The sequence below is a fragment of the Bradyrhizobium sp. CCBAU 45394 genome (assembly GCF_028128655.1).
Lineage (GTDB): Bacteria > Pseudomonadota > Alphaproteobacteria > Rhizobiales > Xanthobacteraceae > Bradyrhizobium > Bradyrhizobium diazoefficiens.
Genome location: NZ_LBIX01000177.1, coordinates 339888 through 570573, shown reverse-complemented (window position 1 = coordinate 570573; position 230686 = coordinate 339888). Strand labels below are relative to the sequence as shown.

The window sequence follows — 230686 nt, the reverse complement described above, 5'->3', positions numbered from 1 at the left end:
ATGTCCTGAAACCGCTCGGCAAGCTTCGGATCGAAAGTGAACCAGCTCTGGATCAGCGATTCTGGCGAGACCTTGTCGATATTGCTCAGGACCTGCTGCTGCAGCTTGTCCATGACGGCAATCTGCATCGGCGAGACGTCCGGCAATCCGAAGAACTGACGGGCCTCGAGGGGGGTGCAGTCGATTTCGATGTTAACTTTCATGTCCCCTCCGGATGAGATTCGAGCACTCTGTTGGAGTATCGCCGCGACACGGTGTGCAACGCAAGCGACCTCGGACGCGCCGCGGGGCGCCGGCTCCCGCAATCGGCGGGTATGGTCAATCAAATTGCTCGGCCGCGACCGCAGCTCGGACGGCTGAGACGCCAACGGCCGACAGGGCCAATTTCCCTTTACCCCGGGACTTCACAGGTCGAAAGTCGAATGTCGTTCGCGCGCCAGCCTCCCCTAGATTGCCGGTCAGCATTGCTGCACAGCGGTGCAACTTGGCGCGTTCCTTGCTGGAATGGCGCTTGCACGGGTCGTGAACTCTGGGCAACATGGATCGATCAGCCCCGCCGAACAATCAAAAATCACGGCGCGGCAGAGTGGAGAGGGTCAAGAATGTCAGTCGGACGAACTCTGTTTGCGGCGACGCTCGCCGGTACGCTTGCGTTGGCGGTCTCGCCGGCGTCGAGCCAGACGCTACGTTATGCCAACCAGGGTGACCTGAAGTCGCTCGATCCCTATACGCTCAACGAGAGCACCACCCACGCTCATCTCGGTCACGTCTATCAAGGCCTCACCGCGCGCGACAAGGACCTCAAGATCATTCCGGCGCTGGCGGAAAGCTGGGAAACTCCGGAGCCGACCCGCTGGCGCTTCCATCTGCGCAAGGGCGTGAAGTTCCACAACGGCGACCCGTTCACCGCCGACGACGTGGTGTTCTCGGCCGATCGCGTGCGCAAGAAGGGGTCCAACATGCAGACCCGCCTTGCGCCCGACGTCAAGGTGGTCAAGGTCGACGACTACACCGTCGATTTCGTCCTGCCCTCGCCCAACCCCATCCTGCATAACGCGTGGGATGTCTGGTACATCATGGACAAGAAATGGGCCGAGGAGAACAACGTCGTCGACCCGACGCCGGTGGCAGCGACCACGCCGAGCTACGCCTCGCTCCACGAGAACGGCACCGGCCCCTTCATCATCGAGAGCCATCAGCCCGGCGTGAAGACGGTGTTCAAGGCCAATCCCAATTACTGGGGCAAGGTCGAAGGCAATTTGAAGGAGATCATCTTCACCCCGATCTCCTCCGACGCCACCCGCGTCGCCGCCCTGCTCTCGGGCGAAGTCGACGTCATCGAGCCGGTGCCGATCCAGGACATCTCCCGCGTCGATTCCAGCCCGAATGCCCAGGTGCTGAAGGGGCCGGAGCTGCGCACCATCTTCATCGGCTTCGACCAGATGCGCGATGAGCTGCTCTACTCCAACATCAAGGGCAAGAACCCGTTCAAGGACATCAAGGTCCGCGAGGCGTTCTACAAGGCGATCGACATCGAGCTGATCAAGACGCGCGTGATGCGCGGGCTGGCGACGCCGTCGGCGCTGATGATCGCGCCGGAGCTGTTCATACTGTCCAAGGAATTCACGCGGCCGAAATTCGATCCCGACGGCGCCAAGAAGCTCCTGACCGAGGCCGGCTATCCCGACGGCTTCGAGGTCACCATGGACTGCCCGAACGATCGTTATGTCAACGACGCCGCGATCTGCCAGGCCGTGGTCGGCATGCTTGCCCGCATCGGCGTCAAGATCAATCTGCTGGCGCAGCCGAAGGCACAGTACTTCGCCAAGGTGCTGAAGCAAGGCGGCTACCAGACCTCGTTCTACATGCTGGGCTGGACGCCGAGCACGATGGATTCTCACAACGTGCTCTTTGACATCATGGGCTGCCGCGACGATGCGAAATCCTCACGGGGCGAGGCCAATCTCGGCGGCTACTGCAACAAGGAGTTCGACGCCATCACCGACAAGGTGCTGGTCGAAACCGACACCGCCAAGCGCAACCAGCTGATCAAGCAGGCCTACGAAATCGGCAACAAGGACTGGTCCTACATCCCGCTGCACCAGCAGGCGCTGGCCTGGGGCGTATCGAAGAAGGTCAACCTGCCGCAGCGCGCCGACAATCTGGTCATGTTCCATTGGGCGACCAAGAAGGAATAGCGTCAGTTGAACACGAGGTCCCGGGAGCGTCAGGCTTCCGGGACCTTTCCTTTTCCGGCCGACAAAGTCGTCGGCTGTAAGCGCACCCAAGGACAGTGGAAGAAATGCTCGCTTTCACTCTACGCCGCGCCGTTCAGGCTATCGGCGTCATGTTTGCCGTCGGCATCATCGCGTTCTCGATGTTCCGATTCGCCGGCGATCCCGTCAACCAGATCGTCTCGATCGACACGTCGGCGGCCGAACGCGAAGCCGTGCGCAAGTCGCTCGGCCTCGATGATCCCGTGCCGGTGCAGTTCGTGCGCTATTTCGGCGATGCCGCGCAGTTCAAGTTCGGCGTGTCCTACCAGTTCCGCCAGCCGGTCTCGGCGCTATTGATGGAGCGCATGCCCGCGACGCTGGAACTTGCGATCTGCGCGACCGTGTTCGCAATGGTGTTCGGGATCCTGATGGGAGTCTATTCGGCGCTCAAGCGCGACACCGCGCTCGCCAAATTATTCCAGGCGGTCTCATTGATCGGCATCTCGCTGCCGACGTTCCTGATCGGCATCCTCCTGATCTATCTGTTCGCGGTGACGCTGGGCTGGCTGCCCTCGTTCGGCCGCGGCGAGGTGGTCAAGCTCGGCTGGTGGACGACGGGCCTGCTCACGCTGTCGGGCCTGAAGGCGCTGATCATGCCCTCGATCACGCTCGGCCTATTCCAGATGACCCTGATCATGCGGCTGGTGCGGGCGGAGATGCTGGAAGTGCTGCGAACCGACTATATCCGCTTCGCCCGCGCCCGGGGGCTCACCACCCGTGCCATCCATTTCGGACACGCGCTGAAGAACACGCTCATTCCCGTGATCACGGTAGCCGGGCTCCAGTTTGGCTCGGTTATTGCATTTTCGATCATCACCGAAACCGTGTTCCAGTGGCCGGGCATGGGACTTCTGTTCGTTCAGGCCGTGCAAAACGTCGATATCCCGATTATGGCCGCCTACCTGCTGATGGTCTCGCTGATTTTCGTCACCATCAATCTGGTGGTCGATATCCTCTACACCGTGGTCGATCCGCGCCTGCGCTCGACCGTCGGCCGCGCGACATAGGGCAATCTGCATGTCAGACGCAGTCGTCTCCAATTCCGACAAGCAGAGCACGCAGCCGACCCACGCTGCCCGCGGCTGGCTCAGCCGCGCGCTCGATAGCGACGTCTTCTATTCCTTCCGCCGCTCCAAGCTCACCATGGTTGCGGCCGCCATCACGGTCTTGTTCTTCCTGCTCGCGATCTTTGCCTCCTGGCTTGCGGTCCAGAACCCGTTCGATCCGGCGCAACTTCAGCTGATGAACTCGCGGATCTCACCGCTGTGGACCGCCGACGGCCAGAGCCCGTTCCTGCTCGGCACCGACGAGCAGGGTCGCGACGTGTTCTCCGCCATCCTCTACGGCATGCGTATCTCGCTCGCCGTCGGCGTGGCCGGCGTGATCTTCGCCGGTGCGCTCGGCATCGCGCTCGGCCTGATGGCCGGCTATTTCGGCGGCGCGGTCGACGGCGTGATCATGCGGATCGCCGACGTCCAGCTCACCTTCCCCGCCATCCTGATCGCGCTGCTGGTCAATGGCATCGCGAAATCGATCCTCGGCAACCGGCTGGATGCCACCAGCATGCTGGTGGTGCTGGTGATCTCGATCGGTCTGAGTTTCTGGGTCGGGTATGCCCGGACCGTGCGCGGTTCCGTGATGGTCGAGAAGAACAAGGACTACGTGGCCGCCGCGCAGCTGATCGGCCTGCCCGCGCCCGTGATCATGCTGCGGCATGTGCTGCCGAACACGATGGGCCCGATCCTGGTCATCGCCACCATCAACCTCGCGCTCGCCATCATCACCGAGGCGACGCTGTCCTTCCTCGGCGTCGGCCTGCCCGACACCATGCCCTCGCTCGGCACGCTGATCCGCATCGGCAACAACTATCTGTTCGCGGGCGAATGGTGGATCGTCGCCTTCCCCGGGCTCGCGCTCGCCGCACTGATCCTCTCCATCAACCTGCTCGGCGATTGGCTGCGCGACGCGCTCAACCCGAAACTTCGATGAGTGTGCGTCGCCCATGACCGAACCTGTTCTCTCCGTGCGCAATCTCCAGGTGGAGTTCGCCTCCCGCCGCGGCACGCTGCGCGCCATCGACGACGTCTCCTTCGACATCGCCAAGGGCGAGGTGCTGGGGGTGGTCGGTGAATCCGGCGCCGGAAAATCCGTCACCGGCCTCGCGGTAATCGGCCTGATCGATCCTCCCGGCCGCATCGCCGGCGGCGAGATTCATCTCGCCGGCCTGCGCATCGACAATCTGCCGCCGGAAGAGATGCGCCGCATCCGCGGCAAACGCATCGGCATGATCTTCCAGGATCCCCTCACCTCGCTCAATCCGCTGTACCGGGTCGGCGACCAGATCGTGGAAACCATCCGGACCCACCTCAATCTGTCCGAACAGGCGGCCCGCCGCCGCGCCATCGACCTGCTCGCCGAAGTCGGCATCCCCGCGCCGGAAAAGCGCATCGACGGCTATCCGCACGAGTTCTCCGGCGGCATGCGCCAGCGCGTCGTGATTGCGCTCGCGATCTGCGCCGAGCCTGAGCTGATCATCGCGGACGAGCCGACCACAGCGCTCGACGTCTCCGTCCAGGCGCAGATCATCTCCCTGATCAAGCGGCTCGGGCGCGACCACGGCACCGCGGTGATGCTGGTGACCCACGACATGGGCGTGATCGCGGAGACCTCGGACCGCGTCGCGGTGATGTACGCCGGCCGCGTCGCCGAGATCGGTCCAGTGCAGGACGTCGTGAGGAACCCGCTGCATCCTTACGCAAAAGGATTGATGGGCGCGATCCCGACGCTCGCGGGCGAGGACAAGCGCCTGGTGCAGATCCCCGGCTCCATGCCGCGCCTGTCGGCGATTCCGCGCGGATGCTCGTTCAATCCGCGCTGCGCGTTCGCATTCGACCGCTGTCGTGTCGATCGGCCCGAGCCACTGCCGCAAGGCGCCCAATCGGTCGCCTGCCATCTCTATGACAATGTGCCGGCGGAGAGCGCGGCATGAGCGCCCCTTTCGTCCAGGCCACAAATCTGCGCCGCGTCTTCGATGTCTCGAAGCCCTGGCTCAACCGCGTGCTGGAAGGCGGGCATCTCGAATATCTCAAGGCTGTCGATAACGTCACCTTCGACATCAGGAAGGGCGAGACCTTTGCGCTGGTCGGCGAGTCCGGCTCCGGCAAGACCACGGTGGCGCGGATGGTGGTCGGCCTGTTGCCGCCGAGCTCGGGCGACGTCCAGATCGACGGCGTCTCGATGGGGGATCCGCGGCAGGCGCCGGCGCGGCGAAAGCTGCGCCGCCGCATCCAGATGATCTTCCAGGATCCCTATGCGAGCCTGAATCCGCGCTTCCGGGTCGATGCCATCATCTCCGAGCCGATCCGCGCCTTCGACCTGATCCAGGGCGAGCGCGACATCCAGGCGCGCGTCGGCGAGCTGCTCAGCCTCGTCGGCCTGCATCCCGACGACCGGCTGAAGTTTCCGCACGAGTTCTCCGGCGGCCAGCGCCAGCGTATCGCGATCGCGCGGGCGCTCGCGTCCGATGCCGAGTTCATCGTCTGCGACGAGCCGACCTCGGCGCTCGACGTCTCGGTGCAGGCGCAGATCCTGAACCTGATGCGCGACCTCCAGGACAAGTTCGGCCTGACCTACATGTTCATCAGCCACAACCTCGCCGTGGTCCGTCACATGGCGAGCCGCGTCGGCGTGATGTATCTCGGCCGCATCGTCGAGATCGCGGAAGGCCGCGAGCTGTTTGCCCGGCCGCGCATGCCCTACACCAAGATGCTGCTGGGCGCCGTGCCCGATCTTGCCATGAGCGGCCGCCAGCGCATTCCGGTCAAGGGCGAGATTCCGAACCCGATCAATCCGCCGCCCGGCTGCGCCTTCAATCCGCGCTGTCCGCTGGCGTTCGATCTCTGCCGCAAGGAAGCCCCGGAACTGATCGGCGGCGTCGCCTGCCATGCGGTTAACACCGCGCCGGTCCCGGCGTGACGCGCGCGTGCCATGCGGCCTGCGCATTGGCGGCACGGCATCGCCTGTGATCAATTGCGCGCGCCACAACTAAGGTAACGAAATCCCATGGCCAGCAACGTCAATCCGGATCCCTTCACGACGCGCCCCGAGATCGAGGGCACGTTCGGGGTCGTCGCCACCACGCACTGGATCGCGACCGCCGTCGGCATGGCCATTCTGGAAAAGGGCGGCAACGCCTTCGATGCCGGCGTCGCCACCGCTTTCACGCTCCAGGTGGTCGAGCCGCATCTGAACGGCCCCGGCGGCGACGTGCCTGTTATCGTGCACGACGTGAAGCGCGGCCGCACCGAGGTGATCTGTGGCCAGGGCCCGGCGCCGGCGCGCGCCACCATCGCGCATTACAGGAGCGAAGGCCTCGACATGGTGCCGGGCACCGGCCTGCTCGCCGCCTGCGTGCCCGGGACCTTCGAATCCTGGATGATGCTCTTGCGAGACTACGGCACCATGCGCGTACGCGACGTGCTGGAGCCCGCGATCTCCTACGCGCGCGACGGCTATCCGCTGGTCGAGCGCGCCTGCGCCACGATCCAGACCGTCGAGCAGCTATTCCGCAAGCACTGGCCGACCTCGGCCGCGGTGTATCTTCCCAATGGCGAGGTGCCGAAACCCGGCACGCTCTTCACCAACAAGACGCTGGCCGCGACCTACGCCCGCATTCTCAGCGAGGCCGAGAGCGGCGACGGTGGCCGCGACGCCGAGATCGAGCGTGCGCGAAGGGCCTGGTCGCACGGCTTCGTCGCGGAAGCCATCGACAAATTCTGCCGCACGCAAGAGGTGATGGACGTCAGCGGTTCGCCGCATCGCGGCGTTCTCTCGGCCGACGACATGGCGCGCTGGCAGCCGACCATCGAGGCGCCGCTTACCTACGACTATGGCCGCTACACTGTCTGCAAGGCCGGCGTCTGGAGCCAGGGCCCGGTCACGCTGCAACAGCTCGCACTGCTCAAGGGCTTTGCGCTCGACGGACTCGACCCGACCGGGCCGGAATTCATCCATCTCCAGATCGAATGCGCCAAGCTCGCCTTCGCCGACCGCGAAAAGTTCTACGGCGATCCGAAGTTCAGCGAGATCCCGATCGCGACGCTGCTGTCGGATGCCTATAACGACGAACGCCGCAAGCTCGTCACCGACAAGGCCTCGCTCGACTTCCGCCCCGGCTCGGTCGAGGGCTTTGGCGGTGTCGTCAAGCTGCGGCGCGCCGAAGGCCAGCGCGAAGCGGTCGGCGCGCTCGGCGCCGGCGAGCCGACGGTCGGACGCTTCGGCGAGGTACGCGGCGACACCGTGCATTTCGACATCATCGACAAGGCCGGCAATATGGTCTCCTCGACGCCATCGGGCGGCTGGCTGCAATCTTCGCCGATCATTCCGGAGCTCGGCTTCTGCCTCGGCAGCCGCGCGCAGATGTTCTGGCTGGAGGAAGACCATCCCGCCGCGCTTGCGCCGGGCAAGCGGCCGCGCACCACGCTGTCGCCGACCATGGCGCTGCGCGACGGCGAGCCGTATCTCGCCTGGGGCTCGCCGGGCGGCGACCAGCAGGACCAATGGATCACGCAATTCTTCCTGCGCCACGTCCATTGCAATCTCAACCTTCAGGAATCGATCGACGCACCGGCCTGGCATTCCGAGCATTTCCCGATCTCGTTCTGGCCGCGCACCGCGCGCCCCGGCGTGCTCGTGGTCGAGAACCGCGTACCGAAGGCAGCGATCGAGAATCTGCGCGAGCGCGGACATATCGTCGAGATCGGGCCCGACTGGTCGGAAGGCCGCCTCACTGCGGCCTCGCGCGTCGGGGTGCGCCGCCGCGCCGCCGCCAATCCGCGCGGCATGCAAGGCTACGCAGCAGGACGCTGATGGACAGAATATGACCTGGTCGATCATCGCACGCGATCCTGCCACCGGCCAGTTCGGCATCGCGGTTGCGACCCGCTTCTTCGCCGTCGGCGCGCGCGTGCCCTATATCGCCGCCGGCCTCGGCGCGATCGCAACCCAGGCCTTCGTGAATCCCTATTACGGCATCGACGGCGTCAAGCTCTTGCGTGAAGGCTTGAACGCGCATGACGTACTCGCCAGCCTGCTCGCGACCGACGACGGGCGCGAAAGCCGCCAGATCCACATCATGGACGCGAGCGGCGAGATTGCTGCGCACACCGGGCGCGACTGCGTCGACTGGTGCGGCCACATCGCGGGCAGCGGCTTCTCCATCGCCGGCAACATGCTCGCGGGTGCCGACGTGCTCGACGAGACCGCCAAGACCTACATCGCCAATGACAGCCTGCCCTTCCCGCGCCGCCTGCTCGCGGCGATGCGCGCGGGCGAAGCCGCCGGCGGCGACAAACGCGGCAAGCAGTCTGCTGCGCTCCTGATCCACGGCGAGGAGGAATGGCCGGCGCTGGACATTCGCGCCGACGACCATTCCGATCCGCTCGGCGAGCTCGAGCGGCTCGAACGGGTCAGCCACGAGCTCTGGGTGCATTTCCGCAACTCCATGCCGACGCGGCAGAACCCGGCCGGCAACACCGATCGCAGCGTCATCGACGCGAGCATCGCCGCGGCCCGTGCAAGACAATCATGAGCACAAGCCCTCTCATCGAGATCAAGGATCTGCGCATCCGCTTCCACGGCGACGATGGCCGCGTCACCCATGCGGTGGACAGTGTAGATCTCAGCGTCGCCAATGGCGCGACGCTCGGCCTCGTCGGCGAATCCGGCTGCGGCAAGAGCGTGACGTCGCTCGCGATCATGGGATTGCTGCCGAAGCAAAGCACGGAGATATCGGGCGCGATCCGCTTCGACGGCTTCGATTTGCTGAAGACCCCGGACCAGACCTTGCGCGACCTCCGCGGCAACCGGCTCGCGATGATCTTCCAGGAGCCGATGACCTCGCTCAACCCGAGCTTCACCATCGGCGACCAGATCATCGAGACCATCCTGCGCCATCGCGGCGGCTCGCGGCGCAGCGCTCGGGAGCGCGCGATCGAGCTGTTGCGCCGCGTCCACATCCCCTCGCCCGAACGGCGCGTCGACGAATATCCGCACAAGCTTTCCGGCGGCATGCGCCAGCGCGTGATGATCGCGATGGCCCTGGCCTGCGACCCCCGCCTCCTGATCGCGGACGAGCCGACCACCGCGCTCGACGTCACCCTGCAGGCGCAGATACTTGAACTGATGCGCGAGTTGAAGGCGGCGAGCGGTGCGGCGATCATCCTGATCACGCACGACCTCGGCGTGGTCGCCGAGGTCTGCGACGAGGTCGCGGTGATGTATGCCGGCGAGATCGTCGAGCGCGCGCCGGTGGATGAATTGTTCGCCGCCCCGCAGCATCCCTACACCGTCGGCCTGCTCGGCTCGATCCCGCGGCTCGACCACCGTGCCGAGCAGCTCGCGACGATCGAAGGCATGGTCCCGAACATGGCGCAACCGCCCGCCGGATGCCGCTTCGCCGCACGGTGCCCCTTCGTTCTCGACGCCTGCACCAGGGCGCCGCCGCCGCTCGTGGAAATCGGCCCGGGTCACCTCTCGCGCTGCATCCGCGCGCCGCTCGAACTTCTGGTGTCGTGATGGCGCTCCTCGAGGTCGAAGGTCTGGTCAAGCATTTCGTCGCCGAGCGCTCGCTGTTCGGCCGGGCGCTCGCGCATGTCAAGGCGGTCGATGGCGTCAGCTTCTCGCTCGAGGCCGGCAAGACGCTGGCCCTGGTCGGCGAATCCGGTTGCGGCAAATCCACCGTCAGCCGTCTGGTGCTGCGGCTGATCGAGCCGGATGCGGGCACGATCCGTTTCGGTGGCCGCGACCTGCTCTCGCTCGACGCCGGAGCGCTCCGCGCGTTCCGCCGCGAAGCGCAGATCATCTTCCAGGATCCCTACGCCTCGCTCAATCCGTGCATGACGGTCGGCCAGATCCTGACCGAGCCGCTGGCGCTGCACGATCTCGTCCCACCCGCACGGCGACGCGAACGGGTCGCGGAAATCCTGCGGCTGGTCGGGCTGGAGCCGCGGCTCGAGCGACGCTATCCGCACGAATTCTCCGGCGGCCAGCGCCAGCGCATCGCCATTGCCCGTGCGCTCGCGGTCGAACCAAAATTGATCATCTGCGACGAGCCGGTCTCAGCGCTCGACGTCTCGATCCGCTCGCAGATCCTCAACCTCCTGCGCGAGCTCCAGGACCGGCTCGGCCTTGCCTACATTTTCGTCTCGCATGACCTCGCCGTGGTCAAGCACATCGCCGACCACGTCGCGGTGATGAATCTCGGCCAGATCGTCGAGACCGCGGAGGCGGATGCGCTGTTTGCCGCGCCCCGGCACCCCTATAGTCGCGCGCTGCTGTCCGCGATTCCCGTGCCTAAACCGCGGGCAAAGAGCAGCCGGATTGTGCTCCAGGGGGAGATCCCCAGCGCGCTGAATCCGCCGCCGGGATGCCGCTTCCACACCCGCTGTCCCTATGTCGTGGACCGCTGCCGCAGCGAAATGCCTCAGCTTGTCTCGGATGGCATCGGACATGCAACAGCTTGCCACCGAACGTCGGAACTGCCGTCCTCCGCGGCCATCGTCCCCATGGATGGCGGCTTCTCGCCGGTTCTTGAAAAATTGGTTGCCGCCTTCAGCGGCGGTCCGGAAGCAGCACGCGGCGGCGGGGTTAGTTCATTGGGGACGGACCCCGCATAGCCGTGAAACAGAGGTCGAGAGCGATGAGCTTTATGCGTTTGACAATCCTGGCGTCGGCCTTGCTGACGTCGCTCGTGGGCACGGCCCAGGCTCAGACCACGCTTCGCATCGGGATCGCTGAAGACCCTGATATCCTCGATCCCAGCATCGGCCGCACCTATGTCGGCCGCATCGTCTTCTCCGCGTTCTGCGACAAGCTGTTCGACATCGACGAGAAGCTCAACATCGTGCCGCAGCTCGCGCTGTCTCACGAGACGTCGGCCGACGGCAAGGAGATGACGATCAAGCTCCGGCCAGGCGTCAAATTCCACGATGGCGAGCCGCTGGACGCCGAAGCCGCAAAATTCTCGATCGAACGTCACATGACGCTGCCGGCCTCGTTCCGGAAGTCCGAGCTCGCCAGCGTCGACCATGTCGAGGTCGTCGATCCCCTGACCATCAAGCTGGTGCTCAAGACGCCGTACTCGCCCCTGATCGCCCAGCTCACCGACCGCTCCGGCATGATGGTCTCGCCCAAGGCGGCGAAGGAGGCCGGTGACAAGTTCGGCCTGCATCCGGTCTGCGCAGGTCCCTACAAGTTCGTCGAGCGCGTGCAGCAGGATCGCATGGTGTTCGAGAAGTTCGCCGACTACTGGAACAAGGACAACATCCATATCGATCGCGTCGTATTCCTGCCGATCGTCGATGCCACAGTGCGCCTTGCCAACCTCAAGTCCGGCGGGCTCGATCTGATCGAGCGCGTGCTCGCCACCGACATCAAGGACGTCCGCGCCGATCCCAAGCTGGTGCTGTCGACGGCGCCCGAGCTCGGCTATCAGGGCCTGACCATCAACATCGGAAACGACAAGACCAAGGGGCCACTCAGCCAATCGGCGAAGGTGCGCCAGGCACTCAGCCTGTCGATCGATCGCGAGGCCATCAACCAGGTCGTATTCAACGGCGAGTTCACGCCGGGCAATCAATGGGTCAGCCCGACGCATCCATACTATCAGAAGGCTTTCCCCATTCCGGGTCGCGACATCGCCAAGGCCAAGGCGCTGTTGAAGGAAGCCGGTGTCAGCCTGCCCGTCACCGTCGACTACATGGTACCAAAGGGCACCGAGTACGAGGCCGTCGCCCAGGTCGTGCAGTCCATGGCCGCCGAGGCAGGCTTCGACATCAAGGTCCGCGTCGTCGAATTCGCGACCACCTTCAAGCAGGCGCAGGCCGGCGAGTTCCAGGTGTTCCAGATCAACTGGAGCGGACGCATCGACCCGGACGGCAATTCCTACATCTTCATGCGCAGCAAGGCGCCGCAGAACGACGGCGTGTACTCGAACCCCGAGGCCGACAAGCTGATGGAAGAGGGACGGGCCACATCGAATGTCGAGGAGCGCAAGGCGATCTACGCCAAATTGACCAAGATCCTGCTCGACGACCTGCCGATCATCTACATCTATCATCGCACGCTCCTGATCGCGCATACGAAGAAGCTCGAGGGCTACCGGCAGATGCCTGATGGCCTCGTGCGCGTGGTCGGGTTGAAGTTCAAGTGATCGCGACATCACCCGGGAAACGCGTGGGGCCATGCTGAACTTCCTCGCCCACCGCATCGCGCAGATCGTGCCGACACTGTTCTTCGTGTCGGTGCTGATCTTTTCGCTCCAGCAATTGCTGCCCGGCGATCCGGCGCTGGTGATGGCCGGCGAGGAACGCGATCCCGCCGCGATCGAGCAGATCCGGCAGCAGTACAAGCTCGATCGGCCGATCCCCGTGCAATATGTCTACTGGCTCAAGGGAGTCCTCACCGGCAATTTCGGCGAGTCCTTGCGCAACAAGATGCCGGTGCGCGAGCTGATCGCGCAGAAGCTGCCGGTGACGCTCCAGCTCGGCTCGATGGCGATCCTGATCGCGTTCTTGATCGGCATTCCCGCCGGCATCGTCTCCGCAGTGAAGAAGGGCACGGCCTGGGACTATGGCGCGAATTTGTTTGCGCTGTGGGGCATCTCGACGCCGAATTTCTGGCTCGGGATCCTGCTGATCTTCCTGTTCTCGATCAAGCTCGGCTGGCTGCCGGCCTCGGGCTACGTGCCGCTGACCGAGGACTGGCGCGCGAGCCTGGCCGCCACCATCATGCCCGCCTTCGTGCTCGGCAACGCGATTTCCGCGATCCTGATGCGGCACACCCGCAGTGCCATGCTCCAGGTGCTGGAAAGCGACTATGTCCGCACGGCGCGTGCGAAGGGATTGTCGGAGCGCTCCGTCATCCTCAAGCATGCGATGCGCAATGCGCTGACGCCGATCATCACGCTCGGCGCGCTCGAGCTTGGCACGCTGTTGTCGGGCGCCGTGCTGACGGAGCAGATCTTCTCCATTCCCGGCTTCGGCAAGCTGATCGTGGACGCCGTCTTCAACCGCGACTACGCGGTCGTGCAGGGCGTGGTGCTGGTGACGGCCACGGTCTACATCACGCTCAACCTCGTTGCCGACGTCGCCTATATTCTCGTCAATCCGCGGCTGCGGGGCTAGCGCCATGACCGATGCCGCATTGCCCGCCGCTCCCTCCACCGCGCACGCGTCCGAACTAGACAGCCCGGCGCGCCGCGCACGGCGGCGGTTGTTCAAGCGCAAGGCCGCCGTATTCGGACTCGTCGTGATCACGGCGTTCATCCTGCTTGCGGCGCTTGCTCCTCTCATCGTCCCCTACGATCCCATCGCGACGAGCTGGAGCCTGGTACGCAAGCCGCCGACCGCGGCGCACTGGTTCGGCACCGACGAGCTCGGCCGCGACATCCTCAGCCGCGTCGTCTACGGCGCGCGCGCCTCCCTGCTCGCGGGCCTGATCTCGGTCGCGATCGCGCTCGGCGTCGGCGTGCCGCTCGGCCTGCTTGCCGGCTATCGCGGCGGATTTGTCGATGCGCTGATCAGCCGGATCACGGACGCGATGCTGGCCTGCCCGTTCCTGATCCTGGCGATCGCGCTGGCCGCGTTTCTCGGTCCGAGCCTCGGCAATGCGATGATCGCCATCGGCATCTCGGCGACCCCGATCTTCATCCGCCTGACCCGCGGCCAGGTGCTGAGCGTCAAGGCCGAGGATTATGTCGAGGCCGCGCGCGCCCTCGGCAACCCCGGCTGGCGGATCGCGTTCTCGCACATCCTGCCCAACATCCTGCCGGCGCTGCTGGTGCAGGCGACGCTGTCGATCGCCGCCGCCATCATCGCCGAGGCAGCGCTCTCGTTCCTTGGCCTTGGTCAGCAGCCGCCGGCACCGTCCTGGGGCAGCATGCTCAATGCGGCGCAGCGCTTCCTGACCCAGGCGCCTTGGATGGCGATCTGGCCGGGGCTTGCGATCTTCCTCGTGGTGCTGTCGCTGAACCTGCTGGGCGACGGCCTGCGCGACGCGCTCGATCCAAGGCAGCGATAAAGCTAGCTCCTCTCCCCGACGGGGAGAGGTAAAGATCAACCGCCAGCGCTAGATCACCGCCTCGCGCATCACGCGGCGGCAATCCATCTCGTATTCGAGATCGACCACCGGCGGCCGGGCATAATGCCAGGTCAGGCCGGAGCGCAGCGCGCCGCGGCGGACCAGCTCGTCGACCAGCGCGTGGTGGAAGTCATGCACGGAATAGGCTTGCACGCCGGTGGTGTCCTTCCAGCCGAAGCCGAAGGCCGCCATCCGGTTTTCCATCTGCGAGGTGGTGGTGAACCGTACCTTCTCGCGCAGCCCCTCCGGGCTGAGGTCGCGGTAGCGCACCGTGCGCTCGACGTAGCTTCCGCTGCCCTCGCGTGCTTCGGCACCGCCGGCGATCACGAAGCTCGGCGCCTTCGACCGCGTCGGGCGCGTGAAGGAGAACGCGTAGAACGATGGCTCGGTCGGCGGATCGATCTCGGGACAGACATTGCTGCGCGCCACCGGATTGGTGGTGCCGTCGAAGATGCCCCATTCGGACAGCGTCTTCACATAGTGCAGGTTGAACGCACGAAAGCCCTCCTCGCTGAAGGCGGCCGGTGAGCGCAACTCGCAGGCGCAGAACGCCGTCAGCGGACGTCCGGCTTCCTGGATGAATTTCGCCGCGAGCGCAAAGCCCTCGGCAAGCGGCACCAGGCGATCGAGCCGGACGCGCTCGATCTCATAGCCGTCATCCGCGGCCGCGCCGGCCGAATACTGGAACACGGATGGAATGAAACGATAATTGCCCGCAGAGAACTCACGCGTCATGACGAACTCCTATTCCAGTTGCATGCGAATGCCCTTGGCGCCGTTGAGCAGGCGCCTCAGGTGAAAACCGGCCAGCGCATCGTCGGCGTGCATCCCGACCAGCGCGGCAAAAGCCGGCATGGCGGCTGCGTCGCCGGCCTCCATCTTGGCGAAGGCTTCGGAGTACCGCGTTGTCGCCGCCGACTCGAATTTCGCCGTTGCCAGCGGTTCGAACGCACGCAGGGGTTCGCTGCGTCCGCGCAGCATCAGGTCACCGACGGGACGGCCATGGAAATTTGCGGCCCCCTCGGCGATGCTGGCACTGACGCAGATGCGTGTTCCCAGATGCTTGTTCGCAGCCTCCAGACGCGCCGCGATATTGATGGAGTCGCCATAGGCGGTGTAGTCGAAGAAACGATTGCCGCCGAAATTGCCGACCAGCGCCGGGCCCGCATGGGCGCCGATGCGGGTCGCCCCGAAATTGACGCCTCTCGCCTTCCAGCGCGCGGAGAAATCCTCCGCCCAGGCATCGAGATCATGCGCACAGGCGACCGCGCGCGTCGCATAGTCCAGCTGGTCGCCAGGCGCGTTGAACAGCACCTGAATCGCATCGCCGATGATTTTGGCGACCGTCCCCTCATGCGCGAAGACGATCTCGGTCATGCCGCCGACATACTCGTTGAGGAGCTCGCCGAGCGTCTGCGGGGCCGCGCTCTCGACCAGCGACGTGAAGCCGGTGATGTCGGTGAAGAGGGTGGCGACATCGCGCCACTGCACCTCCATGCTGCCTTCGACATCCGCTGCCAGGCGCCTTGCGATCTCCGGCGAGAAGAAGCGCGACAGTGAGGCATGGGCGCGCTCGGCTTCCATCTGGCGCCGCCGCACCTCGCGCAGCATCTCCACGTGACCGATGGTCTTCTGGATCGTGGCCTCCAGATCGGCGAAGTCGATCGGCTTGGTCAGGAAGTCGAACGCGCCGCGGTTCATGGCGATGCGGATGTTGCTCATGTCGCCATAGGCGGAGACGATGATGGTCGACTTCTTGTCCTCGGCCTCCTGGAGCTTCGCCAGCAGCGACAGCCCGTCCATCCGCGGCATGTTGATATCGGAGACCACCATGTCGACATGCGGATTCTGCTCAAGTGCCTGCAGCGCCTCGAGGCCGTCGCGGGCGAACATGAGGGTGAGCAGCCCATCGCGAATCTGCCTGCGAAACTTTTGCAGGATCAGCGCCTCGAGATCCGGCTCGTCGTCGACGAAGAGGATGGTGGCAGTCATGCGGCTTGCTCGAGCCTCGTGTCGATCTCCTGGCGCAGCAGCGCAAAGTCGATCGGCTTGGTCAGGAGCGCGTGGGCGCCTCGCTCGATCGCCTTTCTGCGCGTCTCGGCGTCGCCATAGGCGGTGATCATGATGACGGGAACGTGCGGATAGTCGGCGCGCACCTTCGGCAGCATGTCGAGCCCGCTCATGCCGGGCATGTTGACGTCCGACAGAATCAGGATCAGCGAAGGATCGCGAACTTCGGCGGCACGCCTCAGCGCATCGGCCGCAGAGGGAGCAAATTCCATCTGGAAGCGGCCGGCGCGCAGGTCGCGCCGGAAGTGCTGCCTGAACAGCGGCTCGACGTCGGGCTCGTCATCGACGACCAGGATATAAACGTTCAAGTCTTGCCTCCGGCAGTGTCGCCCGCTGCCATCGTGCGCGGCAGCGTGATGATGAATTCGGTGAATATACCGGGCTCGGTCTTCACGTCGATCGTGCCGCCGTGCTGCTTCACGACGATGTCATGGCTCATGGACAGGCCGAGCCCGGTGCCCTCACCGGCCGGCTTGGTCGTGAAGAACGGATTGAATAATTTCTCTTTCACCTCGGGCGGAATCCCGGTGCCGTTGTCGCGGATCCGGATCTCGACCGTGTCGCCGAGGCTCCTGGTTGCGGCGCTCAGGATCGGCTCAAAACTGTCCGCTACGCTCTCCTTGCGCTTGGCCGCGGCATAGAAGCCGTTCGAGATCAGGTTGAGGAAGACGCGCGTGATCTCCTGCGGATAGATGTCGACCAGGCCGGCGGCGGGGTCGAACGCGCGCTGGAGCGTGACGTTGAAGGCGGGCCTTTCGGCGCGCGCGCCGTGATAGGCGAGATTGAGGCTCTCCTCCATGACCGCATTGATATCGACGGGGCGATGTTCGCCGGAACCCTGGCGCGAGTGCACCAGCATGTTCCTGACGATGGAATCGGCGCGCTTGCCGTGCTGCACCACCTTCTCGAGATTGCCCCTGAGCATGGCGGTCAGCTCGTCAACTTCCGCCTTGGTCTTGCCGTCGAGCTTTGCCGCTTCGAGCACCTCGTTGAGCTCGTCGATCAGCTCGGTCGAAACCGACGAGAAATTGTTGACGAAGTTGAGCGGGTTCTTGATCTCGTGGGCGATGCCGGCGGTGAGCTGGCCGAGGGAGGCGAGCTTCTCGGTCTGGATCAGTCGGTCCTGCGCGGCGCGCAGATCATCGAGCGATCGCGACAGCTCTCTGGTGCGTTCCTGGACCTCCTCGAACAATCGGACATTCTCGATCGCGATGAGGGCCTGATCTGCAAATGTGGTGGCGAGTTCGATTTGCTTGTCGCTGAACGGCCGCACCATATGCCGCGTCAAGACAAACACGCCGATTGGCGTCCCCTCTCGCAGCAGAGGCACACCGAGCATCGTACGCACGTTTGAACGCCTTCGAGCGGACGAAGGCGCATATTCCGGGTCGGCCTGCACATCCGGGACATGAACCGTTTTGGCGTCGAGCAGCGTACGTCCGACCACACTTCCCCGCTCGGGTACGGAAGCGAATGTCCGAAGCTTGTTTTCCTGCTCCGCGTCAAGCCCGCAGCTTGCCGCCAAATAGAAGACGCCGTCGCTAGGCCGAAAGATCGTGCCTTCGTCCGCGTCACACAAGCGCGCCGCCGAGCCCACAAGGGTGTTCAACACGGTTTGCAGGTCGAACGCCGAACGGCTGATGACTTTCAGCACATCGGCGGTCGCCGTCTGCTGCTGCAACGACTCGCTCAATTCCGCGGTCCGCTGCTCGACCTTGTTTTCAAGGTCGGCATAGGATTCCTGCAAGCGCGCGCCCATCTCGTTGAACTGGTCGGCGAGCCCTTCGAGTTCGTCGCCGGTCCGGATCGCGATGCGCTGGGAGAAGTCGCCACCCCCGATCCGCTCGGCGCCGCTGCGCAGCGCCTGGATCGGTCCCACCATGCGGCGCGCGAGGAATATCCCCGCAAGCACCGCGAAGATCGACGCCGCGAGCAGCACGATCGCAAGCCGCTGCAACGAGGCATAGAGCGCGGCATAGGCCTCCTCGACCGGCAGCTCCACGAACATGGTCCAGTGCAGCGGCTCGATCGGGGCCGATGCGGTCAGCACCTTCCGCCCCTGGATGTTGCGCGCTTCAGGAAGCGGATCGGACATGGTGCCGCCTCCGGATTGCGCGGCGCGCACCTGCGCGAGCCCGGACATGTCGGTGTTGCGCAGGACCAGGCTGATATCGGGATGCGCGATCAGGCGCCCCTCCGGCCCGACCACGTAGGCGTTCCCGTGCTCGCCGACCTTGATCTGGGAGACGACGTCCCAGATCAGCTTCAGATTGACCTCGGCGATGCTGACGCCGGCTTCCTTGCGCGCGCCGGCCAGCGCCAGCGTCATGTAGGGCTCGGAGTCCCTGCGGAAATAGACCGGCCCGTAATAGACCTTGTGCGCGACCGCCTCGGTGAACTTTGGATCCCCCGACAGGTCGATCCCACTGTCGATCGCGTCCATCGCCAACCGCGAGACCCGCAACCGCTCCTTGCCGCTCGAATCCACCTGGGCGAGCTCGGTGATCCCTGGCACCTGACGCAGCAGCCGCAGCGCGTCGAACCGGCGCTGCTCGATCGAGCCCGCCGACCACGGCAGCTGCGTGGTCCAGCCGAGCTGGCTCTCGATCTCCTTGACGAACTGGCCGATCTTGGCGGCCGCCGCCTCGGCCTGCTCATGCTGGACCCGGATCAGCGAGGCCTTGTGCTCACGATAATAGAAGAAGACTTCGAACAGCCCGTTGGCGAGCAGCGCAACGGCGACGACGGCCACGAACAGCGCGACGTATTTGGTGAACAGCCGGGTCCTGATCCCCCGCCCCACCGCCTCGCCGGCCACGGCCCCATCCGGGGCCGCGCTCGGCAACGTCCTGGCTTGCGGGGCGTCGGGATGCAGGGAGAGGCTCATCTGGCGGAATCTAGCAAGAAGACGAGACGTTGTCTCTCGCGAGCGCGGCAAAGGGCCCGCCCGACGGCCGCGGTGGCCGCCGCATCAGCGTCGCCGGGCACAACAAAAAAGGGCGGCAGCGGATTGGCCGCTGCCGCCCTTTGCTTCGTTGCTTCCGGCCTCAGGTCGGCCGCAGCGCCTTGGCACCGAGGTCGAGCTCGTTGACCTGCTTGTTCCGCTCGGAATCGGCCGCCGCGCGATGGTCGGTCGCCAGCACCACGTAGACGGCGGGCAACACGAACAGCGTGAACAGCGTGCCGATCGACATGCCGGCAACGACGACCAGACCGATCGAGAAGCGGCTGGCGGCGCCCGCGCCGGTCGCGGTCAGGAGCGGGATCAGGCCCGTCACCATCGCGGCCGTGGTCATCAGGATCGGCCGCAGGCGGATGCGGGCCGACATCTCGATGGCAGAGCGGCGATCGAGCCGCTCGTTGACCTGGAGCTCGTTGGCGAACTCCACCATCAGGATGCCGTGCTTGGTGATCAGGCCGACCAGGGTGAGCAGACCGACCTGGGTGTAGATGTTCATGGTCGCCATGCCGAAGAACAGCGGGATCAACGCGCCGACGATCGCCATCGGCACCGAGATCATGATCACCAGCGGGTCACGCAAGCTCTCGAACTGGGCCGCCAGCACCAGGAAGATGATGATCAGCGCGAAGCCGAAGGTGATCGCGAGCTGGTTGCCTTCCTGCACATACTGCCTGGAGTCCGCGAGATAGTCGTGGCTGAAACCCTGGGGCAGCTTCTTGGCCTCGCCTTCGAGGAAGTCGACCGCAGCACCAACAGTCACGCCAGGCATCGGCACGGCCGAGAACGTCGCCGAATTGAGCTGGTTGTAGTGGGTCAGCGAGTTCGGGTCGGTCTTGGTCCTGATCGAGACCACGGTCGACAGCGGAAGCTGCTGGCCGGTATTGGTCGTCACATAGTAGCCGCCGAGCGATTCCGGCGACAGCCGATTGCCCCGGGGCACCTGCGGAATCACCTGGTAGGAGCGCCCCTCGAGATTGAAGCGGTTGACGTAATTGCCGCCAAGCAGCACCGCGAGCGTACTGCCGAGGTTCTGCATGTTGATGCCAAGGTCCTGGGCCTTGGTACGGTCGATCGTGACCTGCACGTTCGGCTGGTTATAGGCGAGGTCGCTGTCGGAGACGATGAACATGCCGCTCTTGCGCGCGGCGTCCTTCAGCTTCTCCATCTGCTCATAGACCGTCTGGAATCCGGCGGTGGAGTTGATCACCATCTGCACCGGCAGGCCGCCGGGTCCGCCGGGCAGCGGCGGCAGGTTGAAGGCGAAAGCCTGCACGCCCTCGATCTTGGAGAGCTCGGCCTGCACCAAGGACTTCAACTGGATCGACGAACGCTTGCGCTCCTCCCACGGCTTCAGCAGCATGCCGGCGATGCCGCCCTGCGGACCGTTGATGCCGTTCAGCACGAAGCGCAGATCGGTCTCCGGGAACTTCTGGAATTTCTCGTCGAGCTTTTCGCCGTAGAAATCGACATAGTCGATATTGGCGTATTTCGGCGCCTTGGTCACCGCGAACACGATGCCCTGGTCTTCCTCCGGTGCCAGTTCCTTCGACGTGTGCATGTAGAGGAAGCCGACCAGCCCGAGGATCGTCACCGCGAACAGGCCGGTGATGGCCTTGTAGTCGAGCGAGCGATCGAGCCTGCGGCCATACCAGCGCGTCAGGGCGCCGAACACCTTGTTGACGGCCTTGGCGAAGCGGCCCTCTTCGGTGTTCTTGAGCAACACCGAGCACATCATCGGCGACAGCGTCAGCGCGATCACGCCTGACACGATCACCGAGCCTGCGAGCGTGAAGGCGAATTCGCGGAACAGCGAACCGGTGAGACCGCCGAGGAAGCCGATCGGCGCGTACACGGCCGCGAGCGTGATCGTCATCGAGACAACGGGACCGACGATTTCACGCGCGCCTTGCAGCGATGCCTGGACCGGCGTCTTCCCTTCCTCCAGATGGCGATGGATGTTCTCCACCACCACGATGGCGTCGTCGACCACGAGGCCGATCGCAAGCACCATCGCGAGCAGCGTCAAGAGGTTGAAGCTGAAGCCGAAAGCCAGCATCAGCGTGCAGACGCCGATCATCGACAGCGGAATGGTGACGACGGGAATGATGACCGAGCGGAGCGAGGCCAGGAACAGGAAGATCACCACGATCACGATGATCACGGCTTCGCCCAGCGTCTTCTCCACCTCGTCGATCGAGGACTGGATGAACTTGGTCGAGTCGTAGGCGACCTTCATCTTCATCGACGGTGGCAGATTGCGTTCCAGTTCGGGGAACAGCGCGCGCACGCCCTTGACCAGCGTCAGCGGATTGCCTTGCGGCGTCGCCTGCACACCGATGAAGATCGCATGCTCGCCGTTGAAGGCGACGCTCGCGTCCGTGCTCTGGGCTGCAAGCTCGACGGTGGCGATGTCCTCCATCCGCACGAAGCCGCCGTCCTTGGCCTTGACGATCATCTTCCTGAACTGATTGACGTCGGTCAGGCCGGTGTTCGTGGAAATGTTCGAGACGATCAGATAGCCCTTGGTCTGACCCGCCGCGGACTGGAAGTTGTTGGCGGCGATCGCGGCGGCAACATCCGCGGGCGACACGTTGCGGCCGGCCATCTTCACGGGATCGAGCCACAGCCGCATCGCAAAGGTCTGGCCGCCGAGAATGTCGGCCGAGGCCACGCCGTCGACGGTCGACAACACCGGCTGCACCACGCGCGTCAGATAGTCGGAGATCGCCGAGCCCGACAGCTCCTCGGAGGAGAAGCCGAGATACATCACGGCCGTGGTCTGGCCCGTGGTCTTGGTGACGATCGGGTCGTTCGACTCCTTCGGGATCAGGTATTTGACAGAGTTCGTCTTGGCCAGCACCTCGGTGAGCGCCTGGTTCGGATCGAAGTTCAGCTTGATGTAGACCTGGATCGTCGAGGTGCCGAGCACGGAGGACGAGGTGATGTAGTCAACGCCTTCGGCCGAGGCGACCGCCTGCTCGATCGGCGTGGTGATGAAGCCCTGGATCAGGTCCGCGGACGCGCCGGGATAGACGGTCGTGATGTTGATGACCGTGTTCGACAGCTTCGGATATTGCCGGATCGGCAGCACCATCGCCGCGCGCAGGCCGATCAGCAGGATCAGCAGACTGACGACGACCGACAGAACCGGACGCTTGATGAAAATATCGGTAAAGGCCATCGCGGCGATCTCGATTTCTTTTTCTTTAGAAAAGTGATCCGGCCGAGCCGGATCACTTAAGGGTGGCAAGGGGTCAGTAGCGCGGCGGCTGCGCCGGGATCTGCGGGGCCGGATCGGTCGAAATCGACACCGGCGCGCCCGATTGCAGCTTGAGCTGGCCAACGGCGACGACCTTGTCGCCCGGCTTCACACCCTTGATGATTTCGACGCGGCCTTCGACCCGGCTACCGGTCTGCACGAAAGTGCGCACCGCGGAGAGGCTGGTCTTGCCATCCTCTTCCTTCTTCTCGGTGATCACGAACACCGAGTCGCCGTACAGCGTGTAATCGACCGCCGTTTCCGGCACGGTGATCACCGCCGGCTTGTCCGGCAGCACCACCGTGGTGGTCACGAACATGCCGGGCTTCAGGATCTTGTCCGGATTGGCGACGGTCGCCTGCACGCGGATGTTGCGGGTGTCGGTCGCGATCTGCGGCTCGATCGTGGTGATCTTGGCGTCGAAGGTGCGGCCCGGATAGGCGTCAACCTTCAGCCGGACCGGCTGGCCGACCTTGAGGTTGCCCGAGTCCTTTTCCGTCACCGTGAAGTTGGCCCACAGCTCCGACAGATCGGTCAGCGACACGATCGCCGTGCCGGCCGTCAGATACTGGCCGACCTCGACCTTGCGCATGCCGAGATCGCCCGAGAATGGCGCGCGCACCAGCTTCTGCGAGATCAATGCCTCGGTCTTGGCGATGCCGGCCATCGCCTGGTCGTAGGCGGCCTGCGCGGTATCGACGGTCGCCTGCGGGCCGAACTGGCGCGAGGCGAGCTGCTTGGCACGATCGAGCGAGAGCTGCGCGACGGTCGCCTGCGCCTTGTAGTTGGCGAGGTCGCCCTGATCAGGCGCGTCGAACAGCTGCACCAGCGGCATGCCGGCTTCGACATGCGAACCCGGCTCGAACTTGATCTCGGTGACGCGGCCGTTGACGTCGGCGCTGACGTCGACCTGATGCACGGCGGCAAGCCCGCCGACCGCAGTCAGCAGGTTAGGCACCACCTCGGACTTCGCCTCGGCCGCACTGACCATGGTCGGCGGCGGCTTGTTGTTGGCGAAGAACTGCTTGATCATCTGGCCGCGGAAGTAATTGAACCAGACGAGGCCGCCAACGAGCGCGCCGAGCAGCGTGCCGATAATGACGAACCAGAGCACCGGCCGGACCGGACGCTTGGGAGCCTTGTCGATCGGTTCGCCCGAAATCTTGTGTTCGGTTACGATGTTCATGTCATGCGCTTTCTGCAATCGCCGTCTTGCCCGCATCCGCGGCCTGATCGCGGCCCAAATGCGAAGCAATTGCGGCGTCGTTAAGTCCGATACCTCTCAGGAGAAACTCACAGAGCTGGCGCTCCAGATCGTTCGCCTTGCCGTAAGCGAGACAGGGCGTGGCCGGCAGCCTGGTCAGTGCCGCCGTCATCAACGAATGATGCGCGAACCAGAACAGGTTGAGCGGATCGCCAGTGCAGGGCCGCGCGTCCCCGGCGGCAACCGCACGCTCGAGCGAGGCGACGAAGACCGCCCCGATCAGCTTCTCGATCTTGGCATATAGCAAACGCGCGAATTCGCCATCATCCAAATGACTCGTGGCCATCAGTCGCAGGCGCTGGGCCTCTTCCAGGTCCGGACCATCGGCGATGCGGAGGAAGTGCTGGACCATGCCGCGGATCAGCTCGACCATGGTGGCGGTGGATGGCTCCCGCTCCAGAAGATCCGTCAGCGCGGGATCGGCTTCGCATTCATCGCTGAGGATTTCAGCGTAGAGCGCCGCCTTGGAGGGGAAATGCTTGAACAGCAGGGCTTCGGAAATGGCAGCGGCGGCCGCCACGCTCTTGGTCGTGGTGCCGGTATAGCCGTGTCGGGCAAAGCAGCGCTTTGCGGCGCCGAGGATCAATTGACGCCTCAGGTCGCTCGTCATTCGCAGTGAGCTCATAGGATAGTGAGTAAGCACTCACCCACGCAAAAGTCAAGCATTATGCTGCATCGCAACCTTGAAGCGTTGTAATTTCAGTGGAAATTGCCCCGCCTGCACGGCGCACGTGCAGACGAGGTTCGCCGCGGGGAATGGACCTAGATCGGCTGGAAGCCGAGATCGCCGCGGATCCGGTTGACGATGTAGGTCCCGTCCCGGCTCGGCAAGATCCGCTCAAGGCTGGCGCTGTCGATCTTCACATTGGCAAATCGCGGGCCCGCCGAGACGTCGTGGACGGCTTTGGCAAAGGCCTCGACCTCGGCCATGGTCGAGATCGCGCGCGCGTCCCCGATGCCGCAGGCCCGGGCGACGCCGACGAGGTCGGCGGCCGCCGAGGTGTGGCTGGTCTGGCCGCCGGTCTCGCCATAAGCCTCGTTGTCGAGCACGACGATCGAGAGGTTGGACGGCTTCTGGAGCCCGATGGTGGCAAGGCTGCCCATGCCCATCAGCATCTCGCCGTCGCCGGTGATGACCAGCACCGGCAGTTTTGGCTGCGCCAAAGCCAGCCCAAGCCCGATCATCGCGGCGCCGCCCATGCCGCCCCAGAGATAGAAGTTGCGGGCGTGGTCGCCGGCCGCGCAGATGTCGTTGGTGGAGGCCCCGAGGCCGCCGATCGCAACCACGTCCTTGCGGTCCGCAAGCAGCGTCGAGACCACCTGGCGGCGGTCGAGGAGATTGGCCTTGCTCATTTGGTGAAGACCTTGGCGCCGATCAGGCGCTGCGACAACAGGACGGCGGTGGGCGTGAGCGCGTTATAGGCCTGCGCTGCGGCTGCCTCCATCACCGCCGGCACCTCGGCCGCACTGGAGGCGCGCAGCACCTTGACGCCGGAGAGCTCGAACACGCCCTGCGTGGTCGATCCCATCGGCACCTGCCACGGATTGAACTCGCCCCACTCGCCACGCATGGTCACCAGCGTGAGGAACGGAAAGCGCAGGATCGGGATCAGCGACAGCATGTTGATGCAATTGCCGACCCCGCTCGACTGCATCAGCAGGACGCCGCGCTGGCCGCCCGTCCAGGCGCCCGCGAGAAGCGCCACGCCCTCCTCCTCCGTCGTCAAGGGAATGCCGCGCATCGTGGAGGACCCCAGCACGCGCTGGATCAGCTTCGAATGGCCGGCATCGGGCACGTAAGGCACCTGCCGGACGTCGAAGCGTTGCAAGGTCGCGAAAATATCGTCCGGCCATGAAGGAGCCGTGTCGGCAGCATCCGTGCGTGCGTGCATTTTCCTGTCCGGTCGGCTAGCAAGGTGCGAAGACTGTAGACGCATGCTCGCGTCGACCAGAACAACAAAAACGGCATATCGGCCCTAACCGGCGAGTATAACGGGATGAACGCAGATGCGAAGGAGCTGGCGGCAAGCTTCGACCTCGAGAAGCTGACGCCGGAGTTCTACGACAACCCCTACCCGACCTATCGTGCACTGCGGGAGAACGAGCCGGTCAAGCGCCTGCCGAACGGCACCGTGTTCCTGACCCGCTATGACGACCTCGTCACCACCTACAAGAACACCAAGTCGTTCAGCTCCGACAAGAAGCGCGAGTTCGCGCCGAAATACGGCAACACCCCGCTCTACGAGCACCACACCACGAGCCTGGTCTTCAACGATCCGCCGGCACACACCCGCGTACGCCGCGTGATCATGGGGGCACTGTCGCCGCGGGCGATTGCAGGGATGGAGGCCGATCTCATCAAGCTGGTCGACAGCCTGCTCGACGCCATCGCGGCCAAAGGAAGCTGCGAGCTGATCGAGGACTTCGCCGCCTCGATCCCGATCGAGGTGATCGGCAATCTGCTCGACGTTCCACATGACGAGCGCGCGCCGCTGCGCGACTGGTCGCTGGCGATCCTCGGTGCCCTCGAACCCGTGGTGTCGCCTGAAGCGGCCGCGCGCGGCAACAAGGCGGTGCGGGACTTTCTCGCCTATCTCGAAACGCTGGTCGCGCGCCGGCGCGGCAAGCCCGGCAATCCCGAACGCGACGTGCTGACGCGCCTGATCCAGGGAGAAGGTAACGGCGGGGAGAACGGCGAGCGGCTGACCGAGAAGGAGCTGCTGCATAATTGCATCTTCCTGCTCAATGCCGGGCACGAGACCACCACCAACCTGATCGGCAACGGCCTCGTCGCGCTCGACCGTCATCCCGATCAGAAGCAGCGGCTGATCGACAACCCCGACATGATCAAGACGGCGGTGGAGGAGATGCTGCGCTACGAGAGCTCCAACCAGCTCGGCAACCGCATGACCACGGAGCGGGTCGAGCTCGGCGGCGTCATGCTCGATGCCGGCACGTCGGTGACGCTGTGCATCGGGGCGGCCAACCGCGACCCCGCGCAGTTTCCCGACCCTGAAAGCTTCGACATCGCGCGGACGCCGAACCGGCACCTCGCCTTCGCCACCGGCGCGCATCAATGCGCCGGCATGGCGCTGGCGCGGCTCGAAGGCGCCATCGCGATCTCGCGCTTCCTGGCGCGCTTCCCGAACTACGCCGTGAACGGCCGGCCGGTGCGCGGCGGACGGGTGCGGTTCCGCGGCTTTTTGAGCGTGCCCTGCGCGATCGGCTGAGGCCTCGAAACAAAAATGTTGAAAACAACCCCATGCACAGTAGCGGAGGCTAACGGAAGATTGCCTCGGTGGATCCGCATAACCATTTGACAAAGGGAGGCAAACCAGCGGTTCGCGCATCGCGCCGGGCTCGGACCGATTTGAGCGCGGTGCAGTCGGTTGACGCCGGCACGCAGCAATGGAGTGACGAAAGATGAGCTCGTCCGTCATTGATTACCTCGCAACGGAAACGCGCCTTGGCGCCCATAATTACGAACCGATCGGGGTCGTCCTGTCGCGCGGCGAAGGTGTCTGGGTCTGGGATACCGACGGCAACCGCTATCTCGATTGCCTCTCGGCCTATTCCGCGGTCAGCCAGGGCCACTGCCACCCCAAGATCCTGGCGGCGATGGTGGAACAGGCACACAGGCTGACGCTGACCTCGCGCGCCTTCCACAACGACCAGCTCGCCCCGTTCTACGAGGAGATCGCTGCGCTGACCGGCTCGCACAAGGTGCTGCCGATGAACAGCGGCGCCGAGGCGGTCGAAAGCGCGATCAAGTCGGTGCGCAAATGGGGCTACGAGGTGAAAGGCGTGCCGGACGGCCAAGCCGAGATCATCGTCTGCGCCGACAACTTCCACGGACGCACGCTGGGCATCGTCGGCTTCTCAACGGACCCTGAGACCCGCGGACACTTTGGACCGTTCGCGCCGGGCTTCAGGATCATCCCGTTCGGCGACGCCGCGGCACTCGAACAAGCGATCACGCCCAACACGGTCGCCTTTCTGGTCGAGCCGATCCAGGGCGAAGCCGGTGTCATCATTCCACCGGCGGGCTATTTCACCAAGGTGCGGGAGCTCTGCACGGCCAACAACGTCATGCTGGTGCTCGACGAGATCCAGACCGGACTCGGCCGCACCGGCAAGCTGCTCGCCGAACAGCACGAGGGAATCGAGGCGGACGTGACCCTGCTCGGCAAGGCCTTGTCCGGCGGCTTCTATCCCGTGTCGGCCGTGCTCTCGAACAACGAAGTGCTCGGGACATTGCGACCCGGGCAGCACGGCTCAACCTTCGGCGGCAACCCGCTGGCCTGCGCGGTGGCGCGCGCGGCAATGCGCGTGCTGGTCGAGGAAGGCATGATCGAGAACGCGGCCAGGCAGGGCGCGCGCCTTCTGGAAGGTTTGAAGGACATCCGCGCCAACACGGTCCGCGAGGTACGCGGGCGCGGCCTGATGCTGGCGGTCGAGCTGCATCCCGAAGCCGGCCGCGCGCGCCGCTACTGCGAGGCGCTCCAGGGCAAGGGCATCCTCGCCAAGGACACCCATGGGCACACGATCCGCATCGCCCCGCCGCTGGTGATCACCAGCGACGAGGTCGACTGGGCGCTGGAGCAGTTCGCCACGACCCTGACGCAGGATTTCTCCTGAAGCTGCCTGCGTCGGACAATCGCAATGCCGGCCGCAGCTAACAACGAGCCATTACGCCACCTGTGCGCTGAAAGTTGTGGGCGATTGCCAGGGCGCGTCCTCAGAAATCAAGCTTGATTGGTGCAGGCTTGCCCAATGTCCGTTGTACCCTGGTAGCGATCAAATTCCGCACCGCGGCCAGACGACGCGATGGGCCACTTCCGGTCTCATGCATCGCAGCAAATTGCGCCTCGTTGCGCAGCCAGGCAGCGACGGCGGCAAGGTGAGGCCGTTGGCGGTTTTAAGACGGATGATCACCTCAGCGTTCGCGGCTTGCTGCTGTTTGATGATGGGACACCCGCTTGCCGTTCCTTCGCTTCGTAGTATTCAGCTGAAAACTTAATTGACCATCGCGCGAAGAACGAACGCAATTCCTGAGTGGGCTTTTCGACGCCGAAATGTTCGGCGACATGCGCCTCGCGCAGCCACCTCACCGCCGATGTGAGGCCGGCGGTGCGCTCGAGCCTCTCAACCGCCGCGATTCCGGCGATCTCTGCCTGCCGATAGCGAAAGCCGACCTTTCTGATCACATACACGCACTTGATGGTTTCGTAGCCCTTGAATACGAGCTGAACGAATGGATGTTTCTTGGCCTGCGGCCAAGCTGCCGGGTAGACCGGTAGCACCAAAAGCTTGCTCTTAGCTATGACGGTTGCGAGCGGATGCAAAAGTTGCATCCAAGCTGGCCAGGAGGTGACCTTAGCAAACAATACCGCGTGCATCGCCGTTGCAGCCCCGAAAGAGATCGGCAGCCAAAGTACCGCGCACAGGATCACGAGCAATGCGGTGTTCGGCGTGAGATGCCGGCATTCTCTGAACACCCATGCCATGCCGCCTTCAAACGCATCATGTACAGCTTGTTCGAACGCCCGATAGCTAATCTTCCGCCGGAACCACAACCAGTTCCGGCGAATCGATCTACTCCACTGTCGACGTTTCGCCTCGGATAGGGGAAGGAAGCGCAACGCGCCGTTTATGACGGTAACGATGACATCGCCAAGAACCTTGGCCGCGAAGAGCGGAAGCCAGACAATCTGCATTGCTAAAGGGAAGGCGTAGTCGAGCATCCGCATCAAGATCGAAAGAACGAAACGCAGGATCTTGTTTGTGGCGAGCGTGATAACAACAAGTGGGATGATAACCACATCGTCGGGGGCACCGCGGAAGCGGCTTTGCTCGGTCCATACCGGGTGACGACCATCGGTCACGGTGCAACGTCCGGGCTGAAAAACCGGGGATCATGCCGGCTCAAATTAGCATATTGCAAGCTCAAGGGGGGGCCTTGAGTAGTCAGAGGGCGTTGCTTTAGGATTAGATGAGTTGCGGACTGCATGTCCGCCCGGTCTTCGCTTTTTGCTCACCCGTGGCGGCGATGGCTAACCATGACGATTCGTAAGAAAATCTTTCTGCTTGCAGGCATTCTGCTGGCAATTTTCGGCGCAGTCGTCGGCGTTCTCGGCTTCGCGCAAAAGCTCGACAGCGATCAGCTCGGGAACATCACCGAATATGAGCTGCCGTTATCGCGCATGGTTTCTGAATTCGATGTCCTTACCGATAGATACGAGCTCGAAGTCTTGCGTGTCCTGATATCCGATCGAGCCGATGCTGGAACGGAGCGGACGGCGATGGCCGCAGTGCGGGCAACGGCCGACGAGCTGCGCGATACCGTCAAGACAGGTGAAGCCTTGCTCCACAAAGCAACCGGCGACCCCGGCTACGACACTGAGGATCGCGTCGACCTGGCTCGCATGGCCGGCGTCCTCAAGTACATGGGCCGTAGTCTGGAAGACTTCCTCGCCGTGGGGGACGCCACGCTTGCGGCTATCTCGGAGGGACGTCGCGACGAGGCCCGGACCATTTCGCGCGGCTTTGCCAAATTCGCCCTGGCGTTCGGCCCCGATCTCTCGCAGATTCGACGTGAGCTTGCCGATCTGACCGACCGGTCGACCCGCAGGGTTCTCGCGAGGCAGCGGTTGAACACCTATTTGAGCCTTGCCCTTTTCGTTGCGGCATGCGGCATCGGTCTGGGCGTTAGCGCCATCGGATCGACACGCGTGGTCTCCGGTCTGCGTCAGCTTGTCGCAACCACGAAGGCGCTTGAACTGGGCACGAACGCCGAGCCGGTTTTGATAGCCACCCGCGACGAGGTCGGCGAGCTGGCACTTTCGTTCAACCGGATGGTCGACGAGTTGCGCGCGCGAGACCGCGTCAAGGACACCTTCGGAAAATTCGTCGATCCCAGGCTCGTCAGCCGGCTGATCGCCAGTGGCGCGGATCAGGCCGAACGGCGCAGCCTCACCATCTTCTTTTCCGACATCAAGCAGTTTACGGGCATCAGCGAGCAGCTAACCGCCAGCGCCGTCGTTCACCTCTTGAACAACTATTTCGGCGCGGTGGCCAATGTCATTCACGGCCATCGTGGGATCATCGACAAATACATCGGGGACGCCGTCATGGCGTTCTGGGTGCCGCCGTTTTCAAACGGAGACGAACATGCAAGCGATGCTTGCCGAGCGGCGCTGGAACAGCAGGACGCGATTGCCGCTCTGCGAGAGCAAGTACCGGAGATCACTGGAATGCGGCGCAACGCACCGGAGCTGGTGATCCGGATGGGTATTGCCACCGGCGAAGCCGTGATTGGCACCATTGGCTCGGATTCCGCTCGTTCTTACACCGTTATCGGCGACAGCGTAAACCTTGCCTCGCGCCTCGAGGGCATGAACAAGATCTACGGAACCCTCATCATCATCAGCGAGGAGATTTTCCGGCTCGCACAAGGCGCGATTGAAGCGCGCGAAATCGACACCATCACGGTCGCCGGAAAAACCGAGCCGGTGCGAATTTATGAGTTGATGGGTCGCGCCGGCGAGCTCGAATCCACGCGGGACGAATTGCGGGTGTTGTTCGCGCAAGGACTTGCCGCATATCGCAGCCGGAACTGGTCTACTGCGCAGACGGCGTTCGAAAGCTGCCTGTGCAAGATCCCCGACGACGGTCCGACGCGCGTCTTTCTGGAACGAATCGCGCATTTGGGTCACGCGCCTCCGGCCGCGGACTGGGACGGTGTCTGGCGTCACGTTGAGAAATAAGTGAGCGGACCGTAACCAGCCATTTGTCCGCTCCGAGTCCTTCCCTGACGAGTCGGGGATCTGCTCAAAAATCTGGCGCGCGGGCCGGTCACTTCGCATCGTCGGCGGCTAAGCGCAGGCCCGTCAAGTAGAACTCTCGATGCTCAGGACTGCGCCAATGCGTGGCGCGCGGCACGACGGGATGGGTGCGACGCACTTCCTGATGCGAAGACGGCACAAGGTTGCGACCGAGATGGCGCTCAATGTGCTCGCCTACAATATGAAACGCGTAATAGCGATCTTGGGTTGCCGAACGCTGCTGGAAGCGATGCAGGCGTAGGGGAGTTTGTATCGGAGCCAACTCTAGCCGCGAAACCGATCCCGGGCCCCTCGACCTGCCAGTCGACAAAAGGGTTATCACACAGCCTGGGCCAGAAGCGGTCATCAGCTGGCAGACAAGCGCCTGCCTGCCTCCATGCTGGCCCACTCAGAACGAGAGCTACTCTCCGGCATGAAACAGGCGGCCCGTTGGGGCCGCCTGATCAGAGCGGATGACCTATTGGCAGAGATGCCGGAGACCGTCAGCACCCTTGAAATAGGTGCCGGGCTTGCAGACGATGCCGTTGCGGGCAGCATACGTATTCCAGTTGCCGTGCCAGCCCATCTCGCCGGACATGGCGTAGGAATTGCCCCAGCTGCCGACGGTAGCGGCCGCCGCCGCCGGCTGGCGATACGCCGAGCGCCGAGTTGATTGCCGATGGACGCCGGTGGGGGTACCCCCAGTTCCAAGACCCGTGCAACTCGCGAATTCAGCTTGGCATTCGTCAGGATTGGAAAGGGCCGCCTGCGCCAGTGCAGCAGAGCTGGACAGGGCGGATGCCGCAATCACGACTGCGGCAAGAACCTTTAGATTCATCATGGCTTGCTCCTTGCAGTTGGACCGTGGCGCAAGATGCCACGTCTGGCAGTCGCCTATCGACGCTTGCGAGCCTGACTGTGCCACTTCGGCGGAAATTGCACCGCCAGGATTGGGACGGCTTTGGGTCAATCGCGTCACTTTGACCGCGCGCCGCTCACTTCCGATCTTCCCCGACTGGCGGACTTCTGCGGGAGACATCGAAAACCACGCTGGATGCTGCCTATTGGGCAGAATGCCGCAAACGCTGTTTGATCTAGATCAAGGGTCAAGAGCGCTTTTGGGGGTGCTAGCTCGCTGCAGGGCGATAGTCGAAAAAGCTGGGCTTCACCCTCAGGTTCTCGGGTCTTCCACTTTTTGATGATGGGTCTGCGCGTGGTTACATTGACGCGCTGGGCGAGGTGGCAAACGCCCGAAACGTTGGCTTCGGGTCCAGAACCGGACTCGTGCAGCGCAGCAAGTAGTGACGCATGGTCCTAAGGCAAAACTCGGCATGATCCCAGCAACCGGATGAACGGGTGCGTGGAACCTATCGGAGCGACGGACGTTTTTGTCCGCGAATGAGCAGCGCCGTGCCCGGCGCAGCCGGAGGCGCTGAGCTGCGCTGATCGGAGAAACGCTCATGAGACTCACTCTTTCAGTCATCAAAGCTGACGTTGGCTCCGTTGGCGGGCATACGAAACCGTCTTCACGCATGATGGCGACTGTCGAGGGCGAGGTTGCCAAGGCGATCTGCAATGGTCTGCTGATCGACGGTTTCATCTGCCACACCGGCGACGACATTGCGATCATCATGACGCACACACGGGGCGAAGGAAGCCCCGAGGTCCATCAACTCGCCTGGAAGACGTTCCTCGCGGCCACCTCGGTCGCGAAAACCTCCGGGCTCTATGGCGCTGGCCAGGATCTTCTCGCCGACGCGCCTTCCGGGAACATTCGCGGCGCCGGCCCAGGCGTCGCCGAGCTCAGCTTCGACCACAGCCTCTCCGGCGCGCGACCCGCGGAGTCCTTCATGGTGTTCGCGGCCGACAAATGCGGCCCCGGCGCCTACAACCTGCCGCTCTATCTCGCCTTTGCCGACCCCATGTACTGCGCGGGGCTGATGCTGCCTCCGATGATCAAGGGATTCCGTTTCCATGTCATCGACATGGACAACACAGCCGGCGACAGCCTCCTCGAGCTCGACGCACCCGACGACAGCTACCACATTGCCGCCCTGCTTCGCGACAACGAGCGCTTCGGCATCGATCGCATCATTTCTCGAACCCATGGCGAGGTCGTCGTGGCCGTTTCGGCACAGCGCCTCCACGCGATCGCAGGCAAGTACACCGGCAAGGATGATCCAGTCGCGATCGTCAGGAACCAGGGGATTTTCCCAGCTCCGGAGGAAATAATCTCGCCGTTCGCCAAAGCGCACTTCGTGGGCGGCGATGCACGCGGCTCGCATGTGATGCCGCTCATGCCGGTGCCACTCAACACGCCGGTTACCGGCATGTACTGCCTGCCGATCGTTTCTTGCGTCGGCTTTTCGATCGACAGCGAAGGCCGCTTTGCCGAGTCCTACACCGATTTCTTCGACAACCCGGCATGGGATGAGGTCCGCCGGCGCGCCCAGCGCAAGGCCATCGAGATGCGCAGCCAGGGCTGGTCCGGCGCCGCCATGCTACCCTATTCCGAACTGGAATATGGCGGCTTCCGCGACACCGTGTCCGGGCTGCTGAAGCGTTTTCGACTGCGCGACGACCGCAAGCCGGAAGCGGCCGAGTAGCGACCGCCTCCAATCACAAGCTGGAGCGACGTTCACCGTTCAATCGACAGATGCAGGCGCTATGACGACATGCCGATCCGGGAGGTGGATATGGCAAGAAAACGCATCGGCATTCTCACGGGCGGTGGCGACGTCGCCGGCCTCAATGCAGTCATCAAGAGCGTGACTTATCGCGGCAGTGAGGACGACATCGAGGTTGTCGGTCTGCGCCGTGGTTGGGAGGCCCTCACGCACCTGAACCTCGACGACCCAAACAGCAGGTCCCACTACGTCATCCCGCTGAACCGTGAAAACACGCGAACCATCGACCGGCGCGGCGGCACCGTGCTGCACTCGAGCCGCGTCAATCCCTCCAAAATACAAAAGCTGCCCGGTCATCTCGTCGGCAATGAGGTTCCGGTCTCGCTGAGCACCAACGGCGGCATCGCGACAAAGACATGGGACCTCACCAGCCGGGTGCTCGCTAACCTTTCGGGACTTGGCATCGAACACCTGATCGCCATCGGTGGCGACGACACGCTCAGTTATGCGGCCAAGCTCAACGAACTCGGCGTCAAGATCATCGCCATCCCGAAGACGATGGATAATGACGTCCGCAACACCGAGTACTGCATCGGCTTCTCGACCGCGATCACCCGCGCCAGCGATGCCATCCAGCGGCAGCGCACCACCGTCGGCTCGCATGAGCGAATTGGCATTTTCCGCGTCTTTGGCCGCGATGCCGGATTTACGGCACTCTACACCGCGTATGCGACCTCGATACGATGCCTCATACCGGAGCATAAGGTCGACCTCGACAAGCTGATCCAGTTGCTCATCGAGGACAAGCGCGCCAATCCAAGCAACTACGCGCTGATCGTGCTCAGCGAGGGAGCTCAGTGGGAAGGCTACAAGCTGCGGGAATACGGCGAGCCTGACGCCTACGGTCACCGCAAGAAGGCCAACGTGGCGGAATCGCTTGCCGACGAGATCAAGCAGCGCACCGGCGAGGAGACGATCACCTCCGATCTCACCTACGATCTGCGATCGGGCGATCCGGACTTCATCGACAAGCTTGTGGCCCTGACTTTCGGTAACATGGCCTACGATGCCATGCTGGAAAGCAAGACCGGCCTCATGTCGGCGCTGGTCGAGGGCCGCTACGACCTCGTGCCCATCCCTGACGCCAAGCTCGGTCCGCGCAAATTGGACGTTGCGAGCAGCTACAACACGGAGCGCTACCGCCCCATCTACGCCAACAAGCAGGGGCTGCCGATCTTTCTCAACCGCGCGTCTTAGCGTGCCGGAAGCTGCCTGCGTCGGAAGATCGCAATGCCGGCCGCGGCCGACAACGAACGATTCCGCTACCCGTGCGTTGAAAGTCGTGGGCGATTACGAGCTGGGAGCGACGATCATGCGTCCGCGTGGCGTTTGCCTGAGGGCCTTTCTGGTTGGTGTCTCGGTGCTGGCGACGAGCGTCGGCGCGTCCGCCCAGGGACTCGGCCAGGGACACGGAAGAGGTGGACCACCGGGTCCGGCCGCAGCGCCGGCGGCCCGGCCGGCACCACCACCTGCCATGGCACGTCCGGCGGCGCCCCCAGCCATGGCGCGTCCCGCCGCGCCGGCATTCCATCCCCCGGCCATGCCGCAGCGCCCGGCCATGGCGCCACATCCCGCGCCGCACATCGCCTCACCACCGCCGCGCCCGACGCCCCACTTCGCTGCACCGCCGCAGCGGGTCGCCCCGCACGTGGCAGCGCCGCGGCCTGAATTCCATCGCGCGCCGGCAGCGCCGCAACGTCCGGCCATGGCACCGCGGCCGACGCCGCATATTGCCGCCCCGTCCGGCCCAGGCGCAGCGCCGGCCGTGAGCGAGCGGCTGTCGCGACGGGAGCAGATCGACCAGCGCGCGCAACAGCATCAGCAACAGATCCAGCAACGCCAGCAGATGGTGCAGCAGCGGCAGCGCGAGGTGCTGTCGCGCCAGACCGCCGAGCGCCAGACCCGCATCGATCGCCTGCAGCAGCGCGTGCAGCAATTGCAGTCGCAAAAGCCGGAGGGCGCGCGGGCGCAACGCGAGCAGCAACGGATGCTCCAGACGCAGAACCGCCTGCTGCAGCGCGAGCAGCGCACGCAGCAGACGGATCTGGCGCGCCAGCAGCGGCTGGGACTGCAGGCTCCCACTGCAGCCGCTACGGCAACCGCAGCGGCGGCCGCCGCGCGAGCCGCCGAGCGCGGGCGGTTTGCCGAGCGCTTCCGCGAGCAGGCCTCTGCGCAAACCCAGGCGGCCCTCGTCGCCCGCCAGAGCGGCTGGGCGCCCCGGCAGGCCTGGCGACACCGCCATCCCGCGGTGTTCGTGGCGTGGCTTGGGCCCGTGTTCTGGCCTTACGCCTATTCCGACATTTTTGACTACACGTTCTGGTCCTATGCCTACGAGCCGGGCTATTGGGCGTACGCCTATGACGACTTCGTCGACACCGTGTTCTGGGGTGGTGACAGCCCCTACGCCGCCTATGCCAGCATCAACCCGTACGACTATCCGCAAGCCGGCGGCGGCTCCCGCGCGCGCCAGCGCGCCAGCGTGAGCCCGCAAACGCTGCAGCAATTGTGCGGCACACCGGACAAGGGCGTCACCGCCTGGCCGCTTGCCGATATCGCGCGGGCGGTGCGGCCGACGCCGGAGCAACGCGCGCTGCTCGACCAATTGAAGACCGCGGCTGCCAACGCTGCCGGTGTGTTCAAGGACTCCTGCGCGGACACTTACGCACTAACTCCGCCCGGCCGCTTGCGCGCAATGATGAACCGCGTCAGCGCGACGCTGGAAGCGGTCAAGATCGTGCGCCCGGCACTGGAGAATTTTTACAACTCGCTCAGTGACGAGCAGCAGGCCCGCTTCAACGCGCTCGGCCCCAATGTCGGCGACCGCTCGCCGCCGCAGCAGCAAGCCAGCGGAGAGGGATGCGGCGATCCGAAGTCCGGCCTGACCCAGCTGCCGATCCAGAGGATCGAGGCTGTGCTCCACCCCGCGGGCAAGCAGAAGGAGGCGCTCGACCGCCTCAGCGAGGCCACGGCGAAAGGCGTTGAGGGCCTGCAGGCGGCCTGCCCGAACGATGTGCCGCTGACGCCGGTCGGACGGCTGGAGGCGATGCAGCGCCGGCTCGAGGCCATGCTGACGGCCGCCAAGCTGGTCGAACCTGCCCTCGACGAGTTCTACGCCACGCTGAGCAGCGAGCAGAAGGCGCGCTTTAACACGCTGCAACAGGTCGCAGGCCCGTGACGGCGACGTCGCGGGAGCTACACGTCCGGTGCCGCACGATGCAGGTGCGCACCGTTACTGATTGCGCGCTTTGCAAAAAGCATATTCGCATTAGGGCCGGAATCGGGGGTCAATCGGCGTGTGTATTCAAGCCCGGCATGCCACTTCCTAACGTCTGGCTTGGTCCTCCCAGTCCTCCCACTCTACACCATTGATTTCCAGGTAACTGGAAACGGCTGCGCCGATGGTTGGGAAGAAATATTGCTCGCCAAGCTGCGAGAACAGTCCAAATCTCTTCAGCTTGTCCTTGACTGGATCTTTCAGCTCGGCAAAGCAGAACTCGATACCCTGCGCGTGCAACGCCTCGTCCAATTCGGCGATTGTATCGCCGGCGGAGACGTCCACGCTGGTGACAGGCTCCGCCGCAACGACCAGCCAGCGTACGGGCGTCGGCGATTTCGCCACGGCGTCCAGTACGCGCTCTTTGAAGAATTCGGCGTTGGCGAAGAACAGCGGCGCATCCCACCGAAACAGGACCAGCCCGGGGATTTGGCGTGCATCCGGATATCTTGTGATGTCGTGATAGCCTTTGACGCCATGGGCCCGCCCCAACACGGCGGAGTGTGGGCGCCAACCGTCCCACAGGAACTCGGCGATGGCGATTGCTATTGCCAGACCAATTCCTGGGATCACTCCGAGCACCGCCACGCCGACAAAGCAGACCATCGATAGCCAAAACTCCCACTGCTGAATCCGATAGATTCGCTTGAGGTCGGTGACCTCAAACAAGCCGATCGCAGCGGCGATTACGACGGCCGCCAATGCAGCGGTGGGCAAATGCTGAAGGAGGTTTGGTGCCACCAGCAGAAGGATGGCGATGGCAAGCGCGCCGACGACTGAGGTTAGCTGGGTACGGGCGCCGGCGGCTTCCGCAACGGGCGTGCGCGAAGCGCTGCTGCTGATCGGGAAGCCCTGAAAAAAGCCGGTTGCCAGATTGGCCGCGCCAAGCCCCACCATCTCCTGGTTGGGATCGACATGAGTGCCCAATCGTGCGGCGTAGGCGCGCGAAAGCACGCTGGTGTCAGCGAATGATACCAGCGCGATTGCGCAGCCGCCGACCAGCACCGGGACGATATCGCCGTAGGTGATCCAGGGGATCGCGAAACCCGGCAGGCCCTGCGGAAGAGGACCCAAAACCGCCACGCCGTAACGGGTCCCAAGATCAAGCACGCCGACGATAGCGGTCGCCCCGACTACCGCAATCAGAATGCCTGGCAGCCGCTTGTTGTTCTGGAGCAGCAGGATGGCCATCAGCGTGCCGAGCCCAATCCCGAATGCGACCCAGTTTGTCTTGCCTTCAAGGATTGCATCGGCGATCGCCCATAGGCTTCGTAAAGGTCCTTCGCTCTCGATCGAGAAGCCAAAGAGCTTGGGCAGTTGGCTGATCAAGACGGTCAATGCAATTCCGTTCATATAGCCGTACCGTATCGGCTTCGAGAGCAGCTCGGTGACAAAACCCAAGCGCGCGATGCCGGCTAGAATGCATACCGTCCCCGAAACGATCGCCATCATCGCAGCGAGCGTCGCGGCGCGAAGAGGATCGCCGCCAGACAGTGGGACGACAACGCCGAGGATGACGGCTGCCAGCGCCGAGTCAGGTCCCAGCACGAGGATGCGGCTGGGGCCAAACAACGCGTAGACCAACAGCGGCACGATCGTTGCGTACAGACCGGCGATGCCAGGCAAGCCCGATGCTGTCGCGTAGGCAATTCCAACCGGGACCAGCATCGTCGCCAGGACGAGTCCAGCGAAGATATCGCGCGGAAGCCACGCCGCCTCATATCGGCGGAGGGTTTCGATTGCCGGCAGCCAATCGATCCAATGCTTCATTGGGGGTCACTTCCAGATCCGGCCAGGCTCGTTGGCAACGCACACATTGGCCGCGATTGGCCCAGCTGGAAGCCAGTCTAGGCTGTTGCGTCTCTCGGCAAGTGGAAAAATGTCACATCCCCGCTCATTCGCTCCAATGTTGCCAGCGGCATGTCCGTTTTGGGGGCACCCGCGACCGGGTCGATCCAGCGGCAAGTCCGACCAATGTCCGTTCTGCCGCTGAAAGCGGAAGTCAATTCAGAGGGGCCATGCTGAGGGCCGCAAAGTGGTCGAGCCCACCCTGGGGCGAGTTCTATGCCACGCTGAGCAGCGAGCAGAAGGCGCACTTCAACACGCTGCAACAGGTCGCAGGCCCATGAGGGCGGCGTCGTATTCTCTCGCTGCAATCGCGCAGCGGCCGAACGATGTGGGGTAACGTAATCACCCAGCTTCGAAGCTCGACGAGAACACGCGAGTCCGGGCCGCGGCTCCCTGCGAGACGGCACGGGATGCAGCCGACAGCCGCGTTCCGACCTCACGCGGCGGGAATCGTCTTCTGCCCAGCCTCATCCGTTTTTGTGATCGCTTGAGACCGCTCCATCTCGTCCGAGCCAGCGGCGTTGCATTGCTGGAAGTAGGAAGACAACTCGAGATCGGCCAGGTGATCCCAGTATTCTGCTTCTGCGAGCAGCTTCCATTTGTTCATGCTGTTGTATGCGGCCTGTTGACGGCACAGCGAACCCATCGCACGCAAGCGTTGCACCTTCTCCACTGCGAACCTCCTTCGCGCGCTTGTTTGTTTACAGGCGCATTTGTGTTGTCACAGCTTTGCAGATTGAATTGACGAGTGATAGTCCGGTGTTTGACGGTCAATCGATGACAGCGCAATCGTCTGACTTTTCGCGAAATAGTCGAGCCGAACGACGCGGGCATTGGCGGCAGCAAGGGGCGCTGGGCAGAATGACAGCGCGTCCGGCGGCCCCCCAGAGGCCTACGTCGCCGGTGCATTCCATTTCAGGACTGAAATCTTAATTGTGAGCGGCCTTCCCTGGATGATGGTTAACTTGCAATTAGACCGGGCCGGACAAAGTTTGATCCCGAAACTATTTTGGCCCGGCACATTGGACTGCAAGACCGCCTTCCGGCGGTCTTTCCTTTCGCCGCAACGAAACGGGTCCCAGGCTGGACCACGCCGGCTCGGCAAAGGTCGCCAGTCTTGCACGCCGATCACAACAATGGCCCCGACAACAATGGCCCCGACGGATGACACGTCGGGGCCATTCAAGATCATCAGGCGTGGGTACATCCGCCGAGCCTGCTGATCGTTGATGCCACCGATTACCACATCCGATCTGGCACATACTGTGGCGAGGCTGCGGCATCGGGGTGATGACATTCTGCCTGAAAGCTGATGGCTGTCCACCTCATCATTGGTGGTACTCCCAGCTCGCTGACCAACACGAGCTGCAGCTCGATCTCCGCTGCCGTCGCGGTACGCACCTTCCGCTCCGTTATCGCTACCCTGGTGCGCTCAAGCCCCTCCGCAAGAAGTGCACCCACGCTGACCTATATTGAGTTCGTCATCCCGCGTCATCGTCGCTGAACCTTTGCGGGATTTCCGGGACCAAACTCTATAGGCTGCAAGAACGACGGCTTTTCTGCTGTGAACCGGCCCGACCATTGTGAAGTGACAGTTTGATTTTTTGGCGCTGCATTAGCGCAAGAGAGGTCCGTTATGGACCGAACAGCTGGCAAGAACGTCAGTTGCCGTGCCATACAGTGTCATTCGCCAGGATGGCGCCGCTGCGGCATTCTCATTGTTGCGATGCTCTGTACCGCATGCACTCTCCTGTTTGCGAGCGAAGCCAGAGCTCAATGCACGGCGCGAGATGTCCTGCAGAACCAACTAAGGCTCAAGAAAGCTCCGTCAGCTGACAGGCCGCAAATCCCGATTAAATCCGCCGTCGATGTTCCCGTGTGGAAGACGATCACAATCGGGACGTTTGCAAATTTCTTTGCCCTCAGTAACGCAATGGATGCGGTAGGTTGCGGTATCGGAAACTCGGCCGGCGAAATTCTCGCACGACCGACCTTTACTCTTCGCGACACGAAAACAAGCGTAAAGCTTTTTGCGGTCTCGGCAGCCGAACTCGGCTTTAAGACCGATACCGCGTCGCTGGCGGACATTTATGCGCGCGCCAAGCAGCTGGGTTTCGGACTCGCGGCCGCAGAAGTCGGGCCACAGCTGAGGCTGCAATATTTTGACCAGCCGATCGGCGAATTTCTCATCATCGGAATGGAGCCGATCAGGACGTGGAAGGGCGCCCCCGTCATCTTGAATGTAGCCAATGGCGGAGCGGGACTCATTCTCATCGGCCAGGATGGCAGCGCCGACGCACAGATCTCCGTGGTATCCCGCTTTGTATTTGTGCGGACCAATGAAGGCGCACCTCCCGAGGAGCAGGAGGCCGTAGCACTAGTCGGCCGCTGAATTTCCTGGTGTGCGCAGCGGCCTCGGCTTGCGGGCACAAAGCTCAGGGGAGTGTCTGCCATGACACAAGCGTCGATCAAAGTCGGCATGATCGCGGAGGAGACCGGAGCACTTTCGTTCATGGGCCGCGCAAACGCCAACGTGGCAAGGATGGTGGTTGACGAGATCAACGCCAATGGCGGCCTGCTGGGGCGGAAGATCGAACTCTACCTCGAGGACGGTGCAACGACCGACGCGGTCGCGGAGGCCAAGGCGGCCAAGCTTGTGTTGCAGGACAAGGTGGATGTGATCTTCGGCGGCATCTACAGCTCCACGCGGCAGGCCATCAAGGGCCCCGCCGTCGTGAAGGGCAGGACGCTCTACATCTACCCCGAGCAATACGAAGGGCAGGAATGCGACCCGCTGATCTTCTGCACCGGCCCGGTGCCGGCGCAGCAGCTCGACCCGCTCATTCCCTGGCTGATGCGCAAGACCGGTGCCAGGACATTCTACCTGCCGTCCGCAGACTACATCTGGCCGCACGTGATGAACGAGAGGGTCCGCCGGCTCGTCACCGCCAATGGCGGCAGCATCGTCGGCGAGGCCGTTTCGAGATCGTCGAGAGCCTGGGGCCTATCGCGCCGGACGAGGCGATGGTGCCGTCCGTCGCGGAGTTCGGCCGGAGACCAATAGCGTAGTCAGCCCATCAGGCAGGGAGCGTGAGATGAGTGTCCCGTCTCCAGTCAACGAGAGTCTCCTGAGCCAGCGTCTCGCCGCGCTCGGAGCGGCAAGAAGCTGGGCACCGAATGTTCTGCCGGAGCTCGAGCACTTCATCCGGACCGCCGACGACTATGATCTTCTTCGCGTCAACCCCATCCAATACGGCGGCGCCGTCCGCATGTCCGAGGCCGACGCGATCGAGCTGTTCGTGCACGCTGCCAAGGTGGGCCTGTTCGATATGGACTGGCTGCTGATCTGCGCCTATTGCCCGCAGGTCGCCGGCAGCTTCCGCGAGCTCGACCAGGTCCATCCACGCTTTCAGTGCGCGTTCTGCAACGCGATCAACGATGTGGCGCTGGACGACTATATTCAGGTCGCATTTACGGTCTCGAGCGGCGTCCGCGACATCATATTCCGCCATCCCGAAAGGCTGTCTGTCGAGGATTTTTACCTGCGCTACAACTTTTCCAAAGGCTTCATCGCTCCGCACGGAATGACGCATCAGCAGCTCGTTGCTGCGCTCTCACGGGGATTCGCCGATATCGAGGCGCATGAGCACCGCAGCTTCGACTTCGAGGTCACGGCTGGCCGCTTCGAGGTGCTGGATTTGAGCCACAAACTCCTTCTGGTCTTCTTCGCGGACGGGGAGCCGGCAGAACCGCAAGAGACGCTGGTCCAGCTCGAGTCGGGTCGCTTTCTGCTGCCGGACCGGCCGACGGCACCGAAAGACATGGTCCTCGGCGACGGACGCTTTTCGTTCCGGCAGACGGCCGACCTCCGCCCGGGTAAGCACACCATCCGGATCGAGAACTGCACCGACGATCGCGGTCGCTTCTGGTTCGTCCAGTATCCCCCAGGTTTCGCGCCCCATCTGGTCGAGTATGAACCGTTTCTTTCCGGCAAGCGGCTGCTGCTCACCCCGAGCTTCCGCGAACTCTACAAGGCGCAGCTGGTGGATGAGGGCGAGAGCCTCAATATCTCGGACATGACTTACCTGTTCACCGATCTGAAGCAGTCGACTCCGCTGTACGAAAGCGTCGGTGACGTGAACGCGTATTTTCTGGTTCGCCAACACTTCGAGATCTTGAACAGGATCATCCGGGAACGATCCGGCACCATTATCAAGACGATCGGCGACGCAGTCATGGCCGGGTTCGAGCGTCCGCAGGATGCCGTTTGCGCCGCCATCGAGATGATCGAAGAGCTGTCGCGATTCAACCAAACCGCTTCGCGGCCGCTGGGCCTCAAGGTCGGTGTCCACAGGGGGCGGGCGATTGCGGTGAATCTCAACGACCGGATCGACTATTTCGGACAGGACGTGAATATCGCCGCACGCGTGCAAGGTCTCGCCGATGTCAACGAAGTCTGCATCAGCGCAACGGTGATGGAGTCACCGGGCGTCGCTGACATCGTCAAATCACGCTCGGTGTCGTGCAACTACGAGAACCTGAAGGGGGTCGGTCAAAAGATGGAAGTCCATCGCATGACAATCCCGCCGACGCAGACTTGAACGACCGCAATCCTGCCGCGAGCAGCGGGCCGAAGGCCCGCTTCAACGGCCCGCATGCCCCGTAAGGGCAGCGCTCGTGAGGCCTACACCACCGTCCTGTGCCGCGCGATGCAGGTGCGCAGCACCTCGTCCATCGGCTTGGCCCACCAGTCGTTGGAGAAGATCTCGATCTCGGAATAGCCGGCAAAACCCTGCGCCTCGACCGCTTTGCGCACCGATTTGATGTCGATGACGCCGTCGCCCATCATGCCGCGGTCGTTGAGGATGTCCCTGGTCGGCACCAGCCAGTCACACACATGGAAGGCAAGCAGGCGATCCCTGCCCGCGCGCGCGATCTGGCTCATCAGCTCCGGGTCCCACCAGATGTGATAGACATCAAGTGCGACGCCGAGCATGCCGGTGCGGCCGGGGTCGAGCCGGTCGCAGATATCGAGCGCCTGTTTTGTGGTGTTCACGCAGGCGCGGTCGGCGGCGTAGGCGGGGTGCAGCGGCTCGATGGCCAGCGGCAGCCTTGCCTGCCTGGCATAGTCGAGCATGTCGGCAAGCGCCTCCTCGACCTGCCCGCGCGCACCCGCGATGTCCTTCGACGGCTCGCTCCCCGGCCGCGAATATTGCGGCAGGCCGCCGACGACGAGAACGACGCACGGCGCTCCCAGCGCCTTGGCCTCGTCGACGCAGCGGCGGTTGTCGTCGCGCACTTCGCCCCGGCGCGAGGCATCGGAGGTGAACATGCCGCCACGGCAATAGCCTGACAGCTCGAGGCCGGCATCGCGCACCGCGCGCGCGGCACGGTCGAGACCGACGGATGCGACCTGGTCGCGCCAGGGGTCGATGGCGCGGATGCCGTGCTTCGCACAGGCATCGATGATCGCGACGAGGTCACCCTGCTTGCGGACCGTCGCCGTATTCAGCGACAGCCAGCGGTGGTCGGACGAGAAATCGCGCATCAGGATTCGATCCCGTGCGAGGCCAGCACCGTCGTCATCCGCCGCGTCGCCAGCTCAGGATTGGCGAGCAGGCCGGCCTGATCGGCCAGCCGGAACAGCTCGGCCAGATGCAGCATCGAACGCGCGCTCTCCTGCCCGCCCACCATGGTGAAATGATCCTGATGGCCGTTCAGATACGCCATGAACACCACGCCGGTCTTGTAGAAGCGCGTCGGCGCCTTGAAGATGTGGCGCGACAGCGGCACGGTCGGTCCCAGCACGTCGTGGAAGCCGGCCTCGTCACCGGCAGCCAGCCGCGACAGCGCGTAGGACGCCGCTGGTGCGATCGCATCGAAGATGCCGAGCAGCGCGTGCGAAAAACCTTGGCTATCGCCGGCGATCAGCTCCGCGTAGTTGAAGTCGTCGCCGGTGTACATCTTGATGCGCTTGTCGAGGCGACGACGCATGTCGATCTCGCGCTGCTTGTCGAGCAGCGAGACCTTGACGCCGTCGACCTTGGCGGCGTTGGCGTTGATGATAGCCACCGCAATGTCCATCGCCTTGTCCAGATCCTTGGTACCCCAATATCCCGTCAGCGCCGGATCGAACATGTCGCCGAGCCAGTGGATGATCACGGGCTCGCGGACCTGCGACAGCACGCGGTCATAGACCTTCGCATAATCGTCGGCATTGCGGCCGAGCTTTGCCAGCGCGCGCGACGCCATCAGGATGATGCGGCCGCCGACCTTCTCGACCGCCGAGATCTGCTCCTCATAGGCCCGGATCACATCGTCGATGGTCCGGGCATCCTCCACCGCGAGATGGTCCGTGCCTGCGCCGGAGAACACCAGCGCGTTGCGACGCTTGGCGGCGGCGACCGAGCGCGTGATCAGCTCCAGCGAGGTCGGCCAGTCCAGCCCCATGCCGCGCTGCGCGGTGTCCATGGCTTCGGCGACGCCGAGACCGAGGTCCCAGACATGCTCGCGGAAGGCGATGGTCTTGTCCCAGTCAACGGACACCGAGAGCCAGGGATCGTTGTCGGCGAAGGGATCGGCGACCGTGTGCACGGCGGAGAACGCGATGCGGTTCAGCGGGCCTTCGAGCCTCGCCGGGAACGTTCGCGAGGCCGCGAGCCGGTAGGTCTCGATTGAACGATCGGCTTTCGGCAGCTTGAGCGACAAGGACGACATTGAAGGAGCAGGCTTGGGCAGGACGGGCTTGTTCATGCTTCCCTCCTCAGGCCTTGATCGGGGCGACGTCGATCCAGCGCCGCTCCTTCCAGCTCTTCAGCGCGCATTCGGCGAGCTGCACGCCCTTGGCGCCTTCGAGCAGGGTGAACTTGTAAGGCGCGTCCTCGTAGACGTGACGGATGAACATCTCCCACTGTTCCTTGAAACCGTTGTCGTAGGAGACGTTTTCCGGCAGCTTCTGCCAGTCGCCGTAGAAATCATGCAGCCGCTTTTCGTCCGGATTCCACACCGGCCTCGGGGTAGCCTGCCGCGCCTGGATCATGCAGTCGGTGAGCCCCGCGACCGCCGAGCCGTGCGTGCCGTCGACCTGGAAGGTGACGAGGTCGTCGCGATAGACGCGCGTCACCCAGGACATGTTGACATGGGCGATGACGCCGCCCTCGAGCTGGAAGGTCGCGTAGGCGGAATCGTCCGCGGTCGCCTTGTACTTCTTGCCCTGCTCGTCAAAACGCTCGGGGATGTCGGTGTTGCCGATGCAGACCACGCTCTGGACGTTGCCAAAGAGGTTGTCGAGCACGTAGCGCCAGTGGCAGACCATGTCGAGGATGATGCCGCCGCCGTCCTCGTCGCGGTAGTTCCAGGACGGCCGCTGCGCCTCCTGCCAGCCGCCCTCGAACACCCAATAGCCGAACTCGCCGCGCACCGAGAGGATGCGGCCGAAGAAGCCGGAGTCGCGCAGGAAGGCGATCTTCTTCAGGCCGGGCAGGAACAGCTTGTCCTGCACGGTGCCGTGCTTGACGCCCTTGGAATTGGCGAGCTTGACGACCTCGAGGGCCTCCTCGAAGTTGGTCGCGATCGGCTTCTCGCAATAGACGTGCTTGCCGGCATTGATGGCCTGGGTCAGCAGGCCCGGCCGCGCCTGCGTGGTCGCGGCGTCGAAGAACATGGTGTCGTTCTTGTCGGCGAGCGCCGCATCGAGGTCGGTGGTCCAGCGCGCGATGTTGAAGCGCTTTGCAAGCGCCTCGACCTTCTCGGCGCTGCGGCCGACCAGGATCGGATCGGGCATGATGCGGTCGCCGTTCTTCAAGCGGACGCCGCCCTGGTCGCGGATCGCGACGATCGAGCGGATCAGATGCTGGTTGAGCCCCATGCGGCCGGTGACGCCGTTCATGATGAGGCCGAGGCGTTGGGTGGTCATGCCAATTGCTCCTGAAGTGATGTTGGCTGTTCGAGCGGGCGGAGCGCGGACCAGTCCGGATGGACCGACGTCGCAAAGCCCGCCGCATGAAGCGATCCCGTCAGGAGATCGCCGTCGTGAATGGAGAGACGGATGCCCTGCCCGGCATCGGCGTAGAGATCGGGATGTGCAGCCGCGAAGGCCGCAGCTTCAGCGGCCGGCGTCTCACCGAAGCCGTCGACGTAGTGGTGGCCGTTGCGTTCGGCGTGGGTGACGCCGAGGAAGGCGCCGAGCGCAAGGTCCTGCTGCACGGCAAGGCCGGCCTGGCAAGTGAGGTCCTCGCCGGTGACGAAGAACTTTTCGCCGCCCCCGCTCCATTTTGCCGCGCGCGTGGCGTTGACGATGGACTTGTAGAGCCCCTTGCAGGATTTCGAGGAGATGCCGTGATAGCCGAGAGCCCGAGCGGCAGGGAAGGCATCGTAGGAATCGTCGGCCTCATCGATGATGAAGCCGCGCGCGGCGAGCGAGCCGAGCGGGGACTGCCGCGTGATATCACGCGGCATCGGCTGTTCGACATAGAGCAACCGAGAGGCGATCGGCCGCAACGCGGAATCATGATCGAGCCGATCCATCAGCGCCTGCAACGCCGCGAGATCTGCGTATTGCTCGTTCGCATCGAGCGTCACCTTGTAGCTGCGCTCAAGTGTATCGAGCTCCTTGCCGATCCGCGCCAATCGCGCTGCATCGGCTGCGGGATCGCCCGACAGCTTCAGCTTGAAGTAACTCGCGCCGGCGTTCTCATGAGCGTCGGCGACGCCGCCCTTGCCCTCCACGGTATCGTCGAGGCCGACGGTATGTCTGATAGCAACGCGCGGCAACGGCTTCCGACTGGACAGAAACGCCGCGATCTCCGCGTCCTTCAGGTCGGGCGATAGTCGCGCATCGATGCCGGCAACGTTGCCGGCCATTCCGTCGAAAAAGCCGGTCTCAACGCCGCGCAGCAGCGCATCGAGGATCGCCTTGTCGATCTCCGCCGGGCCATAAGCCGCCGCAAGCGCCGGAATGTTCTTCTTCGCGCAGGTCGCGATCTGGGCACCAATGCACGCGGCATGGAGATCGAACGCGGTCAGGAACCCGGTCCGCGCCAGATAAAGCCCGCGCGCAATTTCCAGGGATCGTCGCAGACCGTCGACCGTCTGCGCCGGAGAAAACTCCGGCCGCTTGTCGAACCATTTCGGCACCAGCAGCTCGGCGCTGGCGCCGACGGCGCTTCCCCTGCCCTCGACCTCGATCTCGACCCGCACGAACAGCTGCGTCGTCGCGTTGATGGTGATGGCGCCAAAGCGGAACGGCCGCGCGAACTGCACGGGACGTTCGAAGAAGGTGATATCTCGAAGCTTCAGGCGCGGCGCCATGGCTTTAATCCAATGCCCCTTGCGAGAAGAAATGCTTGCGGATGCGCTGCACCAGTTCGGTGAAGACCGGGTCGGCCATCACGTCGAGCGAGCGCGGGCGCGGCAACGGCACGTCGTAGATCGCGGCGACCGCACCGGGCCGCTCGGTCATGACCAGCACGCGGTCGGCGAGGAACACGGCCTCGGGAATCGAATGCGTGATCAGCAGCACCGTCTTCCTGGTCTCGCGCTGGATCCGCATCAGCTCGACATTCATGCGCTCGCGCGTCAGCGCATCGAGCGCGCCAAACGGCTCGTCCATCAGCATGATCTTGGGATCGTGCACCAGCGCGCGGCAGATCGAGGCCCGTTGCTGCATGCCGCCGGAGAGTTGCCAAGGCAGCTTCTTCTCGAAACCTTCGAGCCCGACCAGCTTCAACAGCGCCTTGGCGCGTTCGAGATATTTTTGCCGCGGCAACCGTTTCATGTCGATCGGCAGCATCACGTTGGACAGGATGTTGCGCCACGGCAAGAGCAGCGCGTTCTGGAACACGATGCCGACATTGCCGTGCGGCTTCGTCACCTTCTCGCCCTCGACCAGGATTTCGCCGGCCGACGGCGGCAACAGTCCCGAGATCAGCTTGAGCAGCGTGGACTTGCCGCAGCCGCTTGGGCCGACCACGACGAAGAACTCGCCCTCGTTGATGTGGAAATCGAGCGGCCGCAGCGACGGCACGTCGCCGTCGCGCGTCCGGTAGGTCTTCGACACGCCTGATAGCTTGATGCCCGATGCCTCGCCGGCGGCCCGGTCGCTCACCAGTCTCAGATGCGCGGCCGGCTGCACGGTGTCATTCGGTCTTGTTGCTGGGTTCATCTAACCAGGTCCACTCGACGATATGCCCGTCATTCCGGGGCGCCCAAAGGGCGAACCCGGAATCTCGAGATTCCGGGTCTGGTCCTTCGGACCATCCCGGAATGACGGTGTGTGTCGCTCACGAGCCGCTCTTCGGCAGATAGTCGTTGGTGTAGAAGGCCTTCGGGTTGTCCTTGGCCTTGGCGTCGAGCCCGCCATATTCGACCAGCAGGTTGACGGTCTCGGTCATGTTCTGGTCGGTGACCTGGAACGGCCGCTTGCTCTTGGTCTCCGCGGTCCGGTAGAGCGGAATGGTCAGCTCAAAACCCTGCGTCAGCGTGTCGATCTTGCCGCCCTTCGGGTTGGCATCGAGGATCGACTGCGCCGCGGCCTTCGGCTCCTTCTCGGCGGCCTCGACCGCCTTGGTCGTCGCCGACATGAAGCGGCGGACGAGATCGGCGTTGGCCTTCACATAATCGGAGTTGGCGATGATGCCTGACGAAACCATGTTGATGCCGTAGTCGGCGAACTTGATCGGATAGACGTCCTTGCCGGTCGCGTCCTTGATCTTCATCGACTGGTCCATGACGTAGCCGAGCAGCAGATCGGCCTGGCCGTTGATGACTGCGTTGAGCTTGGTCTGGCCGTCGCCCGCAACCGTCTGGAAGTCGCTCTCCTTCAGGCCGGTCTTCTTCAGGAACAGCGGCCAGATCTGGGTCATGGAGTCCGCCGGCGTGATCGCCACCGTCTTGCCCTTGATGTCCTCGGGCTTCCTGATGTTCTTGTCGACGAAGCCCATGGCGGACATCGGTGAGGTCTGGAGCAGGACGCCGGTCGCGACCACGGGCGCGCCCTTGATGGCGGCGCGCATCATGGTGGGCACGTCGACATAGCCGAAATCGGCGGTCTTGGCGGCGACGGCCTGCGTGGTCGCAGCCGAGCCGCGGCCTTCCTGGATCTCGAGATCGATGCCCTCGGCTGCATAAATGCCCTTGGCCTTGCCGTAATAGAACGGCGCGTGCTCGCCATAGACGTACCAGTTCAGCATCACCACGACCTTGTCGGCCGCCTGCGCCGGCATCGCCGCGAACGCCATCAGCGCCACCGATGCAGCCCCAATCCACCGCTTCATCGTCACTCTCCCTTGTCGTTATGTTTCGGCCGTTGGTGGCCGTTGCTTAAGTTAAGAGGCGAAAATCACGTCCTCGCGCTGGCTGACATGCCAGGGAATGACCAGCTTCTCGATCCGGTCCACGATCCAGAACAGCACGACTCCGAGCAGCGCGAGGATCACCAGCGCTGCGAACATCGTCGGCAGGTCGAACGTGCCGATCGAGCGCTGCATGACGTAGCCGATGCCGGAATTGGAGCCGACGAACTCGCCGACGACGGCGCCGACCACGGCGAGCGTCACCGAGACCTTGAGGCCGGAGAAGATCGCCGGCAGCGCATGCGGCAGGTTCACCGCGCGAAACACCTGAAAGCGGCTGCCCTGCATCGCGCGGGCAAGATCGACCATGTCGGGATCGACCGATTTGAAGCCCTGCACGGCGGAGACCACCACCGGGAAGAAGCCGAGCAGGAAAGCGGAAATGACCTTGGGAATGATGCCGAAGCCGAACCAGACCACGAACAGCGGCGCGATCGCGATCTTCGGCACGGACTGCGAGAACACCAGCAGCGGATAGACGTAGCTCTCCACCGTCTTCGAGCCCGCGATCAGCATGGCGACGGGAATTCCGAACAGCGCCGACAGCAGGAAGCCGCAGACCGTCGCATAGGTGGTCGGCCAGGACTGGCGCAGCAGTTCCGGCCATTCGGTGCGCAGCACCGCGATGACATCGCCCGGCGACGGGATCTGGTAGGCGGGGATCCTGAACAGCCGGATCGCCAGATCCCAGGCGATCACGATGAAGACCAGGAACAAAAACGGCCGAACCCAGGCCGCATTCAGCATCTTGGACACCGCACTCTGCGGCTTCAATTCAGCCACGTCTCACTCCCGGCATTCTTCTTCGTTCTCGTTCGTTCTTGGGAGAAATTAACTCGTTGGATAAATACTGTCCAGAGCTTTCCCTGTGGCGTTTTGCGCCGGGGGTTCCCGGCAAGGTTGACGGCGTTTGGGGATTGAAGGCCGCGCCAAATCCCCGATGTCGTCCTGGCGGAAGCCAGGACCCATTACCCCAGGGAGAAGTTTGGCGAAGACTGGTCGTTCGGGATTAGCGCCGCATACAATCGACAGATCACGCGGTATGGGTCCTGGCTTTCGCCAGGACGACGATGGGGAAAGAGTTTGCCTTAAACCGTCTGCACCACCGCGGCACGCTTCTTCGGCGCCTTGACGATCTCCAGCAACTCCGTGGACCGCCCCGTCAGCGCGGCCAGCACGAGGCCGGCCATGTGCGCGAGGCGCTCATCCTTGGCGTCCTTGGCCAGCAGATCGCGGCCGAAGATCACGCTCAGCGTCGCCGAGTTCGAGAGATAGAAGAAGCTCAGCGCCGCGATCGAGATGTAGAGCTGCACCGGATCGACCGCGACCTGGAAGTCGCCGCTCTCGACGCCGCGCCGCACCACGGTGCCGATCATCTCGACGAAGGGCGAGTGCATCGACTTGACCTTGTTCGAGCGCTTCAGGTGCTTGGCGCGAGCGAGGTTCTCGGTCTGGAGCAGCGAGAGGAACTCGGGGTTGCGCAGGAAATAGCCCCAGGTGAATTCGATCAGGCGGCGGATGGCCTCGGGCGGATCGAGATGTTCGAGATCGAGCCCGCGCTCCTCGCTGCGGATCTTGTCATAGGCGCCTTCGAGCACCGCGAGATAGAGCTCGTCCTTGTTGCCGACGTGATAGTACAGCATGCGCTTGTTGGCGCCGGCCTTGGCCGCGATGCGGTCGACGCGCGCCCCGGCAAGCCCATGGGCGGAAAACTCCTGCTTGGCGGCCTCGAGAATGCGCAGCCGCATCCCCTCGGGATCGCGCTGCCATTTCAGAGTTCTCTTTGCCTTTGCCAAACCGGGTGCTCGCTGGGGGCTCTCAAAGTACGCGTGTAACACGCGGGCGGGCGTTTGAGAATGTTTCGTCATTCCGGGGCGCGCCCGCTTGGGCGCGAGCCCGGAATCCATCGTGCAGCAGGGTCAATGGATGAATGGATTCCGGGCTCGTCGCTGCGCGGCGCCCCGGAATGACTCCATCTCAATCCGCCGGCTTCGGCGACCGCTCCAGGAGCACCGTCTGGATGCCGCAGGTGCCGTTCCTCACCGTCATGATCCGCGTGCCCGGCTTGCGGCCGTTGCGCACTTCGGTGACGTCGAGGCCGCTCGCGATCAGGCGGGCGCGCGTGGCGTCGATGTCGGCGACCCGCCAGCTCAGGCCCCAGAGACGGTCATGCGCGAGGTCACCGCCCGCCACAGGACGGCGCACCACCTCAACGATGAGGTCGCCGCAGCGGAAGAACATCAGCTGGCCCCAATCCTGGTGCGAACGGTCGAGCGCGAGATCAAGCCCGAGCCGCGCGCCATAGAGCGCGGCGGCGCGCTCGGAATCCTCGGTGGTGATCACGACGTGGTCGAGCGCGTCGATCGGCGCGATGTCGGTCGCGACCGATCTGGGGCGCTCCTCGGCAAGCTCGAGGAAGAACATCCGCACGCCGCGCGTGAGTTCGGTGGCTGCGCGCGTGCGTTTCCAATGCAGGACGGCATCGGATTCAGAATCGCTGCTTTCGACCTCGGCAACCGGATCCGGCTTCAGGGCCACCCGCTCCAGCCGCCGGTGCATCCTGCTCATGTCTGCGACACGAAAGCACAGGCTGGCGAGCACGCCCTCTTGGTCGTCGAGCAGCGCGCGCATCCGGTCGGCGGTCACGCTGAAACCGCTCGGCGCCATCAATTCGATCGTCATGTTCTCGAGAGTGAACAGCACCCGGTCGGCCCCCTCACCCGAGTTCTGCCAGGCCGGCGCGCGGCCGAGCAGCGTCTGATAGGCCGCCTTGGCTGCACCGATATCCCTGACCAAAGCGACGACGTGATCGAGGCCGGTGATCATGTTCCCTCCCTCCCGACGGAGCCGGAACCGAACGTCCTGGGGGCGTCGGCTCTGCCCGGGCAACGCTGGCCCTGCCACGGTCGTATTCCGGCCCCATACCGACCTCAAGCGCCTATCGCCATGACTCTGCAAATATTTTGGCTCTGCGAATATTTTTGGCTCCCGCCGAAGCGGTGCTAAGGTAAGCAGCCGGCCGGGACCACCCAGCGCATCACGGACAACCAATGCAGGCTCTCTTTATCGGACAGACCTATATCGACGTCGTCTTCCTCACCGACCACATGCCGACCGGCGACGAGAAGCACGTGGCGACCGACTACGCGGTCTCTTTCGGCGGCAATGCGGTGACGGCGGCGTTCTGCTGCGCCAAGCTCGGCATCGTGCCCGACCTGATCGCCACGGCGGCCAATGACTGGCTGGGGCGCATGTTCCAGGACATGTGCGCGAAATACGCGATCTCGCTGCATGCGCGAAAGGTGAACCAGTCCTCGCTGTCCTTCATCATGCCCAAGGACGGCAAGCGCGCCATCGTCCGCTGCCGCGACGACGAGCACATCCATCCGTTCCCGATCCTCAATCTCGGCGGCTGCCGCGCGCTGCACATCGACGGCCACCAGCCCGATGCGGCGATCCACTATGCAAAAGTCTGCCGCGAGGCCGGCATCCTGACCTCGCTCGACGGCGGCGGCTTGCGTACCAACACGCATGAGCTCCTGGAATTCATCGACGTCGCCATCGTCGCCGAGCGCCTGTGCGAGCAGATGGACCTGACGCCGGAGAAGATGCTCGATTACCTCAAGAGCCGCGGCTGCAAGATCGGCGGCGTCACCATGGGCGAGAAGGGCCTGCTCTGGTACAATGAGACGGGCACGGTCGAGATCATGCCGGCGATGCCGATCCCGCGTGAGCGCGTGATCGACACCAACGGCGCCGGCGACGTCTTCCACGGCGCCTATGTCTATTCCTACCTCGCCCATCCCGGCAAAAGCTGGCGCGAGCATTTCGACTTCGCCCGCGCCGCCTCCACCTTCAAGATCCAGCGCCTCGGCAACGAGGCCGGCTTGCCGACCCTTGTCGACATCGCCAAGGTCAGGCACGAGTTCGAGGTCAAGGCCTAGTCTTCGCAGAGGTTCAAATGGGGCGCGTCTACGTCGCCGGCAGCATCAACATGGATGTGGTGGCGACGGCCGACCGCCATCCAAAAGTCGGCGAGACCGTCGCCGGCAAGCAGGTGCTGTATTTCCCCGGCGGCAAGGGTGCCAACCAGGCCGTCGCGGCGGCGCGGCTCGGCGCCCGGACCACGCTGATCGGCCGCCTAGGCAAGGATTCATTCGGCGCCGAGCTGAGGGCGTTCCTCGCCGGTCAGGGCATCGATCTCGGCTACGTTCAGGAGACGGCGCAGGCGCACACTGGCACCGCCATCATCACGGTCGCGGCGGCCGACAACACCATCGTCGTCATTCCCGGCAGCAATGCGTTGGTCGGCGCCGACGACGTCAGTGTCGTCCCGCTCGTCAAAGGCGACGTCGCCGTCAGCCAGTTCGAGATTCCGCTCCCCACGATTGCCGCCTTCTTCCACCGGGCGCGGACTGCGGAGGCCACCACGCTGCTGAACCCGGCGCCGGCACAAAAATTTGGCCGCGAGCTGCTTGAGCTGGTCGACATCCTCGTGCTGAACGAGACCGAGCTCGGCTTCCTCGCCGGCACCGAGCTGTCCGACAACGACGAGGCCGCGCGGATCATCCAGGTCGCGCGGCAGCTTCAGGCGCGCGAGGACCAGACCATCTGCGTCACGCTCGGCAAGCGCGGCGTGCTCGCCCTCGCCGGCGACCAGGAGTTTGCGGTGCCCGGCCGCGTGGTGAAGGCGGTCGACACCACCGGCGCCGGCGATTGCTTCGTCGGCGCGCTCGCGGCGCAACTCGCCGACGAAGTCCCCCTGCGCACGGCGCTCGCCTTCGCCAACGCCGCCGCCTCGATCAGCGTGCAGCGCATGGGCGCGGGGCCGTCGATGCCGACGGCCGCGGAAGTGGCGGCGGCTCTGTAGAGCGTGGCGCTTCCTCCGCCTCTCCCCGCCTGCGGGGAGAGGGAGTAGAGTTCACGCCAGCGCGCTCTTCAGGTCAAAGCTCTCGTCCGCGGCCTGCTCCGGCGTGATCGAGCGGTCCATGCCCTGCAATCTGCGGCCGAACATGTGATCGCCGGCGCGGTTGATGGACTCGATGCCGACCAACTTGTCGCCCCTGTAGCAGAACGCCGAAAACGCCTTTTTGGCGGGATCGCCGCGCAGAACGACGCGATCGTAGCCGGTGGTGAGGCCCGCGATCTGGAGCTTGTCGTCACCCTGGTCGCTCCAGAACCAGGGATGGCTGTCGTAAGGCTTGCGGTCGCCGGTCAGCCGGGCCGCGAGGCAGCGGGCGTGATCGGTGGCGTTCTGCACCGATTCCAGCCGCAGCGAGCCGCCGAAGCGCGGGCTTGCGAACAGCGCGCAGTCGCCGATCGCCGAGATGTTGGGATCGGCCGTCGAGAGATATTCGTCGACGATGATGCCGGCAGCAACCGGCAGCCCCGCCTCGGCCGCGAGCTCGATGTTCGGCAGCACGCCGACGCCGACCACGACGAGGTCGGCGGGCAGATGCCTTCCGTCGCTCAAGGAGACGCCGGTGACCTTGCCGTCCTCGGCCTCGATACTGGTTGCCTGCACACCGAGATGAATGCGGATGCCGGCCTCACGATGCCGCGCCTGAAAATACTCCGAGACCTCCGGGGTCACCGCGCGCGCCATCACGCGCGGGGCGAGCTCGAGCACGTCGACCTCCAGCCCCTTGATCCGGGCCGTCGCTGCGAATTCGAGGCCGATGAAGCCGGCGCCGATCACCACCACCCGCGTCCTCGACGGCATGATCTTTCGCAGCGCCTCGCTGTCGTCGAGGATGCGCAGATATTTCACGTCGGGCAGATTGGCATTGGGCAGATCGAGCAGCCGGTTGCGCGCACCCGTCGCCAGCACGAGGTGGCCGTAATCAAGCATCTTGCCCGATGCGAGATGCAGCTTGCGCCCGGCGCGGTCGATCGAGACCGCGCGGCCCGCGATCAGCTCGATCTTCTGATCCGCATAGAATTTCTCCGGCCGGAACATCAGGCTCTCCGGCCCGGCCGAACCCTTGATGTACGCCTTGGACAGAGGCGGCCGCTGATAGGGCAGATGCGCCTCGTCGTTGATCAGGCAGACGCGATCGGAAAAACCCGCCTGCCGCAGGGATGCCGCGACCTGGTAGCCGCCATGGCCGGCACCGACAATGATCACCGGACCGCCAGTCATTGGAACAGCCCACTTCCGGAGACACGAGCGTGACCCATGTCGTCTCCTCTCATGCTGATATTGGCTTGGCTAGCCTAGGAGGAGCCGGCGCTCGTGTCCGTCCCTCAACGAAGGCGGCCCCATTTGAGCCTATCGTTCCGCCTTGCGCAAGAGCGGCGCGCGGGGATTGTCTCCCCTCGCCTTCTGCGATTTAGTTGCACGAACGACCTCATGCCGGGGATTTCCAAGATGCCAGCTCCCATCTCCCAACCCGACGATCCCGCCTTGCTGCGGATCGACGGCCCGATCGCGACCATCACGCTCAACCGCCCCGCCGCGTTCAACTCGATCAACCTTGCCATTGCGCAAAAGCTCGAGCAGCTCGCCTCCTATATCGAGGGCGACGACGCCATCCGGGTTCTGGTGATCGAGGGCGAAGGCCGCGCCTTCTCGGCCGGCGGCGATCTGCAGACGATTGGAGCTGCGGCCGAAGCGGGCACGGTGACGCCTGTCGTCGGCGAGCTGCTCAAGCACTATCACGCCTTCATCGAGACGATCCGGCGCATGCCGAAGCTGTCGCTGTCCAGCGTCCACGGCTCGGCCGCCGGCGCCGGCATGGGCCTCGCCTTCGTCACCGATCTCTGCATCGCCGCGGAGGACGCCAAATTCACGCCGGCCTATGCCAAGATCGGGGTGTCGCCGGACGGCGGCTCTACAGTGGGCATCGTCGGCACGGTCGGCTCCCGCCGCGCGCTCCAGATCTTCCTGTCGGAGGACAATTTTACCGCGCAGCAGGCCCATGAATGGGGCCTGGTCGCGAAGATCGTTCCCGCGACCGAGCTGAAGGCGGCGACGCGGCAGCTCGCCGAGCGTCTGGCGCAGAACCCGCCTGCCGCGATCGCCGGCACCAAGTCGCTGGTCTACCAGGCGGCCACCACGCCAGTGAAACAGCAGCTCGACGCCGAGGAGCACAAGATCATCATGGCGATGAACACGGAGGAGTTTCGGCTCGCCGTGAAGAAATTCACGAGCAAGGGCAAGTAGCGCTACTGCGGACAGATATAGCCCGTCCCCGCCGGCGACTTGAAGCAGCCGACCGACTCCGGCAGCACGTGGCGCGGCAGCCACAGCACGACGCTCGGGAAATAGATCGCGAACGCGATCGTCGCCAGGAATACCACATAGATCGGCAATGCGGCGCGCAGGGCCTTGGCAAAGCTGATGCCGACGAATTTCGACGCCATCAGTAGCACCAAACCATAAGGCGGCGTGATCAGGCCGAAGGCGAGCGTGGCGATCAGCACCACCCCCATATGCACGGCATTGATGTCGCCCGCCTCGGTCAGCGTGTTGACCAGCGGCATGAAGATGATGATGGTCGGCACCGGCTCGATGAAGTCGCCGACCACGGTGAACAGCAGCACCATCAGCAGCATGATCAGGTGCGGATCGTGACCCGCGATCGAGGTGATCAATTCGGCGATGTAACTGGCGCCGCGCAAGTAAGCGAGCATCCAGCCGAAGGCGTTGGCGGCGCCGATGGTGATCAGCGGCAGCGAGAAGATCAGCCCGGCGAGGCAGAAATCATAGGGGATCTTCCTGAAGTGGCCGCGGTTGAGCGCGGGGATGACCACGAGGACGATCCAGGCCACCGCGACGACGCCGGCTTCGGTGGGCGTGAACCAGCCCGTCAAGATGCCCCCTAGCAGGATCACCGGGATCATCAGCGGCAGGGCCGCATCGCCGGCCGCGAACACCACCTGCCGCAGCGGCGCGCGCGGCTTGCGCAGGCCGGAGGGGCCGAAGAAGTAGCAGTAGATCATCAGGCCGATGCCGATCATCAGGCCCGGCACCACGCCAGCCATGAACAGGCCGGCGATCGAGACGTTGCCGACCGCGCCATAGACCACCGCCGTGATACTCGGCGGCACCAGCGCGGCGATCGTCGAGGCGGATGCGATGATCGCGGCGATGAAAGCGGGCTCATAACCCTCGCGCTTCATCGGGCCGCCCAGCGCGCGGCTCATCACCGCAACGTCGGCGGTGGTCGAGCCCGACATCTCCGAGAAGAACATGCTGAAGACGACGACCACCTGGGACAGCCCGCCCCTGATGTGCCCGACCAACGACACCGACAGGTTGGCGATCCGCACGACCACATTGGCCGAGCTCATGAGCTCGCCGACCAGCAGGAAGAACGGGATCGCCAGCAGCGCCTCGGAATCGACGCCGTCGAAGATCTTCTGGATGATGGCGGCGAGCGAGACGTCGGACAGGATCGCGCCGATGAAGACGCCGGCCATCAGCGAGAACGGCACGGGCACGCCGAGATAACCGAAGGACAGGAAGCAGATCGACATCAACGCCAGGACGACAGGTGCGCTCATGGCTGCGCCCTCATCTGCGCCTCTGTAAGGCCGGGCGCGGCATCCTCGCCCGGCGGCTCGGGATGGTCAAAGCCGTTGCGCAGGCCGTTGACGAGCTGCTCGATGGTGAACAGGCCGATCAGCACGCCCGAGAGCGGGATGATCGCGTAGAGCGAAGCGATCGGCGTGCCCGACGGCAGGCGAAAACTGCCGAAGCCGCGGAGATAGTTCTGGTAGCCGTACCAGATCAGGCAGAAGGCGACGCCGAGCACGACCAGGCGGATGATGACTTCGACGATCAGCCGTGGCGTTCCATGCATCGCCTCGGATATGGCAGTGAGATAGAGGTGATCGTTGCGCCGCGTCGCGGCCGCCGTGCCGACGAAGATCGCGTAGATGAACAGAGTCGAGGTGACTTCCTGAAGCCACAGCCAGGGATGGCCGATGGTGCGGGTGACGATGTCGGCGGTCACCGACAGCGAGAAGCCGAAGCAGAGCACGCCGCACAGGATCATCAGCGCAAGCTCGAGCCAGTCGAGCCCGCGCCATTTCAGGTGGCGTTGGCGCTGAACGAGCAGTTTGTCGGCGATGGCCATTTACGTCCCCGTCGTCCCGGGCCTAGTGCAGAATGCTTCAGTTGAATCGGCGACTGCTGGTTGGGTGAACCTCTCCCGCCTGCGGGAGAGGTCGGCGCGGAGCGCCGGGCGAGGGCTGCCTCCTCATTGGGAGTCTCTCCGCGGAGACACCCTCTCCCCTACCCTCTCCCGCGAGCGGGAGAAGGAGCGCACCGTCTTCCGGCATCACGTTAGTTAACCGACCGGATCAAATTCTTGATCTTCTCGGCATGCGGGCCGAGCTCCTTGGCGAGCTTGTCGAGATAGGGATCGGCGATTGCCGTAAAACTCTTCTTGTCGACATTGTCGACGATCTTGACGCCCATCTTCTTCAGCTTGTCGGCCGCCGTGCGCTCGAGATCGAACGCCTTCTGCGGCTCCTTGGTGCTGATCTCGTTGGCCGCCGCCTGCACCCACCCCTTCTGCTCCGCCGACAGACTCTGCCAGAGCTTGTCGGAGATGAACACCAGCGCGTTGTTGGCTTCGTGCTCGGTGATGTTGAGGACCGGCGCGACCTCGTAGTGCTTGTTGACGAGGTAGACGTTGATGCTGTTCTCGGCGACGTCGACCACGCCGGTTTGCAAGCTCGTGTAGACGCTGCCGAACGGCATGTGCACGGTCTGGGCGCCATAGGCCGGGAACATCAGGTCTTCGGTCGCGGTCGCCTGGACGCGGACCTTCAGGCCCTTGACGTCGCCGACATTGTGGATTTCCCGCCTGCTGTACATATGGCGCACGCCCTGCGAGCCGGTCGCGATCACGTGCAGGCCCTGCGTGGTCTCGTCGATCATGGTCTTGAGCGCTTCGAACACGCGGGGATCGGCCAGGCCCTTGACGACGTGGTTCTCGTCGCGGAACAGGAAGTGCAGCGACATCACGCCGGCCTGCGGCGAGATCGTCGCGGTGTTGGCCGAGGAGATGATGGCGAACTCGACGTCGCCGGCTTTGACGAGCTGGAGCACCTGCGGCTCCTGCCCGAGCTGCGCGCCGGGATACTGGTCGATGATCATGGTGCCCTTGCTCAATTCCTTGAGCTTGTCGGCAAAGAGGTCGCCCGCGATCGAATAGCCGGTGTTGCGCGGCTGGTCGTAGGCGAAGCGATAATGCTTCACCTCCTGCGCCCCGGCCGCCGTGACGAACAGCATGGCGGACAGAACCGCCAACCCACGCATGGATCGTGCAATCATCGTTTCCCCCTGTTTTATCGCCCGCCGCTTCAGCGGTCTGGGCGTTCGTTCGGGTGGTTGGTCACCCCTTCTCGGTCTGCTTCCCAGTCCTCTGCATGAAATCGAAGTCGCAGCCCTCGTCGGCCTGCATGATGGTCTCGTTGAACAGCCAGGCGTAGCCGCGCCGCGCCTCCTCGGGCGCCGCCGCCGGCTTCAAGGCGGCGCGCCGGCGCTCCATCTCGGCGGCGTCGACCAGCAGCTCGATGCTGCGCCTGGCAACATCGAGCCGGATCATGTCGCCGTTCTTCACCAGCGCCAGCGGCCCGCCGACGGCGGACTCGGGCGTGATGTGCAGCACGATGGTGCCGAACGCCGTGCCGCTCATCCGCGCGTCGGAAATGCGCACCATGTCCTTGGTGCCGCCGCGCGCGAGCTTCTTCGGGATCGGCAGATAGCCCGCCTCCGGCATGCCTGGCGCACCCTTCGGGCCGGCATTGCGCAGCACCAGCACGTCGTCGGCAGTCACGTCGAGATCGGGATCGTCGACCCGCAAGGTCATTTCCTCGACGGATTCGAACACCACCGCGCGCCCCGTGTGCTGCAAAAGCTTGGGGCTCGCAGCCGATTGCTTGATCACGGCACCGCGCGGGGCGAGATTGCCGTGCAGGACGGCAAGGCCGCCTTCCTTCTTGATCGGATTATTGCGCGGACGGATCGCGTCCTGGCCGGGCACGTCTTCCGCATTCGCCGCGATATCACCCAGCGTCTGGCCGGTGATGGTCTTCGCATCGAGATCGACGAGATCGCCGAGCTGCGCCAGCAGCTTCGGCACGCCGCCGGCGTGATGAAAATGCTCCATGTAGTGCTCGCCCGACGGCTTGAGATCGACCAGCACCGGCACCTCGCGGCCGATCCGGTCGAACACTTCGAGATCGAGCCGGTGCGGCGAGCGATGCGCCATCGCCGTCAGATGGATCAGGCCGTTGGTCGAGCCGCCGATCGCCTGGAGCACGACCTGCGCGTTCTTGAAGGATGCCGGCGTCAAGAGCTCGCTCGGCTTCGGGCCCTTGGTCTTGGCCATCTCGGCCGCAACCCTGCCGCTCGCCTCAGCGAGGCGGAAGCGTTCGGCATGCGGCGCGGGGATCGTCGCGCTCATCGGCAGCGACAGGCCCATCGCTTCGATCATGCAGGCCATGGTCGAGGCCGTGCCCATCACCATGCAGGTGCCGACCGACGGCGCGAGGCGGCCGTTGACCGCCTCTATCTCGGCATCGTCCATTTCACCGGCGCGATATTTGCCCCAGAGACGGCGGCAATCGGTGCAGGCACCGAGCACCTCGCCCTTGTGGTGGCCGACCACCATCGGCCCCACCGGGATGACAACGGTCGGCAGATCGGCGCTGATCGCGGCCATGACTTGGGCAGGCAGCGTCTTGTCGCAGCCGCCGATCACGATCACCGAATCCATCGGCTGTGCCCGGATCATCTCCTCGGTATCCATCGCCATCAAATTGCGCAGATACATCGAGGTCGGATGCGCAAAGCTCTCGGCGATCGAGATGGTCGGGAACACGAACGGCATCGCGCCCGACAGCATCACGCCGCGCTTGGCGGCCTCGATGATCTGGGGGACGTTGCCGTGGCAGGGATTGTAGTCGCTGTAGGTGTTGGTGATGCCGACGATCGGGCGCTCCAGCGCGTCGTCGGAATAGCCCATGGCCTTGATGAACGCCTTGCGCAGGAACAGCGAGAAGCCGGCATCGCCATAGCTCGTCAGACCCTTGCGCAAGCCACTCGTCATCATGCCACTCCATTCACCTTGCCATTGTCGTACAGGCTACCCCCTGATTGTCAATAACGCCGGCGCCTATGGTGGCAATTTCCGGCTCCCGGCACCGCCCGCGACACAAATTATTGACAATCCTCCCCTTCCCTGCTCCACAGGACGGACCGGCCCGGTGCTGAAGGCTGAGAGGATGTCCGACATTCACACCGCAGACGCCATGACGGTCCGGCGCGACGATCCGGACGACGTGGTCGCGCGGCTGGAGGAGGACATCATCTTCGGCCGCCTTGCGCCCGGCGCGCGCCTGACCGAGGACGCGCTGATGTCGGCTTACGGCACCTCGCGCCACTTCGTGCGTCAGGCGCTGGTGGATGCCGAGCGGCGCGGCATCGTCCGCCGCGAGAAGAATGTCGGCGCCACCGTGCGGTTCTATTCGGCAGAAGAGGTTCGGCAGATCTATGAGGTCCGGGAGATGCTGACCCGGCAGGCCGCGCTGATGATCCCCCTGCCCGCGCCGCAAGGCCTGATCGACGAATTGACCACGCTGCAACGGCAATATTGCGCCAAGGCCGACGTGCAGGACCTGCGCGGCATCCATGAAGCCAACGACGCCTTCCACCTCGCGCTGTTCTCCGCCTGCGGCAATCCCTATCTGGTGCGCTCGCTCCAGGACTACATGAACCTGACGCTGCCGATGCGCGCCAAGAACCTCGCCGACCGCGACGGGCTCGCGCAATCGCGGCGCCAGCACGAGCTGATGATCGAGCTCTTGAAGGGCCGCGACAGCTGGGCATTGGCGCAGCTCTGCGTCGATCACATGCAGTTCAGCAAGTCGGATTATCTGGCGCGGATTTCTGGCGAAACCGAGCGCTAGCGCGTGCGCCTGTCGGCCCGCCGGCGCAGCAACAGCCGATGCGGAGAAGGATGAACCACTCGCCGGGGCAATGGAACCCGGCGGAACTCATCCAACCAGTTGATAATCTTCTGGTAGAAGCTGCTCAATCGCTCAACCAATTAACGGGTTGTTAGAGGACTCTATCCCAAATGGTTTCTGGAACAAATAACAACCACGCCGGGTTCCATTGCCCGGAGCAATCGCATGAATGTACCTGGTCTCCTGATCGCAACGGCCTTTGGCGCAGCATTTTTTGCCGGGGAGTATGTGTGGTACTACCAACCCGCTTTCATCAACCCGGACGTCTTGATCAGCACGTTCTCCTCGGAACATATGAAAGCGCGCGCAGCAGTCCGAAAAGCGCTGATCGATCCGGACTCGGCCAAATTCAGCGCATTGCGTTCAATTGACGCCGGCGCGGCGAGGTATGTTTGCGGCGGTGTCGAGGCAAGGGACAAGTCCGGCCAGTCCATCGGAACCGCTTTCGTCTATACCGTGGCCATTGATTTTGCCCGCATCGATGACGACGGACGGATCACGCATCAGCATTCGGGATACCGACCTTGCCCCACCGAAGAGGACAAGGTCGTGCAGCAGCGGCCGGCTCTGTCACCCGGCGTGTCGTCGGTCGTCAGAACCGTTCAGAAAGTCGCCCCCGACGTGCACATGTCGGTTGCACCCGGCCTGACGACGCCTGCACCGTCGGCGGGCGGATCGTCATCTGGCGGCACAATGGAGCAGCAGGTCCGCGAGCTGGCCGCCCGGACCGTTCCGCCTGATGCTGCAAATGGACAGCCACCAAGCCCGACCGCGAACCGTGGGGTTGCCAAGGAGAGTGAGTGGCAAGCCGATCGACCTCCGGCCGCGTGGCCCACATTTCCTCCGGATCACGCATTGGCGAGATCAACCCGGAAACGAACCCCGTCCGAAGCACTGGCCCTGGCGAAAGACGTCGAGGACCGCTGGAAGCAGGCGGAGTCGTCGGCCGACATTTCGATGCGCCCATCACCGGAGGACATCAACGAGGCATGCCGCGCGCTGCTCTCGATCGATTCAAGACACGCCGAATATCCAAAAGCGTGGGCAGCTTTCGCGCGGTTGCAAAAGATAAGCCGCGACATCGCCAGCGGCTGATTTCGGTGACGCGCTTCGCTCGTCGCCGGGCGCGCAATGACCATTCAGTACCGTCTCAACAGGCCGCGCGCCACGCTGGTCTCGCCATGACCGGCGCAGGCCCGTTTCGGATTCCTGATCAAGTCCGTCCGGACCCGCCTGAATGTCCTTCCGGCGGACTCGGCCACCTCTGGGCGGAATTTTCCGGGATCGTAGCTCTCGCCGTCATGGGCCTTGATGGCCGCAGCATAGGCGTCGATCATCGCCATCGCGGCATCAGGGCTGCCGAGAAGTCGGGCGCCGAGTTGAACGCTGCCGGCACCATCGACCTCATAGCCGGTGCATCGCTGCTCCAGCACCGCGGATGCGGTGACGAGCTGGTCGAGGAACGTTGCTTCGGCCTCGCTGAGCGTCGCGGCCTGCGCCGGCCCTGACACGATTAGTGCGAGCAACGCGACGGCTGGCAGTTTGATTTTCATGCTCGGCCGATCATGTGGATCGATCAGGCGCGCCCCTGACGACTCATGAAAAGGCCGTACAGAAACAGGAGGATGATGGCACCGACCACGCTTCCGATGAAGCCGGCGCCCTCCCCGAACCGGTACCATCCCACGGCCTGGCCGAGCCAGGTCGCAACGAACGCGCCGACAATTCCCAGGACCGTGGTCAAAATGAACCCTCTGGGCTCGGACTTATCGCCGGGCATGATGAACTTCGCGACCAGTCCGACGAGAAATCCGATGATGATCGTCCAAAGGATGCTCATGTCCATCGCTCCATTCGGTCAATTCGAGACATCAAACGTCTGAAGGAATGCGTGATCGCTTGATGGGCCAGACGACGCCGGGAACGACGTTGATCTAGATCAATGGGCCAAAGCAGCCGAGCGGAAAGCTGCAGGCTGCTCTTCCTGGTGAGACGGCGCTCAACGAGCTCCGCAACGCGAAGCGGGATGATGCATGGCGATCATCGGCGAGATCACGCACACGACGACCTATCGCTATGCAAAGCCGGTGACGTTCGGCACGCACCGGGCCATGTTCCTGCCGCGGCGCGGCGCCTCCACCCGGCTGCTTCGCTGGTCCGCGTCGACCAGTCTGCCATCAAAGGTGCATTGGATCACCGACGCCCGCTCGAATGCCGTCACCGTGATGGACTTCAGCGAGCCCGGCAGCGAGCTGACCTTCACCTTCAAGGTTCGCGGCATCTATTTCGGCGTCAAGGGGCTGGAGACGTTTCCGCTGGAGCCGCGGGCCGAGGAAGTCCCCGTGCAGTACACGCCGGATGAGTGGACCGATCTTGCAGGATACCTGCGTCCGCATGCCGACGATCCAGACGGCAGCCATGCGGCGTGGACCAAGAGCTTCGTTGCCGGCGATCAGGACCGGACCGCCGACGTGCTGCGCCGGATGCTGGGCCTGTTTCGCAGCGAGTTCAGCTATCGCGGAAGAGATGCGGAAGGCACCCAGTCCCCCGGCGAGACGCTGCGTACGAAATCCGGGACCTGCCGGGACTTCGCCTGGCTCATGATCGAGACGTTGCGCCGCCTCGGCTTTGCCGCGCGCTTCGTCAGCGGCTATCTCTATGACGCCGCGCTCGACGGCGGCGCCGTGGGGATGACCGGCTCCGGCGCCACCCATGCATGGGTGCAGGTATTCCTGCCCGGCGCCGGCTGGCTCGATTACGATCCAACGAACAGCCTGAGCGCCGGCTTCGACCTCATCCCGGTGGCCATATCGCGGCATCCGGGGCAGGCCGTGCCGCTGGCCGGCTCGTGGTTCGGCGATTCCGGCGACTACCTCGGCATGTCGATCAATGTCGCCGTTCGCAAGCTCAGCGAGATGCTCGATCCTTCGGAGGGATAGGGCCACAGGCGCGGCGGTCAAACGTCCCGAGGCCGGGCGAGGGCCGGATGATGTCAGTGAGAGAAGACGCGCGTGCCTGACGTCCATGCCCGTTGGTTTCCGACCGGACTGGCCCCGATTTCCCAGCCCGCGCCACCCCACAGGGCGTCAACCACGCCAAGATCGCCCGCGCCGTCACGGACAAAGAAGAGGTTGGGAGCGGAGCTGGTCTGCAGCGCCCCGCTTTCGCCGTTGGCCTGCAGCCTCAAGAGACACCAGATGTCGGCAAGTTTGCTCTCGGCGCGAGCGCCCAGCTCGCCGAGGATCTGCCCGGAATTCGAGGGATTGTTCAAAACATGCGTCTGCAGAGACGTATCGTCCGCGGCTTCGACCTTGACGGCGAACCGGCGCGCAAAGGTCGCGCCGAGCCACGAAATCTTGACAGGCGCGGTCGGCGTGATGTCCTCCTTGAAATGCTCGCTCGCAACGAAGGATTCCGCGTGGGGAATGGCGGCCGTTGACGGGGGATCGAGAGGTTCGCCGGGCTTGCGCTTGAGCGAACATTCGATCCTGGCGCGGGGAACAAGCGACGCGGAGCTGCCGCCAGATTTGTTCTCGTCGGCATGCGCGCTGAAACTGGATGCCGCCAGAACAATAACAAGACATAGGTTGGGCGCTAAGCGGCGCATTGTTTGGCGTCCTTGAATTGCCGATTCAAGAACAAGGTAAACTGTGAATTGCTTCTGTAAATCGAAGATCAGGTTTCTGGTTAAGCTTAAAGCAAGGAACTCATTTGAAGAGAAATGCAAGATATCTGGAACCACGCGCCTGCCTGGCAGCAGCGTGCGACGCACCCGGACGCCTCAAGATCGTATCAGACGCTCGGCGCCCTTGCGATTCACACGCAAGGTGGAAAGCGCGAATTTCAGCGCGCGGTCCCATGAAGCTCTTGATCAGCGAGCCGCTCTACTTGCCCGCCAAGCGCGCGATCGTCTGACCGGCCGGAGGAACCCGCAAGTCCGGTCCGGACACTGGCTGCGGCGTGATCCGGCAGCATCTTGCCTGCGCGCGGAGCGGATCGCTCCACATCCAGCGCACGCGCCAGGCCGGATTGTAGGCGTAGGCCGGGATGCGCCAGAACCAGATGGTTTCGTAGACACTGTCCCCGAATCGATCCACATCCGGACGTGGCGTTGGCCAGGATGCTGCCGCGACGAGAACGACAGTCAACACCGCGGCCCCTGACAGAACCATCTTGCGCATCTTGCTTCCACAATCGCTAGAATGAAAAGGGCGGTCACTTCCGCGCAACGCAATGCATAGAAGAAACGTTGACGTGTTCCGACAATAGAACGCCTATTTCCAAAAACGGAAATCCGGAACTCTACGGTGTGCACACAGACGTTAGTCGCAAGGAGCCGTTCGGATATCTGCCGCCATCACGATCGTATGCGCGTCAACTCGGGATGGGGCCCCTCCACCAGTCTGGCCCGCCCCACCGGGAATCCCAACGCTCACCGCACGAGTGAATTTCTCCCGGCTCCGCAAGCGGGGCCGGGAGAGCGCACCTGCATTCCTCCAGGCAACGACGCTAGCGCTTGGTCCAGTCGATGATGCGGCTCGCATCGCCGTCGAACTCGTTGCTGCAGAATGCGCCGCCCTGGTAGTGGTCGCCGACCGGATCCGGCTTCAGCTTGGCCTGCTCGGCCATCGCGTGCTCGCGGAAATCCTCGGCGCGTCCCGTGGGGCGATAGCCGAATTCGTAGGCGCGGTGGTTGTCCCACCAGGCGCGCTCGTTGAGGGAGGCGCCGTAGAAGACCTCGAAATGGATGTCGGGATGCTCGAGCCCGATGCGGCAGAGCTGCACGAGGTCGTCGGGCTTCAGCCAGATCGAGAGCCGGCGCTGGTCGAGCGGCATGTCGCCGAAATTGCCGATGCGCAGGCACGTCACCTTCAGGCCGTGCTTGTCGGCGTAGAGCGCACCGACGGCCTCGCCGAACACCTTGCTGACGCCGTAACGGCCATCGGGGCGCGGGGTGACATCGGTCCCGATCTTGTGGTGGCGGGGATAGAAGCCGACGGCGTGGTTGGACGAGGCGAACACCACGCGCTTGACGCCCTTGCGGTACGCCGCCTCGAACAGATTGTAGCCGCCGATGATGTTGGCCTGGAGGATGTCGTTCCAGGGGCCCTCGACCGAATAGCCGCCGAAATGGATGATGCCGTCGACGCCCTCGCAGATCGCCTCGCACTGCGCGAGATCGGCGAGATCCGCCGCCTTGAATTTTTCGTTCGCGCCGAGATCGGCGGGCGGCTTGATGTCGGAGAGCAGGAGATCCGGATAGATCGGCGGCAGCAGCTTTCGCAGGCTCGTGCCGATTCCGCCCGAAGCTCCCGTCATCAAAATACGCGGCATGTCTTCCCTCGCCTGTGGTGACCGATTTGCGGCCGTAGATAACTGATGCTAGCAGACTTGGACAGAGGGAACGCAACAACGAGACCTGCACATGAACGATGCATCGTCCCACACTCAAGGCTGGCGGCCGGCGACCTATTACCCCGATCCGGCGATAAAGGCACTCGATCCCCGTTTCGAAAAATACTGGCTGAAACTGTCGGCGGTGGAACGGCTGACGACCGGCCTGCGCTGGGCCGAAGGTCCGGTGTGGTTCGGCGACGGCCGCTATCTCCTGTGCAGCGACATCCCGAACCAGCGCATCATCAAATGGGAGGAGGAGACCGGCGCCGTCTCGGTGTTCCGCAAGCCCTCCAATTTCGCCAACGGCAACACGCGCGACCGCCAGGGCCGGCTCGTCACCTGCGAGCATGGCGGGCGACGCGTGACCCGCACCGAGTATGACGGCAGCATCACGGTGCTGATGGATTCCTTCGGCGGCAAGCGGCTGAACTCGCCGAACGACGTCGTGGTGAAATCCGACGGCTCCGTCTGGTTCACCGATCCGACCTTCGGCCTGCTCGGCAATTACGAAGGCTACAAGGCCGAGCCCGAGATCGAGCCGAACGTCTACCGGCTCGATCCCGCAACCGGCCAGGCGACCATCGTCGCCGAGGGCGTGCTCGGGCCGAACGGGCTGTGCTTCTCGCCGGACGAGAAGATTCTGTATGTCGTGGAATCGCGCGGCGTGCCGAACCGCAAGATCCTCGCCTATGACGTCTCAGCCGACGGCACCACGATCTCCAACAAGCGCGTGCACATCGACGCAGGTCCCGGCACGCCTGATGGCATGCGCTGCGACATCGACGGCAATCTCTGGTGCGGCTGGGGCATGGGCGATCCCGAGCTCGACGGCGTCGTGGTGTTCGCGCCCGACGGCGTCATGATCGGCCGCATCGCCCTGCCCGAACGCTGCGCCAATCTCTGCTTCGGCGGCGTCAAGCGCAACCGCCTGTTCATGGCGGCGAGCCAGTCGATCTACGCGCTGTATGTGAACACGCAAGGCGCGCTGGGGGGATAGGCGCAGCTCTCTCCTCCGTCATTCCGGGGCGCGCCGTCTTCGGCGCGAGCTATGATGCGCAATTGCGCATCTGAGAATCCATCGTGCGGCAGCGTCCGAGGCAAAATGGATTCCGGGCTCGTCGCTTCGCGACGCCCCGGAATGACGGGAGAGAGACCAAACGAAAAACGCCGGAGCGGTTTCCCGCTCCGGCGTCATGTTGGTTCAGGCGCTAAGCCTTACGCCGCGTTGAAGCCGGCGACGGCCTTCACCTCGAGGAAGTCCTCGAGGCCGTACTTACCCCACTCGCGGCCGTTGCCGGACTGCTTGTAGCCGCCGAACGGTGCGGTGCGGTCGTTGGGCACGCCCTGGAGGTTGACGTTGCCGGCGCGGATCTGGCGGGCGACACGCTTGGCGCTCTCGACCGTGTCGGCCGAGACATAGCCGGCGAGGCCGTAGGGCGTGTCGTTGGCGATCTGCACGGCGTCGGCTTCGTTCTTGGCGCCGATGATGGTCAGCACCGGTCCGAAGATCTCTTCGCGGGCGATCGTCATGTCGGGAGTGACGTCGGCGAAGATGGTCGGACGGACGTAGAAGCCCTTGTTGACGCCTTCGGGCAGGCCCGGGCCGCCGGCGACGAGCGTTGCGCCCTCGTCGATGCCCTTCTTGATCAGGCCCTGGATCTTGTCCCACTGGCCGCGGTTGACCACGGGGCCGATGGTGGTGCCTTCGGCGCGCGGATCGCCCGCCTTGGTCTTGTCGGCGACGGCCTTCGCGATCGCGGCGACTTCCTTCATCTTCGACAGCGGCACGATCATGCGCGAGGGCGCGTTGCAGGACTGGCCGGAGTTGTTGAACATGTGCATCACGCCGCCGGTCACCGCCTTCGTGAGGTCGGCGCCTTCGAGGATGACGTTCGGCGACTTGCCACCGAGCTCCTGGCTGACGCGCTTCACGGTCGGCGCGGCGCGCTTGGCCACGTCGATGCCGGCGCGGGTCGAGCCGGTGAACGAGATCATGTCGATATCGGGATGCTCGCTCATGGCGGCGCCGACCTCGGGGCCGAGGCCGTTGACGAGGTTGAACACGCCCTTCGGCACGCCGGCTTCATGGAGGATTTCCGCGAAGATCAGCGCCGAGGTTGGCGTAAACTCCGACGGCTTCAGGATCATGGTGCAGCCGGCGGCGAGTGCGGGCGCGACCTTGCAGGCGATCTGGTTGAGCGGCCAGTTCCAGGGCGTGATCATGCCGACCACGCCGATCGGCTCGCGCAGCACCATGGCGGTGCCGACCGGCTCCTCGAAATGATAGTTCTTGAGCACGTCGAGCGTGGTCATGAGATGGCCGAGGCCGGCGCCGGCCTGCAGCTTCTCCGCCATCGGCAGCGGTGCGCCCATCTCGTCGGAGACGGCAGCGCCGATCTCCTTGAGGCGGCCCTTGTAGATCTCGATGATTTTCGTGAGCAGCGCGACGCGCTCCTCGCGGCTGGTCTGGGAGAACGTTGCAAAGGCGCGCTTGGCGGCGGCAACGGCCTTGTCGACATCGGCCTTGGAGCCGAGCGCAACCTCGTACATCGCCTCTTCCGTCGCCGGATTGACCACGGCGGTGGACTTCTTGACGGCGGGATCGACCCAGGCGCCGTCGATGTAGAATTGCATGCGATTGACCATCGTTAACCTCTTCTTGGGGCCATGGTGGGGGCGTTTCGGCAGGCATCCTTGCACGAAAGCGCCGGCAATTGAACCCGCCATATGCGGGGCCAGCGTTGCGGCGGACGGAGGATATATGAGCCGATGGCGGGAACGAGGCAAGGCTCCCTCAGGCGTCATTCCGGGACGCGCCACTTGGCGCGGGCCCGGAATCCATGACCACGATCGGGAGTATGGATTCCGGGCTCGACGCTACGCGTCGCCCCGGAATGACAGGGCAGTTACCTCAACTACACCGCCATCTTCCGATGCAGCACCGGCGCGCCGGTGGTGAGGCTTTCGGCCGCATCGATGATGGCGTTGGCATCGATGCCGTAGTGGCGGTAGAGGTCGGCGATGCTGCCGGTCTGGCCGAACTGCTCGACGCCGAGCGCCTCGACGCGGTGGCCGCGGACGCTGCCGAGCCAGCCGAGCGCGGACGGGTGGCCGTCGATCACGGTCACGATGCCGCAGTCGCGCGGCAGCGGCGCCAGCAGCTTCTCGATGTGGCTGAGGTGCTGCACGCCGCGCCTGTCACGCCGCAATTTCCGTGCTGCGGTCCACCCCGCATGCAGGCGGTCGGCCGATGTGATCGCGAGCAGCCCGATGTCACGCCGGCTCTCGCCGATGAAGCCGGTCGCCTCGATCGCTTCGGGCGCCATCGCGCCGGTATAGGCGATCACGAGCTCGGCATTGGGGCCCGGCTTACGCAGCCAATAGGCGCCGTCGGTGATGCCCTGCTGAAGCTCCGGCGTCATGATCCGCTGCGCCTGCTCGATGCTGCGCGTCGAGAGCCGCAGATAGACGGAACCGCCCTCGCCCGGATCGCGCTGCATGTGATTGAAGCCCCAGCCCATGATCACGGCGAGCTCGTCGACGAAGGCTGGCTCGAACGAGGCGAGGCCATCCTGCGCCATGCCGATCAGCGGCGTCGCGATCGACTGATGCGCGCCGCCCTCGGGCGCAAGCGTGATCCCTGACGGCGTCGCCGCCACCATGAAGCGCGCATCCTGGTAGCAGGCATAGTTCAGCGCATCGAGGCCGCGCTCGATGAAGGGATCGTAGAGCGTGCCGACCGGCAAGAGCCGCGCGCCGTTGATCTGGTGCGACAGGCCGAGCGCCGAGAGCATGATGAAGAGGTTCATCTCGGCGATGCCGAGCTCGAGATGCTGGCCCTTTGGCGAGGCGTCCCAGTTGTAGGTGGACGGAATTTTCTCGCTGCGGAATAAGTCCGCCTTCTCGGCGTTTGCGAACAGGCCGCGCCGGTTCACCCACGGGCCGAGATTGGTCGAAACGGTCACGTCGGGCGAGGTCGTGACGATGCGCCTGGCGAGCTCGCTGTCGCCGCGCGCGATCTCGTTCAGCACGAGGCCAAAGCCCTGCTGGGTGGACATCTGCGGCGCCGGCTTGAAGGCGAGTTGCGCGGGCACCTCGACCACCGGCGCGGTCAGGCGGCGGCCGTCCTGGTTGAACGGCACGCGCGCAAGGAAGGCATCGAGCTCGGCGGGAGCCAGCGCGAGGCCCTCGTACTTGTCCCACTCGTAGCCGGGGCGGATGTTCTGGCTCTCGCGATATTTCTCCATCTGCGCGACCGTCATCAGGCCGGCGTGGTTGTCCTTGTGGCCCTGGAACGGCAGGCCCACGCCCTTGATGGTGTAGGCAATGAAGCAGACCGGACGGTCGTGGTCGATGGACTCGAACGCTTCCAGCATGCTCGCCATGTCGTGGCCGCCGAGGTTCGACATCAGCGCCAGCAGCTCCTCATCGCTGCGCTTGTCGATCAGTTTGGTGATCGGCCCCTGGTCGCCGATCTCGTCGTGCAGATGCTTGCGGAAGGCCGCGCCGCCCTGGAAGCACAGCGCCGCATAAAGCGCGTTCGGGCAATTGTCGATCCACCTCTTCAGCGCCTCGCCGCCGGGCTCGGCGAAGGCCTCGCGCATCAGGCGGCCGTATTTCACGATGACCACGTCCCAGCCGAAATTGCGGAACATGGTCTCGAACTTTTCCCAGAGCCCTTCGCGCACGACGGCGTCGAGCGACTGGCGGTTATAGTCGACCACCCACCAGGTGTTGCGCAGGCCGTGCTTCCAACCCTCAGCGAGCGCCTCGAAAATATTGCCCTCGTCCATCTCGGCATCGCCGACCAGCGCGATCATCCGCCCTTCGCGGCGGTCCTTCATCCAGCCATGCGCCTTGACGTAGTCCTGCACCAGCGAGGCGAACAGCGTCTGCGCGACGCCGAGGCCGACCGAACCGGTCGAGAAGTCGACGTCGTCGACGTCCTTGGTGCGCGAGGGATAGGACTGCGCACCCTTGAAGCCGCGAAAATTCTCCAGCTTCTCGCGGCTCTGCCGGCCGAACAGATACTGGATGGCGTGGAACACCGGACTCGCATGCGGCTTCACTGCGACGCGGTCCTCAGGGCGCAGCACATGGAAATACAGCGCCGACATGATAGTGGCGAGCGAGGCCGACGAGGCCTGGTGCCCGCCGACCTTCAACCCGTCCGCGTTCGCGCGGATATGGTTGGCGTGGTGGATGGTCCATGACGACAGCCACAGCGCCTTGCGGCTGAGGGCGGTCAGGGTTTCGAGGCGCGCGGAATCGACGGGCATGGCGATGCTCCGGAAAATGACGCCGCGATGATACGCCTGCCGGCCCCGCCAAACTTCTCAATTTTTCGCGCCATACCTGCCGATATTGGGATATTTTACCAATCGAATGCCCCCTGACCCAGGTTTCATCCCAATGCCCGAGCTCGACGCCATCGACCGCAAGATCCTCAGCTACCTCCAGAACGACAGCCGGCTGACCATGCAGGAGCTCGCCGACAAGGTCGGGCTCTCGGTGTCGCCCTGCCATCGCCGTGTCAAGCTCCTGGAGGAGCGCGGCGTCATCTCGCGCTATATCGCGACCGTCGACCAGAAGGCGCTCGGCCTGCATGTCAGCGTCTTCATCTCGATCAAGCTGGCGCGGCAGAAGGAGGAGGACCTCAACCGCTTCGCGCGCGCGATCTCGAAATGGGACGAGGTGCTGGAGTGCTATCTGATGACCGGCAACCGCGACTATCTGTTGCGCGTGGTCGCAGCCGACCTCGCCTCCTACGAAACCTTCCTGAAGACCAAGCTGACCCGGCTCGACGGCATCGCCTCGATCGAGTCGAGCTTTGCGCTCAGTCAGGTGAAATATTCGATCGCGTTGCCGGTCTGATGGCCCCGCCGGGTCATTTCGGAACCGGTGTCACAAGGGCGCAATAAACCCCGCCGATGGTCACGGGCGACAGGCACCCTGCCGAAAGAAGGACCCATGACCGCATCGGACCGCACCCCTGAAATGGCCAAACGCGAGCGCATCATCCGGGAAATGACCGACGATCTCGACGAAGAGCTGGAGATGGAGCTCGATGACAGCAGGCTCGACGAGCTACTGGACGAGACCGGCACGCTCCGCCCGACGGTGGATCGCAGGCTCTATTTCCGTGAGCTGCTGCGGCTGCAGGGCGAGCTGGTCAAGCTCCAGGACTGGGTGCAGAGCGAAAAGAAGAAGGTCGTGGTGCTGTTCGAGGGCCGCGACTCCGCCGGCAAGGGCGGCGTCATCAAGCGCATCACCCAGCGGCTCAATCCCCGCATCTGTCGCGTCGCCGCGCTTCCCGCGCCGAGCGAGCGCGAGCGCTCGCAATGGTATTTCCAGCGCTACGTGGCGCATCTTCCCGCCGGCGGCGAGATGGTGCTGTTCGACCGCAGCTGGTACAACCGCGCTGGCGTCGAGCGCGTGATGGGCTTTTGCTCCGAAGATCAGTACCAGGAGTTCTTCAAGACGGTGCCGGAGTTCGAGCGGATGCTGATCCGCTCCGGCATCATCCTGGTCAAGTACTGGTTCTCGATCACCGACGACGAGCAGCAGTTCCGCTTCAGCATGCGCATCAGGGATCCGCTCAAGCAGTGGAAGCTGAGCCCGATGGACGTCGAGGCGCGCAGCCGCTGGGAGCAGTACACCAAGGCCAAGGAGACGATGCTGGAGCACACCCACCTGCCCGACTCGCCATGGTGGATCGTCGATGCCGTGGACAAGAAGCGCGCCCGGCTCAACTGCATCGCGCATTTGCTCAGCCAGATCCCGTACCAGGAGGTCGCACGCGTGCCGGTGGTGCTGCCGCCGCGCATGCGCAACCCGGACTATCACCGCGGGCCAGTTCCGCCGGAGATGTACGTGCCTGCGAAATACTGAGGGCCGCAGTTTCGTAGGGTGGGCAAAGGCGCGTAGCGCCGTGCCCACCATGTGCCCGCGTTGGCGGTGAGAATGGTGGGCACGCTTCGCTTTGCCCACCCTACGGCACTGCACAGCTACCGCCACGGCTGCACGATGATCTTTGTATGCGCCTCGGGATTGGCGAGGTCGGCGAAGGCTTTTGCGACGCCGTCGAGGCCGACCTCGGCCGTCACCATGGCTGCGGCGTCCACCTGCCCTTCCGCGATCAGGCGCAGCGAGCTTGCGAACTCCTCCGGCGTGTAGCCGAGCACGTACTGGACGTTGAGCTCCTTCATGATGCCGAGCATGGGCTCGTTTCTGTCGCTCTCCATGCAGACGCCGACCACGATGATCCTGGCATCGCGCGGGGCGCCCTCGAACACCTGCTGCAACAGACCGGGCACGCCGACGCATTCGAAGATGATCGCGGGCTTGAGCGCCGGCAGCATCGCCTGGAACGGCGGTCGCGCCGCCTTCTCGGCGTCTGACATCTGCGCGTGCTCGGCCCAGGCCGTGTAGGGCTGCGACACCTTGGGATCGACCACGATGTCGGCGCCGAGCTGAGCTGCGAGCGCACGCCGCGCCGGCGAATAGTCGGCGGCGACGATCGGATGCAGCCCCCTGATCTTCAGCGCGGCAATCACCGCGAGCCCGACCGGTCCGCAGCCGACCACCAGCGGCACCTCGCCGCCGCTGATGTTGGCTTTGGCGACGGCGTGGACGCCGACGGCGAGCGGCTCGGTCAGTGCGGCATGTTCGGGAGCCAGACCGTTGGGCACCTCGAGCAGCAGCGCTTCACTGAGCAGCATCGCTTCCGCATAACCGCCGATATTGTCGTTGGAATAGCCGATGCCCTCGATGCCTTGCGGCGTCACCAGCGCCGGCAGCGAGCAGACATGGGTGCCGGGCTTGAGCTTGCGCGCGGTGCCAGGGCCGTAGTCTACGATCTCGCAGCAGAATTCATGACCAAACACGACGTCGCGGGTAAGGTCCATCGGCTTGCGGCCAACCTTCCGCGCCATCTCCACCATGCGGTGGGCGTGCTGGCGCGCATGCAGGTCGGAGCCACAGATGCCGCAGGCGAGCGTCTTGACCAGCACCTGGCCAGGGCCCGGCTTCGGCTCGACCATCTGACCAACGACAATCTCACCGTTCCTGAAGATCGCAGCGCGCATCCGGCTCCTCCCGTGTTGTTGGAGGCATTGATAGCACGACGCGCGATGCGCGCACTTGCGTCAGGCGTTCGGCGAACGCTCTTCCAGCACCAGGAGCTGGGCGCGGCGGACGCGCTCGCGATGGGCGATGTAGAGACCGCTGGCGACGATGAAGGCCGCGCCGACGACGGTCCAGACATCAGGCACCTCGCCGAAGATGAAGAAGCCGAGAATGCTGACCCAGAGCAGCTGCGTATAGGAGAACGGCGCGAGCACCGAGGCGTCGCCGTAGCGATAGGCGAGCACGACGATCCACTGGCCCGCGGTGGAGGCGACGCCGATGAAGATGCCGAGCGCGATCGCGGTCCAGGACGGCGTGACCCAGACGAACGGCACCATCGCGGTCAGGATCGCAAGACCGGTCAACGAGGAATAGGCCATGGTGGTGATGACCGCTTCGCGGCCGCTCATCATGCGCGTCAGGATCAGCGTGCCGGCCCAGCAGGCCGCCGAGACCACGGGGAAGAACGCCGCCAGATGAAACGCGCTGGTGCCCGGGCGCAGGATGATGAGCACGCCGATGAGACCGAGCGCGGTCGCAAACCAGCGGCGCATGCCGACCTTCTCGCCGAGGAAGACGATCGAGAGCGCGGTGACGAACAGCGGCGCGACGAAGCCGGTAGCGGAAGCTTCCGCGATCGGCAGGAAGCGCAGGCCGGTGATGAAGAACAGCGAGGAGCCGAGCAGCGCCGCACCGCGCATCACGTGCAGGCCGAGGCGCTGGGTGCGCATCGCGTAGAGCGGCGAAGCCGGCAGCATCACCGGCGTGAACATCAGCGCGAAGGTGAGGAAGCGGATCCAGGTGATCTGGATCGACGGCAGGCTGGTCGAAAGATATTTCGCGGTGATGTCGGAGCACCCGAGAAACACCGTCGACAACAGGATCAGCGCGATGCCCTTGAAGGGATGATCGACGCGCGCAGGTGCGCGGCGGCCGACATGCTTCTTCTCGGGCATGGACACGGAAATACTGTCGAGCCTTGCGGCTGCGGCTGGCGGCGGGGTCACGGCTGGAACTCGGGAAAAATGCGAATCGAGCGCTTGTAAAAAACGACAAATGCGCCGCGTTCACAACTTCCGAAAACAGGATGCCGATATGCGCTGAGGGCTGCGCGCGTCAATACTCCATTAAGAATGCGCGCTTGCTGCACTACAGCATGGGCAGACCTCGCGGCTTCGGACCGCGCGGAAACGCCGCATCCAGTGCCGCAATCTCCTCTTTCGTCAGCACGAGATCGCCGGCAGCGGCATTTTCGCCGGCATGTTCCGCCGACGACGCCTTCGGGATCGCGAACACCGTAATCGCACGGGTGAGGAAGCTCAGCACGACCTGACGCGGTGTCACGCGCCGCGCCTCCGCGATGCGCGCCAGCACGGCGCCGCCCTTGCTGTTGCTTGCCGGAAAATCGTCATGGCCGAACGGCGAATAGGCGACGACCGCGACGCCGTGCCGCTCGCACCACGGAATCACGGCATGCTCGATCGCGCGTTCCTTGAGATGATAGAGCACCTGATTGCAGGCGATGCGGCCCTCGCCCGCCACGTCGAGCATCTCGTCGAGATCGTCGGCATCGAAATTGGAGACGCCCCAGGATTTGATCTTGCCGGCCTTCACAAGTTCCTCGAACGCAGCGACGGTGTCTTCGAGCGGATAGGAGCCGCGCCAATGCAGAAGATAGCAGTCGAGGCGATCGGTCTTGAGCCGCTTTAGCGAACGCTCGCAGGCCGTGATGGTGCCGCGGCGCGAGGCGTTGCTCGGCAGCACTTTGGACACGAGGAACACTTCGTCGCGACGACCCGCGATCGCGTCCGCAATGACCAGCTCGGCATCGCCATACATCTCGGCGGTATCGATATGGGTCATGCCGAGATCGAGCCCGCGCTGAAGCGCCGCGATCGCGCGCTTGCGATCGCCATGATCGAGATACCAGGTGCCCTGCCCGATGACGGAGACGTTGGCACCGGTCTTGCCGAAGGGGTTTGTGTTCATGTGCGGTCCGATCTTCGTCATTCATGTCGTCCTGGCGAAAGCCAGGACCCATTACCACAGGGAGGTGTTGTTGCAGTAGATGGTGGCCACAGCGTGCCTTCGCCACGCTGACCGGGATAATGGGTCCTGGCTTTCGCCAGGACGACGATGGGGAGCTAGTTTGCGCAATGCATCAACATCGTCATTGCGAGCGCAGCGAAGCAATCCAGACTGTCTCCACGGAGAGACGCTGGATTGTTTCGCTGCGCTCGCTATGACGATGGAAAGAGCCGACCGCTAACCCGCCGCACCGGCGATCTTCACCTGCTTCACTGGCGCGACCTCCGTCGTCGCGATCAGGCGCTTCAGCTCGGGGATGCAGGAGCCGCAATTGGTGCCAGCCTTGAGCGTGGCGCCGATCTCGGCCGTCGTGCGCGCGCCGCTCGCGATGGTATCGCAGATGGTACCGCGGCCGACGCCGAAGCAGGCGCAGACGATCGGGCCGGTCGCGGCGGCGCCTTCGCCGGACTTGCCGGACAACAGCATGCGGCGCTGGTCGTCGGTGACCTGATCGGCCACGAACAGGCTCTTCACCACCTCCCAGTCGCCGGCATCATGGGCGGGTCCGACGAACAGGCAGGTCTCGATGCGATCGCCCGCGAACGAGGCCGCACGATAGACGCCGCCGCCGAAATCGCGGTACTCGGCGACATCCTCGCCCGCGAGACCCTCGAGCCAGGCGGGCCAGCGCGACAGGTCGGCATTGTCGGCGAAGAGATAGCCGAAGCCGCCGCTGACCGTGACGCGCGTCCACAACAGATTGGGCGGCAGGTCGAGCTGTTTGCGCGACAGCGCGAAGCCGCGGAAGACGTATTCATAGGGCGCGATCGCGGCCGGCGTCGCCTTCGATTCCGGCTGGCCCGAGAACGGGTCGGTGAAGGACTGCACCAGCGCGCCGACGCGGCCGTGCGAGGCATTCATCGCGCTCCAGTGGATCGGCACGAACAGCGTGCCGCGCTGCGGCCGATCGCTGACGACCACCTTCAGGATGCACTGCCCGTAATCGGTCGTGATGCGGGCGTAGCCGTCATGGGCGATGCCGAATTTGCCGGCGTCGTCGGGATGGACCTCGACGAACGGCTCGGGCAGATGCGCGCCCAGGCGCTGGCTGAGGCCCGTGCGCGTCATGGTGTGCCACTGGTCGCGGATGCGCCCGGTGTTGAGCCGCAAGGGGCGCGACGCGCCGGTCTCGCTACGCAGCGCCGGCACCTCCGGCGCGACGAAACGGCCTTTGCCGTCATTGGTGAAGAAACCACCGCTCGCGAAGAAGCGCTCGCCGGGCGCCCCGCCTTCGCGCACCGGCCACTGCACGGGCTTCAAGGCGTCGAAGGCCTCGTTCGATAGCGAGGTCAACGCGCCGATGTCGAAATCGCGGCTGCCATCGTTCTCGAACGCCGAAAGCGCCGCGTGCTCGCGGAAAATATCGGCGGCGGATTTGTAGTCAAAACTGTCGCCGAAGCCGAGACGTTTGGCGGTCTCGCTGAGAATCCACCAGTCCGGCCGCGCCTCGCCCGGCGCCGGCAGGAACGAGCGCTGGCGCGAGATGCGTCGTTCGGAGTTGGTCACCGTACCCGACTTCTCGCCCCAGGCGAGCGCGGGCAGCAGCACGTGCGGGCCGGCTTCGACCGTGTCGTTGGAGAGCACGTTCTCGGAGACCACGAACAGCTCGAGCTTCTTCAGCGCCTCGCGCACGAAGTCCGCGTCGGGCAGCGACACCGCGGGGTTGGTGCCCATCACCCACAGCGCCTTGACTTCGCCGCGGTTGATCGCCTCGAACAGCTGCACCGCCTTCAGCCCCTCATGGGTAGCGATGCGCGGTGCCTTCCAGAACCGCCTGACACGGTCGATGTCCGGCGGCGTGAAATTCATGTGCGCGGCGAGCTGATTGGCGAGGCCGCCGACCTCGCGGCCGCCCATCGCGTTGGGCTGGCCGGTGAGCGAGAACGGCGAGGCGCCCGGCTTGCCGATGCGGCCCGTGGCGAGATGGCAGTTGAGGATCGCGTTGACCTTGTCGGTGCCCTGCGCCGACTGGTTGACCCCTTGCGAATAGAGCGTGACGACGCGCGGCGTGTCACGGAACATCTTGAAGAAGGTCGCGACGTCCTGCTCGGAGAGGCCTGTGGCCAGCGCGGTCGCAGTGACGCTGCCGGCGATGTTGCGCGCGCGCACCAACGCGTCGTCGAAGCCCGACGTGTTGCTCGCGATGTAGGCCTGGTCCAGCGCGCCGCTGTCGGCGAGATGGACGAACAGGCCCGAGAACAAGGCGGTGTCGGTGCCGGGCTTCAGCCCCAGGAACAGATCGACGTCGCTCGCGGTGTCGGTGCGGCGCGGGTCGATCACGATCATGCGGGCGCCGCGCTCCTGCCTGTTCGTCAGCATGCGCTGGAACAGCACGGGGTGACACCACGCCGCGTTCGAGCCGACGAAGACCAGTAGGTCGGCCTGGTCGAGATCCTCGTAGCAGCCGGGCACGGTGTCGGCGCCGAAGGCGCGGCGATGGCCGGCGACCGAGGACGACATGCAGAGCCGCGAATTGGTGTCGACATTGGCGGTGCCGACAAAGCCCTTCATCAGCTTGTTGGCGACATAGTAATCCTCGGTCAGGAGCTGGCCGGAGAGATAGAACGCGACCGCGTCGGCACCGTCGCGCGCCGCGATGTGCTGCATGCGGTGGGCGACGTGGTCGAGCGCATCGCTCCAGGCAACGCGCTCCAGCACGCCCTTGCAGCGGATCATCGGGTAAAGCAGCCGGCCCTCCAGCCCGACGGTCTCACCGAGCGCCGAGCCCTTGGAGCACAGCCGGCCGAAATTGGCGGGATGATCGGGGTCGCCGGCGATCGCCGCGCCGCCCTTGCCGTCCGGCGTTGCGAGCACGCCGCAGCCGACGCCGCAATAGGGGCAGGTGGTCTTGGTGGTCCGGAGCTTCGGGTCGATCGCCGTCATATCGAGCTGCCTTGTCAAGCCGCCTTGGAAGGACGCGCGAGCGCGCGGCCGAACATCATGTCGGTACGGATCGCCGCCACCTTGTCGCGGTTGCGGATCAGCTCGAGGTACCAGAGCGCATCGACGGTATCGCCGATCAGCACAGCGCCGGTGAGCCGGCCGTCGGCGATGACGAGCTTCTTGTAGGTGCCGCGCCTGCGGTCTGACAGCACGAGGCTCTCGCTGCCCTCCCCGCCCATGAAGTCGCCGGCGGAGAACACGCTGACGCCCGAGACCTTCAGATTGGTCGAGACCACGCTGCCCTGATAGGCGGCGGGCCGGCCGGCGAGATGCCGCGCCAGCACGCGCGCCTGCTCATAGGCCGGCTCGACCAGGCCATAGCAGGTGCCGCGATGCTCGGCGCATTCGCCGAGCGCGAAGATGTCGGGTGACGCCGTCTGCATGACGTCGTTGACCACGATGCCGCGGTTGACCGCGATACCGGCGTCCTTGGCCAGCGCGACATTGGGCCTGATGCCGGCGGCAAAGATCACCGCATCGGCCTCGATGCAGCTGCCGTCAGCGAGTTCGACGGCTTCGACGTGGCCGTCGCCATGGATGCACTTCGTGCTGGCATTGAGCAGGATGCGGATGCCCTTGCGCTCGACCAGCGTCTTGAGCAGATCGGCGGCCGGCCCATCGAGCTGGCGCTCCATCAGCCGGTCCATCAGATGCAGCAGCGTCACCGGGGCGCCGGCCTTGGCAAGTCCATAGGCCGCCTCCAACCCGAGCAGACCGCCGCCGACCACGACGACGCGCTTCTTCGCCGCCGCAAGCGTCAGCAGCAGGTCGACGTCGCGCGTGTCGCGGAACGTGTGCACGCCGGCGAGATCGGCGCCCGGCACGTTGAGCCGCAGCGGCGTCGATCCCGTGGCGAGCACGAGCTTGGAATATTCCATGCTCTCCTCACCCTCGATCTTGAGCTCGCGGCGGCCGGTGTCGATCTCGGTGACGCGGTAGCCGTAGCGCACGGTGACGCCGCGATGGCGCCACCAGTCGGCCGGCCGCAGCTCGATCTCGTGCGAGCCGGTCTCGCCGGCCAGCACGGAGGAGAGCAGCACGCGGTTGTAAGCGAGCCTCGGTTCATCGCCGATAACGGCAACCGCGTAGCGACCAAGCGAAGTCTTGGCGAGCTCGTCGACCAGACGCGCGGCCGCCATACCGTTACCGACGATGACCAGCGGTTCACTCACAAGGCATCTCCTATTCGGCGGCCTGCGCCTGAGCGCCATAGGCCTCGGAAATCATGTAGCCGGACAGCACCCCGTAGGCGTCGGTCCAGGCCGTGGCGAGTTCGGGCGTCCAGGCCTCGCCGAGACCCTTCTCCAGGGTCCACAGCAAGGTCGCGCCGACCACGGGATAGTGCTCGGCCTTGGCGCCGTAGGCGACGTGGCGCTTGGCGAGCGCCGACGCCGCGGGAAGAATCGAGTCCAGGTTCGACAGGCCGCCGACGACGGCGGCGAGCATGCCCATCAGCTTCTTGCGCTGCTCGGTCATGTCCTCGGGAAACATCGCGCGTACGGACGGCGCCACCTCGAACAGGCGATCGTAGAACAGCACCGCGGCAGTCTCCGAAATCGGCGCGACCTTGGCGAAGCTCTGCTGGACGAGGGTAATCTGTTCGGGCGTCATGATGTTCTCCTGTCTGTTTCGGTCTGCCTTTGTCCGCGTCGTTGCGAACAAGGTTCATGGGTCAAACGTCATCAGAGAGTCTTCTCCCCGCGTACGGGGAGAAGCGAGATTCGTACCAAGTCTCTAAACGCGAGCTTCGGCGAGGCTTGGCGCGCCTTCACGCTGCGGGCTGCGACGCAGGTAGAACCACCAGGTCAGGCCGAGGCAGGAGGCGTAGAAGGCGAGATAGATCGCGAGCGCAAGCTGCGGCCCGCCGGTCATGGCGATCGACTTGCCGAAACCGCTCGGGATCAGATAGCCGCCGACCGCGCCGACCGCGCCGATGAAGCCAACCGCCGCACCGCTCTCGATGCTCGCCGTCTTCAGGGCGGCTGCGCGCGCCGCATCGCCCTTGCCGCGCACCTTGAACAGGTTCTGCTCGCGGAAGATCGAGGGGATCATGCGGTAGGTCGAGCCGTTGCCGATGCCCGTCGTCACGAACAGGATCAGGAACATCGACAGGAAGCCGATGAAATCCTTCTGCCCGACGAAATAGAGCACGCCGACGGTGGCGCCCGCCATCACGATGAAGTTCCAGAAGGTGATGACCGAGCCGCCGATCCTGTCGGCCAGCCAGCCGCCGAACGGGCGCGACAGCGAACCAACGAGAGGCCCGAGGAACGCGATCGCGATCGTCACCGACGGAAACTGCGTCTTGATCAGCAGCGGAAACGCCGCGGAGTAGCCGATGAAGGATCCGAACGTGCCGATATAGAGGTACGCCATGATCCAGGTATGCTTGCGCTTGACCACCGCCAGCTGATTGCTGATCGACGACTTGGCCGTGGTCAGGTTGTTCATGAAGAACACCGCGCCGAACACCGCGATCGCGATCGGCAGCACCCACATCAGGCCGGCGTTCTGAAGGAACACGCCGTCGACGGGGGTTGCCTGGAACAGGTTGATGACGGCGAGCGTCATCAGGATCGGGGTCAGGAGCTGCACGCTGGAGACGCCGATATTACCGCCGGCCGCGTTGAGGCCCAGCGCCCATCCCTTCATCCTGTCCGGGAAGAAGAAGGAGATGTTTGTCATGCTGGAGGCGAAATTGCCGCCGCCGAGACCGGCAGTCGAGGCGATCAGCAGCATCAGCCAGAACGGCGTGTCGGGCTGGCTGACGAACCAGGCGAGCGACAACGTCGGAATGAACAGGATGGCCGCGCTGAAAATGGTCCAGTTGCGACCGCCGAACGTCGTCACCGCGAATGTGTAGGGAAAGCGCATCAAGGCGCCGATCAGGCCCGGCACCGCGACGAGCTGGAACAGCTGGTCGGTGGTGTAATGGAAGCCTGCCTGCGGCAGCTTGGTGGTGACGATGCTCCAGATCAGCCAGACCGAGAAGCCGATATGCTCGGCCACGATCGACCAGATCAGGTTGCGTCGCGCGATAGTCTTGCCAGTCGCATTCCAGAACGCCTCATCCTCGGGGCGCCAGTCTGAAATCCAGGTCGGATTCTTCGTCATTGAGTATCCCTTCTAGGCTCACCGCTGCGTCGTTGCAGGCTCTGCCTCCGGCCACGGAGGCGCGCTCCGAGGCTTCACCCCGGTGGCGAGTTCACGATGCTGATTGATGATGTTGAGGGACGTCGTCGTTGGCGTCGCGCAAACACGTTTCAATTTCCGTGCCAATTGCGCGCGTTCGGGAAATACAGGGAATTCAGTGGCTTGTTCGAATTGCCCGAAATTTTTGCAGGGCAATTTCGCACGCAAATTTTGCGATTCGCTCAATCCCTGTGCGCCGCACAAGGATTGAGCTTGATGTCTCAAAATTAGGCGAGACGCATCGTGCGTTAACGCCGCGTTTACGCGGCCTCGACGAAGCGATGACGCTCATAGAGGAATTCGAGCACGCGCTGCCGGCACTTCAGATAGGTGGTGCTGGTGGCGAGCTCGAGCCGCTTGCGGGGACGCGCCAGCGGCACCTCCAGCACCTCACCGATGCGCGCGCTCGGCCCGTTCGTCATCATCACGATACGGTCGGACAGGAGCACGGCCTCGTCGACGTCGTGGGTGATCATCAGGATGGTGTTGCCGAGCTTCTGGTGCAGCGCCATCACCGAGTCCTGCAGATGCGCGCGGGTGAGCGCGTCGAGCGCGCCGAACGGCTCATCGAGCAGCAGCACTTTCGGTTCCATCGCCAGCGCCCGCGCGATGCCGACGCGCTGCTTCATGCCGCCGGAGATTTCGGAAGGACGCTTGTCCTTGGCGTGCGCCATCTGCACGAGATTGAGATTGTGCATCACCCAGGCGTCGCGTTCGGCCCGCGTCTTGGTCTTGGCGAAGACCTTGTCGACGCCGAGCCTGACGTTCTCGTAGACTGTGAGCCAGGGCAGCAGGCTGTGGTTCTGGAACACCACGGCGCGATCGGGCCCCGGCGAGTTGACCTCGCGGTTCTCGAGCAGCACGCCGCCGGTCGAGGCGTTGGTCAGCCCTGCGATGATGTTGAGCAGGGTCGACTTGCCGCAGCCGGAATGGCCGATGATCGAGACGTATTGCCCTTTCTCGATCGTCAGGCTGATGTCCTTCAGGACCTCCGTGGTGGCGGCGCCGCGGGTAAAAACCTTGTCGATGTGGTCGAGCTTCAGATAGGCGGTCATGTGTCCCTCCCCTCAGTTCGTCGCGGTGCCGCGGGTGACGATCTTGCCGAGGCCGGCGATCAGGCGATCGAGCACGAAGCCGACGATGCCGACATAGATCAGCGCCAGGATGATCTCGCTAATGTGCGAGGAGTTCCAGGCGTCCCAGATGAAGAAGCCGATGCCGACGCCGCCGATCAGCATTTCGGCGGCGACGATGGCGAGCCACGACAGACCGATGCCGATGCGCAGGCCGGTGAAGATGTAGGGTGCGGCCGCCGGGATCATGACCTTGCCGAAGAACTCCAGCGGATTGAGCTGCACGACGGCCGCGACGTTGCGGTAGTCCTGCGGGATGTTGCGGATGCCGACCGCGGTGTTGATGATGATCGGCCAGATCGAGGTGATGAAGATGACGAAGATCGCCGAGGGCTGGCCGTCACGGAACGCCGCGAGCGAGAGCGGCAGCCAGGCGAGCGGCGGGATGGTGCGCAAGACCTGGAACAGCGGATCGAGCCCGCGCATCGCCCAGACCGACTGGCCGACCAGCACGCCGAGCGCGATGCCGGCGATCGCGGAGAGCGAATAGCCGAAGGCGACGCGCTGAAGGCTGGCGGAGAGATGCCAGAACAGACCCTTGTCGATGCCGCCATGGTCGAAGAACGGATCGAGGATCAGCTCCTTGGTGTCCTTGAATACCCGCGACGGCGGCGGCAGTGCCGAGCCGGCGCGGCGGCAGACCAGCTCCCAGACCAGCGTCAGCAGCGCGATCACGACGAGCGGCGGGATGACGCGCACGGCGGTCTCGCGCGCCATGCGCGCGTAGGCCTCGCTCCGCGGCGGCCGCTTCGGCGTCATCGCGACGACGGGCGCGGCGCTTCCCGCGGGTGTCGCGGTCTCAACCTCAATCTTCGTGGCAGGCATGTTCATCGCTATCTCTCTCCGGCTCCGGGACGATGCGGCCGCCTCGCGGCGGCCGCAGGGCTCCATCAGACTTCGACGCGCTTGATCGCGAGCGACTTCAGATAGGCCGCCGGATTCTCGGGATCGAATACCTTGCCGTCGAAGAAGGTCTCCTTGCCGCGCGAGGTGGAGGCCGGGATGTCGGAGCTTGCGACACCAAGCGTCTTGGCCGCGTCCTTCCAGAGGTCCTCGCGGTTGACCTTGGCGATCAGCGCCTTGCTGTCGAAGCCGGCTTCGTATTTGCCCCAGCGGATGTCCTCGGTCATGAACCAGAGATCATGGCTCTGGAACGGATAGGAGGCATGATCGCGCCAGTACTTCATGATGTGCGGCGAGTTCTCGACCACCTTGCCGGCGTTGCCGTAGTCGAACTTGCCCTTGGCGCGATCGGCGATGTCCTCGACCGGGCAGTTGATCCACTGCCGCTTGCCCATGATGGTGGCGAGTTCTTCCTTGTTCTCCATCTTGTCGGCCCATTGCTGGGCTTCCATCACCGCCATCAGGATCGCCTTGGCCGCCTTCGGATTCTTGTCGACCCAGGCCGCGCGCATGCCGAGCGACTTTTCCGGATGCTTGCTCCAGATCTCGCCGGTGTTGACGGCCGTGTAGCCGATGCCCTGGTGGACCAGCTGCCCGGGCCAGGGCTCGCCGACGCAGAAGGCGTCCATGGTGCCGACCTTCATGTTGGCCACCATCTGCGGCGGCGGCACGGTGATGGTCTCGACGTCCTTGTCAGGATCGATACCGCCGGCGGCGAGCCAATAGCGGACCCAGAGATCGTGTGTGCCGCCGGGGAAGGTCATCGCGACCTTGGCGGACTTGCCTTCGGCCTTTTTCTTCTCGAACGCCGCCTTCAACACTGACGCATCGGCGCCGACCTTGAGGTCGGCATATTCCTTGGCGACGGAGATGCACTGCGCATCGAGATTGAGCCGCGCCAGGATGTACATCGGCGTCGGCTGGTTGTTCTGCGTCACCTTGCCGGCCGAGATCAGGTACGGCATCGGGGTGAGGATATGCGCGCCGTCGATGCCGTTGCCTTCCGAGCCGAGCACGAGGTTGTCGCGCGTGGTGCCCCAGGAGGCCTGCTTCTGCACGTCGACATCGGGCATGCCGTATTTGGCGAACAGGCCCTTGTCCTTGGCGACGAAGAGCGGACCGGCATCGCTCAGCGCGATGAAGCCGAGCTTGGCGCCCTTGACCTCGGGGCCGGCGTCCTGCGCGAACGCACCGGCGGGGAAATTGAGCTTGGCGGCGGCAAGAAGGGCAGCGGTGCTGCCGGTGGCCTTCAACAATTGACGGCGGCTGAGGCCAGTATCCGAAGGCCGGCGAATGCGCTTGGTCATAGGCGGTGTCGTCCTTTTGCGTCGTTGCGAATGATTGCGTCAGTGCGCACGAGCAGCCCGTCCGTCCGTGACGCCAGAAAAAGGCGCATGCGAACGCACGACGGGGAGACCCCCGTTCGGGTGGCGTCAGCAAATCGGATGAGAAGTCTCGCGGGACGGCTTCAATGGCGTCAGCTTGGAACTATTCAAGCTTCATGCCAAGCGCCGCACCTCATAAACATCTAAAAATTCAATACGTTAGATGCACCGCGCCAGTCTGTCGCAGCCTTGCTGCGCACGCGAAATTTGCGGACTGCTCATTTCTTGTGCGCCGCACAAATCTTATGCAGCCGCCTAAGCAAAAGGCCGCAGAGCCGGCAAAAGCCGGGTCGAGGCGCGTACCATCCAATTGAAATCGCTTACCTTTTCTATCGCGCCCAAGCGGCACGCGACTTGCATTTCCATTGTCGTCAACGAAGACTGCGGCTTGCCGCATTGTTGCAGCCTCTGGCGGCTGCAAACCGGAAGCTCAACTGCTTCGCGGCCCTTCTCGGCTCAGTCCTCGTGACGCGATTCCCAAGGCTTCCAGACCTCCATAGCCCTCGTGCGCGGCAGAACCGTCCGCACGGCCCAAGATGTTCAGCCGCGCTCTCTTTGGGGGCGTGTCGATCTCACTTACGAAGCAAAAGGAACCATTGATGTCGTATCTCGCGCCTTCGGAATTCGTCACCAAGATGGTGGATGCGGGCGAGTCCAAGATCTTCATGTCCACCCGGGATACCATCATCCGGGCCTATATGGCCGGCGCCATCCTCGCGCTGGCGGCCTGGTTTGCCGTCACCATCAACGTGAACACCGGCCAGCCGCTGGTCGGGGCGCTGCTGTTCCCGGTCGGCTTCGTCATGCTGTACCTGCTCGGCTTCGACCTGCTGACCGGTGTGTTCGTGCTCTCGCCGCTCGCCCTCATCGACAAGCGCCCGGGCGTCACCTTTGGCGGCGTGCTGCGCAACTGGGGCCTCGTCTTCGTCGGCAATTTCGCCGGCGCCTTCACCGTGGCCTTCATGATGGCCTTCGTCACGACCTTCGGCTTCACGCAAGACCCCGACAAGATAGGCACGGCCATCGGCAATATCGGCGAGGGCCGAACGCTCGGCTATGCCGCGCATGGCGCGGCCGGCATGGCGACATTGTTCCTGCGCGGCATGCTCTGCAACTGGATGGTCTCGACCGGCGTCGTCGGCGCCATGATCTCGACCTCGGTGCCCGGCAAGGTCATCGCGATGTGGATGCCGATCCTGGTGTTCTTCTACATGGTGTTCGAGCACTCCGTCGTGAACATGTTCCTGTTCCCGTCGGGCCTGATGCTGCACGCGAAGTTCTCGATCATGGACTATCTGATCTGGAACGAGATCCCGACCGTGCTCGGCAACCTCGTGGGCGGCCTCGCCTTCACCGGCATGACGCTCTACGCCACGCACGTCATGACCCAGCCGAAGCGCCAGGCCGGCAAGACCACGCCGTCCCGCGTCGCGGCCTGATCAAACAACGTCTCGACAGGGGAGCCTCGCCCGAGCAGGGTGAGGCTCTCCTTTGCCGGTGATGACGATGACCCGCGGACTCCTGATTTCGATCGGCCAGCACTCCGACAGGGGTCGCAAGCCCGTCAACCAGGATTTTCACGGCATCCTGATTCCGGAGGAGCCGCTGCTCAGCCTGAAGGGCATCGCGGCGGTTCTCGCCGACGGCATCTCCAGCAGCACGGTGAGCCAGATCGCCAGCGAGTCGGCGGTCAAGAGCTTCCTGATGGACTATTACTGCACGCCGGAATCCTGGACGGTGAAGACCTCCGCCCGCCGCGTGCTGGACGCAACCAATTCCTGGCTGCACGCGCAGACGCGCAAGAGCCAATATGCCTATGACCGCGACAAGGGCTATGTCTGCACCCTCAGCGCCATGGTCATCAAGGCGACCACCGCGCACATCTTCCATGTCGGCGACTGCCGCATCTACCGCGTCGCCGGCAAGGCGCTCGAGCAGCTGACCGACGATCACCGCATCATCGTGTCGTCGGAGCAGACCTATCTCGGCCGCGCGCTCGGCATCAACCCGCAGCTCGAGATCGACTACCAGACGGTCGAGATCGAGGCGGGCGACACCTTCGTCCTCGCAACCGACGGCGCCTACGAATTCGTCGACCAGCGTTTCATCACGAGCGCTATCGCCGAGCATGCAGCCGAGCTCGACGGGGCCGCGAAGGCGATCGTCGACGAAGCGTACCGGCGCGGCAGCGACGACAACATCACCGTCCAGATCCTCCGCGTTGACGCAGTGCCGCAGCGCGACTCGGCCGGCATCTTCAATCAGACGTCACAGCTGCCGCTTCCTGCGCTGCCCGAGCCACGGGCGATGTTCGACGGTTACAGGATCGTCCGCGAGATCCACGGCAGCAGCCGCAGTCACATCTACCTTGCGGTCGATGCGGAGACCGAGGAGCCGGTCGCGCTCAAGCTGCCGTCGATCGACCTGCGCGACAATGCGGCCTATCTCAAGCGCTTCCTGATGGAGGAGTGGATCGCACGCCGCATCGACAGTCCGCACGTGCTCAAGCCGATGTCACAGTCGCGGCGGCGCAGCTACCTCTACGTCGCGACCGAGTTCATCGAGGGCCAGACCCTGAGGCAGTGGATGCTGGACAACCCACGCCCCGATCTGGAGACGGTCCGAGGGATCGTCGAGCAGATCGCCACGGGGCTTCGCGCCTTCCATCGCATGGAGATGCTGCACCAGGACCTCAGGCCCGACAATGTCCTGATCGACAAGACCGGCACTGCGAAGATCATCGACTTCGGATCGGTCAGGGTCGCCGGCGTCGCCGAGGCGGCGCCGAAATCGGCGGACGAGGAAATTCTCGGCACGGTCCAGTACACGGCCCCGGAATATTTCCTCGGCGAGGGGGGATCGCCGCGGTCCGACATGTTTTCGCTGGCCGCCATTTGCTACCATATGCTCACCGGACATCTCCCCTACGGCGCCCAGCTCGCCAAAATCCGGGGACGATCGGACGCGTGGAAGTTGAGATATCGCCCGGCCATCGATGCCGAGCGCGGCATCCCGGGCTGGATCGACGGCGCGCTCAGGAAGGCGCTGCATCCCGATCCCTACAAGCGCCACGAGGACCTCTCTGAATTCGTCTTTGAGCTCAGGAATCCCAATCCGGCCTATCTCGCCACGCGGACCACGCCGCTTCTGGAGCGCAACCCGCTGCTGTTCTGGAAGCTGACCACGGCGATCCTGGCCTGCACGGTCATCGCGCTGCTCGCGGTGCTTCGGCTGCGATAGCCGGACAAGGTCGGTTCAGGCCGGCTCCGCCGCCTTCACCCCCAGCGGCTTCGGCGCCATGCCGCCGCCGGGCTTGAGGTGGAATTCGTAGGTCATCAGATGCCACTGCCCGCTCGCCTTGGTGCCGTCGGGCATCTCGAGGTCGTTGCGCGGCTCGACCTTGGCGACGAGATCATCCTTGACGCCGAACACCACGTCGGAATCGAGATATTTGTCGCCGTCCATGAAGACATGCGTGATCAGCGGCTCATAGCCCTTCGCGTTGACGAGGAAGTGCACATGCGCCGGGCGCATCGGATGGCGGTTGGTCTGCACGATCATCTCGCCGACGGGGCCATCGGTCGGGATCGGGTAGCTGCACGGCAAAATGGTGCGGAAGAAGAAGCGGCCGTCGCTGTCCGTGATGAAACGCGCCCGCGCCGAGGCGCCGACCTCGTCATAGTTCGGCTTCTGTGAATCGTAGAAGCCGTCGTCGTCGGCATGCCAGACGTCGACGGGAACGCCCGCAAGCGGCTTGCCCTTGAGGTCGGTGACGCGGCTCTGCACGAACATCCGCTCGCCGGTTTGATTGTTCGGCGAGATGTCGGTGCCGTGCGCGGTCACTTTGTGCTCGCCGACATAGAACGGGCCGAGCACCGTGGTCTGGGTGGCGCCCTCGCGATCCCTGTGGTTGACCGCGTCCACCAGCATGGAGACGCCGAGCACGTCGGAGAGCAGGATGAACTCCTGGCGGGTGTCGGTGCATTTATGACCGGTGCGGGTCAGGAAATCGATAGCGTATTCCCATTCCTCGAAGGTAAGACCGGTCTTGCTCACGTAATCGTGCAGCGACTTCACCAGTTCCTGGAGCAGGAATTTCGCCCGCGGGTTCGGCGTCTTGTCGAAGCTTTCGACCACGGCTGCGGTGAGTTCGGTCTCGTTGAACTGGGTCATGGTGCGTTGCCTTGCATTTTTCTCGTTGGCCCGGGCGGGCTCCCTGGAAGCGTTCCAGGCCGGACACTACACCACCCGGCCAGCCCGCGTTAAGCGCAACCGGCTTGGAATGGGGCTGCCATTTGGCTATCACCTTGTCGAGAAACTGCCCCGGAGGAACTGATGCTCGCCCCCACCCCCGCCTCGCCCGAATCCGTCGGCATGTCCAAGGCCGCGCTCGACCGCGTCGATGCGCACCTGAAGAACCGGTACATCGATGCCGGCCGCTTCCCGGGCACCCAGCTTCTGGTTTATCGCCGCGGCAAGATCGCGCACAGCTCGGTCCAGGGCCTGGCCGATGTCGAGCGCAAGGTGCCGGTCAAGGACGACACCATCTACCGCATCTATTCCATGACCAAGCCGCTCACCAGCGTCGCTTTCATGATGCTGGTCGAGGAAGGCCTCGTCGCGATCGACGAGCCCGTCGCCAAGTACATACCGGAATGGAAGGATCTCGGCGTGTTCGTTGCCGGCACCGCGCCGGCCTTCCTGACCCGGCCGCCGTCCCGGCCGATGCTGATCGTCGACCTGCTGCGCCACACCTCCGGGCTGACTTACGGCTTCCAGCAGCGCTCCAATGTCGATGCCGCCTATCGCGCCGAGAAGATCGGCGAGGTCGAGAAGTCAGGCACGCTCCAGACCATGATCGAGGCGCTCGCGAAGATCCCGCTGGAGTTCTCGCCGGGTGAGGCCTGGAACTACTCGGTCGCGACCGACGTGCTGGGCTACCTCGTCGGCAAGATTTCCGGCATGCCGTTCGAGCAGTTCCTGAAAACACGCATTCTCGATCCGCTCGGCATGACCGACACCGATTTCCACGTGCCGGCCTCGAAGGCCCATCGCTTCGCTGCCTGCTATTCGGCGGACCCGGGCGGCGGCATGACCTTCCATGCCGGCCAGCGCCGCGAGGGCCTGACGCTCCAGGACGATCCGGCGACGAGCTCGTTCCTGTCCCCGCCCTCCTTCATATCCGGCGGCGGCGGCCTGTGCTCGACAGCCGCGGACTATCTCACCTTCTGCCGCGCGCTGCTCAACGGCGGCGAGCTCGGCGGCGTCAGGCTGATCGGGCCGAAGACGCTGGCACTGATGGCGACCAACCACATTCCGGGCGGCCGCTTCCTCCCCGAGGTATCGCGCTCGCTGTTCTCCGAAGCCACCTATAACGGCATCGGCTTCGGCCTCGGCTTTGCCGTGACGATGCGCCCGGCCGAGACGCTGATCGCCGGCAGCCCCGGCGAATACAATTGGGGCGGCGCGGCGACGACCTCGTTCTGGATCGACCCGGCCGAGGAATTGATCACCATCTTCATGACGCAGGTGCTGCCGTCGAGCGCCTACCCGCTCCGGCGCGAGCTGCGCAGCATGGTGTATGCCGCGATCACCGAGAGCAATCTGTAACCGCTTGAATCGATTCCGCGGCCGTCGGCCGCGGAATCTCAATATCAGACGCTCATTTGAGCATCTCCGGCACGATCAGGCGCGGCAGGAACAGCGACACGCACCGCCGTTTGCCATCCTCCTCAGTTTGACGTGCAGACCTTGACGGTCTTCATGCCGCTCTCGGCTTCGGTGCGCGACTTGTAGATCGTGCCCGACGGACTGACGACGGTCATCGACGTGTCCGTGGGCTTCTTGTCGACAACGGTGCACTTCTTCGTCTTGACGTCCTGGACGACGTAGAACTCGTCGGCCGCGAACGCCGGCAGGGACAATGCAGCAACCATCAATGCTGCAGTTGCGATCTTCAGCTTCATTTTATCCTCCTCCAATCGCCGGACGTTTCCGCCCGGCCGATTCTTGAACGGGAACAAATGGCAATTTGTTCCTAAGCAAGAGGAACGCCGTCCGCAGTGGGATGTTGACGCCGCACTTATTCCAACGAGGAGAACAAGATGAAGAAGCTGTTTCTGCTTTCCGCCGCGGCGGTGATGATCTCGACTGGCGCGTTCGCGCAGTCCACCGTGGTGACGACCACCGGAACCGGGCACGCGGCCGCCGTTCAGATCGAGCCGGAATACCGGACTAGGATCAAATCCTACATCACCGAACATCGCGTTCGCCCCGTGACGACGAAGGAGAAGATCATCGTCGGCGCGACGGTGCCGAGCGATGTCGAGCTCGAGGCGGTTCCTGCCGACTGGGGGCCCGCGCTCACCAAGTACCGCTACGTCTATTCCGGCGAGCGCGTGATGTTGGTGGATCCGGGCTCCCGGACGGTCGTCCAGGAAATCGACTGACAAGACGTGATGGAGGGGGCCGCATCAAGGACGGCCTCCTCCCGGAGTTGACGATGACATCGCATCGAGAGGCCCGGATCGCCGGTGTCAGCCTGGCGGCCATCTACGCCATCTGCCTGTTGCTGGCCGCAATCGGCATGAGCTGACCGGCAGACACCTGCGGCCGCGCTGCAAAGATTCCGTCTGGTCTGCTCGCTGAATGCAAAAATCATGGCGCGGCGCACGTCCTGACCGTATGGTCTGATAAAATCATAATCCGGCGCCGTCGCGCTGGAATCGGGACGCCCACGTTTGTCCAGGTTCACCCTTCCGGTCCGGCTCGCTCTCCTGGTCACGGGGACGATGTTGCCGCTGATCGTCTTCGCCGTTGGCATTGCCGTCTACAACTACAAGCAGGACCGCAGCGACGCGACGCGCCGCGTGCTGGAGAACGTGCGCAGCATGCGCCTGGTGCTGGATTCCGAGGTGCAGCGGATGACCGGCGGCTTGCAGGTGCTCGCACTGACGAACTCGCTGCGCAACGACGACTTCCCGAACTTTCGCCGCATCGCGCTCGGCTTCCTCGACCAGTATGGCAAGGGCGGCCTGGTGCTGATCTCCGACCGCAAGGGCCAGCTGCTGTTCTCCTCGGCGACGGAGGACACCGCGAGCCTGCCGCCGCGCGGCAATCTGGAGATCGTCGAGAAGGTGTTTGCGACCAGGGCGCCGCAATATTCCGACCTGTTCACCGGCGCGCTCAACGGGCGGCAGGTTCTCACCGTCGAAGTGCCGGTGTTTCGCAACGGCGAGGTGATCTACGACCTCTGCTTCAGCCCGCCGATCAGCATCTTTCAGGATCTGGTGGAGAAGCAGCGCCCGGACCGGCAATGGACGGTAAGCCTGCTCGATGCCAAGGGCACCGTGTTCGCGCGCGCGCCGAACCCCAGCGAGACATTCGGCAAACGCGCGTCGCCGTCGCTCTACGCCGAGATGTTCCGCAGCGACGAGGCGGCGCTTCCGACCGTGTCGCTCGACGGCGTCGCGCTCGCCGCCGCCTACACCCGTTCGGGGCTGACCGGCTGGACCGTGGCTGCCGGCGTCGCCGAGAGTTCACTGATCGCCCCGCTCTGGCGCAACATCGCCGTCACCAGCCTGATCGGCGGCATCCTGCTGCTCACCGGCCTCACCTTTGCTGTCCGCATGGCGACGACGATCGCACGCGGCGAGATGCTGCACGATCTGCTGATCGAGGAGCTCAACCACCGCGTCAAGAACACGCTGGCCCTGATGCAGGCGATCGCGGTGCAGACCTTCCGCAGCGCGAGCCGCGAGGAGCGGGCCAAGTTCGAGGGCCGCCTCGGCGCGCTCGCCGAGGCGCACAATCTGCTCAGCCAGGAGAAATGGGCCGGCTCGGAACTGAAGGAGGTGATCACGCGCGCGCTCCAGCCGTTCCTGCTCAATGCGCCCGAGCGCATCCGGATGGACGGCCCCGCGGTGCCGCTGTCGCCGCGACTTGCCGTGGTGCTGTCGATGATCGTGCACGAGATCGCCACCAACGCCGCGAAATATGGCGCGCTGTCCAATGAGACCGGCCGGGTGACGCTGGACTGGGAAGTCATCGCGGACACACCGAAGCCGCGCCTGCGGCTGATCTGGAGCGAGATCGGCGGACCGCCGGTGACGGCGCCGGTGCGGCGCGGCTTCGGCTCGCGCCTGATCGAGCGCAGCGCCCGCGACCAGCTCGGCGGCGAGGCAACCGTCGATTTCCTGCCGCGCGGCGTCGTCTGCACGGTGACCTGCGCGCTGGACGAGGCGCGGTGAATCAACGGGATGGTCATCCCCAATGCCGGATTTGCGGGTTAGAGCGATAGCCATGTGAAGGCCTCGCACCTTTTGTCATAAAACGTCTTTCACAAAACCTCCGTTCAAGACCCAGGCAACTCAGCGCCGCCCGTCGTGCATTCTCGAAAACGCGCGCCTGCCCGGAGCAGGATCGGACAAAGCATGGCCGCTTCAGGAAAGACGCTGGGAGTTTGCGCCGCCTAGAACGTGCGCCGACCCGTACAAATACGGGCACCTGATCCGAAGCTCGATGCGATCAGGAGGAGCCACCCAATGATCGAGAGCAGCACACTCATGCGCAATCCCTCGCACAACGGCGTGCCGTCCGCACCCGGCGCACAGCCGGACGATGGCTCGACCTCCGAACGGCGGGCCGCCGACGCAGAGATGGCGCGGGTGCTCAGGACCGAACCGGCTCGCATGGCATTGGATTCCTCCGGCGCCGGCATCGCCCACTGGAAACATGATCCATTGCACGACGTCGTCGAGCCCATGAGCCACCATGTGATCATGGCGTACAACGGCATGATGCAGCGTATGGAGCGGCGGTCGGGAAAATCGGTTGCGATCGGCACGTTTCGTCCTGGAGCGGTGATCATCATTCCGGAAGGATCGAGCTCCCGATGGGATATTCCGAAGCCTGTCGATGTGGTCCAGCTCTATCTTCCGAATGCAACACTGAAGCGCGTTGCCGACGAAGCCGGGACCGCAAAACCGGCCGACCTGCTGGAGCGGACGGCGCATCCCGATCCCATCACGTCCAGACTGCTCTTGAGTGCAGCGGATGCGCTGGGGGGCAACGGAGCCCTGGATACGTTGTTCCGTCATCAACTGACGGATCTTCTGGCCACCCGCCTGCTGGTTGCCCACACCGGTTCGCCAACCAATTTTCAACAGACCATGGGCGGGCTGTCGCCGAAGGTCCTGCTCCGTGCGATCGAACGGTTGCGCTCGGACCGCGATGCGGACATCTCGCTCGATGCGCTGGCTTCCGATGCCGGCCTCTCGCGCTTTCACTTCTGCCGTGCCTTCAAGGAGAGCACCGGGCTCTCGCCGCATGCCTGGCTGCGCCAGCACAGGCTCGAGCAGGCCATGAACATGCTGCGGGAGAGCGACGAATCGGTCGTCTCGGTTGCCGCAGCGCTTGGCTATTCCTCGCAGACCGCCTTCGCCGCGGCCTTCAAGAAGCTGACGGGTGAAACGCCGAGCGATTGGCGCAGGCGCATGCGTTAGCAGCAATCTCTCGACAGGGACGGCAATCGCTCTGGGGCAGTCGGATATCTGGTTCGCTAAACATCTTGGCATCGCACGACGCGGACGGAGACCAACGATGGACTGGAAACACCTTGCAATCGCACCGCGACGGAAAGCCATCACGTCGGCGCTGCTGTATGGGCTCTCGCTGACCGTACGCTTCACCCAGCCGACAGCCGAAGAAGCGACCTTACAAGCGACGCAAAACGCCAATCCCGCGACGTCAATCCTGATCAATCAGGGTTGGCCCAGAAAACCGATGGTGCCGGCAGCTCTGCGCGGCTGGACATCGGGCCCGAGAAGCTGCCCGGCGGCATGTGATGGCCCTGCGCTGCTGTCCTCACTGCCGAACTGCACCGCGCCGTAAGGGTCCGGCGGTCTCCGTTTCACCTCGTCGCGTCATCGTCGATCGCACAGGCTCTGCCCACACAAGGCGGCGGCGATGACGCGCGCACGTCCCGAGTACTAACCCCAGGAGTCAACCACATGCGACTGCTCATCATTGGCGCCGGCTTCGCCGGCATGTACGCCGCCCTCTCCTCGGCCCGCCTGCGCGACATCCAGGGCGTTTCGCCTGACGATCTCGAAATCGCCCTGATCGCACCGGAGCCGACGCTGGTGGTCCGCCCGCGGCTCTACGAGCCGAAGCCGGAAACCCTGACGGCACCGCTGCTCGATGTCCTCAGGGCGATCGACGTCGACTACATCCAGGGCAGCGCCGAGACGATCGACACCAAGGCGCGGATGGTGCAGATCGCCACTCCCAGGGGCACGCGCACGACACTGTCCTACGACCGCCTCGTGATCGCCACCGGCAGCCGGCTGTTCCGCCCCAACATTCCCGGCCTTGCCGAGCACGGCTTCAGCGTCGACTCGCTCGATGACGCGATCGCACTCGACAAGCATCTGCACGGTCTGGCCGACCGGCCGGCCGTGAACGGACGCGACACGGTCGTCGTTGCCGGCGGCGGCTTCACCGGCATCGAGGCGGCAACCGAGCTGCCCGCGCGCCTGCGCAACATCTTCGGCAAGGACTCCAGGACGCGCGTCATCATCGTCGAGCGCAACAGCGCGATCGCGCCCGACATGGGCGAAAACCCCCGCCCGCTCATCGAGGATGCGTTGCGCAAGCTCGGCGTCGAGATGCGGCTCGGGGCCGGCGTCGTCTCGCTCGACAAATCCGGCGTGACGCTATCGACCGGCGAACATATCGAAACCGAGACGGTGGTCTGGGCGGCCGGCATCCGCGCCGCGCCATTGACCGCGCAGATTCCCGCCGAGCACGACAATTTCGGCCGCCTGCTGGTGGACCGCGATCTGCGCGTGCCTGTCGTCGCCGGCGTCTTCGCCACCGGCGATGCTGCGCGCGCCGCATGCGACGACGAGGGCAATTACGCGCTGATGTCGTGCCAGCACGCCACGCGCATGGGAGCCTTTGCCGGCAACAACGCCGCCGCCGAGCTGCTGGGCGTTCCGACCAGGCCGTATCACCAGAAGGCCTACGTCACCTGCCTCGATCTCGGCGAAGCCGGCGCGGTGTTCACGCGCGGCTGGGAGCGCAAGGTCGAGCTGGTCGGCGACGTCGCCAAGAAGACCAAGCAGGAGATCAACACCGTCTGGATCTATCCGCCGAAGGCCGAGCGCGCCGCGGCGCTCGCGTCGGCCGATCCGGAGGGCGTGACCAGTCTCTAACCACACGAGGCGATGACGGCCGCGCTCTCCTGGCTACGCGGTCCGCTCAACCAAGACCAGCCAGAACCAGGACCAACCACCTTCCCATGAAACAGGAGACAGACATGAATCTGCACAACACCTCGTACCCCGTGTCATCCGGACCTGAAGAGCTCGTTCCGTCGCGCTACGCGCTGAAGGTCGGCGAGATCGACGTGCTGGTGGTCAGCGACGGCGTGCTGCCGCTGCCAACCACGATGTTGGCGCACAACGCCGCCCCGGCCGAACGTGCGGCCTGGCTGCACGACATGTTCCTGCCACAGGATGCCTTCGACTGGGCGCTGAATGCGGTCATGGTGCGCAGCGGCGGCAAGACCATCCTGATCGACGCTGGACTGGGGTCCGACCCAAACTTGCACCTGCCGCGGGCCGGACAGTTGATCAAGCGACTGGAGGCTGCCGGCATCGATCTGTCGTCCGTGACCGATCTGGTGCTGACCCATCTGCACATGGACCACATCGGCGGGCTGCTGGTCGACGGGATGAAAAAGCGATTGCGCAAGGACCTGCGGATCCACGTGGCCGCCGCCGAGGTCAAATTCTGGGAGTCGCCCGATTTCTCGCAGACCGCCATGCCGCAGGGATTCCCGGACGCGCTTCGCGCGACCGCCAAGCGGTTCGTGAGCGAGTACGGCAGTCAGTTGCGGCAGTTCGATGAGACCCACGAGATTGCGCCCGGCGTCATCGCCCGTCGCACCGGCGGTCACACCCCCGGACACAGCGTGGTGCGCGTAGCGTCCGGCGGCGATGCGCTGACATTCGCCGGCGACGCCGTGTTTGCGGTCGGGTTCGAACAACCCGACTGGCACAACGGCTTCGAGCACGATCCCGAGGAGGCCGCGCGCGTTCGTGTCCGTCTCTTGCGAGAGCTTGCCGAGACCGGCGAGATGCTGGTGGCCACTCACCTGCCGTTCCCGTCCATCGGCCGGGTGGCGATCGACGGCGACGCCTTCCGTTTTGTGCCGGCCTTCTGGGACTACTGACCGCCTGTTGAGTTAGGCCGAACGGGGCGCGTGCTCATGACGTTCGTGAGTACGCGCCCTGAATTCAATCGGCCCGGTATGGCCCCCGTCCACCGACCCGGATATAGCGAGAAGTACCGATGAACTATGTGCTTGGAGCATCGCAAGGATGACCTGTGCAAGTCCCGAACTCATTATCTTCGATTCGGACGGTGTCCTGGTCGATAGTGAGATCATTGCCCTGACCGTGCTGGTCCGGACAGCATCTAAGGAAGGCGTGGCGATCAGCATGGAAGACGCGATACGTTCGTTCCGAGGGGTGAAGATGACGGACTGCGTGCGCGAAATCGAGCGCCGGTTAGGCCGCAGTGTCCGAGACACTTTCGTCGCCGACGTTCGGCAAGCAACCGCGCTAGCTTTTGATGCCGAACTGAGGCCTGTCGAGGGAATCCATGCAGCGTTGGCCGCAATCACCGCTCCGGTTTGCGTGGCGTCTAACGGACCCATGTCGAAACTCACGCATGCACTCGGATTGACGAGCTTGCTGGGGCACTTCGAAGGACGCATATTCAGTGCGTACGAGGTTGGTTCGTGGAAGCCGGACCCCGGCCTGTTTCTGCATGCTGCGCAGACGTTGGGCGCTCACCCCTCACGTTGCATCGTTGTTGAGGACTCATTGTCCGGGATTTACGCAGCAAAGGCCGCAGGAATGAGGGTCCTCGGTTTTACCGGAGGTGATCCGGAAATTGAGCAAGAGTTAGCAGCTGTCTGCGACGACCTCTTTCATCGCATGAGCGACCTTCCGGCTTTGCTGAGCATGGAATGATTGCAGCACTCCCATTCGACACGCCCTACCCGAACGTCTGCAACGCCGGAAACGTCTCCAGCAGCCAGATGCTCACATTCGAGACCCCGCCGGTGAGAAAGCCGATGCCGGTGATCACCATCAACACGCCCATGGCGCGCTCGACATTGACGAGATGGCCCTTCATGCGCGCGAACAGCGCGGAGAACTGCTCGATCATCAGCGCGGCGATCAGGAAGGGAATGCCGAGGCCCGCGGAATAGACCGCGAGGAGCCCTGCGCCCTTGGTCACCGTGGCTTCGGCCGCGGCGATCGAGAGGATCGCGGCGAGGATCGGGCCGATGCAGGGCGTCCAGCCGAAGGCGAAGGCGAGGCCCATGATGTAGGCGCCCCACAGGCCGACGGGTTTCGGGATCGGCAGCCGGCCCTCGCGCATCAACAGGCCGATGCGCGTCAGGCCGAGGAAGTGCAGACCCATCACGATGATGACGACGCCGGCGAGGATCGACAGCTCCGCCGACCAGGCCCGGATCAGCCCGCCGACCAGCGAGGCGCTGGCGCCGAGCGCCACAAACACGGTGGAGAAGCCGAGCACGAACAGAAGCGCCGACATCATGATTGCGCGCTTGGAGGCCGATGACGGCTCGTCGCTCTCGACATGCTCGATCGTCGCGCCCGTGAGATAGATCAGGTAGGGCGGGACCAGCGGCAGGACGCATGGGGAGAGGAAGCTGACGAGGCCGGCAATCAGCGCCGCCGGGATCGAAACATTTTGCATGATGCAGTCGGAGCCATCTCAGGCGCCGGCGCGGCGCGCGGGGAATGCGCGCGGCCCGGAGCACCGGCTCTGGTGTAGCCGATGCCGGAAAATGCGCAACAGAGGCGCACAAAACCAGGGCTCCTCCCGATGCCGTCCGCAATCACAGATGCGGCATCGGGACGCGCACAAACCTCGCCAAAAAGCGAGATCCGGCGGCGCGGCTACTTCACCACGCGGAGCAGCGGACGCCGGGGCTGGTCCTGCGTCTGCTTGGAGGGGGGGGGCGGTTCGCTTGCAGCGCTCCGCAGCATTTCGTCGCACAATGCCTTGAGATCGGCACTGTCAATTCCTTTGAGTTTCATCCGCACGTCCAGGATGACAATGGACAGCAGCTCGGCCGACTCACGGCTATTGATCTCGTTGAGAACCCTGCGGCACTCCTCGAGCGTTTCCAGCACCGACTGCAACTGTTCGTCTGAATGCGACACCGGCGTTCTTTCCGTTAATTCGGCCTGCGAGACGTGTTGGTGACGACCCCTCTGGCCCCCATGGAGAGCCAACGATAGCACGAGGCCGCTGCGCCTCTGAACATGATTTCAGTGTGTTTCTGCGTTGAAACTGCGGTTCCGGCGAACATCGCCCCGCTGCTTAATTGGCCATCATCGAAACGACGAAGGGTAGAACGCACGATGCGCTGTGATCGATCCGTCCTGGAAGGCGGGAACGCCTCTCTCGCAAGCAGATCCATTGCGGACAGCGCCGACAATCCCGCAGCCATTTCACGGCTCGCAACGGAACTCACGCGACACCCCTCATTCGGGCGAAAGTTTGCCCGATTCCCAGCCCTTGGCCGCACTCAGATACCACCTTCGAGGTAGTAAGGATGGCGTTCAAAACTCGCCATTCCCCAACCCGTCGTGGTTGTGGTTTGCGCCAGATTCTGCCAGTTTAACAACCCGAAGGGACTTGTATGCACTCCTTGGCGGAAAGGGGCGTTCCACTAGAGGAACGCCAAAAAGCAAATCTCAGCGGCCTCTCGGATTGGGATGCCGCCCGGATTTTCCTGGAAGTCGTCCGATCCGGAAGTTTCCGCTCGGCGGCCGAACGTCTGTCGCTGTCGATCAACGCCGTCCGCCGACGCATCGACGATTTCGAGCGTCAGACCGGCACTACCCTTTTCACCCGCGACGTGCACGGCACCCACCTGACTGACGAGGGCACGATGGTGGTCTCCGCCGTCGAACGAATGGAGGCGGCTGCGTTCGACGTGCTGCGCACCAGCGATTCGACGGCCAATGTCCTGTCCGGCGAGGTCCGCGTCGCGGTGACCGAGGGCCTTGGGACGTTCTGGCTCGCCCCGCGCCTGGTCGAATTCCAGCAGGCCTATCCGAAGATTCTGGTCGACCTGCATTGCGCGATGCGATCCGCAGACGTCTCCCGCCACGAGGCTGACGTCGCCATCCACCTGTCGCGTCCTTCCGCGCTCGACGTCAAGCTGGTGCGGCTCGGCCGCATGCATCTGATGTTCTGGGCCTCCGAGAAATACATCGAGAAACATGGCGCTCCGCGCTCGGCAATGGAATTGATCAAGCACCGCCTAGTGCTGCAATTCGCCGACCAGCTCGCCGCCAAGGAAACTTTCGAGAGCTTCTTCCCGGGCGTTCCTGAACGTGACCTTCTGGTCATGAAGACCAACGTCTCAAGCGCCAACTACTGGGCTGTCGCGAATGGCGCCGGAATCGGCGTATTCCCGAGCTACGCCGTCGCGCTTGGCGGGAAGTTGATTCCACTGGAGGTCGAGCTGAACCGACCGCTGGATATCTGGTTGTCCTACCATCCCGGTAGCGGCCGAATTCCGCGGGTACGGCACATGATTGACTGGCTGATCGAGGCTTTCAATCCGGCTCGCTTCCCGTGGTTTAAGGAAGAGTTCGTGCACCCGCATGAATTCAAGGACTCGTATATGGGCGAACCCCTGACCCAGCTCTTCGGGGGATTTTCAACCGAAGAACGGTGAGAACGAACATGAAAACAGCGGCGAAAAGAATGAAGCAACGCAGTGCCGGCAAGCCCGACATCGAGCTTGGCAAACGGATCCGTCTGCGGCGCGTCGAGATGAAGATCTCGCAGGCCGAGCTCGGCGAGAAGCTCGGCGTCAGCTTCCAGCAGGTTCAGAAATACGAGAAGGGCGTCAATCGCGTCGGCGCGGCTCGGCTTCAGCAGATCGCCACCGCCCTCGACGTGCCCGTGACCTTCTTCTACGACGGCGACAACAAGGCGCGCGAAGTCGAGAGCCTGCTGTTCCTCGATTCGGCCTTCAGCCTCCGCCTGCTGCGCGCCTACAGCAAGATCAAGGACCAGACGGTGCAGCGTCAGCTCGTCTCGCTGATGGAATCGATCGCGGCGAACGAAGCCTGATCCATCTCGGCGGTCTGGCCTTCAAGGCCGACGTTCAATCCACCGCGTCACGGGGGCGCGGCCGGATTGAACGAGACCTGCTGGATCGGATTTGGCCTGCGCGCCGTCCGCGCGCGGCATTCGGGCGGCCTGACCGCCCTTTTTTTTGGCCTTTTTCTTGATCTTTTTCTTCATCTTTTCCCTGCCCCCGCCCGCGGTTTTCGCGAACCCATCTCCACCCTGCCGCGACCCAATCGAGAGACTCCGCACTGGACGCGCGGAGTTTTCGACTGCCGTGCTTAATGGGACCTCAATATTGATGCCCTAGCTTCCCGCCGATCTTACCAATCGGCGCCCGCGGCGCGGCGACCGGGAAATTGCCAATGCGAGCGCTCGTCCGGGCCTCGTCCTCAGGGGAAGAACAAGACAGATGTCGAAGCGCCATGCCGTGATGATTGCCATGGGCCTCTTCGCCAGCGCTTCCGCGCTCGCGCAGACCGAGACCACGGGCCAGGCCGGCTCCAGCCCGGCGGCGTCGGGCGGCACCGTGCCGGCCGCCGCCAATCCGGCCCACGCGGCCGCGCCGAAAACCGCCGCGTCGACCTCGGCCTCGACGCCGGAAAGCCGCTCGGCCGCAGCGCTCGCGATGACGCACGAGCCGACCTATGACGAGGGCTCAGCCCAGCGCATCAAGGACGCGGCGCTCAGCTATTCCGATCTCGCGGTGCGCGGCGGCTGGCCGACGATCCCGGCAGACGCCAAATTCGCACTCGGCGTCCAGGGCGCCAATGACGACCTGCTGCGCAAGCGGCTGATCGTCTCCGGCGACCTTTCCGCCGACAAGGCAAGCGGCGCCTTCGACCAGGATCTCGCGGACGCGGTGAAGCGTTTCCAGGCTCGCCACGGGCTGGCGCCGACCGGCATGGTGACGCCGCGCACGCTCGCGGCGATGAACGTTTCCGTGCAGAAGCGCATCCGGCAGCTGGAGGCTTCGCTCCAGCGGCTCGAGAACATGAATTTCGGCTTCGGCCAGCGCTATGTCGTGGTCAACATCCCCGCGGCCTTTGCCGAAGCGGTCGAGAACGACGTCGTGGTGCGGCGCTATCGCGTCATCGTCGGCAAGACCGAAAAGCCCTCGCCGACACTGACGGCCCAGATCACCAGCGTCGTTCTCAATCCGACCTGGACGGTGCCGTCATCGATCGCCAAGACCGAAATCTCCGCGCATATGCGCAAGGACCCGACCTACCTGTCGCGTATGCACATGGAGGTGCTCGACGCCCACGACAATCCGATCGATCCGCATTCGGTCGACTGGTCCGGCACGCATACGCCGAACTTCACCGTGCGCCAGCAGAACGGCACCTTCAACGCGCTCGGCGCGGTGAAGATCGACATGCCGAACGCCTACTCGGTTTACATGCACGACACCAACCAGCGCAATCTGTTCAGCGACGACTACCGTTTCGATTCCCACGGCTGCTCGCGCGTCGACAACGTGCGCGATCTCGCCGCCTGGCTGCTCAAGGACCAGCCGAAGTGGAGCCGCGCCGCGATCGACGCTGAAATCGCGACCGGCCAGCACCTCGACGTCGCCATGGCGAAGAAGGTCCCGGTGGCCTGGATCTATCTCACGGCGTGGATGACCAAGGACCAGACCGTCCAGTTCCGCAACGACGTCTATAACCAGGACGAGCAGTTGCTGGAGGCGACCGCGGAAGAGGCGGCCTTCTTCAGCAATGCCGGCAGCCATCCGCTGACCGCGCACATGACGCGCTAGGATCGGCGCGGTAGCCGCGCCATGCAATCGCGGCACAGGCGGATGCAGAGCCCCTCGCCTCGCCGCGGTTGACCCGGACCTCGGCCCGGCAGCACATTGCGCCCGGCCTACGACAAGCGAGCGCGCGATGCCCGACATTTCCAATGAAACTTCCTACGCCGACGGCAAGATCCTCAAGCACGCCACTGATGGCGTCGGCGTGATCACCTTCAACAATCCCGACAAGCGCAATGCGATGTCGCTGGAGATGTGGGAAGGATTTGGCGAGGCACTGACGGCCTTGCGCGACGACGACGCGGTGCGCGTCGTGATCCTGCGCGGCGCCGGCGGCAAGGCGTTCGTATCCGGCGCCGACATCAGCCAGTTCGAGAAGACGCGCCACAACGCGGCGGCGTCCGAGGAATACGCCAGGCGCAGCGCCGCCCAGCGCGCGCTGCTCGCCGACTATCCCAAGCCGACGATCGCCTGCATCCAGGGCTTTTGTCTCGGCGGCGGCATGCAGGTCGCGATGCTCGCCGACATCCGCATCGCTGCGCATGGCAGCCAGTTCGGCATTCCCGCGGCAAAGCTCGGCATCGCCTATGGCTACGACGGATTGCGGCACCTGGTGTCGTTGGTCGGCCCGTCCTGGGCGCGGCTGCTGATGTACACGGGCATGCGGATCGATTCCGCGGAAGCGCTGCGCATTGGCCTCGTCGAGCGCGTGGTCCCGGACGATCAGCTCTGGGGCGAGACCATGGCGATCGCCGCGACGATCTCGCAGAACGCCCCGCTCGCGATCAAGGCCGCCAAGATCACCATCGCACAGGTGCTGAAGGACGAAAGCGGTCGCGACATGGAGGCGATCAAGGCGATCGGCCATGCCTGCATGGACTCCGCCGATTTTCGCGAGGGCCGGCAGGCCTTCATGGAGAAGCGCAAGCCGCAATTTTCGGGGCGGTGAAGCTGAACCGGCATTCAGGAAGATTAAATTCCTCTGCCTCCTGCACCGCGATAGCAACCAACTGATCCGTCGCAAGTTCTTCCGCCACCAACGAGGGAGATTGCGATGAAACTCAAGTTTGCTGTGCTTGGTCTGGCCGCGCTCGGCAGCGCTGCACTGGCGTCAGGGCAAGCGCTCGCGGCGATGCCGAACGGCATTCCCCAAGCCGATCGCGTCGCAAGCGGTCCGGCCGCTGACGTCGATCAGGTCCGAATGGTCTGTAATCAATGGGGCCGCTGCTGGTGGCGTCCGAACTATTACGGCGCCTATGGCTATTACGGTGGCCCGCGCAGGTACTATGGCGGCCCGCGCCCATGGGGCTGGGGTCACCGTCACTGGCATCGCTGGTGAACGACGAAGGGGCCGCGAGGCCCCTTTCTCTTGGCATCTGACTACAGCGCCCCCAGCACCGCCTTCGTGATGTCGGCCGTGCCGTTGCTGCCGCCGAACTCCATCGGCTTGATGCCGCCGGCATAGACCTGGTCCACCGCACGTTCGATCGTCTCGCCGGCTTCTGCCGCGCTCTCGACGCCGTGCTTGTCCGCGATCCAGTCCAGCATCATCGCGGCCGACAGGATCATGCCGGTCGGATTGGCCTTGCCCTGCCCCATGATATCGGGCGCGGTGCCGTGGCAAGGCTGGAACACGGCGTATTTGTCGCCGATGTCGGCCGACGGCGCCATGCCGAGACCGCCGATCAGGCTCGCGGTGATGTCGGAGACGATGTCGCCGAACATGTTCTCCATCACCATCACGTCGAAATCCCAGGGACGCTTCACCAGCATCGCCGAGCAGGCGTCGACATAGAGCCGGTCGGTCTTCACCTCCGGATGCTTCTTGGCAATCTCGTCGAAGATGCCGCGGAAGAAGGCAAAGGCCTTGAACACGTTCGCCTTGTCGACGCAGGTCAGCATCCCCGGCTTGCCGCGCGCCTTGCGGCGTGCGGCGAGGCGAAACGAGAACTCGAACAGGCGCTCGGAGGTCCGACGCGTGATCACCATGGTCTCGCGCGCATCCTCATGGGTGACGACGCCCTTGCCCATCGAGGCGAACAGGCCCTCGGTGGATTCGCGGATCACGACGAGGTCGATACCGCGCGTGTCGGCGCCGACGATCGGGCTCGGCACGCCCGGAATGAGCCGCGCCGGCCGCACGCCGGCATAGAGATCGAAGATGAAGCGCAGCTCGATCTGCGGCGCGATCTCGGTGTTGTCGGGGTAGCGCACCGACGGCAGGCCGCAGGCCCCGAGCAGGATCGCATCCGCCTCCTCGCACAGCTTGATCGTGCTCTCGGGCATCGACTTGCCGGTGGCGAGATAATTGTTGGCACCGGCCGGCGCCTCGGTGAAGCGGAAGCGCAAATCCGATTTCTGTTCGATCTTGCGCAGCACCTCGATCGCCGGGGCCATGACTTCAGGGCCGATGCCGTCACCGGCGAGTACGGCAATGTGGAAGGCGTTGTTCGCGGACATGGGGGTTCCTGCATTTTCGGGCGTCATTCCGGGGCGGTCCGCAGGACTGAACCCGGAATCTCGAGATCCCGGGTTCGATGCTTTGCATCGCCCCGGAATGACGTAAAGAGAAACTACGGCGTCAGCACCGTGCGTCCGACCACGGCGCCCTGCTGCAACTGCACTAGCGCGTCGTTGGCCTTGGCGAGCGGCTGACGCGTCACCGGGATCGGCGGCACGTTCTTCGTTCGCACGAGGTCGAGCAGTTCCTGCGTCTCGCGCAGATTGCCGACATAGCTGCCCTGGATGGTCACCGCCTTGATCGGAATCAGCGGCAGCGCCCAGGTCGCACCGCCGCCGAACAGGCCGACGATGACGAGCTTGCCGCCCTTGGTCAGGCAGTCGAAGCCGAGCTGTGTCGTCGCGGCATTGCCGACGAGGTCGATGACGGCGCGGATCGGCCCGCCCGCTTTCTTGGCAAGCTGCTCCAGCGCGTCCGGCGCCTTGGGATCGACGGTCGCAAGCGCGCCGGCCTTCTCCGCCGCCTCGCGCTTCCTGGCGTCGATGTCGACCATGATCGCGCCCTTGCCGCCCATCGCTTTCAACAGCGACAGCGCCATCAGGCCGAGGCCGCCGGCGCCGAACATCACGATCGGCGTGTCGAAATGCTGCTCGACCTTCTTCAGCGCACTGTAGGTGGTGACGCCCGAGCAGGCATAGGGCGCGGTGGTCGCGGGATCGAGCCCTTTGAGGTTCAGCAGATAGCGCGGATGCGGCACCAGCATGTGATCGGAATAGCCGCCGTCGCAATAGACGCCGAGCGAGCGCGGCGTCAGGCACATGTTCTCGTCGCCGCCAAGGCAGGTCGCGCACTTGCCGCAGCCGATCCAGGGATAGACCAGGCCGACATCGCCGAGCCTGAGATCACCCTGGTCGGTCGGCTTCACGTCAGGACCGAAAGCCAGGATTTCACCGACCGTCTCGTGGCCCATGGTCAGCGGCAGATTGATGCCGCGGTCCTTCAGCGACAGCGGCTTGCGGCCATGGCCGAGATCGTAACCGCCTTCCCAGATATGGAGGTCGCTGTGGCAGACGCCGGCGGCCTTCACCTTGATCAGCACCTGCGTGCCCGACGGCTGCGGCGTGGGCTCGTCGAACTCCTGCAGCGGCGCCTTGAAATCGGCGACCTTGAAACTCTTCATCGGCGTCCTCCCGCATGCTTCTTGTTGTCGCGCCACCATGCCACGGCCGGCGAGGCGAGACAAACGCGCACCTGTCTAGTTTACGCCGGCCGACGGTGGCAAGCCGGCCGCGCGCAAGGCCGCATTGCTCGCCGCACCGAGCCTTCCGTCACCCTTGCGCGGCCGTTTTGCCTGACGGAATTGACGCGTCATCGGCGAGGCCAATCTCGTCGCGCAACGCATCCGTATGCTCGCCGAGCGCGGCCATCGCCCTGGCCGGCGTCGTGTCGGCGCCGGACATCCGGAACGGCAGATTGAGAACCTGGAACGAGCCGCCCCCATCCTCCACCGACGAGAGCGCCTGCCGGTGCGCGAGCTGCGGATCGGCCAGCGCCTCGGAGACGGTGCGATAGGCCGAGGCCGGCACGCCGGCCGCGCCAAGTGCGACGAGGCATGCCTCCGTCGAGAGCTGCCGCGACCAGGCCTCGACGCCGTCCATCAAGTCGGCCCAGTTCTCGCGGCGCGCAGCGTAGGCGGAGAAGCGCGGATCGGAGATCCGGTCGGGGCGGCCGATCACGCCCATCAAACACTGAAACGTCTTTTCGCTCGCGACCGTGATCATGACGTAGCCATTGGCCGTCTCGGTCGGCCCGAACATCGGGCGCGGTGGCGGCTTCACCGCGAACTGCGAGCTCTGCAACTCGATCAGAGTCAGCGTCAGCATCGACTCCAGCATGGAGACGTCGATGTGCTGGCCAAGCCCGGTCACCGTGCGCTGATAGAGCGCCGACGCAATCGCCCCAAAACCGTAGGTGCCGGTGACGACGTCGGCATGGTAGATGCCGCAATAGTCGGGGCGGTTACGGCCGGGCTGGTAGGCGAGATGCGCCATGTCATAGCCGGAGGCCGCGTGGATCACCGGCGCATAGGCCGGCAGCTCGGCCGAGGGGCCGCTCTGGCCGTAGCCCGAGATCGAGCAATAAATCAGCCTGGGATTGACCGGGCGCATTCTGTCGTAGTCGAGCCGCAGCCGGTGCATCACGCCCGGCCGGAAGTTCTCGACCAGGATGTCGGCGGTCGCGGCCAGCCGGAGGATCGCCTCCCTGCCGTCCTCGGACTTGAGGTCGAGCACGACGCTCTTCTTGCCGACATTGAGCTGGCCGAATACGGTGCTGCACCCCTTGCGCAGCGGCGGCCGGGTCCGCATTGTCTCGCCGCCGTCGGTCTCGATCTTGATGACCTCGGCGCCCATATCGGCGAGCATCCGCGTGCAATGGGGACCGGCGATGGTGGTCGAAAAATCCAGCACCCTGAGTCCGGCGAAGGCCTTTGTCGTCGTGCTCTCATGCTTATCTGCTAGCTGCATGCGTGCCGCGTCTCCTGGCGTATCCTAGGAACAATGAATGTTCTCTGTTGTTGGTGCGCCGACCCTAGAGGGCGGCGGCTGAGTAGGAAAGTCTTTACCGAGCGGAGGCGTTTCGCAGGCGTGCTTGGGAATTGCGGGGCAACTGGACCCGTTCTTGCATAGCAGCAAACCGGATCGGCAAGGGGCAACTGTTCTTGAGGGTCTTGTTCGTTACGACAGAAATGGACGACTTCGTCCGCGTCGGCGGACTTGGAGCCGTTTCCGCTGCCCTGCCCAGAGCCCTTCGCCCCTTCGCCGATATCCGGATCATGTTGCCCGGCTATCGCGACATCATCGAGCAACTCACGCATATTCAGATCGTTGGCCGCTGCCCGTCGTTTGCGGATCTGCCGGCCTGCTCGCTCGGCCGGGCCGCGACCAAGGACGGCCTGCCGGTCTATGTGCTGTTATGCTCGCAACTCTACGACCGGCCCGGCAATCCCTATGGCGACGAGTCCGGACGCGACTGGCCGGACAACGACATCCGCTTCGCGCGCTTTGCCTCGGCAGCCGCTGAGCTGGCCATGGGCAAGCTGGACAAGAATTGGGCAGCAGACCTGATCCATGCCAACGACTGGCAGGCCTCGCTCGTGCCCGCCTATCTCGCCTGGCGCGGCGCCAAGCTGCCGTCGATCCTGACCATTCACAACCTCGCCTATCAGGGCCTCTTCCCGAAGGACTCGCTGCGGCGGATCGGCGCACCGGAAAGCGCCTTCCACATCGACGGCCTCGAATTCTACGACCAGGTCTCCTTCCTCAAGGCTGGCCTCGTCTACGCCTCGCATCTCACCACCGTCAGCGGCACCTATGCGCGCGAGATCACCACGGCCGAGTTCGGCTGCGGCCTGGAGGGTCTGCTCCGCCTGCGCTCGGACGCCGCCGAGCTCACCGGCATCCTCAACGGCATCGACGAGAGCTGGGACCCGCGCTCCTGCGCCCAGCTCGCCCAGCAATTCGGCGCCGGCGACTGGGTCGGCAAGAAGGCCAATGCGGACTACGTGCGCAAGCAGTTCGGGCTGGCGGTGTCGCGCGGCCCGATGTTCGGCATCGTCGCGCGGCTCGTGCACCAGAAGGGCATCGACCTCGTGCTGTCCGCGGCCGACGAGATCATCGATGCCGGCGGCCAGATCGTGGTCACCGGCTCCGGCGAGCCGGCGCTCGAGCAGGCGCTGATCGACGCGCATCGCCGCCGCCCCGATGCGATCGGCGTTGCGATCGGCTTCAACGACGCCCAGGCGCGGCGCATCTTCGCCGGCAGCGACTTCACCCTGATGCCGTCGCGCTTCGAGCCGTGCGGCCTCAGCCAGATGTACGCCCAGCGCTTCGGCTCGCTGCCGATCGGGCACCAGACCGGCGGCTTGGCCGAGACCATCACCGACGGCGAGACCGGCTTCCTGTTCTCGAGACCCTCGCACGAATCCTTCCTCGGCGGCGTCCGCCGGGCCTTCGAAGCCTTCATGGCGCAGGACCAGCTCGACTCCATGCGCCGCAGCGCCATGGGACGGTCGTTCTCCTGGAGCATCTCGGCCGGCAGCTACAGCGCGCTGTACCGGAAGCTGGCAGCGGTGTGAGGCGCGACGGCGCTTCCACATACTCCGTCATTGCGAGCGCTTATCTCCCCCCGTCCCCCCGCGCAACGGCGGAGCCGTTGTCGCTGGAGGTCCTCGCCTCTTCGGCGCCTCGAAGGGCGACGGCCCGGCTACAGCAGCGGGGCCGTGCATCCTTCGAGGCTCGGTGCGATGCTCTTGCATCGCGCCGGGAGCACCTCAGGATGACAGGGTGAGGACCGAGGCCTTCACCCCTTGCCGCGCACGTCCATCTGCGGCCGTCCGATCCAGGCGCGGTTGAGGCAACGGGTTATCCAGTCCGGCTGCAACTCTCCTCGCAGCCTCGCCTGCGCTTCCTGGTAGGGACCGACATAGCGCAGCCTGTCCGGCAATTTCGGATAGGCGCGCCTGATCCATTTCACCGCATTGTCGGCGGATCTGATATCGCGCTCGTCCAGTTCGAACCCGAAGCCTGCACGCAATCGCTCCGGCAGCAGGCTTGCCGTCAGCGCGCGATACCAGCGCGGTGGCCGCAACCAAGGACGGGCGCCGGTGAAGATTTGTGTCGCGATCTCGCGCGCGGCCGGGCTGACGGTCAATGTCTCCGACTGCACCATCGCCGCGGTGTAGGCGGCAAAGCCGGACCAGTCCGCCGGCAAATCATCCCCGGTCAATCCGAACAAGGCGCCGAACAGCCGGCCCTCGGTCCAGTAGCGCTCGCGCTCCTCCACGGAGAGCTGCGGCAGAACCAGATCATGCGCCATCAGCCCCGTCTCGACCAGCGTCGCATGAACCCAGCGCAATGACGGGATGTCGTTGGCGCAGTAGCGCGAGCCGGCAGCGAAGGGGCCGACCGTCTCGGGCATCTCTCCGACGATCATGCTGTGACGCCGGTACAGTTGCCGCGACGACAGCAAGGCACGATCGAGCGAGCCGAACACCATGGCGAAGACGATGTCGAAGGTGCGGTGAAAGCGGCCGATCGGATCGGTCAACGTCCGGGAATGTTCGGCGATGGCGGCGGCGACCCAGGGGTGAGCCAGTTGCAGCAGCAGCGCGCGGCCGGCGCCGAGAAAGATGACGGCCTCCCGGTCGATCCGCCAGGTGACCGAGGACGGGCCGAACACGCCAGCAACGGGTCCCGCCGCATCGACGCGGACCTGATCGAGCGCCGCCTCCAGATCTTTCTCAACGACCAATTGCGAGCCTCGCGACGAAGACGCCGCGATAATAGCCCAGACAGCGCCCTCGTGATATCGTCACGGCCCAAAACAGATCACGGACAAGGCCCCTACTCCGCCGCAATCGGCATCTCGTCCATATGCTCGTGCAGCACCACGCCGGCGAGCGGGTCGAATTCGCCGATCCACGGCTTTCGTGCGAGCACGGACCTCGTGTGGGCGTAGCCCGCATGCCAGCGCCGCGTAATGCCCGACGGGCTGAAGTCGATGTCCTTGGTGTGGGTCTCGCGGTCGAGCTGCGGCGCCAGCAGCCGCACGACGTGCATGCGGGTCGAACAGCCGTAGCTCATCAGCTCCCTCACCGCGGGATCGCTGCGCTCGTTCTCGGGCAGACGCGCGGCGAGCTGGTTGATGACGTGCCGCAGGCGATGGGCCTGCTGCTGGCGGGCGATCTGGCTCGCGATCCGGCTGGAATACATCACATCCTTGTGCCGGTTCAGCACCTCCGCCATCGTGGTTGGCTCGGCGCCGACCGGATTCCACAGATGCACGGAGAAGATCAGCGAATCCCTGCGCGGATTGTCGTCGAACACCGCTTCCGTCGGCGTGTTCGAGAGGATGCCCCCGTCCCAATAGAGTTCGCCGTCGATGCGCACCGCCGGGAAGGCCGGCGGCAATGCGCCCGAGGCCATGACATGCTTCACCGTCAGCTCGCCGTCGCGGCTGTCGAAATAGCGCATTTCGCTGGTGCCGACATGGGCCGCACCGACCGTCAGGCGCGGCGCGCAGCGATTGGCGAGGTCGAAATCGACCAGCTCGCTCAGCGTCTTCTCCAGCGGCGCGGTCGAATAGAAACCGGCGTGATCGGCACCGAGCGGATAGGACTCCCCGGCATGCGCCAGCGGGTTGGGCTGGAAAAACCCGGGAATGCCCTGGGTCACGGTCGACCAATAGGCGAGCTTCTCGTTGAAGTCGGGAAACGCGGTGCGCCAGTTCCAGACCGGGTTCTGCTCCATCCGCTTCCAGAATTCCTTCAGGCGCGCCAGCCGATGCTCCGGCGCATTGCCCGCGATGAGGCTCGCATTGATGGCGCCGATCGAGGTGCCGATGATCCAGTCCGGCTCGATGCCGGCCTCGTGCAGCGCCTGGTAGACGCCGGCCTGGTAGGAGCCCAGCGCGCCGCCGCCCTGCAGCACGAGGACGACCTGACCCGGCAGGTCCATGCTCTTTCGTTGCCCGTTGTCCCGCATGCCGTTCATGTCTCGCTCCTGTCGGGCCTATGGTTATCATTCGTCAGGCGTAAGGCTATTGTTACGTCTTGCCATTTTTCGCGATTGCCGGGTCTTTTGGAAATGCCGCTTGGCTTCCGAAACCATACGCACGCGCTATGGCGGCCAGGATATCATTCCCTGTCCCGATCGGTTAGATTTCCGGCCGATCCTGCCGGGAGCCGATCCATGGAAATGCACCAGGTCCGCTATTTCCTCGCGGTGGCGCAGCTTTTGAATTTCACGCGCGCCGCCGAGGAGTGCAACGTCACGCAGCCCTCGCTGACGCGCGCGATCAAGCAGCTCGAGGCCGAGCTGGGCGGCGACCTGTTTCGCCGCGAACGGCCGGCGGCGCAACTGACCGAGCTCGGCCAGCGCATGCATCCGCTGCTGAAGCAGTGCTATGACGCCGCCGCCGGTGCGCGCTCGCTCGCCTCCTCGTTCAAAAGTGGTGAGGTCGGCGCGCTCCGCGTTGCGCTGACGCATTCGGTCGACCTGGCGCTGCTCATCCCGCACCTCAACGAGATCAGGCGGCAGTTCAACCGGCTCGAATTCCGCTTCCTGCGCGGGACGAGCCGCGAGGTCGCAGAATTCCTGAAGAAGGGCGAGGCCGAGCTCGGCATCGCCGCCGAGATCGACGAGGCCTGGGAACGGCTCGACGTCTGGCCGCTGTTCACCGAGGCGTTCGATCTCATCGTCAGCAGGGAGCACCGGCTTGCCGAGCACGACACGATCGAGCCGGACGACCTGCGCGCGGAACAATTACTCGGCCGCAGCTATTGCGAGCATTCCAAGCGCATCGCAGCGAGCCTGCGCGAGCACGGCATCGATGTCGATCACGGCCACGAGATTTCGAGCGAACGCGACCTGATCGAGCTGGTGGAGGCCGATATCGGCGTCGCCATGATGCCCCACACCTCGCCCGTGCCGGAGAGCCTGAAACGCGCTGCGGTTGCCGGCCTCGATGCCCGCCGCACCGTCAGCCTCTATGGCGTCGCCGGCCGCCAGCGCACGGCGGTGGCCAACGCCGTGATGCGCATGCTGCGCGGTGCGGACTGGCGGGCGATTGCGGGGTAGCCGCGAGAACGATCGCTGCTCTTCTTCCTTCTCCCCTTGTGGGAGAAGGTGGCGCGAAGCGCCGCATGAGGGGTATGTCTCCTTAAACTCAGCTCAGCGTTGGAGGAGAGAGACCCCTCGCCCGTCTCGCCGCTATGCGGCGAGCCACCCTCTCCCACAAGGGGAGCGGGGAAGAAAACGCGAGCCTCAGTTCTCCCGGCTCGCGCTCTCCAACGCCTCGATCAGATCGTCGATCTCCATGCGCTTGCGGAAATCCGGATCGACGAAGCGCGCTTTGACGATACCGTCGCGGCCGACCACGAACACCGCCGGGATCGGCAGCATCCAGCCGTCATTGCCGTGGAATTTCGCCATATCCTGATAGGACAACAGGCGCTGGATCTCGACGCCGAGCCAGATCGCGAGATTGAGCGACAGCGCGTAACCGTTGTCGAGATCGGTCAGGATCGGAAATGGCGCACTGGAATCGGCCTTGATCTGCCGCGTGTATTCCTGCGTCTCCGGCATGATCGCAACGATCTGCGCGCCCATTGCCTTGATGCGGTCCTGCGCCTGCACCACGGCGCGCACATTGAGCCGGCAATAGGGGCACCAGTGGCCGCGGAAGAACATCACCGCGACGGGGCCTTGCGCCAGCAGCGCGGGCAACGTCACGAGACGCCCCGTCTCGTCCGGCAGCATGAATAGCGGCATCGGATCGCCCGGACGCGGCGCGTTCTCCCCGCCGCCGTTCCCGTTCAATCGCGCCACCAGGCGATCGACCGCCTCGCCATAGGCCGGAAACACCTGGCGGCTTGCGTCGGCATACGCGAGGAGCTGCTCGTTCAGGGTTCCCTCCATCTCGCGGCAGCGCTGGAAGGCAAGCTTGAGCTGCTCGGCGTCAGCTGGTGAGAGAGAGGTCATCTTCCGCTCCGGCGTTCGAAGGGCGAATATTAGGTTCCTGGTTCGGCCGCCCGCAAGGGGCGGCCGTTACGCGAGGGCCGGTTCAGTTCACGTAGAAATTGCCGGTGGGGTCGAGCCGGCCGGACGCGGAGTACAGCGTGCCGTTGTCCATGAAGAAGACGGTGTTGTCGGGCACCTTCTTGGCGTGCTTCATCATCACGTCGTGGTTCTTCTCGGCCGGGGCCATGGCCATCGCCGACATCTTGCCGGGCCCGCCATAGACATAGGCCATGCCCGCCTTCAAATCCCAGGCGGCTTCCGAGAAGGCCGAGGTGGCGATCACCGCGAAGGCGGCGGTAAAAATCAGAGTCTTGGACACTTTCGTCATGAGATGCTCCTCCGGATTGACGTGAACGCCCGCCAATCGGGCGCCCCGCCATCGGACGCCGGATACTCCGGAAGCGGAAATGCCGATGCCCAATCGGTTCGATAGCCGCCGCGCATCAACATAGCGCAGGGCTATCACATCGAAAGCAAGTCGGTATTTCAACATCGACGCGATCTCGACGAAGCTCCTGCCATAGCCGGCGACCAGCGAGGTTGCGGCCAACAGAGGAGAGTTCCCATGTTCAAGCAGCACATGTTGTCGCGCCTGGTCTGGTCGGGCGCAGCCGTTCTCGGTGCACTGACATTTGCGGCGCAGCCGGCGCTCGCGGGCGAATGTCCTGTCGACAAGATCAAGCCGAACGCGCACCAGATGGTCGACTATAAGCCGGTCGGCGTCACCGACGTCACGCTCGGCGCCATCGACCTCGGCAAGCAGCCGGCGCATATCGAGGGCCGCGAGCTGCGCTTCCGCAAGCTCACCATCGAGCCCGGCGGCATCGTGCCCTGGCACAGCCACGACGACCGTCCTGCCCTGATCTTCGTGCAGCAGGGCGAGATCGTCGAGTACGCGTCCAACTGCGTCGATCCGATCGTGCACAAGGCCGGCGACATCCGCCCCGAGGTATCAGGCACCTCGCACTGGTGGAAGAACCTCGGCAAGGAAACCGTCATTCTCTATGTCGGCGACGTCCGCAGGGACCCTAATGACCACCACATGTGACGCGCGCTTGAACAGGCCGCCGTTCCGGGGCGATGCGTAGCATCAAACTACGGTGCGCAATTTGCGCACCTGGGAACCTCGAGATTCCGAGTCTGGTGCAACGAGCCGCACTTTGCGGTCCCGTCCGCACCAGCCCGGAATGACAGATCAACGGAGAGCCGTGCCATGACCGATCTTTCCGCGTCGATCAAACCGGCCGCGATGACGATGAACGCGCATTCCCCGGGCCTTGCGCTTCGTTCGCTCGTCATCGGCCTCACCGCCTTCCTGACCGTCGTCGATCTCTTCGCGACGCAGGCGATCCTGCCCTCGCTGGCGCGCCATTACGGCGTCACGCCGGCGGCGATGGGCTTTGCCGTCAACGCCAGCACCTTCGGCATGGCGATTGCTAGCCTCGTCGTCGGCTTCTTCAGCCCGCATATCAACCGGCGGACCGGCATCCTGCTCAGCCTCACGCTGCTGGCGGTGCCTACGAGCCTGCTGGCGATCGCGCCAAATCTTGGCGTCTTCACCGCCTTGCGGATCGCGCAGGGCCTGTGCATGGCATCTGCCTTCGCGCTCACCCTCGCCTATCTCGGCGAGCAATGCAGCGCGATGGACGCCGGCGGCGCGTTTGCCGCCTACATCACCGGCAATGTCGCCAGCAACCTCGTCGGCCGGCTGATCTCGGCGGCGGTCGCCGACGGCCTCGGTCTCGCCTGGAATTTCTATTTCTTCGCGGCGCTCAACCTCGCCGGCGCGGCGCTGGTCTATTTCACCATCAGGCGCGTGCAGCCGATGCATGCCATGACGCCGGCGGGCCCGCCGCTTGTCGCCATGATCGCGCATTGGCGCAATCCGCGGCTGCGCGCCGCCTACGGCATCGGCTTCTGCATCCTGTTCGCCTTCATCGGCACCTTCACATTCGTCAATTTCGTGCTGGTCCGGCCGCCGCTGTCGCTCGGCATGATGGATCTGGGCCTCGTCTATTTCGTCTTCCTGCCATCGGTCGTCACGACGTTGCTCGCCGGCAGGGTGGCCTCGCGGCTCGGGACGCGGCCGACAATATGGGGCTCGCTCGCCGTCGCCGGACTGGGCCTGCCGCTGATGCTGGCGCCGCATCTGGGCGAAGTGCTCATCGGCATGGTTCTGGTTGGTGTCGGAACATTCTTCGCGCAGGCCGCCGCGACCGGCTTCGTCGGACAGGCCGCCACCGACAACCGCGGCGTCGCCAGCGGAACCTATCTTGCCTGCTACTTCTGCGGCGGGCTGATCGGCACGGCCGTGCTCGGGCGACTGTTCGACAGTTTCGGCTGGCACGCCTGCGTCGCCGGTGTCGGCGTGGCCCTCGCGGCCGCGGCCATGCTCACATTCGCCCTGAAGCGCTAGCGCTTGACCGGCGCTTCCTGCGGCGGCTCGTCGTCGGCGATCGCGCGCCACGCCGCTCCGTCGAGATCGTCGTACTGGCCGCTCCTGAGCGACCAAAGAAACGCGACAAGACCGGCGCCTCCGAGCATCAACGCCAGCGGAACCAGGATGACCAGGATTTCCATCACACGATCTCCCGCGAGTCGCTGCGGGCGCGCAGCGAATTCAGCATGACCAGGATCGACGATCCGCTCATGGCGGCAGCGGCAATCAGGGGCGTCACGACGCCGCTGATCGCAACCGGCACCGCGAGGACGTTATAGCCGATGGCAAGCCAGAGGTTCTGCCGCATCAGGTGCAGCGCCTTGCGCGCGGAATCGATCGCGGCGACGACAGGAGCCAGCGGCCGGCCGAGGAAGACGAGATCGGCGGTGGCCTGGCTGAGATGCGCCGCCGAGATCGGCGACATCGAGACGTGGGCGGCCGCCAGCGAGGGCGCGTCGTTCATGCCGTCGCCGACCATCAGCACTCTTGCACCGCGCCGCTTCAACTCCTCGATCCGCGCGATCTTGTCGGCCGGCGTGACGCCGGCACGCCATTCCGGAATGGCGAGCGCATGGGCCGCGGCCTTCACCGCCGGCTCGCGGTCGCCGGAGAGGATCTCGATGCCGATGTTGCGCGCCTTCAGCGCCGCGATCACGGCCTGAGCGTCCGGACGCAGGCCCTGACGCACCCAAAGGATGAATTTTTCGGCTCCCTTGCTGAAGGCCACGATGGAGGCTTCGGGATCGAGCCTCGTCCCGTCGCCGACCAGCGCCTCGGCGCCGCAGAAGGACGGACGGCCAAGGCGGATCTCGGCGCCGTCGACGTCTGCGCGCACGCCCTGCCCGGCCTCCTCGACCGCGCCGACGATCGGCGACCTGGCGCCGGCGGCCTGCGCCACCGCGGCGGCAACCGGATGATGGCTCGACAGCGCGAGGCGGCCGGCGAGTTCGAAGATATCGGCGGGAATGTCAGCCGCGTTCATCACTTCGAGGTCGGGCAGCGTCAGCGTGCCGGTCTTGTCGAAGATGACGTGGTCGGCTTCCGCCAGCCGCTCGATCGCATCGCCCGAGTTGAGCAGCACGCCGGACTTGAACATCGCGCCCGAGGCCACCGTCTGCACCGTCGGAATCGCGAGCCCAAGCGCACAGGGACAGGTGATGATCAGCACGGCAACGCCGGTCACGATCGCATCATGCCAGGACGCACCCGCGATGACCCAGCCCAAAATGGTGATGAGCGCGGTCGCATGCACCACCGGCGCGTAGAGCCGCGAGGCGCGGTCGGCGAGCCGCATGTAGCGCGAGCGTGCCTGGAGCGCGTTGTCGAGCAGCCGCGTGATCTCGGCGAGCAGCGTCGCTTCGGAGGCCGCCGAAACGCGCACCCGCAGCGTGCCGGAGATGTTCATGGAGCCGGCATAGACCGGCGTGCCCTGCTCGGCCGTGACATAGAGCGTCTCGCCGGTGATCAGGCTCTGGTCGATCTCGGAACGCCCCTCGATCACCGTGCCGTCGACCGCACAGCGCTCGCCGGGCCGCAGCAGCACGATGTCGCCAGGACTGATCGCAGCGACGGGCACCTGTGAAATCTCGTCGGGCCCGACGAACTTGGCCGCCGTCTCCGCCTTCAGCGCGGCGAGATTGCCGGCGACCGCGCGCGTCCGCCGCCGCATGTTCTGGTCAAGGAAGCGGCCGACCAGCAGGAACGTGAGCAGCATGATCGCCGCGTCGAAATAGGCGTGCTCGGCATGGTGGATGGTTTCGACCACGGACATGCCGAGCGCGAGGATCACGCCGATCGAGATCGGGACGTCCATGTTGGTCGTCTTCGCCGACAGCGCGCGCCAGGCGGAGCGGAAGAACGGCTGGCCGGCATAGGCCGCCGCCGGCAGCGCGATCAGCGCCGACAGCCAGTGGAAGAAGTCGCGCTGCTCGGGCAGCATGTCCGAGACGTTGCCCGACCACACCGGGATCGACAGCATCATGACGTTCATGGTGGCGAACGCCGCAACGCCGAGGCAGCGCAGCAGGAAGCGCGATTCGGCGACCTCGGCCACTTCCGCGCTCTCGGTCTCGAACGGATAGGCCTTGTAGCCGAGCTCTTCGAGCCGGTCGATGAAACGGCCCGGGTCGAGCGTGCCCGCTTTCCATTCCAGCGCGACGCGGCGGTCGGTGAGATTCACGCGCGCCAGCGTGACGTCGGGAATGGCGGACAATCCGCGCTCGATCTTGGCCATGCAGCCGGCGCAGTGAACCCCCTCGACCGCGAGATCGATGTGCTTGATACCCTCGCCCGCGGTCCGGACGTAGTGCGAGAAATCCCGCGTGACGTGCATGACGGTCCTCAGTTCAGGATCACGCGGTTGCGCGACAGGAATACGCGCGTCCCCCGCGCCTCGCCCTCGATCACCAGGTCCCACTGGCCCGGCGCGACGGAGGCGGCATTGCCGCGATAGATGCCGATGCCTGCCTCCGAGAGCTCGACCGAAAGATCGGCGCGCTTGTCGGTCGGCCGCTCGAGCCGGCCGCCGAACTTCAATCCGGACACCGGCTGGCCGCTGGCATCGCGTGCCTCGACCTGAAGTATGGCGCCGCCATCGGTCCCGCGCTCGATATGGGCGTTGACCTTCCATTTGCGCGCGGCCTGGTCCTGCGCCGCCGAGATCTCGCGATCATAGGTGAGACCCGCGGCATAGGGGCTGTCGACGTCGGTGCCGGGCAGCGTCGCGATCGCGAGCTTCATCATGGTCACGTTGACACCGATCACGACGCCGAAGAAGGCGACCAACATCAGGAAGACTTTTGTTCCGGTCAGCGGCTTGGAGGCCATGGCTGTCTCCTGATCCTAAGGCGCGACGAAATTGTCGGTGGCGGACGCGACCTCGCCGAGCCCGATATCGGTGACGTGGAAGCGAACCGGGATCGACTTCTCGGGATTGGTCTCCGCCGGCGCCGTGACCAGCAGGCGCAGCTCGCTGGTGGAGTCGCGGGGGATCACGATCATCGGCCGGTCCGGCGTCACCGAATCGACGCCAATGACGTGGACCGTCAAATTGGCCGGACCGTTCGCGTCGATCGCGATGACGCGGTCGTAGCCGCTCTTGTTCAGCAGCCGAACCGTGTAGGCGTTGCGGATCGAGCCGTCGCTGAGCTTGACCGCGACCGGATTGCGGTCGTGCAGCACGTTGACGTCGAGCAGGCTGCGCGTCGCCAGCGTGTAGATCATGAAGCCGCCGATGGCCGCGATGATCGCACTGTAGACCACGGTGCGCGCCCGGACGATCCGGTAGATCGGCGCCTTGCCTTCCTGGCGGCGATGGATGTTGATGTCGTTGTCATAGCCGATCAGCCGCTTCGGCCGGCCGATCTTGGTCATCACGTTGTCGCAGGCGTCGATGCAGAGGCCGCACTGGATGCATTCCATCTGCGGTCCGTTGCGGATGTCGATGCCGGTCGGGCACACCGCGACGCACTGGTAGCAATCGACGCAATCGCCGACCTGCTGGCCGAGCGCGCGCAGCTCGGCCGCCTTCTTCACCGAGGTGCGCTTCTCGCCGCGGTCGTAGCGGTAGGTGACGTTGAGCGCCCATTCGTCGGTGAGCGCTGCCTGGATCCGCGGCCACGGGCACATATAGGTGCAGACCTGCTCGCGCATGTAGCCGGCGAGCAGATAGGTCGTTGCGGTGAGGATGCCGATCCAGATATAGGCGATCATCGGCCCCTGGAAGGTCACGAGCTCCTTCACCAGGGTCGGCGCGTCGTTGAAATAGAGCACCCAGGCGCCGCCGGTCCACCAGGCGATCAGCAGCCAGATCGAATGCTTGAGCACGATCTCGGAGATGCGCTCGAGCTTCATCGGGTCGGACGATTTGTCCTTCTTCATCCGCTCGCGGCGGTCGCCTTCGATCAGGCGTTCGACGGCGTAGAACAGGTCGGTCCAGACGGTCTGCGGACAGAGATAGCCGCACCAGATCCGGCCGCCGATGGAGTTCATCAAAAACAGCGCCACCGCGGCGACGATCAGCAGGCCGGTGAAGTAGTAGACCTCCTGCGGCCACAGCTCGATGAAGAAGAAATAGAAGCGGCTGTTGGGAAGATCGATCAGCACCGCCTGGCTGGGCGCGCCAAGGCCGCGATTCCAGCGCACGAACGGCAGGAAGTAGTAAACGCCGAGGCAGAACGCCATCAGGCCCCATTTGATCCGGCGGAACGTGCCGGAGACGCTCTGGGGATAGACCTTCTTGCGGGCTGCGTAGAGCGGCCCGACGTCATCTTCCGATGTGAGGTCTTTCGGGTTCACGGTCTTGTTCATCGCCTGAAACTTTTCGAGGAGGTGCGATTAAACCTAGACCCGACGTCGCCGCGTCAGTTGATCCAGCTCAAACGGGGGCACTTTTGTTCGCCCCCGTTTGCCGCGGATCTGCTATTTTCCACCGCCCAGCGAGTGGACGTAGACCGCCATCGCCTTGATGGTGGAGGGATCCAGCCGCCCTTCCCAGGCCGGCATGACGCCGGCGCGGCCCTGGCTGATGGTCTCGATCAGGGCAGCCTCGTCCGAGCCATAGAGCCAGATCTTGTCGGTCAGGTTCGGTGCGCCCATTTCCTGGTTGCCCTTGCCGCCGTCGCCGTGGCAGGCGACGCAATTCTCGACGAAGATCTTCTCGCCCTTGGCGGCGTCGTAACCCTTGCGGGTCGGCAGCCCCGACAGCGACCGCACGTAATTGGCGACCGTGACGATCTCGTCACCCTTCAGCACGCCGTCCTTGCCGAAGGCGAGCATCTGGCCCTCGTGCGTCTTGGCATGACCGGAACGCGCGCCGAACTGGATGGTCTGCATGATCTGGTCGAGCGTGCCGCCCCACAGCCAGTCGTCGTCGTTCAGGTTCGGGAAGCCCTTGGCGCCGGCGCCGCCGGAGCCGTGGCACGGCGCGCAATTGTCGCCGAACACGGTCTTGCCCTTGGCGCGCGCAAGCGCCAGCAGGGCCGGGTCCTTCTCGATGTCGGCGAGCGAGGCCGCGCCGAGCGCCGCCATCTTGTCGCCCCTGATCTTCTCGAGATTGGCGAGCTCGACCGCGACGTCGGCGCGCGAGGAGTAGCCGAACAGGCCCGTGGTGTTGCTGGAGATCAGCGGCCAGGCCGGATACACGATCCAGTAGCCGATCGCCCAGACGATGGTGAGGTAGAAGCAGATCACCCACCAGCGCGGCAGCGGCGTGTTGAGCTCCTTGATGCCGTCCCACTCATGTCCGGTCGTCGTCTTGCCGGAAACAGAATCGAATTCGCTATGATCGGTCATGGTCTCTCACTCCTCCCGCAACGGCAGGTGTGCTGCTTCGTCGAACGCAGCCTTGTTACGGGGCCAAAATGCGTAGGCGATGATCGCGAGAAAGATCGCGACGAACACCGGCGTCCAGATCGTGGTCACGAGACCGGACGCGAGATTGTCGAGGGTCAGGATGGCTTTCATCGTTGATGCCTTCTCAGCGAAGATTGGCTTTCTCGTTGTAGATCTTGAAGTCGACCAGCGTGCCGAGCATCTGCAGATACGCGATCAGCGCGTCCATCTCGGTCGGCGTGCCGGTCTTGCCGTCGAAGTTGCGCACCACGGCCTTGGCGTAGCGCTTGTTGAAGGCGTCCGCGCCGGCATTGTCCGGATCGGCCTGGGCCTTCAGATCGGCGCTCGCGTTGGCGATCTGGTCGTCCGTGTAGGGCACGCCGACGGTCCTCAGCGTACGCATATGGTCGGCGATGGTGTCCGGATCGACTTCGGTTGCGCTGAGGAACGGATATCCCGGCATCACCGACTGCGGCACGATCGCGCGCGGGTTGGTCAGATGGGTGACGTGCCAGTCGTCGGAGTACTTGGCGCCGACGCGGGCGAGGTCCGGACCGGTGCGCTTGGAGCCCCACTGGAACGGATGGTCGAACATGCTCTCGGCGGCCAGCGAGAAGTGGCCGTAGCGCTCGACCTCGTCGCGCAGCGGCCGGATCATCTGCGAATGGCAGAGATAGCAGCCTTCGCGGACGTAGACGTTGCGGCCGGCGAGCTCCAGCGGCGTATAGGGCCTCACTCCGTCGACCTTCTCGATCGTGCTCTTGAGGTAGAACAACGGAGTGATCTCGACGAGGCCGCCGATCGCGATCACCAAGAGGATGCCGACGATCAGGATGATCGAGTTCTTTTCGAAGACTTGGTGGCGTGTCCAGAACGACATTGCTTTAGCTCCTCATTCCGCCGGCTGAAGAGCGACGGGCATCTGGACTTCCGCCTCGCCGACGCGAACGGTCATCCAGAGATTGTAGACCATGATCAGCGCGCCGATCAGGAACAGCCCGCCGCCGGCAGCACGGATGATGTAGAAGGGATGCATCGCCTCGACGGTCTCGATGAAGGAATATTCGAGGAAGCCGAGCGAGGTGTAGGCGCGCCACATCAGGCCCTGGAGGATGCCGGACACCCACATCGCCGAGATGTAGAGAACGATGCCGAGGGTCGCGACCCAGAAGTGCCAGTTGACGAGCTTCAGGCTGTAGAGGCCCTTGCGATTCCAGGCCCACGGCACCAGGCAGTACAGCGCGCCGAAGGAGACGAAGCCGACCCAGCCGAGCGCGCCGGAGTGCACGTGGCCGATGGTCCAGTCGGTGTAGTGGCTGAGCGAGTTAACCACCTTGATCGACATCATCGGGCCTTCGAAGGTCGACATGCCGTAGAAGGCGACGGAGACCACGAGCATGCGCAGCACGGGATCGGTCCGCAGCTTGTCCCAGGCGCCCGACAGCGTCATCAGGCCGTTGATCATGCCGCCCCAGGAGGGCATCCACAGCATGATCGAGAAGGTCATGCCGAGCGTCTGCGTCCAGTCGGGCAGCGCCGTGTAGTGCAGATGGTGCGGACCTGCCCAGATGTAGAGGAAGATCAGCGCCCAGAAGTGGATGATCGACAGGCGATAGGAGTAGATCGGCCGCTCGGCGCGCTTGGGGATGAAGTAGTACATGATGGCGAGGAAGCCGGCGGTCAGGAAGAAGCCGACCGCGTTATGGCCGTACCACCACTGGAACATCGCATCCTGGATGCCGCCCCAGGCGACGTAGGACTTCGAGCCGAACGCCGAGACGGGAAGCGCGGGGTTGTTGCCGAGATGCAGCACCGCGATCGTCACGATGAAGGCCAGATAGAACCAGTTCGCGACGAAGATGTGCGGTTCCTTGCGCTTGATGATGGTGGCGAGGAAGACGAGCAGATAGACCACCCAGACGATGGTCAGCCAGAGATCGGCATACCATTCCGGCTCGGCATATTCCTTCGACTGGGTGACGCCGAGCAGATAGCCGGTGCCTGCGACCAGGATGAAGAAGTTGTAGCCGACCACGACGAACCAGGGCGCGAGATCGCCGGCAAGGCGCACGCGGCAGGACTTCTGCACGACGTAGAAGGATGTCGCGATCAGCACGTTGCCGCCGAAGGCGAAGATCACGGCGGAGGTGTGCAGCGGACGCAGGCGGCCGAAACTGATCCAGGGCAGATCGAAGTTCAGCGCGGGCCAGGCCAGCTGCGAGGCGATGATGAGGCCGACGAGGAAGCCGGCAATGCCCCAGAACATCGCCATGAAGGAGGAGAACTTGATCGGCCCCATGTTGTAGTTGGGACGGCCGTTGATCTCCGCCGGCGGCAGCGCCGCCGGGCGCTCGAAGTAGCGGTTGACGATGCAGAACACCGCCGCCACGCTCGCCGCCGCGCTGAGCGCGGCGTGGAAGGCGAAGGGCGCGTCGAGCGCCTTGGCCGCGGCGATCACGCAGAGGAAGGCGGTGGCTGCGAACACGACAGCCAGGCCGCTTTCACCGATGGTCATGGATTTGGAGATGGAGGGCTGGCTCATGCGGATTCTCTCTGAAAGAACACAGCGCCAGAAACCACATTCACCCTCGCGGGGAATTGATTGAAATCAAGATAGGTGGATTTCTGTTAATGTGAGGCTTTCGCGGATCAGAGAGCCATATCAATCGCCTGCGGCCGGCGCCGCGCGCGCGGCGACCGATCGCTTCCGTGAAATCACGGAGTTTGAAATCGCGGGAACTGGAGGCCCCGTCAGTCGCGCGCGGTCGCCTTGAGCGCCGCGATGACGTCCTCGCGGGCGATGATGCCGACGAGCTTCTGCGCGCCGTCGAGCACGATGATGCTCCTGATGCGGTGCTCGACCATGATCTGGAGCACGCGCGTCAGCCGCGTGTCGGGGCTGACATAGATGAACTCCGGCGTCATGACGTCGCCGATCTTGCGGCTCATCAGGTCATGATAGCGCGGCAGCATCTGGCTCGGCGTGAAGGCGAAGCATTTCAGGATGTCGAACTTAGTGACGATGCCGACCACCTGTCCGTCGTCCTCGACCGGATAGGAATTGAAATCGTCGCGCTCGAACATCTCGCTGAGCTCGAGCATGTTGATGTCACGTTGCACCGTCTTGACGTTGCGCGTCATGTAGCCGTCGACGGTCTGCTCAAGAAATCTGTACACGGCGCGTCCTCCTCGAATAGCTTTTGGCCGAACGGCCGTCAGTGCGACAGCAACACGCTACGGGCGGATTGAGTGACCAGATATTGGGTGACGCCTCCCAGGATCAGCTCGCGAAACCGCGAATGTCCATAGGCGCCCGCCACGATCAGGCCGGCTCCGACGTCGCCGGCGACTTGCTCCAGTTGCGCGGCGGCGGGTTCGTCTCCCACAGCCTCCGAGACGCGCGCGGTCGCGGTGACGCCGTGGCGGGCGAGCCAGGCGGCAACGTCGGTGACGCCGGCCAACACGGCCGAGCGGTCGTCGTCGCGCTCCGGAATTGCTGCGATGGTGACGTCCCTCGCCTTGCGCAGCATCGGCAGCGCGTCCGCCACCGCCCGCCGTGCCTCCGGCGTATCCTTCCAGGCCACCAGCACGCTGCGCAGGTCGAGCCAGTTGGCCCCATCGGGGACGACGAGAAGCGGGCGGCCGGCCTGCATCACCAGATCCTTGGGGCTTGCGAGCGCGAAAGCGTCGGAGAAGGCCGGGCTCTGCCCGCCGCTGACGACGATGTCGGCGCAGCGCGCCTGCGCCAGGGCGAATCGCGCCGGAAAATCCATGGCGCTGCGCCACTCGGCATGCCCGCCGCGATTCCTGGTGGCCGCGCGGAATTGCGCCTCCAGAGCCGCCAGCCGTCGCCTGACGGACGCTTCGCCCTCGTCGATCAGTCCCTGGGCGGCGGCGCCGTCGGTGAAATAGAGCGGCGGGGCGAACTGCGCCGCGGCAACCCCGACGATGGCGGCCTCGAATCGCTCGGCGAGCTCGCCCGCGACCTGAAGACGCGCCTCGTTGGACTGGTCGAGCGCCAAGCTGACCATCACGGTCGCGTATGTCATTAGAATTCTCCGGGCAATGAACTGCTATGAAATCTAGCTGTGCCGGCGCGAGGCAGGATGAGATAGATCAAACCGTCGCCCACCCGGGACCACCGGCATTACGCCAATGGAATCAAACATCCGAACTTGCCTCCGGCCCGGGCTTGAGCGAAATTACCGCCGTGGTTGCGGCACCTGGGCCCGTGGCACGAGAATGGGAGTGACACCTTGGCGCCGACCCGCGTAACGCATCCGCCGGATGACGGCCGGGGCGAGCATTTCCGGGTCAGGATCGAGGGATTCGGCGTCGGCACCTGGGATCTCGACCTCAAGACCTGGGCGCTGGACTGGTCGGATACCGCGCGGACCCTGCTCGGAATCGGGCAGGACCAGCCGGCGAGCTACGACCTCTTCCTGTCACGCCTCGAGCCCGACGACCGCGAGCGCGTGGAGAGCGCGATCAAGCGCGTCTCCGAACGCGGTGGCGGCTTCGACGTGTCCTTCAGGGTCGCCGGCACCTCCAACGCAGGACAGTGGATTCGCGCCCGGGCCGGACTCATTCGGGACGAAGCCGGCACCGCCCGCCATCTCAGCGGCATCTTTCTCGATATCGACGAGGAGAAGCAGGTCGAGGGTGCGCTCCGTACCCGCGAGAACCACCTCCGCTCGATCCTCCACACAATTCCCGACGCCATGATCGTCATCGACGGCCACGGCATCATCCAGCTGTTCAGCACCGCCGCCGAGCGCCTGTTCGGCTGGTCCGAGCTCGAGGCGATCGGCCAGAACGTCAACATCCTGATGCCGGAGCCCGACCGCTCCCGGCATGACAGCTACATTTCGCGTTACCGCACCACGAGCGATCCCCACATCATCGGCATCGGGCGCATCGTGACCGGCAAGCGCCGCGACGGCACCACCTTCCCGATGCACCTGTCGATCGGCGAGATGCAGTCCGGCGGCGAGCCCTATTTTACCGGTTTCGTCCGCGATCTCACCGAGCACCAGCAGACCCAGGCGCGTCTCCAGGAACTGCAATCCGAGCTCGTCCACGTCTCCAGGCTGAGCGCCATGGGCGAAATGGCGTCCGCGCTCGCGCACGAGCTCAACCAGCCGCTGGCGGCGATCAGCAACTACATGAAGGGCTCGCGGCGGCTGCTTGCCGGCAGCAGTGATCCGAACACACCGAAGGTCGAAAGCGCCCTGGACCGCGCCGCCGAGCAGGCGCTGCGCGCCGGCCAGATCATCCGGCGCCTGCGCGACTTCGTTGCCCGCGGCGAATCGGAGAAGCGGGTCGAGAGTCTCTCCAAGCTGATCGAGGAGGCCGGCGCGCTCGGGCTTGCCGGCGCGCGCGAGCAGAACGTGCAGCTCCGCTTCAGTCTCGATCCGGGCGCCGATCTCGTTCTCGCCGACCGGGTGCAGATCCAGCAGGTCCTGGTCAACCTGTTCCGCAACGCGCTGGAAGCGATGGCTCAGTCGCAGCGACGCGAGCTCGTCGTCACCAACACCCCCGCCGCCGACGACATGATCGAGGTCGAAGTGTCCGACACCGGCAGCGGTTTCCAGGACGACGTCATTCCGAACCTGTTTCAGACTTTCTTCACCACCAAGGACACCGGCATGGGCGTGGGACTGTCCATCAGCCGCTCGATCATCGAAGCTCACGGCGGGCGCATGTGGGCCGAGAGCAACGCATCGGGCGGGGCGACCTTCCGCTTCACCCTCCCGGCAGCCGACGAGAATTGATGCATGACGACCAAGGGACATATCTACGTCATCGACGACGACGCGGCGATGCGGGATTCGCTGAATTTCCTGCTGGATTCTGCCGGCTTCGGCGTCACGCTGTTTGACGACGCGCAAGCCTTTCTCGACGCCCTGCCGGGTCTCTCCTTCGGCTGCGTCGTCTCCGACGTGCGCATGCCGGGCCTTGACGGCATCGAGCTGTTGAAGCGGATGAAGGCGCAGCAAAGCCCCTTTCCGATCCTCATCATGACCGGTCACGGCGACGTGCCGCTCGCGGTCGAGGCGATGAAGTTAGGGGCGGTCGACTTTCTGGAAAAGCCTTTCGAGGACGACCGCCTCACCGCCATGATCGAATCGGCGATCCGCCAGGCCGAGCCGGCCGCCAAGAGCGAGGCCGTCGCGCAGGATATCGCCGCCCGCGTCGCCTCGTTGAGCCCCAGGGAGCGCCAGGTCATGGAAGGGCTGATCGCCGGCCTTTCCAACAAGCTGATCGCCCGCGAGTACGACATCAGCCCGCGCACCATCGAGGTGTATCGGGCCAACGTCATGACCAAGATGCAGGCCAACAGCCTTTCGGAGCTGGTTCGCCTCGCGATGCGCGCCGGCATGCTCAACGATTGAGCCAAGTCAAGGCCCTTGCCGGATGCTGTGCTAGCCATGCAGCATGATCGAGGTCAGTTCACATCACGAGCGGCTGCCGTCCTCCACAAAACCCACCGTCTTTGTGGTCGATGATGACGCCGCAGTCCTGGGATCCCTGCGGTTCCTGCTGGAAACCGACGGCTTTGCCGTGCGGACCTTCAGGAGCGGCACGGCGCTGCTCAATGCCGGCGGCGCGCCCGGGGCCGACTGCTACGTGATCGACTACAAGATGCCCGACATCAATGGAATCGAGCTCGCCAGCCGCCTGCGTAAATCGGACGGCGAAACGCCCGTGATCCTGATCACCGGCTATCCGGACGAAAACATCTCGACCCGGGCCGCCGCGGCCGGCGTAAAAGACGTGGTTTTGAAGCCGCTTCTCGACGAAAACCTGCTCAAGCGTATCCGCCGCGCCATCCAGGACCGGCCTCGGGCGTGACCTACGGGGTTCTACGTAAGGCACCCCCCTTAAGATATCGCTCGAAATTTTCGAACCTCCCGATACCGCGTACCAATGCGTCATCACAACGGAGATGGCGCAGATGCTGACCCAGACACTCAAGACCCAGGTGATCAACACCCAAATCGGTGGCAAGATTGCCCCGCCCCATCAGGTGTCCGACCAGTTCGGTGCGATCACGGGCCATGTTGGCCTCGTCGCCACCGAATTCTCCTACCGCAAGGACGAGGAGATCTATGGCGAGGACGAGCCGGCCGAATATGTCTACCAGGTCGTCACCGGGGCCGTGCGCAGCTACAAGCTTCTCTCCGACGGCCGCCGCCAGATCGGCGCCTTCCATCTTCCCGGCGACGTGTTCGGCCTCGAATCCGGCCCCAGCCACCGTCTTGCCGCCGAAGCCATCATCGACACCAGCGTGCGCCTCGTGAAACGCTCGAGCCTCGAGAAGGCCGCCGGCATCGACGTGCAGGTTGCCCGCAAGCTCTGGGCGATGACCGCCGGCGAACTTCGCCACGCCGAGGATCACATGCTGCTGCTCGGCCGCAAGACCGCGATGGAGCGCGTCGCGACCTTCCTGCTCGAAATGGACCGCCGTCTCGCCGTTGCCGGCATGATGGCGCTGCCGATGTGCCGCCGCGATATCGGCGACTATCTCGGCCTCACCCTCGAAACCGTGTCGCGCGCGCTGTCGCAGCTTCACACCCAGGGCATTCTCGGCTTCTCCGGCGCCCGCCAGATCGTGCTGCGCAACCGCCAGCGCCTGCACAATCTCGACGCCTGATCGTCTTCCTCCCCACCCACTTGGCCGGCCGAACCCGTTTCGGCCGGCCATTTCTTTTGCGGTTCAGAGCGTGGTGCGCCGGGTCTCCGGCATCACGAGGAGGATCAAAAGGAGCCCTGTCGCGGCAACGCCGGACAGGCCGATGAAGGCGGTGGCGTTGCCGAACTTGTCGCTGACATAACCGCCGAGCGCCGTGCTCAGCGACGCACCGATCCCGGTCGCGGTGCCGACGATGCCCTGCGCCAGATTGAAGTGACCGCTGCCGAAGGCGACGTCGGCGACGATCAGCGGAATCATCACCGCGAACACCGCCGCGGTGATGCCGTCGAACACCTGCACCGCGACCAGCAGATATGGATCGCGCACGGTCGCGAACAGCAGGCCGCGGATCACCAGCGCGCCGAATCCGATCAGCAGCAGCGGCCTGCGGCCCCACGCTTGCGCCTTGCGCCCGACGGTCGGCGACAACAGCGCGACGATCGCCTGCGGGACGACGATGCAAAAGGCGACCAGCACCGTCGCCCACTGGCTCGACCGCGCCGTCACCGCGCTCGCCATCAGCGGCATCATCGCGGCGTTTGCGAGCTGCAACAACAGCACACTGAGCGCGAAGACGATCAGCGGCCGCTGCCGGATCAGATGCCAGACATTGGTGTCGCCGCGATCCTGCGCCTCGCGCGGCATCTCGCCGTGGCAGCGCGCGATGTCGACCTCCTCCTCGCGGATGCGCGACAGCGCGATCAGGGTGGGGATCGCGAGCAGGAACGTGACCAGGAAGACCGAGCGGCTCGACAGCAGATAGCCGGCCGTGCCCATCACGGCGGCGGCAACGCCATTGCCGAGGGAGGCAAACCGCGCGTTGCGGCCGAGCCGCTCGCCGATCGCGAGCGGACCGACGAGGCCGAGGCTGATCGCGGCGATCGCCGGGCCCAGCACGCAGCTCGCCGCCGCATGCAGCGTCGCGGCGGTCACGACCACGGGGAAGATCGGCATGGCGGCATAGGCGAGCGCGCAGCCGCCGATGGTCGCGATGGCAAGGGCGGCGACCAGCCGCTCGGATTTTGCCGCGTCGATGATCGCCCCGCCCGGCATCTGCCCGATCAGGGCGACGATGCCGCCAATCGACAGCACGAGGCCGATCTGGCCCTGCGTCCATTTCTCCGTCGTCAGATAGACCGCGATGAAGGGGCCGAAGCCGGTCTGCACGTCGGCGAGGAAGAAGATGAACCAGTCGAGGCCGCGCAGGCTCCGGCGCGACGGTGCCGGAAGACCTGCGGCCGACGGCGCTGCAACGTTGTCCTGTTCAACGCCGCGAGCGCAATCCTCGGCTGCTTGGTTCGGCTTTCTCGACAACAGCACCGGCGGCCATCCCTCCCCGCGCCTCACTGAATCGCTTGCAGCGGTTGCAGGCTCCCGGATGCGCCGAGCACCACCATCGGCGTGTCTTCCTTGTATTCCGGCGCGGCCGCAACCTGCGCCTTGGTCAATTCCAGCGTGATGCTGTCCTTCTTGTTGGCGATCTTGCCGAACCGCATCGCGTTCCAGTCCACCACGATCTTGCGGCTGCCGACGCCGAGGAAGCCGCCGAAATCGATCACGGCGGCACGCACGTGCCCGCTCCGATCGACGATGACGTCGACGATGCGGCCCATGTCCTCGTTCGCGGCGCTGAGCACGTCGCGGCCGAGCACGCCGTGCGCATCGCTCGCGCCGATGATGGTCACCGACGGCGGCGGCGCGGCATCCTTCGGCGTGACTTGCACCGCCGAGGCCGGCGGCTGGGCCGTCGCCGGCGCGTTCGCTTCGCTTCGCGGTGTACTTGGCGCCACGGGCTGTTCCTCCGCGGCACGCGATACCGCGACCGTCCATCCCGCGACGATCGCGACGCTCAAGGCCAACCATCCGGCGGTACGCATGAACCCTCCTCGCGGCGCGCCGTCAGCGCGCCAGCACGATCGACACCTGGATCTGTCCGCGCGTGCGCAATACCTCCAGCGCCACGTCTTCGCCGTGGCGGCTGACGCGCAGGTCCACGCTGGACTCGCCCAGACGCAGATCGCGCACGATGACCTCGTTCAGAAACGCCGGCAGATGCGGATTGCGCAGGCGGATCTCGCCGCGCGCCACGTCGAACTCGATGCCCAGCGCCGCCTCCAGCAGCGTGAACGGCGTCGCGCTGGCCCAGGCTTGCGGCGCGCAGGCGACCGGATAGAGCGTCGGACCGCGCCGCTTCTCCCGCCGGAAGCCGCAGAACAATTCGGGCAGCCGGCGCAGATCCATGTAGGTCGCGGCGTCGAACAGCCCCTTGAAAACATGCGCCACCGAATGCTTGAGCCCGTAGCGCGCGAGCCCGAGCGCAATCAGCGCGTTGTCGTGCGGCCAGATCGAGCCGTCATGATAGGACATCGGATTGTAGCGCACCTCGCCCTGCGCGACCGTGCGGATGCCCCAGCCCGAGAAGAAATGCGGCTGCATCAGGTCGGCGGCGACGAGACGGGCGCGGTCCTCGCGAATCATGCCGCTGAACAGGATCTGCCCGGCATTCGAGGTCCGCACCTTGCAGGGCCGCTTGTCGCCGTCGAGGGCAAGCGCGTAGGTGCCGAGCTCCTCGCACCAGAACGCCTGCTCGAAGCGCGCGGCCAGCGCCTTGGCCTCGGCCTCGAGCTTGCGCACGCGGTCCGGCTTGCCGAGCCGCAGCGCACAACGCGCGGCAAGCTGCTTGGCCGCATAGACGTAGCCCTGGACTTCGGCGAGGGCGATATTGCCCTCCGCGAGCCGGCCGTCGGCATGGAAGATCGCATCGTAGGAATCCTTCCAGCCCTGGTTGGCCAACCCCTTCTCCGTCGCGCGCTGGTATTCGACGAACCCGTCCTGATCGGGATCGCCGGGACCGTCGATCCACGCCAGCCCGGCCTCGATCGCGGGCCACAGCTCGATCAACGTGGCCTCGTCGCCGGTGCGCTCGAAATAGCTTCCGGCGAGCAGCACGAACAAGGCGGTCGAATCCACGCTGCCGTAATATTGCGAGAACGGCACCTCGCGCAGCGCCGCCATTTCGCCGCCGCGCATCTCGTGCAGGATCTTTCCGGGCGCGGCATCGGCGAGCGGATCGATCGCCTTCGCCTGGAAATGCGCCAGGCGCCGCAGCACGCCCTTGGCGACCCGCGGGTCCACCCAGAGCATCTGGAGCGCCGTGATCAGGCCGTCGCGGCCGAAGGTCGTCGAGTACCAGGGAATGCCGGCATAGGGATAACGGCCCTGCGGCGTCTCCGTCATCAGCATGTTGAGGTCGGCCATGGCCTGGCACAGCACCTCGTTGAAGATGTTGTTGGAGGTCTCGATGCTGGCCGCGCCCATGGTCGAGTGGCGCATCTCGCGGCGGTGGGCCAGCAGACCCCTGAAGAAGCGCGTCGGCTTCTCCGCCACCGGCCGGTTGCAGGACGCAGCCACGAACAGCGATTTCGACTGATGCGGATCGAGCTCGAGCTGCCAGGTGGCGGCGTTGACGGACAGCCGCGTCGGACGCGGGTCGAAATGCAGGCCGGTGGTGCGCTCGGCATCGTCGAGGCCGCGATATTCGAACAGGACGTCGGTCGGCCCGAGCAGGCGGCTGGCGCCGGTCCCGCGGCGCGGGCGCCGCTCGCCGCGGACCTCGAACAGATCGGCAAAATCATTGTCGAACAGCAGCGTCAGCTCGAAGCCGGCCGGCCGGTCGCCGTGGTTCTGCACGCCGATGCGCTGATAGGCGGTGCCGCGCCACAGGAAGATCGTGCGCACGATGTGCAGCAGGTCCTTTTGCAGCGCGAGGCTGCCCTGACGGTAGATGTCGGGGTTGGTGAGGTCGACGGTCAGCGCCGAATTGTCGTCGCGCAGGTTGGAGCCGAGCAGCAGGGGCTGGAGATCGTCGAGCACGAGCTCCAGCCGCGCGAGGTAGCGCGTGTCATGGTGAAACAGGCCGTCCGGCCCGCCGGCCGATGCACCGATGTCGCCATGGCTGTCGAGCACGATGAAGGTGTCGTCGTGCTTGAGCGAGCGCCGCGGCCGCGCCGACGGCCCCGTCATCGGGATATAGAACGGCTGCTCCGCGACCTGCTCCACGGTCCGCGCCACAGAGACGAACTTGGTGACGACTTCGGCTGCCATGAGCTGCTCCCCTGCGCCTGTTTGGAAACGCAACCAACGCGAACGCGACTGTCGGGTTTACGCGGCGGCTTGCGCGAGCCGGCTCATTTCCTGCGTCACCAGCTCCCGATAGGGCCCATGGCCCTGCATCAGACGCTCGGGCGAGCCGTCCTCGATGATCTTACCACCCTTCAATACGATCACGCGGTCGAAATTGCGCAGGGTCGCGAGGCGGTGCGCGATCGCGATCACGGTGCGGCCACGCATCAGGCGCGTCAGCGCCTCGCGGATCGCCTCCTCGGATTCGCTGTCGAGCGCCGCGGTGGCCTCGTCCAGCAGCAGGATCGGCGCGTCCTTCAGGAAGGCCCGTGCGATCGCGATGCGCTGGCGCTGACCGCCGGACATCTTGACGCCGCGGTCGCCAACCATGGTGTCGAGACCTTCCGGCAGGCTGTCGATGAAATCGCAGCGCGCCGCGATCGCCGCGCGCAGCACCTCGTCGTCGGTCGCGTTCGGCCGGCCGTAGCGGATGTTCTCGCGAATGGAGCGGTGGAACAGGGAAATGTCCTGCGGCACGACGGAGATCGCTTCACGCAGGCTGAGCTGGGTCACCATCGCGATGTCCTGGCCGTCGACGGTGACGCTGCCTTCGTCCACGTCGTAGAAGCGCTGCAGCAGCGTGAACAGCGTCGACTTGCCGCCGCCGGACTGGCCGACCAGGCCGACGCGCTGGCCGGGCTGGAGCCGCAGGCTGAACCGCTCGAAAATCTTCTCGCCGCCGGGATAGCCGAAGGTGACGTTGTTGAACGCGATCGCGGCGCCGCTCTTGACCAGCGGCTCGGCCTCGGGGTGATCGCGCAAGTCGTGCGGCACCAGCAGCGTCGCGATCGCCTCGGTCAGGCGCGCGACATGCTGGGTCACGTCGACCAGCGCCACGGCGAGGTCGCGCGTCGCGTTGAGAATGGACAGGCCGAGGGTGCAGACCAGCACGACGTCGCCGGTCGTCGCCTCACCGTCCTGCCAGAGCGTGATCGCCCAGGCCATCAGCGCAATGGTGAGCACGACGGTCACGCCGGCATGCGTGAGCCGCAGCTTCTCCAGATAGCGCAGGCTGCGGCCGCGCGCGGTGAGTTCCCGATTCACGGTCGCATCGAACCGCTCGTGCTCGTGGCTGATGCCGCAGAAGGCCCGGACCAGCGGCATGTTGCTGATGACGTCGATCATCTCGCCGTCGACGACGGCGGCCTTGTCGGCAAAGTCGTCATGCAGCGGCTTGCCGGCCGCGGCCAGATGGAACATCGCAATCACCATGCCCCCCGCGACCACGATCAGGCCGAGCGCCATGTAGGGACTGACGGTTCCAATCAGCATGATTGCCGCAATTGTGGCAATGCACGGCGGCAGCACGTTCCAGACGAACATGTTCTCGACCGTGAACACCGCGTTCGATGTTGCCGTGATACGGCTGGTCAGCATGCCAGGCATACGATCGGAGAAGTAGCTCGGCGCGTGTCCGGTCAGATGGCGAAAGATGTCCCGGCGCAGATCGCCGGTGACGCGAACGAACGTAAAGCTCGCCGTCCAGCTCGCGATCCGCCACAGGAAGTTGTCGGCGGCGATCAGCGACATGAGCAGAATGAATGCCAGCCATACGCTGCCGCCATGCGCGGTTCCCGCCGACAGGCTGTCGACCAGGGATTTGACGCCATACTGCGTGCCTACCGAGCAGGCAACGGCTGCGACAACAGCGGTCAGGATCACCAGGTGCGAGGCAAGCCGTCGCCGAAGATAGCGCAAGACAAAGGCGAATGGCCTGCGCGCGTATCCAGAAAGATGATCCATATGGCTATCGCCCCGTCGTGTTGATTAGAGTTTTTTTGTACCAGCCGACTGAACATCGACCGCTTCGCCCGGGTTCCGGGCCAGGCGATCACGACATGCGGATGCGGACGATCTGCGAAGAGGAGATGGCAGCATCGAGACAGGCGCGCGATGTGTCGAATATGTAACGTTTGTTGAGAGGAACTTCGCAAGTGCGGGAACGTTCCCTTCGCTGGCATGGCCGGTGCCGTACAGGTTGGGGGTTTCCAACGTTCATGATCGCAGAGGAGAAGGCGAGATGCGCATCGCGCAGGTAGCTCCGTTGACGGAGGCTGTTCCACCCAAGCTGTATGGCGGCACCGAGCGGGTGGTGCATTGGTTGACGGAAGAGCTGGTGGCCCTGGGACATGACGTGACGCTGTTCGCCAGCGGCGACTCGCAGACGTCGGCGAAGCTGGACGCCCTCTGGCCGCGGGCGCTTCGCCTCGACGGTTCCGTGCGCGATCCCAACGCGTTGCACATGGTGCTGCTGGAGCGCGTGCGGCAGAAATGTGACGACGAGGAGTTCGACTTCCTCCACTTCCATCTCGATTATTATCCGTGGTCGCTGTTCCACCGGCAGCCCACACCGTTCCTGACCACGCTGCACGGCCGGCTCGACCTGCCGGAGCATCAGCCGGTGTTCAACATCTTCTCCAAGATGCCGGTGATCTCGATCTCGAATGCCCAGCGGCGGCCGGTGCCGCAGGCGAACTGGGTGACGACGATCCATCACGGCCTGCCGGAGAACTTGCTGACGCCGAAGCCGGCCAGGCAGGAATATCTCGCCGTGCTCGGCCGCATCGCGCCGGAGAAGGGCGTCGACCGCGCCATCAAGATCGCGACCCATTGCGGCATCCCGCTGAAGATCGCGGCCAAGGTCGATCGCGCCGACCAGGATTATTACGACGAGCTGATCCGGCCGATGATCGCGAACAATCCGCTGGTGGAGTTCATCGGCGAGATCAGCGATCACGAGAAGTCGGAATTCTTGAGCGGTGCGCTCGGACTTCTGCTGCCGATCGACTGGCCCGAGCCGTTCGGCCTCGTGATGATCGAAGCCATGGCCTGCGGAACGCCGGTCGTCGCCTTCAACCGCGGCTCGGTGCCGGAGATCATCGACGAGGGCCTGACCGGCTTCGTCGTCGAGGACATCATCAGCGCCGCCGGCGTCGTCAAGCGCCTTCCGCAACTGGACCGCGCGGCGATCCGCAAGCAGTTCGAAAAGCGCTTCACGGCACGGCGAATGGCGCTGGACTACCTCGCGGCCTATCGCAGCCTGACGGAAGCGCAGGCACCGAAGATCAAGCTGGTGAGCAGCGCGGAGTAGCACTTCTACGCCGCTGCCAGTCGAAGTGCCCTCTCCCCTTGTGGGAGAGGGCTGCGACAGCCAAGCCTCAAACTCGTTTGGGTGAGGGGTTGCCTCCACACCCGAAGGCATTCCCGCGGAAAGAGACCCCTCATCCGGCGCTTCGCGCCACCTTCTCCCACAAGGGGAGAAGGGAAGAACGGAATCAACGGCGCACTCGCCTACCCCACCACCGCCCGCTTCGGCTCCACGATCTCGAACATGCGTGGAAACTCGTCCATCAGGCCCATCAGCTCGGCCAGCCGCATCGGGTTGCCGGCGAGCTGGACCTTGCCGGCGGCGACCGCCTCCGGAAAGCTCGTCAGCTTCGCGATCACCTCGTCGAGCGTCGCGCGCGCCAGCGTGAAGCTCGCGTCGGCGTTTTCCGCCTGCACGCCCTCGCTATAGGTGAGCGCGCAGTTTTCCAGGTTGAGCACGAAGATCTCGCCGGTGTCGGAGAAGCGCCAGTTCAGCACGATGTGCTTGCCTTCCGCCTTCGGGCCGTTGAGGCGGATACCGAGCACGTCCCAGAGCTGTTCGGTGCGCAGCGCCGCCAGCGTCTCGCGCGGCATCGGCGGACGCGGTGGGGCCTTCGGCATGCCCTGGCGCAACTCCTGGGCGCCGAACAGATAGGCGTTGCGCCAGGTCGCGCTCTCGGCGGCGTAGCCGAGCTGCTCCAGCGTATCGGCCAGCAGGTGACGTGCCGCCGCGTTGTCAGGCTCGGCGAAGACGAGATGGCCGAGCGCCTGCGCGACGAAGCGGAATTCGCCCTTGTCGAAGTCCGTCCGAGCGCGCGCGAGAATCGCGTCGGCGCCGCCCATGTACTCGACATATTTCTTGCCCGAGGCGACCGGCGGCAGCGGATCGAGATTGACCGGATTGGCGTCGTACCAGCCGAGATATTTCTGGTAGATCGCCTTCACATTGTGGCGAATGTGGCCGTAATAGCCACGGCCGTGCCAGGCGCCCTCCAGGCTCTTCGGCAGCTGGATCGTTTCGGCGATCTCGGCGGCGGTCAGGCCATGGTTCATCAGGCGGATGGTCTGGTCATGCGCGAACTTGTAGAGATCGCGCTGCTGCCGGATCATGATGCCGATGCGCTCGCGGCCCCACACCGGCCAGTGATGCTGGCCGCACATCGCCTCCGCCTTGCCGTCCCACAGCCGCAGGGCCTCGCCCAGGTATTTCGACCAGGCCAGCGCATCGCGCACGTCGGCGCCGCGGAACGGCAGCAGATTGTGGAAATTGTGGGTGCAGTTTTCCGCGAGGTTCAACAGCTTGTAGCGCGGAACGAAGAAATGCATCTCCGCCGGCGCCTCGCTGTTCGGCGCCATCTGGAATTCGAATTCGACGCCGTCGATCACGCGCCTGTCGCCGGTCGCCATGATCAGATCGGTCGGGCGCAGCAGCGCGACCGAGCCCGCCGCCATCGACTTGCCGAGCCCGCAATCGACCTGCCCGCGCACGCCCTTGGCGAGGAACGGGCCGAACTGATATTGCGCCCGGCGCAGCATAGCCGGTCCCGCGATGATGTTCTCGGAGACGGCGTGCTCCATGAACAGGTTCGGCGCGATGATCGGCACGCGTCCCGTGGCGAGCGCGTCCTCCTCCAGCACGCCGCGCGCGCCGCCCCAGTGGTCGGTGTGGGTATGGGTGAAGATGACGGCGGCCACCGGCTTCATGCCGCGATGCCTGAAATAGAGATCGAGCGCGGCGCGCGCGCCTTCGATCGAGGTCAGCGTGTCCACGACGATGACGCCGCTGTCGCCCTCGATCAGCGTCATGTTGGCGATGTCGAGCCCGCGCACCTGGTAGACGCCGGGCACCACCTCGAACAGCCCATGCTGCATGTTGAGGCGCGACTGCCGCCACAGGCTGGGATTGACCGTGGGTGGCGCTTCGTCGGCCGAGAGAAAACCGTAGGGCTCGAGGCTCCAGACCGTCCGCCCCTGCGGGTTGGTGATCGCCGCATTCTCGATCGTGCCGAGAAAGCCGCGCGCGGCATCGTCGAAATCCCGCGTGTCGGAAAACGGCAGCGCATTCAGCATCGCCGTTTGCTGCGCGATGACGGACGGCGTCGCGTCCTTGGGCGAGCGGCTGAGTTCAGTCATTTTGGTTTCCTCCGGCCTGTTGCGCGCATCTAACCGCATCTCGCGGGTGATTGCCATCATTGGCGGAGGCCGCACGGGCTTCGCGAAGACACCCTCTCCCACAGGAGAGGGACCGAATTCGCCGCCCTCGCTAATGCATCCCCAGCACCCGCGGCAGCCACAGCGTCAAATCGGGCCAGTAGGTCACGATGACGAGGAAGCCGAGCATGGTGATCAGCCACGGCAGCACCGCGACCGCGAGCTCGGTTATTCGCATTCGTGCGATCATCGAGGCGACATAGAGGTTGAGGCCGACAGGCGGATGGCAAAGGCCGACCTCCATGTTGACGTCCATCACGATGCCGAAATGCACGAGGTCGATGCCGAGCTTCTTGGCCGCCGGCGCCAGGATTGGCGCCATGATCAGGATGATGGAGTTCGGCTCCATGAAGTTGCCGGCGAGCAGCAGCAGCACGTTGACCACCAGCAGGAAGCCGACCCAGCCGAGGTTCTGCGCGGCGATCCAGTCGGCAAGCGTCGCCGGCAGGTTCTCGTTGGAGAGCACGAAGGAGAACAGCACCGCGTTGGTGACGATGTAGAGCAGCATCGCGCTGGTGTTGGCGGCACGGAGCAGCACCCGCGGCACGTCCTTCAGCCCGATGGCCTTGTACACGAACACCGCGATGACGAAGGAGTAGACCGCAGCCATCGCCGCCGCCTCGGTGGCGGTGAACAGGCCGCTGTAGATGCCGCCGATGATGATGACGACCAGCATCAATCCCCAGATGCTCTCGCGGAAGGTGCGGACGGTCTCGCCCCAGCTCGCCTTCGGCATCCGCGGATAGTCGCGCTTGCGCGCGAGCCACCAGGTGACGATGCAGAGCATCGTCGTCAGCATGATGCCGGGCAAGAGGCCCGCGACGAACAGCGCGCCGATCGAGGTATTGGTGGAGACGGCGTAGACGATCTTCGGGATCGACGGCAGCATCAGGATGCCGAGCGAACCCGCGACCGTGATGATGCCGGCGCCGAAATGCATGGGATAGCCGTGGCGGACCATCTCGGGCAGCACGATCGCGCCGATCGCGGCGACGGTCGCGACGCTCGAGCCGCAGACCAGCGCGAACATCGCGCAGGCGACGATGCCGGCAAGGCCGAGACCGCCGTGCCAGTGGCCGATCAGCGAGGTCGCGAAATTGATCATGCGGCGCGCGACGCCGCCATGGGTGAGGAAATTGCCGGCGAGGATGAAGAACGGGATCGCCATGATCTCGAAGCCCTCGATGCCCGTGAAGAGCTTCATCGAGACCGCCTCGATCGGCACCGTGGTCAGCGTGAACAGGAACGTCATCACGGTGAGGCCGAGCGCGATCGAGACCGGGATGCCGGTCAGCATCAGCGCGATCAGCAGCGCGAAGACGGTCGCGGCCCGCATCCAGTGCGGCAGCAGCACCACGCCGAACTTCTCGGCGAGGCACATGGCGAAGATCAGGATCGGCGCCAGGATCAGGATGACGCCGAGCGGCGACACTTTTCGCGCGGCGGCTTTGGTCTCGGCGCCGGCGGGCTGCGGATGCAGCGCGGGCGAGACGTCGGCCTCCACGCCTTCGACATGAGTCTCGTCGTGGTGCGGCAGCTCGCCGGTCCAGTAGTAGAACCATGAGACCTGGAGGAAGCGGAAGCACATCAGGCCGGAGCCGAGCGGGATCGCCAGATAGACGAACCACATCGGCGCTTCCAGATCGTTGGACTGCTGCCCGGTGTGGAACATCTCCTTCACGAAGGAGGCGCCGAAGGCGGCGATCATGCCGGTGAACAGCGCGCCGCAGAGCAGCGCGAACAGGATCACGTGCTTGCGCGAATGTTCGGGCAGGCGGTTGACGAGCAGGTCGACGCCGACATGGATGCCGGTGCGCACGCCATAGGCCGCGCCGAACTTCGCCATCCAGATGAACATGTAGATGCAGAGTTCCTGCGCCCATGACAGATCGAGCTCGGACAGGAAGGTGAACACCGTCATCGACAGCGTCGCGAGCCAGGTCATCCCGTGCGCGGTCGCCCAGCGCGACAGGACGATCGACTCGCCCGCGCCATAGCGATGCATGACCGCGATGAAGATCAGGCCGGTTGCGGCCGCAATGAGCGTCGCGATCAACCATTCTTCGAGATGATTAAGCGCCTGATTGAGCACGCGAAGCAAATCAAGGTCCCCCTACCGATGCGAAACGGCCGGGAGCGCACACACTCCCGACCGTTTGTATGATTCCTCCGGAAATCGCGTCAGTTCATCTTGACGTCGAGTTCCTTGGCGACGAGATCGAGCACTTCCTGCCCGACCCGCCCCTTGGCCCATTTGTAAGTCGGCTGCATTGCTTCCTGCCACGCCTTGCGATCGGCGTCAGTGAGATAATGCAGCGTGGTCTTGCCCGCCTTCTTGATCTCGGCGAGCGCGTCCTCGTTCTCCTGGCGCGCGATCGAATTGGTGTAGTCGGTCGCCTCGTTCATCGCCTTCTCGAGCTGGGCGCGAATGTCGGGCGGCAGGCCGGACCAGAACTTGGAGTTGACGATGACCGCATATTGCAGATGGGCATGATAGGACACGGTGATGTCCTTCTGCACCTCGTAGAACTTCTGCGTCCAGTAGTTGGACGCGGTATTCTCGCAGCCGTCGACCACGCCGGTCTGCAGCGCCTGGTAGACCTCGGAGAACGCCATGATCTGCGGGATCGAACCCATCAGGCGGAAGTACTGGTCCGCGATCTTCGATCCGGAGATGCGGAATTTCAGGCCCTTGAAATCCTCCGGCTTCATCAGCGACCGATTCGACGACACCATGTGGAAGCCGTTGTCCCAATAGGCGAGGCCGGTGATGCCCTTGGCCTCCAGCTTCTGGAACAGCCACTTGCCGACCGTGCCCTTCATCGCATTGGCATAGGTCTCGTCGTCCTTGAACAGCCAGGGCAGGTCGAGTGCCTCGAATTCCTTGATCCCGAGCGGCGCGAATTTCGCGGTCGAGGGCGCGAGCATCTGCACCGAGCCGAGCTGGAGCGCCTCGATCTCCTCCTTGTCCTTGTAGAGCGAGGAGTTCGGATAGACTTCGATCTTGACCTTGCCGTCGGTGTACTTCTCGGCGAGCTCCTTGAACTTCAGCGCACCCTTGCCCTTCGGGGTGTCGTTGGCGACGACATGGCTGAACTTGATGACAATGGGACTCTGGGCCTGGGCAATCGCCGGAGCCAAAGCAAACGTGGCCGCTGCGACCGCAAGAAGCAGTTTGCGCATGGATGACCTCCCCAATACCCCTAGGAAACCGGGTTCTTTTTGTTTTGCAGGCCAGTAGTGGCAGCAATCCGCCAGCCGAACAACTAGACCTAAGCCCAATTTTCCCGCAGCCAAGCTAGCTTGTCCGCCACTGAACGCGCAACCCGGGGCTGGCCCCTCTCCCGGGCTACCGCATATGAGATCCGAGGCTTACCGAAGGTGCTCGGCCTGCATGGTGCGAGACGCCCGCTTTGGCGGGCTCCTCACCATGAAGGTCTGATGTCACGCCGCAAGACACGATGAACGCTTATGTCGCATTGCGGCAATGCCCTCAGCCCTTGCGCTGGGCGACCATGAACAGACGCCGGAACGGGAACAGCGTCTGCCCCGCCGCATTCTTCGGATACGCCTTCGCAACCCGCATCCCATAGGCCGCCTCAAAGGCAGCCTTCTCGTCGCCCGCGAGCACGTCGAGATAGCGCGTCAGCCAGGTCCCCTTGGTCCATTCCTTCACGGGGTTCTCGCCTTCGAGCACCTGAAGATATTCGGTCTCCCAGATGTCGATATTGACGGACATCGGCGCAAGAAGATCATGATAGAAGGCCGGCCCCTCGACCGGCGGCGGGGTGACGAGATGCTCGACCTTTGAGCGCCACGGTCCGTTCAGCGCGGTCTCGCCGATCAGCACGTGTGAAGGCGCCAGAAAGTTGCGCGGCATCTGCACCGCCAGCATGCCGCCGGGCACGACCTTCTCCATCAGCGAGGGAAACAGTGCCGCATGATTGGGCAGCCAGTGCAGTGCGGCATTGGAATAGATCAGGGCATATGGCTTGGCGGGACGCCATTGGCCGAGGTCTTCATGGGACCATTGCACGTCCGGCGCCGCCTTGCGGCCGGCGGCAACCATCTCCGCCGAGCCCTCGACGCCGGTCACGGTCGCATCCGGCCAGCGCTCCCGGATCAGCTTGGTGACGTTGCCCGCGCCGGCGCCGAGATCGGCGATCTCGCGCGGCGCGAAATCCGGAATCCGCATCAGGAGGTCGACAGCGGGCCGGAGCCGGTGGCCGGAGAACTTCAGATATTGCTGCGGATCCCAGACCATCGTTCGACGCCTTTTGTTTTTCGTGTTTCCTTCAACGTGGCTCTTGGTTACCACTGCTCGTCCCGGTCAGGCAATTCGTCCTGGCAGGGATGGGCAGGAAACGGCAACAAGCAAAAGCAAACGAGAGAGCGTGCGACCATGGACCTCGGGCTCAAATCGAAAACCGCTGTCGTCACCGGCGCGAGCATCGGCATCGGCCGCGCCATCGCCAAGGGCCTGGCGGCCGAAGGCGTGCGCGTCGTCGGCGTGGCGCGGCGGACCGATCTCCTTGCCGAGCTGGTGAGCGAAGTCGGCGGCGGGCTGATCACGCCGCTCGAGCAGGACGTGATGGCCAAGGACGCCGCGGAGAAGATCGCAGCCTTCGCCGTGAGCGAGCTCGGCCATGTCGACATCCTCGTCAACAATGCCGGCGGCAGCCGGCCCCTGCCCGTCGATGCGCCCGACAGCAAATGGGATGAGGCGATCGCGCTGAATTTCACCAGCTACCGCCGCATTGCGCACGCGCTGCTGCCGCAGATGATCGAACGCAAATGGGGCCGCATCGTCAACATCACCGGCAAGTCCGAGCCGGAAGGCCTGAACGCCGCCTTTGCCGCGAAGGCCGCCGTGCACGCCTGGGCCAAGGGCCTGTCGCGCGAGATCGGCGAGCACGGCATCACCATCAACTGCATCCCGCCCGGCCGCATCATGAGCGAGCAGATCCGTCGCAACTATCCGCCGGATTATCGCGAGCGTTTTGCGGAAGAAGAGATCCCGGTCGGCTATTGGGGCGAACCGGAGGATCTCGCGGCACTCGCGGTGTTCCTGGCCTCGCCGGTGGCGCGGTACATCACGGGGACGGTGATCCCGGTGGATGGGGGGCTGCGGCGGTATCAGTTCTAGGATGGGGCTCTGAAACCGATCGGGCACGAGAGCATGACATGTTCGCTGTGCTCTCGGGAGCGACTGGCGTCAGCTTGCCTTGACGAGTTGGCCGCAGGCCAACAGCGGGCACGTTGCGGGCAATGACCACGTTGTCAAACGCGTTCAAAAGGTAAGGAGCATCTCGGCTAGAGATTGCGCATGTGACCGATCAAAGCCGCCAACTCGTTCTGTCGATGCGTGGCCGTTTTGCTGAAGACCGCCTTGATCTGGTTGCGGACCGTTTCGCGGGACAGCGCCAGGTCGTCGGCGATCATTTCCGGCGACCATCCTGCAGCTATCAGTCGCGCCACCTTTGCCTCGGCCGCCGTCAGCGCAAAGATTGCCGAGAGCAATTCAATCTCAGATTTGCGGACGACCTCCATGTCCGTGAGCGTCAGGATGAACCTCGCCCCCAGAAATGGCGATCGAGCCGCCCCCGGTACGGGCAACAGCTTGATGACGATCGGACGCTTGGTCTCTCGCCGCGCGACAATGATGTCGCCAATGCGGCTGCCGGCGCGAAGACGGAGCTCCCGATCGGAGTTAGTCAACCTCGCGTCAAGAGCACGAGTTGCCTTGCCATCTCGCATGTACAATCTGTTGTTATGGACGCGGAAGTCGGCATCGAAGATTTCGGCCGCCGCCGCATTGATCTCCAGCACGCGCCCCATGCCGGTCATTGACAGCGCCGGCTCGTTGATCGAATCGAAAGCGCTCAAAGACCCGAGCAACACCTGCCTTCCCACTGCATGGGAGAGCGTGGCGGCCTCGGTCAGCGCGTCCGAGAGCAGCGCAAACGCCTTCAGGTCGTCATCTTCGAAGGCTCCTTCCCCACGCTTGCGCTGTAGCGCGAGGGCCCACATTGCCGGCCCTGCCCAAAAGGAAATCGCCGACCACCATTGAAATCCAAGCTGTCCGAGATGTCTGTAGAGGGGAGTCTTGAGCATGTCTCGCTCGGAGGAGAAGATATCCTGGTCGCGCAGAACCTTCCTGCCGGAAAGCAGTAGCGGAACTCCCCTGACGGCACGAACGTCCTCCACGTGAAGATTGGCGGCAAAGTAGCCCTGGAAAGCCTCTTTCGTCGAAGGCGTCACCGGGACATCGGAAGTCCGGACATCACTCTGGAGCAGCCCCGCACCGGACGTCGCTGCCGCGGAGCAAATGTCCTCCATGAGCGGTATCCACTGGCCGGGGTCCAGCACCACTTCGCCCAACCGGGCTTTCGACTGCTCCAATCGCTGGAAATCAAAACGCCGCAATCGCATCACCCAGAAAGAAATCGTCCATATTCGGACAATCCTTGGATACTTGCCCGCCGCTGTCAATCGACACCGGCTCTGGATAACGTGCTGCGCGCATTGGGTTCTCGAGCAATTCCGCAGGCATGACCCAACTGGGTCATGCGCGAATGGCCGGCCTTCGCCACTCTCATCCCGATCCTGGAGGTTGGGACGAATGGACGAAACGCACAGCGGGATTGATTTGGACGAGCTTGACCGGGAGGTGGGCGACTTCTGCCGCTTCTTTGAGCTGATGCCGAGGGATCCGGCAGCGGCAATGCACAGGACAGCCTCTCAAATGCACGCTCTTTGCTGCGCCTTGGCCAGGCTTCCGGCTCCGGCATGGAACTCACCGAATATTCAAAGGCTCCTCGCACCCGCCCGTCATCTCCACGCCCGCTCCTCATTTGTCCGCAGACTTCAGGAGTGGCCGCGCGGCTATCCCGGTGATTTCGAAACTGTCGAACTGCTCGCAGCCGGCGCGAGCCTGCCGACCACGGCCGATCCGGGCGACTGGATCGAATGGCACGCACTCAATACCGCCATCGTGCAACAGCATCGAAACAGGATCTGGTGGCAGTACCTCAAGATGTGCGCCACGACGCCGGGGCGCATCCTCTCGATTGGGTGTGGCGGAGGTGCCGACTTCCAGATCGCACCACATCGATTTACGGGATCCACGGTCGTTCTCGTGGATCTCGACAGGCAAGCCCTGGCTCTCGCCGAAGAGCGACTGAGCCGTTATTGCGATGTTCACATCGTGTGCGGCGACGTGAGACGGGCGATCCGACAGGTCCAGGACGAAGGCCCGTTCGATGTCGTCGTCTGCGGCTGCCTGTCCGACTACCTCGACGACCGAACGATCATCTCCATTCTGGGGGAATTGCGCCGCCGCCTTCTGAGGGTCGGTGGCTCGATCGTCTTCACCAATATCGCCGCAGGGAATCCGTTTCGCGTGTGGATGGAGGCCATCGCAGATTGGAAGCTGGTTCATCGCTCCGAGCCGGAACTTCGGAAAATCGCGACGGCGGCCGGTTTCGATCGCCTCGATTTTTCCGTCCGACGGGACCCGACCGGCTTAACTCACCTTGTCGAACTCAGCGTCCCGTAGCGCCGTGGCAGGCGCCAGGATCATGCCGCGCGATGCCGTGTCCCGACCTCTGCTGTCCACGCTCGAGATTAAGGTAACGGCTTCATTGTCCGGCATCAGACAGCTTTTTCATTGCATGCGAGTTGCCGGTCGCGTGATCGGATTCGTGGAAGCATCGATATTTGAAACCATACTGCCGTCAGCTCAGGTAACGCTGTCCTTGGATTATTCATGCGTACGCTGCTCGTCATTTTAGGCATTTGGCTGTTGCTCAACATCCTTTTTGTCGTCGTCGTGATCCCGCCGCGAAAACCGCGGCCGTCCCGCGCCGACGGCGGGTCAGCCGGTCTTTCGCCCGTGCCAGTCCGCCATGATGCCGCTACGCCCGGCGAGGATCCCCCCGTTTCGCTTCGCCATGTGATCATCGCGATTGCGCTCGGCGCCTTCTTTTCGCTGAGCCCGCCCCTTCTCGAAGCGTACGATATGCTCCGCAGCAAGCTGCGGCGCCTGCGGGGGCAGAGCAATGACGAGAGCTCGACTGAGCAGGAGACATTGCAATCCATCCTTGCGAAGCTCAGGGCCGAATACGACGAACGTTCATCGAACGGCCTCTCGGACAAGGATGACGGCGACCGGCGCTAATCGGGAAAACGTCCATCGCTTCGACTCCTCGAAGGCCGCCCGGCGCATCATGAGCGAACAGACGCGCGACAATTTTCCGCCGGACTATTGCGAGCCCCGTCGGCTGCCGGGCGAGCCGGAGTCATGGGACGCAACGCCGGGCCGCGTTCACACAAAGTTGCTGCTGTGATGCGACGACGTGACGATAGACATCGCTCAGCGACGAAAAATGGGCACATTCCAATCCCCAACAATCACCGCCCATGTTGCAGCCGCACCGCGGATTGCAGATGGGCGAAACCTCCTGCCTATGGAAGCACCACAGGCCCCCCGTCCATGCCAATTCGTAACAGGAGACCCGCAACATGCTCATTTGGGATCGGAAATCGGGAGGGCATCAGCGCTGCTCTACCTGTTGCGGCCCGTCCTGGTCGCGGCGCGGCTTTCTCGCGGGAGTGGGTGCGCTCGGCCTTGCCTCGGCCATCCCGGCCGTTGCGGTGCGCGGACAGACCAGGCCGGCGCTGATCGATACCCACCTTCATTTCTATCCGCCCGAATACCAGAAGCTTTGGCTTGGCTACGAGGACGCCCGCAAGCAGCCGCACTTTCCCGGTCAGGTTGCCTGGACCCGCGAGAAGCTCGTCGAGGACATGGACCGCAATGGCATACGCACGGGCATCCTGTCGGTCGCCTCCACGCCAGGGGTGTGGTTCGACCTCGGGCCGGCGGAAGCTGGCCGGCTCGCGCGCACCTGCAACGAGTACGCGGCGGACATGATGCGCGACCATCCGGGCCGTTTCGGCCTGTTCGCAACCTTGTCGATGCTGGATGTCGATGCCACGCTCAAGGAGATCGAATATGCGCTCGACACGCTGAAGGCGGACGGGATCGGGCTGCAAAGCAGCTACGGCGACAAATGGCTCGGCAATGCCGCCTACAGGCCGGTGTTCGAAGAGCTGAACCGTCGCAAGGCGGTCGTTTATGTGCATCCGCTGGTCGCCAGTTGCTGCAGCGCGCTCAGCGTCGGCACGTTTCCCGCGGTGATCGAAGTCCCGCACGACACCACACGTACGGTGACGAGCCTTCTGCTCAGCGGTGCATTTGCCCGCCACCGCGACATCAAATGGCTGTTCTCGCACGCCGGCGGCACGATTCCGATGATGGCCGGGCGCATCAATTCGTTCTATGGGGCGCGGCCCGACCTCAAGGAGTTTGCGCCGGAGGGGATCGAAGGCGAGCTAGCCCGGCTTCACTACGACACCGCGAATGCAACGTTCGCGCCGTCCATGGCCGCGCTGCTCAAGCTCGTACCCGCCTCCCAGATCACCTACGGCACCGACTATCCGTATTTCGGCCTTGGCCAGTTCGCGCAGTTGCAGAAGCTTGGCCTTTCGACTGAGGATCTCGATGCGATTGGCCATGAGAACGCGATTCGTCTCGTTCCGCGGTTGCAGGCCTAGAGCATCGGGCAGCGTCTCCTGACGGCGCGGCGGTGCCGCGACCCCGACGCTTGATCTAGATCAAGCCCGCCACGGCAACGCCACGCCGGAATCAATTGTCGATGGTGGCGCAGAAAGCGCCGCCCGTAGCCAAGGAGATGATCGATCATGACCTCCTCGAAGTCTTTGCGCACCCTCATTCTCGCCGGAGCCGGCGCCCTGCTGCCCGCTATGGGTGTCCAGGCCGGGCCGATCCCGACGCATCTGGCGACGATGAAATCGATGGTCGATCAGAACACCACTGAAGTGCGATGGGTCGGCGGCTGGCGTGGCGGCTATGGCTATCGCGGCGTCGGGTGGGGCTACCGCGGCGGCTGGGGCTATCGCGGCTACGGTTATCGCGGACTCGGCTATGGCGTTGCCGGCGCCGTCGTCGGCGGCGCGATTGCGCGGAGCGCCTATTATGGCAGCTATGGCGGTTATCCCGCCTACGGCTACAGCTACCCGCCCGCGTCCTATTACGGTTATGGCGGCGGCTATGGCTACGGCTATGGCGACGACAATTGCCTGCCCTCCGGCAGCTACTGGGCCTATTAGCGAAAACGCATTCGCCGTTCCGGAGGATGGCTTGCCGCGGGCCGCCATTTCCCGGACGAGCTAGTTCACCCTCGTGCCGACGGGCAACAGCACCTCATCCCTCGCCCGCCGGCGGGACAACATACAGGGTCAGCGCGAACACTGCATAGATGAAGATCATCAGCGCGCCGACGAACCATGCCGAGCGTCCGCTGGCCGTGATGAACGCCGACGTGACCGTGGCGATCATCACCATGGTGACGGCGCCCGGCCAGAACTGCAGGTTCATCGGCGTCGGCCCCACGACGTAGCTGAGCAGCACCAGCGCGGGGGCGACGAACAGCGCGATCTGCGAGGCGCTGCCGAGCGCGATGCTGACGACCATGTCGAGCCGGTCCTTGCGCGCCGCGCCGAACGCCACCGCAAATTCGGCGGCAGCGCCGACCAGCGAAACGATGATGAAGCCGACAAAGGCCGGGCTCATCCCGAAGGTTTCCGCCGCCTTCTGCACCGATTCCACGAAGATTTCGCTGACCAGCGCGACCAGCACCGTGACGACCAGCAGCGTGCCGACGGCGATGCCGATCGGCCAGTGCGCCTCCTTGTCGTCGCCATGATCGGCGCTTGCGAACAATTCCTTGTGCGTCCCGAGCGAGAACAACAGGCCGAGCGCGTAAGCGATGATCAGCAGGACTGAAATGCCGACGCTGAGCTTGTTCAAGATGCCTCCGCCCTGCGGCAGGTGCTCGAGATCGGCGACCGCCGAAGGCGCAAGCAGGGCGACGGTTGCCATCAGCAACAGGCCAGACGAGAGCCGCGCGCCGGCACGGTTGTACTCCTGCACGTGGTAGCGCAGGCCGCCGAGCAGCAGGCAGGCCCCTAACATGAACACCGCGTTGGTCACGATCGCGCCCGCAATCGAGGCCTTTACCAGCATGTACTGGCCTGCACGCAGCGCCGTGATGGCGATGATCAGCTCCGTCAGATTGCCGAGCGTTGCATTGAGCAGTCCGCCCACGGCATCGCCGGTCTTCGCGGCGACCGCTTCGGTGGCGTGGCTGAGCAGCGCCGCCAGCGGCACGATCGCAAGCACCGCCAGCACGAAGAGGAGCGTGTGGGAATGCGGGGCAGCCGCCTCGGCCAGCAGCACGATGGGCACGAAGACCAGCATCCAGAGCAAGGGCGTATTCCGGATTTCCCTGAGCAGGGTTTGCATGTCGGCCGCCCTTTCCATGGATGCGCTGATGGAAGGGTCTGGCGGGCCTGCGAGGCGAGTATTGATCTGCCTCAACGTGCGCCGGAGGAGACGCGCCGCCGTGCGGTCTGAGGCCCACATTGCGCGTGACGAGAACGCGCCATGGCCCAGTCCCCGATCGCCGCCAGCATCGCATCCTGCCAGTGTTTTGCCCGACGGGTCAACGCGATCGCAGCTGCGGATGTCGCCGCGACGCATCGCGAAAATCCCTTATCGATCAAGGGGTGTTCTACTGTGCATGGGGTTGTTTTTCGACTTTTTTTGTTTCGCCCAAAAAAGAGCCGGAAAGCACGCGCCGAAGCACCTCAAGCCCCCTGCAAGATCTCCGCAATCGCCGCCCCCGCCGCGATCGTGCCGAGCCTGCCGCCGACATCGCGCGTTGCCCTGCCCTCGCCGATCGCCTTTGCCACCGCCGTCTCGATCGCACGCGCGGCCTCCTCGTAGCGCACCGCGCCGCTCCTCTCGCCATGCCAGGCCAGCAGCAGCGCGGTCGACAGGATCAGCGAGACCGGATTGGCGACGTCCTGCCCGGCGATGTCAGGCGCCGAGCCGTGTGCCGCCTGCGCCATGGCATAGCGGTCGCCGACATTGAGCGAGCCGCCGAGGCCGAGACTGCCGGACAGCTCGGCCGTGAGATCGGACAGGATGTCGCCGAACATGTTGGTGGCGACGATGACGTCGAAGCGATCGGGGTTGCGCACGACATGCGCCATCATGGCGTCGACCAGGATGTCGTCGACTTCGAGGCCGGCATAGCCCTTCGCCGCCGCGCGACAGATGTCCAGGAACATCCCGTCGCCGATCTTGAGCACATTGGCCTTGTGCACGATCGTGAGGTGCCTGCGCCGCTTCATCGCGAGACGGCAGGCGGCGTGCGCGATGCGCTCGCAGCACGCCCGCGTGATCCGGCGCAGCGAGATCGCGACGTCAGGCGTGACCAGCATCTCGCCATTGCCCTGCTCCATGTTGCGATCGGCGTAGAAGCCTTCGGTGTTCTCGCGCACCACGACGAGGTCGAAATCGCCGAGGCGGCCTGGCCGCCCGGCATAGGTGCGCGCCGGCCTGACATTGGCGTAGAGGTCGAGGTTCTTGCGGAAGTGCCTGGACGGATTGATCTCGCCATGCGCCTCATCCTTGAAGTCGAAGGTCGCGGTCGGCCCCAGGATCAGGCCGTCGGCGCCGCGGACGATGTCGAGCAGCTCGGGCCGCACCGTCGTGCCGAACTGCTTCAGGCTCGCGTGCCCGACCGCGTGCTCCTCCAGCCGCAGATTGAGCTGGAAGCGCTCCGAGGCCGCGCGCAGCACACCCGATGTCGCGGTCGTGATCTCCGGTCCGATGCCGTCACCGGGCAGAACGATGAGTTGCATGACGTTTCCCCAAAATTGCAGCGCCGGCGCGATCATACGCCAGAGCCCGGCGGCATCGCCTCACCTTCGCGCATACACAGCATGCAAGCATATGCCTGTGGAAGCGGCCTTCGGCGTAGTACATGCCAAAAGTCCGCATAGCCACGCCGCCGGAGCAACGCGCTAACGCAATGACGATCACGTTACCTGCCGCCGCGCGCGAGCCCGACCATCCCATCGCCGACGGCTTGCCGGCCGCGCAGCGGCGCTGGGCGATCGCCGCCATCTTCACCGCTCTGGCGATGGCCTCGCTCGACACCGCGATCGCCAACATCGCGCTGCCCGCCATTGCCGCCGACCTGCATGTCAGTCCGGAGCAGTCGGTCTGGGTCGTCAACGTCTACCAGATCGCGCTGGTGGCAACGCTCTTGCCGCTCGGCGCGCTCGGCGAGATCGTCGGGCACCAGCGCATCTATCTCGGTGGCCTGATCCTGTTCACCATCGCCTCGCTGTTCTGCGCGGTCGCGTGGTCGCTGGACAGCCTGCTGGTCGCGCGCACGCTGCAAGGCCTGGGGGCCAGCGGCATCATGAGCGTCAACACGGCACTGGTGCGCTTCGTCTATCCCGGAAGGATGCTGGGCCGCGGCTTCGGCCACAACGCGCTGGTGGTCGCGACCGCCTTCACCTTCGGGCCGTCGATCGCCTCCGCGATCCTCGCGCTCGGCCCCTGGCCGTGGCTGTTTGCCGTCAACATTCCCTTCGGCCTCGTTGCGATTGGCATCGGCTTTGCGATGCTGCCGAAGACGCCGAGGGCCGATCACGGTTTTGATTTTCTCGGCGCGATCCTGGCGTCGGCCTGCCTTGGCCTGTTCATCACGGGCATCGGCAGCGCCGCGCACAATCTGTCGCCGGTTGTCGTGGGCATCGAGCTGGTCACCGCCATCGCCCTCGGCTTCATCCTGATGCGCCGCCACGCCGATCATCCCGCGCCGATGCTGCCGATCGATTTGTTCAGCCGGCCGATGTTCGCGCTGTCGGCGGCAACGGCGGTGTGCTCCTTCGCGGTGCAGGGCCTCGCCTTCGTCTCGCTGCCGTTCTATTTCGAGGACGTGCTGGGACGCTCGCAGGTCGAGACCGGCTTCTTCATGACACCGTGGCCGCTGGTGGTCGGCATCATGGCGCCGATCGCGGGGCGCCTGTCCGACCGGCATGCGGTCGGGCTGCTCGGCGGCATCGGCCTCGTGCTGCTCGGCCTCGGCATGGCGCTGCTCGCCATGCTGCCGGCCAACCCCGCCATCGCCGACATCATCTGGCGGATGGTGATCTGCGGCATGGGGTTCGGCTTCTTCCAGGCGCCGAACATGAAGGCGGTGATGTCGAGCGCGCCGCCGCATCGCAGCGGCAGCGCCTCCGGCATCGTCGCCACCGCGCGCCTGACCGGACAGACGACAGGGGCCGCGCTCGCGGCGCTCTGCTTCGCCATCGCCGGCCACGACGGCGCGACCGTCGCGCTGGCGCTCGGCGCGGGCTTTGCCGCGCTCGGCAGCGTGATGAGCTTCCTGCGGCTGGCGGTAAAGTAAGGCCCTCAGGCCAGGTGCCGCGCCACCGTCACGTCGACCGTTGCCGCCGGGATGACCGTCTCGTCGTCGAGCGCGGCGAGGCGCGTGTCGATGGCGGCGATGACCTTGCGCGAGAACGGCCCGAGATGCGCATAGGCCGCGATCATCTGCACCGCGATCCGCGCCGATGACGTGTCGCGCTTGGCGCAGTTCATGAAGGTCTGCCAGAGCGGCCCGCGCGCTTCGGGGATCGCCGTGACCACGCGGTGCACGGTCTCCATCGCGCCGAGCTTGGCACGGATATCGCCCTCCGCAAGCGCGTGGCGCTGCCGCGAACGGTCGAGCAGCGTCATCAAGCGGTCGATGCGTCCGGCATAGGCAGCCGGGCTGTAGATGCGCTCCAGCACCCGCTTGTAATCCATCAGGATGTCGCGCAGCGGGCGCACCGGATCGAAGTTGATCCCATCCGTGCACTGATCGGCGCCGATGGTCGGCGCCAGATCGTGGCCCGGGTGCAGCCGGCCTTCGCGCTCCAGGCGGCGCGTCAGCTGCGTGTTCGGCAAGGCATAGAGCAGGCCGACCATGCTGACGGGGATCGCCGCCTCCTCGATGAATTCGATCATGGCCTCCGCCATCGAGACCTTCTCATTGTCGAAGCCGACGATGAAGCCCGCGGTGACGAGAATGCCGGCGGCGTAGATCTTGTGGATGCTCTCGGCGATGTTGCGCCGCGTGTTCTGCTTCTTCCGCATCGCGACCAGCGTCGCCGGATCCGGACTTTCGATGCCGACGAAGATGCCGAAGAAATTGGCCGCCCCCATTTGCTCCAGCAGTTCCGGATCGTCGGCGAGGTTGATCGAGGCTTCGGTGGAGAATTCGAACGGATAGCCGTGGGCGCGCTGCCATTCGGCGAGCTGCGGGAGGAACAGCCGCAGCGACTTCTTGTTGCCGATGAAATTGTCGTCGACGAAGTCGAGATGGCCGCGGTAGCCCATCTGGTAGAGCGTCTCGAGCTCGACGAACATCTGCTCGGCCGTCTTGGTTCGCGGCACGCGACCGTAGAGCTCGATGATGTCGCAGAACTCGCAGGTGAACGGGCAGCCGCGCGAATACTGCACACCGATATAGAGATAATCTTCGAATTTGAGCAGGTCGAACCGCGGCACCGGCGTCCTGGTGACATCGGCCTGGAATTTCGGCGCAGTGAAGACGCCGGAGCGCGCACCGCCCTCCCAGGCCGCGATGAATTCGTCGATGACACTCTCGGCCTCGCCGAGCACCCGGAAGTCGGCCCTCTCATAGATGTGGGGGCTCGAGGTCGGATCGGGGCCGCCGACGACCACCGGCTTGCCCGCAGCGCGGCATAGCTCGATCAGGCGCAGCGTGTCGGCCTGCTGCGGCAGCATTCCGCCGGTGAAGACGACGTCGGCCCAGGCGAGATCCTCGTCACCCAGGGGCGACGTGTTGCAGTCGATGAGGCGCACCGTCCAGTCGGCAGGCAGCATCGCGGCAACGGTTATCAGGCCGAGGGGAGCTGCGGGTCGCTTCACGCCCATCAGCTTGCAGGATTCGCCAAAACTCCAGAACGACTCCGCGGTGAACAGCGGGTAGAGCATCAACACGTTGCAGGGGCTCGGCACGTCCATGGAACTCCTCTGGCTTCGACTCAGTGTACCAGAGCGACCTCGTCTTGCATCCCGGCAAAAGGGGACAAACTGTCGCCGCAATGCAGCGGTGATCGGGCCTGGAACCGGCGTTCACGGCCGGGCGTCGCCCCAAGCCGCGGATTGGCGCCTGGAACCCGGCCCGCGGCGAAGCGAGCAATCAGCAGCGTTCGCTCGCAAGCAGCTTCCGCCTGCTCGCCAGGACATCGCTGCACCAGGCGAAGAACGCGCCGAGAAACTCGCGGCCGGGCGCGTCAGTGCGGGCATGCTGCCCAACGTCTCGAAGCCCTTCTCCATCCGCGAGGCATTGCGCGCCAGCAGGGCGCGGATGTCGCTGCGGACCGGACTGGGATAGAGCTCGTCTTTTGCTGATGATCCGGATCGCATTCTCGTTTGCGACACCAAACGCCCTCAGCTTGTGACGGGCCATTTCATGAACGATCGCCTCCGCGGTCGCGAGCGGGCAATTGACTGCAACACCGAACACCCAACAATCTTCCCGGCGCCCCCCGATCTCTTTGACGGCCACCCCGCGGACTGTTGATTTGAACAGTTCCAATTTGCCGGACACATTGCGCCCCTGAGTCCAATCGGTGGATTGGACCAATCAGGGGACTGCGATGGCAAACCTTACAATCAACGGAAAATCCCTCACACTCGACGTCGAGCCGGATACGCCGCTGCTTTGGGCGATCCGCGAGAATGCCGGGCTGACCGGCACCAAATATGGCTGCGGCATTGCACAATGCGGCGCCTGCACGGTTCACATCGACGGCATCGCGACCCGCGCCTGCGGCGTTTCGGTCGCCGAGGCCGAAGGCAAGAAGATCACCACGATCGAGGGGCTGGCGTCCGGCAGCACGCTGCACAAGGTGCAGGAAGCCTGGATCGCCAAGGACGTTCCGCAATGCGGCTATTGCCAGAGTGGCATGATCATGGCGGTGGCAGCGCTGCTGAACGAGAAGCCGAAGCCGACCGACGCCGACATCGATGAGGCCATCACCAATATCTGCCGCTGCGGCACCTTCCAGCAGGTGCGCGAAGCGATCCACACGATCGCCAGCGCGTAAGGAACCGCCCCATGAACAAGCACGTCTCTCCCAAGATGAACCGCCGTGCCTTCGTCATCGGCACCGCCGCGGTCGGCGCAGGCCTCGCAATTGGCCTCGATATCCCCTTCGGCGGTCCCGCCGTGGTGCGCGCAGCCGACGGCTCGCCCGAAATCGGCGCCTGGGTCGTGGTCAGGCCCGACGACACCGTCGTGATCCGCATCGCCCGCTCCGAGATGGGCCAGGGCTCGCTCACCGGCCTCGCCCAACTCGTCGCCGAGGAACTCGAATGCGACTGGTCGAAGGTCTCGACCGAATATCCGACACCCGGCCAGAGCGTCGCCCGCAAGCGCGTCTGGGGCGATTTCTCGACCGGTGGCAGCCGCGGCATCCGCTCTTCGCAGGACTATGTCCGCAAGGGCGGCGCCACCGCGCGCGTGATGCTGATCCAGGCCGCCGCCGATTCGTGGAAAGTGCCGGCGTCGGAATGCACCGCCGCGAAGAGCGTCATCACCCATACGCCGTCGGGCAGGACCACAACCTACGGCAAGGTCGCCGAGGCTGCGGCCAAGCTGACGCCGCCGGCCGACGTCAAGCTGAAAGATCCGAAGGACTGGAAGCTGATCGGCAAGGGCGTGCTGCGCCTCGACACCGCCGACAAGACCACCGGCACGATGGTCTACGGCATCGACGTCAAGCTGCCGGGCATGCTGAACGCCGCGATCAAGGACTGCCCGGTGTTCGGCGGCAAGCTGAAGAGCTATGACGAGGCCAAGATCGCCGGCATGAAAGGCGTCAAGAAGGTCGTCAAGGTCGGCGATACCGCGGTCGCGGTCGTTGCCGACACCTGGTGGCACGCCAAGACCGCGCTGGAAGCGCTGCCGATCGTCTGGGACGAAGGCGACAACGCCAAGGTCTCCAGCGAGTCGATTGCGAAGTGGCTGGCGGAAGGCCTCGACAACGGGCAGCCGGCCTATGTCGGCAACAAGAACGGCGACGCCAAGGCGGCGATTGCCGGCGCCGTCAAGAAGGTCGAGGCCGTCTACAACTACCCTTACCAGAACCACGCCACGATGGAGCCGATGAACGCCACGGCGCTCTACACCGCGGACAAATGCGAGGTCTGGTGCGGCACGCAGAACGGCGAGGCAGCCTTCGCGGCGGTGCTGGAGGCCTCCGGCCTGCCGGCAGAGAAGTGCGACGTGCACAAGGTAATGCCTGGCGGCGGCTTCGGCCGGCGCGGCCAGACCGACTACGTCCGCCAGGCGGTCATGATCGCCAAGCAGATGCCGGGCACGCCGGTCAAGCTGTTGTGGTCGCGCGAAGAGGACATGGCGCACGGCAGGTATCACCCGATCACCCAGTGCAAGATGACCGGCGCGTTCGACGCCGACAACAACCTGGTCGCGCTGCACTACCGCCTGTCGGGACAGTCGATCCTGTTCTCGCTTCGCCCCGAAGCGCTCCAGAACGGAATGGACCCGGCCGCGTTCCAGGGTGTCGCCCAATCCGGCGAGGCCGCATTCGGCTATTCGGTGCCGAACCTGCTGATCGAGCATGCGATGCGCAATCCGCACGTTCCGCCCGGCTTCTGGCGCGGCGTCAACGTCAATCACAACGCGATCTACATGGAATGCTTCATGGACGAGCTGGCCCATGCCGCAGGCCAGGACCCGCTCGAGTTCCGCCGCAAGCTGATGGGCAATCACCCCAAGCATCTGGCGGTGCTCAATGCCGTGGCCGAGAAGATCGGCTGGACCACGCCGGCGCCGCAAGGCGTCTATCGCGGCATCGCGCAGGTGATGGGCTATGGCAGCTACGTCGCCGGCGCCGCCGAGATCTCGGTGACCGACGGCAACAAGATCAAGGTGCACCGCATCGTCGCCTCCACCGACCCCGGCTACGTCGTCAATCCGGCGCAGGTGGAACGGCAGATCGCGGGCTCCTTCGTCTATGGCCTGTCCGCGCTGTTCTACGGCGGCTGCACCGTCAAGGACGGCAAGATCGAGCAAACCAACTTCGACACCTACAACTCGATGCGCATCAACGAGATGCCGAAGGTGGAATCGGTGATGGTGCCGAGCGGCGGATTCTGGGGCGGTGTCGGTGAGCCGACCATCGGTGTTGCCGCACCGGCCGTGCTCAACGCGTACTTCGCCGCGACCGGCAAGCGCATCCGTTCCGTTCCGCTGCGCGACCAGAACATCACTTTCGCCTAGAGCATGATCCGGACCCGAAGGGCCGCGTTAGCGCAAAGAGCGAAGCGGTTTTCCGAGAAGATCACGCTCAAGCAACAACTCGCGGCGGCCACGACGGCCGCCGCGGCATTTTCCGGATGAGACCCATGAATGCGCCGGTGACACGGCGGAATACCGTCCTCGGCATCACCGCCGCGGCCACATCGTACGCAGTACCTTCAATCCTGCGCGCGCAATCGGCGGGCCGCGTCGTCGTGGTCGGCGGCGGCTTTGGCGGCGCGGCCTGTGCCCGCGCGCTCAAACGCGCCGACGCCAAATTGCAGGTGACGCTGATCGAGCCGAACAAGGTCTTCACATCCTGCCCGTTCAGCAACGAGGTGATCGCAGGCCTGCGCGAGATCGAGGCGCAGCAGCTCGGCTATGACAAGCTTGTCGCCGAAGGCATCACCGTCGTTGCCCAGGCGGCAACAACCGTCGATCCCGAAAGGCGCAGCGTCACGACGACCGACGGCGCCACGCTCACTTACGACCGCCTCGTGCTCTCGCCCGGCATCGACTTCCATGTCGAAGCCCTGCCCGGCTACGACGAGGCGGCGTCGGAAAAGATGCCGCACGCCTGGAAGGCCGGCGCACAGACGCTGCTGTTGCGCCGGCAGTTGGAGGCGATGGAAGACGGTGGCACGGTCGCCATCGCAATCCCGGCCAATCCATCGCGCTGTCCGCCGGCGCCTTACGAGCGCGCCAGCCTGATCGGGCATTACCTGAAGACGAAGAAGCCGCGCTCGAAGGTGCTGGTCCTCGATGCCAAGGACAATTTCTCGCAGCAGCGGCTGTTCGAGCGGGCCTGGAAGGAGCTCTATGGCGACATGATCGAACGCATCGCGCTGTCGCAGGGCGGCCGCGTGACCTCCGTTGACGCTTCGACGAAGACCATCATCACCGAGTTCGGCAACTACACCCCCGACGTCGCCAACGTCATCCCGCCGCAACGCGCCGGCCACCTCGCCCAGATTGCGGGCGCAGCGGATGCGACCGGCTGGTGCCCGATCGATCCTGTAACTTTCGAGTCGAAGCTCGTCCCGAACATCCACGTCATCGGCGATGCCTGCCTCGGCGGCGGCATTCCCAAATCGGCGTCGGCCGCAAGCGCGCAAGGCAAGGCCTGCGCCGCCGCGATCGTCAACCTGCTCGCAGGCCGCGCCCCGGAGACGCCGCGGCTCACCGGTGTCTGCTACACCACCGTCGCACCCGGTTACGGCTTTTCGCTCGCCGGCAACTACCAGCCCAGAGGCGATATCTTTGCCGAGGTCGAGGGCGGCGCGACCAGCCCGGTCGATGCCCCGCGCGAGCTGCGCGCCCGCGAGGCTGACGAGGCCGCGCGCTGGTTTCAAACCATCACGGCAGACACCTTTGGCTAGGGCAATGATGGGACGAGCCTGCCGCCACGAGCACGACGCGCTCCCTCCCCCGCGTGCGGGGGAGGGCTGGGGAGAGGGTGTCTCCGCCCGCGAGACCCCCCAAGAGGAAAGAGCCCTCACCCGCCGCTACGCGGCGACCTCTCCCGCAAGCGGGAGAGGTAAGAGGAGTTCGCGGCGGCCTCAGTCATTCAATCCAAGATCTGCGATTGCGGTATTCATCGTAGCGAGCCTTGCCTTGGCCTTGCCCACCCAAGCGGACGAGCTCGCGCCTTACACAATCGTCGGCGACGGCATTCCGGCTTCGCTCACCGCTACGCCCGGCGATGCCGCGCGCGGACGCGCGCTGGTGCTCGCGCGCACGACGACCTGCATCCTCTGCCATTCCGGCCCGTTTCCGGAAACGCGGTTCCAGGGCGACCTCGCGCCGGATCTCTCCGGCGCCGGGAACCGGTGGTCGGTGAGCCAGTTGCGGCTTCGTCTGGTCGATGCGTCGCGCTTCAACGCGGAGACCATCATGCCGTCCTATTATCGCAATGATGGCCTCGTCCGGGTCGGGCGCAATTTCGCCGGCAAACCGATATTGTCGGCCGCGGAGATCGAGGACATCGTCGCCTACCTTGCAACGCTTCGGGACTAGGACTGCTCATGCCAACCACGCGACGACAATTCCTGAGCCTTGCCGGAGGCATCACCGCCGCCGGAACGATCCCGATCGTCACGCTGCGGCCGCTGGAGGCGACGCCCGCGATGCTCAACACGGCGATCCGCAACGTCGTCGGTGAGGCCCCGATTCGCACCGGCAGGGTGAAGCTCGACATTCCGCCGCTGGTCGAGAACGGCAACACCGTGCCGATGACCGTGAGCGTCGCAAGCCCGATGACGCCTGATGACTACGTCAAGAGCATCCACGTCTTCAACGAGAAGAACCCGCAGCCGAACATCGGCAATTTCCATCTCGGCCCGTGGGCCGGCCGAGCCCAGGTTTCGACGCGGATCCGGCTCGCCGACACCCAGAAGGTGGTCGCGATCGCGCGTCTCTCCGATGACAGCTTCTGGCAGGTCGCCGCCGACATCGTCGTGACGCTGGCCGCCTGCACCGAGGAGCTGAACTGATGGCCGCGCTGATCAACGTTCCGGCAAAGGCCAAGCGCGGCGACGTCATCGAAATCCGCACGCTGACCTCGCACATCATGGAAACCGGCTTCCGCCACACCGCGGACGGCAAGCTGGTGCCGCGCGACATCATCACGAGCTTCGCCTGCCGCTACAACGGCACGGAGATCTTTCGCGCCGATCTGTTTCCGGCGATCGCCGCGAACCCCTACCTTTCGTTCTTCACGGTCGCGAAAGAGAGCGGCAAGTTCGAGTTCGAATGGACCGGCGACAACGGCTATTCGTCCACCGCCTCGGCATCGATCACGGTCGAATGAAATTTTGGCGCGCGATAGCGGTGGCGACATTGCTGGCCGCGGCTCCTGCCCTGCTTGCCGGCGAGATTGCGCCCGAGGCGCGCCGCTCCGGCTACGCTTTCATGGGGCCGGACACGCGCGCCATGCAGGATGACGACACCGCCAATCCGGGCATGCTGTTCGTGCTCGATGGCGAGGCGCTCTGGACGAAGAAGACCGGCAGCGCGGAGAAGGCCTGTGCGGATTGCCACGGCGATGCGCGGGGCAGCATGAAGGGCGTCGCGGCGCGCTATCCCGCTTTCGAGAAGGCGGTGGGCCGTCCCATCACACTCGATCAACGCATCAATCTCTGCCGCGCCAATCATCAGCAGGCAACGCCGCTCCCCTACGAGAGCCGCGACCTGCTGGCGCTGTCCGCCTTCGTCGCCCACCAGTCGCGCGGCGTCGCGATCACGGCCGGCGACGACCCGCAACTCAAGCAATTCGTCGAACAGGGCCGCGACCTCTTCATGCAGCGCGAGGGCCAGCTCAACCTCGCCTGCACCAATTGCCACGACGACAACTTTGACAGGCATCTGGCGGGCGCTCCGATCACGCAAGCGCAGCCGACCGGCTATCCGCTGTATCGGCTGGAATGGCAGACGCTGGGGTCGCTGGAGCGGCGTCTGCGCAGCTGCATGTCCGGCGTGCGCGCCCAGGCCTACGACTACGGCGCCCCAGAGCTCGTCGCGCTCGAGCTCTATTTGATGTCGCGGGCGCGCGGCCTGCCGATGGAAACACCGGCCGTGCGGCCCTGATTCCTTCGAATTAGGACTAGGCAGGCGTGGCACGGTCGCTAGTATCCCTCCCAAAGACGATGAGTCACAGGGAGGACTTTGAAGTGGTCGACTACAGAATCTCGCGCCGTACGCTCTTGACCGGCACGGCAGCGGCTGGCGCGCTCAGCCTGACCGGATTGCCGGCGCGCGCCGAGGTCAACTGGAAGAAATATGCCGGGACCAAGCTGGAGGTGATCCTCGCCAAGGGTCCGCGCGGCGACAACCTGCAAAAGAACATCAAGGAGTTCACCGAACTCACCGGCATCCAGGTCGAAGCCGAGCAGATCCCCGAGCAGCAGCAGCGCCAGAAGGTCGTGATCGAGTTCACCTCGGGCCGGCCCAGCTTCGACGTCGTCCATCTCAGCTATCACGTGCAGAAGCGGCAGTTCGAGAAGGCCGGCTGGCTCGCCGACATGACGCCTTTCATGAAGGACCCGTCACTGACCGCGCCCGATCTCGTCGAGAGCGATTTTTCCGCCGCGGGCCTGCAATATGCCAAGAACGACAAGGGGCAGATGCTGTCGCTGCCGTGGTCGGTGGACTATTTCATCCTCTACTACAACAAGGAGCTATTCCAGAAGAAGGGCGTGGCCGTCCCGAAGACCCTCGACGAGATGGTCGCTGCCGCCGAGAAGCTCACCGATCCCAAGGAAGGCACCTACGGCTTCGTCGGGCGGGGCTTGCGCAACGCCAACATGGCATTGTGGACCAACTTCTTCCTCAACTATGGCGGCGAATTCCTCGACGACAAGCGCAACATCCTGACCGACGGTCCGGAGGCGATCGCGGCAACGAAGCTCTACCAGACGCTGCTGACGAAGTCCGCCCCGCCCGGCGTCGCCGGCTTCAACTGGATGGAGTCGATGGCCTCGTTCACGCAAGGACGCTCGGCGATGTGGATCGACGGCGTCGGCTGGGCGCCGCCGCTGGAGGATCCGGCCGCCTCGCGCGTCGTCGGCAAGGTTGGCTACACTGTCGTGCCCGCCGGACCCAAGGGGCATTATTCGTCCACTTACGGCGACGGCATCGGCATTGCGGCGGCGAGCAAGAACAAGGAAGCCGCCTACCTGCTCTGCCAGTGGGTGGTCTCGAAGCAGCAGGGCGCGCGCCTGCTCCAGGCCGGCGGCGGCGTCCCGTTCCGCAGCTCGATCCTGAACGATCCCGAGATCCAGAAGGGCGTGAAGATGCCGCCGGAGTGGCTGCAATCGGTGATCGAGTCCGGCAAGATCAGCAAGCTCGGCCTGCCCGTGGTCGTCCCCGTCGCCGAATTCCGCGATATCGTCGGCGCGGCGCTCACCGCGACGCTGTCCGGGGCAGATCCCGCCGCCGAGCTGAAGAAGGCCAACGACCAGTTTCGGCCGATCCTGGAGCGTAGCGAAAAGGCGTGAGTGCGTTGACACAAGCTGATCCGGCCGCGGCACGGTCCGATGCCGCGCCGGAGAAAGAGTTGCGCCCGCCGTCCTACTGGCCGTTCGTGGTGCCGGCGCTGGTCGTCGTGCTCGCCATCATCATCTTCCCGTGGGTCTTCACCATCTGGATGAGCCTGAACGAGTGGAAGGTCGGCTCGCCGACCACCTTCGTCGGGCTCTCCAACTATCTGCGGCTGACCAGCGATCCGCGCTTCATCGAGGCGGTGGGCCACACCATGGTCTACACCGCGCTGTCGGTGCTGCTGCCGCTGGTGCTCGGCACCTTCGCAGCCGTGGTGTTCCACCAGAAATTCGCCGGCCGCGGCTTCCTGCGCGGCGTCTTCATCATGCCGATGATGGCGACGCCCGTCGCGATCGCGCTGGTCTGGACCATGATGTTCCACCCGCAGCTCGGCGTGCTGAACTACCTCTTGTCGCTGGTCGGGATACCGGCGCAGCTCTGGGTGTTTCATCCCGCGACCGTCATTCCCTCGCTGGTGCTGGTCGAGACCTGGCAATGGACGCCGCTCGTGATGCTGATCGTGCTCGGCGGCCTCGCCGCAATCCCGACCGAGCCATATGAGAGCGCGCAGATCGACGGCGCCAATCTCTGGCAGGTATTCCGCTTCATCACGCTGCCGCTGATCATGCCGTTTCTGTTCATCGCCGGCATGATCCGCATGATCGACGCGGTGAAGAGCTTCGACATCATCTTCGCGATCACGCAAGGCGGACCCGGCTCGGCGTCGGAGACGATCAACATCTACCTCTACAGCGTCGCCTTCACCTACTACGACCTCGGCTACGGCTCGGCGATCGCGGTGGTGTTCTTCCTGTTGATCGTCCTGCTTGCCGCGGTGATGCTGTATGCCCGCCAGCGCATGGTGTGGACCGAAATCGCGAGCGACGCATGACACCTCGTCAGATCATCGGCAAGATCGGCCTGTGGCTTTCGGTGTTCGTCATCGTGTCGCCGGCAATCCTGTTCTTCCTGTGGATGCTGTCGCTGTCGCTCAAATTCGAGATCGACAACGCCGCCTACCCGCCGGTGTTCTTCCCCGAGCATATCGCCTGGAAGAACTATGCCGACGTGCTGGCCTCCAACCGCTTCCTGACCTATTTCATCAACAGCCTGGTCGTCACCGGCAGTGCGACCGCGCTGGCGCTGATCGTCGGCGTCCCCGCCGGCTACGGCATCGCGCGCATGGCCGCGCACAAATCCGCGATCGTGATCCTGATCGCGCGCATCACGCCCGGCCTGTCCTACCTGATTCCGCTGTTCCTGCTATTCCAGTGGCTGGGATTGCTCGGCACGCTGGTGCCGCAGATCATCATCCACCTCGTCGTGACGGTGCCGATCGTGATCTGGATCATGATCGGCTATTTCGAGACCACGCCGCTCGAGCTGGAGGAAGCCGCCCTGATCGACGGCGCCACGCGCTGGCAGGTCTTTCGCCACGTCGCCCTGCCGATCGCCAAGCCGGGGATCGCGGTCGCCTTCATCCTCGCCGTCATCTTCTCCTGGAACAACTTCGTCTTCGGCATCGTGCTGGCCGGACGCGAGACACGCACCCTGCCCGTCGCAGTCTACAACATGATCTCGTTCGACCAGTTGAGCTGGGGGCCGCTCGCCGCCGCCGCGCTGATCGTCACCCTCCCGGTACTGCTGCTGACGGTGTTTGCGCAGCGGCAGATCGTGGCCGGGCTCACCGCGGGTGCAGTCAAGGGCGGGTGATCACCCGACGCCGCCCATCGTAAGACAACGATCGCGGTGGGCTCACCAGCCCACGCGCAGGCCCACGCGTCCGCCGGCGACCTTCTCGTCCGGCCCGTAGCCGATGCCGCCGTTGAACTGCATGTTCCGATTGAGGCGCAGCGCCGCATTGAACGCGAGACCGTTGGCCCGCTCGAAGGTCCCGTAGTTCATCGTCATGGCAAAGGTCTCGTCCGGCAGCAGCGTCGGCACACCGGCCATGGCAAAAGCCATGGCGACGCCGCTGGTCGCCTTGCTGGTCCGCGTGCTGAGGTCGTCGAGGCGGCCGTTGATACTGGCGAGCTGGGCATTGATGGCGCTGAGATCGCTCGTCGAGGCGATTCCGAGTGCACCGAGGCTGGTGGTCGCGAGATTGCCGGCGCCGTCGGACGTGACAAGCTGCGTCGCGCCGCTTTGCGCGGACTTGCTGGCCGACGAGGTGATGCCGGCCATGGTGTAGGTGTTGCCTGCCGTGCCGAACGCCTGCTGATTGGCGCGCGTCGCTGCGGCGCCGTTGCCGATCGCGGCGGAGTTGGCGAAGCCGGCGCTGGTGTTGTTGCCGACGGCGACGGCGTTGGCGCCTGCGACCGATACGGTGTTGCCGATCGCGATGCCGCCTGACCCGGCCACGGTCGCCGTGTTCGCCATCACCAGCGCATTGGGTGCGTTGACGGCGTTGCCGGTGCCGAACACCGAGGAGCCGGCCGCGCTCGCGGTGCCGGCCACGGTGTTATTGGAGCCGACCACGTTGACGACGTTGCCCCAGCCGGCCTGGCTGGCGCCGTTGATCGTGTTGTTGCCGCCCAGTGTGAAGCTGCGGTCGCCTCGGACGATCTGCACGGTGCCGAACGCACCGCTGTTGTCGCCGGAGATCGCGTTGCTCGCGCCGACCGCGGTGCTATTGGCGCCGTTCACGCCGATATTGTAACCGACGGCCGTGCCGTTGGTGCCGGCAGCATAGACGTTCGCGTTTGTACCCACTGCAAGCGCATTTTCGGCGTCCGCGCGACTGGAATTGCCCGCGGCCGTGCTGGCGTTGCCGCCTGCGACTGTCGCGTAGCCAAGAGCCGTGCTGCCGTCGCCACCCGCGCCTGCCCGATAGCCCACGGCCGTGGCGGTGTACCCGCTCGCGGAGCTTTGGTAGCCAAATGCCGAGCTCAGGGCGCCGGTGGCCGCGCTGGCGCTGCCAGCCGCTGTGCTAAAGAAGCCGCTTGCGATGCTTCGATAACCCAGCGCTGTGCTGAGGCCACCAGAGGCCAGACTGCCGGCGCCAAAGGCCGCGGCCTCGGGACCGGCAGAGCTCGATTCGCCGAATGCGGAGCCACCCGTGGTCGCGGATGAATTGGTGCCGCAAGCCACGCTTTCTATCGAGCTCGCGCTCGCACCGGCCGCACTGTTGCTGGCATTGACGCAAACGAACTGCGCCTGCGCCGACGACGCATCCAGCAGGACAGCCAAGGGGGCAAGCACCGCGGCGGTGCAAATTCCGAGCAAGGACTGCCTGCAGGCACGCCGCGGCGTCCCCCTCGCGACAACCCGATCCTCGTCCGGCCCCACCGCAACCGTCATCCCCCGCATGTCCATCACCTTACCTTCACGTCATTGCAAATTGTCCGGGCCGCGAAGCACGCACGTCTGGCCCGCGCGCAATAATATGAATATTCATGTCCGGAGACTGCGGTTCGACGGTGCGGAAACTTGCCTGATCGTCCCAATTTGCAGACCAACTGCCGAGGGAGCGGCCTGGCATGACGAAAATTCCGTATCTGCGCTTCGACACCGCGGAGCTGCCTGTCGCCGAGCGGCTCGACCGCTACCGCGCGATTCTCACGCACTACGACGTGTCGGTCCCCGCGGGCACGGACCGGGACGACTTCGAGGTCCTGGCCGAGGCCTGGCTGCTCGGTGGCCTGGTCGCCGCGTCCACCCGGATGGCGCCGGTGCGCTTCACCCGTTCCGCCGCACTGGCCAAGGCCGATGGCCGCAATTCATTCGCGCTGCTGCTGCTCAGGCGCGGCGCCTGGAGCGGCGAAGTCGACGGCGAACCGATCTCGGCCGGTCCCGGCCAGGTGCTGGTGCTCGATCTGACCCGGCCCTTCGACGGCATCGCCACCGCGACCGACACCATCAGCCTCGACGTCGAGCGCGATCCGATCGTCAGTGCCGCGCCCGATGGCCTCGACCTACATGGCCTCGTCCTTGACGGCGCCGCCGCCCGCGTTCTCGCCGATCATATGGCGCTGTTGCGGCGCAGGCTTCCGGCGATGGAGGAGAACGATGCGCTCGATGCGGTCCGGACGACGCTCGATCTGCTGCGCGGATGCTTCGGCGTGGCCGCCCGGCCGCGCGAGCAGGGGCTTGCCCGGCGTGACATCGCCATCCTTCACCGCGCCAGCCGCTTCATCGACCAGAATCTGGGCCGCAACGACCTGTCGGTGGCAACCATCTGCCGCGAGATCGGCGTGTCGCGCTCGGTGCTCTATCGCGTCTTCGCGCCGCTCGCGGGCGTCGCCGACTACATTCGCGGGCGGCGGCTCGAAGCGATCCATGTGCTGCTTGATGACGCCGATGAAGATCGCTGGAATGCCGAGATCGCCGCCGCGTTCGGCTTCGTGAGCCAGGCTCATTTCAGCCGCAGCTTCCGGCAGCACTTCGGCTACTCGCCGCGCATAGCGCGCGACACCCGCCTGCAGGACCTTGCAGCGGCGGTGGAAGCCGGCCCGGAGCTATTCCGCGAATGGATTGGCCGGCTCGGCTGAGTCGGCCCGGCGTAGAGGGCCAGAAAGAAAGCGGCCGGGCGACTCATCGTCGTCCGGCCGCGAGATAGCTTCGCTTCCCTACTCCGCCGGCGCGGCGTGCATCTCCGGATGCGCGGCATAGTGCTCGGTGGTGCCCAGCTTGCTTGCCGCGAACAGGCCGGCCGCCATCACCGCATAGGCGAACGCAACGGCGGGCGTGACGCCGAAGCCGCCGCCGATGCCGACGGCTTCGCCGTGCATGAAGCCGAAATAGGTGAGCACCGCGCCGACCAGCGCAAAGGCCGAGGCCTTCTCGAAGTCGCGCTCGATGATGAAGACACCGATCGCGCCCAGGATGAGGCCGCCGAGGATGGAGCCGCCGCCCATCACCTCCAGCCCGTGATAGAACACGCCCTGCTGCGGTAGCGCGGCGATCGCCGCGGCCTTGACCGCATCGGCCTTGTCGGCGGCGAGCCCGCCGACCGAGGTCGCCGCCATCATGGTCGAGCCCAGCATGGTGTCGATCTGGAGCTTGGCCCAGGCGGCGAGATGCGGCGTCAGTGCCAGCACGATCGCGGGCGCATGCTTGACCGGCGTGGTCTGGAACGCCTGCGCACCGATGAGCATGCCGATGTAAAGCAGGATCGGCGAGATCGCGACGACAGGCACGAGCGCCAGCAGCACCGAGATGATGCCGAACCAGGCCAGCACGACCACCATGATGCCGGTCGCAGCCGAGTAGCCGATGCGGCCGCCCATCGCCTTCCAGCCGGGATGACCGATATAGACGGCGTTGATGAAGGGATTGCCCATCAGGCAGCCGATCAGGCTGACGACGCCGTCGGCAGTGAGCACGCGCGTGGTCGGATATTCGTCGCCGGCGGCTTCCGCGCTCTCGACATTGTCCATGGCCTCGACGAGGTCATAGATACCGAACGGAATGGCGGTGACGAGGATGATGCCGAGGAATTCGAAGCCGGAGAAGACGTAGACCACCGCCGGGATCGGCACCGAGAAGCCGAAATTGGCGAACGCGGCGCCGACGCCCGCGATGCTCAATCCGCCGAGGCCAAGACCGAAGAGGTTCGAGCCCCAGGCGATGATCATGCCGGCCGCGATGGCGACGAGACCCGCCGGGATGCCGCGCCAGTATTTCACCCCGCCGAACCAGCTCACCAGAATGATGGCGAAGCAGACGAGACCGATCTGCGGCGTCATGTACATCTCGAGCGCCGGGCGCATCGAGATGAAGGTGACGGAGACGCCGGCGAGCGTGCCGAGCAGCGCCGCGCGCGGCGTGATTCTTCGAATGAACGGCGCGATGAAGCCGCCGATCATGAGAATAAAACTCTGGAAGAACACCCAGACGAGGCCGGCCGACCAGCCCTTGAGCGGATCGCCGGTCTTGATCGTGATCGGCAGCATGATCACGAAGGTGACGATGAACATGTGCGGCACGCTGACGCCCGAGGGCAGCGCGCAGACATCGGTGCGGCCGGTCCTCTGCGCGAGGCGGTAGGCGAGGTAGGCGTAATAGAATGTCGACAGGCACATCATCAGCCCGAGTGCGGGCAGGATGCGGCCGAACACGAGGCTATCGGGCATCTTCAGCACGAAGCGCAAGAGGCCCGTGAGAACCAGCATGTTGACGAGGATGTTGGTGCCGAAGCCGAAAAACGCGTTCCAGTCGCCCGATGTCCATAGCGCCGGCTTGAACCCGGACGTGTTCAGATCAGATTTGCCGGCCGTCCCCGTCATTGTGCTCATGGTGATGCCCCTAAGCTGATGTGGAAATCTTCATCGCCTCCAGTACTGCGGCTGAGTCCGCGACCCAGCCGAAGATGCCGCCCTGGGCCTTGATCATCTTCAGGCCCATCTCGTGAAACTCGGGAAAGTAGGATGCGCAGCCGTCCGAGATCACGACGCAGCGATAGCCGCGGTCATTGGCCTCGCGCACCGTGGTGTTGACGCACACTTCGGTGGTGACGCCGCACACCAGCAGATTTTCGATGCCGTATTTCTCCAGCACGTCGGTGAGCTCGGTGGCGTAGAACGCGCCCTTGCCCGGCTTGTCGATCACGACTTCGCTGTCGAGCGGATAGAGCTCGGGGATGATGTCATGGCCGGCCTCGCCGCGAATGAGAATGCGCCCCATCGGGCCGGGATCACCGATGCGAAGGCTCGGCGCGCCGCGCTCGATTTTCGCCGGCGGCGCGTCGGAGAGATCGGGCAGATGGCCCTCGCGCGTGTGGATCACCAGCATGCCGGTGTCGCGCGCCGCCTTCAGCATCGCGCCGATCGGCTTCACCGCACGCGCAAGCTGGCTGACGTCATTGCCGAGCGTCTCGCCGAAGCCGCCCGGCTCCATGAAATCGCGCTGCATGTCGATGATGAGAAGCGCGGTGGCGGGCCAGTCGAGCCTGATCGGCTCGGGCTCGGCGCTGATGACGCCCAGTGTCGGCTTGGTCGAGCTCAACATGAGTCAAGGCCCCCGCGAGAACTCTCTTTGCCAGCAGTTCTGCAAACGCCGTGCCATTGTGTACAATTGCGGTGGGACACAGGCCGCGAGAGAATTTGCTGCGCACTCAGAAGGTTACGTCAGCAGCTGACGGCTGCTTATTCCCTGTGCGACGGCTTTGCGACGTGCATTTGCTTAAAGGATGGGCGGGGAAGCGGCGTCATTCCGGGGCGCGACGAAGTCGCGAGCCCGGAATCCATCGGGCCGCAATACCCGAGGCGAAATGGATTCCGGGCTCGACGCTCCGCGTCGCCCCGGAATGACAAGGAGCGTGTGTGGTGACGCCCTGCCTCTACCGCCCCGCCCCATACAGTCGCCGATACTCTTCCTCATACGGCCCATACGAGTCCTTCAGCGTCGCCATGTTGAGCAGCATGGTGGCCACCATCGTGCCCGTCTTGTCGAACACGCGCGTCCTAGCCCAGGCGCTTTCGGTGCGGCGGCTGCCGGACAGCGCGACCACCTCGCGCTCGACTTCGTACTTTTCGTCGACGAAGAGCGGGCCCTTCACCAGCCTGATCTCCTGGTCGGCGAACAGACCGACCGCCGGGCCCTTGGCCGGCAACGGATCGTCCTTGGAGCGGTACTGGAACAGCACGCTCAGCATCTCCATCGGGATGATCGCCCTGCCCCACGGATTGTCTGAGCCCGAATAGTAAGGAGAGTTCTCGGTGATGACGGCGAGCTTCTGCCTGAGAGAGAACGGATAGAGGTCGCCCATGGTCTGGTCGAACGCCATCCGCACCGCTTGGCGCTTGCTGGTCTGCGCGACCGTCACTTCGCGCAGGATCACGGAATCGGCGAGCGGCTTGAGCTCGGTGAGGCGGGTCTCCAGCGCGGTCGCCGCGTGCGGTTCGCCGACCGAGGCCGTGCCGCGCAGCACTTCGGTGCCGTCGCGCTTGACCATCTGGATCTGGCACTGGCTCGCGCCCGGCAATGGCTTCGACAGAATCGCCTGTACCTCCTCGCCCTCGTAGCAGACGCTGCGGTAATGCGCGGAAAGACAACCACTCTCGAACCACGCCTGTCCCCACAACCGCGCGCCAAGCGGGGCGAACTGGCTGAAATGCGTCGGTCCTTCGATGGTGCCGCCCTTGAAGCCGAGCTTCTGCGCGGTGGCATCGTCATGGATCGAGGCGTGCGCATCGTAGACCTGCGCGTGAAGCATCTGGCGCGGCTGGCGCCACGGCCCGATCAAGGCCTCGGCCGTCTCGGTGATCTCGGTGTCGAATGCGTCTGCGGTCATGATGTTCTCCACAACAAGCCATGACTAGCAGGAGCGCCACGGATGCGGCCAGCGATATTGACTTCGCCGGCCCATGCTCTTGACTGCGATCTCCCGCTTCGCTTAGCCGCAAGCCTCCCGCGGCGCAAAATCCCCCGCCCGACCAGGATAACAAGGACTTCCGAAATGACGCTGATGCAGGTCGAGCTGGACGACAAATACCGGCTCGAATCGAAGCGGATCTTCCTGTCCGGCACGCAGGCCCTGGTTCGATTGCCCATGCTGCAGCGCGAACGCGACCGGCTTCAGGGCCTCAACACCGGCGGCTTCATCTCCGGCTACCGCGGTTCCCCGCTCGGCATGTACGACCACGCGCTGTGGCGGGCGAAGTCTTTCCTCCAGCAGCACGACATCGCCTTCGTGCCCGGCCTGAACGAGGACCTGGCTGCGACCGCGGTCTGGGGCAGCCAGCAGGTCGGGCTGTTTCCCGGCGCCAAGGTCGATGGCGTGTTCGGCATCTGGTACGGCAAGGGCCCCGGCGTCGACCGCTCGGTTGACGCGCTCAAGCACGCCAATGCGGCCGGCACCTCGCTCAATGGCGGCGTGCTGGCGCTGGCCGGCGACGACCATGGCTGCCAGTCCTCGACGCTCGCGCATCAGAGCGAGCAGGTGTTCGCGGCGGCGCTGATCCCCGTGATCAATCCGGCGACGCTGCAGGACTATCTCGATCTCGGTCTCTACGGTTTTGCGCTGTCGCGTTTCTCCGGCTGCTGGGTCGGCTTCAAGGCGATCAGCGAGACCGTCGAAAGCTCGGCGTCGATTGACAGCGACCCTGAACGTATCCAGATCAAGCTGCCCGATGATTTCGAGATGCCGCCCGGCGGCCTCAACATCCGCTGGCCCGATCCGCCGCTGGACGCCGAGAGGCGCCTGTTCGGCCCGAAGATGGCCGCCGTGCAGGCTTTTGCCCGCGCCAACCAGCTCGACCGCATCGTGCTCGATTCAAAGCCGGCCCGGCTCGGCATTGTCGCAACCGGCAAGGCCTATCTCGATCTGCGCCAAGCGCTCGCCGACTTAGGGATTACCGACAAGGACGCGCAGGATCTCGGCCTTCGCATCTACAAGGTCGCGCTGACCTGGCCGCTCGAGGAGAGCGGCGCCAGGCGTTTCGCCGAAGGACTTCAGGACGTACTCGTGGTCGAGGAGAAGCGTGGCTTCATCGAAGACCAGCTGATGCGCATCCTCTACAACATCGACGCGTCGAGGCGCCCGACCGTCACGGGCAAGCGCGACGAGCGCGGCGCGCCGCTGCTGCCGAGCGAGGGCGAGCTGACGCCGACCATCGTGGCTGGCGCGCTGGTGGCGCGGCTGCGCAAGCTCGGCCATCACAGCCCGGTGCTCGAGCAGCGCCTAGCGCGGCTCGAGGCCTTCGACAATCCCGTCACCACCAGCGCGCCGATCAAGCTCGCGCGCACGCCGTTCTTCTGCTCGGGCTGCCCGCACAATTCCTCGACGCGCGTACCGGAGGGCAGCCGCGCCATGGCCGGCATCGGCTGCCACGGCATGGCCCTGAGCATGCCGACCCGCCGCACCGATTTGATCTCGCACATGGGCGCCGAGGGCGTGAACTGGATCGGCCAGTCGCCCTTCACCACCGAGCAGCACATCTTCCAGAACCTCGGCGACGGCACCTACACCCATTCCGGGCTTCTCGCCCTTCGCGCCGCCTCCGCCGCCGGCATCAACATCACCTACAAGATCCTCTACAACGACGCCGTCGCGATGACCGGCGGTCAGCCCGCCGAGGGCGCCTTCAACGTCGCGCAGATCGCGCATCAGGTCTGGGCCGAAGGCGTCAAGCGGCTGGCGATCGTCTCGGATGATCCGGGCAAATACCCCGAAGGCAACTACTTCCCGCAAGGCGCGACCATCCATCACCGCCGCGAGCTTGATGCCGTGCAGCGCGAATTGCGCGACATCAAGGGCCTCACGGTCGTCATCTACGACCAGACCTGCGCGGCCGAAAAGCGCCGCCGCCGCAAGCGCGGGCTCTATCCCGATCCCGCCAAGCGCGCCTTCATCAACGAGCTCGTCTGCGAAGGCTGCGGCGACTGCTCGCAGGCCTCCAACTGCGTCTCGGTGCAGCCGCTGGAGACCGAGTTCGGCCGCAAGCGCCAGATCGACCAGTCGAACTGCAACAAGGACTTTTCCTGCGTCGAAGGTTTCTGCCCGAGCTTTGTCACCGTGCATGGCGGCACGCTCAAGCGCATCAAGACGTCGTCGGTGGACTCCGGCCAGCTGTTCGCCGATCTGCCGCTGCCGCCGGCGCGTGAGCTGGACGGCCCCTACAACATCCTCGTCACCGGCATCGGCGGCACCGGCGTCATCACCATCGGCGCGCTGCTCGGCATGGCCGCCCATGTCGACGGCCGCGGCTGCTCGGCGCTGGACTTCACCGGCCTGTCGCAGAAGAACGGCGCGGTGATGAGCCATGTCCGCATCGCGCCGAAGCCTGAGGATATCTCCGCCGTCCGCATCACCACCGGCGGCGCCGACGTCATCCTCGGCTGCGACATGATCGTCTCGGCAGGTCCCTCCGCGCTCAGCCGCGCCGAACGCGGGGTGACGAAGGCCTATATCAATGCCGATCTGCAGCCGACCGCGAGCTTCGTGCAAAACCCCGATCTCGATTTCGAGATGGGCACGATGCAGACCGTGTTGCGCGACGCCGTCGGCGACAAGAATCTCGACATCATCGACGCGACAGGCATTGCCGCAGCCTTGATGGGCGATTCCATCGCGACCAATCCCTTCATGCTCGGCTTCGCCTTCCAGAAGGGCGCGATTCCGCTGTCGCTGGAGGCCCTGCTCCGCGCCATCGAGATCAACGGCGCCGCAATCGAGATGAACAAGCTCGCCTTCACCTGGGGGCGCCTGGCCGCCCACGACATGTCGCGGGTGCGCAGCGTGCTCCAGTTCAAGAGCCGGGCGTCCGCGCCGACCAAATCGCTCGACGACATCATCGCAACGCGCGCGGAATTTTTGACCGGCTATCAGGACAAGGCGTATGCCGACCGCTACCTCGCAGCCGTCGCCAAGGTGCGCAAGGCGGAGAGCGCGGCCTCGCCCGCGTCCACGGAGCTGACCGAGGCCGTGGCCAAGAATCTGTTCAAGCTGATGTCCTACAAGGACGAGTACGAGGTCGCGCGGCTCTACACCGACGGCAGCTTTGCCAGGAAGGTCTCGGAGAAGTTCGACGGCGACTTTTCGCTGAAGTTCTACCTCGCCCCGCCGATCTTCGCGCAGCGCGACAAGACGACCGGGCATCTCCGGAAGAAGGAGTTCGGCGGCTGGATGATCCACACCTTCCGCGTGCTGGCCAAGCTGAAATTCCTGCGCGGTGGCGCGTTCGATCCGTTCGGCCGCACTGAGGAGCGCCGGACCGAGCGGAAGCTGATCGAGAATTATCTGACGATGATCGATCAGCGGATCGTTGGGCTGAAAGCGGCGCAGATCCCGCTGCTGGCAAGGCTTGCTCGCGTGCCCGAGACGATCCGCGGCTTCGGCCACGTCAAGGAAGGCAATATCAAGCAGGCGATGGCCGAGACGGCGCGGCTGGAAGCAGAGCTCGAGAACAGCCGGTTTGCAGCGGCGGCGGAGTAATGTTTCTCTCCCTCTCCCCGCAAGCGGGGAGAGGCGAAGAGGCCGCCGCCCAGATCACATCTGCTCTTTTGCCAACTCGCGCGTCACACCACCCTCCGCCAGATGCCGTCCCGCGATATACCCGAACGTCAGCGCCGGCCCGAGTGTGATCCCCGGGCCAGGGCAGTTGCCGTTCATGATCGAGCCCATGTCATTGCCGCAGGCGTAAAGGCCCGCAATCGGCGTGCCGTCGCCCCGCAGCACACGGGCCTGCGCATCGACCTTCATGCCGATCGCCGTGCCGAGATCGGCCGGATAGATCCGCAGCGCGAAGTACGGCGCGCGGAGGATCGGCGCGACGCAAGGGTTCGGCTTGTGGCTGATATCGCCGAGATGGCGCTGGTAAATCGTGCTGCCGCGGCCGAATTCGGGATCGCGTCCCTCCTTCGCGTCAATATTGTAGGCCGCGATCGTCGCTGTGAGCACAGACGGCTTGATGCCGATCTTCGCAGCGAGCTGCGTGATGTCGGGAGCTTCGACCAACTCGCCGCTCGCGACATAGCGCCGAAAGTTACGCGTGAACGGCTTGATGCGGCCGAGGCCATAGCTCCACAAAAACTGACGATCGCAGATCAGGTAGAACGGCCGATCGGGCTCGCCATGGCCGTCGCGCAGCATGGCGAGCACGAACTCGTGGTAGGACAGCGCCTCGTTGACGAAGCGCCGGCCCGCAGCGTTGACGGCGATCACGCCGGGCTTGGCGCGATCGGTCACCGTGTGCGGAAAGACGCCACGGCTGCCGTCGGCTCGACGAAACAGCGAGGCCGGCACCCAATAGGCCGGGCTCGTCGCCTCGGTATTGAGCGCAGCACCGGCCGTCGCCGCGAGCCGAAGCCCGTCGCCTGTGCCTGATGGACTGGTCGCCGAGACAAATCCTGCCGCAGGCGGGAAGAACCGCTTACGCAAAGCGGCATCGTGCGAAAAGCCGCCGGTCGCAAGCACCACGCCGCGGCGCGCCGCGATCGCGCGGTCGCGGGAGCCGTGACGGATCACCACCCCGCTGACGCGATCGCCCTGCATCGACAAATCCTCGACATCCGCGCTGAAGAGGATCTCGCCCTGCCGCGCCAGCAGCGAGGCGTAGAGCCGCGCGGCGAGCGCGTTGCCGAGATGCAGCGTGGTGCCGCGCGGGCTGCGCAGCCGCTGCATCATGTATTCCGAGACCAGCCGCGCCGCGCGCAGGGTCGAACGCAGCGATTTTCCGATCCGGCGCAGGTGCGGAATGTCGAGCCGATTGACCATCATTCCGCCAAACAGCGTGAACTCCGGCAGCGGCGGCCGCAATCGCGCGAAAGCCCGGCCCAGCCGCGTGCCGTCGAAAGCCACGGGCTCGAGCGCGCGCCCGCCTGATGTCGCGCCCAGCCGTTCGGGATAATAGTCCGGACAGGTCTTCACCGGCTGGAGCCGCACTTCCGTCTTGGCTTCGAGATAGGTGACGGCCTCAGGCCCGCGCGCGAGGAAGGCCGCGCGCAGGCCGGCATTGGCGGGCTCGGGGACCGTGCTCGACAGATACTGCACGGCATCGGCGACGCTGTCGGAAAGCCCCGCCGCCTTCATCTTGGGATTGGCTGGAATCCAGACCATGCCATCGGACCACGCGGTGGTGCCGCCGACGAACGCGGTCTTCTCGATCACCAGCACACTCAGGCCTTCGGCGGCGGCGACCGCCGCCACCGTCATGCCGCCGGCACCGGCGCCGACGACGATGACGTCGTAAGTCTCATGCGCCGGCATCATGCGGCAATTTTCCGGAGGCGAGGCATGACATCGTCATACCTCGCCCGCGGGCTCGCAGCTAGCGGGCGGGCTTGCGCTCGATCGGATCGATGTCGATCGCCCGCAGGCGGCCGAGCCGCAGCACGTCCATGGCGAGCCGCCGGCCGATCCGGTCGCGGTCGAGCACGCGGATCAGGTCGTCGACGCCGTTGATCTCGACGCCGTCGAGCCTGATCACGACATCGCCGGGCAACAGGCCCGCCTTCGCGGCCGGCCCGTCCGGCTCGATCTGCATCAGAAGCGCGCCCATCTTATTCTCGACGCCGGCCAGCACGGCGTGCCGCCGCGGGACCGGCGCGGTCTGCCCGGCGACGCCGATATAGGCGCGGCGGACATAGCCGTGGCGGATGATCTCCGCCAGCACGAATTGGGCGGTGTTGCTGGCGACCGCAAAGCAGATGCCTTGCGCGCCATTGATGATAGCGGTGTTGATGCCGATCACCTCGGCATTCGACGACACCAGCGGCCCGCCGGAATTGCCGGGATTGAGCGCGGCATCGGTCTGGATGACGTCCTCGATGGTGCGGCCGCTGACCGAACGGATCGAGCGTCCCAGCGCCGAGACCACGCCCGCGGTCACGGTCGATTCGAATCCGAGCGGATTGCCGATTGCGATCACGAGCTGGCCGCGCCGCAGGGTCTTGGAGTTGCCGAGCGCGGCATAGGGCAAGTGGCGCACGCCGTTGGCGCGCAGCAGCGCAAGATCGGTGTCGGGATCGGCGCCGAGCACCTGGGCGTCGCCGACATGGCCTTCCACATCCCGCAGCCGGATCTCCTTGGAGGCGCCGACCACATGGCTGTTGGTGAGCACGAGCCCATCCGGCGAGATCACGATGCCCGAGCCGAGCCCGCCGCGCTCGCGGCCGTTCGGCACCTTGGGCCCGGTCTCGACGCGCACGACGGCAGGGCCGACGCGGTCGGTGACGTCGATCACGGCATTGGAATAGGCATCCAGCAGCGCCCGGTCATCGACCGGCGCAGCCGCTGTCGTTCGCGATGACGAGGCGTCATCGGCGATGTCTGAGGTAAAATCCAGCATGGCAAGAGTCCTTGAGGCTCACACAGATGGTGGCCTGTTCCTGCCGGCGCAAGGGATCCGCCTGGAGCGCAAGGCTGGACTGCCCAGGCGGCTAGGGCGCCCGCCGCAGCGCGCCCCCTTTTGCCTTGACCGGGTCGAGCAGCGACCAGTCGCCATCCGGGAGCACATAGCCCTTCGGGAACGGCGCGCGCAGCTCCAGCCCGAGCGAGCGCAGCACGCGGTCGTCGCGGTAGTAGCACTGGAGAACCACGCGAACGAGGGTTGCGGCAGCCGCGCCGCCGGAGCTGCGGAACTGCTGCGCGACGCCATCGCGCGCGGCGGGTTCGAGGTCCGCCAGCAGCATGCCGGCGAGCCGCGCCAGATGATCGAGCGCAGCCGCGACCGGCCTCGTGTCGCGGCCGAGGGTCGCAAGAATGTCGGCCTGGATGATCTCGTCATCGGCACCGGGAACCCGGTATTCCTCGCTCGGTGGAATGATCATCGCGGCGATGGCGCGCAAATCCTGGCGCTGCCGCGGCGTGAGGGTGATCTGTTCGGTCATGAAAATCCTCAATCGAACAAATTGGCGAGACGCTGCTTCATCTGGTCGGCGATGTAGAGCGCGAGGGCCTGGATGGTCGAGGTCGGGTTGACCCCGCCCGAGGTGACGAAGATGCTGCCGTCGACGATGAAGAGGTTCTTCACGTCGTGCGAGCGGCCCCACTCGTTGACGACGGAGCGTTCGGGATCGGTGCCCATCCGCGCCGTGCCGAGCAGATGCCAGCCGCCCCAGGGGATCGGCGAGTTGACGCAGATGTCGGTCGCACCGGCGGTCTCGAGCACCTCGCGGCCGCGCGCCAGCGCGTGCTCCATCATCTTCCGGCTGTTCTCGCTGATCGTATAGTCGATCTTCGGCGCGGGAATGCCGTGGCTGTCCTTCAGGACAGGATCGAGCGTGACGCAATTGTGCTCTTCCGGCAGGTCCTCGCAGATCGCGGAGAAACCCAGCCGATGGCCGTTGAGCTTGCGGAACACACGGTGATGATCGGCGCCCCAGGGCAGGATGCCCTTCTGCTCGCTGACGACGGCCTCGAACACCGGCCCTGCCCCGCGCACGAACTGGACGCCGTAGCCGCGCACGAAGCCGCGCGACAGATCGGTGTCATACCACTCCTTGCTCCACAGGCAGGTCGGGGGCGCGCGGTTGCTATCGGTCGGCTCCTTCACATAGCCGTAGATCTGCGCATAGGGATGGAACATCAGGTTCTTGCCGACGAGGCCCGACGAATTGGCAAGCCCATTCGGAAAGCGCCCCGACGCGGAGTTCAAGAGCAGCCGCGGCGTGCCGACGCCGTTGCAGGCGATGATGACGACATGCGCCGGCTGGAACTGCTCGACGCCGTCCTTGTCGTAATAGACCACGCCCGAGGCCATGCCGTTCTCGTCGGTGGTGATCTCGCGCACCCGGCAATGGGTGCGCAGCTCGACGCCGGCGCGGACCGCATGCGGCCAATAGGTGATGTCGGTCGAGGATTTGGCGCCTTGCGCGCAGGCCGGCGTGCAATGGCCGAGATTGATGCAGCGAGCCCGGCCCTCATAATCCATGGTCGCGACCGTGGTGTCCGACGGCCACCAGTGCCAACCGAGCTTGTTCATGGCCTTGCCGATGATCGCACCGGACAATCCCATCGGCTGCTGCGGCATCGGCGGATGCGTCAGCGGCGAGAGCGGATCGCCCGACAGGCCGGATGTGCCCATCATCCGGTCGTTCTCCTCGAAGAACGGGGTCAGCGCGTCGTAGTCGATCGGCCAGTCGTCGGCGACGCCGTCGAGCGTTTTCACCTTGAAATCGGAAGGATGCAGCCGCGGCCAGTGCGCGGTGTACATCACCGTCGAGCCGCCGACCGCATTGTAGTTGACGACCTTGATCGGCGAATTGTCGTCGTTGATCGGATAGTCCTCGGGCCGGCCGCGGACGTTCGGGCTCGACGACCACTCGCCGTAGAACTTGGCTTCCCAGTCCCGGCCCGTGCTGGGATATTCCGCCGGGTTCATCCAGCCGCCCTGCTCCAGGCAGAGAATGTGCATCTTGGTCTCGGCCAGCGACCACGCCACCGCCGCGCCTGAAGCGCCGGCGCCGATGATCAGGACGTCCACGGGGTCTTTCATCGCGATCTTTTTCCTCCCCCTCGCCGCTTCCCGGGCGATTCGGCCTCCGCAGTCCGCGAGGCCGGCACGAACGATAGGGTCAGAGCGAGGACTGAGTAAAGCCGCGGGGCCGGAATGTCGCACTTCGCAGGGCGCAGACCATTGGTATCGCCACATCCGGATGCTAGGAACGAGGCGAGCAATCGATAGCGAGACCGTATGTCCTTTGAGAATTCATTTGCCGCCGCCCGCGCTTTCGCGCTTGTTTTGTTACTTGCTCTGCCCGGATTTCTGGCCTCCTCAGCGCCCGGGTTCGCACTGACCGCGACGGCGACCGTCCGGGACGCCAATTCCATCCAGCTTGGCGACGTCACCTACCGGCTCGACGGCGTCGACGCGCCCGAGCTCGACCAGGTCTGCATCGACGATCACGCCGATCCCTGGACCTGTGGCATCGAGGCCCGCGACCAGCTGGGCAAGCTGATCGGCAAACGGGCGGTGCGCTGTGACGATGTCGGGCCGGAAAAGAGCTTTGGCAAACGCCACCGCGCCATCTGTACGGCCGAGGGCGACAAGGCCAGCCTGAACGAGCAACTGGTCAAGCTCGGCTTCGCCATCGCGCGCGAGCCGATCAAGGCCAACGTCAAGCCGGCGGCAGCGGAAGCCAAGACGGCCTCGTCCGGAATCTGGAAGGGCTGCTTTGTTGCACCGCAAGAATTCCGGACCGGCAAGAAGGACGGCGCGCTCCTGGGCGCCGCCTGCCGGCCCGACCGCGACAAGGAAATCCGCGCCGTGCTGTTTCCGGACGAGCTGACGATGCCGCCGAGTTGCAGCATCAAGGGCAAGCTCGCGGTGCGCGCCCGCGTCACCGGCAATATCGGCATCTATCATCTGCGGGGCTGCCCGAGCTATCCGGCAACCACCAAGCCGGACCGCTGGTTCTGCTCGGAGGACGACGCCCAGGCCGCCGGCTTCCGCAGGGCCTATAATTGCCGCCGGCCAAAGTGAACAAGCCGTTCACGCCGCCGTGAGCGGTAGCCGGAGACAGTATTGATCCGGAATTGAACTCCGTCGGGAGTTGCTTAGCTTATAAGCCTACGCAAGCGCTTGCGCGTGCGTTTCCTTGGCAGCAATCCGGTTCGGATTGCTTTGCTCGGGCGTTTCCTCCCTAGACTTGGGCCGCTTGTCACAAACAAGCGGCTCTTCTTTTTTGTGCCCCCTAGTTCCGCATCCGCATGATCTGGTCCATCGGCGGCATGTTCCCGTTGAGGTGCGACATGATCCAGACCGTGCCGCCCACGACCAGGAAGACGACGAGCAGTCCGAAGGCCAGCGCCAGCACGTTGTTGGTGTTGTCAGGGCCCGTGGTGATGTGCAGGAAGAACACCAGGTGCACGCCCATCTGCGCGATCGCCAGCACGATCAGCGCGACCGGGATCGAAGGCTGCCAGACCAGATCGGTGCCGGCGATGAAGAACGACGTCGCCGTGAGCAACAACGCCAGCACAAGACCGACGACGTAACCCAGGATCCGCTCACCGACACTATGCTGCTCTTCCTCGCCCGGCGCGAGATCGTGCCCGGTCGGAATATGGGTCTGATCGCTCATGCGGCCCCCCCAAGCAGGTAGACGACGGAGAACACCCCGACCCAGATGATATCGAGCGCGTGCCAGAACAGCGCAAAGCACATCATCCGCCGCAACACGTCGGCGCGAAAGCCTTTTGCAAAGACCTGGGCCATCATGGTGAGGAGCCAGAGCACGCCGGCGGAGACGTGCAGGCCATGGCAGCCGACCAGCGAGAAGAACGAGGTCAGGAAGGCGCTGCGCGAGGGGCCGTAGCCGCGCGCGACGAGATCGGCAAACTCGCGGAACTCGATGGTCAGGAAGATCAGGCCAAGCACGCAGGTCACGGCCATGCCGAGATAGAACCAGAACCGGTTGCGCACGTCGGCGGCGATGCTGGCCATGCCGCAGGTGAAGCTCGACAGCAGCAGGCAGACCGTCTCGATCGCGACGTTCCGCTGCTCGAAGATTTCCGAGCCCTTGGGGCCGTCTGCGGTCTGGCCAGACAACACCGCATAGGCCGCAAAGAAGCAGGAGAACATCACGATGTCGGAGAGCAGGAATACCCAGAAGCCGTAGGCGGTCACGATCCGCTTCGACGCCGGCCCGGGATGCTCGACCACGAGCCCGATATGATGGGGATCGGCATGCGCACGGCCGACGGTCGCGGTCATCGACATCAGACCACCCCCGCCATGCTGACGAGGCTGCGACGTTCCTCGAGATTGATGCGATCGATGCGGGCGACCTCGTCGGCCGGAATGACGTATTCGTCATGGTCGCGCCAGGCGAACACGACGAAGGTCGCGAACGCGCCGATGCCGCCCAGGATCACCATCCACCAGATGTGCCAGATCAGCGCAAAGCCCATGATGGTGGCGAAGAACGCGCAGATGAAGCCGGTCGGGGAATTCCGCGGCATTTCGATGTCGTGATATTCGGGCGCATCGTGCTCGAACGATTGCTGCCGGGCATGGGTCTTCATGTCCCAATAGGCATCCTCGCCGCGCACATCGGGACTGAAAGCGAAGTTGAAGACCGGCGGCGGCGAGGAGGTCGCCCATTCCAGCGAACGCCCGTCCCAGGGATCGCCGGTGCGGTCGCGCAGGGCCTCGCGATTCCTGATGCTGACGACGAGCTGCATGATCTGGCAGATCACACCGATCGTCAGCACGGCCATGCCGGCCGCCGCAACCAGCATCCAGGGCCGCCACGCCGCGACGTCGTAATGCTGCAACCGCCTGGTCATGCCGAGCATGCCGGCGATATAGAGCGGCATGAAGGTGACATAGAAACCGAGGAAGGTGAACCAGAACGCGAGCTTGCCCCAGCGCTCGTCGAGGCGGAAGCCGAACGCCTTCGGAAACCAGTATTCGAAGCCGGCGAACGCGCCGAACAGCACGCCTCCGATGATGACGTTGTGGAAGTGCGCCACCAGGAACATGCTGTTGTGGAGCATGAAGTCGGCCGGCGGCACCGCGACCAGCACGCCGGTCAGGCCGCCGATGATGAAGGTGACCATGAAGCCGACTGCCCACAGCATCGGGGTCGCGAAGCGAATACGGCCGCCATACATCGTGAACAGCCAGTTGTAGATCTTCACCCCCGTCGGCACCGCGATGATCATGCTGGCGATGCCGAAGATGGCGTTGACGTCGGGTCCCGCCCCCATCGTGAAGAAGTGGTGCAGCCAGACCATGAAGGAGATCACGCAGATCGCCATAGTGGCGAGCACCATCGAGCGATAGCCGAACAGCGCCTTGCCGGAGAAGGTCGACACCACCTCGGAGAAGATACCGAAGGCCGGCAGCACCAGGATGTAGACCTCCGGATGCCCCCAGGCCCAGATCAAATTCATGAACATCATGACATTGCCGCCGGCTTCGTTGGTGAAGAAGTGGAAGCCCAGGTAACGGTCGAGCAGCAGCATCGCGAGCGTGGCGGTGAGAATCGGAAACGCCGCGACGATCAGGAGATTGGAGGCCAGCGTGGTCCAGCAGAACATCGGCATGCGCAGATAGTTCATGCCCTTGGTACGCAGCTTCAGCACGGTGGTGACGAGATTGATGCCGGCGACCAGCGTGCCGACGCCGGAGATCTGGAGCGACCAGGCGTAGTAATCCACGCCGACGCCCGGCGAATAGGACAGCCCCGACAGCGGCGGGAAGGCGAGCCAGCCGGTACGGGCGAACTCGCCGATCACGAGCGAGAGATTGACCAGCAGCGCGCCGGTCGCGGTCAGCCAGAACCCGACCGAATTGAGCGTCGGAAATGCGACGTCGCGGACGCCGAGTTGGAGCGGCACGACGAGGTTCATCAGCCCGATCACGAACGGCATCGCCACGAAGAAGATCATGATGGTGCCGTGCGCCGAGAAGATCTGGTTGTAATGCTCCGGCGGCAGATAGCCCTGCGACTGGTAGGCCACGGCCTGCTGGATCCGCATCATGATCGCGTCGCTGCCGCCGCGCAGCAGCATGATCGAAGCCAGCAGGATGTACATGACGCCGATCCGCTTGTGGTCGACGCTGGTGATCCACTCGTGCCAGAGATACGGCAGATGCCCCTTCACCACGACCCAGACCAGCACCGCGAGGATCGCGACCAGCACCACCGCGCCCGCGATCAGCGGAATGGGTTGATCAAATGGAATGGCCGACCAATCGAGCTTACCGAGCATCGTGGCCTCCACTGTGCGGCCGGCCCGCATCGGATAGCAGTTCCGGACCAGGCCCCGGCGGAATGTGCTGGGTCGCGATCAGGTCGAACAGGCGGGGATCTTCCAGGCGATAGGTCGGCCTGCCCCTCTCGATGCCCTGCTGCATCAGCTTCTTGTAGCTCTCCTCGTTCAGCACGGCATCGGACTTCGCCGTGCTCGCGACCCAATCCGGAAAGGCGAGCGGCGAGATCACTTTGACGTCGAACATCATGTCGGGAAAGCCGTTGCCGGAGAAATGCGCCGACAGTCCCTGAAGCTTGCCCTCGTTGTCGGCGCGCAGGTTCAGCTTCGTCACCATGCCGTTCATGGTGTAGATCATGCTGCCGAGCTGCGGGATGAAGAACACGTTCATCACACTCGACGAGGTGAGCTGAAAATTCAGCTCGGCGCCGGCCGGCACCGTCAGCGTGTTGACGGTGGCGATGCGCTGGTCGGGATAGATGAACAGCCATTTCCAGTCGAGCGAGACGGCCTGAATGCGCACCGGACTGCCGGTGCCCGGCACGGGCGCCGCGGGATCGAGTCGATGCGAGCCGATCCAGGCCACGCCGCCGAGCAGGATCACGGTGAGCGCCGGGATCGCCCACACCACCATCTCGACGCGCCCGGAATAGACGAAGTCCGGCTGGAAGCGCGCTTTGGTATTGGACGCGCGAAACCAGAACGCAAACGCCAGGATCACGATGATGGTCGGCACCACGATCGTAAGCATGATGAAGACGGAATCGACCAGGATGGTGCTGTTGGCGGCAGCCACCGGCCCTTGTGGATCGAGCAGATTCATCGGCAAGCCACTGGCGATTGGGAAGCCCCGGGGGCAAGCCTAACGTGAAAAACGCCCCCGCCGCAAACGCAGTTGCGTGAAGATGGTTCCGCGCCGCGCCTGCTCAACCGCGGAGCGTCTCGCGCGGCGGCATGCAATTCCATGCGATGTCAATGACATCTACGCGGGACGGCCGGCCTTCTCACCTCCGCACTCCATTGCTAGTTTGCACGAAAATATCGGGATGAAACGGGATGCAGGGCCCTGAGGACGATGCCGGCCTCGCCGGCAAGGTGGCGCCCATCAGTGGCAGCGGCGCCGCGGGCGACGGCATCGGCAACGGCAACGGCCGCGCTGCAGCAATTCTGCTGGCCCGCGCCAGCGCAAGAGTGCTGGTGGTCGATGGCGGCGTGACGCTGCAGGCGCCCGAACGCGAGTCCAGAGAACACTGAGGAGACACACGATGGCCCGCCTGCCCTATCTCGAGGCCGACCAGGTCGCGCCTGAATATCGCGACATGCTCAAGCGCAACACCAATCTGCACAAGCTGCTGGTCAACTCGCCGGAGATGGCGCGCGCCTTCAACGGCATCGGCGGCTACATCCGCTTCAAGAGCAAGCTCGACCCGCGCCTGCGGGAGCTTGCGATCCTCCAGGTCGGCTGGATGGAGAAATCGGAATACGAGTTCACCCATCACGTGAAGATCGGCAAGGAGTTCGGCGTCACCGACGAGGACATCGCAGGCCTGATGGCGGAGACCGAGGGCAAGCCCTCGAAGCTCGAGCCGCTGGCCCGGGCGGTCCTGAAAGGCGCCCGCGAGATGGTGCGCGAGCTCGCGATGTCGGACGCGACCTTTGCCGAGATCAAGCAGCACCTGTCCGACGAGCACATGGTCGATCTCGTCCTCACCATTGCCTTCTATTGCGGCGTCGTGCGCGTGCTCGCAACCATGAAGATCGACAACGAGCCCACTTACAAAGAGGTACTCCAGCAGTACCCGATCCCCGGAGTGAACTGACATGCGCTTGAAGGACAAGGTTGCGATCGTCGTCGGCGCCGGCCAGAGCCCTGGCGAAGGCATGGGCAACGGCCGCGCCACCGCGCTGACCTTCGCGCGCGAGGGCGCCAAGGTGCTGTGCGTCGATCATCATCTGGAATCGGCGCAGGAAACCGTCGCGATGATCGCCGAGACCAGCGGCACCGCGGCAGCCTTCAAAGCCGACGTGACCAAAGCCGCCGACATCAAGGCGATGGTCAAGGCGGCGCAAACGCGCTGGGGCCGGATCGACGTGCTGCACAACAATGTCGGCGTCAGCCTGTCCGGCGGCGATGCCGAGCTGCTTCAACTCACCGAGGAAGCTTTCGACCGCGTCGTCGCCATCAATCTGAAGAGCTGCATCCTGGCGGCGAAAGAAGTCATCCCGATCATGCGCGCGCAACGAAGCGGCACCATCATCAACATCTCCTCGATGGCGGCGATCACGACGTATCCATATGTCGCCTACAAGGCGACAAAGTCAGCGATGATCGCCTTCACCGAACAGCTCGCCTACCAGAACGCCGAATACGGCATCCGCGCCAACGTCATCCTGCCCGGCCTGATGAACACGCCGATGGCGGTCGATACCCGCGCCCGCGAATGGCACAAGACCCGCGCCGAGGTCGAAGCCGAGCGCGACAGCAAGGTGCCGCTGCGCAGGAAGATGGGCACGGGATGGGACGTCGCGAACGCCGCGCTGTTTTTGGCGTCGGACGAGGCGAATTTCATTACGGGTGTGACGCTGCCGGTGGATGGAGGGGCGAGCGTGAGAAGAGGATAGCACTCAACTCCGGACGTTCATGACGATAAGTAGGTGAGGAAGCGCGGCGCCAATAGTTTGCTTCCGATCAGGACGAGAGCATCGACAACTACGACCGTCACCTTAATATCCAACCCCTTAGTCGACGCGGCGACCAAAAATGAAAAAGCCACAAGATAGAAAATGGTAGTCAGCATCAAAATAAGTCCGAGAAATCCTTGATCGATCCCGTACTCGGTATCTCCCTTGAAAACAAAAAGGACAATGATGCCGATGGTGACCAGGAAAGCGACGCCTAGTCCGATACTAAACCACTGCCAAGCCGCCGTAACCAACGGCTCAGTTGTCCCCAGTCCTTCCATTTTGCTCTCCCCCCAAAGAACGCTCTACCTTGGCTAGTATCAACGGTTGTTGCAAGTAGTTTCGGCGGCTTTCACCCGTTGTTAAGGGGTGTCGACAAGATAGCGACGCCATCTCCAAAATTATGGGTGGCTTACCCGCCAGATCGTGCCATTGCCATCTTCCGAGATCAGCAGCGCCCCATCCTTCGCCACCGCCACGCCCACCGGCCGTCCCCACACCTCCGTGTCGCTCAGCACAAACCCCGTGACGAAGTCCTCGTACTCGCCCGTCGGCTTGCCGTCCTTCATCCGGATGCGGATCACCTTGTAGCCGGTGCGCTTGGAGCGGTTCCAGGAGCCGTGCTCGGCGGCGAAGGCATCGCCCTGGTAGTCGGACGGAAACTGCGTGCCTTCATAGAAGGTCATACCGAGCGAGGCCGAATGCGGCTGTATCAGCACGTCGGGGATCGTCACCCTGTCCTTGAGGTCCGGTCGCGCACCGGCATGACGCGGGTCTTCGTTGCCGCCGATATAGAACCACGGCCAGCCGTAGAAGGCGCCCTCCTTCACACTGGTCACGTAGTCGGGCACGAGGTCATCACCGAGGCCATCGCGTTCGTTGGTCGAGCACCACGGCAGGCCGGTCTGCGACTGGATCGCGAGGCCGACGCAATTGCGGATGCCGGTGGCGTAGATCTTCCGCTCCTTGCCGTCGGGAGTGAACGCCAGCACGGTGGCGCGTTCGGTCTCGCTGGCCCAGGCCGCGCCGAGCGGCTGCGTTTTCGACCACGCATCCATCCCGCCCGGCGGCGTGCCCATGCCCTCGGCGACATTGCTGAGCGAGCCGACCGAGACCAGCATGCGCTTGTTGTCGGGCGTGAAGACGATGTCGCGGGTCGAATGGCCGCCGTCATGCGGCAGGCTCGCAACGATCTTCTCCGCCTTGCTGCGCGCCTTGAGGTCACCGGCCTGATAGGGAAAGCGGACGACGCTGTCAGTGTTGGCGACATAGACCCATTGCGGATTGTCGCCGTTCGGAAAGAAGGCAACGCCGAATGGCTGCCGCAGACCGCTGGCAAAGACTTCGTTGGCCGCGACCTTGCCGCCCTCTCCTGCACGAAGCACGCGGATGGTACCCGCCCGCGTCTCCGCGACGAAGACATCGCCGTTCGGCGCGACGCGTACGATGCGCGGCGCGCGCAAGCCTTCGGCGAACAGCTCGATCTTGAAACCTGGAGGCACCTGCGGCGAGGCATCCGACGGCCGCGGCACCATGCGCGCGAAGCTCGCAACCGACCGCGTGGCACCAGGCTTGACCAGATCCTGCGGCCGGATCAACCTGACCGTGCCGGGCCTGTCGGACTGCCAGTCGCCATAGGCGTCCCTGCCCTGCATCACCGGCTCAGCCTGCGCAGATGTCGCGGCCGCGACCAGCAATCCCGCGGCCATCGCTGCGGACCATATCCTGTTTTTCACGTCGTCTTCCTCCCGGCGCGCATGTCTCAAGCGTCAACGCCGATCGATCCGGCGGGAAAAACGCCTGCCGCATCCCACATCAGCTCATGCCCGCACGATGTGCATCAGCCGCGGCCCATCGTACTGGAAAATGCCGTTGATCGGTGCGACACATTGTATGGGCGCGACCGCCGGTTGCGGTGATCAAAGCTGCGGCATTTGTGTCGCACCTGATGGGGTGATCATGTGGGGATCCATCATATCGGAATGGGCGAGCCTGCTGCTCCGCTGGCTGCACGTGGTGGCGGCGATCGCCTGGATCGGCAGTTCCTTCTATTTCATCGCCCTCGACCTCAGCCTCAAGCCCAAGAGCGATCTGCCCGGCGATCTGCCTGATGGCGTTCAGGGCGAAGCCTGGCAGGTCCATGGCGGCGGCTTCTACCGGATTATGAAATATCTGGTGGCGCCCAGCCAGATGCCGGATGAGCTGACCTGGTTCAAATGGGAAGCCTACACCACCTGGCTATCCGGCTTCGCGCTGATGGTGGTGGTCTATTATCTCGAGGCCGACCTGTTCCTGGTCGACAAGTCGATCCTCGACCTCACGCCATTCCAGGCCGGGCTGTTCAGCTTCTTCAGCCTGGCTCTGGCATGGGCGCTCTACGAGGCTGCCTGCCGCACCGGGCTTGCCCAGCGCGAGCTGCCGTTCGCCATCGGCGGCTATCTGTTCCTGGTCGCGCTGACCTACGCCTTCACCCATGTGCTGAGCGGTCGCGGCGCGTTCAACCAGATCGCGGCGATCATCGGCACCATCATGGTCGCCAACGTCTTCACGCTGATCATCCCGAACCAGAAGAAGATCGTCGCAGCGCTGATCGCGGGACAGGCGCCGGATCCGAAGCTCGGCAAGACCAGCAAGGAGCGCTCGGTCCACAACAACTATCTGACCCTGCCGGTGGTCGTGCTGATGATCAGCAACCACTATCCCCTGCTCTACGCCACGCGCTTCAACTGGATCATCGTCGCGATCATCCTGGCGCTCGGCCCCGTGATCCGCCACTTCTTCAACGAGCGCCATGCCGGGCGCCAATCGCCGTGGTGGGTGTGGGGCGTGGCCGCCGTGGGCGTGATCGCGATCCTCTTCCTGTCCGCCGCCGGCCCGCGCGAGGTGAAGACCGGCGCGCTATCGGCACCGGTCACGGTCGCCAATGTCGAGGAGATCGTGATGTCCCGCTGCAGCATGTGCCACGCGGCCGAACCGGTCTGGGCCGGGATCGTCACCGCGCCGAAGGGCATCCTGCTCGACGCGCCCGAGCACATCCAGCGCAACATTCGCCTGATCGGCCGCGTCGCGGCCTGGTCCACCGCGATGCCGCCCGGCAACATCACCGAAATGACCGGCGAGGAGCGTGCCATCCTCGCCGCCTATATCGAGCAGGCGCGCTGACGCCATCGCGCGTCGATATCACGTTTCGCGGAATGAAATTTCCGCATGTCCCACTGAATTGAAAATGACTTGATCGTCTATCCGGCGTAGATAGGGACAGCGGCCGCTCGTGCCGTCCAAATTCAATCTGCATCTGCCGCGGGGAAATCACAGTGGCCCTCAAGAACGTCATCGGTATCGACCACGCCGTGGTCATGGTGAAGGACCTCGACAAGGCCGCCGAGAACTACCGGCAGCTCGGCTTCACGGTGTCGCCGCGCGGCACCCACAGCGCGCATATGGGCACCGGCAACTACACCATTATGTTCGACCCGGACTATATGGAGCTGCTCGGCGTGCTGGCCGCGACCGAGCAAAATGCGCCGGCCCGCGCCTTCCTCGACACACGCGGCGAAGGCATCGAGCGTATCGCCTTCACGGCGGTCGATAGCGCCGCCGGCGCAGAGGAAATCCGCGCGCGTGGCCTGACGCCGATCGGCCCGACCGATTTCGAGCGGCCGGTGACGCTGCCTGACGGCACGGTCTCGGCGGCGAAATTCCGCACCTTCATGTGGCCGACCGCGGAAGCACCGGGCGGCGTGCGCATCTTCGCCTGCCAGCACAAGACCCGCGAGACGGTGTGGATCCCCGAACTGATGAAGCATGCCAATGCGGCCAAGCGCATCAAACAGACGCTGATCGCAACGCCCGATCCCGCGAAGGACGCTGCGCACCTCGCGCGCCTGATCGACCGCGAACCGAAGACCGAGGCCGACGGCGCGGTCACCGTGCCCTCCGGCGGCGATCGTGCCGACTTCGTCTATTTGACGCTGGACCAGCTCGGCAAACGTTATCCCGGCGTGCCGCTCGCGGGCCTCTCCGAGCGCGGCGGCGCGGCGCTGGTGCTGGTCAGCGGCGATCTCGCGGCGACCGAGAAGGCGCTGGGCACGGCAGCGCTGCGCAGTGGACCTGCGATCGTGGTGCCGCCGGCCAAGGCCAACGGCACCCTGCTCGCCTTCGTTGCCGGCTGATTTGAACTAATTCTTTAACAAGCGTTTACCGGGCGGCTCTAGGCTTCTGGCCTATATACGCCGCCCGGAACCAGACGCATGTTTAAAGAGGGATCGCCGATCGTCTATGACGCGCCGGCCGAACTGAAGAAGTGGCCATCACTGAAGGGCGAGAGGCAGAGGGACCGGGGTCCGCCCTATCTCGTCTACAACGGCACGCTCGCCGACTGCGTCCGCGAGCTGATGGGCAAGCCCATCAAGGGCATCTCGCTCTACGACATCATGACGAGGCCGCAGCCGGCCTTCGACCAGACCGTGCTGTCGCCCGGCGATGCCGCCGAGATCGCGATGCGCAAGGACTTTCCGAAGGACTAGCCTCCGTGCCACCACTCGCACGTCGCATTTGCTCGCGGTCCCCGTAGATCCGCGGGGCCGGCGGCGCATGTTCTGCGGCAGGCCCCCGTACTAACACCTGCCCTCGCGCGGAATCGCAGCTTCGCCGCAATTACGGTTAATGAAGTCCTCCTCACCGGCGCACGCGCTGGTCGTTCCCCCACAGTTCGAGGACTCTTACCGAGATGCGATTTGTCGTCGCGGCTTGCGCTGCGTTCCTGATTCTGATGTGCGACGTCGGCTCGTCGTCCTCCTGGCAGCCGTCAAGCATCGACCACGCTGCTCTCAAGACTGATCGCGGTCCTTCTCTGGTTCCCCTCGCCGAACTCTTCCTCGCAAGCGTGCAGGCCATTGAGCTGGCAAATGCGCGCGCGGCCTACGTCGAGACGATCGAACCGGTCCCCACAGTCGAACCCGTCGCGCAGGCCCCGCTTTCACCGACCGAACAATTCTGCCACGCGCTTCGCGAAGCCGCCGAGGCCAGCGGCATTCCCGTGCCGTTCTTCGCGCGCCTGCTCTGGCAGGAGAGCCGCTTTCGTTCCAACGAGGTCAGCCCGGCCGGTGCGCAGGGCGTCGCGCAGTTCATGCCGGAGACGGCGGCCGAGGTCGGGTTGGATGATCCCTTCGATCCCGTGAAGGCGCTGCCCGCATCGGCAAAATTCCTGCGCAAGCTGCGTGACGATTTCGGCAATCTCGGCCTCGCGGCAGCCGCCTACAACGCAGGTCCCGGTCGCATCCAGAAGTGGCTCGCCAGAGAGAGCGAGCTGCCGCGCGAGACGCGCGACTATGTCCGCATCATCACGGGCACCAGGGCCGAGGACTGGACCGAGCGCGCGGAGGTTCTCGCAATCCGGATCGACCTACCGCGCGAAGCGCCTTGCGAAGGCGTTGGCAGCCTGTCCAAGACCAAGCACGTCGCCTGGGTTCCGGTGAACCTGACACCGTCGGTCGTCACCATCATGCGCAAGGCCGAGCAACTGGCGGCGCGGCTCTCGGCGAGCCGTGCACGCAAGCGGTTCGCAACCTTGCTGCGCAGGAATGCCGGGGCCCACGGCAAGGCGCGGAGCATGATCGCGGCCCGCGCGGCCGGAAAGAGTGCAAAAGCTCGTGCGATCCGCTTTGCGGCGCGCGAACGCTCCTCGAGCTAGCTCACACCGGCTTGTCGCTGCTGAACGATTTGGGCTGCCGCAAGCAGATCCTGTGGCTGTGATGGCTACCGCGAAGGAGGTGCGCTCCCTCTCCCGCTTGCGGGAGAGGGGTGGGGAGAGGGTGTCTCCGCGGCGGGACAATCCCCCAGAGGAAAAAGCCCTCACCCGGCGCTGCGCGCCGACCTCTCCCGCAAGCGGGAGAGGTCGGCGGAGCGAGCCGTACGATCATGCGCCCACCTCACTCCGCCTTGATGTTTGCCGCCGCCACGACCTCGGCGAGTTCCTTGGTCTCCTTCGCGATCTTCGCGGCGTACTCGGCCGGGCTCAGCACGCTGACCACGCCCTGCGAGCCGAGCTTCTCCGCGACCGCCGGATCCTTGGCGGCGGCGACGATCTCCCGGTGCAGCGCCTCCAGGATCGGCGCGGGGGTCGCCTTCGGCATGAAGAAGCCGACCCAGAACGACAGGTCGAAGCCGGGATAGCCTGCCTCCGCAACCGTCGGCACATCAGGCAGCGACGGAAGCCGCTCGGCGGAGGACACCGCGAGCGCGCGCAGCTTGCCGGCCTTCACCAGCGGCACGGCCGACAGGGGATCGAACACCGCCAATACCTCCTGCGCGAGGATGCCGACCTCGGACGCGGCACCGCCGCGATAGGGCACGTGGATCATCCTGATGCCGGCCTTCTGGCCGAGCAGCTCCATGGCGAGATGGGCGAGGTTGCCGTTGCCGCCCGAACCGTAGGCAAGCTCGCCGGGCCTCGCCCTCGCCGCGGCAACGAGATCGGCCACGGTCTTGATGTCGGCCGTCCTGGGATTCTCCGGATTGACCACCAGCACCAGCGGCGCCGACACCACTGTGGTCAACGGCGCGAAGTCCTTTTCCGGGTCGTAGCGGATGTCCTTGAACAGCGTCTTGTTGAGCGTGATGGTGGACGAGTTGCAGGCGAGCATGGTGTAGCCGTCCGCATCCGCACGAGCCACGCCTTCGGCGGCGATCATGCCGTTGGCGCCGGCGCGGTTCTCGACCACGAAGGGCTGCCCGAGCTTGTTGCCCAGCCGGTCGCCGATGATGCGAGCGACGACATCGACCGGCCCGCCCGCGCTGAAGCCGACCATGATCTTGACCGGCCGCGCCGGATATTTCTGCGCGAGGGCCTCTGTCGCCGGCGCACAGGCGCACAATCCGGCGATGACTGCCAGCAGGCGAGCCGTTCGTTGCATTCGTTCTCTCCCCAGACTTCGGCGCCGCTTGTGCATGCTTGTTGGTGCGGCGCGCTCGGGGATCATGATGAGCGGCCGCACGGGATTGCGCAATCGCGTTTCCACACACGACGCGCCTCGCAATTCCGTCGCACGGCACGTAAGCGCCGGCTCAAAACAAAAAGCGCGAAAACAACCCCATGCACAGTAGCCGGTGCTTGGAAGAACAAGGACTTGCGCGCTTCGCAACGCCGTTTGACTCGTCGGGCAAAACACCGGCAGAATGCCATCATCGCAACCATCGTCAGCGTGACGGCCACCCTCATCCGGGCCGCCTCGACGTGGTTGCGCATAAGCCCTTCATCGACATCCCGAAATTCGCATCCGCGCGCAGCAGCGAACGGTCGTTCGCGCGCGCCTGCGCAGGCAAAGGACACAGCACGTGACGACAGCACCGAACCGCCGCATCACCTCGCCGCTTGCAGCAAACGATCGCGGCGGCCCCGCCGCGAGCCCGCGGATAAGACTGTACAAGCGGCGCATTGCGATCACCCATCCGGACCCGCAAGCCGGCGAGCGCCTGCTGGCCGAGGCACTCGGTGCCGTTGACCGCGACGCGCTGCACGGCATTCTCAGGCAATTGGTGAAAGCGAGCGCGGTCGGACAGAAGCCCGATGAGGCCAATCTCGCCTTCATGGTCTCGATGATCAGGAGCATCGCGCCGAAGGATTCCATCGAAGCCATGCTGGTGTCGCAGATGGTCTCCGTGCACATGGCGACGATGCGCTGCGCCTGCCGCCTCGCCTGCACCGACAACCTCCCGCAGCAGGAAAGTGTCACGCGCGCATTGACCCGACTGACCCGCACCTTTGCCGCTCAGGTCGAGGCCCTGAGCCGCCACCGCAACAGCGACGAGCGCGCGATCACGGTGAAAAACCTGTCCGTTCAGGACGGAGGACACGCGATCGTGGGCAACGTCACGCAGCATACGAACGTGCTTGTTGCGGAGGCGAGCCGGAGCGAGGCAACGCAAGGCGCCACCCCATGACCGGCGGCCACACCCGCAACACGGTCCCGATGCGCACCAGCCCCCGCTGCGGCGCCCGAACCCGCGACGGCAGCCCGTGCCGCGCGCCAACGGCGCACGGCAAGACACGCTGCCGCATGCACGGCGGCGCGCTAGGGTCCGGCGCGCCGAAGGGAAATCGGAATGCGCGCACGCACGGGCTATTCACGAGGGATGCGATCAGCGAGCGGCAGCAGCTGCAGGCATTGCTGGATGACGCACAAACTCTACTGCGGAAATTGACGCAGCCTAAGCAGGATGCCTTTTGACACCAGCACTGCTCATCTCCTCGGCGTTTGGAGATAGGCCGGCCAATCATCGCCCAAGTGCGGCCTACGCAACGGCGCAAACCGCATCAGATCGGCTGTCCGTCAATTTGCGCGCACCGGCCTTGCGGACCAGCCGAGCTGATCTCCCCATTCACCCGAAAGCCTGGCGGCATTGGATCCTCGCGACACTCGGGCGAGGTCGGATCCCAAGGCAGAGGAAGCACCACCGTTGCTGGAAACAAGACCTGCCTTTCAGCCGTCAATCGGATTACGGCTCCGGACTGCGCGAACAATGCCGACGCGACGCCCACCAAACAAATGGTACTCCACTTCACCAGCCACTCCTGTTCGTGACCAAGGCCGAAAGAATGATGCAGTCATCCGGATGAGCCAAACCGGCTTATTCCGCTTGAAGCGCCTCGGGAGAGCCGGATCATGACGCTGCTCCGCTGAGAACGCGCGAAAGGAAACCGTTGCGCGACCTCAGTTCATCGTGTTTTCCGCTGTCCTCGACCCGCCCGTCTTGCACAACGATCAACGTGTCTCCCAACACCATCGCGCTCGGACGATGCGTGACGATCACAATCGTCTTCCCGTCAAAAGTTGTCAGACACTCTTCGAGCACCCGTTGCTCGGTGACGATATCCAGAGCCGCGGTGCCTTCGTCAATCACGACAACGTCAGGCTTCCGTAGAAACAGCCTGGCGAGGGCCAGTCTCTGCCTCTGCCCTCCCGAAAGGGTTGCACCACGATTACCGAGTATCGTGTCAAGACCGGCCGGCAAGCTGGGAACGAGATCGCCTAGCCCGGCCTTCTCGAGCGAGTGGAGTATTTCTTCATCCGATGCCTCTGCTCGCGCAATCTTCAGATTGAAGCGGAGCGTGTCCTTGAGAATGAACACCTCCTGTGAAACATATCCAACCCGGTCGCTCAAGGTCCGCACGTCTATCGTCGCGATATCCTGTCCAAATAGGCGGATTGATCCTGTGCCCGGCGAATACTGTCGGGTCAACGCCTTGATGATAGAAGTCTTGCCCGCGCCACTCGGACCCGTGATGACCACCTGCTGTCCCGGTGCGATGGAGAAGCTGATACCCCTGAGGGCCGGCACGGTTGCGCCTGGATAGATCAGCGATACATCGTCAAATTCGATCGCCGGCTGGAAAGATGACATCGGCACCACTTCGGCATGGCGCCTGGACGACGGGCGCACGGATTCCAGCTTGTCCATGAACACGCCGAACGTCCTTAGCGACTGAGTGATCTCGGTAAGCATGTTGCCGAGGCCTTTGATCGGGGCCAACAGCGTCAACGTGTACGCACCGACGAGCACCATACTCCCAACGGAGCGCTCTCCGTGAACCACCCCGTACAAAGCCACCCCGAATGACACTCCAAAAAAGCCGACAAACAGCAGCGCGTTGATGATCTGCATCTGAAGACTAACAGCCCAGTATCGACCTTGCGCGTGGCGATCTTCGTCCAGCACCGCGCGATACCGGGAAAGCAGAAAGTCGTACCCGTTGTACTGGCGCGCAACTGCGATATTGGAGATGGAATCGGAAAGTGTTGCATAAGACTTTCGCCCGGCCTCCATGAGGCCGTCCCTGAGCTGCATCAGCCTTCTGCCTTGTATGGCGTTATTGGTGAGAAACAGGACCGCATAAATCAAGATCGCTGCGGCAACTATGAGGTCTCGATTCAGGGCTAGAATAACGATTGCAATGCTGATCTGGACGATTGGGGAAATGATGGAGGATGAAAAGTTGCGAATGATGACGTACAGATCGTTCGACGCCTGTGTAACCTCCTGACTTAGCTCACCGGAATTCCTGCTCGTAAAGAAACTTTCCGGCTGTTCACACAGATAGTTGAAATAGCTCGACAGCAGCGAGCGATTGGCGTGAACACGAAGGCTGCTTTGTCGATGGAGGGCGACGGTCTGAAGTATCCTTGGCATCGCCACCGTCGCCAGATAAGCCCCGGCCAGTAGCACCAGCACATCATGCGACGCGCGGCCCTCCAGCAATCTGTCCGTTAGGACGCCGAGAATGTATGGAGTTATTGCCATGCATCCCGCGGCGATCAACATGCAGCCGACGACCACAACGAAGAGACCACGCTCCTTGGCTTGCAAGTGCCGCGACGCGGTCTCGAAGAGTTTGAACCAGCGTTTCATGATGACAACGTCTCTTTCGACTGCAGCTCGATCGAGCGTAGATGTGCATCGACGCATGCAGTTCCGCATATCGATAAGCCAGGGCTGGCGTCGACAAATCGGCGGCCTGCGCGTGCTCGGCCGACTCCGTGAGTGGCGAACCATGATCGTCGCGCCAGCGCGCCATAATCGGCACTGAATACACTTGAGTAGGCGCAAGGCAGCCGGGCAAATGCATCCGCTGCGTGTGCAAGATTCGGAGCCTGTCAAGATAGGCGAGACAATGCGACAGACCGGATCTGGAAGCACCGAGCAACTTGGCAAGTCGCGAGTGCGTGACAAGATTGTGTTGCTGCGCTTCCGTGATAACTGCAAGCAAGCCGATGGCCTTCAGCGCCCAGAACACAGAGTAAGATTCGTGCGCTCCGTCGAGCAAGACGTCGATCAGATAATGTGTCGACACATCGTGAGGTCGGAGTTCGGACGAATTGGTACGCATCGAGGTCGCGGATCGACTTCCGAAGAGCATGGCCTTCGCGATAGATAACGATGCAGGTAGTTGTTGTACAGAGATTCCCGCCGCAATTGTATCGCTTCTAAAACGCACAGACATCGATCTGGCTCACCATGCCAAGCAGCGACACTCCGATATGCAGATCAAGCTGACGACCGAGAATTGGATCATCATTGTCGAGTCGACCTGCACGTTCGGGAAAGGCGCGATGGCGGCCATCGTCGTCAGCCAGTGGCCGCGCGCCGGCGCCGCACCCCTCGACGAAATCGGAGATCCCGCGTACGGCGGCGCCGGCGCGGCGGAATCCGCAACGGCCGGTTCAAATGGCCGCCCTTATCCTCGCAGCGTGGAGCCTGCTGTCGCGCCTCGAACGGTTTCGAAGCTGGTTCGTTGCAACGCGGCTCGCCTCTCGGCAATGGCGTTGCTCAAGAGATCGAGCACCAGCCCGAATGCGGCGAGTTCCTCTTCCTCGACAGCGCCGTCATCGTAGCACTCGAGGGTTTCAGCGATGATGGCGTCCGCCTCACGCTGCAGGGTCAGCAGTTCCTGGTTGGATTCCGCGGTCCGCGCGCTCGCGACCATGGCCAGGATTCTCTTGCGATGGCTGGTGTTGTCCTCCCTTTCCTCGCGGTTCAAATAGCGGCGCAACCAGGCGCCGGCCGAGCCGATCCCGGAGAGAAGCAGGAGCCCGAACCAGAAGTAATCGCCGTACCGGTCGAGAAAGGTGCGTTCGTTGCCGTCGATGACGGCCGCCGCTCCCCGATGGACGGGCAGCTCGGTGTCCTTCTCGAGGTCCGGCTTGCTGATGTGAGCAGCGCCAGGTACCTGCCGCGCAATCGCCTGACGGACGGCAAAGAGCTGCCGGAAAAACGCGGCTACCGTGGTTTCGGACACGCTCTTTCTGGCCACGATGAGGTGGCTGACGCTGACCGTCTCGACCTTGTCACCCGGCCAAGCCGGATCCGCATTGAAGACGCTGGGCGGAATTTCCTCCGATTCATACCGGGGATGCCTCAAGGCGATCGCTTCCGATGTCTCGATGGCGAGAAATTTCGGCTCGCCGCGGGCCCGCGCCGTAGCAGCAACGGCGTCGGATGTGATCTTGCTGTCGAGTGGCCCGACTGCCATGAATGCATCGAGGGCGGGATCGCGCGCCAGCTCCCCGATCTGTTCAGTGCCAAAGTGCGTCACAGCGACCTTCTCAGCGTCCACGCCGGAGGCGCTCAGAATGACCCGCAGCAACGCGGCATTCACGGGGGTCCGCCCAATCACGCCGACACGGTGCCCCGCGAGATCGGCGACCTCCTTGATTTTCGGCGACCGCTTTCTTTTCGCGCCCTTGCCCGCAGGCTCGGAGGGCGCCCACAGCACGACGAAGTTTTTACGCACGACGGCGACGGTCTGCGCCTCGGCGGGCATTTCCAGATCACCGCGGCCGACGGCAAGGTCCGCCTTGCCAGCCCCAAGCAGGGCGAGAGACTCCACCGCGCCGTCAGTTTTGATCGGAGACAGCCTGACGGTTCGACTTTCCCTTCTGAAGGCATCGGCCATTGCCTCGACGACTTTGTAATCGTCGCTGCCCGGCGGTCCAACGGCGATCCGTAGAACCTCCGGCCGCAAAGCGTAGTAAAGCGCACCCGCGGCCGCACCGAAGACAAGAAATCCAACGGCGAGAGCGAACAGTAAGGAATTGCTCCTCCTCCGCTCTCGGCGGGCCGCCTCACTGGTCGTCTTGGTTGCACTCTCGGTGGAAGACATTGCCGCCGCCAGCTGCAGATCCAGGTCCCCATGATACCACATCTTGCCGGGAATAACGTTCTGACGGCCGGCCTGGTTCATCGTCTCAGGCAGCGGCGTCAGACTCGTTTTGATGGACAACGTGCCTTGCGTCACGACCGCTTCCATGCGGCAGCCATGACAATTTCTACGTGTTTGTGAATTGCTTCACACGCTTGCTGTCGCCGGTGCCGCTAGCTTGCTCCGGTCAAGCTTACGCTCGGCCCGCCGACCAGAACTGACCCAGCGGAGACACTGAACAGGCCGCTTGGGCCGATCTCAGTGAAACAGGGGGAGAGGCGTCATGGGGGCATTGAACCTTTCACAGGTCCTTTGGGAGGAGCGGCGGGCGCTCGCGGGCGTTCGCCTGGAATTCGCACCAAAAGATCCCGACATCTCGCCGACACCAGCGCAGCCGGCATCCGGCGCTTCGCAGACACCAACCCAACCGCCGTCCGCGACATCGCCGCAACCTGCGCAGCAGCCCTCCCAAACACTGCCCGGACCATCGCCGACGGACCCGGTCCCGGGAAAACTCCTCGACGTCTACCAGGCGTTGAACGCGGACGACCGATGGGCCCTGTGCCTTTCCGGCGGAGGAATCCGCAGCGCGGCGTTTGCGCTCGGCATCCTGCAACGATTTGCGGCGCTGGAGGTCACGTCGAAGCACCAGGGCGGGAAGACCGGCTCGGCTCTGACGGAGTTCGAGTATCTGTCGACCGTGTCGGGCGGCGGTTATATCGGCAGTTGGCTATCAGCCTGGCTCCATCAGGAGCGCGAGCGGCGCTCCAGTCCGAGCACGGTGGTTTCGGCGCTCAATCGGCGAGACAGCGTCGGTCAACTCGGTGATCACGAAGAAGCCGAGCCGGTTTCCAACCTCCGGCGCAACTCGCACTTTCTCGCCCCCAGCTTTTCGCCGATTTCTCCCGACCTGTGGAGCGACGTTGCCGGCGTCCTGCGCAACCTGTTCCTGAACTGGGTCCTGCTCGTTCCTCCGATGATCCTTGCAGTGCTCATCACCAACGCACTCTACTTTGCGGTCATCGATGCCGACAGCATCAGACGCGAGAATACGTCGGCCTGGTTCCTGGTTGTCATGTTCATACCAACCCTCTGCTTTCTGGCGTCCTTGTCGTTCTCCGTCGCGAACCGTCCCGGCCGCGGATGCATCAATGTCTCGCAACCCCGGTTTCTCGTTTGCGATCTCATGCCCTTCCTTGTCGGTGCTGCATTGCTGGTTTTCGTGTTGCGAAGCCAATACGGTCTGTCGATGCTCACGGACGTGACCACGGCCGTCGGGTTCAAAGTCGACAAGCAGGTCGAAAAAGCTCAATTTTACCCCGTCGTGGTGCTTCGCGGCGCCATCCTTGGCGTTCTATTCTTTCTTGCCTCCTGGGTGCTGGCGCGCCTGTGGACCCTGGTCTTTGGAAAGTCGGCCCGCCCACCGCTCGCGGCTCGTCCCAAGCATCCATGGATCGATCTCTTCGCCTGGTGCGTCGCCGGCGCCGCTTTTGGCGTGCTGGGTGCCGCGGGACTGGTCTTGCTTTGGCATTACGGCCCATCGGGTTCCGTTGCCACGACGGCGGGTTTTGCCTGCGTCCTCGGCCTGCCCTGGATCGTCATGGCGCGGATCGTCGCCGACGTGATCTACATCTCGTTTGCCGAATTCCTGTCCGAGGTGGACGTCGGGCTCGAATTCCAGGCGCGGTCGAGCGGACTCTTCACGCTGGCCTATCTCGGCTGGCTGCTGTGGTTCGGGCTCGTGCTTGGCACGCCACCGGCCGCAAGATGGATCGAGAGTCAGCTTGGCAGCGCGTTCGTCCCCTCGCTTGCGACCGGGGGAGGTCTTTCAGGCCTGCTTTCCGTCATCCTGGGAGCGAGCTCGAAGACCAGGGCCGCCGCCGAGCAGGCGTCGGGCGTTCGCCAATATCTCGGGCTCAACACGATTGCGGCGATCGCGGCGGGAATTTTCGCGTCGGTCCTGGTCGCTCTACTGTCCATCGCCTGGGACAGGGCGTTCGCACTCGAGGCTGGCGCCGATCATCTGCCTTGGAAAGTCGTGCTCATAGCCGGCGTCGCGCTTGGAGCACTGATCTATGCAGCCTCGCATGTCCTCAGCATCAACCGCTACTCGCTCCACAGCCTCTACCGGAACCGACTGGTTCGCGCCTTTCTCGGTGCGTCGCGCAAAGAGAAGGACCGCGACAAGACCAAGAACGCCTTTACGGATTTCGACGGCCGCGACAGCCCGTATCTGCATGAGCTCTGGGAGCATGGCGTTGCACCGACGGGGGCCAATTGGAAGCCGTTCCACGTCATCGGCGCGGCACTCAACCTCGTGTCGTCGAGAAATCTGGCATGGCAAGAACGGATGGCGGCGCCCTTCACGTTCTCGCCGCTCCATTGCGGCAGCGGCAGCGCCGTATTTTCGGACGGTGCATACCGGACGACCTACGCGACGACCAAGCAGCCCCGGCCCTACGGCGGAATGCTCACCCTTGGGACCGCCATGGCGATTTCAGGCGCGGCCGTCAGTCCGAGCATGGGCTACAACTCGTCGCCGGGCGTCGCTTTCCTGATGGCGCTGTTCAACGTGCGCCTTGGCTGGTGGCTGGCCAACCCGCGCGGCGACAATGCCTACTACGCGGAGGTCAAGCCGACAGATGCGCTCCGGCCGTTCTTCATGGAGATGTTCGGCCTGACCAGCGAGACCGAGCGCTGGGTCTACCTGACTGACGGCGGGCACTTCGAGAATCTCGGCCTCTACGAGATGGTCCGCCGGCGCTGCCGCGTGATCGTTGTCAGCGACGCCGGCTGCGACCCCGATTATTCCTTCGAGGATCTCGGCAACGCGCTGCGCAAGATCTGGATCGATCTCGGCGTACGCATCGACCTGCGTGGCCTCGACCTGCTCAAGAAGCGCTTCACGGAACGTCCAAGCCCTGCAACGAAAGCGCCTTACTGGGCGGTCGGCGATATTCTCTATGGCGAGGCCGATGGCGGCACGTCGCAAAACGGGCTGCTGCTGTACTTCAAGTCGGGCCTGCACGGAACGGAGCCCATGGGCGTCCTGAGCTACGCGATATCCCACCCGACCTTTCCGCACGAGACGACGCTGAATCAATTCTTCACGGAGTCGCAATTCGAGAGCTACCGCATGCTCGGCTACGAGATCGCGGAAAGCGCATTCGAAGCCGGAGGTGGCCTTTCGACCGGCGCGTCCACCAAGGCGCCGCCGACTTTCGTCTCGATCATCAAGAACCTCTAGGACCGGATCGCAAGGTCACAATCCGGAATAAGGGGCCTGCCCTTCCCCAACCGCTGCTGCGGATGACTGAGTTCATATTCACTGACTATCGCTTGAGCACCCACGGAGCGTGTGATACATAGATCGCTCGGGACATTGACAACCGCCCGATGAGCTCCCGCAGCCAAGTGTTGTTTCGCTCCAATATGGAGGTGAAACATGTCTTGCGGCAGCACTACTTCCAATTCCGCTTACATCATCAACCCGCCCTCACTGCCTCTTCCCGACCTGCGATGGTGGAAGCTTCCACTTGTGTGGCTGGCTGGAATGGCGTGCGCGTGGGAACGACGGCGCCAGTACGGGGAACTTCTCGAACTCGATGATCGGCTGCTCGCCGACTTGGGCCTATCGAGGAGCACTGTTGAAGAGGTGCGCAGGTCTCCGTTGTATCTCGAAGCGTGGCACCACAGCCTATAAGGGGCCAAGGTCCCGAGATGGCGTTACAAGCGCCTGACAGCGACGACTAAGCTCGTTGGATGGGCCGAGCTCTTCGCGAGACTCATCTTCGTTGCAATCGGGTTGAGGGGTTTCGTGTTGCTCGACCCACCCGACGAGCTGAAAGTTCGGACGCCACAATCTCGAATAGCCGGGCCTGCCCTTCCCCCATTGGCACCGTCCCGTCAATCATGTACCCCAGCCAAAACCTTCACGGGACGGGACACTCATGGGGACCGCAGCCACTGACGAGGCGGGAAGCGCCACCCGCGCGCTGATCTTCGCGCTGGTCGCGCTCGCCTGCGGTCATATGCTTTCGACCTTGCTGCGCACCATTCCAGCCATCAGCCTCGACCTGATGGCGGCGGACTTCAATATCGAGCCGCAGGCGCTGGCGAGCCTGACCTCGGTCTATCATTTTGCCTTTGCCGCCGCGCAGATTCCGGTCGGTGCGGCGATGGATCGCTTCGGCGTGCGGCCAGTGTCGCTCGCCCTGCTGGCGGGAACCGTGTTCGGCGCGGTCGCGTCGGGCTTTGCGACAGGCCCCGAGAGCTTTGCGGTCGGCCAGCTCATGCTCGGCGTCGCCACCTCGGGCATGCTGATGTGCCCGATGACGCTCGCGGCCAAGCAATTGTCGGCGGCGCGATTTGGACTGTGGTCGGGCGCGATCCTCTCGATCGGCAATATCGGCATGCTGCTGTCGTCGAGCCCGCTCGCCTTCGTGGTCGACACCTGGGGCTGGCGTGCCGGGTTCTGGGTCTCGGCAGCTGGCGGCGTCGTGGTGGCGCTCGCAGTGTTCGCGCTGGTGCCGAACCAGCCGGCCGAGCACAAGGACCATTCCTCGCCGATGGCGCAGATGATCGAGGTGCTCAGGCTCGGCCTGTCGCGGCCGCTGCGCGGCCTGATCGCGCTGGCGCTGGTGTCGCTGGCGAGTTCGCTGGTGCTGCGCGGCCTGTGGGGCGGACCATGGCTGATGGAGATCAAGGGACTGACGCGGGTCGAGGCCGGCAACCAGCTCGGTGCTTTCACGCTGGCGATGATCGTGGGGCCGCTTCTCATCGGCATGATCGACCGCAGGATCGGCCGCCGCCGCGAGCTGGTGGCCGGCACGCACGCGTTCGCGGCGCTGCTGCTCGCGCTGATGGCGTTGGGGGCCCCGCACTTTGCCGTTGCATGGCTGTTCGGCGTGACCGTCATGCCGCCGCACTACGATCTGGCACTGTTCGTGCTCATCGGGCTCTTCACCTCCGCCCAGCCGCTGCTGTTCGGCATGTCCAGGCAACTCGTCGACGCGCAGGTCGCGGGAAAGGCACTCGCTGCCGTCAATCTCGCCTTCTTTCTCGGCACCGCGCTGATGCAGTCCGTCACCGGCGCGGTGGCGGCGCTCGCGGGGCTGCCGGCCGTACTGCTGTTCATGGCGGCGGCGCTGGCGTTCGGCGTGCTGATCTTTTTGACTTATACGTCGCCGCGTTCGTAGGATGGGTAGAGCGCTTCGCGAAACCCATCATCTTCGCATACGGGTCGATGGGTTTCGCTTCGCTCTACCCATCCTACGAGCCTGCGCCGCTACCTGCATCAAGGGAATTCCAGTCCATGCCTGTCGACACCAAAGCCGCCACCGATCGCCTCATGCGCTTCCTCTCCGTCGAGGGCGTCACCGGACAGGAGGCGGCAATCGGGCGGGAGCTCACCGCCGCGCTGAAGCAGAGCGGCGTGCCGGCGAAGGCGATCCGGCTCGACGACGCCAACACCCGCATTCCGGTGCCGACCGAGACCGGCAACCTCATCGTCGACCTGCCCGGCCGCGGCGCGCTGCACAACCAGCCGCGCATCATGTTCATGACCCACATGGACACAGTGCCGCTGTGCGCCGGCGCCAAGCCGAAAAAATCAGGGCGCAAGATCGTCAACGAGGCGAAGACCGCGCTCGGCGGCGACAATCGCTGCGGCTGCGGCGTGCTGGTGACGCTGGCCGCCGAACTCGAAAAGCAGAAGCTCGATCATCCGCCGATCACGCTTCTGTTCTGCGTGCGCGAGGAGAGCGGGCTCTACGGCGCGCGCCACGTCAAGCTCGACGAGCTCGGCTCGCCGGTGATGGCCTTCAACTACGACGGCGGCTCGGCCTCCAACGTGATCATCGGCGCGGTCGGGGCCGACCGCTGGACCGTCGAGATCTTCGGTCGCGCCTCGCATGCCGGCGTCGCGCCGGAGCGCGGCATCTCCTCGACCATGATCATGGCGCTCGCCCTTGCAGACGCGAAGGCCGGCGGCTGGTTCGGCAAGGTGGTGAAGGGCAAGCAGCAAGGGACGAGCAATATCGGCCCCGTCACCGGCGGCGAGGGCCGCCCCGCGGGCGATGCCACCAACGTCGTCACCGACTACGTGCATGTGCGCGGCGAAAGCCGCAGCCACGACGGAAAATTCTTCAAGGAGATCACGAAAGCCTACAAGGCCGCGTTCGAGAAGGCGGCCAAGAAGGTGACGAATGCGCAAGGCAAGTCCGGCAAGGTCAAGTTCAAGGCCGAGACCGACTATTACCCGTTCCGCATGAAGGACAACCTCCCCGTCGTCAAACGCGCGGTCGAGGCGGTGTCCGCGGTCGGCGGCACCCCGAATGTCCGCGCCGCCAATGGCGGCCTCGATGCCAACTGGATGGTCCGCCACGGCATTCCGACCGTGACCTTCGGCGCCGGCCAGAACGAGGCGCACACGGTCGACGAATGGATCAATCTCGACGAATACGACCGCGCCTGCGCGCTGGCCGTGCAGCTTGCGACGATGCGGTGAGCATGTGAGCCTGCAGGATGGGTCGAGCGCAGCGAAATCCATCCTGCGAACCTCCGCCAACCGACACGAGAGATCCGTATCTTGACACCCGAACTGCACCAGAAACTGACCGCGTGGCGCCGCCATTTGCATGCCCATCCCGAACTGTCGCTCCAGGAGAAGGCGACCGCGGCCTTCGTGCAGGACAGGCTCGCCGAGCTCGGCATTCCCTTCGAGGCCGGCATCGGCGGCCACGGCGTCGTCGCGACCTTGACGCGCGGGCACGCGCAGGGCCGCGTCGGCCTGCGCGCCGACATGGACGCGCTGCCGATCACCGAGGATACCGGCCTGCCCTACGCCTCGACGACATCAGGCGTGATGCATGCCTGCGGCCATGACGGGCACACCGCCTCGCTGCTCGGCGCCGCGGCACTGCTCGCCGCCGACACCAGCTGGAGCGGCACGGTCGATTTCATCTTCCAGCCGGCCGAGGAGGGCTATGGCGGCTCGCGCGCGATGGTCGGCGCCGGGCTGTTCGAGCGCTTCCCGATGGACCGGGTGTTCGGCTTCCACAACTGGCCGGGCCTTGCCGCCGGCACCATCGCGGTCCATGACGGCGTCGTCATGGCTTCCGGGGGACGCGTCACCATCACCATCGAGGGCCATGCCGGGCATGCCGGCATGCCGCATCTGACGCGCGATCCGGTCATGGCGGCCGGCCATCTCATCGTGGCGCTGCAGTCGATCGTGGCGCGCAGCGTCGATCCGCTCGACACCGCCGTGCTCTCGCTCTGCACGATCGAAGGCGGCACCGCGCCGAACCAGATCGCGGGCAAGGTCGCGATCCGCGGCACGCTGCGGTTTCATCGCGAGGCGGTGAAGGACGTCCTCCTCGCGCGGATCGGCGAGATCTGCGCCGGCGTCGCCACAAGCTTTGGCGTCAAGATCACGCCCGAGATCGTCATGGGCGTCGGCGTCGTGGTCAACACGCCTGATGAGGCGGGCCTTGCGCGCGCCGCCGCGGAGAAGGTGCGGGCCGAGGTCAGGCGCGACCTTGCGCCCAGCATGGCCGGTGAGGATTTCGCCTTCTACCTCAAGCAGCGGCCCGGCGCGTTCGTCTGGATCGGCAACGGCGACTTGCGCGACGGCGCCGAGCTGCACGGCCCGCGCTACGATTTCAACGACGCGATCCTCCCGGTCGCATCGGGCTGGATGGCCGAGGTGGCCAAGACGGCGCTGGCGTCGAACTAGCACGGGGAGGCGGCGGGCCCTGTGCACGCCGCCATCCGGCATGATCAGCAGCCGCGGCAGATGATCAGCTTGCGGTCGATTTCGGCGTCGAGCCGTCGCAGCTCGACGTCGACGGGCGTAGCCTGCACCGGCTCGGACAAATCACCGGGCCGCGGCTGCCGGTGCCCGATGGGGGCTTGCCGGAAAAGGTCTGCGAATTTTGTCGGTGGAGGATTGCCGGGCGAGGCGATCCGCGTGGGGGCGCTCCCTCCTGCCCTGAGACTCGAAACCGGCCAGAACAACAACGCAGCTGCGACGGTGGTCACGCCAAGTCTGATTGACATCATCTGTCTCCTATCGCGGTGACGCCTGCGCATTCGCCCTTGCGAACACGCGCCTGCCAAGAATAGGAGACCCCGGCTACCCGGCCATTTCGCCGGCGGTGATATCGCGTTACCGCTGCAACCGCAGGCCCTGTCGTCGCGGCCCGGCGGGCTAGGAAGCCCCGGCGGCTCGCCGCAATCTTCCGCTCGTGGCCGACGAGACGAGGCTCCGCGCCAGCGCGCTGGCGAGCTCCGCCGACGCCAGCGGGTGATGGACGAGCTCGGTGATGCCGGATGTCTTGAGCGACGGCATCGCCAGGTCGCGCGTCGAGGGCGCAGCGAGGATGATCGGCAGGGCCGGCGCCGCATCATGCAGCGCCGCCGCGAGATCGAGCGAGGAGCCGCCCGGCAGATGACACACCAACGCCGCGTCGAAACGGGCGTGCGCGGCCCGGCAGGCGGCGATCGCTTCCGCGAGCCCAGTGAAGCCGACGGGCTCATAACCCAGCGCTGCGAGGATTTCCTCATAGCGCAACAGGCGGCGGCGGTCGGTGTCGATGACGAGCACGGTTTCGCCGGCCCCAAGGAACGCCGGATCCGAGCCGTGTTGAGCGGGCTGCGGCTCGACTGGCTCGCCCGATGGCAGCCAGATGTCGAAGCGCGTGCCGGCATCCGGCCTGCTCTGCACGGCGACGGTGCCGTCATGCTGCTCGACAATCTCGCGAACCGTCGCGAGCCCGAGGCCGTTACCGTCCGGGCGGGTGGTGAAGAACGGCTCGAATATCCGCTCCAGCGTCGCCTCGTCCATCCCCGGCCCGGGATCGGCGACCGAAATGACGGTGAAGCGGCCGGGACCGACCTCGCTCCGCCCGATCGACAGCGGCTTGGCGAGATCGTGCACCTTGATGCGGAGCTCGATACGGCCGGGCTCCTTCATCGCCTGCGCCGCGTTGTTGCACAGGTTCAGGATGACCTGCTGCAATTGGGCCGGCTCGCCCGTCACGATGGCAATGTCGGCCGTCTCGTCCACTTCGAATGTGACGTGCGAAGGCAGCGATGCGGCCAGCAGCGATCTGGTTTCGTCGACCAGGGTCCTGAGGCAAACGCGCTCCCGCCTGCCCTCGCCGCGGCGCCCGAAGCCGAGAATCTGTTCGACCAGCTCACGCGCCCGCTCGCCGGCCCGGCGGATTTCGGCGAGACTTGCGGCCGGCCGGCTTCCCGGCGCGACCCGCGCATCGGCCATTTCGGCATGGCCGAGAATGGCGCCGACGATGTTGTTGAAGTTATGGGCGATGCCGCTGGCAAAGGTCCCGATGGTCTCCATGCGACGCGCCTGTTGCAGGCTCGCCTGGAGGCGCTCCTTCTCCCCTTCGAGGCGGGCGCGCCGGATCGCGTTGCCGATGGCGTCAAAGGCCATGCGAAACAGCGAGACTTCGGACCAATATGTGAGCGCACCTCCGCGCACCGCATCGAAGCCGAGAATTCCATCGCGGCTTCCGTAGGCCGCCATGATGCACAGCCAGCCGCTCACACCCGCCTCGGTGAGCATCGCGTCATGGGGATGCGAGGCGTTCATCCTGGGGATATAGACGATGCCGTCTTCGCCGCCGTCCAATCGCGGTGCGAGGCTCAGCACCCGCTCCGGCCAGCCGGGCTCGAATGCAATGCCGTCGCGCGACCACCGATAGGTGTGCATCGTGGTGCCGACCACGCAGGCAAAATAGGCCCTGTCAGCGCCGATGCATCCGGCTAGCTGGCGAAGCGCCATCTCGACATCCGCATCGATTCCGTCGTTGCTCGAATTGATGAACAGCATCGAGATATTGGCGATCACATGTTCGAATGCGGCGCGGCAGCGCAGGGCCATGGCCCGTTTGCGCAACAGCATTCCGAAATAGATGATGCCGGAGAGCAGCAGCAGCGAGGTGATATATTGCAGCAACCGCGTCTTGCGCGCCGAGGCGCGCGCGGCAAGCTGGCGCTTCAGGATCACAGCCAGCATCGCATCCTGCTCGCGGTTGTTGGATTCGGCGACGAGCGTCTTCAGGATCGTGTCGATGTCAGGCAGAAGGTCGTGCAGCATCTGTCCGTGGAGCAGCAGCGCGTGGACCGAATCCGTCTCCGCCGGCGGCGCTTGAAGTTGCGCCAGCTCTTCCAGTCGGTCCTCGACCTGACGCGCTGCGGCATCCGACGTATCGAGCGTCAGGCGGAGCATGGCTGCCGCCAGCGCGGAGGTGGCCGTCACCACCGGCCGGGACTCCGATGCGGCCAATCTGTCGCTGAACAGGCCGAAATAGGCAAAGGAGTTCTGCAGCAACGCGTTCCTGCTCTTGAACCGTTCGATCAGGCTCTCCTGCCGGTCGGCACGCGCCGACAGAACATCGATCACCCTGGTTTGCTCGGCGTCGAGGCCTGCCGTGTCGCGCAGCCGCGTCAGGGCATCGTCATAGGCATTTACCATATGCACCAGCGCATCATAGTTGCGCGACAGGCCGGCACGCGCGGTGAGGACCTCCCTGGTCATCCCGCGTTCGAACCGGGTGAAATCCCCGAGCGCCCGAAGCTGGCTGTCATAACGCGCCGAGTTGATGTTCAGCCCGTGCAACAGCAACCAGGTGAGAAGCCCGAGCACGAACGCGACGCTGATCACGGCGGGCGCGGATTTCACGGCGAGCCTCCGACGGGCGCACCGCGATAGGTCCCGGTCAAGCTGTTGAGAAAGGCGACGAGCGCCTTGACCTGCTGGTCTGTCAGCGTCGCGTTCAACTGGGCCAGCGCCATCTTGCGAACCGCGTCATCGAGCGTCGGCGCGCTGCCGTCATGAAAATACGGCGCGGTCGTCGCGACGTTGCGCAGGCTCGGCACGCGCAGGATCCTGGGCTCGGGCGACGCGAGGGGATGGAATATGCCGTGCCGCTCGAACAGATTGCCGCCGACGTTGACGCCCTGATGGCAGGCGGAGCAACCCAGCGATTTGAACAGGCGGTATCCGTCCAGCTCGCCGGCCAAAAGGGCTGCGTCGTCGCCCTTCAGCCAGCGATCGAACCTGCTGCCCGGCGTGACCAGCGTGCGTTGAAAGCTCGCCAGCGCGTCGACGACATCGGCGCCTTCCGGACGGCGGCCATAGGCCGCGACGAAACGATCGCGCATGTCGGGATCGGCATCGAGCTTTGCGGCAACCTCCGCCGCGCTGCTGCCCATGGTGTGCTGGCTTTGCAGCGATGCCTCGATATCGGCCTCGAGGGTACGGAATTTTCCTTCCCAGCCGAAACGAAAGCTGAGCGTCGAATTGAAGACGGTGAGCGTGTTGAGCGCAAGCCCCGCCCCGTTGAGGCCGACATCGTGCCGCTTCTGGCTCGCGCCGTTCGTCGCGATATCGTGACAAGATTGGCAGGCGCGGGAATTGTCATGCGAGACCCGGCGATCGCCAAACAGCTTCTCGCCAAGGGCGACCTTGAGCGGGTCGGCGGCAGGGGCCGCGGGAATTGGCGTGATCGGCTCCCCGCGGTCAAGTGCGTGCGCCGACGGCGGCTGCGACGGCGCGGGCGTGACTTCTACGCAGCACAGCAGCACCGCGCAAATGGCGATCAAGCCACCCCGATAGCCGGCGCCTGGTCCGGCTCCGCGAAATCCAGTCAATCGTCGCACCGTCAGTGATATGGGGGCGGAAGCGAAAGCAACCGCGTCTATTCAAGGGCTTTTGATCGAGGCTCGATGATTTCGTGAATGCGGCGATCGCCGGATCCGGAAACGGAGGCCGCACCAGATCATCGAACGAGGCACGGCGCGAAACAGGCCCAGTCCGGCGAAGGCAAGGTAGAGCGCCTCAGCAATCATGACAGTACCTCACCATCCCCTCGATCTCCGACCGGCCGTGGATTCCGAGATCGCGCAATGTCCGGTCGTCGAGCTCCTTGAGAGCGGCAACAGCTCGTCTGATCTCGCGTTCCCGGCGCGCGTGCGACAGCAAGACCGTCAACGTCTCACCGGCCGAACGCAGCGGACTCCAGCGACGCTCCGGTTGCACCTCGAATCGCCGGGAGCGACCGAGCTCGACGACATTGCCGCTGCTCCCGGCCCCGTCGCTGCCGCGGCTCTGCACAGGTTCCGCCGGCTCGCTGGCCTTGGGCTGCGACTCCCAATCCCTCCGTGCCGCCAGTATTGCGTGAACCGGCATGGCCGCGGTCGGATGCAACGCGGCACCATAAAGGGCAAACCCTTCCATGAAGAAGGTCAGGACCGCCCACCAGAATGTGCTGAGCTCCTGGCCCGGCTGCGCAGCCGGCGGCGCCGAATCCGAACCGATGTCGGCGAGGCCCTGCCGCGCGGTGCCGCCAGAACCGAGACGGGCCATCCCGCGGCCATCGGACCAGCCTTGCCCATCGGGCTCCGTGTCATCCGGCCGGACAATACGGATGACACCGTGAGAATGCGTCTTCATCGTAAATCTCCCACACGCTGTTCGTGGGAGACTATGTGCCGGCCGGCTGTTACGCCGAGATCACCGCCACAGACAAAGGGGTTACAATTGCAATCCGGCGGCCGCCACATTGTTCGAACATGATCTCCGCGCAGACGCGTTCCGCGTTTGTCGCGAGGGGAAGACCGCCGCACACTTCGCGCTAACGTGACCCTTCGGGTCCGGATCTTGCCCTAGAACGGATCTACGGGAACCGCGAAGACATAGCCGACGCCGCGCTCGGTCTGAATGACGCGCGGCGCGCTCGGATCGACCTCCAGCTTGCGCCGCAGCCGCAACACTTGAACATCGATGCTGCGATCGAAAATGTCTTCGTGGATGCGGGTGGCCTGAAGCAGATGCTCGCGGGTCAGGGGTCGCTGCGGCGCCTCGAGGAAGGCCAGCAACAAGGCATACTCTCCCTTGCTGAGCGGTACCGGCGCTTCGCTGGGATCGATGAGCTTTCGGCCGCGGCGTTCCAGCTTCCAGCCGTTGAAGCGATAGCCGCCGCGCTCGGGATCCCGGGCGCGCGCGGCACGGCCCATCTCCTGCCGCCGCAACACCGCCCGGACGCGCGCCAGCAGCTCTCTCAAGGAGAACGGCTTGATGATGTAGTCGTCAGCGCCGAGCTCGAGCCCGACGATGCGATCGATCTCGTCGGGGCGGTGGCCGGTCGTGATGATGACAGGCACGTCGGAATGCGACCGGATTTCCCGCAGCAGGTCCAGGCCGTCTTCCTGACCGAGGCGAAGGTCGAGGATGATCAGACTGGGCTGACCGGCCTCGAGATAGTGGTACAGTTCAGACCGGTTGGACGCCGCCCTGGTGGGGACATTGTGCTCCTCCAGATATCTGATCACCATCTGCCGCAAGGTGGGATCGTCATCGACAACAACGATGTGGCCAACATCTGCAAGCATACTTCACTCTCAAAATCCGTCGTCACCAACCGGGTCACGTTCAAGATTCGCAATCACTCGGAATAATATGGGGGACAGCAAAAGCGTCGCCATGCGACGACAACGTTCATGACCACTTGATGATGCCGTAACCCGGTATTTCTGCGGCCAACTCCGCCGGATGTCGCAGACGTGAATAATTGTGATCCTAGCAAATGCTACTTTTGAGCGATTCCAATGCGCCGGCGTGCGAGATCGTTCGTCGGCGACGAGGTGACTGTTCGGCAGTGACGACGACTGCAGTGACGACGACTGCGCGAGCGATGGCGAGAAGACTGCCAACATTTTCCTGCGCGCGCGACGTCGACTTCACCTGCGCGTGAGCTTTTGCCGTTGCGCGCATCCGGCGTGCTAACGACAGTGGTGCAGCCGGGAAAGGCCAGCCGCAACAGATCGTTTGTCAGGATATGTCAGGAGCGCGGGAGACCCGCCAGGTACAGGTAGATCGCAGCGAGCTCGTCGTCGTCCATCCGCCCGATCGGCCGCCACGGCATTTGGTCGTCGAGCCGATGTCCGTTCGGATCGACACCCGTGCGCATGGTCGTGATGAACTGCGCCTGGCTCCAGTCTTTGACGATACCGAGGTCGGGTCCGAGCGGAGGCAATTGGCCGGGCACGCCACCGGAGAGATCCTTGCCATGACACTCACGGCAATCCTGATAGGACAGCAAGTACCTGCCGTAGCGCGCCGTCGGCCCCTTCGGCGGCGCGATGATCACACCGGTGAAGACCGGCTTTGCATCCGGCAACAGTCCGGCGCCCAGCATCGCAAGGCCCAGCACGCTGAAGCGATCCGGTGGATCCGGGGTCTCCTCACCACTCGCGGGCAAGGCGCGGATGTAGGCGATCACGGCCTTGGTGTCGTCGTCGCTCAGCCGGCCGGCATTGGTAAAGGACATGATCGCGAGCCATCGCCCCCGCGCATCGACGCCATTGCGAATGGCGCGAAAGATCTCGCCGTCGGACCAATGCTTCAGGACCCCGGCGGGAGTCAAATTGGCGGGCACGAACGAGCCGATCGGAAGCGGAAGATCCTCGCCGACGTCGCCGCCACCCGACAGCACGCCGCTTTTCGAGTGACACCCGGCGCAAAAGCCGTCGGCGACCGCCCTGCCGCGGGCAATGCGTTCCGGTGTCGCCTCGACCTTGAGATCGGGGGCCGGCGCGGAGCGCGCGTGCTGCTTGACGATGCCCGCTGCGGTCAACGCGCTCACGCCGGATAGCGGGACGATAAGCGCCGCCGCCAGCACCACGCCACCCCACTTCACCAGCGGATTCTGTGCCCGCAGGGCGCAAGCACCCGACCAGACCAGGAGCACGATGAAAGCAACCATCGCAATCAGGGCGACAATATTCTGCATGACGTTTTCCTCAACGAATTCTGCGTGGTCAAGACCGCGCGCTATCTCGGTCGTCAATAATCGGCTTCGGCCAAAATCGCCGCCGAATGTCGCGGCGCGCCAAACGGCGCTCTGCCGGGTTACGAGCGCGGCATTACCGCTCCGTTTCACGGCCGGCCGCTCGCGTTACAACCGTAGTCCTCGCGCGACGGTACCATCTTCGCCGGCACGTCGGCCTTGGCCGCGCCACGGTGCGTTGCCGACGTAACCATTTGGTGGCCATCGGAAGCCTTGGTGTAACCGCGATCCCTTCAATTCCCTCTTGCTCACGAGAGCGGCCGCCCGGTGGCGACCGTACATCGATCATCAAGAGGTCATCTCCCATGAAGATTCTTATCGCTTCGACGCCTGCGACGGGTCATCTCAATCCGATGCTGGCAATCACGCAGATCCTGGTCGCCGAGGGTCATGAGATTGCTCTCATGACCGGCTCCGCCTTTCGCGCCCGCGTCGAGGCCAGCGGCGTCAAGTTCTTTCCCCTTCCCGAGGGCGCGGACTTCGATCCGAACGACGTCTTCTCGCGGGTCCCCGAACTCAAGACCATCCCGCCGGGGCTGGAGTGGTTCCGCGTGGCCTGCGAGCGCATCTTCGTCGACGCCATTCCGGCCCAGCACCAGGGGCTGCTGCAGGCGTTGCAGCAATTCCCGGCCGATATCATCGTCGGCGACGACATGCTGTTCGGCGTGCTCCCGATGCTGCTCGGACCGCGCTCGCAGCGGCCCCCCATCGCGCTCTGCGGCACCTCGTTCCTGCATTGGGCGCGTGAGGACGGTGCGCCGAACTTCCTCGGCTTGCCGCCGGCACGGACCGACGACGAACGCGATCATTATGCGGCCATGGCGCGGGACTTCGATGCGGCGGTCGATCAGCCGGTGTCACTGCGCCTGAACCGGACCCTGAAGGGCCTCGGCGTCGGACCGATAGCAATGCCGCTTTTCCATTCCGTGGTCGCTCTCGGCGACGCCTATCTGCAATTGTCGGTGCCGAGTTTCGAATTTCCGCGCGAGATCCCGTCCTCCGTGCATTTCGTCGGTACGCCTCCGATCATTGCCAACCAGGTCCCACCGCCGTCATGGGCCGAGGAGCTCGATGGTACACGCAAGATCGTTCTGGTGACGCAGGGAACGGTGGCCAACCACAATTTCAACCTGCTGGTCGCCCCGACACTGGCGGCGCTGGCCGACGAGCCCGACATCATGGTGATCGCGACCGCAGGCGGCCGCCCGGTGGACGCCATTCCCGGCAAGGTCCCGTCGAACGCACGCATCGCGAGCTACCTGCCATTCGAATGGCTGCTGCCGAACGTCGACGTGCTCGTCACCAATGGCGGCTATGGCAGCGTCAATCAGGCCCTGAGCTTCGGCATCCCGCTGGTCACCGCGGGACTGACCGAGGACAAGGCCGACGTCAACGCGCGGGTCGCATGGTCCGGCGTCGGCATCAACCTTGCGACCAACGAGCCGACTCCGCAGGCCTTGCGCGAGGCGGTGCGGACGGTGCTCGACCAACCGCGCTATCAATTCCGCGCAACGCAGATCGCGGACGAGTTCGCCGAGATCGACACGCGGACGGAAATTCTCCGGGTCATCGGCGAGCTCGTGACCGACGAGACGGAAGTGTCACGCCTGCGCGCAATCGCAGCGAGCCAGGGACGGCGCTCCGGCCGGCGCGCCTGATCGCACGTCTGAACGAAGCGATGGAGGGCGGAGCGACCGCGCTCTGTCGCTCCGTAGAAGTTCGTCACATATCACCGGATGCTCGCCCATGCGAATCGAACCAGACACCTTTGCTTTCACGCTGCTGCTCGGCCTTCTTGCGGCCGTGCCGTATTCCGGCATCGACATCAACCTGCCGGCACTGGCCGCCACCGGCGCCACCCTGGGCGTGAGCGCGTCGGATGTCGGGTTGACGATGAGCGCCTTCATGCTCAGCCTCGCCACCGCGCCGCTGATCTACGGACCCGTCTCGGACCGCCTTGGCCGCAAGCCTGTTCTGGGCTTCGGCCTCGCGCTGTTCGTCGCCGCCAGCATCAGTTGTGCGTTTGCCTCCTCGCTGCCGGTTCTGCTGCTGGGCCGTTTCGTTCAAGGCATCGGCGCCGCCGCGACCGCCACGACCTTTGCCATCATCCGCGATCTCTTCGACGGCGACGCCGCGCGAAGCAAGATCGGCAACATCATGGTCGCGGTCAACGTCGCGACCGTGATCGCGCCGACGGCGGGCGCGGCGCTGCTGGCGGTTGCCGGCTGGCGGTCGATCTATGCGGTCCAGGCCGCGATAGGTTTCATGCTGCTGGTGGTGGTGATGTTTCGCTTCGCCGAAACGGCGGCGATCGCGCCGTCCGGGCGCCTGGTGCCGTCCGCCGTGATCGACAGCTATCGCCGGGTGCTGACGCATCCGGTTTCGTTCGCCTACATCCTGGTCGGCGCCGCGGGCGGCGCGACGGTGTTTGCCTACGTCACCGGCGCCTCGCTGTTCTTCGTCGGCGCCGTCGGGCTCTCGCCCGAGCAATACGGCCTGATCTTCGGCGCCTGCTCGGCATCCGTGATGGGCGGTGCCTTGCTCGACGGGCAGCTCGGCCGGCGCGGGATATCCTCAAGCCACATGCTCGCAATCGGGCTGGCGCTGTCGGCGGCGGCGAGCGTCGTGCTGCTCGGGATGACACTGACCGGCTGGATGCCCACGGCGCTTGTCGTCGCGCTGCTGATGGCGGTGGCACTCGGCTTCGGGCTCAGCGTGCCGAACGTGATGAGCGCGACGATGCAGCACCTCCCCGAGATCGCCGGCGCCGTCAGCGCGGCTGCCGGGAGCATTCAACTGATCGCCGGCGCCATATCGAGCGGGCTGGTGGCGGTTCGCTTCGACGGACGGACTGCGCTCTCGATGACGGCGGTCATGGCAGCGTCGTCGCTCCTCGCCCTGGTCCTGTATTGTCTGGTCGCGCGTTCCGCCGACCGTCGTTTGCGATCGCAGGCGATCGATGCCGGCGAAGCGATCCGCAGCTCCACAAGCTCTTAAGGTTCGCGCGACGCCCCGCAGGGCGGCTTCATCGCCCAACAAATCTAGCGCGGATGGCTGAACAGGTCCGTCGTGGCGTCGTCGACGGCGATGTCGACCAGCGCGGGGCCGCTCGAGGCCAATGCTTCGGTGAGACAGCGGTCGAGATCGGCGACGCCGGTTATGCGCCCGCCCGGGCAACCGAGCCCCTTGGCGAGCGCAACGAAGTCAAGCCCGGGCAGGTCGATTCCAGGCGGGCGATGCGCCTGCATCAGCTGGCTGAAGGCCCGCATCGCCCCATAGCCGGAATTGTTCATGATCACGAAAGTGATCGGCAGGCGGCGCTGCGCCGCAGTCCAGATCGCCTGGATGCAGTACATCGCGGACCCATCGCCGATCAGGGCGACGATGCGACGGCCCGGCCGCGCCAGCGCCACGCCGATGGAGGCCGGCAGGCTGTAGCCGAGCCCGCCGCTCGCCATGGTGTAGAAGCTGTCCGCGCCCGGCCGCGGCAGGAACTGCTGGATGGCGGGACGATGCGACGGCGCCTCCTCGACCACGATCGCATCGCGCGGCATCAGCGCCGACAGCCGGCTCAGCGCATAGGCCGGAGGAATCGGATTTTGCGCGGCGGGAGCGGCAGGCCGGGTCCGCGCGGCCGGCCCCTCGCGCTTGGCGATGTCGGGCAGCGCCGAACGAAGCGCGACGAGCGCCTTCGGGAGCGTGCTGATGATGGTGTCACCGACCGCCGCGGCCGCGGCCTCGGCCGGATCGTCGGTGATCTGCCAGACCGGCGTTCCGTCGTCGAGCAATTCGCATTGTCCTTCGACGTGGAAGGTGAACACCGGCGCTCCGACCACGACGATCAGATCGACGCCGCGCAAGGCGCGCGCGAGCCCTCCGGGCGCTGCCGGAAGGAAGCCTGCGAATTGCGGATGCAATTCCGGAAAGCTCGAACGGCTCGACATCGGGCTTGCCCAAACCGCCGCCCTCGCCTGTTCGGCGACCGCGACCATGGCATCGACGCAGCCGTTGCGATCGATCTCGGGTCCGACGACAAAGGCAGGCTTGCTGGCCGCTGCGATGGCTGCGCCGAGCCGGACGATCGCCGCCGGATCGGGCGCAAACTCCGTTGCGATGTGGCGCACCGGCGGCGCGACGGCCGCCCGCGCCCAATCATCCGACGGCACCGACACGAATGTCGGGCCACGCGGATGCTGCATGGCGGTGAGGAAGGCCTGTGCAATGGCCGCGGGCACATCTTCCGCCCGCGCAGGTTCCGAACTCCACTTCACATAGGGCCTCGGAAACTGCTCGGCATCCTCCGCGAAGAGATAAGGCCGCATCCGCAGCAGGCTGCGCGCCTGCTGGCCCGCCGTGACGACCATCGGCGTCTTGTTGCGGAACGCGGTGAAGAGATTGCCGAGGGCGTGGCCGAGCCCGGCCGCCGAGTGCAGGTTGACGAAGGCCGGACGCCCGGTCGCCTGCGCATAGCCGTCGGCCATGCCGACGACGCAGCCTTCCTGCAGGCCGAGCACGTAATCGATGTCGTCGGGCCAGTCGCCGAGAAAGGCGAGCTCGGTCGAGCCCGGATTGCCGAACACACGATCGACACCGAAGGAACGAAGCACGCCGAGGGTTGCTTCCCGGACCGTCAGGACTTTTGAGTTCATGGGTTGATTTCCCGGCATGCTTCGCCGTGTGGTGACGCGATCAGAAGGGATAGTGCTGAGGCTGGGTCTCGATCGTGATCCAGCGCAGATCGGTGAATTCGGCGATCCCGGCCTGACCGCCGAAACGGCCGTAGCCCGATCCCTTCACACCGCCAAACGGCATCTGCGCCTCGTCGTGCACGGTCGGTCCGTTGACGTGGCAAATGCCGCTTTCGATGCGCTGGGCCACCGTCAGCGCCCGCGCGACGTCGCGGCCGAACACGGCGGCCGAAAGACCGTACTCGGTATCGTTGGCGAGGCGGACCGCATCATCCACGCCGCGCGCGCGGATCACCGACACGACGGGACCAAAACTCTCCTCGCTGTAGATGCGCATGCCCGGGACGACGCGGTCGAGCACGGTCGCGGGCACGACCGTTCCGGCCCGCTCTCCACCCGCAAGCTTGACGGCGCCCCTGCCGATCGCGTCATCGATCAGCGCAACGACATGCCTGGCCGGCGCCTCGTCGATCATCGAACCGATCACCACCGGCCCGGAGCGCGGGTCGCCGGCCGGAAGCGCGCCGGCCTTCTTGGCAAGCTTAGCGACGAACTGATCGGCCACGCTCTCATCCACGATCACGCGCTCGGTCGACATGCAGACCTGGCCCTGGTTGATGAAGGCCCCGAACGCCACGGCGGCGACCGCGGCATCGAGGTCGGCATCGTCGAGCATGACCAGTGGCGCCTTGCCGCCGAGCTCGAGCAGCACCGGCTTGAGGTGGCGGCCGGCGAGCTCGGCGATGACGCGGCCGACGCGAGTCGAGCCGGTGAAATTGATCCGCCGCACCGCCGGATTGGCAATGAGACGTTCCACCACCGCCGGCGCATCGGCCGGCGCATTGGTCAATACGTTCACGACGCCGGGCGGAAATCCCGCGTCCCTGAACACCTCCCCGATCAGCCGGTGCGTTCCCGGACAGATCTCGGAGGCCTTGAGCACCACCGTGTTGCCGCAGGCGAGCGGCGTCGCCACGGCGCGAACGCCGAGAATGATCGGAGCGTTCCAGGGCGCGATGCCGAGGCACACGCCGGCCGGCTGGCGGACGGCCATCGCCAGACATCCCGGCTTGTCGGACGGGATCACCTCGCCCGCGACCTGCGTGGTCAGCGACGCCGCCTCGCGCAGCATGCCGGTTGCGAGCTTGACGTTGAAGGCCGACCAGACTTCGGTGGTGCCGATCTCGGCCATCATGATCCGGATGAAGGCATCGCGCTTGGCCTCGAGCGCATCGGCGGCCTTCAAGAGCAGGGCGCGCCGCGCGTTCGGGCCGAGTGCCGACCACGCGGCGAGCGCGGCGGACGCCGCCGCCACCGCCGCGTCGGCGTCGGAAACCGTCGCGGCGGCCGCGCGGCTCGCGACCTCCTGCGAGAGCGGATTGCGCCGCTCGAATACCTTGCCGGTCGAAGCGGCCTGATCCCGCCCGCTGATGAGAAGATTGACGTCCATGAGAACCTCCCTGATGTTTGTGGCTGGGCTCAGCCGAGCAGCCGCGATTTGCTGGTTTCGTGCGCGAAGCCGAGCGCGATCATCGCTGCCAGCGCGAGCGCGACGTAGTATCCTGTGATCGCGTAGGTGGAGCTCGTCTGCGCGAACAGGCTGGTGGCGACGAGCGGCGCGATGCCGCCGCCGAGCACCGTGCCGAGCTGCTTTCCGATCGACACGCCGGTGAAGCGGATGCGGGTCGGAAACAGCTCCGGGAAATAGCTCCCTTCGGTGCCGAACATCAGGGGATGGATTACGCCTGCAGCCAATATCACCGCACAGGTCACCAGCAGCGTGTCACGGCTCGCGATCGCACCGTAGAATGCAAACATCGAGATGGTTGCGAGCGCGACGCCGGCAAGGAACAGGCGTTTGCGTCCGATCCGGTCGGACCAGGCCCCGATCAGGGGCATGGCCACGAGCCCGACGAGATTGGCGAACAGCACGGCCCGCGTGATCACGTCCTTCGGAACGCCGAGCTGGCGCGTCGCAAACGAGATGGTGAAGATGGCCGTCAGGTAGAAGTAGGACGTCTGCGCCATCTCGGCGAAGAACACGATGAGGATCGGCCGCCAATGTCCCTTCACCGCCTCGACGACGGGCACGGTTTCAGCCGGCCTCGCCTCGCGGAAGGTCGCGCTCTCCTCGATGCGCAGGCGCATGTAGACGCCGAGCGCGACCAGCACCGCGCTGATCAGGAACGGAACGCGCCAGCCCCAGGACAGCAGATCCGCCTCCGGCAGCCGCGAGATCGCCAGCGCCGCGAACGAGGCCAGCACGACGCCGACGGGTCCCGCGGCCTGGATCACCGCGGCAGAGAAGCCGCGCCGGTTGCCGGGCGCCGTCTCGATTGCCATGAGGATCGCCGCGGTCGATTCCCCGCCGAGCGCAAAGCCCTGGAGGAAGCGCAGCACGACGAGCGCGATCGTCGCGGCCACGCCCGCGCTGGCGTAGGTCGGCAACAGTCCGATCGACATGGTCGCAAGTCCCATCATCAGCAGCGTGCACAGCAGGACGGATTTGCGGCCCAGGCGATCGCCGAAATGTCCGAACACGATGCCGCCGAGCGGACGCGCCAGAAATCCGACGGCGAACGTCGCGAAGACAGCGATGGTCGCCGTGAGCTGATCGAATTTCGGGAAGAACAACTGATCGAACACCAGCGGCGCGATCAGTCCGTAGATGAAGAAGTCGTACCATTCGATCGCCGTGCCGATGGTGCCGGCGATCAGAATGCGCCTGCGGCCGCTCGCCGTCTGCGCGGTAGCGGCAGCGGTGGCGGCATGTTCGTCGTAGTCCTCGAATGCTCCTGTGGTCACGTTTTCCTCCTCCGTTGTCGTTGCTTGTTGTTATTGCGTTTGTTGTTATTGCCGTGCGGCCACGGGTTGGATGTGGCCGCGGGAACAGATCAGCTTGCCAGCCGCGCGCCATCGCCCGCGCCGTGCCCGAGCGCGCGGGCAAGAACGCGTCCGATCGTCCCGGCCTGCGATGCGCTGCCGCGCCAGGCCACGATCTGGTCCGGACGGATCAGAGCGAGGTCCGCCTCGTAGAGATCACGCAGCGACTTCGGCAGCGTGACGAGCTTGACGTCGACGCCGAGCGCGCGGGCGGTCTCGCCGAGCGGAGCATGGCCGAACGTGACGTCGCCGAACTGGAGCAGCGTCCACTCGAAGCCGAACAGGTCGTACAAGGACACGCCGTCCTCCAGCCACGCATGCGGTGCGCGGCCGCCGGGACAGGCGCTCGGAACGTAGACATTCGCGGCATCCGGCGGCGGCTGGCTGCCGTCGGAGACGATGATCGGCGAACCGTCGTAACGTCCGCCGAAGGTGATGCCGGGGATGTTGAACTCGGCGCGGGCGTGCTGCTCGAGATAGACGCCCGCGATCCGCCGCGCCTCGCCGCCGGCGTCAGTGGCGTCCTCGATCTCCGGCGCGGGCGCGAACAGGCCGAGGGAGTCGGCGAAGCGGCGCGCATAGTCGGTGTTGCGAAGCGCCACCGGACGCCGCTCGACCTCGTAGCTGTCGAGCAGCGCGGCCGGGCTCACGCCCTTGACGACGCTTGCGAGCTTCCAGCCGAGATTGACCGCATCCTCGATCGCGGTGTTGTAGCCGAGGCCTCCAGTCGGCGTGAACAGATGCGCCGCATCGCCGCCAAGGAACACCCTGCCCCGCTGCATCGCATTCGCGACGAGCGCGTGGCCGGCGGTCCAGGTCAGGAACGACAACACCTCGCATGCGATCGGCGCGCCGCAGGCGCGCTGGAACGCCGCCTTGGCCTCGTTGGCCGTGATCGAGCTCTCGTCTTCGCCCGGCCGGAGCTGGGTGTGGAACGCGAATTCGTCGCGCCCGTTCACGGAGGCCATGAAGGCGCGGCGATCGCCGTTGAAGCAATTGTACATCCACGCCCTGGCATAGGGGATGCCGGCGTAGAACTCGGGTGAACGGAGATAGACCGCCAGCATGCGGCCGCCCATGAAGTCGCGCTGCGTCCCGGTTTCACCGCCATAGACGATGCCGAGCGATTGCCGGACCTGCGAGCGCGGCCCGTCGGCCCCGACCAGGAAGTCGGCCCGAACCTGAAAGCGGCTGTTATCATCGAGACATTCAATCTCGCCGACGACGCCGTCGTCGCTCTCGGCGTAGCCGATGAGGCGATGACCGTAGTTGAGCTGGATTCCGGGAAGCCGTTCGGCGTGCCGGCGCAGCACCGCCTCGACATATTTCTGCGAGACGCGATGCGGCAGCTCCGCGGCGCTCCAGGAGCCGGACAGGCCCTTGACGAGTTCGCTCGCGCGCGAGGACGACGGCAATGCAAACCGCGCCAGTTCATAGCCGGTGTAGCGGGTGAAATACGCGACGTCGGTCGGATAATCGGCCGGCAGGCCTTCGCGCCTGATCTCGTCGGCAAAACCCAGCCGCCGATAATGCTCCATCGAGCGCGCCTGCGTCGCATTGGCTTGCGGATTGAACGCCGTACCCGGCTTTTCATCGACCAGGATCGCGGACACGCCGCGGCGGCCGAGTTCGTTGGCCAGCATCAGCCCGCATGGGCCCCCGCCTACGATGAGCACGGCGGCCGTCAGACGTGTTTCCAAGGCGCTTCTCCCTACCAGCATTATCTTGCATGGTAAGGTTGCCTGACGATATCGTCAAGTAGCCTGACTATTCGGCGTCGTCGAGCGTGTCGAACTGCGCGCCATAGACCGCCAGTCCCTTCAAGATCGCCTCCATCGTGGCCTTGCCGAGCTCGGCGCGCATCTCCTGCTCGGCGATGTCGACGGCATCGCGGAACGCATCGAGCCATTTGCGTCCGGCCGGCGTGAACATGACGATGCGCGCGCGCCGGTCGGTCGGATCGGCGATGCGGTCCACCAATCCGAGCTCGGCGCATTGATCGACCAGCTCGCCCATCGCCTGCTTGCTCATCGACGCGCGGCGGGCGAGCTCCGTGAGCCGCGTCCCCTCCACGTCGAGATTGCGGGTGAGACTGACATGGGCGATGCGCGTCTCGTCATGCCCCCGCTCGCTCATCAATTCGAGCACGCGGCCTTCGAAACGTCGCACCGCGTTGTTGAGCAGGCGGCCGATATTGGCATGCCGCCACGCCGTCCCGGATGTCCTGGATTTCAATGGATATGCCTTCTCGGAAACAGTCGGGATTTCAATGTCTGTCACTTACTTCGCCGCGTCCATCCATATCCCCGGCTCCGAATGCTCGCGGATGTGGGTGACGAGGAAGTCGGAAAAGGCCCTGATCTTGGCCGGCAGCCCGGCACGGTTCTGGTAGGCGATGTTCATGGTGAGCAGAGGCAGCTCCCAATCCAGCAGGACCGGGACGAGACGGCCCGCCGCGATATCGCTCTGGACGATGTAGAGCGGCTGGATGAGGATGCCGAGACCCGCCAGCGCCGCGCCGCGGATGACCTGGCCGTCATTGCTGTCGAGCGTCGGCGTGATGCGCACCGTCTGCGCGCCATTGCCTTTGCGCAGGCGCAGCGAATAGGGATCGTTCGCAAGGTTGTAGACGAGCATGTTGTGGCGCGCGAGATCGGCGGGCTGTTCCAGCTCGCCTGCGCTTGCGAGATAGGAGGGCGCGGCTGCCAGCACGCGACGCATCTGGCCGATGCGGCGGACGATGATGTTCGAATCCGGCTCCTGCTCGCGCGTCCGGATCGCCACGTCGATGCCCGCCTCGATGAAGTCAGGATAGCGGTTGGCGGTGGTGATCTGCATGTTGAGCTTCGGATAGCGCGCGCGGAAGGCCGGCAGCATCGGCGCCAGATAGATCACCGCAAAGGACAGCGAGCTCGTCACCCGCAGCATGCCCTGCGGCGACAGCGCGCGATCGCTGACGATGTCCTCGGCTTCCGCCAGTTCGCTCAGCACCCGGCTGGACCGCTCCAGCAGCTCCTGCCCCGCCTCCGTCAGCCACAGGCGGCGCGTGTTGCGCTCGATCAGGCGAACGGCGAGGCGCTCCTCGAGCGCGCTGAGATGGCGGCTCGCGGCCGCGTTCGACATGCGCAAGGCCTCGGCGGCTTTGGACAGGCTGCCGAGCTCGGCCGTCTTGGCGAACACCTCAAGTTGGAGCAGGCGATCCATTTTTCCACTTTTAGGAAAAGAGACTTACAAATATTGGCCTTTATTTCCGTATCCCGCAAGCCAAAATGGGTCCAACACAAGCAAGATGACAGGCGAGGAAACTGGGAAATGTCGGGCCCGATCAGGCACATCGTGATGTGGCGGCTGCGCGGGGAGACCCCCGAGGAGCGGTCCGCCGCCCGGGCCAAGGTCAAGACCCTGTTCGAGGGCCTGCGCGGCCGGATCGACGGCCTCACCCATATCGAAGTCGGCCTCGACGTCAGCGCTGTCGATTACGCCTGCGACGTCGTGCTGTTCTCCGAATTCACCGACCAGGCCGCGCTTGCGGCCTACGCCACCCACCCGGAGCACCTGCGCGTGCGCGAGGCGCTTGGCGACTTGCGGATCGGCCGCTTTCAGGTCGATTATCCCATCAAAGAGACCGGCGCATGATCGGTTCGTTCACCTTCGAAAACCTGCCCTGCCGCGTCGTGTTCGGCAGCGGAACGTTGGCTAGTGCCAAGGCCGAGGTGGAGCGGCTCGGCGGCAAGCGCGCACTGGTGCTGACGACGCCGCAGCAGGAGGCGCAGGGCAAGAGCTTAGGGACAGCGCTCGGCCCGCTCTATGCCGGCATCTTTCCGGGCGCCACCATGCATACGCCGGTCGACGTTACCGAACGGGCGCTCGCGGCGATGAAGGCGTGCGATGCGGATTGCGTCGTCTCGCTCGGCGGCGGATCCACGACGGGCCTCGGCAAGGCGCTCGCCTTGCGCAGCGGCGTCAACCAGCTCTGCATCCCCACCACCTATGCCGGCTCGGAGATGACGCCGATCGTCGGCCAGACCGAGAACGGCCTGAAGACCACGGTACGCGATGCGGCCGTGCTGCCGGAGACCGTGATCTACGACGTCGATCTCACCTTGACGCTGCCGGCGAGCCTGGCTGCGACATCAGGCATCAACGCGATCGCGCATGCGGTCGAAGCGCTTTATGCGCGCGACACCAATCCCGTTACCTCGCTGATGGCGGAAGAAGGCATTCGCGCGCTCGCGCGTGCCCTGCCCGCCATTGCCGCCAGAAGCGACGATCGCGAGGCCCGCACCGAGGCGCTCTATGGCGCCTGGCTGTGCGGCGTCTGCCTCGGCACGGTCGGCATGGCGCTGCATCACAAGCTCTGCCACACGCTCGGCGGCACCTTCGATCTGCC

The 230686-nt window shown here is 64.7% G+C and carries 203 protein-coding genes and 1 pseudogene (2 of these 204 only partly in view); 94 read left to right on the top strand and 110 right to left on the bottom strand.

The window, feature by feature from the left end; all coding sequences use genetic code 11:
- On the bottom strand, positions 1–203 hold the 5' portion of the coding sequence (locus WN73_RS43430; protein ID WP_011085662.1) for a DUF6489 family protein. The gene continues 55 nt to the left of window position 1, outside the view; 203 of the gene's 258 nt are visible here — the first part of the coding sequence; its start codon is at positions 201–203; its stop codon lies beyond the left edge, outside the window.
- A gap of 399 nt (positions 204–602) precedes the next feature.
- Between WN73_RS43430 and WN73_RS43425 the strand changes: the two genes are divergently transcribed.
- The 12 genes from WN73_RS43425 to WN73_RS43370 all read left to right on the top strand — a co-directional run bounded on the left by WN73_RS43425 (position 603) and on the right by WN73_RS43370 (position 14354).
- Complete coding sequence (locus WN73_RS43425) at positions 603–2198, top strand: ABC transporter substrate-binding protein (RefSeq protein ID WP_011085661.1); 1596 nt, start codon at positions 603–605, stop codon at positions 2196–2198.
- 104 nt (positions 2199–2302) lie between these two features.
- Complete coding sequence (locus tag WN73_RS43420; protein ID WP_038965796.1) at positions 2303–3283, top strand: ABC transporter permease; 981 nt, start codon at positions 2303–2305, stop codon at positions 3281–3283.
- Positions 3284–3293: 10 nt separating this feature from the next.
- A complete protein-coding gene (locus WN73_RS43415; RefSeq protein WP_028172430.1) occupies positions 3294–4265 on the top strand; it encodes an ABC transporter permease in 972 nt (323 codons plus the stop codon).
- 13 nt (positions 4266–4278) lie between these two features.
- On the top strand, positions 4279–5265 hold the full coding sequence (locus WN73_RS43410; RefSeq protein WP_011085658.1) for an ABC transporter ATP-binding protein: 987 nt from the start codon (positions 4279–4281) through the stop codon (positions 5263–5265).
- Positions 5262–6251 (top strand): ABC transporter ATP-binding protein, encoded by a 990-nt coding sequence (locus tag WN73_RS43405; protein WP_028172431.1) that lies wholly within the window; start codon positions 5262–5264, stop codon positions 6249–6251. Before WN73_RS43410 ends, WN73_RS43405 begins: the two co-directional genes overlap by 4 nt.
- Before the next feature lie 87 nt (positions 6252–6338).
- A complete protein-coding gene (locus tag WN73_RS43400; protein WP_011085656.1) occupies positions 6339–8144 on the top strand; it encodes a gamma-glutamyltransferase family protein in 1806 nt (601 codons plus the stop codon).
- 10 nt (positions 8145–8154) lie between these two features.
- Positions 8155–8865 (top strand): DUF1028 domain-containing protein, encoded by a 711-nt coding sequence (locus WN73_RS43395; RefSeq protein ID WP_011085655.1) that lies wholly within the window; start codon positions 8155–8157, stop codon positions 8863–8865.
- Positions 8862–9851, top strand: a complete 990-nt coding sequence (locus WN73_RS43390; protein WP_011085654.1) for an ABC transporter ATP-binding protein — start codon at positions 8862–8864, stop codon at positions 9849–9851. The genes WN73_RS43395 and WN73_RS43390 overlap by 4 nt, the downstream gene beginning before the upstream one ends.
- Positions 9851–10951, top strand: coding sequence for an ABC transporter ATP-binding protein (locus tag WN73_RS43385; protein WP_271558381.1), 1101 nt, complete (start codon positions 9851–9853; stop codon positions 10949–10951). Before WN73_RS43390 ends, WN73_RS43385 begins: the two co-directional genes overlap by 1 nt.
- Before the next feature lie 23 nt (positions 10952–10974).
- Positions 10975–12486: an ABC transporter substrate-binding protein gene (locus tag WN73_RS43380; protein WP_038965798.1), complete on the top strand. Its 1512-nt coding sequence runs from the start codon at positions 10975–10977 to the stop codon at positions 12484–12486.
- 31 nt (positions 12487–12517) lie between these two features.
- A complete protein-coding gene (locus WN73_RS43375; RefSeq protein WP_011085651.1) occupies positions 12518–13459 on the top strand; it encodes an ABC transporter permease in 942 nt (313 codons plus the stop codon).
- A 4-nt stretch (positions 13460–13463) separates the two neighbouring features.
- A complete protein-coding gene (locus WN73_RS43370; protein WP_161535885.1) occupies positions 13464–14354 on the top strand; it encodes an ABC transporter permease in 891 nt (296 codons plus the stop codon).
- 48 nt (positions 14355–14402) lie between these two features.
- Here the strand turns inward: WN73_RS43370 and cnbZ are convergent, their stop codons facing one another.
- The 9 genes from cnbZ to WN73_RS43325 form a co-directional block, all read right to left on the bottom strand.
- Positions 14403–15149 (bottom strand): 2-amino-5-chloromuconate deaminase CnbZ, encoded by a 747-nt coding sequence (gene cnbZ, locus WN73_RS43365; protein ID WP_028172435.1) that lies wholly within the window; start codon positions 15147–15149, stop codon positions 14403–14405.
- A gap of 9 nt (positions 15150–15158) precedes the next feature.
- Positions 15159–16406, bottom strand: coding sequence for an adenylate/guanylate cyclase domain-containing protein (locus WN73_RS43360; protein ID WP_011085648.1), 1248 nt, complete (start codon positions 16404–16406; stop codon positions 15159–15161).
- Positions 16403–16792, bottom strand: a complete 390-nt coding sequence (locus WN73_RS43355; protein ID WP_011085647.1) for a response regulator — start codon at positions 16790–16792, stop codon at positions 16403–16405. Before WN73_RS43355 ends, WN73_RS43360 begins: the two co-directional genes overlap by 4 nt.
- Complete coding sequence (locus WN73_RS43350) at positions 16789–19371, bottom strand: sensor histidine kinase (RefSeq protein WP_011085646.1); 2583 nt, start codon at positions 19369–19371, stop codon at positions 16789–16791. Before WN73_RS43350 ends, WN73_RS43355 begins: the two co-directional genes overlap by 4 nt.
- 160 nt (positions 19372–19531) lie before the next feature.
- Complete coding sequence (locus WN73_RS43345) at positions 19532–22627, bottom strand: MexW/MexI family multidrug efflux RND transporter permease subunit (RefSeq protein WP_011085645.1); 3096 nt, start codon at positions 22625–22627, stop codon at positions 19532–19534.
- Between the two features lie 73 nt (positions 22628–22700).
- Positions 22701–23891 carry an efflux RND transporter periplasmic adaptor subunit gene (locus WN73_RS43340; RefSeq protein WP_028172437.1) on the bottom strand — a complete coding sequence of 397 codons (1191 nt, stop codon included), beginning with the start codon at positions 23889–23891 and terminating at the stop codon, positions 22701–22703.
- A 1-nt stretch (position 23892) separates the two neighbouring features.
- Positions 23893–24594 carry a TetR/AcrR family transcriptional regulator gene (locus WN73_RS43335; protein WP_162185826.1) on the bottom strand — a complete coding sequence of 234 codons (702 nt, stop codon included), beginning with the start codon at positions 24592–24594 and terminating at the stop codon, positions 23893–23895.
- A gap of 137 nt (positions 24595–24731) precedes the next feature.
- Entirely contained in the window at positions 24732–25322 is a 591-nt protein-coding gene (locus tag WN73_RS43330) for a thiamine pyrophosphate-dependent enzyme (protein ID WP_011085642.1), read from the bottom strand.
- Positions 25319–25861: a phosphonopyruvate decarboxylase gene (locus WN73_RS43325; RefSeq protein ID WP_028172439.1), complete on the bottom strand. Its 543-nt coding sequence runs from the start codon at positions 25859–25861 to the stop codon at positions 25319–25321. Before WN73_RS43325 ends, WN73_RS43330 begins: the two co-directional genes overlap by 4 nt.
- A 105-nt stretch (positions 25862–25966) precedes the next feature.
- Between WN73_RS43325 and WN73_RS43320 the strand changes: the two genes are divergently transcribed.
- Complete coding sequence (locus tag WN73_RS43320; RefSeq protein WP_028172440.1) at positions 25967–27199, top strand: cytochrome P450; 1233 nt, start codon at positions 25967–25969, stop codon at positions 27197–27199.
- Positions 27200–27392: 193 nt separating this feature from the next.
- On the top strand, positions 27393–28607 hold the full coding sequence (gene rocD, locus WN73_RS43315) for an ornithine--oxo-acid transaminase (RefSeq protein ID WP_271558370.1): 1215 nt from the start codon (positions 27393–27395) through the stop codon (positions 28605–28607).
- A 293-nt stretch (positions 28608–28900) separates the two neighbouring features.
- Here the strand turns inward: rocD and WN73_RS43310 are convergent, their stop codons facing one another.
- A complete protein-coding gene (locus WN73_RS43310) occupies positions 28901–29854 on the bottom strand; it encodes a hypothetical protein (RefSeq protein WP_271558368.1) in 954 nt (317 codons plus the stop codon).
- A gap of 174 nt (positions 29855–30028) precedes the next feature.
- On the opposite strand from WN73_RS43310, the gene WN73_RS43305 reads away from it, so the two are divergent.
- Positions 30029–31735, top strand: a complete 1707-nt coding sequence (locus tag WN73_RS43305) for an adenylate/guanylate cyclase domain-containing protein (protein ID WP_271558366.1) — start codon at positions 30029–30031, stop codon at positions 31733–31735.
- A gap of 535 nt (positions 31736–32270) precedes the next feature.
- Here the strand turns inward: WN73_RS43305 and WN73_RS43300 are convergent.
- Entirely contained in the window at positions 32271–32633 is a 363-nt protein-coding gene (locus WN73_RS43300) for a hypothetical protein (RefSeq protein ID WP_038965801.1), read from the bottom strand.
- A gap of 619 nt (positions 32634–33252) precedes the next feature.
- On the opposite strand from WN73_RS43300, the gene WN73_RS43295 reads away from it, so the two are divergent.
- The 3 genes from WN73_RS43295 to WN73_RS43285 all read left to right on the top strand — a co-directional run bounded on the left by WN73_RS43295 (position 33253) and on the right by WN73_RS43285 (position 37654).
- Entirely contained in the window at positions 33253–34398 is a 1146-nt protein-coding gene (locus WN73_RS43295) for a fructose-1,6-bisphosphatase (RefSeq protein WP_271558364.1), read from the top strand.
- A 90-nt stretch (positions 34399–34488) separates the two neighbouring features.
- Positions 34489–35676 (top strand): 6-phosphofructokinase, encoded by a 1188-nt coding sequence (locus tag WN73_RS43290; RefSeq protein ID WP_028174826.1) that lies wholly within the window; start codon positions 34489–34491, stop codon positions 35674–35676.
- A 304-nt stretch (positions 35677–35980) separates the two neighbouring features.
- Positions 35981–37654 (top strand): Spy/CpxP family protein refolding chaperone, encoded by a 1674-nt coding sequence (locus WN73_RS43285; protein WP_271558361.1) that lies wholly within the window; start codon positions 35981–35983, stop codon positions 37652–37654.
- A 147-nt stretch (positions 37655–37801) separates the two neighbouring features.
- On the opposite strand, the gene WN73_RS43280 is transcribed toward WN73_RS43285, so the two are convergent.
- Complete coding sequence (locus WN73_RS43280; protein WP_271558359.1) at positions 37802–39523, bottom strand: SulP family inorganic anion transporter; 1722 nt, start codon at positions 39521–39523, stop codon at positions 37802–37804.
- Positions 39524–40037: 514 nt separating this feature from the next.
- Positions 40038–40274 (bottom strand): hypothetical protein, encoded by a 237-nt coding sequence (locus tag WN73_RS43275; protein WP_011085631.1) that lies wholly within the window; start codon positions 40272–40274, stop codon positions 40038–40040.
- Between the two features lie 963 nt (positions 40275–41237).
- Between WN73_RS43275 and WN73_RS43270 the strand changes: the two genes are divergently transcribed.
- Genes WN73_RS43270 through WN73_RS43260 form a run of 3 tightly spaced genes read left to right on the top strand, consistent with a single transcriptional unit; the run spans position 41238 to position 44202 of the window.
- Complete coding sequence (locus WN73_RS43270; protein WP_028174821.1) at positions 41238–41993, top strand: hypothetical protein; 756 nt, start codon at positions 41238–41240, stop codon at positions 41991–41993.
- A gap of 60 nt (positions 41994–42053) precedes the next feature.
- Positions 42054–42665, top strand: coding sequence for an ABC transporter substrate-binding protein (locus WN73_RS43265; protein WP_231166667.1), 612 nt, complete (start codon positions 42054–42056; stop codon positions 42663–42665).
- A gap of 31 nt (positions 42666–42696) precedes the next feature.
- A complete protein-coding gene (locus WN73_RS43260; protein WP_028174820.1) occupies positions 42697–44202 on the top strand; it encodes an adenylate/guanylate cyclase domain-containing protein in 1506 nt (501 codons plus the stop codon).
- Positions 44203–44285: 83 nt separating this feature from the next.
- On the opposite strand, the gene WN73_RS43255 is transcribed toward WN73_RS43260, so the two are convergent.
- The 9 genes from WN73_RS43255 to WN73_RS43215 all read right to left on the bottom strand — a co-directional run bounded on the left by WN73_RS43255 (position 44286) and on the right by WN73_RS43215 (position 53778).
- Entirely contained in the window at positions 44286–45149 is an 864-nt protein-coding gene (locus tag WN73_RS43255; protein WP_028174819.1) for a sugar phosphate isomerase/epimerase family protein, read from the bottom strand.
- Positions 45149–46354: a dihydrodipicolinate synthase family protein gene (locus tag WN73_RS43250; protein ID WP_028174818.1), complete on the bottom strand. Its 1206-nt coding sequence runs from the start codon at positions 46352–46354 to the stop codon at positions 45149–45151. The genes WN73_RS43255 and WN73_RS43250 overlap by 1 nt, the downstream gene beginning before the upstream one ends.
- Before the next feature lie 10 nt (positions 46355–46364).
- Positions 46365–47516, bottom strand: coding sequence for a Gfo/Idh/MocA family protein (locus WN73_RS43245; RefSeq protein WP_028174817.1), 1152 nt, complete (start codon positions 47514–47516; stop codon positions 46365–46367).
- Positions 47513–48910 (bottom strand): hypothetical protein, encoded by a 1398-nt coding sequence (locus WN73_RS43240; protein WP_028174816.1) that lies wholly within the window; start codon positions 48908–48910, stop codon positions 47513–47515. Before WN73_RS43240 ends, WN73_RS43245 begins: the two co-directional genes overlap by 4 nt.
- A gap of 4 nt (positions 48911–48914) precedes the next feature.
- The gene (locus WN73_RS43235; protein WP_028174815.1) at positions 48915–49763 is read right to left on the bottom strand and encodes an ABC transporter ATP-binding protein; all 849 of its coding nucleotides are present in this window, start codon (positions 49761–49763) and stop codon (positions 48915–48917) included.
- A 118-nt stretch (positions 49764–49881) separates the two neighbouring features.
- Positions 49882–50874: an ABC transporter substrate-binding protein gene (locus WN73_RS43230; protein ID WP_271558353.1), complete on the bottom strand. Its 993-nt coding sequence runs from the start codon at positions 50872–50874 to the stop codon at positions 49882–49884.
- Between the two features lie 51 nt (positions 50875–50925).
- On the bottom strand, positions 50926–51735 hold the full coding sequence (locus WN73_RS43225; RefSeq protein WP_011085620.1) for an ABC transporter permease: 810 nt from the start codon (positions 51733–51735) through the stop codon (positions 50926–50928).
- A 305-nt stretch (positions 51736–52040) separates the two neighbouring features.
- Positions 52041–52748 carry a TetR/AcrR family transcriptional regulator gene (locus WN73_RS43220; protein WP_271558351.1) on the bottom strand — a complete coding sequence of 236 codons (708 nt, stop codon included), beginning with the start codon at positions 52746–52748 and terminating at the stop codon, positions 52041–52043.
- 181 nt (positions 52749–52929) lie between these two features.
- Entirely contained in the window at positions 52930–53778 is an 849-nt protein-coding gene (locus WN73_RS43215; protein ID WP_028174812.1) for a VOC family protein, read from the bottom strand.
- A gap of 224 nt (positions 53779–54002) precedes the next feature.
- Between WN73_RS43215 and WN73_RS43210 the strand changes: the two genes are divergently transcribed.
- Positions 54003–54896 carry a sugar kinase gene (locus tag WN73_RS43210; RefSeq protein ID WP_271558349.1) on the top strand — a complete coding sequence of 298 codons (894 nt, stop codon included), beginning with the start codon at positions 54003–54005 and terminating at the stop codon, positions 54894–54896.
- Positions 54897–54913: 17 nt separating this feature from the next.
- The gene (gene rbsK, locus WN73_RS43205; protein WP_271558347.1) at positions 54914–55822 is read left to right on the top strand and encodes a ribokinase; all 909 of its coding nucleotides are present in this window, start codon (positions 54914–54916) and stop codon (positions 55820–55822) included.
- 51 nt (positions 55823–55873) lie between these two features.
- Here rbsK and WN73_RS43200 read toward each other — a convergent pair whose 3' ends face one another.
- Entirely contained in the window at positions 55874–57094 is a 1221-nt protein-coding gene (locus tag WN73_RS43200) for an NAD(P)/FAD-dependent oxidoreductase (RefSeq protein WP_028174809.1), read from the bottom strand.
- Positions 57095–57322: 228 nt separating this feature from the next.
- On the opposite strand from WN73_RS43200, the gene WN73_RS43195 reads away from it, so the two are divergent.
- A complete protein-coding gene (locus WN73_RS43195) occupies positions 57323–58117 on the top strand; it encodes an enoyl-CoA hydratase/isomerase family protein (protein WP_028174808.1) in 795 nt (264 codons plus the stop codon).
- A gap of 2 nt (positions 58118–58119) precedes the next feature.
- On the opposite strand, the gene WN73_RS43190 is transcribed toward WN73_RS43195, so the two are convergent.
- From WN73_RS43190 to WN73_RS43175, 4 genes are all read right to left on the bottom strand, one after another.
- Positions 58120–59460 (bottom strand): TRAP transporter large permease, encoded by a 1341-nt coding sequence (locus WN73_RS43190; RefSeq protein WP_028174807.1) that lies wholly within the window; start codon positions 59458–59460, stop codon positions 58120–58122.
- Positions 59457–60035: a TRAP transporter small permease gene (locus WN73_RS43185; protein ID WP_028174806.1), complete on the bottom strand. Its 579-nt coding sequence runs from the start codon at positions 60033–60035 to the stop codon at positions 59457–59459. Before WN73_RS43185 ends, WN73_RS43190 begins: the two co-directional genes overlap by 4 nt.
- 209 nt (positions 60036–60244) lie before the next feature.
- Positions 60245–61240, bottom strand: a complete 996-nt coding sequence (locus WN73_RS43180; RefSeq protein WP_011085611.1) for a TRAP transporter substrate-binding protein — start codon at positions 61238–61240, stop codon at positions 60245–60247.
- Between the two features lie 61 nt (positions 61241–61301).
- Complete coding sequence (locus WN73_RS43175) at positions 61302–63020, bottom strand: IlvD/Edd family dehydratase (protein ID WP_039185017.1); 1719 nt, start codon at positions 63018–63020, stop codon at positions 61302–61304.
- A gap of 175 nt (positions 63021–63195) precedes the next feature.
- Here WN73_RS43175 and WN73_RS43170 point away from each other — a divergent pair, with 175 nt between their 5' ends.
- Positions 63196–63879, top strand: coding sequence for a GntR family transcriptional regulator (locus WN73_RS43170; RefSeq protein WP_028174804.1), 684 nt, complete (start codon positions 63196–63198; stop codon positions 63877–63879).
- 225 nt (positions 63880–64104) lie between these two features.
- Positions 64105–65034 carry a hypothetical protein gene (locus WN73_RS43165; protein WP_028174803.1) on the top strand — a complete coding sequence of 310 codons (930 nt, stop codon included), beginning with the start codon at positions 64105–64107 and terminating at the stop codon, positions 65032–65034.
- 44 nt (positions 65035–65078) lie between these two features.
- Here the strand turns inward: WN73_RS43165 and WN73_RS43160 are convergent, their stop codons facing one another.
- Entirely contained in the window at positions 65079–65492 is a 414-nt protein-coding gene (locus WN73_RS43160; RefSeq protein ID WP_028174802.1) for a hypothetical protein, read from the bottom strand.
- 23 nt (positions 65493–65515) lie between these two features.
- Positions 65516–65779 (bottom strand): GlsB/YeaQ/YmgE family stress response membrane protein, encoded by a 264-nt coding sequence (locus WN73_RS43155; protein WP_028174801.1) that lies wholly within the window; start codon positions 65777–65779, stop codon positions 65516–65518.
- Between the two features lie 193 nt (positions 65780–65972).
- On the opposite strand from WN73_RS43155, the gene WN73_RS43150 reads away from it, so the two are divergent.
- Positions 65973–66878, top strand: coding sequence for a transglutaminase family protein (locus WN73_RS43150; protein ID WP_271558341.1), 906 nt, complete (start codon positions 65973–65975; stop codon positions 66876–66878).
- Positions 66879–66931: 53 nt separating this feature from the next.
- Here the strand turns inward: WN73_RS43150 and WN73_RS43145 are convergent, their stop codons facing one another.
- The 3 genes from WN73_RS43145 to WN73_RS43135 all read right to left on the bottom strand — a co-directional run bounded on the left by WN73_RS43145 (position 66932) and on the right by WN73_RS43135 (position 69273).
- Entirely contained in the window at positions 66932–67711 is a 780-nt protein-coding gene (locus WN73_RS43145; RefSeq protein ID WP_028174800.1) for a hypothetical protein, read from the bottom strand.
- Positions 67712–67823: 112 nt separating this feature from the next.
- Positions 67824–68120 carry a hypothetical protein gene (locus WN73_RS43140; RefSeq protein WP_028174799.1) on the bottom strand — a complete coding sequence of 99 codons (297 nt, stop codon included), beginning with the start codon at positions 68118–68120 and terminating at the stop codon, positions 67824–67826.
- 328 nt (positions 68121–68448) lie between these two features.
- A complete protein-coding gene (locus WN73_RS43135) occupies positions 68449–69273 on the bottom strand; it encodes an NAD-dependent epimerase/dehydratase family protein (RefSeq protein WP_271558339.1) in 825 nt (274 codons plus the stop codon).
- A gap of 91 nt (positions 69274–69364) precedes the next feature.
- Here WN73_RS43135 and WN73_RS43130 point away from each other — a divergent pair, with 91 nt between their 5' ends.
- Complete coding sequence (locus WN73_RS43130) at positions 69365–70333, top strand: SMP-30/gluconolactonase/LRE family protein (protein ID WP_028174797.1); 969 nt, start codon at positions 69365–69367, stop codon at positions 70331–70333.
- Positions 70334–70551: 218 nt separating this feature from the next.
- On the opposite strand, the gene WN73_RS43125 is transcribed toward WN73_RS43130, so the two are convergent.
- A complete protein-coding gene (locus tag WN73_RS43125; RefSeq protein ID WP_028174796.1) occupies positions 70552–71982 on the bottom strand; it encodes an aldehyde dehydrogenase family protein in 1431 nt (476 codons plus the stop codon).
- 269 nt (positions 71983–72251) lie between these two features.
- Positions 72252–74615, bottom strand: a complete 2364-nt coding sequence (locus WN73_RS43120) for a transketolase (RefSeq protein ID WP_011085599.1) — start codon at positions 74613–74615, stop codon at positions 72252–72254.
- 133 nt (positions 74616–74748) lie between these two features.
- Between WN73_RS43120 and WN73_RS43115 the strand changes: the two genes are divergently transcribed.
- Complete coding sequence (locus WN73_RS43115; RefSeq protein WP_027546512.1) at positions 74749–75210, top strand: Lrp/AsnC family transcriptional regulator; 462 nt, start codon at positions 74749–74751, stop codon at positions 75208–75210.
- 96 nt (positions 75211–75306) lie between these two features.
- Positions 75307–76227, top strand: a complete 921-nt coding sequence (ppk2, locus tag WN73_RS43110; RefSeq protein WP_028174795.1) for a polyphosphate kinase 2 — start codon at positions 75307–75309, stop codon at positions 76225–76227.
- A 116-nt stretch (positions 76228–76343) separates the two neighbouring features.
- On the opposite strand, the gene WN73_RS43105 is transcribed toward ppk2, so the two are convergent.
- From WN73_RS43105 to WN73_RS43075, 7 genes are all read right to left on the bottom strand, one after another.
- On the bottom strand, positions 76344–77423 hold the full coding sequence (locus WN73_RS43105) for a zinc-binding dehydrogenase (RefSeq protein WP_271558330.1): 1080 nt from the start codon (positions 77421–77423) through the stop codon (positions 76344–76346).
- A gap of 60 nt (positions 77424–77483) precedes the next feature.
- Complete coding sequence (locus WN73_RS43100) at positions 77484–78425, bottom strand: DMT family transporter (protein ID WP_028174794.1); 942 nt, start codon at positions 78423–78425, stop codon at positions 77484–77486.
- Between the two features lie 187 nt (positions 78426–78612).
- Positions 78613–79452, bottom strand: coding sequence for an aldo/keto reductase (locus tag WN73_RS43095; RefSeq protein ID WP_028174793.1), 840 nt, complete (start codon positions 79450–79452; stop codon positions 78613–78615).
- A 276-nt stretch (positions 79453–79728) separates the two neighbouring features.
- The gene (locus WN73_RS43090; RefSeq protein WP_271558328.1) at positions 79729–82434 is read right to left on the bottom strand and encodes a nitrate reductase; all 2706 of its coding nucleotides are present in this window, start codon (positions 82432–82434) and stop codon (positions 79729–79731) included.
- Between the two features lie 14 nt (positions 82435–82448).
- Complete coding sequence (locus tag WN73_RS43085; RefSeq protein ID WP_166466018.1) at positions 82449–83666, bottom strand: NAD(P)/FAD-dependent oxidoreductase; 1218 nt, start codon at positions 83664–83666, stop codon at positions 82449–82451.
- A 10-nt stretch (positions 83667–83676) separates the two neighbouring features.
- On the bottom strand, positions 83677–84105 hold the full coding sequence (locus WN73_RS43080) for a globin family protein (protein ID WP_028174791.1): 429 nt from the start codon (positions 84103–84105) through the stop codon (positions 83677–83679).
- 123 nt (positions 84106–84228) lie between these two features.
- Complete coding sequence (locus tag WN73_RS43075) at positions 84229–85608, bottom strand: MFS transporter (protein ID WP_011085590.1); 1380 nt, start codon at positions 85606–85608, stop codon at positions 84229–84231.
- A 96-nt stretch (positions 85609–85704) separates the two neighbouring features.
- Here WN73_RS43075 and WN73_RS43070 point away from each other — a divergent pair, with 96 nt between their 5' ends.
- Entirely contained in the window at positions 85705–85917 is a 213-nt protein-coding gene (locus WN73_RS43070) for a hypothetical protein (RefSeq protein ID WP_271558325.1), read from the top strand.
- A 29-nt stretch (positions 85918–85946) separates the two neighbouring features.
- On the opposite strand, the gene WN73_RS43065 is transcribed toward WN73_RS43070, so the two are convergent.
- Genes WN73_RS43065 through WN73_RS43055 form a run of 3 tightly spaced genes read right to left on the bottom strand, consistent with a single transcriptional unit; the run spans position 85947 to position 89029 of the window.
- On the bottom strand, positions 85947–86741 hold the full coding sequence (locus WN73_RS43065) for an ABC transporter ATP-binding protein (protein WP_028174790.1): 795 nt from the start codon (positions 86739–86741) through the stop codon (positions 85947–85949).
- Between the two features lie 12 nt (positions 86742–86753).
- Positions 86754–87650 carry a nitrate ABC transporter permease gene (gene ntrB / locus WN73_RS43060; RefSeq protein WP_028174789.1) on the bottom strand — a complete coding sequence of 299 codons (897 nt, stop codon included), beginning with the start codon at positions 87648–87650 and terminating at the stop codon, positions 86754–86756.
- 59 nt (positions 87651–87709) lie between these two features.
- Positions 87710–89029: a CmpA/NrtA family ABC transporter substrate-binding protein gene (locus WN73_RS43055; RefSeq protein ID WP_028174788.1), complete on the bottom strand. Its 1320-nt coding sequence runs from the start codon at positions 89027–89029 to the stop codon at positions 87710–87712.
- Between the two features lie 677 nt (positions 89030–89706).
- Between WN73_RS43055 and WN73_RS43050 the strand changes: the two genes are divergently transcribed.
- Together WN73_RS43050 and WN73_RS43045 are read left to right on the top strand one after the other, a co-directional pair.
- On the top strand, positions 89707–90546 hold the full coding sequence (locus tag WN73_RS43050) for a formate/nitrite transporter family protein (protein ID WP_028174787.1): 840 nt from the start codon (positions 89707–89709) through the stop codon (positions 90544–90546).
- A gap of 61 nt (positions 90547–90607) precedes the next feature.
- Positions 90608–92347 carry a bifunctional protein-serine/threonine kinase/phosphatase gene (locus tag WN73_RS43045; RefSeq protein WP_271558321.1) on the top strand — a complete coding sequence of 580 codons (1740 nt, stop codon included), beginning with the start codon at positions 90608–90610 and terminating at the stop codon, positions 92345–92347.
- 15 nt (positions 92348–92362) lie between these two features.
- Here WN73_RS43045 and WN73_RS43040 read toward each other — a convergent pair whose 3' ends face one another.
- Entirely contained in the window at positions 92363–93280 is a 918-nt protein-coding gene (locus WN73_RS43040; RefSeq protein ID WP_011085583.1) for an intradiol ring-cleavage dioxygenase, read from the bottom strand.
- A gap of 162 nt (positions 93281–93442) precedes the next feature.
- Between WN73_RS43040 and WN73_RS43035 the strand changes: the two genes are divergently transcribed.
- On the top strand, positions 93443–94717 hold the full coding sequence (locus tag WN73_RS43035; RefSeq protein ID WP_271558318.1) for a serine hydrolase domain-containing protein: 1275 nt from the start codon (positions 93443–93445) through the stop codon (positions 94715–94717).
- Positions 94718–94839: 122 nt separating this feature from the next.
- On the opposite strand, the gene WN73_RS43030 is transcribed toward WN73_RS43035, so the two are convergent.
- A complete protein-coding gene (locus tag WN73_RS43030; protein ID WP_011085581.1) occupies positions 94840–95073 on the bottom strand; it encodes a hypothetical protein in 234 nt (77 codons plus the stop codon).
- Positions 95074–95211: 138 nt separating this feature from the next.
- Here WN73_RS43030 and WN73_RS43025 point away from each other — a divergent pair, with 138 nt between their 5' ends.
- From WN73_RS43025 to WN73_RS42995, 7 genes are all read left to right on the top strand, one after another.
- Positions 95212–95556: a DUF1236 domain-containing protein gene (locus tag WN73_RS43025; protein ID WP_011085580.1), complete on the top strand. Its 345-nt coding sequence runs from the start codon at positions 95212–95214 to the stop codon at positions 95554–95556.
- A gap of 342 nt (positions 95557–95898) precedes the next feature.
- Positions 95899–97356 carry a sensor histidine kinase gene (locus WN73_RS43020; RefSeq protein ID WP_271558456.1) on the top strand — a complete coding sequence of 486 codons (1458 nt, stop codon included), beginning with the start codon at positions 95899–95901 and terminating at the stop codon, positions 97354–97356.
- A gap of 315 nt (positions 97357–97671) precedes the next feature.
- The gene (locus WN73_RS43015) at positions 97672–98610 is read left to right on the top strand and encodes a helix-turn-helix domain-containing protein (RefSeq protein ID WP_271558455.1); all 939 of its coding nucleotides are present in this window, start codon (positions 97672–97674) and stop codon (positions 98608–98610) included.
- A 97-nt stretch (positions 98611–98707) separates the two neighbouring features.
- Positions 98708–98998, top strand: coding sequence for a hypothetical protein (locus tag WN73_RS43010; protein WP_271558316.1), 291 nt, complete (start codon positions 98708–98710; stop codon positions 98996–98998).
- A 119-nt stretch (positions 98999–99117) separates the two neighbouring features.
- The gene (locus tag WN73_RS43005) at positions 99118–100323 is read left to right on the top strand and encodes an NAD(P)/FAD-dependent oxidoreductase (RefSeq protein ID WP_271558313.1); all 1206 of its coding nucleotides are present in this window, start codon (positions 99118–99120) and stop codon (positions 100321–100323) included.
- Between the two features lie 104 nt (positions 100324–100427).
- Entirely contained in the window at positions 100428–101345 is a 918-nt protein-coding gene (locus tag WN73_RS43000) for an MBL fold metallo-hydrolase (protein WP_271558311.1), read from the top strand.
- A 148-nt stretch (positions 101346–101493) separates the two neighbouring features.
- Positions 101494–102150 carry an HAD family hydrolase gene (locus WN73_RS42995; protein ID WP_271558309.1) on the top strand — a complete coding sequence of 219 codons (657 nt, stop codon included), beginning with the start codon at positions 101494–101496 and terminating at the stop codon, positions 102148–102150.
- A 25-nt stretch (positions 102151–102175) separates the two neighbouring features.
- Here WN73_RS42995 and WN73_RS42990 read toward each other — a convergent pair whose 3' ends face one another.
- Together WN73_RS42990 and WN73_RS42985 are read right to left on the bottom strand one after the other, a co-directional pair.
- Positions 102176–102907 (bottom strand): cytochrome c biogenesis CcdA family protein, encoded by a 732-nt coding sequence (locus WN73_RS42990; protein ID WP_271558307.1) that lies wholly within the window; start codon positions 102905–102907, stop codon positions 102176–102178.
- 203 nt (positions 102908–103110) lie between these two features.
- Positions 103111–103377 (bottom strand): hypothetical protein, encoded by a 267-nt coding sequence (locus WN73_RS42985; protein WP_011085572.1) that lies wholly within the window; start codon positions 103375–103377, stop codon positions 103111–103113.
- Positions 103378–103859: 482 nt separating this feature from the next.
- Here WN73_RS42985 and WN73_RS42980 point away from each other — a divergent pair, with 482 nt between their 5' ends.
- The gene (locus WN73_RS42980; protein WP_011085570.1) at positions 103860–104906 is read left to right on the top strand and encodes a LysR family transcriptional regulator; all 1047 of its coding nucleotides are present in this window, start codon (positions 103860–103862) and stop codon (positions 104904–104906) included.
- Positions 104907–104935: 29 nt separating this feature from the next.
- Complete coding sequence (locus WN73_RS42975; protein ID WP_014497036.1) at positions 104936–105307, top strand: helix-turn-helix domain-containing protein; 372 nt, start codon at positions 104936–104938, stop codon at positions 105305–105307.
- Positions 105308–105328: 21 nt separating this feature from the next.
- Here WN73_RS42975 and WN73_RS42970 read toward each other — a convergent pair whose 3' ends face one another.
- On the bottom strand, positions 105329–105481 hold the full coding sequence (locus WN73_RS42970) for a hypothetical protein (RefSeq protein WP_171901239.1): 153 nt from the start codon (positions 105479–105481) through the stop codon (positions 105329–105331).
- 235 nt (positions 105482–105716) lie between these two features.
- Between WN73_RS42970 and WN73_RS42965 the strand changes: the two genes are divergently transcribed.
- From WN73_RS42965 to WN73_RS42955, 3 genes are all read left to right on the top strand, one after another.
- Complete coding sequence (locus WN73_RS42965) at positions 105717–107066, top strand: L,D-transpeptidase family protein (protein WP_271558302.1); 1350 nt, start codon at positions 105717–105719, stop codon at positions 107064–107066.
- Between the two features lie 127 nt (positions 107067–107193).
- Complete coding sequence (locus WN73_RS42960; protein WP_271558300.1) at positions 107194–108009, top strand: enoyl-CoA hydratase; 816 nt, start codon at positions 107194–107196, stop codon at positions 108007–108009.
- 105 nt (positions 108010–108114) lie between these two features.
- Entirely contained in the window at positions 108115–108399 is a 285-nt protein-coding gene (locus tag WN73_RS42955; RefSeq protein WP_271558298.1) for a hypothetical protein, read from the top strand.
- 41 nt (positions 108400–108440) lie between these two features.
- Here the strand turns inward: WN73_RS42955 and WN73_RS42950 are convergent, their stop codons facing one another.
- The 3 genes from WN73_RS42950 to WN73_RS42940 all read right to left on the bottom strand — a co-directional run bounded on the left by WN73_RS42950 (position 108441) and on the right by WN73_RS42940 (position 112046).
- Positions 108441–109520 (bottom strand): isocitrate/isopropylmalate dehydrogenase family protein, encoded by a 1080-nt coding sequence (locus WN73_RS42950; protein ID WP_271558296.1) that lies wholly within the window; start codon positions 109518–109520, stop codon positions 108441–108443.
- Positions 109521–109633: 113 nt separating this feature from the next.
- A complete protein-coding gene (locus tag WN73_RS42945) occupies positions 109634–110701 on the bottom strand; it encodes an alcohol dehydrogenase (protein WP_271558294.1) in 1068 nt (355 codons plus the stop codon).
- Positions 110702–110849: 148 nt separating this feature from the next.
- Complete coding sequence (locus tag WN73_RS42940; RefSeq protein ID WP_271558293.1) at positions 110850–112046, bottom strand: CaiB/BaiF CoA transferase family protein; 1197 nt, start codon at positions 112044–112046, stop codon at positions 110850–110852.
- Positions 112047–112240: 194 nt separating this feature from the next.
- On the opposite strand from WN73_RS42940, the gene glgA reads away from it, so the two are divergent.
- Positions 112241–113656, top strand: coding sequence for a glycogen synthase GlgA (glgA, locus tag WN73_RS42935; RefSeq protein ID WP_039184033.1), 1416 nt, complete (start codon positions 112241–112243; stop codon positions 113654–113656).
- Positions 113657–113880: 224 nt separating this feature from the next.
- Here glgA and WN73_RS42930 read toward each other — a convergent pair whose 3' ends face one another.
- On the bottom strand, positions 113881–114831 hold the full coding sequence (locus WN73_RS42930; protein WP_028174770.1) for an oxygenase MpaB family protein: 951 nt from the start codon (positions 114829–114831) through the stop codon (positions 113881–113883).
- Positions 114832–114923: 92 nt separating this feature from the next.
- Positions 114924–116072: a patatin-like phospholipase family protein gene (locus WN73_RS42925; protein WP_028174769.1), complete on the bottom strand. Its 1149-nt coding sequence runs from the start codon at positions 116070–116072 to the stop codon at positions 114924–114926.
- Positions 116073–116270: 198 nt separating this feature from the next.
- On the opposite strand from WN73_RS42925, the gene WN73_RS42920 reads away from it, so the two are divergent.
- The gene (locus WN73_RS42920) at positions 116271–117158 is read left to right on the top strand and encodes a LysR family transcriptional regulator (protein ID WP_028174768.1); all 888 of its coding nucleotides are present in this window, start codon (positions 116271–116273) and stop codon (positions 117156–117158) included.
- 186 nt (positions 117159–117344) lie between these two features.
- Here the strand turns inward: WN73_RS42920 and WN73_RS42915 are convergent, their stop codons facing one another.
- Both WN73_RS42915 and WN73_RS42910 read right to left on the bottom strand, forming a co-directional pair.
- Positions 117345–118061, bottom strand: a complete 717-nt coding sequence (locus WN73_RS42915) for a peroxiredoxin-like family protein (RefSeq protein WP_011085558.1) — start codon at positions 118059–118061, stop codon at positions 117345–117347.
- Positions 118062–118143: 82 nt separating this feature from the next.
- Positions 118144–118428, bottom strand: coding sequence for a hypothetical protein (locus tag WN73_RS42910; protein ID WP_028174767.1), 285 nt, complete (start codon positions 118426–118428; stop codon positions 118144–118146).
- A 237-nt stretch (positions 118429–118665) separates the two neighbouring features.
- Between WN73_RS42910 and WN73_RS42905 the strand changes: the two genes are divergently transcribed.
- The gene (locus WN73_RS42905; protein ID WP_028174766.1) at positions 118666–119148 is read left to right on the top strand and encodes a cupin domain-containing protein; all 483 of its coding nucleotides are present in this window, start codon (positions 118666–118668) and stop codon (positions 119146–119148) included.
- 165 nt (positions 119149–119313) lie between these two features.
- Entirely contained in the window at positions 119314–120516 is a 1203-nt protein-coding gene (locus WN73_RS42900; RefSeq protein WP_028174765.1) for an MFS transporter, read from the top strand.
- Here the strand turns inward: WN73_RS42900 and ccoS are convergent.
- The 10 genes from ccoS to WN73_RS42850 form a co-directional block, all read right to left on the bottom strand.
- Positions 120513–120680, bottom strand: a complete 168-nt coding sequence (gene ccoS, locus WN73_RS42895; RefSeq protein ID WP_008138466.1) for a cbb3-type cytochrome oxidase assembly protein CcoS — start codon at positions 120678–120680, stop codon at positions 120513–120515. The two genes, WN73_RS42900 and ccoS, sit on opposite strands and share 4 nt — an antisense overlap.
- Entirely contained in the window at positions 120680–122872 is a 2193-nt protein-coding gene (locus tag WN73_RS42890; protein WP_028174764.1) for a cation-translocating P-type ATPase, read from the bottom strand. The genes ccoS and WN73_RS42890 overlap by 1 nt, the downstream gene beginning before the upstream one ends.
- An 8-nt stretch (positions 122873–122880) precedes the next feature.
- Complete coding sequence (locus tag WN73_RS42885) at positions 122881–123366, bottom strand: FixH family protein (RefSeq protein ID WP_028174763.1); 486 nt, start codon at positions 123364–123366, stop codon at positions 122881–122883.
- Between the two features lie 15 nt (positions 123367–123381).
- Positions 123382–124848 carry a cytochrome c oxidase accessory protein CcoG gene (gene ccoG, locus WN73_RS42880; protein ID WP_011085552.1) on the bottom strand — a complete coding sequence of 489 codons (1467 nt, stop codon included), beginning with the start codon at positions 124846–124848 and terminating at the stop codon, positions 123382–123384.
- Positions 124849–124959: 111 nt separating this feature from the next.
- Positions 124960–125832: a cytochrome-c oxidase, cbb3-type subunit III gene (ccoP, locus tag WN73_RS42875; RefSeq protein WP_028174762.1), complete on the bottom strand. Its 873-nt coding sequence runs from the start codon at positions 125830–125832 to the stop codon at positions 124960–124962.
- Between the two features lie 6 nt (positions 125833–125838).
- Entirely contained in the window at positions 125839–126003 is a 165-nt protein-coding gene (locus tag WN73_RS42870; protein WP_015687703.1) for a CcoQ/FixQ family Cbb3-type cytochrome c oxidase assembly chaperone, read from the bottom strand.
- A 13-nt stretch (positions 126004–126016) separates the two neighbouring features.
- Positions 126017–126751 (bottom strand): cytochrome-c oxidase, cbb3-type subunit II, encoded by a 735-nt coding sequence (gene ccoO / locus WN73_RS42865; RefSeq protein ID WP_011085549.1) that lies wholly within the window; start codon positions 126749–126751, stop codon positions 126017–126019.
- A 12-nt stretch (positions 126752–126763) separates the two neighbouring features.
- On the bottom strand, positions 126764–128413 hold the full coding sequence (gene ccoN, locus WN73_RS42860) for a cytochrome-c oxidase, cbb3-type subunit I (protein ID WP_271558282.1): 1650 nt from the start codon (positions 128411–128413) through the stop codon (positions 126764–126766).
- 209 nt (positions 128414–128622) lie between these two features.
- On the bottom strand, positions 128623–129048 hold the full coding sequence (locus WN73_RS42855) for a CBS domain-containing protein (protein ID WP_028174761.1): 426 nt from the start codon (positions 129046–129048) through the stop codon (positions 128623–128625).
- Positions 129049–129086: 38 nt separating this feature from the next.
- Complete coding sequence (locus WN73_RS42850; RefSeq protein ID WP_028174760.1) at positions 129087–129920, bottom strand: universal stress protein; 834 nt, start codon at positions 129918–129920, stop codon at positions 129087–129089.
- Between the two features lie 207 nt (positions 129921–130127).
- Here WN73_RS42850 and fixL point away from each other — a divergent pair, with 207 nt between their 5' ends.
- The 4 genes from fixL (at position 130128) to WN73_RS42830 (ending at position 133528) form a co-directional block, all read left to right on the top strand.
- Complete coding sequence (gene fixL, locus WN73_RS42845; protein WP_028174759.1) at positions 130128–131645, top strand: sensor protein FixL; 1518 nt, start codon at positions 130128–130130, stop codon at positions 131643–131645.
- Positions 131646–131648: 3 nt separating this feature from the next.
- Entirely contained in the window at positions 131649–132266 is a 618-nt protein-coding gene (gene fixJ / locus WN73_RS42840; RefSeq protein WP_011085544.1) for a response regulator FixJ, read from the top strand.
- Between the two features lie 43 nt (positions 132267–132309).
- Complete coding sequence (locus tag WN73_RS42835) at positions 132310–132726, top strand: response regulator (RefSeq protein WP_011085543.1); 417 nt, start codon at positions 132310–132312, stop codon at positions 132724–132726.
- Positions 132727–132829: 103 nt separating this feature from the next.
- Positions 132830–133528 (top strand): helix-turn-helix domain-containing protein, encoded by a 699-nt coding sequence (locus tag WN73_RS42830; protein ID WP_028174758.1) that lies wholly within the window; start codon positions 132830–132832, stop codon positions 133526–133528.
- 63 nt (positions 133529–133591) lie between these two features.
- Here WN73_RS42830 and WN73_RS42825 read toward each other — a convergent pair whose 3' ends face one another.
- The 4 genes from WN73_RS42825 to WN73_RS42810 are packed head-to-tail and all read right to left on the bottom strand — an operon-like array spanning position 133592 to position 139492.
- Positions 133592–134887, bottom strand: a complete 1296-nt coding sequence (locus WN73_RS42825) for an MFS transporter (RefSeq protein WP_028174757.1) — start codon at positions 134885–134887, stop codon at positions 133592–133594.
- Between the two features lie 23 nt (positions 134888–134910).
- Positions 134911–135444, bottom strand: coding sequence for a PRC-barrel domain-containing protein (locus WN73_RS42820; RefSeq protein ID WP_028174756.1), 534 nt, complete (start codon positions 135442–135444; stop codon positions 134911–134913).
- Positions 135445–135466: 22 nt separating this feature from the next.
- Positions 135467–137671, bottom strand: a complete 2205-nt coding sequence (locus tag WN73_RS42815) for an amylo-alpha-1,6-glucosidase (protein WP_028174755.1) — start codon at positions 137669–137671, stop codon at positions 135467–135469.
- Between the two features lie 57 nt (positions 137672–137728).
- Positions 137729–139492, bottom strand: coding sequence for an ABC transporter ATP-binding protein (locus tag WN73_RS42810; RefSeq protein WP_011085538.1), 1764 nt, complete (start codon positions 139490–139492; stop codon positions 137729–137731).
- 277 nt (positions 139493–139769) lie between these two features.
- Between WN73_RS42810 and WN73_RS42805 the strand changes: the two genes are divergently transcribed.
- The gene (locus tag WN73_RS42805) at positions 139770–140840 is read left to right on the top strand and encodes a glycosyltransferase family 4 protein (protein ID WP_028174754.1); all 1071 of its coding nucleotides are present in this window, start codon (positions 139770–139772) and stop codon (positions 140838–140840) included.
- A gap of 200 nt (positions 140841–141040) precedes the next feature.
- Here WN73_RS42805 and WN73_RS42800 read toward each other — a convergent pair whose 3' ends face one another.
- The 5 genes and pseudogenes from WN73_RS42800 to WN73_RS42785 form a co-directional block, all read right to left on the bottom strand.
- The gene (locus tag WN73_RS42800) at positions 141041–142969 is read right to left on the bottom strand and encodes an alkyl/aryl-sulfatase (RefSeq protein ID WP_271558276.1); all 1929 of its coding nucleotides are present in this window, start codon (positions 142967–142969) and stop codon (positions 141041–141043) included.
- Between the two features lie 130 nt (positions 142970–143099).
- Positions 143100–144383: a TRAP transporter large permease gene (locus WN73_RS44455; protein WP_028174752.1), complete on the bottom strand. Its 1284-nt coding sequence runs from the start codon at positions 144381–144383 to the stop codon at positions 143100–143102.
- A 243-nt stretch (positions 144384–144626) separates the two neighbouring features.
- Positions 144627–144968 (bottom strand): annotated as a pseudogene (locus tag WN73_RS44450) (TRAP transporter small permease); the annotation flags it as partial.
- A gap of 260 nt (positions 144969–145228) precedes the next feature.
- The gene (locus WN73_RS42790; protein ID WP_028174751.1) at positions 145229–146230 is read right to left on the bottom strand and encodes a DctP family TRAP transporter solute-binding subunit; all 1002 of its coding nucleotides are present in this window, start codon (positions 146228–146230) and stop codon (positions 145229–145231) included.
- Positions 146231–146540: 310 nt separating this feature from the next.
- Positions 146541–147311 (bottom strand): methyltransferase domain-containing protein, encoded by a 771-nt coding sequence (locus WN73_RS42785; protein ID WP_028174750.1) that lies wholly within the window; start codon positions 147309–147311, stop codon positions 146541–146543.
- A gap of 138 nt (positions 147312–147449) precedes the next feature.
- Between WN73_RS42785 and WN73_RS42780 the strand changes: the two genes are divergently transcribed.
- Positions 147450–148193, top strand: coding sequence for an SDR family NAD(P)-dependent oxidoreductase (locus tag WN73_RS42780; RefSeq protein WP_271558270.1), 744 nt, complete (start codon positions 147450–147452; stop codon positions 148191–148193).
- A gap of 167 nt (positions 148194–148360) precedes the next feature.
- Here WN73_RS42780 and WN73_RS42775 read toward each other — a convergent pair whose 3' ends face one another.
- On the bottom strand, positions 148361–149473 hold the full coding sequence (locus tag WN73_RS42775; RefSeq protein ID WP_162185824.1) for a helix-turn-helix transcriptional regulator: 1113 nt from the start codon (positions 149471–149473) through the stop codon (positions 148361–148363).
- A 196-nt stretch (positions 149474–149669) separates the two neighbouring features.
- Between WN73_RS42775 and WN73_RS42770 the strand changes: the two genes are divergently transcribed.
- The 5 genes from WN73_RS42770 to WN73_RS42750 all read left to right on the top strand — a co-directional run bounded on the left by WN73_RS42770 (position 149670) and on the right by WN73_RS42750 (position 153241).
- Entirely contained in the window at positions 149670–150605 is a 936-nt protein-coding gene (locus WN73_RS42770) for a class I SAM-dependent methyltransferase (protein ID WP_049832540.1), read from the top strand.
- 210 nt (positions 150606–150815) lie between these two features.
- Complete coding sequence (locus WN73_RS42765; RefSeq protein WP_028174748.1) at positions 150816–151226, top strand: hypothetical protein; 411 nt, start codon at positions 150816–150818, stop codon at positions 151224–151226.
- Entirely contained in the window at positions 151207–151395 is a 189-nt protein-coding gene (locus WN73_RS42760) for a hypothetical protein (protein WP_028174747.1), read from the top strand. The genes WN73_RS42765 and WN73_RS42760 overlap by 20 nt, the downstream gene beginning before the upstream one ends.
- 175 nt (positions 151396–151570) lie before the next feature.
- Positions 151571–152665 carry an amidohydrolase family protein gene (locus WN73_RS42755; protein WP_028174746.1) on the top strand — a complete coding sequence of 365 codons (1095 nt, stop codon included), beginning with the start codon at positions 151571–151573 and terminating at the stop codon, positions 152663–152665.
- A 147-nt stretch (positions 152666–152812) separates the two neighbouring features.
- Positions 152813–153241: a hypothetical protein gene (locus WN73_RS42750; RefSeq protein WP_028174745.1), complete on the top strand. Its 429-nt coding sequence runs from the start codon at positions 152813–152815 to the stop codon at positions 153239–153241.
- A gap of 94 nt (positions 153242–153335) precedes the next feature.
- Here WN73_RS42750 and cax read toward each other — a convergent pair whose 3' ends face one another.
- Positions 153336–154436 (bottom strand): calcium/proton exchanger, encoded by a 1101-nt coding sequence (gene cax, locus WN73_RS42745; protein WP_038965839.1) that lies wholly within the window; start codon positions 154434–154436, stop codon positions 153336–153338.
- A gap of 344 nt (positions 154437–154780) precedes the next feature.
- Positions 154781–155842: an isocitrate/isopropylmalate dehydrogenase family protein gene (locus WN73_RS42740; RefSeq protein WP_028174743.1), complete on the bottom strand. Its 1062-nt coding sequence runs from the start codon at positions 155840–155842 to the stop codon at positions 154781–154783.
- Positions 155843–156012: 170 nt separating this feature from the next.
- Between WN73_RS42740 and WN73_RS42735 the strand changes: the two genes are divergently transcribed.
- Positions 156013–157401 (top strand): MFS transporter, encoded by a 1389-nt coding sequence (locus WN73_RS42735; RefSeq protein WP_028174742.1) that lies wholly within the window; start codon positions 156013–156015, stop codon positions 157399–157401.
- A 5-nt stretch (positions 157402–157406) separates the two neighbouring features.
- On the opposite strand, the gene WN73_RS42730 is transcribed toward WN73_RS42735, so the two are convergent.
- Both WN73_RS42730 and WN73_RS42725 read right to left on the bottom strand, forming a co-directional pair.
- Positions 157407–159026: a B12-binding domain-containing radical SAM protein gene (locus WN73_RS42730; protein WP_028174741.1), complete on the bottom strand. Its 1620-nt coding sequence runs from the start codon at positions 159024–159026 to the stop codon at positions 157407–157409.
- Positions 159027–159204: 178 nt separating this feature from the next.
- Entirely contained in the window at positions 159205–159615 is a 411-nt protein-coding gene (locus WN73_RS42725) for a hypothetical protein (RefSeq protein WP_231166665.1), read from the bottom strand.
- Positions 159616–159664: 49 nt separating this feature from the next.
- Here WN73_RS42725 and WN73_RS42720 point away from each other — a divergent pair, with 49 nt between their 5' ends.
- The 10 genes from WN73_RS42720 to WN73_RS42675 all read left to right on the top strand — a co-directional run bounded on the left by WN73_RS42720 (position 159665) and on the right by WN73_RS42675 (position 169080).
- On the top strand, positions 159665–160114 hold the full coding sequence (locus WN73_RS42720) for a (2Fe-2S)-binding protein (RefSeq protein WP_028174739.1): 450 nt from the start codon (positions 159665–159667) through the stop codon (positions 160112–160114).
- An 11-nt stretch (positions 160115–160125) separates the two neighbouring features.
- Entirely contained in the window at positions 160126–162312 is a 2187-nt protein-coding gene (locus WN73_RS42715; protein WP_028174738.1) for a xanthine dehydrogenase family protein molybdopterin-binding subunit, read from the top strand.
- Positions 162313–162437: 125 nt separating this feature from the next.
- Complete coding sequence (locus tag WN73_RS42710) at positions 162438–163709, top strand: NAD(P)/FAD-dependent oxidoreductase (protein ID WP_028174737.1); 1272 nt, start codon at positions 162438–162440, stop codon at positions 163707–163709.
- Between the two features lie 235 nt (positions 163710–163944).
- Positions 163945–164346: a sulfur oxidation c-type cytochrome SoxX gene (soxX, locus tag WN73_RS42705; protein WP_231166664.1), complete on the top strand. Its 402-nt coding sequence runs from the start codon at positions 163945–163947 to the stop codon at positions 164344–164346.
- 8 nt (positions 164347–164354) lie between these two features.
- Positions 164355–164822, top strand: a complete 468-nt coding sequence (locus WN73_RS42700; protein WP_028174735.1) for a SoxY-related AACIE arm protein — start codon at positions 164355–164357, stop codon at positions 164820–164822.
- Positions 164822–165139: a thiosulfate oxidation carrier complex protein SoxZ gene (soxZ, locus tag WN73_RS42695; RefSeq protein ID WP_028174734.1), complete on the top strand. Its 318-nt coding sequence runs from the start codon at positions 164822–164824 to the stop codon at positions 165137–165139. The genes WN73_RS42700 and soxZ overlap by 1 nt, the downstream gene beginning before the upstream one ends.
- On the top strand, positions 165136–165915 hold the full coding sequence (gene soxA, locus WN73_RS42690; protein WP_028174733.1) for a sulfur oxidation c-type cytochrome SoxA: 780 nt from the start codon (positions 165136–165138) through the stop codon (positions 165913–165915). Before soxZ ends, soxA begins: the two co-directional genes overlap by 4 nt.
- A gap of 59 nt (positions 165916–165974) precedes the next feature.
- Positions 165975–167324, top strand: coding sequence for an ABC transporter substrate-binding protein (locus WN73_RS42685; RefSeq protein WP_049832539.1), 1350 nt, complete (start codon positions 165975–165977; stop codon positions 167322–167324).
- Complete coding sequence (locus WN73_RS42680) at positions 167321–168259, top strand: carbohydrate ABC transporter permease (protein ID WP_028174731.1); 939 nt, start codon at positions 167321–167323, stop codon at positions 168257–168259. Before WN73_RS42685 ends, WN73_RS42680 begins: the two co-directional genes overlap by 4 nt.
- Complete coding sequence (locus WN73_RS42675; protein ID WP_028174730.1) at positions 168256–169080, top strand: carbohydrate ABC transporter permease; 825 nt, start codon at positions 168256–168258, stop codon at positions 169078–169080. Before WN73_RS42680 ends, WN73_RS42675 begins: the two co-directional genes overlap by 4 nt.
- 42 nt (positions 169081–169122) lie before the next feature.
- Here the strand turns inward: WN73_RS42675 and WN73_RS42670 are convergent, their stop codons facing one another.
- Positions 169123–170556, bottom strand: coding sequence for a hypothetical protein (locus tag WN73_RS42670; protein WP_231166663.1), 1434 nt, complete (start codon positions 170554–170556; stop codon positions 169123–169125).
- Positions 170557–170846: 290 nt separating this feature from the next.
- Between WN73_RS42670 and WN73_RS42665 the strand changes: the two genes are divergently transcribed.
- Positions 170847–171857: a helix-turn-helix domain-containing protein gene (locus tag WN73_RS42665; RefSeq protein ID WP_028174728.1), complete on the top strand. Its 1011-nt coding sequence runs from the start codon at positions 170847–170849 to the stop codon at positions 171855–171857.
- 78 nt (positions 171858–171935) lie between these two features.
- Here WN73_RS42665 and WN73_RS42660 read toward each other — a convergent pair whose 3' ends face one another.
- The 3 genes from WN73_RS42660 to WN73_RS42650 all read right to left on the bottom strand — a co-directional run bounded on the left by WN73_RS42660 (position 171936) and on the right by WN73_RS42650 (position 175600).
- A complete protein-coding gene (locus WN73_RS42660; protein WP_028174727.1) occupies positions 171936–173603 on the bottom strand; it encodes a hypothetical protein in 1668 nt (555 codons plus the stop codon).
- A gap of 10 nt (positions 173604–173613) precedes the next feature.
- Positions 173614–174315: a cysteine hydrolase family protein gene (locus WN73_RS42655; RefSeq protein WP_028174726.1), complete on the bottom strand. Its 702-nt coding sequence runs from the start codon at positions 174313–174315 to the stop codon at positions 173614–173616.
- Between the two features lie 331 nt (positions 174316–174646).
- Positions 174647–175600, bottom strand: coding sequence for a hypothetical protein (locus tag WN73_RS42650; RefSeq protein ID WP_271558256.1), 954 nt, complete (start codon positions 175598–175600; stop codon positions 174647–174649).
- A 147-nt stretch (positions 175601–175747) separates the two neighbouring features.
- Between WN73_RS42650 and WN73_RS42645 the strand changes: the two genes are divergently transcribed.
- Positions 175748–179242 carry an indolepyruvate ferredoxin oxidoreductase family protein gene (locus WN73_RS42645; RefSeq protein WP_370141105.1) on the top strand — a complete coding sequence of 1165 codons (3495 nt, stop codon included), beginning with the start codon at positions 175748–175750 and terminating at the stop codon, positions 179240–179242.
- Positions 179243–179296: 54 nt separating this feature from the next.
- Here WN73_RS42645 and WN73_RS42640 read toward each other — a convergent pair whose 3' ends face one another.
- From WN73_RS42640 to WN73_RS42625, 4 genes are all read right to left on the bottom strand, one after another.
- On the bottom strand, positions 179297–181018 hold the full coding sequence (locus WN73_RS42640) for an FAD-dependent oxidoreductase (RefSeq protein ID WP_028174724.1): 1722 nt from the start codon (positions 181016–181018) through the stop codon (positions 179297–179299).
- A 58-nt stretch (positions 181019–181076) separates the two neighbouring features.
- Complete coding sequence (locus WN73_RS42635; protein WP_028174723.1) at positions 181077–182096, bottom strand: S1C family serine protease; 1020 nt, start codon at positions 182094–182096, stop codon at positions 181077–181079.
- Between the two features lie 91 nt (positions 182097–182187).
- Entirely contained in the window at positions 182188–182637 is a 450-nt protein-coding gene (locus WN73_RS42630) for a hypothetical protein (RefSeq protein WP_028174722.1), read from the bottom strand.
- Between the two features lie 8 nt (positions 182638–182645).
- Positions 182646–184244 (bottom strand): GMC family oxidoreductase, encoded by a 1599-nt coding sequence (locus WN73_RS42625; RefSeq protein WP_028174721.1) that lies wholly within the window; start codon positions 184242–184244, stop codon positions 182646–182648.
- A 198-nt stretch (positions 184245–184442) separates the two neighbouring features.
- Here WN73_RS42625 and WN73_RS42620 point away from each other — a divergent pair, with 198 nt between their 5' ends.
- Complete coding sequence (locus WN73_RS42620; RefSeq protein WP_028174720.1) at positions 184443–185231, top strand: thermonuclease family protein; 789 nt, start codon at positions 184443–184445, stop codon at positions 185229–185231.
- A gap of 211 nt (positions 185232–185442) precedes the next feature.
- Here the strand turns inward: WN73_RS42620 and cyoD are convergent, their stop codons facing one another.
- Genes cyoD through WN73_RS42600 form a run of 4 tightly spaced genes read right to left on the bottom strand, consistent with a single transcriptional unit; the run spans position 185443 to position 189293 of the window.
- The gene (cyoD, locus tag WN73_RS42615) at positions 185443–185832 is read right to left on the bottom strand and encodes a cytochrome o ubiquinol oxidase subunit IV (RefSeq protein ID WP_011085502.1); all 390 of its coding nucleotides are present in this window, start codon (positions 185830–185832) and stop codon (positions 185443–185445) included.
- On the bottom strand, positions 185829–186470 hold the full coding sequence (locus WN73_RS42610) for a cytochrome (ubi)quinol oxidase subunit III (RefSeq protein WP_011085501.1): 642 nt from the start codon (positions 186468–186470) through the stop codon (positions 185829–185831). The genes cyoD and WN73_RS42610 overlap by 4 nt, the downstream gene beginning before the upstream one ends.
- A complete protein-coding gene (gene cyoB, locus WN73_RS42605) occupies positions 186470–188470 on the bottom strand; it encodes a cytochrome o ubiquinol oxidase subunit I (protein WP_011085500.1) in 2001 nt (666 codons plus the stop codon). Before cyoB ends, WN73_RS42610 begins: the two co-directional genes overlap by 1 nt.
- Entirely contained in the window at positions 188460–189293 is an 834-nt protein-coding gene (locus WN73_RS42600; RefSeq protein WP_271558249.1) for a cytochrome ubiquinol oxidase subunit II, read from the bottom strand. The genes cyoB and WN73_RS42600 overlap by 11 nt, the downstream gene beginning before the upstream one ends.
- A 233-nt stretch (positions 189294–189526) precedes the next feature.
- Here WN73_RS42600 and WN73_RS42595 point away from each other — a divergent pair, with 233 nt between their 5' ends.
- From WN73_RS42595 to WN73_RS42585, 3 genes are read left to right on the top strand one after another with little or no spacing between them, the layout of a single operon-like run.
- Positions 189527–189724: a hypothetical protein gene (locus WN73_RS42595; protein WP_271558247.1), complete on the top strand. Its 198-nt coding sequence runs from the start codon at positions 189527–189529 to the stop codon at positions 189722–189724.
- Between the two features lie 11 nt (positions 189725–189735).
- A complete protein-coding gene (locus WN73_RS42590; protein ID WP_271558245.1) occupies positions 189736–190290 on the top strand; it encodes a carboxymuconolactone decarboxylase family protein in 555 nt (184 codons plus the stop codon).
- 1 nt (position 190291) lies between these two features.
- Entirely contained in the window at positions 190292–191092 is an 801-nt protein-coding gene (locus tag WN73_RS42585; protein ID WP_271558244.1) for an SDR family NAD(P)-dependent oxidoreductase, read from the top strand.
- A gap of 17 nt (positions 191093–191109) precedes the next feature.
- Here the strand turns inward: WN73_RS42585 and WN73_RS42580 are convergent, their stop codons facing one another.
- Together WN73_RS42580 and WN73_RS42575 are read right to left on the bottom strand one after the other, a co-directional pair.
- Positions 191110–191433: a hypothetical protein gene (locus WN73_RS42580; RefSeq protein ID WP_011085495.1), complete on the bottom strand. Its 324-nt coding sequence runs from the start codon at positions 191431–191433 to the stop codon at positions 191110–191112.
- 120 nt (positions 191434–191553) lie between these two features.
- The gene (locus WN73_RS42575) at positions 191554–192888 is read right to left on the bottom strand and encodes a PQQ-dependent sugar dehydrogenase (RefSeq protein ID WP_161535975.1); all 1335 of its coding nucleotides are present in this window, start codon (positions 192886–192888) and stop codon (positions 191554–191556) included.
- A gap of 223 nt (positions 192889–193111) precedes the next feature.
- On the opposite strand from WN73_RS42575, the gene WN73_RS42570 reads away from it, so the two are divergent.
- The 4 genes from WN73_RS42570 to WN73_RS42555 all read left to right on the top strand — a co-directional run bounded on the left by WN73_RS42570 (position 193112) and on the right by WN73_RS42555 (position 196844).
- Complete coding sequence (locus WN73_RS42570) at positions 193112–194314, top strand: urate hydroxylase PuuD (protein ID WP_271558241.1); 1203 nt, start codon at positions 193112–193114, stop codon at positions 194312–194314.
- A 152-nt stretch (positions 194315–194466) separates the two neighbouring features.
- On the top strand, positions 194467–195324 hold the full coding sequence (locus WN73_RS42565) for a VOC family protein (RefSeq protein ID WP_028175535.1): 858 nt from the start codon (positions 194467–194469) through the stop codon (positions 195322–195324).
- A gap of 78 nt (positions 195325–195402) precedes the next feature.
- Positions 195403–195678: a hypothetical protein gene (locus WN73_RS42560; RefSeq protein WP_271558238.1), complete on the top strand. Its 276-nt coding sequence runs from the start codon at positions 195403–195405 to the stop codon at positions 195676–195678.
- Positions 195679–195881: 203 nt separating this feature from the next.
- A complete protein-coding gene (locus WN73_RS42555) occupies positions 195882–196844 on the top strand; it encodes a lytic transglycosylase domain-containing protein (protein ID WP_271558236.1) in 963 nt (320 codons plus the stop codon).
- A 238-nt stretch (positions 196845–197082) separates the two neighbouring features.
- Here WN73_RS42555 and WN73_RS42550 read toward each other — a convergent pair whose 3' ends face one another.
- Positions 197083–198066, bottom strand: coding sequence for a Bug family tripartite tricarboxylate transporter substrate binding protein (locus WN73_RS42550; RefSeq protein WP_271558234.1), 984 nt, complete (start codon positions 198064–198066; stop codon positions 197083–197085).
- Positions 198067–198263: 197 nt separating this feature from the next.
- On the opposite strand from WN73_RS42550, the gene WN73_RS42545 reads away from it, so the two are divergent.
- From WN73_RS42545 to WN73_RS42535, 3 genes are read left to right on the top strand one after another with little or no spacing between them, the layout of a single operon-like run.
- Entirely contained in the window at positions 198264–198491 is a 228-nt protein-coding gene (locus WN73_RS42545; RefSeq protein WP_271558232.1) for a hypothetical protein, read from the top strand.
- The gene (locus WN73_RS42540; RefSeq protein ID WP_271558230.1) at positions 198488–199093 is read left to right on the top strand and encodes a hypothetical protein; all 606 of its coding nucleotides are present in this window, start codon (positions 198488–198490) and stop codon (positions 199091–199093) included. The genes WN73_RS42545 and WN73_RS42540 overlap by 4 nt, the downstream gene beginning before the upstream one ends.
- Positions 199090–199380: an HGGxSTG domain-containing protein gene (locus WN73_RS42535; protein WP_271558228.1), complete on the top strand. Its 291-nt coding sequence runs from the start codon at positions 199090–199092 to the stop codon at positions 199378–199380. The genes WN73_RS42540 and WN73_RS42535 overlap by 4 nt, the downstream gene beginning before the upstream one ends.
- A gap of 433 nt (positions 199381–199813) precedes the next feature.
- Here WN73_RS42535 and WN73_RS42530 read toward each other — a convergent pair whose 3' ends face one another.
- Together WN73_RS42530 and WN73_RS42525 are read right to left on the bottom strand one after the other, a co-directional pair.
- Positions 199814–201559: an ABC transporter ATP-binding protein gene (locus tag WN73_RS42530; protein WP_271558227.1), complete on the bottom strand. Its 1746-nt coding sequence runs from the start codon at positions 201557–201559 to the stop codon at positions 199814–199816.
- 826 nt (positions 201560–202385) lie between these two features.
- On the bottom strand, positions 202386–203810 hold the full coding sequence (locus tag WN73_RS42525) for a TAXI family TRAP transporter solute-binding subunit (protein ID WP_038965862.1): 1425 nt from the start codon (positions 203808–203810) through the stop codon (positions 202386–202388).
- A gap of 322 nt (positions 203811–204132) precedes the next feature.
- Here WN73_RS42525 and WN73_RS42520 point away from each other — a divergent pair, with 322 nt between their 5' ends.
- From WN73_RS42520 to WN73_RS42500, 5 genes are all read left to right on the top strand, one after another.
- Positions 204133–207096, top strand: a complete 2964-nt coding sequence (locus tag WN73_RS42520) for an SPOR domain-containing protein (protein ID WP_271558226.1) — start codon at positions 204133–204135, stop codon at positions 207094–207096.
- A gap of 198 nt (positions 207097–207294) precedes the next feature.
- Positions 207295–207552 carry a DUF1127 domain-containing protein gene (locus WN73_RS44445; protein WP_082901029.1) on the top strand — a complete coding sequence of 86 codons (258 nt, stop codon included), beginning with the start codon at positions 207295–207297 and terminating at the stop codon, positions 207550–207552.
- 247 nt (positions 207553–207799) lie between these two features.
- Positions 207800–209047 carry an MFS transporter gene (locus WN73_RS42510; protein ID WP_271558225.1) on the top strand — a complete coding sequence of 416 codons (1248 nt, stop codon included), beginning with the start codon at positions 207800–207802 and terminating at the stop codon, positions 209045–209047.
- 116 nt (positions 209048–209163) lie between these two features.
- The gene (locus tag WN73_RS42505) at positions 209164–210357 is read left to right on the top strand and encodes a M20/M25/M40 family metallo-hydrolase (protein WP_038965859.1); all 1194 of its coding nucleotides are present in this window, start codon (positions 209164–209166) and stop codon (positions 210355–210357) included.
- An 81-nt stretch (positions 210358–210438) separates the two neighbouring features.
- The gene (locus WN73_RS42500) at positions 210439–211587 is read left to right on the top strand and encodes an amidohydrolase (protein WP_271558224.1); all 1149 of its coding nucleotides are present in this window, start codon (positions 210439–210441) and stop codon (positions 211585–211587) included.
- A gap of 44 nt (positions 211588–211631) precedes the next feature.
- Here WN73_RS42500 and WN73_RS42495 read toward each other — a convergent pair whose 3' ends face one another.
- From WN73_RS42495 to WN73_RS42470, 6 genes are all read right to left on the bottom strand, one after another.
- The gene (locus tag WN73_RS42495) at positions 211632–211892 is read right to left on the bottom strand and encodes a hypothetical protein (RefSeq protein WP_198046587.1); all 261 of its coding nucleotides are present in this window, start codon (positions 211890–211892) and stop codon (positions 211632–211634) included.
- A 169-nt stretch (positions 211893–212061) separates the two neighbouring features.
- Positions 212062–214557 carry a two-component system VirA-like sensor kinase gene (locus tag WN73_RS42490; RefSeq protein ID WP_271558223.1) on the bottom strand — a complete coding sequence of 832 codons (2496 nt, stop codon included), beginning with the start codon at positions 214555–214557 and terminating at the stop codon, positions 212062–212064.
- On the bottom strand, positions 214554–215480 hold the full coding sequence (locus WN73_RS42485; protein ID WP_271558222.1) for a cytochrome-c peroxidase: 927 nt from the start codon (positions 215478–215480) through the stop codon (positions 214554–214556). Before WN73_RS42485 ends, WN73_RS42490 begins: the two co-directional genes overlap by 4 nt.
- A 235-nt stretch (positions 215481–215715) precedes the next feature.
- Entirely contained in the window at positions 215716–216243 is a 528-nt protein-coding gene (locus tag WN73_RS42480; protein ID WP_271558221.1) for a DUF1127 domain-containing protein, read from the bottom strand.
- Positions 216244–216542: 299 nt separating this feature from the next.
- Positions 216543–217268, bottom strand: coding sequence for a response regulator (locus tag WN73_RS42475; RefSeq protein ID WP_011085479.1), 726 nt, complete (start codon positions 217266–217268; stop codon positions 216543–216545).
- A gap of 449 nt (positions 217269–217717) precedes the next feature.
- Entirely contained in the window at positions 217718–218668 is a 951-nt protein-coding gene (locus WN73_RS42470; protein WP_028175551.1) for a c-type cytochrome, read from the bottom strand.
- A 362-nt stretch (positions 218669–219030) separates the two neighbouring features.
- On the opposite strand from WN73_RS42470, the gene WN73_RS42465 reads away from it, so the two are divergent.
- The gene (locus WN73_RS42465) at positions 219031–220383 is read left to right on the top strand and encodes a glycosyltransferase (protein WP_028175552.1); all 1353 of its coding nucleotides are present in this window, start codon (positions 219031–219033) and stop codon (positions 220381–220383) included.
- Between the two features lie 88 nt (positions 220384–220471).
- On the top strand, positions 220472–221722 hold the full coding sequence (locus tag WN73_RS42460; protein WP_271558220.1) for a multidrug effflux MFS transporter: 1251 nt from the start codon (positions 220472–220474) through the stop codon (positions 221720–221722).
- Positions 221723–221766: 44 nt separating this feature from the next.
- Here WN73_RS42460 and mdlC read toward each other — a convergent pair whose 3' ends face one another.
- From mdlC to WN73_RS42430, 6 genes are all read right to left on the bottom strand, one after another.
- Positions 221767–223374, bottom strand: a complete 1608-nt coding sequence (mdlC, locus tag WN73_RS42455) for a benzoylformate decarboxylase (protein ID WP_080668256.1) — start codon at positions 223372–223374, stop codon at positions 221767–221769.
- 40 nt (positions 223375–223414) lie between these two features.
- On the bottom strand, positions 223415–224863 hold the full coding sequence (locus tag WN73_RS42450; RefSeq protein ID WP_028175555.1) for an aldehyde dehydrogenase: 1449 nt from the start codon (positions 224861–224863) through the stop codon (positions 223415–223417).
- Between the two features lie 29 nt (positions 224864–224892).
- Positions 224893–226218, bottom strand: a complete 1326-nt coding sequence (locus WN73_RS42445) for an MFS transporter (protein ID WP_011085472.1) — start codon at positions 226216–226218, stop codon at positions 224893–224895.
- 89 nt (positions 226219–226307) lie between these two features.
- A complete protein-coding gene (locus WN73_RS42440) occupies positions 226308–228017 on the bottom strand; it encodes an FAD-dependent oxidoreductase (RefSeq protein WP_028175556.1) in 1710 nt (569 codons plus the stop codon).
- A 46-nt stretch (positions 228018–228063) separates the two neighbouring features.
- Positions 228064–228531, bottom strand: a complete 468-nt coding sequence (locus tag WN73_RS42435; RefSeq protein WP_028175557.1) for a MarR family winged helix-turn-helix transcriptional regulator — start codon at positions 228529–228531, stop codon at positions 228064–228066.
- A gap of 45 nt (positions 228532–228576) precedes the next feature.
- Complete coding sequence (locus WN73_RS42430; protein WP_028175558.1) at positions 228577–229500, bottom strand: LysR family transcriptional regulator; 924 nt, start codon at positions 229498–229500, stop codon at positions 228577–228579.
- A gap of 108 nt (positions 229501–229608) precedes the next feature.
- On the opposite strand from WN73_RS42430, the gene WN73_RS42425 reads away from it, so the two are divergent.
- Both WN73_RS42425 and WN73_RS42420 read left to right on the top strand, forming a co-directional pair.
- Positions 229609–229932 carry a Dabb family protein gene (locus WN73_RS42425; RefSeq protein ID WP_271558219.1) on the top strand — a complete coding sequence of 108 codons (324 nt, stop codon included), beginning with the start codon at positions 229609–229611 and terminating at the stop codon, positions 229930–229932.
- Positions 229929–230686, top strand: partial view of a maleylacetate reductase gene (locus WN73_RS42420; RefSeq protein WP_271558217.1) — the 5' portion only. It continues 322 nt past the right edge of the window; 758 of the gene's 1080 nt are visible here — the first part of the coding sequence; the start codon lies at positions 229929–229931; its stop codon lies beyond the right edge, outside the window. Before WN73_RS42425 ends, WN73_RS42420 begins: the two co-directional genes overlap by 4 nt.

Excerpts from the sequence above, each read along its gene's own strand:
- WN73_RS43425 (WP_011085661.1), top strand. The coding sequence starts at position 603 with ATGTCAGTCGGACGAACTCTGTTTGCGGCGACGCTCGCCGGTACGCTT.
- WN73_RS43420 (WP_038965796.1), top strand. The coding sequence starts at position 2,303 with ATGCTCGCTTTCACTCTACGCCGCGCCGTTCAGGCTATCGGCGTCATG.
- WN73_RS43415 (WP_028172430.1), top strand. The coding sequence starts at position 3,294 with ATGTCAGACGCAGTCGTCTCCAATTCCGACAAGCAGAGCACGCAGCCG.
- WN73_RS43410 (WP_011085658.1), top strand. The coding sequence starts at position 4,279 with ATGACCGAACCTGTTCTCTCCGTGCGCAATCTCCAGGTGGAGTTCGCC.
- WN73_RS43405 (WP_028172431.1), top strand. The coding sequence starts at position 5,262 with ATGAGCGCCCCTTTCGTCCAGGCCACAAATCTGCGCCGCGTCTTCGAT.
- WN73_RS43400 (WP_011085656.1), top strand. The coding sequence starts at position 6,339 with ATGGCCAGCAACGTCAATCCGGATCCCTTCACGACGCGCCCCGAGATC.
- WN73_RS43395 (WP_011085655.1), top strand. The coding sequence starts at position 8,155 with ATGACCTGGTCGATCATCGCACGCGATCCTGCCACCGGCCAGTTCGGC.
- WN73_RS43390 (WP_011085654.1), top strand. The coding sequence starts at position 8,862 with ATGAGCACAAGCCCTCTCATCGAGATCAAGGATCTGCGCATCCGCTTC.
- WN73_RS43385 (WP_271558381.1), top strand. The coding sequence starts at position 9,851 with ATGGCGCTCCTCGAGGTCGAAGGTCTGGTCAAGCATTTCGTCGCCGAG.
- WN73_RS43380 (WP_038965798.1), top strand. The coding sequence starts at position 10,975 with ATGAGCTTTATGCGTTTGACAATCCTGGCGTCGGCCTTGCTGACGTCG.
- WN73_RS43375 (WP_011085651.1), top strand. The coding sequence starts at position 12,518 with ATGCTGAACTTCCTCGCCCACCGCATCGCGCAGATCGTGCCGACACTG.
- WN73_RS43370 (WP_161535885.1), top strand. The coding sequence starts at position 13,464 with ATGACCGATGCCGCATTGCCCGCCGCTCCCTCCACCGCGCACGCGTCC.
- cnbZ (WP_028172435.1), bottom strand. The coding sequence starts at position 15,149 with ATGACGCGTGAGTTCTCTGCGGGCAATTATCGTTTCATTCCATCCGTG.
- WN73_RS43360 (WP_011085648.1), bottom strand. The coding sequence starts at position 16,406 with ATGACTGCCACCATCCTCTTCGTCGACGACGAGCCGGATCTCGAGGCG.
- WN73_RS43350 (WP_011085646.1), bottom strand. The coding sequence starts at position 19,371 with ATGAGCCTCTCCCTGCATCCCGACGCCCCGCAAGCCAGGACGTTGCCG.
- WN73_RS43345 (WP_011085645.1), bottom strand. The coding sequence starts at position 22,627 with ATGGCCTTTACCGATATTTTCATCAAGCGTCCGGTTCTGTCGGTCGTC.
- WN73_RS43340 (WP_028172437.1), bottom strand. The coding sequence starts at position 23,891 with ATGAACATCGTAACCGAACACAAGATTTCGGGCGAACCGATCGACAAG.
- WN73_RS43335 (WP_162185826.1), bottom strand. The coding sequence starts at position 24,594 with ATGAGCTCACTGCGAATGACGAGCGACCTGAGGCGTCAATTGATCCTC.
- WN73_RS43330 (WP_011085642.1), bottom strand. The coding sequence starts at position 25,322 with ATGAGCAAGGCCAATCTCCTCGACCGCCGCCAGGTGGTCTCGACGCTG.
- WN73_RS43325 (WP_028172439.1), bottom strand. The coding sequence starts at position 25,861 with ATGCACGCACGCACGGATGCTGCCGACACGGCTCCTTCATGGCCGGAC.
- WN73_RS43320 (WP_028172440.1), top strand. The coding sequence starts at position 25,967 with ATGAACGCAGATGCGAAGGAGCTGGCGGCAAGCTTCGACCTCGAGAAG.
- rocD (WP_271558370.1), top strand. The coding sequence starts at position 27,393 with ATGAGCTCGTCCGTCATTGATTACCTCGCAACGGAAACGCGCCTTGGC.
- WN73_RS43305 (WP_271558366.1), top strand. The coding sequence starts at position 30,029 with ATGACGATTCGTAAGAAAATCTTTCTGCTTGCAGGCATTCTGCTGGCA.
- WN73_RS43300 (WP_038965801.1), bottom strand. The coding sequence starts at position 32,633 with ATGATGAATCTAAAGGTTCTTGCCGCAGTCGTGATTGCGGCATCCGCC.
- WN73_RS43295 (WP_271558364.1), top strand. The coding sequence starts at position 33,253 with ATGAGACTCACTCTTTCAGTCATCAAAGCTGACGTTGGCTCCGTTGGC.
- WN73_RS43290 (WP_028174826.1), top strand. The coding sequence starts at position 34,489 with ATGGCAAGAAAACGCATCGGCATTCTCACGGGCGGTGGCGACGTCGCC.
- WN73_RS43285 (WP_271558361.1), top strand. The coding sequence starts at position 35,981 with ATGGCGCGTCCCGCCGCGCCGGCATTCCATCCCCCGGCCATGCCGCAG.
- WN73_RS43280 (WP_271558359.1), bottom strand. The coding sequence starts at position 39,523 with ATGAAGCATTGGATCGATTGGCTGCCGGCAATCGAAACCCTCCGCCGA.
- WN73_RS43270 (WP_028174821.1), top strand. The coding sequence starts at position 41,238 with ATGGACCGAACAGCTGGCAAGAACGTCAGTTGCCGTGCCATACAGTGT.
- WN73_RS43265 (WP_231166667.1), top strand. The coding sequence starts at position 42,054 with ATGACACAAGCGTCGATCAAAGTCGGCATGATCGCGGAGGAGACCGGA.
- WN73_RS43260 (WP_028174820.1), top strand. The coding sequence starts at position 42,697 with ATGAGTGTCCCGTCTCCAGTCAACGAGAGTCTCCTGAGCCAGCGTCTC.
- WN73_RS43255 (WP_028174819.1), bottom strand. The coding sequence starts at position 45,149 with ATGCGCGATTTCTCGTCCGACCACCGCTGGCTGTCGCTGAATACGGCG.
- WN73_RS43250 (WP_028174818.1), bottom strand. The coding sequence starts at position 46,354 with ATGAACAAGCCCGTCCTGCCCAAGCCTGCTCCTTCAATGTCGTCCTTG.
- WN73_RS43245 (WP_028174817.1), bottom strand. The coding sequence starts at position 47,516 with ATGACCACCCAACGCCTCGGCCTCATCATGAACGGCGTCACCGGCCGC.
- WN73_RS43240 (WP_028174816.1), bottom strand. The coding sequence starts at position 48,910 with ATGGCGCCGCGCCTGAAGCTTCGAGATATCACCTTCTTCGAACGTCCC.
- WN73_RS43235 (WP_028174815.1), bottom strand. The coding sequence starts at position 49,763 with ATGAACCCAGCAACAAGACCGAATGACACCGTGCAGCCGGCCGCGCAT.
- WN73_RS43230 (WP_271558353.1), bottom strand. The coding sequence starts at position 50,874 with ATGAAGCGGTGGATTGGGGCTGCATCGGTGGCGCTGATGGCGTTCGCG.
- WN73_RS43215 (WP_028174812.1), bottom strand. The coding sequence starts at position 53,778 with ATGATCACCGGCCTCGATCACGTCGTCGCTTTGGTCAGGGATATCGGT.
- WN73_RS43210 (WP_271558349.1), top strand. The coding sequence starts at position 54,003 with ATGCAGGCTCTCTTTATCGGACAGACCTATATCGACGTCGTCTTCCTC.
- rbsK (WP_271558347.1), top strand. The coding sequence starts at position 54,914 with ATGGGGCGCGTCTACGTCGCCGGCAGCATCAACATGGATGTGGTGGCG.
- WN73_RS43200 (WP_028174809.1), bottom strand. The coding sequence starts at position 57,094 with ATGACTGGCGGTCCGGTGATCATTGTCGGTGCCGGCCATGGCGGCTAC.
- WN73_RS43195 (WP_028174808.1), top strand. The coding sequence starts at position 57,323 with ATGCCAGCTCCCATCTCCCAACCCGACGATCCCGCCTTGCTGCGGATC.
- WN73_RS43190 (WP_028174807.1), bottom strand. The coding sequence starts at position 59,460 with ATGAGCGCACCTGTCGTCCTGGCGTTGATGTCGATCTGCTTCCTGTCC.
- WN73_RS43185 (WP_028174806.1), bottom strand. The coding sequence starts at position 60,035 with ATGGCCATCGCCGACAAACTGCTCGTTCAGCGCCAACGCCACCTGAAA.
- WN73_RS43180 (WP_011085611.1), bottom strand. The coding sequence starts at position 61,240 with ATGATTGCACGATCCATGCGTGGGTTGGCGGTTCTGTCCGCCATGCTG.
- WN73_RS43175 (WP_039185017.1), bottom strand. The coding sequence starts at position 63,020 with ATGACGAGTGGCTTGCGCAAGGGTCTGACGAGCTATGGCGATGCCGGC.
- WN73_RS43170 (WP_028174804.1), top strand. The coding sequence starts at position 63,196 with ATGTCCGACATTCACACCGCAGACGCCATGACGGTCCGGCGCGACGAT.
- WN73_RS43165 (WP_028174803.1), top strand. The coding sequence starts at position 64,105 with ATGAATGTACCTGGTCTCCTGATCGCAACGGCCTTTGGCGCAGCATTT.
- WN73_RS43160 (WP_028174802.1), bottom strand. The coding sequence starts at position 65,492 with ATGAAAATCAAACTGCCAGCCGTCGCGTTGCTCGCACTAATCGTGTCA.
- WN73_RS43155 (WP_028174801.1), bottom strand. The coding sequence starts at position 65,779 with ATGAGCATCCTTTGGACGATCATCATCGGATTTCTCGTCGGACTGGTC.
- WN73_RS43150 (WP_271558341.1), top strand. The coding sequence starts at position 65,973 with ATGGCGATCATCGGCGAGATCACGCACACGACGACCTATCGCTATGCA.
- WN73_RS43140 (WP_028174799.1), bottom strand. The coding sequence starts at position 68,120 with ATGCGCAAGATGGTTCTGTCAGGGGCCGCGGTGTTGACTGTCGTTCTC.
- WN73_RS43135 (WP_271558339.1), bottom strand. The coding sequence starts at position 69,273 with ATGCCGCGTATTTTGATGACGGGAGCTTCGGGCGGAATCGGCACGAGC.
- WN73_RS43130 (WP_028174797.1), top strand. The coding sequence starts at position 69,365 with ATGAACGATGCATCGTCCCACACTCAAGGCTGGCGGCCGGCGACCTAT.
- WN73_RS43125 (WP_028174796.1), bottom strand. The coding sequence starts at position 71,982 with ATGGTCAATCGCATGCAATTCTACATCGACGGCGCCTGGGTCGATCCC.
- WN73_RS43120 (WP_011085599.1), bottom strand. The coding sequence starts at position 74,615 with ATGCCCGTCGATTCCGCGCGCCTCGAAACCCTGACCGCCCTCAGCCGC.
- WN73_RS43115 (WP_027546512.1), top strand. The coding sequence starts at position 74,749 with ATGCCCGAGCTCGACGCCATCGACCGCAAGATCCTCAGCTACCTCCAG.
- ppk2 (WP_028174795.1), top strand. The coding sequence starts at position 75,307 with ATGACCGCATCGGACCGCACCCCTGAAATGGCCAAACGCGAGCGCATC.
- WN73_RS43105 (WP_271558330.1), bottom strand. The coding sequence starts at position 77,423 with ATGCGCGCTGCGATCTTCAGGAACGGTGAGATTGTCGTTGGTCAGATG.
- WN73_RS43095 (WP_028174793.1), bottom strand. The coding sequence starts at position 79,452 with ATGAACACAAACCCCTTCGGCAAGACCGGTGCCAACGTCTCCGTCATC.
- WN73_RS43090 (WP_271558328.1), bottom strand. The coding sequence starts at position 82,434 with ATGACGGCGATCGACCCGAAGCTCCGGACCACCAAGACCACCTGCCCC.
- WN73_RS43080 (WP_028174791.1), bottom strand. The coding sequence starts at position 84,105 with ATGACGCCCGAACAGATTACCCTCGTCCAGCAGAGCTTCGCCAAGGTC.
- WN73_RS43075 (WP_011085590.1), bottom strand. The coding sequence starts at position 85,608 with ATGACGAAGAATCCGACCTGGATTTCAGACTGGCGCCCCGAGGATGAG.
- WN73_RS43070 (WP_271558325.1), top strand. The coding sequence starts at position 85,705 with ATGCTGATTGATGATGTTGAGGGACGTCGTCGTTGGCGTCGCGCAAAC.
- WN73_RS43065 (WP_028174790.1), bottom strand. The coding sequence starts at position 86,741 with ATGACCGCCTATCTGAAGCTCGACCACATCGACAAGGTTTTTACCCGC.
- ntrB (WP_028174789.1), bottom strand. The coding sequence starts at position 87,650 with ATGAACATGCCTGCCACGAAGATTGAGGTTGAGACCGCGACACCCGCG.
- WN73_RS43055 (WP_028174788.1), bottom strand. The coding sequence starts at position 89,029 with ATGACCAAGCGCATTCGCCGGCCTTCGGATACTGGCCTCAGCCGCCGT.
- WN73_RS43050 (WP_028174787.1), top strand. The coding sequence starts at position 89,707 with ATGTCGTATCTCGCGCCTTCGGAATTCGTCACCAAGATGGTGGATGCG.
- WN73_RS43045 (WP_271558321.1), top strand. The coding sequence starts at position 90,608 with ATGACGATGACCCGCGGACTCCTGATTTCGATCGGCCAGCACTCCGAC.
- WN73_RS43040 (WP_011085583.1), bottom strand. The coding sequence starts at position 93,280 with ATGACCCAGTTCAACGAGACCGAACTCACCGCAGCCGTGGTCGAAAGC.
- WN73_RS43035 (WP_271558318.1), top strand. The coding sequence starts at position 93,443 with ATGCTCGCCCCCACCCCCGCCTCGCCCGAATCCGTCGGCATGTCCAAG.
- WN73_RS43030 (WP_011085581.1), bottom strand. The coding sequence starts at position 95,073 with ATGAAGCTGAAGATCGCAACTGCAGCATTGATGGTTGCTGCATTGTCC.
- WN73_RS43025 (WP_011085580.1), top strand. The coding sequence starts at position 95,212 with ATGAAGAAGCTGTTTCTGCTTTCCGCCGCGGCGGTGATGATCTCGACT.
- WN73_RS43020 (WP_271558456.1), top strand. The coding sequence starts at position 95,899 with ATGTTGCCGCTGATCGTCTTCGCCGTTGGCATTGCCGTCTACAACTAC.
- WN73_RS43015 (WP_271558455.1), top strand. The coding sequence starts at position 97,672 with ATGCGCAATCCCTCGCACAACGGCGTGCCGTCCGCACCCGGCGCACAG.
- WN73_RS43010 (WP_271558316.1), top strand. The coding sequence starts at position 98,708 with ATGGACTGGAAACACCTTGCAATCGCACCGCGACGGAAAGCCATCACG.
- WN73_RS43005 (WP_271558313.1), top strand. The coding sequence starts at position 99,118 with ATGCGACTGCTCATCATTGGCGCCGGCTTCGCCGGCATGTACGCCGCC.
- WN73_RS43000 (WP_271558311.1), top strand. The coding sequence starts at position 100,428 with ATGAATCTGCACAACACCTCGTACCCCGTGTCATCCGGACCTGAAGAG.
- WN73_RS42995 (WP_271558309.1), top strand. The coding sequence starts at position 101,494 with ATGACCTGTGCAAGTCCCGAACTCATTATCTTCGATTCGGACGGTGTC.
- WN73_RS42990 (WP_271558307.1), bottom strand. The coding sequence starts at position 102,907 with ATGCAAAATGTTTCGATCCCGGCGGCGCTGATTGCCGGCCTCGTCAGC.
- WN73_RS42980 (WP_011085570.1), top strand. The coding sequence starts at position 103,860 with ATGCACTCCTTGGCGGAAAGGGGCGTTCCACTAGAGGAACGCCAAAAA.
- WN73_RS42975 (WP_014497036.1), top strand. The coding sequence starts at position 104,936 with ATGAAGCAACGCAGTGCCGGCAAGCCCGACATCGAGCTTGGCAAACGG.
- WN73_RS42970 (WP_171901239.1), bottom strand. The coding sequence starts at position 105,481 with ATGAAGAAAAAGATCAAGAAAAAGGCCAAAAAAAAGGGCGGTCAGGCC.
- WN73_RS42965 (WP_271558302.1), top strand. The coding sequence starts at position 105,717 with ATGTCGAAGCGCCATGCCGTGATGATTGCCATGGGCCTCTTCGCCAGC.
- WN73_RS42960 (WP_271558300.1), top strand. The coding sequence starts at position 107,194 with ATGCCCGACATTTCCAATGAAACTTCCTACGCCGACGGCAAGATCCTC.
- WN73_RS42955 (WP_271558298.1), top strand. The coding sequence starts at position 108,115 with ATGAAACTCAAGTTTGCTGTGCTTGGTCTGGCCGCGCTCGGCAGCGCT.
- WN73_RS42950 (WP_271558296.1), bottom strand. The coding sequence starts at position 109,520 with ATGTCCGCGAACAACGCCTTCCACATTGCCGTACTCGCCGGTGACGGC.
- WN73_RS42945 (WP_271558294.1), bottom strand. The coding sequence starts at position 110,701 with ATGAAGAGTTTCAAGGTCGCCGATTTCAAGGCGCCGCTGCAGGAGTTC.
- WN73_RS42940 (WP_271558293.1), bottom strand. The coding sequence starts at position 112,046 with ATGCAGCTAGCAGATAAGCATGAGAGCACGACGACAAAGGCCTTCGCC.
- WN73_RS42925 (WP_028174769.1), bottom strand. The coding sequence starts at position 116,072 with ATGAACGGCATGCGGGACAACGGGCAACGAAAGAGCATGGACCTGCCG.
- WN73_RS42920 (WP_028174768.1), top strand. The coding sequence starts at position 116,271 with ATGGAAATGCACCAGGTCCGCTATTTCCTCGCGGTGGCGCAGCTTTTG.
- WN73_RS42915 (WP_011085558.1), bottom strand. The coding sequence starts at position 118,061 with ATGACCTCTCTCTCACCAGCTGACGCCGAGCAGCTCAAGCTTGCCTTC.
- WN73_RS42910 (WP_028174767.1), bottom strand. The coding sequence starts at position 118,428 with ATGACGAAAGTGTCCAAGACTCTGATTTTTACCGCCGCCTTCGCGGTG.
- WN73_RS42905 (WP_028174766.1), top strand. The coding sequence starts at position 118,666 with ATGTTCAAGCAGCACATGTTGTCGCGCCTGGTCTGGTCGGGCGCAGCC.
- WN73_RS42900 (WP_028174765.1), top strand. The coding sequence starts at position 119,314 with ATGACCGATCTTTCCGCGTCGATCAAACCGGCCGCGATGACGATGAAC.
- ccoS (WP_008138466.1), bottom strand. The coding sequence starts at position 120,680 with ATGGAAATCCTGGTCATCCTGGTTCCGCTGGCGTTGATGCTCGGAGGC.
- WN73_RS42890 (WP_028174764.1), bottom strand. The coding sequence starts at position 122,872 with ATGCACGTCACGCGGGATTTCTCGCACTACGTCCGGACCGCGGGCGAG.
- WN73_RS42885 (WP_028174763.1), bottom strand. The coding sequence starts at position 123,366 with ATGGCCTCCAAGCCGCTGACCGGAACAAAAGTCTTCCTGATGTTGGTC.
- ccoG (WP_011085552.1), bottom strand. The coding sequence starts at position 124,848 with ATGAACAAGACCGTGAACCCGAAAGACCTCACATCGGAAGATGACGTC.
- ccoP (WP_028174762.1), bottom strand. The coding sequence starts at position 125,832 with ATGACCGATCATAGCGAATTCGATTCTGTTTCCGGCAAGACGACGACC.
- WN73_RS42870 (WP_015687703.1), bottom strand. The coding sequence starts at position 126,003 with ATGAAAGCCATCCTGACCCTCGACAATCTCGCGTCCGGTCTCGTGACC.
- ccoO (WP_011085549.1), bottom strand. The coding sequence starts at position 126,751 with ATGTCGTTCTGGACACGCCACCAAGTCTTCGAAAAGAACTCGATCATC.
- ccoN (WP_271558282.1), bottom strand. The coding sequence starts at position 128,413 with ATGAGCCAGCCCTCCATCTCCAAATCCATGACCATCGGTGAAAGCGGC.
- WN73_RS42850 (WP_028174760.1), bottom strand. The coding sequence starts at position 129,920 with ATGACATACGCGACCGTGATGGTCAGCTTGGCGCTCGACCAGTCCAAC.
- fixJ (WP_011085544.1), top strand. The coding sequence starts at position 131,649 with ATGACGACCAAGGGACATATCTACGTCATCGACGACGACGCGGCGATG.
- WN73_RS42835 (WP_011085543.1), top strand. The coding sequence starts at position 132,310 with ATGATCGAGGTCAGTTCACATCACGAGCGGCTGCCGTCCTCCACAAAA.
- WN73_RS42830 (WP_028174758.1), top strand. The coding sequence starts at position 132,830 with ATGCTGACCCAGACACTCAAGACCCAGGTGATCAACACCCAAATCGGT.
- WN73_RS42820 (WP_028174756.1), bottom strand. The coding sequence starts at position 135,444 with ATGCGTACCGCCGGATGGTTGGCCTTGAGCGTCGCGATCGTCGCGGGA.
- WN73_RS42815 (WP_028174755.1), bottom strand. The coding sequence starts at position 137,671 with ATGGCAGCCGAAGTCGTCACCAAGTTCGTCTCTGTGGCGCGGACCGTG.
- WN73_RS42810 (WP_011085538.1), bottom strand. The coding sequence starts at position 139,492 with ATGGATCATCTTTCTGGATACGCGCGCAGGCCATTCGCCTTTGTCTTG.
- WN73_RS42805 (WP_028174754.1), top strand. The coding sequence starts at position 139,770 with ATGCGCATCGCGCAGGTAGCTCCGTTGACGGAGGCTGTTCCACCCAAG.
- WN73_RS42800 (WP_271558276.1), bottom strand. The coding sequence starts at position 142,969 with ATGACTGAACTCAGCCGCTCGCCCAAGGACGCGACGCCGTCCGTCATC.
- WN73_RS44455 (WP_028174752.1), bottom strand. The coding sequence starts at position 144,383 with ATGCGGGCCGCGACCGTCTTCGCGCTGCTGATCGCGCTGATGCTGACC.
- WN73_RS42790 (WP_028174751.1), bottom strand. The coding sequence starts at position 146,230 with ATGCGCAAACTGCTTCTTGCGGTCGCAGCGGCCACGTTTGCTTTGGCT.
- WN73_RS42785 (WP_028174750.1), bottom strand. The coding sequence starts at position 147,311 with ATGGTCTGGGATCCGCAGCAATATCTGAAGTTCTCCGGCCACCGGCTC.
- WN73_RS42780 (WP_271558270.1), top strand. The coding sequence starts at position 147,450 with ATGGACCTCGGGCTCAAATCGAAAACCGCTGTCGTCACCGGCGCGAGC.
- WN73_RS42770 (WP_049832540.1), top strand. The coding sequence starts at position 149,670 with ATGGACGAAACGCACAGCGGGATTGATTTGGACGAGCTTGACCGGGAG.
- WN73_RS42765 (WP_028174748.1), top strand. The coding sequence starts at position 150,816 with ATGCGTACGCTGCTCGTCATTTTAGGCATTTGGCTGTTGCTCAACATC.
- WN73_RS42760 (WP_028174747.1), top strand. The coding sequence starts at position 151,207 with ATGACGGCGACCGGCGCTAATCGGGAAAACGTCCATCGCTTCGACTCC.
- WN73_RS42755 (WP_028174746.1), top strand. The coding sequence starts at position 151,571 with ATGCTCATTTGGGATCGGAAATCGGGAGGGCATCAGCGCTGCTCTACC.
- WN73_RS42750 (WP_028174745.1), top strand. The coding sequence starts at position 152,813 with ATGACCTCCTCGAAGTCTTTGCGCACCCTCATTCTCGCCGGAGCCGGC.
- cax (WP_038965839.1), bottom strand. The coding sequence starts at position 154,436 with ATGCAAACCCTGCTCAGGGAAATCCGGAATACGCCCTTGCTCTGGATG.
- WN73_RS42740 (WP_028174743.1), bottom strand. The coding sequence starts at position 155,842 with ATGCAACTCATCGTTCTGCCCGGTGACGGCATCGGACCGGAGATCACG.
- WN73_RS42735 (WP_028174742.1), top strand. The coding sequence starts at position 156,013 with ATGACGATCACGTTACCTGCCGCCGCGCGCGAGCCCGACCATCCCATC.
- WN73_RS42730 (WP_028174741.1), bottom strand. The coding sequence starts at position 159,026 with ATGGACGTGCCGAGCCCCTGCAACGTGTTGATGCTCTACCCGCTGTTC.
- WN73_RS42720 (WP_028174739.1), top strand. The coding sequence starts at position 159,665 with ATGGCAAACCTTACAATCAACGGAAAATCCCTCACACTCGACGTCGAG.
- WN73_RS42715 (WP_028174738.1), top strand. The coding sequence starts at position 160,126 with ATGAACAAGCACGTCTCTCCCAAGATGAACCGCCGTGCCTTCGTCATC.
- WN73_RS42710 (WP_028174737.1), top strand. The coding sequence starts at position 162,438 with ATGAATGCGCCGGTGACACGGCGGAATACCGTCCTCGGCATCACCGCC.
- WN73_RS42700 (WP_028174735.1), top strand. The coding sequence starts at position 164,355 with ATGCCAACCACGCGACGACAATTCCTGAGCCTTGCCGGAGGCATCACC.
- soxZ (WP_028174734.1), top strand. The coding sequence starts at position 164,822 with ATGGCCGCGCTGATCAACGTTCCGGCAAAGGCCAAGCGCGGCGACGTC.
- soxA (WP_028174733.1), top strand. The coding sequence starts at position 165,136 with ATGAAATTTTGGCGCGCGATAGCGGTGGCGACATTGCTGGCCGCGGCT.
- WN73_RS42685 (WP_049832539.1), top strand. The coding sequence starts at position 165,975 with ATGAGTCACAGGGAGGACTTTGAAGTGGTCGACTACAGAATCTCGCGC.
- WN73_RS42675 (WP_028174730.1), top strand. The coding sequence starts at position 168,256 with ATGACACCTCGTCAGATCATCGGCAAGATCGGCCTGTGGCTTTCGGTG.
- WN73_RS42665 (WP_028174728.1), top strand. The coding sequence starts at position 170,847 with ATGACGAAAATTCCGTATCTGCGCTTCGACACCGCGGAGCTGCCTGTC.
- WN73_RS42660 (WP_028174727.1), bottom strand. The coding sequence starts at position 173,603 with ATGAGCACAATGACGGGGACGGCCGGCAAATCTGATCTGAACACGTCC.
- WN73_RS42655 (WP_028174726.1), bottom strand. The coding sequence starts at position 174,315 with ATGTTGAGCTCGACCAAGCCGACACTGGGCGTCATCAGCGCCGAGCCC.
- WN73_RS42650 (WP_271558256.1), bottom strand. The coding sequence starts at position 175,600 with ATGACCGCAGACGCATTCGACACCGAGATCACCGAGACGGCCGAGGCC.
- WN73_RS42640 (WP_028174724.1), bottom strand. The coding sequence starts at position 181,018 with ATGATGCCGGCGCATGAGACTTACGACGTCATCGTCGTCGGCGCCGGT.
- WN73_RS42635 (WP_028174723.1), bottom strand. The coding sequence starts at position 182,096 with ATGCTGGATTTTACCTCAGACATCGCCGATGACGCCTCGTCATCGCGA.
- WN73_RS42630 (WP_028174722.1), bottom strand. The coding sequence starts at position 182,637 with ATGACCGAACAGATCACCCTCACGCCGCGGCAGCGCCAGGATTTGCGC.
- WN73_RS42625 (WP_028174721.1), bottom strand. The coding sequence starts at position 184,244 with ATGAAAGACCCCGTGGACGTCCTGATCATCGGCGCCGGCGCTTCAGGC.
- WN73_RS42620 (WP_028174720.1), top strand. The coding sequence starts at position 184,443 with ATGTCCTTTGAGAATTCATTTGCCGCCGCCCGCGCTTTCGCGCTTGTT.
- cyoD (WP_011085502.1), bottom strand. The coding sequence starts at position 185,832 with ATGAGCGATCAGACCCATATTCCGACCGGGCACGATCTCGCGCCGGGC.
- WN73_RS42610 (WP_011085501.1), bottom strand. The coding sequence starts at position 186,470 with ATGTCGATGACCGCGACCGTCGGCCGTGCGCATGCCGATCCCCATCAT.
- cyoB (WP_011085500.1), bottom strand. The coding sequence starts at position 188,470 with ATGCTCGGTAAGCTCGATTGGTCGGCCATTCCATTTGATCAACCCATT.
- WN73_RS42600 (WP_271558249.1), bottom strand. The coding sequence starts at position 189,293 with ATGAATCTGCTCGATCCACAAGGGCCGGTGGCTGCCGCCAACAGCACC.
- WN73_RS42595 (WP_271558247.1), top strand. The coding sequence starts at position 189,527 with ATGCAGGGCCCTGAGGACGATGCCGGCCTCGCCGGCAAGGTGGCGCCC.
- WN73_RS42590 (WP_271558245.1), top strand. The coding sequence starts at position 189,736 with ATGGCCCGCCTGCCCTATCTCGAGGCCGACCAGGTCGCGCCTGAATAT.
- WN73_RS42585 (WP_271558244.1), top strand. The coding sequence starts at position 190,292 with ATGCGCTTGAAGGACAAGGTTGCGATCGTCGTCGGCGCCGGCCAGAGC.
- WN73_RS42580 (WP_011085495.1), bottom strand. The coding sequence starts at position 191,433 with ATGGAAGGACTGGGGACAACTGAGCCGTTGGTTACGGCGGCTTGGCAG.
- WN73_RS42570 (WP_271558241.1), top strand. The coding sequence starts at position 193,112 with ATGTGGGGATCCATCATATCGGAATGGGCGAGCCTGCTGCTCCGCTGG.
- WN73_RS42560 (WP_271558238.1), top strand. The coding sequence starts at position 195,403 with ATGTTTAAAGAGGGATCGCCGATCGTCTATGACGCGCCGGCCGAACTG.
- WN73_RS42555 (WP_271558236.1), top strand. The coding sequence starts at position 195,882 with ATGCGATTTGTCGTCGCGGCTTGCGCTGCGTTCCTGATTCTGATGTGC.
- WN73_RS42550 (WP_271558234.1), bottom strand. The coding sequence starts at position 198,066 with ATGCAACGAACGGCTCGCCTGCTGGCAGTCATCGCCGGATTGTGCGCC.
- WN73_RS42535 (WP_271558228.1), top strand. The coding sequence starts at position 199,090 with ATGACCGGCGGCCACACCCGCAACACGGTCCCGATGCGCACCAGCCCC.
- WN73_RS42530 (WP_271558227.1), bottom strand. The coding sequence starts at position 201,559 with ATGAAACGCTGGTTCAAACTCTTCGAGACCGCGTCGCGGCACTTGCAA.
- WN73_RS42525 (WP_038965862.1), bottom strand. The coding sequence starts at position 203,810 with ATGTCTTCCACCGAGAGTGCAACCAAGACGACCAGTGAGGCGGCCCGC.
- WN73_RS42520 (WP_271558226.1), top strand. The coding sequence starts at position 204,133 with ATGGGGGCATTGAACCTTTCACAGGTCCTTTGGGAGGAGCGGCGGGCG.
- WN73_RS44445 (WP_082901029.1), top strand. The coding sequence starts at position 207,295 with ATGTCTTGCGGCAGCACTACTTCCAATTCCGCTTACATCATCAACCCG.
- WN73_RS42510 (WP_271558225.1), top strand. The coding sequence starts at position 207,800 with ATGGGGACCGCAGCCACTGACGAGGCGGGAAGCGCCACCCGCGCGCTG.
- WN73_RS42505 (WP_038965859.1), top strand. The coding sequence starts at position 209,164 with ATGCCTGTCGACACCAAAGCCGCCACCGATCGCCTCATGCGCTTCCTC.
- WN73_RS42480 (WP_271558221.1), bottom strand. The coding sequence starts at position 216,243 with ATGGCCCGTCTCGGTTCTGGCGGCACCGCGCGGCAGGGCCTCGCCGAC.
- WN73_RS42475 (WP_011085479.1), bottom strand. The coding sequence starts at position 217,268 with ATGCTTGCAGATGTTGGCCACATCGTTGTTGTCGATGACGATCCCACC.
- WN73_RS42470 (WP_028175551.1), bottom strand. The coding sequence starts at position 218,668 with ATGCAGAATATTGTCGCCCTGATTGCGATGGTTGCTTTCATCGTGCTC.
- WN73_RS42465 (WP_028175552.1), top strand. The coding sequence starts at position 219,031 with ATGAAGATTCTTATCGCTTCGACGCCTGCGACGGGTCATCTCAATCCG.
- WN73_RS42460 (WP_271558220.1), top strand. The coding sequence starts at position 220,472 with ATGCGAATCGAACCAGACACCTTTGCTTTCACGCTGCTGCTCGGCCTT.
- mdlC (WP_080668256.1), bottom strand. The coding sequence starts at position 223,374 with ATGAACTCAAAAGTCCTGACGGTCCGGGAAGCAACCCTCGGCGTGCTT.
- WN73_RS42450 (WP_028175555.1), bottom strand. The coding sequence starts at position 224,863 with ATGGACGTCAATCTTCTCATCAGCGGGCGGGATCAGGCCGCTTCGACC.
- WN73_RS42440 (WP_028175556.1), bottom strand. The coding sequence starts at position 228,017 with ATGCTGGTAGGGAGAAGCGCCTTGGAAACACGTCTGACGGCCGCCGTG.
- WN73_RS42430 (WP_028175558.1), bottom strand. The coding sequence starts at position 229,500 with ATGGATCGCCTGCTCCAACTTGAGGTGTTCGCCAAGACGGCCGAGCTC.
- WN73_RS42425 (WP_271558219.1), top strand. The coding sequence starts at position 229,609 with ATGTCGGGCCCGATCAGGCACATCGTGATGTGGCGGCTGCGCGGGGAG.